The sequence below is a fragment of the Pseudomonas sp. A genome, assembly GCF_056270345.1.
This window is the reverse complement of the sequence record NZ_CM149873.1, coordinates 1,978,717-2,207,205: the sequence shown is the minus strand read 5'-3', so window position 1 is coordinate 2,207,205 and position 228,489 is coordinate 1,978,717. Positions and strand designations below refer to the sequence as shown.

Below are 228,489 nucleotides of genomic sequence, written 5' to 3'. Positions count from 1 at the left end.
ACCTACCCGTTTGACAGCATCAAGATCGACAAGCGCTTCATCGCCGGGCTCAGCAGCCAGAGCGGCAACGACCGTGCGGTGGTCCAGGCCATCATCAACCTGGGCAAGGCCATGGGGCTGACGGTCACCGCCGAGGGGGTGGAGACCGAGCAGCAGCTGCAGGCGCTGGACAAGGAGCAGTGCCATGAGGTCCAGGGCTACTACCTGAGCAAGCCGGTGGACCGGGCGGGGTTCGAGGCGCTGCTGGCGGGCCGGGAGGTGCGCCAGCAGGATGTGTCCTGAGTCCCTCGGGAGAGGGAGCTGTATCTCTGTGGGAGCGGGCTTGCCCGCGAAGCAGGCGCTGCGGCGCATGGCACCGGCTGCGCCGGTGATCGCGGGTAAACCCGCTCCCACAGAAAAATCCGTAACCCATTGATTTAGCTAGACCCTGTGGGAGCGGCTTTAGCCGCGAAGAATCCAACTCGGTGCCTGGCACCGGCTCTGCCGGTGTTCGCGGCGGTGCGGCGGTCCGATAAACCCGCTCCCACAGGGCGCGCGGGCTACCCGTGAACTCAGTTCCCTGCGCGACAGCGTGGCCCGAGGGCTGGGCGGTCTCCTACAGGGATCGCGTGTACCCCAAGAAGATGCCTTCAGCGCAGGCTGCGTTCGGCCACGATCTCCGGCAGGTCGGTGCGCTTGAGGTAGATGCGCAGCGGCTCGCCGATGTTCAGCCGGTCGTCCACGTGCTGCTCGAGCAGCAAGGCCAGGCGCTCCCGGCACAAGGCCATGCGCGTGTCGGCCTCGGGCCGCCAGACGAACTCGTTGCAGGGGGTAATGCTGTCGTCGGCGACATCCATGCCGAACGAATCTTCGGAAAACCGCACGATATGAATGCCGCGCTTGCCGTGGAAGCCGACAAAACCCTTGAGCTGGTCGGCGGCGTTGCAGATGTCCTGGGAAGTGATGGCCATGGCGTAACCTCGCAAAATTCGGAAGTGACGCACGCAGGGAACGGTCACCTCTGGCGGGCGACGCGCAGGTGCCAGCCTAACGCAACTGCCGGAATCTTCGCCACGCTTTCTCGCCCCTTCCCGTTTCAGCCGGTTGGCGCCGCCACCGGGTCGACCTGCGACGCCAGCAGCGCCGCCAGCCAGTTCATGAACGCCTGGACCCGGCGCGGCACATGGCGCTGCCGCGCATACAGCAGCGACACCGGCATGGCCCGCGCCTGCCAGGGCTCGAGCAGCGATACCAGTTCACCATTGCGCAGGTGTTCAGCGACACCCACCGCCGGCACCTGGATCAGCCCGAGCCCGGCCAGGCAGGCGGCGGAGTAGGCTTCGGCATTGTTCACCGTGACCACGCCGGCCATGGCCTGGAAGCGCAGCTCGCCCTCCTGCTCGTATTCGAACCCGGCGCTGCGGGCACCGAGGTTGCGCACGTAGTGGACCAACCGATGGCCAGCCAGGTCCTGCAGGTTCTGCGGCACGCCGTACCGCTCGAGGTAGGCGGGGCTGGCGCAGTTGCGCATGCTCAGGCGCCCCACCGGACGGGCCACCACATCCAGGTCGCTGAGCGCGCCGATGCGCATCACGCAGTCGAAGCCTTCGCGCAGCAGGTCGACCTGGCGGTCGGTGCAACTGAGCTCCACCTCCAGACGCGGAAAACGCTCAAGGAACCCTGGCAGCGCCGGCACGATCAGCCGCCGCGCCATCATGGTCGGCAGGTCGATGCGCAAACGCCCGGCCAACTCGGCATCGTCGGCGCTGAACAGGCTTTCGATCTCGTCCATGCCCGACAGCAGGTCCTTGCTGCGCTCGTAGAGCAAGGCGCCGTCCTGGGTGGTCTGCACCCGTCGCGTGGTGCGGTTGAACAGGCGCGTGCCGAGCAACCGCTCCAGCGCCCGCACCTGCTCGGAGACGGTCGAGCGCGGCAGGCCCAGGCTCTCGCCGGCCAGGGTGAAACTGCTCAGTTCGCTGACCCTGACAAAGGTGCGCAACAGCTCCAGCTTGTTCATCACGGGCTCCGATTGTCCATTCTATACGAACAGTATTTCCGGAATCCGTGGATTTAACAGCCATCAACCGATCAATAACCTGTCATTCAACAGCCACCCCACCGAGGTAATCGACATGACTCGCAAGATCGCACTGATCACCGGCGCCAGCCGCGGCCTGGGCAAGAACACCGCCGAACACCTGGCCGCTCGCGGTATCGACATCATCGGCACCTATCACAGCAAGGCCGACGAGGCCCGCGCCGTGGCCGCCTCGCTGGAGCAGGCCGGCGTGCGCGCCGCCATGCTGCAACTGGATGTCAGCGACAGTGCCAGTTTCGCCGCCTTCGCCGAGCGCCTGGGCGACATCCTCGAACAGCAGTTCGGCCGCCGCCAGCTGGACTTCCTGGTGAACAACGCCGGCATCGGCCTGAACGCGCCGTTCAGCGAGACCAGCGAGGCGCAGTTCGACCAGTTGCTGAACATCCAGCTCAAAGGGCCGTTCTTCCTCACCCAGCGCCTGCTACCGCTGCTGGCCGACGGCGGGCGAATCGTCAACATCTCCACCGGGCTGACCCGCTTCGCCCTGCCCGGCTACGCTGCCTATGCGGCCATGAAGGGCGCCATGGAGGTGCTGACCCGCTACCAGGCCAAGGAGCTGGGCGCGCGCGGCATCCGCGTGAACATTCTTGCGCCGGGCGCCATCGAGACCGACTTCGGCGGTGGCGTGGTGCGCGACAACCAGCAGGTCAATGACTACATCGCCGGCAACACGGCGCTGGGACGCGTCGGCCTGCCCGACGATATCGGTGCGGCCATCGCCCTGTTGCTGGAGGATGGCAATGGCTGGATCACGGGGCAGCGGCTGGAGGTGTCTGGGGGGATGTTTCTCTAGGCGCGCGTTGTCCAGTCGATGCGCAGTTCCTGTGTAGGAGCGGCCTTGCGCAGCCCTTTCGCGGCACAAGGCCGCTCCTACACGTAGAAACGCCTACCACCCTTCAAACGCGGCTCAGGGCCTGATGCAGCGCCGCCACGGCGGGCAGTGCCAAGGCCTCGTGGGACATGCACAGCCCGACCCGACGCCGCAGCGCCAGGCCACTGCCCGGCTGCCAGTAGACGCCCGGGCAACGCTCGACCAGCGACTGCGGCAACCAGGCCGCGCCTTGCCCGGCGGCGACCATGGCCAGGACCAGTTGCAACGAACCGGCCTGACCGACCTGCTCGCCCCCGTCATACAAGCCCATCAGGCGTTGGTGCGAAGGGTGCTGCGGGCAGGTGACCCAGCGCCCGTCCGGCTGGCTGCCGGTGGCCATCACCCGCACGAACGCTTCCTCCCACAGCGCCAGGAACAGTTCATCCTCGCAACGCTGGGCCTCGTCGGCCAAGCGAGCGTCGCCGTCGCAGCCTTCCAGCAGGGTCAACTGCAAACCAGCCACCGCCTGGCTGGCCAGGCGCACGCAGGCCTCGACCTGGGCCGGCGCGATGTCCGCCTCGATGCCCAGCGCCAATGGCACCCGCTCCTGCCCCTGGCGAAACCGCAGGCGCAAGGCCTCGGCCTCGGCCACCATGCGACAGGCCTGGGGATACAGCTCGCGGGCGTGTTCGCTGACTTCGACGCCGCGGGCCTGGCGCAGGAACAGTTCGGCGCCAAGGTCCTCTTCCAGCTGGCGAATGGTCACCGACAAGGTCGGCTGGGCCACGCACAAACGCTGGGCGGCTACAGTGATGTTGCGCGCTTCGAAGACCGCGATGAATGCCTTGAGATGACGGATATCCATAGATAGAACCGATGCCAGCCAGAGAAATAAGCCGTTTTTCATGGCCGCGAGCGCTATCTAGAATCTTGGCCATCGAAAGTGATTATGCCTTGGAGGCAACCATGAACAAACCCCTGATCATCGTCACTGGCGCCAGCTCCGGTATCGGCGCCGCCACCGCCCGGCGCTTTAGCGCCGCGGGGCATCCGCTGCTGCTGATCGCCCGACGCCTGGAACGCCTCGAGGCGCTGGCGCTCCCCGATTGCCTGTGCCGCGCCGTGGATATCCGCGACCGGGCGGCGCTGGTCGCCGCCGTGGCCGAGGCCGAAGCGCTGTACGGCCCGGCCGATGCCCTGGTGAACAACGCAGGCGTGATGCTGCTGGGGCAGATGCACGAGCAGGATCCAGAGCAGTGGGAGCGCATGTTCGACATCAACGTCAAGGGCCTGCTCAACGGCGTGCATGCGCTGGTCAGCGGGATGATCGAGCGGCGCCACGGCACGCTGATCAACGTCAGCTCCGTGGCCGGGCGCAAGACCTTCCCCAACCATGTCGCCTACGTGGGCAGCAAGTTCGCCGTGCACGGGCTGTCGGAGAACCTGCGCGAGGAGCTGGCGCCGCACAATGTGCGGGTGGTGACCATCGCCCCGGGCGCGGTGGAGACCGAGTTGCTCGGGCACACCACCGACGAGGGCATCAAGCGCGACTACGAGGCGTGGAAGGCCAATGACATGGGTGGCGTGGTGCTGAGTGCCGAGGATGTGGCCGGGGCGATCGTCTGGGCCTACCAGCAGCCGCAGCAGGTGTGCATTCGCGAGATCGTGCTGGCGGCGACCGCCCAGCAGCCCTGAGATGGATGTATCCGGGGCGCGATGCGCCCCGTTCGTCGGCAGGCCCCACCCCGTGATGAAAATACAGGCAAAAAAATGGGCGACCGAAGTCGCCCTAAATGCCTTGCGTGCTCGTGAATCGGGAAGGATCAGCGCTGATTGCGCTTTTTCGAGTCCTTCCAGATGAAAATGCCCAGACCGGCGAAGAACGCCAACATCAACCCGACCGTTACCACACCGGCGATAACCACGTTGTCGAAGAACATGTCGGCCCCTCCCTTGATGTGCCGTCATCCGATGGGTGCAAGGTAACCAATGCCGGGAGGGGGAAAATTGACCGGAGTCAATGGCGCCCGAGGCCGGGCGCGCGAGGCGGGTGCAGGGTTGACCTGCATCAAGTTTCAGCGCTTCTTGGGTTTGCCCTTGGGCTTTTTCTTCTTGGCCTGGGTTAGCGGCATGGCCTGCTCGAAGGCCTGGCGCATGTCGTTCAGGCGCTTGTCATTGAGGTCGTGGATGCGTTTGGCGCGTTCGGCGCCGAAATCGATCAGGTTGTCTTGGCTCATAGTGGGCTCGACGGACAGCAGAGGCCTTCATGATGAAGGCAAGCGGCAACGCTGACTAGGGTACAGAGCCTGGTCAGACTTCGATATCCACCAGCAACCCCTGACGCGTGCGCTCGCCCATCGGCGCCACCGGCACGGTGTTGTCGGCGTTGAGCTCCTCGCCGGGCACGGCTTCGTAGCGGTCCCCTTCGGCCTGCTTGCGCCGTTGCTGCTGGCGGCGCTGCTCCTCGCGCAGCAGCAAGGTCTGCTCCTCGGGGTCGCGGTGGTGCTTGAGGTCGATGGTGCCGTCACTGGAGGTCGGCTGCGCGGGTACCACCGGCGGGATGGTCGGCGGCGGCTTGACCGGATCCTGTTGCGAGGTCACGGGGGCGGCACTGAGCGGGATGATCGGCGGCAGCATGATGGGTCTCCTGTAGCCTTGTTATCGGCTGGTGGTGCGCCGCCTTGAATGCCCGCGGTCAAAGGTGTGCGGCGTATCACAAGGCCACACTGCGCTGGAGTATAGCGCGGGCTTACTCGGCTTCTTCGTCCGGGTCGTCGTCGGGCGCGGCGCTCGACTCGCTCCAGGGCCGCTTGTAGACCTGTTGCCAGACAGCATCCATGTGCTCGCGCACGACCTGCGGGGCGCTCTTGAGCGAGGCGCTGTCCTCGCGCTCGCCGCCGAACGCGTCCTCACCGGGCGGGCTGATCAGCGACTGGCCGGTGATGGTGTAGATCGCCTGGCCCTCACGCATCTCGATGGCGATGTCATGGGGGTCGATGCCGCCGCCGCAGAAAGCATGGCTGGCCACGGTCACTTCGGCGACACCGTCCTTGTTCAGGTCGCCGACATCGCTGACATCGGTATAGAAGTCGACGTCCAGGTCCAGCCCGGCGCAGGTGGTCTCCTGCTCGATCTGCCAGCGCGCCTTGAAGGCGTCACCACCGGCAGCGCGGCCATACAGTGTGGCCTTGAGCACCACCTTGTCGACTTCCTCCTCGGTATCGGGGTCGGTGGCCTGGCCATCGGCCCGGCTCAGCACCAGCAGGCCTTCGCCCTCACGGTCGTGGAAGTGCACGCTCTTGATCGGCGTCTGCACACCGAGCACCTCCAGTTGCTCGACCGGAATAGGCGGCAGGACCTCGAAGCTCTTCTGTTCACAGGCGGCCAACAGCGCGAGGCTGCCCAGGCCCAGGGTGACGTTCAACCAGCGGTGCTTGGCAACCATGTTGGCGCGTGGCCCTCGTGACGGGACGGTGTTCGTCGATGAAAGCGCTAGACTCTTCACATTCATTGGTCTGGCGAAGCCGATCCGTTAACATAGTCGGCTTTTTCATCGCGGGAGTTTTGGCAGTATGGCGCAGCAGTATCAACCGGGGCAACGCTGGATCAGCGACAGCGAAGCCGAGCTCGGTCTTGGGACCATCCTGGCGCAGGATGGCCGCCTGTTGACCGTGCTCTACCCGGCCACGGGCGACACCCGCCAGTACTCGCTACGCAATGCGCCGCTGACCCGCGTGCGCTTCTCGCCCGGCGACCTGATCACCCACTTCGAAGGCTGGAAGCTGACCGTGCAGGAGGTCGATGACATCGACGGCCTGATGGTCTACCACGGCATCGACGGCCAGAACCAGCCGCGCACCCTGCCCGAGACGCAGCTGTCGAACTTCATCCAGTTCCGTCTGGCCAGCGACCGCCTGTTCGCCGGGCAGATCGACCCGCTGTCGTGGTTCTCGCTGCGCTACAACACCCTGCAGCACACCAGCAAGCAGATGCTCTCGTCTCTGTGGGGCCTGGGCGGCGTGCGCGCCCAACCCATCGCCCACCAGTTGCACATCGCCCGTGAAGTGGCCGACCGCATCGCCCCACGGGTCCTGCTGGCCGACGAAGTGGGCCTGGGCAAGACCATCGAGGCGGGCCTTGTGATCCACCGCCAGCTGCTGTCCGGGCGCGCCAACCGCGTGCTGATCCTGGTGCCCGAGAACCTCCAGCACCAGTGGCTGGTGGAAATGCGCCGACGCTTCAACCTGCAGGTGGCGCTGTTCGACGCCGAGCGTTTCATCGAGAGCGACGCCAGCAACCCGTTCGAGGATGCCCAGCTGGCGCTGGTGGCCCTGGAATGGCTGGTCGAGGACGAGAAGGCCCAGGACGCGCTGTTCGCCGCAGGCTGGGACCTGATGGTGGTCGACGAGGCCCACCACCTGGTCTGGCACGAGGAGCAGGCCAGCGCCGAATATGCGCTGGTCGAGCAACTGGCCCAGGTCATCCCGGGCGTGCTGCTGCTCACCGCCACCCCGGAACAGCTCGGCCAGGACAGCCACTTCGCTCGCCTGCGCCTGCTCGACCCCAACCGTTTCCACGACCTGGCCGCCTTCCGCGCCGAGAGCGAGCACTATCGCCCGGTGGCCGAAGCCGTGCAGGAACTGCTCGACGAAGGCCGTCTGTCGCCGAAGGCCCACGCCACCATCCTGGGCTTCCTCGGCGCCGAAGGCGAGGCTCTGCTGGCCGCGGTCAGCGATGGCGACAGCCAGGCCAGTGCCCGCCTGATCCGCGAGCTGCTCGATCGCCACGGCACCGGCCGCGTGCTGTTCCGCAACACCCGCGCGGCGATCCAGGGCTTCCCCGAGCGCCAGCTGCACCCCTACCCGCTGGCCAACCCCGACGCCTACGCCGAGCTGCCCTCGGGCGAGCGCGCCGAGCTGTACCCGGAAGTGGCCTTCCAGGCCCAGGGCGAGAGCGGCGACGACGAGCGCTGGTGGCGTTTCGACCCACGGGTCGACTGGCTGATCGACACCCTGAAGATGCTCAAGCGCACCAAGGTCCTGGTGATCTGCGCCCACGCCGAGACCGCCATGGACCTGGAAGACGCCCTGCGCGTGCGTTCCGGCATCCCGGCCACGGTGTTCCATGAAGGCATGAGCATCCTCGAGCGCGACCGCGCCGCCGCCTACTTCGCCGACGAGGAATTCGGCGCCCAGGTGCTGATCTGCTCCGAGATCGGCAGTGAGGGCCGCAACTTCCAGTTCGCCCATCACCTGGTGATGTTCGACCTGCCGGCCCACCCGGACCTGCTCGAGCAGCGCATCGGCCGTCTCGACCGGATCGGCCAGAAGCACACGATCCAGCTGCACATCCCGTACCTGCAGGACAGCCCGCAGGAGCGCCTGTTCCAGTGGTACCACGAAGGCCTCAACGCCTTCCTCAACACCTGCCCGACCGGCAACGCCCTGCAGCACCAGTTCGGCCCGCGCCTGCTGCCGCTGCTGGCCGACAGCGACGAAAAGAGCTGGAGCAAGCTGGTGGCCGAGGCCCGCGCCGAGCGCGAACGCCTGGAAGCCGAACTGCACACCGGCCGCGACCGCCTGCTGGAACTCAACTCCGGCGGCGCCGGCGAAGGCCAGGCGCTGGTCGAGGACATTCTCGAACAGGACGACCAGTTCGCCCTGCCGATCTACATGGAAACCCTGTTCGACGCCTTCGGCATCGACAGCGAGGACCACTCGGAAAACGCCCTGATCCTCAAGCCGAGCGAGAAGATGCTCGACGCCAGCTTCCCGCTGGGCGACGACGAAGGCGTGACCATCACCTACGACCGTGGCCAGGCGCTGTCGCGCGAGGACATGCAGTTCCTGACCTGGGAGCACCCGATGGTCCAGGGCGGCATGGACCTGGTGCTGTCCGGCTCGATGGGCAACACCGCGGTGGCGCTGATCAAGAACAAGGCGCTCAAACCCGGCACCGTGCTGCTCGAGCTGCTCTACGTCAGCGAAGTGGTGGCCCCGCGCAGCCTGCAGCTGGGCCGCTACCTGCCGCCGGCCGCGCTGCGCTGCCTGCTCGACACCAACGGCAACGACCTGGGCCCGCGGGTGGCGTTCGAAACCCTCAACGACCAGCTCGAAAGCGTGCCCAAGGCCAGCGCCAACAAGTTCGTCCAGGCCCAGCGCGACGTGCTGGCCAAGCGCATCGCCGCAGGCGAAGCCAAGGTCCTGCCGATCCACGACGAGCGCGTGGCCCAGGCCCGGCAGCGGCTTACCGCCGAGGCCGACGAGGAGTTGGCGCGCCTGACCGCTCTGAAGGCCGTGAACCCGAGCGTGCGTGACAGCGAGATCGATGCGCTGAGCAAGCAGCGCGAAGAAGGGCTGGCGGCGCTGGAAAAAGCGGCGCTGCGTCTCGAGGCAATCCGGGTGCTTGTCGCCGGTTGATCAGGACTCACGCATCCTCTGTAGGAGCGGCCTTGTGCCGCGAAAGGGCTGCAAAGCAGCCCCAGGATTTCAGCGTTCATGCAAAGATCGCCGGGGCCGCTGCGCGGCCCTTTCGCGGCACAAGGCCGCTCCTACAGGGTTTGTGCGGGGCAGCGGTATCCGTTTAGACCATCCAGCTATTGCCTTCATATCCAAATGGTAGAAACCAAAGTGCCATTAATCAGGAAGGCTTAAGCACCCGTTCCTATACTCCAGCAGGAACAGTCTCCATCCGTGCTTTTTGGGGACGAGTGAAGACTCGACGAAGAGGCCTGCAATGGAGTGGCTGGGACTGCAATTGTTCGCCGAGCTGCCGGCGACCGGACAGATCATCCTCGACTGTCGACACAACCCCTTCCTGGTGCTGCTCGCCTTTATCGTGGCCAGCGCCGCCTGTTTCGCCACGCTGGACATGAGCGAAAGGCAAAGCCACTGCGATGACCGTTTCGCCCGCCGGCAATGGCGGGTGCTCGGCGCCTGCTGCCTGGCCGGCGGGATCTGGGCCATGCACTTCATCAGCATGCTGGCGTTCCAGGCGCCGCTGGAGATCCACTTCGACGCGCCATTGACCGGCCTGTCGCTGCTGGTGGCCCTGCTCGCCGCCTGGCTGGCGATGAACAGCCTCAACCGCAGCGAAATGCGCCTGCGCCACTACCTGCAGACCGCGCTGTTCATCGGCCTGGGCATCAGCCTCATGCACTACACCGGCATGGCCGCCCTGCAGACCAGCGCCCAGCAGTACTACCAGACCGGCCTGCTGCTCGCCTCCATCGGCATCGCCGTGCTCGTCAGCCTACTGGCGCTGCTGATGGCCCGTTATTTCAACAAGGGCAGCGGCACCTTGCACCTGCTGCTCAAGTACGGCGCCAGCCTGTTAATGGCCGGCGGCATCGTGCTGACCCATTTCACCGGCATGGCTGCCATGACCCTGGTGATTCCCGGCGAAACCGCCCTGCGCCTGCCCTCGGCCGACAACAGTCTGCAACTGGCGCTGACCATCGCCGTCATCACCCTGCTGATCAGCGGCGGCAGCATCAGCGCGGCGCTGGCCGACAAGAAGCTGCAGAGCAAGGAGCACGACCTGCGCCGGGTCAATGTGCTGCTCAGCCAGCTCGACCAGGCCCGGGCCTCGCTGCAGCAGGCCGCCCACTACGACGCCCTGACCAACCTGGTCAACCGCCGCGGTTTCAACCAGGTGTTCGCCGAGCGCCTGGCCGAGCAGGCCGCCCATGAGGGCATGCTGGCGGTGATGTTCCTCGACATCGACCATTTCAAACGCATCAACGACAGCCTCGGGCATGCCGCCGGCGACGAGCTGCTCAAGGTCATCGCCGACCATATCAAGGCCGCCACCCGCGGCCAGGACCTGGTGGCGCGCTTCGGCGGCGACGAGTTCTGCATCGTCACCAGTCTCAACAGCCGCGACGAGGCCCGTCATCTGGCCCAGCGCATCATGCAACGAATGAAGGAGCCGATCGACCTGGCGGGCCGGCGCATGGTGATGACCACCAGCATCGGCATCAGCATCTTCCCCGACGATGGCCAGAGCACCGAGGAACTGCTGAAGAACGCCGACCTGGCGCTGTACCAGTCCAAGGGCTGCGGGCGCAACAGCCTGAACTTCTTCAACAACGGCCTGAAGACCCGCGCCACCCTGGAGCTGCAACTGGAGGAGGAACTACGTGTGGCGCTGTTCGAGGAGCGCGGCCTGTGCGTGCACTACCAGCCGATCTTCGACCTGCGCAGCGGCCAGGTCGCCAAGCTCGAGGCCCTGGTGCGCTGGCAGCACCCGCAACACGGCTTGCTCAGCCCCGACCGCTTCATCTGCATCGCCGAGGCCAATGGCCTGATCGCCGAGCTGGACCTGTGGGTGCTGCGCCGGGCCTGCGAGGATCTGGCCCAGCTCAATCGCCATGGCTACGGCGAACTGAAGGTCACGGTGAACTGCTCGGCGCTCACCCTCGGCCGCGAGGAGCTGGCCACCGAGGTGGAAATGGCGCTGTTCCAGGCCGGCCTGGCGCCGCGCCAGCTGGAGTTGGAGGTCACCGAGAACGCGCTGATGGGTGACATCCACCACACTATCAGCCTGCTCAAGCGCATCCGCGCCCAGGGCGTGGCGCTGTCGATCGACGACTTCGGTACCGGTTATTCCTCGCTGGCCTACCTCAAGCGCCTGCCGCTGGACGTGCTGAAGATCGACCGCTCGTTCATCCAGGACGTACCGGGCAGCCAGAAGGACCGGGAGATCGTCCAGGCGATCATCATCATGGCCCACACCCTGCACCTGAAGGTGGTCACCGAAGGCGTCGAGACCGTCGAACAACATGAGTTCCTGGCCAGCCATGGCTGCGACTACCTGCAGGGCTACCTGCTCAGCCGACCGGTGCCGCTGGCCGAGCTGCGGCCGATCCTCGAACGGCTCGACCGCCAGCCGGGCGAGCTCAGTCCTTGTTGCGATACAGCGTTACCAGGGTCGCCGGATCTTTTTGCAGATAGCCCTGGCTACCGTGCAGGCGCATCAATTGCGCGGCGAGGCCACTGAGCGGCGTCGCCGAGCCCTGCTCGCGGGAGAATTTCACCGCGGTGTCGAGGTCCTTGAGCAAGGTGCGCACATGCCACTTGACCGGCTCGAACTGGCTCTCGGCCATTTGCGGAGCAAGAATCTGCAGCGGCCTGGAGTCGGCAAACCCGCCCGCCAGCGCCTCGGCAATCAGCCGCGCATCGACCCCTGACTGCTCGGCCAGCGCCACCACCTCGGCGATCACCAGCGCATTGCAGGCCACGATCATCTGGTTGCACGCCTTGGTCACCTGGCCGGCGCCCACCGCGCCCATGTGCGTCACCCGCTGGCCCAGGGTCTGCAGCACCGGCCGCGCCCGCTCAAGATCATCGGCCTCGCCACCGACCATGATTGCCAGAGTACCCGCCTCGGCCCCCGGCGTGCCGCCGGACACCGGCGCATCGAGCCAGGCCATGCCGCACAGGGCAGCCAGCTCGGCGGCCATCTCCCGGGTGGCGGTCGGCTCAAGGCTGGAGAAGTCCACCAGCAACTGACCGCTGCGCCCGCCCTGGGCGACGCCCTGCTCGCCGAACACCACCTCGCGCACCACCGCCGTGTCGGCCAGGCACAACAGCACCATATCCGTCGCCTGGCACAGCTCGGCGGGGCTGGCGGCCAGTCGCGCACCGGCGGCGACCAGCTCGGCGCACTTGTCCGGGCTGCGGTTCCACACGGTCAGCGGATACCCGGCGGCCAGCAGCCGACGGCACATCGGCAGGCCCATCAGGCCGATCCCGGCAAACCCCAGCGAAGGCAATGCAGTACTCATGAGCGACTCCAGATTAAAGAAGCGTGACAAACGGACGATGCAATGCGGGTGCGAAGGGAAAAACCTTAGTCCGACTAAGGAAACCCCCTATCGCATAAGAAAAAGACGCACTGATAAAGTCGCGAAATTTCTCCGTGATGGCTAGATGATATTCATCACCGGGAAGCCAACCACTCCAGGCAAATGGCGCACTATGACCTCTACGAACACTTCTGCCAATGCGGCTCCCGAGCCGACCCTCAGCCCCACCTCGCTGACCGCCGGCAGTGCTCGAGACCTACCCGCCGCCCGCAGCACGCCGGCGCAACAGTACCTGTACTTCACCGAGCAGGACATCCAGCGCATCCTCGACAACCTCGACGGCCTGCGCGACCTGGTGTTTCCGCCGAACCTGCACGTCGAGGACGAGGACCAGCTGCGCCTGGAGCAGCAGTTCCCGTCGGTGTGCCTGATCGGCCTGGGCCGCTGCGGCTCGAACATCGCCCTGGACGTCGCAGAGCTGGTGTACAACGCCCGTACCTTCTTCCTCAACGAGTACAACAACGAGGACCGTTTCAAGGGCGAGGCCGGCTACAGCCCGGCGCGCTGGATCCGCCAGAACCTGCGCCTGGTGCAGAACAAGGCCGCCAAGCCGGTGTTCCTGGTCGAGCCGCTGGTGATGCTGGGCGACCTGGACAAGGACATCGCCGGGCGCATCCGCTTCTCGCGCAAGGGCGAGCGTGGCGGCTTCCTGCGCGACTACAGCAAGATGAAGATCATGGACCTGTCCGAGGTGCATGCCGGGGGCGCCGGCAACGCGCCGATCCTCGGCCAGTACCTGGCCAAGATCATCCTCAACAAGGACACCCAGCGCTTCTCCAGCGCCGACTGGAAGCTGATCCACTCGTACCTGATCGACTCCTGCGGCATCAAGGCCAACCAGTCGCGCCTGTACTTCTACATCTTCAGTGCCGGCGGCGGCACCGGCTCGGGGATGGCCTCGGAATTCGGCCTGGCCCAGCAGTACTCGTACATGAACAAGACCTTCGACACCAAGCCGGCCGACGAGAACGATGGCAAGAGCGGGCACTCGTTCGTCTTCGAGCCGATCTTCACCAGCGGCATCTGCGTGCTGCCCAACGCCTCCGATCACCGCAGCGAGATGTCCGAGGCGCTGCACATCAACGCCGGGCGCCTGCTGTGCAAGTACCTGTCGGAGGAATGGGACTTCTCGTACAACTTCGACAATGAAGACAGCAGCGAAGCCAGCGTCATGGGCCGGATCCGCCCGTGGAACGCGATGATGCTGATCTCCAACGACATCATGCGCTACGCTGAGGAGAGCGATGACGGCACGATCCAGAACATCGACGTCAACGCCATGGAGAAGCACGCCAACCAGTACATCTCCCAGCAGATCTTCAACATCCTCACCGCCCAGGCGGTGACCACCGACTACGACCAGAACTACTTCCGCCGCGCCGGCATCGACATCGGCGAGACCATCCGCCTGGACGCCAACGACCTGTTCATGAGCCTGGCAGGCCCCGTGGCCATTGCCTACGCCGAATCGGTGGTGCCGGAAGTGCCGCCAGCGGGCTCGGACAAGTTCAAGGTGTTCGAGCGCGAGCAGCCGCGCCTGGACATCGACGACCTGTTCTTCCGCTCCATCGACCTGCCGCACTTCAACAAGCAGACCCAGGCCATCGAGGGCATCAGCCTGCTGCCGATCGAGTCGCGCCGCTACCGTGCCGCGCTGGAGCAGTACCAGGCCTCGGGCTACGACGCCGCAGCCTTGCACGACCTGCACTTCTTCAAGAACTGCTCGTCGGTGGTGTCGATCGTATCCCTGCCCAAGGACTACAAGCTGTCGTACATGGACCTGAACCGGCTCAAGACCCACCTCAACAGCCTGTTCCCCAACACCACGCTCAAGCGCTACGCACTGGTGATCGGCGCCTCGGCCAACCTGTCGCTGACCACCCTGATCGCCAAGAGCCCGTGCCTGTCGGATGACTTCCTGACCCTGATCGTGGCGTTCATCAAGCGTTGCTTCGCGCGCAACCCGTACCGCTTCGACGACACCATGGACAACGCGATCCTGGAGTTCATCACCAGCGAGCACTTCGACGAGGACAGCATCGACGACCTGCTCAACGAGTTCGAGAACCCGGCGAAGATCCTCGACACCAACTGGTATGCGATCAAGCCGATGTACGAGAAGAAGTACCGCGAGCTGATCAACGACAAGAGCCGCTTCGTCTCGATCAACGACATCCGCCTGTCGCGCGAGTGCGTGAAGAAGGCGGTGAAGTACCTGCGCGAGATCTTCCGCCATCGCATCGGCAAGACCCGGGTGATTTCGCTGAACAGCCATACCGGGCGCGTGGATTATTGATAGAGCTGGGGCCACTTAGTGGCCCTTTCGCGGCACAAGGCCGCTCCTACAGGAAATCGCGCCCTCCTGTAGGAGCGGCCTTGTGCCGCGAAAGGGCTGCGCAGCAGCCCCATTTACGCATCCCGTAAACTGTTACCGCCCCGCCAAATCACCCCGCCACTGTTACCAACTTCCACCTTACGTGAGCGTCAACGCGCACCAACGTGAGGCGCCTGCGCGTTTTTGCGCACTAAAAAAGCGCGTGCTTATTCCGCTTTCTTCGCCTGGATCACGATGAACGGCGAAACCACCACCGCCCAGATCTCTGGATCGCGGGTTTGCAGGTCGAGCGCCTGCTCGGCGGAAACCGCCCCGACAGTGCCATCATTACGCCACTTGGCGAAGATCTCGCTGCGATTCTCGGCCATCGCCTCGGCAACGGTGATCAGGTCAAGGCTGGAGTCGACCCAAATCAGGTCACCCTTGGCCCAGAAACGCTCCAGGGCTTTCCACTCGATGACGGCGGTCTCGCCGAGCAATTTGGCATAGAGGGTGCTTACTTGATCAGTCATGGGTTTACCTGCGCAAAGATCGTCCAACAAAAAGGCCGGCATTTTTGCAGAAAAACCTGGTTTCAAATACGTAATTTGGTCGATCAGGCCCGAACTTGTGGGGGCGGGCCGCAGATACCGGCAAAGTGATGGCGCTTTTCTGTATCTTTATGTCGACCAGGCGACACCCCTCGAAACAGACGCTTTTCGCCCGCTTTTCAAGCGCTCGGACAGCGCTCTACACTGTACCGGTACAGTTCCGGGACATGTTCCGGGGGAAGGTGGGCTTACGGCATGGCGTAGCCAGGCCGAAATCCCGCCCGGTCTGTAGCCCTGGCCTCAGGACTATAAGAATTACAACAGAATGAGTGGAGCACTATGATCAAGATTTCCAAGCTGTTTGCCGCGATGGTTCTGGCCGGAGTCGCCAGCCATTCGTTTGCCGCCGACACCATCAAGATCGGCATCGCCGGTCCCAAGACCGGGCCGGTGACCCAGTACGGCGACATGCAGTTCGTCGGCGCCAAACAGGCCATCAAGGACATCAACGCCAAGGGCGGCGTCGATGGCAAGATGCTCGAAGCCAAGGAATACGACGACGCGTGCGACCCTAAACAGGCCGTGGCCGTCGCCAACAAAGTGGTCAACGATGGCGTCAAGTACGTGATCGGCCACCTGTGCTCCAGCTCCACCCAGCCTGCGTCCGACATCTACGAGGACGAAGGCGTGATCATGATCACCCCCGCCGCCACCTCCCCGGACATCACCAGCCGTGGCTACAAGATGGTCTTCCGCACCATCGGCCTGGACAGCGCCCAGGGCCCGGCCGCCGGCAACTACATCGCCGACCACGTCAAGCCGAAGGTCGTCGCGGTCCTGCACGACAAGCAGCAGTACGGCGAAGGCATCGCCACCGCGGTCAAGACCACCCTCGAGAAGAAAGGCACCAAGGTCGCCGTCTTCGAAGGCCTGAACGCCGGTGACAAGGACTTCTCCTCGATCATCCAGAAGCTCAAGCAGAACAACGTCGACTTCGTCTACTACGGCGGCTACCACCCAGAGCTGGGCCTGATCCTGCGCCAGGCGCAAGAGAAGGGCCTGAAGGCCAAGTTCATGGGTCCGGAAGGCGTGGGTAACGACTCCATCTCGCAGATCGCCCAGGGCGCCTCCGAAGGCCTGCTGGTCACCCTGCCGAAGTCGTTCGACGCTGACCCTGCGAACAAGGCCATCGTCGACGCCATCAAGGCCGACGGCAAGGACCCGAGCGGTCCGTTCGTGTTCCCGGCCTATTCGGCTGTCCAGCTGATCGCCGAAGGCATCAAGGCCGCCAAGTCCGAAGACACCGACAAGGTGGCTGCCGCCATCCACGCCGGTACCTTCAAGACCCCGACCGGCGACCTGTCCTACGACGCCAAGGGCGACCTGAAAGACTTCAAGTTCGTGGTCTACGAATGGCACTTCGGCAAGCCGAAGACCGAAGTCTCCCCTCAGTAACTGCGTGACTAATAGCTGACCGAGAAGCCCACTGTGCGAGCAGTGGGCTTTGTTTTACGAGGTTCTATGGACCTGATTCCCGTGATCCGGGAGCCGGTTCACCTGAAAATCTTAAAACCGTCACCCGCGGTTTCCTGGTTGTGCCCGCACAAGATCACGTGGCGTAGACCACGAGAACATGGGCCGGGGTCATCCCCCGCCAGAGAAATGCAAATCAGGTTTTTAGGAGCGCTGTAATGCCTGAGATCTACCATTTCCTACAACAACTGGTTAACGGATTGACCATCGGCAGTACCTACGCGCTGATCGCCATCGGTTACACGATGGTGTACGGCATCATCGGCATGATCAACTTCGCCCACGGCGAGGTGTACATGATCGGTTCCTACGTGGCCTTCATCGCCCTTGCCGGGCTGGCCATGATGGGCATTCACTCGTTGCCGATCCTGATGACCGTGGCTTTCGTCGCCACGATCTTCGTCACCAGCGCCTACGGCTACAGCATCGAACGGGTCGCCTACCGGCCGCTGCGCAACAGCAACCGGCTGATCCCGCTGATCTCCGCCATCGGCATGTCGATCTTCCTGCAGAACACTGTCCTGCTGTCGCAGGACTCAAAAGACAAGTCCATCCCCAACCTGATCCCCGGCAGCTTCTCGTTCGGCCCGGGGGGCGCTGAGGAAGTACTGGTCTCGTACATGCAGATCCTGGTGTTCGTGGTGACCCTCGTCGCCATGACCTGCCTGACCCTGTTCATCTCCCGTTCCCGCCTGGGCCGCGCCTGCCGCGCCTGCGCCGAGGACATCAAGATGGCCAACCTGCTGGGCATCAACACCAACAACATCATCGCCCTGACCTTCGTCATCGGTGCCGCGCTGGCGGCGGTGGCGGCCGTGCTGCTGAGCATGCAGTACGGGGTGATCAACCCCAACGCCGGTTTCCTGGTGGGCCTGAAGGCTTTCACCGCGGCGGTACTGGGCGGCATCGGCAGCATCCCGGGCGCCATGCTCGGCGGGCTGGTGCTGGGCGTGGCCGAAGCGTTCGGCGCCGACATCTTCGGCGACCAGTACAAGGACGTGGTGGCATTCGGTCTTTTGGTTCTTGTCCTGCTGTTCCGGCCGACCGGCATCCTGGGCCGCCCGGAGGTTGAAAAAGTATGAACAGAAATCTCAAACAGGCGTTCTTCAGCGCCTTGCTGGTCTGGGCCGTGGCCTTCCCGGTGCTGGGCCTGAAACTCAGCATCGACGGCATCAGCCTGATCGTGCACAGCCAGGGCTCGTTCACCATCAGCATCATCGCCGCTTGCTCGGTGCTGATGTTCCTGCGCGTATTGTTCGACAAGCAGTGGAGCGCGGTGATGGGCCGCCGCTCGGAGCGCAAGCTGGTTCCACCTTCGGTGACCAACTTCCTCACCCTGCCGAAGACCCAGCGCTGGGTCATCATGGGGCTGATCGTGGCGGCGCTGATCTGGCCGTTCTTCGGCTCGCGCGGCGCGGTCGACATCGCCACGCTGATCCTGATCTACGTGCTGCTGGGCCTTGGCCTGAACATCGTGGTAGGGCTTGCGGGCCTGCTCGACCTGGGTTACGTCGGTTTCTACGCCGTCGGCGCCTACAGCTACGCGATGCTCTCGCACTACCTGGGCTGGAGCTTCTGGGTATGCCTGCCGATCGCCGGCCTGATGGCCGCCACCTTCGGCTTCCTACTCGGTTTCCCGGTGCTGCGCCTGCGCGGTGACTACCTGGCGATCGTGACCCTGGGCTTCGGCGAGATCATCCGCCTGTTCCTGCGCAACCTCACCGACTGGACCGGCGGCCCCAACGGCATCAGCAACATCCCCAAGCCTGAGTTCTTCGGCCTGACCTTCGAGCGCCGCGCCGCCGAGGGGATGCAGACCTTCCATGAGTTCTTCGGGCTGGAATACAACTCGATCAACAAGGTCATCTTCCTCTACCTGGTGGCCCTGCTGTTGGCACTGCTGGCGCTGTTCGTCATCAACCGCCTGCTGCGCATGCCGATCGGGCGCGCCTGGGAAGCGCTGCGTGAAGACGAGATCGCCTGCCGTGCGCTGGGCCTGAACCCCACCGTGATCAAGCTCTCGGCGTTCACCCTGGGTGCCTGCTTCGCCGGTTTCGCCGGCAGCTTCTTCGCCGCCCGCCAGGGGCTGGTGACACCGGAGTCGTTCACCTTCATCGAGTCGGCGATCATCCTCGCCATCGTCGTGCTGGGTGGCATGGGTTCGCAGCTGGGCGTGATTCTCGCGGCCATCGTGATGATCCTGCTGCCGGAGATGATGCGTGAGTTCAGCGAATACCGGATGCTGATGTTCGGTGCGCTGATGGTGTTGATGATGATCTGGCGTCCGCAGGGCCTGCTGCCCATGCAACGTCCGCACATGGAGCTGCCTCGATGAGCCGCGAAATTCTGCAAGTCAGCGGCCTGAGCATGCGCTTCGGCGGCTTGTTGGCGGTCAACGGCGTGGGCCTGACCGTCAAGGAAAAACAGGTGGTCGCACTGATCGGCCCGAACGGTGCCGGCAAGACCACCGTGTTCAACTGTCTGACTGGCTTCTACAAGCCCAGCGGCGGCACCATCCTGCTCGACGGCCAGCCGATCCAGGGCCTGGCCGGCCATCAGATCGCCCGCAAGGGCGTGGTGCGGACCTTCCAGAACGTGCGCCTGTTCAAGGAAATGACCGCGCTGGAAAACCTGCTGATCGCCCAGCACCGCCACCTGAACACCAACTTCTTCGCCGGCCTGTTCAAGACCCCGAGCTTCCGCCGCAGCGAGAAGGAGGCCATGGAGCGCGCGCAGTACTGGCTGGAGAAGGTCAACCTGACCGAGTTCGCCAACCGTACCGCCGGCACCCTCGCCTACGGCCAGCAACGGCGCCTGGAAATCGCCCGCTGCATGATGACCCAACCGCGGATCATCATGCTCGACGAACCGGCCGCCGGCCTCAACCCCAAGGAGACCGAGGACCTCAAGGCCCTCATCGCCTATCTGCGCGAATCCCACAACGTGACCGTGCTGCTGATCGAGCACGACATGAAGCTGGTGATGAGCATTTCCGACCACATCGTGGTGATCAACCAGGGCACGCCCCTGGCCGATGGCACGCCGGAAGAGATCCGCGGCAACCCTGATGTGATCAAGGCCTACCTGGGGGAGGCGTAAATGCTGAAGTTCGAGAACGTTTCCACCTTCTACGGCAAGATCCAGGCGCTGCACAGCGTCAACGTGGAGATCAACCAGGGCGAGATTGTCACCCTGATCGGTGCCAACGGCGCCGGCAAGTCGACCCTGCTGATGACCCTCTGCGGCTCGCCCCAGGCGAGCAGCGGCAGCATCAAGTACCTGGGCGAGGAACTGGTCGGCCAGCCGTCCTCGCACATCATGCGCAAGAGCATCGCGGTGGTGCCGGAAGGCCGCCGCGTGTTCTCGCGCCTGACCGTCGAGGAGAACCTGGCCATGGGCGGTTTCTTCACCAACAAGGGCGACTACCAGGAGCAGCTGGACAAGGTCCTGCAGTTGTTCCCGCGCCTTAAGGAGCGCTACATCCAGCGCGGCGGCACCATGTCCGGCGGCGAGCAGCAGATGCTGGCCATCGGCCGGGCGCTGATGAGCAAGCCCAAGCTGCTGCTGCTCGACGAGCCGTCCCTGGGCCTGGCGCCAATCATCATCCAGCAGATCTTCGACATCATCGAACAGCTGCGCCGCGATGGCGTGACCGTGTTCCTGGTGGAGCAGAATGCCAACCAAGCGCTGAAGGTCGCCGACCGGGCATATGTGCTGGAGAACGGCAAGGTGGTGATGCAGGGTACCGGTGAAGCGTTGCTGACCGATCCGAAGGTGCGCGACGCATATCTGGGGGGTTGAATGATCAAAGGGCCTTCGCAAGGCCCTTTTTTCTGCCTGCCAGGAATATATCGCCTATGCCGGCCTCTTCGCGGGCAAGCCCGCTCCCACAGGTACATCACTGCATACAAGGGTGGTGGTGAACCTGTGGGAGCGGGTTTACCCGCGAAAGGGCCGACACACGGTCCACTTGTGATCAGCGCCCAGCCTCGGTACCGTGGCCCGTTATTCTGCAAAGTCTCCCGGAGCCCGCCCCATGCGCCTCACCCCTTCCCTGCTGCTCACCGCCTTGCTGCCGCTGTTCACCGGCTGCCAGATGCTGGCCGAAAAACCGGTAGACCCGAACCTGGGCACCACCCGCATGCAAGGCGAACTGAGCGCGGCCGGCGGTCATCTGCTGTTCAAGCCCTGCAGCGAAAGCCGCCGCTTCATCGTCAACGACGCCGCCGCCACCGGCATCCTGCAGGAAGCCGCCAACCTGGCCGACGACGCCGGTGACAAGCTGTTTGCCGACGTCCGCGCGCGCATGACCGGCAGCAAGCAGGCCGGCAGCGACGGCCAGCTTGACGTGACCCGCCTGTACCGCCTCGAAACCTCCGAATATTCCGGCTGCGAAGACCCGAACTTCAGGCAACTGACCCTGCGTGCCGGCGGCCACGAACCGGACTGGGACATCAAGGCCAGCGGCAAGGGCATGGTGCTCAACCGCATCGGCCAGGATCCGCTGGCGCTGCCTTACCTAGAAGAGGCAATGCCCGGCGGCGGCCTGAGCCTGTCCAGCGAGGCCAATGGCCAGCGCGTCGAGCTGTGGGTCGCGCCGCAACGCTGCGTCGACGGCGCCACCGGGGCCATCCGCCACCTCAAGGCCGAACTGCGCATCGACGGCAAGACCCTGCAGGGCTGTGCCTACTACGGCGGCGCCCGCGACCTCTGATCACCAGGCGCTTTTATCCTGCCTGTCGGGGCGGCTAACAGCTTATACTTGGCGGTTTGTGTAAAGCCGCCGGCCGCCCATGGCCGGGATACTGGACCCTGCCATGCTACGAATCACCGAACTGAAGCTGCCCCTGGACCACTCCGACGACGAATTGCGCGCCGCCATCGTCCAGCGCCTGGGCATCAGCGATGAGCAACTGCTCGGCTTCACCCTGTTCAAGCGCAGCTACGATGCGCGCAAGAAGAACAGCGAGCTGCTGTTCATCTACACCATCGACCTTGAAACCAGCAACGAAGACGAACTGCTGCGCCGCTTCGAAGGCGACGGCAAGATCGGCGTGGCCCCGGACGTCAGCTACAAGTTTGTCGGCCAGGCCCCCGCCGACCTGCCTGCGCGCCCGATCGTGGTCGGCTTCGGCCCCTGCGGTATCTTCGCCGGGCTGCTGCTGGCGCAGATGGGCTTCAAGCCGATCGTGCTCGAGCGCGGCAAGGAAGTGCGCCAGCGCACCAAGGACACCTGGGGCCTGTGGCGCAAGAGCGTGCTCAATCCCGAGTCCAATGTGCAGTTCGGCGAAGGCGGCGCCGGTACCTTCTCCGACGGCAAGCTGTACAGCCAGATCAAGGACCCGAACCACCACGGTCGCAAAGTGCTGGAAGAGTTCGTCAAGGCCGGTGCCCCGGACGAAATCCTCTACATCAACAAGCCGCACATCGGCACCTTCCGCCTGACCAGCATGGTCGAGAAGATGCGCGAGGAAATCATCACCCTGGGCGGTGAGGTGCGCTTCGAGCAGAAGGTCACCGACCTGCTGGTGGACGGCGAGCAGCTCACAGGCGTGGTACTGCAAAGCGGCGAACAGCTGCACTCGCGCCATGTGGTCCTTGCCCTGGGCCACAGCGCCCGCGACACCTTCCGCATGCTCCACGCCAAGGGCGTGTTCATGGAGGCCAAGCCGTTCTCGGTCGGTTTCCGTATCGAACACCCGCAGTCGCTGATCGACAAGGCGCGCCTGGGCAAGTACGCCGGCCACCCGAAACTCGGCGCCGCCGACTACAAGCTGGTGCACCACGCCAAGAACGGCCGTTCGGTCTACAGCTTCTGCATGTGCCCGGGCGGCACCGTGGTCGCCGCCACCAGCGAACCGGGGCGCGTGGTCACCAACGGCATGAGCCAATACTCACGCAATGAGCGCAACGCCAACTCCGGCATCGTCGTCGGTATCGACCCCGAGCGCGACTACCCGGGCGGCCCGCTGGCCGGCATCGAGCTGCAGGAGCGCCTGGAGGCCCATGCCTACGTGATGGGCGGCAGCAACTACCAGGCACCGGCGCAGCTGGTGGGTGACTTTGTCGCCGGCCGTCCGTCCACCGCACTGGGCAGCGTCGAGCCGTCCTACAAGCCGGGCGTGACCCTGGGCGACCTGGCCCCGAGCCTGCCGGACTTCGCCATCGAGGCAATCCGTGAGGCGCTGCCGGCCTTCGACCGCCAGATCAAGGGCTACAACCTGCACGACGCGGTGCTGACCGGCATCGAGACCCGCACCTCGTCGCCGCTGCGCATCACCCGTGATGCCAGCTTGCAGAGCCTCAACCTCAAGGGCCTGTTCCCGGCCGGCGAAGGTGCGGGCTACGCTGGCGGCATTCTCTCCGCCGGCGTGGATGGCATCCGTATCGCCGAGGCGGTGGCGCGGGACATGCTCGGCCTGTAATCGCATCGCGGCTACAGGTAAAAGAAAACCCCGAACAGGCCTGGCCCGTTCGGGGTTTCTTTATATGAGCCGGAATCAGTGAGTGACGCGGCTGGTGCCATCGACGGTCATGATGCGCACACGTTCGCCCACGCGGAAAACCTCGTTCTGCTGCACTTGCTGCACATAGGCGCGCATGCTGCCATCGTCTTCACGCACAGTGATCTCGACCCCCTGGGTGCGGGTCAGGCCTTCTTCGGCGGCAGAGCCGGCCAGACCACCGGCCACGGCACCGATCACCGCAGCCACGACGCTGCCACGGCCGCCACCGATGGCGCTGCCGGCGACGCCACCGACGATGGCGCCAGCACCACCACCGATCGGGGTCTTGGTGCCTTCGATCTTCACCGGACGCAGGGATTCGATGGTACCCATGCGCACGGTCTGCACGCGGCGGGCCTCATCACGGGAGTAGCTGTCGCCGGTCAGCGACGACTGGCAGCCGCCCAGCAGCAGCGACACGGTGGTGAAGCTGGCCAGCAGCAAAGCGGATTTACGCATGGGTCAATCTCCATAAGACAGGTGTCCATTAGACTCCGCGCCTTGACAAGTGTCACGGCGCAAACGTTATAAAATTGTTTTCATTCAGCCCAGGTACAGCCTGCGCCGACTGTGTGGCGGGCTTTTACGTTCGACCAAGGATAGCCATGGATTACTTCATCGTCGTCGTGGTGACGATCGCCGGCCTGTATTTTCACGGGTGGCTGTATGTGCGCATGCGTCGCTGGATGGACCGGGACCTGGCGCTGTCACTGGCCGGGGAGGATCCGGCGAAGCGGGATTTCATGCTCAAGCTGCTGGAGCGGGCACGGGTGGAGAAGGTGCGGCGCAAGGAGTTGGCGGCGTGGCTGGAGCGGGAGGCGGCGGGGTATCGGTAATGCTGGGGCTGCTTTGCAGCCCATCGCGGCACAAGGCCGCTCCTACAGGGGTTACGCGATCCCTGTAGGAGCGGCCTTGTGCCGCGATGGGCCGCGCAGCGGCCCCAGATGTCAGGGCGCCAAACGCTCGCGCAGCCACTGGCCATCGACCAACCGGAAGTTCAGCCGGTCGTGCAGACGACTGGCACGCCCCTGCCAGAACTCGACACGCTCCGGCACCAGGCGGTAGCCGCCCCAGTGTTCCGGGCAATGCGGTTGGGTGTCGGAAAAGCGCGCCTCGGTGGCCTTGACCAGCCCTTCCAGTTCCTCGCGGTCGGCAATCACCCGGCTCTGCGGCGACGCCCAGGCGCCCAGGCGGCTGCCTAAAGGACGTACCTGGTAGTAGTCATCCGACTCCTTGGCCGTGACCTTTTCCACCCGCCCTTCGATCCGCACCTGACGCTCCAGCGCCGGCCAGAAGAAAGTCATGGCCGCGAACGGGTTCGCCGCGATGTGCTGGCCCTTGGCGCTTTCATAGTTGGTGAAGAACGTGAACCCTCGGGCATCGAGGGCCTTGAGCAACAGCACCCGGCAATGCGGACGGCCATCGGCGTCGACGGTCGCCAGGGTCATGGCGTTGGCTTCCACCGGCAGCTGCTCGGTCTTCAGCGCATCGGCGAACCAGTGGTGGAACAGCGCGAACGGCTCCCCCGGGGCCTGGGCTTCAGCCAGGCCATCACGGGTGTAGTCGCGGCGCATATCGGCCAGGGATTGGGTCATGACTGCGTTTCCTTGACGATCAGTTGGTCTTCGCAGGGCTGTTGGCGGCGACTTTCTTGTCGGTGGCGGCCTTCTTCGCGGCGGGCTTGGCCGGAGCGGCTTTCTTCTTCGCGGCGGTGCTGGCCTTGGCAGGCGCCTTGGCCTTGGCGGCCGGCTTTTTCGCGGCTGGCTTGGCAGCGGCCTTGGCGGCTGGCTTGGCCGCCGGGGCCTTGGCGTCCTGGGTGGCGACCATTGCCGCCGGGGCTGGCGCCGGGGCGGCCTGCTGGTACTTGGCCAGCAGCGCGATCATGGTGTTCTGCGGGGTCAGCAGCAGCTCGACGCGGCGGTTCAGGGCGCGGCCCTCTGCGCTGTCGTTGGCGGCGCGCGGCATCACCGAGCCCATGCCCTTGAGCATCAGGCGGTCACGCTGCAGGCCGCTGAGACGGAAGATCGCCGACACCGAAGCAGCGCGCTCGAGGCTGAGCTTCTGGTTGGCGGCGGTGGCGCCGCTGCTGTCGGCGTGGCCAAGCACCAGCACGGCGGTCTTGGTGTCGGTCTCGATGGCCTTGGCCACCTGGGTGATCGGGCCGAGGGTGACCGGCAGCAGCATGTTCGGACGGTCCGGGTTGTAGGAGCTGTCCACCGGAATGGTTACCGCCAGCACATCTTCACGGCGTTCGAGTTCAAACTTGCTGCCCTTGATCGCCTCGCGGACCTTCGGCTCGTACTGGTCGAGCCAGGCCTGGGTGGCCTTCTGGTCGATCTTCGGCACCGCCGCGACCTTGTCCTTTTTCTCATCGCTACCGAACGGCCACCACCAGCGGCTGGCGCTTTCGGACTTGGCATCAGCCTTGGCGACGTTTTCGACGACGGCCTCCTTCACTTCCTTGTCGGCGACCTTGTCGGAGCCGAAGGGCCACCAGTTCAAGCCACTGTCCTTGGCGGCGTCCTGGGAATGGCTGGCGCAGCCGGTCATGGCCAGGCACAGGGCGAGTGCTAAGGTTTTATGTGAAGACATCAGCGATACACCATGAAATAGAAAGAAATTTTGCCCATACGCGTCAGGCGTTGGCATTGAGGATAGTCAAAGGGTCCGGGCAATACCCGCGTTACCCGATCAAAGGCAACTGCCAAGGACCCGCACCAGGCGTTGGGCGCGCGGGTCCATCAGCACGTAGGGGCCCAGGGTATTGGTGACGAAGCCAAAGGCCACGTCGTGTTCGGGATCGGCAAAACCGACCGAGCCGCCCGCACCGGGATGGCCGAACGCCCGTGCGCCAAGGCCGAAGGTGGCGTTGGCCAGCTCCGGCTGGTCGAGCATGCAGCCCAGGCCGAAGCGGGTCTGGGTCAACAGGGTGCGGTCCTGGCCGAGGCTGTGCTCGCGGGTGAGTTCGTCAAGCAGTTCGGATTCCAGCAGGCTGCCGTCGAGCAGGCCGGCATAGAAGCCCGCCAGGCTGCGGGCGTTGCCGTGGCCATTGGCCGCCGGCTGCTGCATGCGCCGCCATTCGGGCTTGTTGGTGCTGGTGAGGATCGCCGGCGGGTTGGTGAAGGCCCGGGTGGACAGGGCCTCGGGTTCGCGCAGGGTGACCTGCAGCAGGCGCTGGGCCGCGGCATCGCCGGGGTTACCCTTGCCGCGGGCGATATGCGCCACGCGGTGGAATTCGTCGTCCGCCAGGCCAACATGGAAATCCAGCCCCAATGGCCGGGCGGTTCGGGCCACGATCGAGTCGCCGGGGCCGCGACCGTCGGCGCGGCGGATCAGCTCACCGATCAGCCAGCCATAGGTGATCGCCGCATAACCGTGTTCGCTGCCGGGCGTCCACCAGGGCGCTTCGGCGGCCAGGGCATCGACCATGGTCTGCCAGTCGTACAGCGCCTCGGCTGGCAGCAGCTCACGGATGGCCGGCAGGCCGGCGCGATGGCTGAGCAGCTGGCGCAGGGTGACCTGCTCCTTGCCGGCCTGGGCGAACTCCGGCCAGTAGCGTGCCACCGGCGCATCGAGGGCCAGCTTGCCCTCGCCCACCAGTTGCAGGGCGGTGACGGCGGTGAAGGTCTTGGTGCAGGAGAACAGGTTGGCGATGGTATCGCTGTGCCAGGCCTCGCGGCCGTCCTTGTCGGCGCTGCCGGCCCACAGGTCGACCACGGTCTCGCCGCCAACCTGGATGCACAATGCGGCACCACGTTCCTGGGGATCCTCGAACAACGCGGCGAAGGCATCGCGCACCGCCTCGAACTTCAGCTCATAGTGACCCTGGATCTGCACCCGACTACCTCTCTGTACGACCTGGCTTGCAAAGGGGTGCATTGTTTCAGTAGTTGGGCGATTTGCAAACTGGATATGGCTGGGTGGTTGTCAGGGGCGTCCTTGTTCCCTGATGGAACGCTATCGCGGGGCAAGCCCGCTCCCACGAAAGCGCTCCCAGGGACAGCGCTCATTTTTGGGGGACGGGCTTGTCCAGTTCGGTGCGTAGCTGCGTGAGGATCTGCAGGTTGCTCCGGCGCACGGTTTCGACGAAGCCCGGGTAGCTCACGTCGGTAATGGCCACCAGGCCCAGGTGGCCGTTTTCGCCATCCAGCAGCCTGCCGCTGGCCGGTTGGTCGAGATACTGGAACCAGTGCGCGCCGACGATCATCGGTTGGGCCATGGCGGCCTTGAGGAAGTTGGCATAGGCCGGGCCCCGATCCTCCTCGCGGGCCACTTCAAGCGGGCCGGGCCAGAACGGACCGCGATCGCGGGAGCCGAACTGGAACTCCGAGACCAGCACCGGCTTGTCCAGCTCGGCCAAACGGGCGAAGTCATAGCCGTCATCTGGCTTCAAGGTATAGAAGTTGAAGCTCAGCACATCGCAGAACCTGGCGCAGGCCTTCACCGCCTCGGGCGTGCTGACCGCATAGCGCCCGCCCAGCAGCAGATGGTTGGGCGCATGCCATTTCAGGGCATCGGAAATGGTCTTGAAATAGGTTTCGGCAAACACCTGCTGGAAATACTGGTAGTCGCGCTCGATTTCCGGGTGCTCCGGATTGGGCAATGGCGCCTCGAACCCTGGGTCTTCCATCAACTCCCAGGCGGTCAGCTCGATCCCCCAGGCCTTCGACAACCCTTGCTGGTTGCGGTATTTGTCGCGCAACTGCTTGAGGAAGGCACGCTTGGCCGGCACATCGGTGGTCAGGCGCAAGGTGCCATAGGCCAGGCCGTAGCGTGCCTTGGGGTCGTCGCCGGGGGCGGCCCAGGCCAGTTCGTTGTCGGCGAAGTAACCGATCAGCCAGGGGTCGTCGCGGTGATCCCGGGCGGCGATGGCCACGGCGCGCTCAGTGGCCATGGCGAAGCGCGGGTCGAACGGGTCGGGCATGCGACCCCACCAGTCCATGCCGGTGCTGATGCTGGCGTAGTCACCGACAATCGACAAAGGCAACGTGAACGGCAGGCGCCTGGCTTGAGCGAGCGCCGGGTCGCTCCAGTTGCCGAGTGTGTTGAAGCCCCAGGCCTGCAGGCGATCCAGGGTGTGGGCCTGCCAGCGCAGTTCGTCCAGGGCCGGCGCCGGGCAGGCCGTGCCATCCTGCGGGCAAGGCTTGCCGTACGTGCGCTGCAGGTTGGCCGCATAGAAATCGAACCAGCGCCCTTGCTTGAATCCCCGGCCTTGGGACGAGGCATTGCCGTCGTCGTTGTTGCCTTCGCCGTAGAAGGCAGTCAACGCATCGCCTTCGCCCGGCAAACCCTTGAACATGCCTTCGCGACCGGCAACATAGGTGCGCCCACCATCGGCGGCAACGGCATTGACGCCGAGCGAATAGAACGGATGCCCGTCCGGCGTCACCAGGTACCAACGCCCGTCGCGTTTCTCGGTGCGGAAGAAGCCCTTGGCTTCGAAGGCCGGCCCCGCGAGCAGACCGCCATAGGTGTCCAGCTTGAGTTTTTCGCGCTCGGCCAACCAGGCTTTGAGCAATGCCTGTTCGCGGTTGTCGGCGGCCTTGAGCTGCTCATCGCCGACGATCTTCTCCGGCCAGCGGCCACGGGTCGACTGCCCATAGGCGTCGATCAATTCGCTGTAGGCGGCCTTGAACGCCTGGTCGTCATCCTGCAGACCGACTTTCTCGATCAGCAGGCTCTGGGCAACCTTGGGGCCGGGAATGCTCAGGCTGACCAAAGTGACCTGTGCCAGGTCCACCGCACCTTCGCTGCTGGTGAGCAGCAGGCGCTGTCCTTCGAAAGTCCAGGGCATCGGAGGCCCGGCGCGCATGCCCCGGCTCAATGGTGAACTGGCCTTGAGCGGAATCATCACGGTCTGTGCGGGCCCGGCCGGCAGATCGATGCGGCTGGTGAGGGTGCGCCCGTCGCTGCTTTGCACCGTCACATCGACGGTCAGCGCCCAGTCCATCCCGCTCTGCAGGCGCAGGGTCAGTGCCTGGCCGGTGCTCCAGTCCCACGCTCCGCCTTGCGGTGCGAGGCGCAGGGTCGGCTGCGCCACCGGGTTGAACACCACCCGCCGCAACACTTCGCCTTCGGCTGTCTGTTCCGCGTTGTACTGCGGCAGGCTGGCGTCCTGGGTGACGACATTCACCACCGAGGCCGGGCGCACGAAACTGAACAGCGTCTGTTGCCCGGCCAGCAAGGGCGCACTGAACAACAGGGAGAACACGACAGGCAGGGTGCGGCGGATCATAGGGCGGTGACTCTCCTTCGGAGCCCGTCATGGGCTCGCAATCGAGTAATGGACAACGGGTTGGGCGTCTTGCTCCGGCGCTCAGCCGATTTCCCGTCGGAAAGGTGGCAGCGCATTGAGGATAGCCTTGCCGTAGCGCTGCGTGACCAGACGGCGATCAAGCAAGGTAATGACGCCACGGTCCTGCTCGGTGCGCAGCAGCCGGCCACAGGCCTGGATCAGGCGCAGCGAGGCATCGGGCACGGCGATTTCCATGAACGGGTTGCCGCCACGGGCCTCGATCCACTCGGCCAACGCGGCCTCGACCGGATCATCCGGCACGGCGAAGGGGATCTTGGCGATCACCACGTGCTCGCAGTAGGCACCCGGCAGGTCGACACCCTCGGCGAAACTGGCCAGGCCGAACAGCACGCTGTGCTGGCCGTCGTCGACCCGCGCCTTGTGCTTGTTCAGGGTCTCCTGCTTGGACAGGTTGCCCTGGATCAGCACCAGCTTGCGCCAGTCGCGGTCCAGGCCATCGAACACGTCCTGCATCTGCTTGCGCGAGGAGAACAGCACCAGTGCGCCACGCGCGTCCTCGACGATGCCCGGCAGCTCGCGGATGATCGCCGCTGTATGGGCCGTTGCGTCCCGCGGGTCGGCGCCCAGGTCCGGCACCCGCAGCAGGCCGGCGTCGCCATGCACGAACGGACTGGGCACCACGCACTGCACCGCGTCGCGGGGCAGGCCCGAGCGCATGCGGAAACGGTCGAATTTGCCCAGGGCAGTGAGCGTCGCCGAAGTCACCAGGGCGCCATAAGCGACGTTCCACAGGCTCTTGCGCAGCATCTCGGCGGCCAGGATGGGGCTTGCATTGACCTCGATGTCGAACAGCGCGCCGCTTTCGGCCAAGGTCAGCCAGCGGGCCATGGGCGGATTGTCTTCCGGGTCTTCGGCGGTGAAGGCGGTCCACAGTTCCCAGTTACCCTGGGCGCGGGTCACCAGGCTGCCGAACAGCGGGTACCACTCCTCGGCCTGGTGGCTGGCGATTCCGATGTTGTTCTCGCCGTCCATGCCTTCCTTGAGCAGGTCGGCCAGGCGGGTGAACAAGTCGTTGAGGCGGGCGAAGCCTTTCTTGAGCTCGATGCCGACTTCGCGGATCTGCTCCGGCACCACGCCACCTTCGAAACGGTAGCGCGGGCGGTCGCGGCCTTCCATGTCCTCGCCGGCGCGGAAATCCGCCACCTGCTCACAGAGGGTGAACATGAACTGCTGCTGGGTGCGGACCTCACGCGCCAGCTCCGGAACCTGCTCGATGTACTTGCCAAGGTCGCCCGGCAACGGATGCTGGGCCAGCAGCTTGGTCAGGTTCTTGGCGGTCTGCTCCAGCCAGTCGGCGGTGGAGCGCAGGCGCGAATAATGGGCGAAGTGGCCGATGGCCTTGTCGGGCAGGTGGTGGCCTTCATCGAACACGTACATGGTGTCGCGCGGATCGGGCAGCACGGCGCCACCGCCCAGGGCCAGGTCGGCCAGGACCATGTCGTGGTTGGTGACGATCACGTCGACCTTGCCCATGCCTTCACGGGCCTTGTAGAACACGCACTGCTGGAAGTTCGGGCAATGCCGGCCGGTGCACTGGCCATGGTCGGTGGTCAGGCGAGCCCAGTCCTGGTCTTCGACAGCCTCCGACCAGCTGTCGCGGTCACCGTCCCAGCGGTTGCCGGCGAGCTTCTCGATCATGCTGTTGAACAGCTTCTGGCTGCGCTCGTCGACCTCGATGCGAAAGCCTTCCTCCTCGAACAGCTGGGCGGTGGCCGACTGGGCATGGCCTTCCTGCAACAGGACGTCGAGCTTGGACAGGCACAGGTAGCGCCCGCGCCCCTTGGCCAGGGCGAAGCTGAAGTTCAGCCCGCTGTTGCGCATCAGGTCGGGCAGGTCCTTGAAGACGATCTGCTCCTGCAGGGCCACGGTCGCGGTGGCGATCACCAGGCGCTTGCCGGCGGCCTTGGCGGCGGGGATTGCGGCCAGGCTGTAGGCGACGGTCTTGCCGGTACCGGTGCCGGCCTCGACGGCCACCACGGCGGGCTCACCGGCACGGCGGCCGTCGTCGTCGCAGGCGATGTCGCCGAGCACCTTGGCCACTTCGGCGATCATCAGGCGCTGACCGTAGCGTGGCTTGAGGCTTTTGGCTTCGAGGAAACGCGAGTAGGCGCCCTGGATGGTGGCTTTGAGTTCGTTGCTGATCATGGTCTGCAGGCGCCCGGAGGGCTGGATATATTTTCAGTGTTTCGCATGGGCCGGCTATCATACCCCGCTATTGCCCTTTGTGCCGCATGGAGATCCGGATGCTTGCCTTTGCCCTGCCCTACACCTTGCATGTCCTGGCTGCCCTCGTCTGGGTCGGGGGGATGTTCTTCGCCTGGCTGGTGCTGCGGCCGGCAACGGTTGCCGCGCTGGAGGGGCCCGCGCGGCTGCGGTTGTGGGTGGAGGTTTTCCAGCGGTTCTTCAGATGGGTCTGGCTGGCGGTGGCGGTGTTGGCTGTCAGCGGGGTCGGGATGATTCACCTGCGGTTTGCCGGATTCGAGACCGCGCCTCGTTACGTGCAGGTGATGATTGGCGGGGGGATTGTCATGTTTGCGTTGTTCATGCGGGTTCAGTCTTTGTTGTTGCCTGAACTGCGGACGGCGGTGGAGGCTGGGGATTGGGCTTCGGGGGCTGGGGTGCTGGGGCGGATTCGGCGGTTGGTGGGGGTTAATTTGTTGATTGGGGTGGTGGTGGTCGGGGTGGCTAGCTCGCGGATTTTGGTTTGAGGGCTTCGGCTTCGGCTTCGGCTTCGGCTTCGGCTTCGGCTTCAAAGATGATTGTTTTGGTTTTTGTAAGCACATTCGTAGGCGATGTCGACACTTAGTCACCTTTTCGCCTTTACGGCGACCTACTTTTCTCTAGGGAAAAGTAGGCAAAACCGTTCCGCTCCGTTCATCCGGCCCCTGCGCTTCGCTCCGGGGTTCCCTCGCTCCGTTCTTGCTCCCGGGAGGACCGCGCTGAACGCCCCATCCTGGGGCGCAGCGCTTGACGGCCATCCATGGCCGTCACCTCCCTCCGCAAGAACTCCGCTCGGCCTCCTGAAGTCGCAATTGGCGGCGCCTGGACTATTGCGCGTTTAGAAGCAAGAGCAAGAGCAAGAGATGCGAAGTTATTTGTTTTACAGTTATTTATATATTGGCTGTTCCGGCCCATTCGCGGGGCAAGCCCGCTCCTACAGGGTTATATATAACGGCGACTATTTCGTGGGAGCGGGCTTGCCCCGCGATGCGATCGAGAGATTAATTAAATTTCAACTAGCGACAGCTGCGCCAGTTCAGGCGCCGCCCGTAACTTCGCGACTTCAGGAGGCCGAACGCAGGCCTTGCGGAGGGAGGTGACGGGCATGGATGCCCGTCAAGCGCTGGGGCCCAGGATGGGCCCTGCAGCGCGGTCCTCCCGGGAGCAAGGCCGGAGTGAGGGAACCCGGAGCGAAGCGTAGGGCCGGATGAATGGAGCGAGGATTTTTTGGTGACTTTTTGATCCTTCAAAAAGTTACCCGCCGTAAGGGCGGAAAGGTGAATAAGCGTCAACATCGCAAATGAATGCACATACAACTCTCAACACCAACCAAAACAACCAAACAACCAAACAACCAAACAACCAAACAACCAAACAACCAAACAACACTAACCCAGAAAACTCAAAGCCGCTGAAGAATCAACTCCCCCGAGCCCCCAGCCAACCCAGGCTGCCCGGCCTGCCCAGGCCGCCCATTCCCCCCAGCATCAGTCCGATAAACCAGACACCCCTTACTGACCCCACCCAAACCAGCCTTCCCAGCAGCCCCCGCCTTACCCGGCGCACCACCATCAAGCCGCACCACAATCCGCTCCTGCGCAAACCCTTCAGGCACCGCCAGACGAACCCGCCCACCGGCAGCACCATCGTGCCCATTGCCACCATCATCACCATTGGCCCCCCGGCTGGCCTGCCCCCAGGTACACCCCCCGGGCTTGCCATTGGCCCCATCGAGCCCGACATACCCCGGCGCCCCAGCCCCACCCCGGGCATCGATCGACAGCCGATCCGCCTCCAGCGCCTGCAACCGCAGATCCAGGTTACGCCCCGGCCGCGCAGCACGCTCGTAGGTCCCGGGCGCCCCGGGCGCGCTGAACTCGCTGCCTTCGCCCAGGTAGGCACTCAATGCCTCGATACTCAGGTCCCGCTCGGCCGGCGCAATGGCGATCCGCGCATCGCGCCCCAGCTCGAGCCGGTCGATCTTCAGTTCGGTAAGCGTGGCCGGCAGCAGCAACGTCGCCGAGTCGGCCACCCGCAACTGCTCCAGGTGCACGCTGGCCGCCTTGTTGGGCAGACGCAGCATCGAATGGGCGGCGACCTCCAGGCTTTCGGCCTGGACCAGGGGGCTGGCCAGTGCGGCCAGCAACATCAATTTACGCATGGCTCGACGCCTCCTGCGGACGGGGGATGGACATGACATGGAAGATACCGGTCAGCAGGATCTGCAGGCGGTCGAACCAGCGATGGCTGCGCCCGCGCAGGCTGCCATTGAAGAACAGCACCTCCAGCGCATGCAGCGACAGCAGGACGATACCCGCGGCATTGATCAGCAGATTGAGCGGCAACGGCTGCGGCATGAACAGGTTGAACAGCACCACGCCCCAGAACGCCACCGTCAGAGCCTTGCCCAGGCCCAGGATGAACTTCATGTCCGGCCCCCATGGATTGTTGTTATGTCGGCGCGGCCCGTTCGAGCGGACCGCGCCAACAACAGTAACCCTACTGCCGAGGTATGCGCCAGAGGGGTCAGTTCAGGTGCAGTTCCACCCGACGGTTGCGCGAGCGGCCCTCGTCGGTGTCGTTGTCGGCCACCGGCTCGCTCTCTCCGCGGCCCTGACTGGTCACCTTGTTCGGCGCCAGCCCCTGGCTGATCAGGTACTCGGCAACACCGCTGGCGCGGCGCTCGGACAAGCGCTGGTTGTAGGCGTCCGAACCCACGCTGTCGGTGAAACCGAGAACCTTGACACTGGCCACGCCGGGCTCGTTGAGCTTGGGCAGCAAGCCTTGCAGGCGCTGCTGGGCACCCTGGGTCAGCTCGGCGGAGTCGAAGGCGAACAGCACCTGGCCCTGGTCATCGAGGGTGATCACCTCCGGGGTTGCCGCAGGTTCCGGTTGCGGTGCCGACGCCGGATACTGCGGCAATGGGCAGCCCATGTGATTGACCTGGGTGCCTGCCGGAGTATCCGGGCAGCGGTCGCGGCGGTCGAATACGCCATCGCCATCCTCGTCGCCATCCTGGGCATAGCAGATCAGGCCACCGGCAATCGCACCGGCCACACCGGCACCAGCCGCCCAGGTGGAACTCTCGATGGCGCCCAGGCCGCCGCCGACCAGTCCGCCAAGCAGGCTGCAGATGGGCCAGGTCCTTTGATTGAGGGGCGCGCTGCCATCGCTGTGGGTGGCGCAGCCTGTAAGCAGGCTTGTGGCCACCAGCAACGGCAGTGCCGCTTTCGACAAAACACGCATGGTGATTGCTCCTGTGTCACCGGCCGCTACCGGTCACACAGGAGTAAAGACGCGCCCGCGCCACTTCTCAAGGCGCGGGCGCACGGCGCTCAACGCTGGATCTTGATCTCGGTGCGGCGGTTCATGGCGCGACCGTCGGCGGTGGCGTTGTCGGCCACTGGCTGAGTCTCACCAGCGCCCACCACCGAGACAAAGCTCGCACGCGGTACACCGCTTTCGACCAGGTAGTTGGTCACGGACTGGGCACGACGCTCGGACAGCTTCTGGTTGTAGCTGTCGGAACCGACACTGTCGGTGTGGCCGGAAACGCTCAGGCGGGCGCCCGGGGCTTCCTGCTTGAGGCGTGTCGCGATGGTGTTCAAGCGCTCCTTGTCAGTGGCAGTCAGGCGCGCCGAGTCGAACTCGAAACGCACGTCACGGATGACGATGACTTCTTCCTTCTGCACCACCACTTCCTCGACCACCGGCGCCGGCTCAGGCGGGCAACCGTTGGCATCGACCTGCACGCCTCGTGGGGTGCCAGGGCACTTGTCGCGGCTGTCCGGCACGCCATCGCCGTCCTCGTCACCATCGCCGTGGGCCCAGCAATAGCCAGCCGCCAGGCCGCCACCGAGCAACGCGCCCCAGCCGGCCCAGCTGGAGCTTTCGATCGCGCCCAGGGCCGCGCCGCCCACGCCCCCGACGGCAGCACACTTCGGCCAGTCGGTTTTTTGCAAACCTGCACAACCAGTCAACACACTGGTGAGCAGAACCAGGGGTATCGCTGTGCGTACTATGCTCATCTTGTTGCTTCTCCTAGGGGGAATCGGTGCATTACCGATGCTCTGGGAGTAAAGACCGGCGATTACCGCTCTGCCAGCAATAAGCCACGACGTGGCGACGCGCCTCTTTGCCCGATCGCCCAGGACCGCTAGTCTTGAGCGACCTGAACGAGGAATGGCAATGACCGAGGTTTTCTCACAACGCACGCCGCAGCAGGCCCTGGCCGCCCTGCTCGATCGCTTCACCCCGCGCCACCTGCTGCTGGTGGGCAGCCGCTTCCCGGCCCTGGAGGCCTTCAGCGCCGCCCATCCCGAGACCCGGATCGAGGTCGCCGCACCCGGCCCGCTTCCCGCCGAACAAGCAGCCCGACGCTTCGATCTGGCGGTACTGGTCGACTGCCTGGAGCACCTGCCCAAGCGCACCGGCCTGGAGCTGCTGGGCGGCATCCGCAACCTCAATGCCAGCCGTGTCGCGGTGCTGGCGGACCTGAACGCCTGCGGCTGGCAGGACACCGACTTCTATTCGCTGGCGCTCTCGGCCAGCGAGAAATTCCAGCGCGACGAACAGGTGTTGAGCCTGTTCACCTATGATCTGCATGACTACAAGCAGGTCCCGGACTGGCTCAATGCGAAGTTCTGGGCCAACCCTGAAAACTTCGGCAAGTACTGGTGGTGACTGGATGAGTGTCTCGATCTGCCCCTGCGGCAGCGGCAACCTGCTCGACGCCTGCTGCGGGCATTATCACAGCGGCACCCCGGCGCCGGACGCCCAGGCCCTGATGCGTTCGCGCTACAGCGCTTACGTGCTGGGCCTGGTGGACTACCTGGTCGACACCACCCTGCCGGCCCAGCAGGCCGACCTCGATCGCACGGCCATGTCGACGTGGAGCGCGCAGAGCACCTGGCTGGGGCTGGAGGTGGAAAGCGCCGAGGTACTGGGCGGGCAACCCGAGCACGCCTTCGTCACTTTCACCGCGCGCTGGCACGACCTGGAAGGCGACCACCAGCACCGCGAGCGCTCGGCGTTCGTCCAGCATGCCGGACGCTGGTACTTCATCGACCCGACCGTGGTGCTCAAGGCCGGTCGCAACGACCCCTGCCCCTGCGCCAGCGGGCAGAAGTTCAAGAAATGCTGCGCCAGTTACCTCGGTAGTTGAACATGCGCCCCCTGGCCCGCCTGTTCACACTCGGCCTGCTGCTGGGCTGGCTGGCGGGCTGCGCCGGATGGGGCGGCGACACCTGGCGCGAGCCACAGCTGCACCTGCTTGAGGTGGAGCCTGTGAAGATGCGCCTGCATCAGCAGGAGTTTGTCCTGCACCTGCAGGTCGACAACCCCAACGACGGCCGCCTGTTCATCCGCCACCTGGCCTACTCGGTGCGCCTGGGCGACCTGCTCCTGGCCGAGGACGAGGCAAGCCTGTGGCGTAGCGTCGGCGGCCAGGCCCGGCGCACCTTCAAGATCACCGTGCGTACCAACCTCTGGCAGCACCTCAAGCCCCTGGCGAAGCTGCTCAAGAGCGGCCAGCCACTGCAATACCAGCTGCGCGGCGAGCTGGCCACCGGGCTGATCGTCCATCGGGACCTGCACTTGTCGCAAAGGGGTGAGATAATCCCCGGCGATCTACAACCGGAGTAACCCCGCAATGACCCAGCAACCCCATGTCCATGGCCCCGACTGCAACCACGGTCACGACCATCACCACGACCATGGCCATGTGCACGGCCCGCACTGCAACCACGGCCACCAGGAGCCGGTGCGCAACGCCCTGAAGGACGTCGGCCGCAACGACCCTTGCCCGTGCGGCAGCGAGAAGAAATTCAAGAAGTGCCACGGCGCCTGATCGACGTCGACGCAGACCATTGCGGGTCAAGCGCGCTCCCCGGCAAATAGTCGTGGGAGCGGGCTTGACCCGCGATCTGCACGTACCAGCACTACCACTGGTAAATAAAGCTTCCCGGCACCTTGCACGGCGACTGCGCGCTCACTACCTTAGCGCCTTTCAGAACCCCGCCACGCCCTGCAGGAGCCTAGTCATGGCCGCCCCCGTCCTTCCGCCCTTCCCTCTCCGCCTCGGCAATGCTGCCGCGTTGCTTGGCCTGCTCGCGCTCGGCGGCTGCCAGATGGGTGGTCACCAGGACAGCGTACTGCCCACGACCGGCGTGCAACCGCTCAAGGGCCTGGCGCAGAACGTCTCGGTTCGGCGCAACGCGATGGGCGCGCCGCTGATCGAAAGCAGCAGCTTCCACGATGCGCTGTTCAGCCTGGGCTACCTGCATGCCGGGGATCGCATCGAGCAGATGGTCGCCATGCGCCTGCTGGCCCAGGGGCGCCTGGCCGAGCTGGCCGGGGCCGACGCCCTGGAGTTGGATCGCCTGATGCGCGCCGCCAACCTCAAGCAAAGCGCCGGCCAGCTCTATGCCGACGCCTCGCCGCGCCTGAAGCGCTTCTTCGAGGTGTACGCCCGCGGGGTCAACGCCTACCTGTTCCGCTACCGCGACAAGCTGCCGGGCGAGCTCGCCCGCAGCGGCTACCGCCCGGAATACTGGAAACCGGAGGACTCGGCGCTGATCTTCAGTCTCTACGCCTTCAGCCAGTCGGTGAACCTGCAGGAGGAACTGTCGGCCCTGACCCTGGCGCAGAAGGTCGGTGCCGACAAGCTCGCCTGGCTGCTGCCCGGCGCCCCCGACGAGCCACTGGCCGAAGGCGAGGTCGACAAACTCAAAGGCGTGAACCTGGCCAGCCAGCTGCCGGGGCTCGGCGCACTCACCGCCGCCGGGCAGCAACTGGCCGATCTCGGCCTGCTGGGCGCCCCCGGCTCGGCCAACCTGGCGCTGGCGCCCCAGCGCAGCCGCAGCGGCAATAGCCTGCTGGCCAGCGACAGCCGCGCCGCCTGGGCGCTGAGCCCGGTGCAGATCCACACCACCAAGTATCGGGTCGCCGGCCTGTCGCTGCCGGGCCTGCCGATCGTGCTGGCCGGCTACAACGGCAAGCTGGCCTGGAGCAGCAGCGCGGTGATGGCCGACAACCAGGACCTGTTCCTCGAGCAGGTACGCCGCCAGGGCAACCAGCTGAGCTACCTCGCCGACGGCAAGTGGCAGCAGGCCCGCGCACGCAACGAAACCTTCTTCGTCCGTGGCCAGCGACCGCAGCGCGAGGTGATGTACGACACCCGTCACGGCACCCTGCTGCCGGGCCATGGCAGCCTGGCCCTGGCCCTGCACCTGCCGCAGCTCAAGGAAGATCGCAGCCTCGACGCGCTGTTCGACCTGACCCGTGCGCAGAACATAGAACGCGCCTTCGACAGCACCCGCGAGGTCACTGCGGCGGCGCTGAACTTCGTGTTCGCCGAGCCCCAGCACATCGGCTGGCAGGTCAGCGGCCGCTACCCCAACCGCCGCGAAGGCCAGGGCCTGCTGCCCTCGCCGGGCTGGGACGGGCGCTATGACTGGGACGGCTACGCCGACGCGATGCTGCACCCCTACGACCAGGATCCGCCCGCCGGCTTCATCGGTCACGCCAACCAGCGCAGCCTGCCCAAGGGCTATGGCATGCAGCTGTCGAGCAGTTGGTACTACCCCGAGCGCGCCGAGCGCATGGCCCAGCTGGCCGGCAACGGTCGTCACGACAGCCGCAGCCTGATGGCGCTGCAGAACGATCAGGTGACGCTGCTGGCCGACAAGCTCAAGCAGATGTTCGACGCCCCCGGCATGGCCCAGCCGCTCAAGCAGGCCATCGATGCCCTGCCCGCCGCGCAGCGCGACAAGGCCCGCGATGCCCTGGCCCGGCTCAAGGCCTTTGATGGCCGACTAAGCCCGGTGTCGGCCGATGCCGCGCTGTATGAACTGTTCCTGCAGGCGGTCACCCGGCAGACCTTCCTCGACGAACTGGGCCCGGAATCCAGCCCGGCCTGGCAGGCCTTCGTCGGCAATGCCCAGCTGTCCTACTCCGCCCAGGTCGATCACCTGCTGGGGCGCGACGACAGTCCGTTCTGGGATGATCGCGGCACGCCGCAGAAAGAAGACAAGCCGACCATCCTCGCCCGCAGCCTGGCCGCCGCAGTAGATGCCGGCACCGCCCAGCTCGGCGCCGATCGCCGCGCCTGGCAATGGGGCAAGCTGCACCAGTACCGCTGGCCGGCACCGGCCTACCACGGCCTGGGCGACAAGCTCGACCGCGCGCCCCTGGCGGCGGGCGGCGACTTCAGCACCCTGGCCCTGACGCCCTATGCCTGGGGGAGCAACTTCGACACCCAGCTACCGGCCTCGGCGCGGATGATCGTCGACTTCGGCCAGGCAGAACCGCTGCAGGTACTGACCAGCAACGGCCAGTCCGGCAACCCGGCCAGCCGTCACTACAGCGACGGGCTCGATGCCTGGTTCAAGGGCCGCTTCACCAGCCTGCCGCTGCAACCACAGAACTTTGCCCGTGCCTATGGCAGCCAGCGGTTGACGCTGGTGCCTGGCAAATAAGTCCTATTGCGGTCCATCCGGGGTAGCCCTGGATGGACCGCAATAGAAGCTTCGCCAGGAGGTAAGCTCCCGGAGCCCTCTCAGGCAGCCACCACTGCAAGTTCGATGCGCTGCCCCAACACATGCAAGGCATGCTCGACCTGTTCGATCTTGGAGCGATGCAGCAGGTCGACCAGGCGATCCACCTGCGGTCGGTTAACGCCAAGCCGTCGGGCCATTTCAGTCTTGGTCACATTCTGGGCGATCATGGTGTTCCACAAGGCCGCCTTGGCTGCGGTCAGCGCCGGCAACCTGACAACGGCCTCGGCCGATTGCAATGACGTAGGCAACGGAATGGCGACCCGCCGCTCCACGTACAGTGAAAGCGCCGATTCCAGGCCATCCACGGCATCGAACAGCGCCTCATCGAGCGTATCCCCCGCACTGGCCATCTCGGGAATATCCGGGCAACTGATCCAGACACTGCCTGCATCACGGTGCACGTTCACCGGATAATCGAAATTCATTTAGTCACCTCGTTGCGTGGTCAATCGCGGACAACATATTTGTTGCGCATCGCGATGAAATCCCAGTAAACAACACCTGAAGGTTCAGCATTTCTTCATTTCAGGTAGTCCGTGTCTGTACCGCGCTCCTCGGTCCCGCGATCTGAATAGTGCGCCACTCCCGAAGTTATGCTTCTATCCTTGATCCCAGCCTTCGCCCTACAACGCTGACATCAGGACCACCATGCACCACTCGACCCACGACCTGCTCTCCCCTGTCCCGGGTATCGCCCGCCAGCTGCACAGCTTCCATTTCGGCCCGCGTGGCGCCGGCAAGGTGTACATCCAGGCCTCGCTGCACGCCGACGAGCTGCCGGGCATGCTGGTGGCCTGGCACTTGAAGCAGCGACTCGGGGAAATGGAGCAGCAGGGCCGGTTGCACAAGGAGATCATCCTGGTGCCGGTGGCCAACCCGGTGGGCCTGGAGCAGGTGCTGCTGGACGCGCCGCTGGGCCGTTTCGAACTGCAGAGCGGTGAGAACTTCAACCGCAGGTTCGTCGACCTGTCCGACAGCATTGGCGACCAGATCGAGGGGCACCTCACCCAGGATCCGGCGCACAATCTGGCGCTGATACGCGAATACCTGCGCCGGGGCCTGGATGCCCACCCCGCGCACACGCCGCTGCAGTCGCAGCGCCTGACCCTGCAACGCCTGGCCTGCGACGCCGACATGGTGCTCGACCTGCATTGCGACTTCGAGGCCGTCGAGCACCTGTACACCACGCCGGAGGCCTGGCCCCAGGTCGAGCCGCTGGCCCGTTACCTGGGCGTGCAGGCCAGCCTGCTGGCCACCGATTCGGGCGGACAGTCGTTCGATGAGTGTTTCAGCCTGGTGTGGTGGCAGCTGCAGCAGCGCTTCGGCAAACGCTTCCCGATCCCCCAGGGCAGTTTCTCGGTGACCATCGAGCTGCGCGGCCAGGCCGATGTCAGCCACCCGCTGGCGACCCGGGACTGCCAGGCGATCCTCGACTTCCTTACCCATGCCGGGGTCATCGAGGGCCAGCCGGCGCCGTTGCCCGCATTGGTTCACCCGGCAACGCCGCTGGCGGCGGTTGAGCCGGTCATGACGCCGCTCGGCGGGCTGCTGGTGTTCCACGCCGCGCCCGGCCAGTACCTGCAAGCCGGTGAGCTGATCGCTGAGGTCATCGACCCGCTCAACGACCGGGTCACGCCCCTGCGCAATACCCAGGCCGGGCTGCTCTATGCGCGCAGCATCCGGCGCATGGCCACGGCGGGCATGGTGGTTGCCCATGTGGCCGGCGAGCAGGTCTGTCGCAGCGGCTACCTGCTGGGCAACTGAGAAAAATCAGGCCACTGGGGCTGGAGGCGGCTCATCGGGCAGGGTCGGCTCGCCCGGTTCCATCGGCGGGTGCTCGCCAGGTTCCGGCGGTTGCGGCGTATCGGGATCGGGCTGGTGCGGCACGCCACCGGCCTGCATCGGCAGCGGTGTGTGGATCGGCGGGTGGGCCATCAGCGACCAGGCCAGCAATCCGATCTGGTTCGGCTGCAGGACGGCCAGCTTGGCACTGATTGAGGGGTCGAGTTTCATCGGCGGCTCCTGACGAGGCCCGGCGCACGGCATGCGCGCCGAAACTGTATTCTCGTTGGAGTGCCGGGCGCGGAAACAATTCCCGCGCTTTGTCGGCTCAGGTGCGTGGCAGGGTAACGCCGCGCTGGCCCTGGTACTTGCCGCCACGATCCTTGTACGAGACTTCACATGCCTCGTCGGACTGCAGGAACAGCATCTGTGCCACGCCTTCGTTGGCGTAGATCTTCGCCGGCAGCGTCGTGGTGTTGGAGAACTCCAGGGTCACATGGCCTTCCCACTCGGGCTCGAGCGGCGTGACATTGACGATGATGCCGCAACGGGCATAGGTGCTCTTGCCCAGGCAGATGGTCAGCACGTCACGTGGGATGCGGAAGTACTCGACGGTGCGGGCCAGGGCGAAGGAGTTCGGCGGGATGATGCACACGTCACTCTTGATGTCGACGAAGCTGCCGGCATCGAAGTTCTTCGGATCGACGGTGGCCGAGTTGATGTTGGTGAAGACCTTGAATTCGTCGGCACAGCGCACGTCGTAGCCGTAGCTGGAGACACCGAAGGAAATGACCCGGCTGTCCTGCTCGCCGCGCACCTGGCGCTCGACGAACGGTTCGATCATGCCGTGTTCCTGCGCCATGCGGCGAATCCACTTGTCCGATTTGATGCTCATGGCGGGGTGTCCTGAAGAGTGCGGGGTAAAAAACGAGAGGTGCATCTTACCGGTCCCGGCGCCCGGGTTAAAGTTTCCTCGCCCTATCCCGCGCCGGACGGGGCCTGCACCGGCCGTCGATCCGAATTTCATCAAAGCGCTTCTTGGCCATTGGCAGGTCGTGGAAAGTGGGTTAAGGTGGCGCCACTGTGCTGCACGTGACACCGAGAATCTCTAGTTTGATGCACGATCCTGATCGGCCCATCGCTGAATTTTCTGCTCTCTTTGCGCTCAGTCCCGGTCAGGGTGTTTCCTGACCGTTATCAACTTTGTCCAAGGAGACAGAAAAATGTCCAACCGTCAATCCGGTGTTGTCAAGTGGTTCAACGATGAGAAGGGCTACGGCTTCATCACCCCTCAGTCGGGCGACGACCTGTTCGTGCACTTCAAAGCCATCCAAGCTGACGGCTTCAAAACCCTGAAAGAAGGCCAGGCTGTTACTTTCGTCGCTACCCGCGGCCAGAAAGGCATGCAGGCTGAAGAAGTTCAGATCGCCTAAGTCGATCTCGCTTCCTCGCTTTCAAAAAAAACCCGCCATTGGCGGGTTTTTTTGTGCCTGAACAAAACAGAGGCTGGATTTGCGCATTTCCCTGTAGGAGCGGCCTTGTGCCGCGAAAGGGCCGCAGATAGCGGCCCCGGCAATATCTGCTTGATACACAGATTCTGGGGGCGCTTCGCCCCCCTTTCGCGGCACAAGGCAGCTCCTACAGGTAACGCGTCAGTCTTCGCTGATGGTAATGCTCGGCATCGCTGGCGCCGCCGCTTCCTGCAGCACGATCCGCGCCCCCACCTGCCGCGCCAGCTCCTGGTAGACCATGGCGATCTGGCTTTCCGGCTCGGCGATGGCGGTCGGCTTGCCGCTGTCGGCCTGTTCGCGAATCAGCATCGACAACGGCAGCGAGGCCAGCAGCTCGACACCGTACTGCGCCGCCAGCTTCTCGCCACCGCCTTCGCCGAACAGGTGCTCGGCATGGCCGCAGTTGGAGCAGATATGCACCGCCATGTTCTCGACCACGCCCAGCACCGGGATGTTGACCTTGCGGAACATCTCCACGCCTTTCTTCGCGTCCAGCAACGCCAGGTCCTGGGGCGTGGTGACGATCACCGAGCCAGCCACCGGCACCTTCTGCGCCAGTGTCAGCTGGATGTCGCCGGTGCCCGGCGGCATGTCGATCACCAGGTAGTCGAGGTCGTCCCAGGCGGTCTGGGTCACCAGTTGCAGCAATGCGCCCGAGACCATCGGGCCACGCCAGACCATCGGCGTGTTGTCGTCGGTGAGAAACGCCATGGACATGACCTCGACCCCATGGGCCTTGATCGGCACGAACCACTTCTGCTCGCGCACCTGCGGGCGGGTGCCTTCGGCGATGCCGAACATCACCCCCTGGCTCGGGCCATAGATGTCGGCATCGAGAATGCCCACCCTGGCACCTTCGCGGGCCAGGGCCAAGGCCAGGTTGGCGGCGGTGGTCGACTTGCCGACCCCGCCCTTGCCCGAGGCCACGGCGATGATGTTCTTCACGTTGGCCATCGCCGGCACCTGGGCCTGGGCCTTGTGGGTGGCGATCACGCAGTCGATGCCCACACTGACCGAAGTCACGCCATCAAGGTTGCCGATGGCGGTCTCCAGCACCTGCGCCCAGCCGCCCTTGAACAGGCCGGCGGCATAACCCAGTTGCAACTGCACGCTGACCTGCCCGCCCTGGATGTCGATGGCGCGCACGCAACCGGCGCTGACCGGGTCCTGGTTCAGGTAAGGGTCGGTGTACTGGCGAAGCACGCCTTCGACGGCGGCACGGGTAACGGCACTCATGGAGGCTCCCATTGGCAAACTGGATACGGAACAGGCGCCTATGCTAACCCGTCAATCGTCAGCAGATGCGTCCTTGGGGTGAAATAAATTCGCCAGCCCTTTATAGTGGCCGATCACCCTCATTTTTACCCCGTAGCCAGATAAGTAGCCGAGCCACCATGTCCGAGCCACGTCAGATTCTCGTCACCAGCGCCCTGCCCTATGCCAATGGATCGATCCACCTTGGCCATATGCTGGAGTACATCCAGACGGACATGTGGGTGCGCTTCCAGAAGCTGCGCGGCAACCAGTGCATCTATGTCTGCGCCGACGACGCCCACGGTTCGGCCATCATGCTGCGCGCGGAAAAGGAAGGCATCACGCCGGAGCAGCTGATCGCCAACGTCCAGGCCGAGCACAGCGCCGACTTCGCCGACTTCCTGGTCGATTTCGACAACTACCACTCCACGCACAGCGAGGAGAACCGCGCACTGTCGAGCCTGATCTACACTCGCCTGCGCGACGCCGGGTACATCGCCACCCGTTCGGTCACCCAGTATTTCGATCCCGAGAAGGGCATGTTCCTCGCCGACCGTTTCATCAAGGGCACCTGCCCCAAGTGCGCGGCTGAGGACCAGTACGGCGACAACTGCGAGAAATGCGGCGCCACCTACGCCCCGACCGAACTGAAGAACCCCAAGTCGGCGATCTCCGGCGCCACCCCGGTGCTGCGCGACTCGCAGCATTTCTTCTTCAAGCTGCCTGACTTCCAGGCCATGCTGCAGCAGTGGACCCGCAGCGGCACCCTGCAGGACGCGGTGGCCAACAAGCTCGCCGAATGGCTGGACTCGGGCCTGCAGGAGTGGGATATCTCCCGTGACGCGCCGTACTTCGGCTTCGAGATCCCGGGCGAACCGGGCAAGTATTTCTACGTCTGGCTGGACGCGCCGATCGGCTACATGGCCAGCTTCAAGAACCTCTGCGACCGCCGTCCGGAGCTGGACTTCGACGCGTTCTGGAACGAAGGCTCCAAGGCCGAGCTGTACCACTTCATCGGCAAGGACATCGTCAACTTCCACGCCCTGTTCTGGCCGGCCATGCTCGAAGGCGCGGGCCTGCGCAAGCCGACCGCGGTCAACGTGCACGGCTACCTGACCGTCAACGGCGCGAAGATGTCGAAATCGCGCGGCACCTTCATCAAGGCGCGCACCTACCTCGACCACCTGCAGCCGGAATACCTGCGCTACTACTACGCCGCCAAGCTGGGTCGCGGCGTCGACGACCTCGACCTGAACCTCGAGGACTTCGTGCAGAAGGTCAACTCCGACCTGGTCGGCAAGGTGGTCAACATCGCCAGCCGCTGCGCCGGCTTCATCCACAAGGGCAACGACGGTGTGATGGTTGCCGGCGATGCCGCGCCCGAGCTGACCGAGGCCTTCCTCGCCGCCGCGCCGTCGATCGCCGAGGCCTATGAGGCTCGCGACTTCGGCCGCGCCATGCGCGAGATCATGGCCCTGGCCGACCGCGCCAACGCCTGGATCGCCGACAAGGCGCCGTGGTCGCTGGCCAAACAGGAAGGCAAGCAGGATGAAGTGCAGGCCATCTGCGCCCAGGGCGTCAACCTGTTCCGCCAGCTGGTGATCTTCCTCAAGCCGGTACTGCCACTGCTGGCAGCCGACGCCGAGGCGTTCCTCAACGTCGCCCCGCTGACCTGGAACGACCACCTGTCGCGCCTGGAAAACCACCAGCTCAACCCGTTCAAGGCCCTGATGAGCCGCATCGAGCCGGCCAAGGTCGAAGCCATGGTCGCCGCCAGCAAGGAAGACCTGCTGGCCGCCGAAGCCAAGGCTGCTCCGGCGGGCAATGGCGAACTGGCCAAGGACCCGCTGTCGGCCGAGATCGAGTTCGATACCTTCGCTGCAGTCGACCTGCGCGTGGCGCTGATCGTCAAGGCCGAAGCCGTGCCCGGCGCCGACAAGCTGCTGCAGCTGACCCTGGACATCGGTGACGAGCGCCGCAATGTGTTCTCGGGCATCAAGTCGGCCTACCCGGATCCTTCCCAGCTGGAAGGCCGCCTGACCATGATGGTGGCCAATCTCAAGCCGCGGAAGATGCGTTTCGGCGTTTCCGAAGGCATGGTCATGGCCGCCGGCCCCGGCGGTGAAGAGATATACCTGCTCAGCCCCGACAGCGGCGCCAAGCCAGGCCAGCGTATCAAGTAAGCCCTCCTGCCCCGGCCAATTGGCCGGGGCAGTTGCATCTGCCGCCCGCTACCCGATAATGATGGCACCCTCCGGCTTTCGACATCGCCATGAGTGACTACGTCCTGATCCTGGTCAGCGCCGCGCTGGTCAATCACCTGGTCCTGCAGGCCGAGCCGGTCGAGCGTGCGCGCCTGCATGCATTGGGTCTGTGTTCGGCCCTGTTGATCCTCGTCGCACTACCTGTCGGCGTCTGGCTACACCGGCAATTTTTCCTGCCCATGGGGTTGCAGGACCTGCAATTGTTCATCTTCCTGCCCTTGCTGGCGGCATTGGCCTGGACACTGCCAAACCTGCTCCGACATTTTCGGCCAGGCTGGCACCTGCACGATCTGCAACCTCTGCTGAGCGCAAACGCCGTGGTGCTAGGCTTGCTGTTACAGCTTGCCAACGGCGCCGTCGACGGCTGGGGTATTCTGGCGTGGGCCACTGTCGGCGCGCTGGGATTCTGGCTGGCCCTGGCGCTGTATGCCGACCTTGACGCCCGCTGCCGCCATGCCGAGATGCCCGCAGCCCTGCGCGGCCTGCCCGTCCAGCTGATCGGGGCTGGGGTGATGGCCATGGCGTTTTCTGGACTCAACGGACTCTTCACCCAATGAGCCCGGCTCCACGCATCGCCCTGCCCCTGGCAACGGAAGCCATCGCTGTGCAACACCTCGAGGACCTGTAAAGCCATGCCGACCACTGATCCGCGCCTGCGCAGCACCATGCAGCTGGTTCTGCTGGCCTGCGTCCCTGGCCTGCTGGTGCTGTTCTGGCTGCATGGCTGGGGCGTGCTGATCAACCTGCTGTTGAGCGGTTGCGCGGCGCTGGCTACCGAGGCTGTGCTATTGCGCTGGCGGAGAATGCCGGTCGCCTGCGCCCTTGGCGACGGCAGTGCACTGGTCACCGCCGCGCTGCTGGCCGCAGCCCTGCCCAGCCTGGCGCCCTGGTGGCTGCCCGTGACGGCGGCCTGCGTCGCCATCGGCCTGGGGAAACAAGCTTTTGGCGGGGTCGGGCGCAACCTGTTCAACCCTGCCATGGTCGGCTATGCGTTCGTCCTGTTGAGCTTCCCGCTACAGATGAACCACTGGCCCGGTCAGGCACCTGGGCTCGTGGAAAGCCTTGGCCTGAGCTTGGGCGCCAGCGAACGGATCGACGCCTGGGCCAGCCCCACGGTGCTCGATGTGCTGCGCCACAACCGCAGCCTGACCATAGACGAACTGTTCGCCAACCACCTGGCGTTCGGCCATCTGGGCGGGCGTGGTAGCGAGTGGGTCAACCTCGCCTTCCTGCTCGGCGGGTTATTCCTGCTGCAGCGCAAGGTCTTCGGCTGGCAGGCCCCCGTCGGTCTGCTCGCCGCCTTGTTCCTGTCCGCCCTGCTGGGCTGGAATGGCGCAGGCTCCGATTCCAACGGCTCGCCACTGCTGCACCTGCTGTCCGGCTCGACCATGCTTGCCGCGTTTTTCATCGCCACCGAACCCGTGTCCGGCTGCAAGCAACCACTGGCCCGCCTGCTGTTCGGTATCGGCACCGGCCTGCTGATCTACCTGATCCGCACCTGGGGCAGCTTCGCCGATGGCACGGCGTTCGCCGTCCTGCTGATGAACCTCGCCGTCCCCACCCTTGATCGCTGGGCGGAACGCCGCCAGCAACGGGCCTGTCCATGACCGCCCGCTGGCACAGTGCCGCAGCGCTGCTCCTGGTGGCAGGGCTGGCGATTGCCGCGACGCTGGCCTGGCACCGCTTCACCGCCGGGCCGATTGCCGAGGCTTCGCGCCAATGGCAGGAACAGCAGTGGCTCAAGGTGCTGCCGCCGGGCAGCTACGACAACCGGCCATTGCAAACACCCGTGGCCCTCCCGGATGCCAAACTGAGCCATAGCCATCTGCTGGCCGGCTACCGCGCCAGCCTGGCAGGCGTTACCAGTGCTGTTCTGCTCCACAGCAAAGTCCAAGGCTATGGCGGTGCCATCGAGCTGGTGATCGCCATCGCCCCCCAAGGCAGGCTGATGGGTGTGCGCGTACTCGAACAGCAGGAAAGCCCTGGCCTGGGCGATCAACTGGTCGACCCGGCGCGCCACTGGCTGGACCAGTTCGCCGGTCGGTCACTCGGCGAAACGCCCGAGCAGGCCTGGGCAATCAAGCGTGACCAGGGCGCATTCGACCAGTTGGCCGGGGCCACGGTAACCTCGCGAGCAGTCATCGAGGCGATCCGGGATGCACTGCGCTACTTCGACCAGCACCGCCCCGTATTGCTCGGTGAGACGCCCTCATGAACCGTTTCTGGCTCCTGCCAATCAGCCTGGTGCCGTTGCTTGGCGCAAGCGCCACCATCGCCCAGGCGCTCGCGATCAGCCTTTGCACAGCCCTGTTGGTGGGCCTGCACCAGGCCTTGATGGCCCCTCTGCGCCGTCACCTGGAACACAGCCCCCGTCTGTGGGCGAGCACTGCGCTGGCCGCCGCCCTGGCGACCTGCCTGCACCTCGGCCTGCAAGCCTGGGCAATGCCCCTGGCCCAGCAGCTTGCCCTCTACCCATTGCTGCTGGCCCTGCCCTGCCTGGCCAGCGAGCAACTGCCAGCACAGCCTGGCCGATATCGCCACCTGGGGCTCGGACTGCTCGGCTTACTGGCGGCCGGGCTGGCCCTGGGCATCTGCCGCCAACTCCTGGCCGAAGGTCTCGGCCTGCACCTCGCCGCACTGGCTCCCGGCGCGCTGATACTGCTCGGTTTGCTGCTGGGCCTGTACAATCACCTGCGCCCATCGAATACCGCCTCACGCCGTCAAGGAACCCGTTGACCCCATGAATGCCGCCAAACGCCTGGAGATCTTTCGCAGGCTGCATGAAGACAATCCCGAACCCAAGACCGAACTGGCCTACTCCACCCCTTTCGAGCTGCTGATCGCCGTGATTCTCTCGGCCCAGTCGACGGATGTCGGCGTCAACAAGGCCACCGCCCGCCTGTTCCCGGTCGCCAATACCCCGCAAGCCATCCACGCCCTGGGCGTCGACGGTCTGAGCGAGTACATCAAGACCATCGGCCTGTACAACAGCAAGGCCAAGAACGTCATCGAAACCTGCCGCCTGCTGGTCGAGCAGCACGCCGGCGAAGTCCCGCAGACCCGCGAGGCCCTCGAAGCCCTGCCCGGCGTCGGCCGCAAGACCGCCAACGTGGTGCTCAACACTGCCTTTCGCCAGCTCACCATGGCCGTCGACACGCATATCTTCCGGGTCAGCAACCGCACAGGTATCGCACCGGGCAAGACCGTGCTGGAGGTGGAGAAGAAGCTGCTCAAGTTCGTCCCCAGGGACTATCTGCTCGATTCCCACCACTGGTTGATCCTGCATGGCCGTTACGTCTGCCAGGCCCGAAAACCGCGCTGTGGCAGTTGCCGGATCGAAGACCTGTGCGAATACAAGTACAAGACCTCCGACGATTGAGGCAATAGCTGAAACCTGCGCGAGGCAATTGAAAAAATCTTTTTTACCCGCTCTGCGATTCCCGTTATAAGGACGGCCAATGGCCCTTTGGCTTGGAGTGACGCATGAGCACCGATAAAGAAGAGCTGGTGATCGACGACGATTTCCAGAGTGCGGACGACGATGTGGAGCCGCAGGCCGAACCGGCCAAGACCAACCTGAGCAAACGCCGCACCATCGACAACATGCTCGAGGAACGACGCCTGAAGAAGCAACTGGCCGACTTCGACTACGACCTATAGAACAATCACGCAAAAGCCTCCCCAGTGGAGGCTTTTTCAATGATGCTGTCAGGCCAGCCCATGGCGCTGGGCGAGCTCGATCAGGTCCACCAGCGAGCGGGCATTCAGCTTGAGCAGCAGGCGCGTCTTGTAGGTACTGACCGTCTTGTTGCTGAGGAACATGCTGTCGGCGATCTCCTTGTTGCTCTTGCCCCGGGCAAGCTGCTGCAACACCATCATCTCCCGCCCGGAAAGCCGCTCGACCATCTCCATCTCCGTGGCGCCGCTCACCCCCGAGCGTCCCTTGTGCAGCGCCTGGTTGGGGAAGTAGCTGTAGCCGGACAGCACGGCCTTGATCGCGCTGAGCAGTTCGGTCAGCTCCTGCTGCTTGCACACATAACCCGCCGCCCCCGCCTGCATGCAGCGCATCGAGAAGTGCCCCGGAGCCTGAGAGGTCAGCACCAGCACCTTGGTCCCGGGACTTGCCAGGGTCATCCGGGCAATCACTTCAAGCCCATCCAGTTTGGGGATCCCGATATCCAGAATGACAATGTCCGGCAGATACTCCCGCGTCAGTTGCAAGGCATCCACACCATTGTCGCTCTCCGCCACTACCTCGTAGCCATGCCGTTCCATCAGCATGCGTACGGCCAGGCGAATGACCGGGTGATCATCCACGATCAGCACTTTATTCATGCGATTCCCATTGATACGTTATTTTTAGTTCGATAGACCACCACACCCGAGCATAACGATTATTTATGCAGCGGTTTCCCTGGCAAATTCACCGAAAGAAGTGGACTACTGTTAATAGAGATTCTTCCTACAAGCAGCTAATTAACAAAATGTAATAGATGCATGTTCGTCGCCCCCAAAAAGTAACAGTCGGCAGAATTGGATCCAAGTGCCGCCAGGTGACACTTCATGCAGGAAATTTCGACTGTACAGACTGGATAAAAAGCGCTGCCGTAGCCTGTGGCATCACCCGGCAGGGAAATGATCCACGCTTATCGCATTCGGAAAAACGAGCTACTGATGGGCAAAGCATGGCCAGGCACTCATCATGAATCGCGACCCTATCAGTCCGTTGACCCTTATCGCTGTATTTGCCGGTGTGATCGAGGCGTCCGCCCTGGCCTCGCTGCCGTTTCTCAGCGACGACAGCCAGATTGTCTACACCTGGTTTCTGGTGGGGTTTCCGTTCTTCCTTACCGTGCTGTTCTTCCTTACGCTCAACTTCAACAACGGCTCGCTGTTTGCCCCGGACAGACGCGCCACGGGGGCGGACAGGCCGCCTCGCCCACCTGCCGCACGGGACAAAGGGGCGATGATCATCGCCATCTCCGGCGCCGACAGTCGAAAGCTCATCGAAAACCATGTGCAGCGGATGATCGAGCGTCCCCACGGCCAACAGCGGCGCTGGATCCTGTACAACCTCGATACGCGAACCTGCATCCACCTGTCGGTATCGCCGATGCAGGAAGGCGAGGCCCCGCCTCCCCCTGAATCCCGGGCATGAAAAAACCCGGCCGAGGCCGGGTTTTTCGGGCACGCCAAAGGCTTACAGCAGCGAACGGCCCTTGTTGGCCGCGATGCGCATGCGCAGTGCGTTGAGCTTGATGAAGCCTGCGGCATCGGCCTGGTTGTAGGCGCCGCCGTCTTCCTCGAAGGTCGCGATATTGGCATCGAACAGCGAGTCGTCCGACTTGCGGCCAACGACCGTGACATTACCCTTGTACAGCTTCAGGCGCACGACGCCGTTCACGTTGACCTGGGAGGCGTCGATCATCTGCTGCAGCATCAGACGCTCCGGGCTCCACCAGTAGCCGGTGTAGATCAGGCTGGCGTACTTGGGCATCAGCTCATCCTTCAGGTGAGCGACTTCGCGGTCCAGGGTGATCGACTCGATGGCACGGTGAGCCTTGAGCATGATGGTGCCGCCCGGGGTCTCGTAGCAGCCGCGCGACTTCATGCCGACGTAGCGGTTCTCGACGATGTCCAGGCGACCGATGCCGTTGGCGCCGCCGATGCGGTTGAGGTCGGCCAGCACGGTGGCCGGGGTCTTCTCGACGCCGTCGATGGCGACGATGTCACCGTTGCGGTAGGTCAGCTCGAGGTAGGTGGCCTGGTCGGGGGCGTTCTCAGGCGAGACGCTCCATTTCCACATGTCTTCCTCGTGCTCGGTCCAGGTATCTTCCAGGACACCGCCTTCGTAGGAGATGTGCAGCAGGTTGGCGTCCATCGAGTACGGCGATTTCTTCTTGCCGTGGCGCTCGATCGGGATGCCGTGCTTCTCGGCGTAGTCCATCAGCTTCTCGCGGGACAGCAGGTCCCACTCGCGCCATGGAGCGATGACCTTGACACCTGGCTTGAGCGCATAGGCGCCCAGTTCGAAGCGCACCTGGTCGTTGCCCTTGCCGGTGGCACCGTGGGAAATGGCGTCGGCGCCGGTTTCGTTGGCGATCTCGATCAGGCGCTTGGCGATCAGCGGGCGGGCGATGGAAGTACCCAGCAGGTACTCGCCTTCGTAAACGGTGTTGGCGCGGAACATCGGGAAGACGAAATCACGCACGAACTCTTCGCGCAGGTCGTCGATGTAGATTTCTTTCACGCCCATCGCCTGGGCCTTGGCGCGGGCCGGCTCGACCTCCTCGCCCTGGCCGAGGTCAGCGGTGAAGGTCACCACTTCACAGTTGTAGGTGTCCTGCAGCCACTTGAGAATCACCGAAGTATCAAGGCCGCCGGAATACGCCAATACGACCTTTTTTACGTCCGCCATGCCATCACTCCACGGGGTTGTACGGAAAGCGGATGATTCTACCGGCGTTGCTGAAAAATTTACAATGGGGCGACAGCTTGTGACGACAAAGCGACAGGAATTGTCGAGAGCGCGACCCGCTGTCGCACTCAGGATTTCGCTGGAGCGGACGGCGTGGCAGCGGCTGCAGGCGTCGTTGGCGCAGGCGTGGCGGCGGGTGCCGGGGCCGACGGGGGCACCTGCGCTGCTGGTTTCTCCACCGGCTTCTCGACCGGCGTTACACGCTCGAGCTGGATGTTCACCCGACGGTTGCGCGCCCGGTTGGCGGCACTGTTGTTCTTCGCCAACGGATAGCGTTCGCCGTGGAAGCGTACGCTGATCTGCTCTTCCGGCACGCCATGGGCCTTGAGGTAGTCGGCCACCGCCAGGGCCCGTCGGCGGGAGGTGTCGCGGTTGGTCAGGCGATTGCCGCTGTTGTCGGAGTGGCCGTTGAGTTCGATGTGGTTGACCGTCGGATCGGCCTTCAGGTAGTCGAGCAGCACATCCAGACGGGCGCGCGCCGAGCTGTCCAGCTCGATCCCGCCGCCGGGGAAGCCGACCTGGGTCTGGCGGATCTGGTCGTAGTTCATCGGCAGCAGCTTGGCGGCGCACAGTTGGTAGTCGCTGTAGGCCTTGGCGAAGCTGACCGGCATCACATGCACTTCCATCGGCCGACCACCTTCGCCCCGGTAGTTGCGCACCACGGTGCTGCGACCATCGAGCAGGCCGTTGATCAGGCGGCTGGCCTGCCCCTGGCTGGAGGTGAACAGCACGCCGGTACGGGCCATGTGCACCGCACCGAGGTTGATGTCGCCGCGCCCGGGCTGCCAGGGCGCGGCGGCGGCCAGCAGGGTGGCGGAGCCAGCGCCCAGGACATTGCTGTCCGAACGCAGCTGGAAGGTCGGCTGCTCGCCGGCACGGCGCACGAACTCACCGCTGCCGATACCGTCGATCGGCTGGATCAGGCGACATTCGAACTGGTCACCCTCGACTTTCCAGGCGACGTTCTCCACGCGGGTCTGGAAGGTCATTGCTCCGGCCGGCAGGCTGGCAACGAGGGTGAACAGGGCTAGGTAACGCTGGCGCACGGGCGGCTCCACAAATTCCGACGACTTACCTGAACGCTATCGGTCGCCCGTCGGAAAACTTGATAGCCGTGCTCGAACAGGGGTTTTCCGGTAGCATTGGCTTCTGAGTTCGACCCGCCTGGAATCTCCAATGTCCGATCGCCTGACCCTCCTGCGCCCCGACGACTGGCACATCCATCTGCGCGATGGTGCCGTCCTGCCCCACACCGTCGGTGACGTGGCGCGCACCTTCGCCCGTGCCATCATCATGCCTAACCTGGTTCCGCCGGTGCGCAACGCCGTCGAGGCCGCCGCCTACCGTGAGCGCATCCTTGCCGCACGCCCCGCCGGCAGCCGCTTCGAGCCACTGATGGTGCTCTATCTCACCGACCGCACCAGCGCCGACGATGTGCGTGCCGCCAAGGCCAGCGGGATCGTGTACGCCGCCAAGCTCTACCCGGCCGGCGCCACCACCAACTCCGATTCGGGCGTGACCAGCATCGACAATATCTTCCCGGCGATCGAGGCCCTGGCCGAAACCGGCATGCCCTTGCTGGTGCACGGTGAAGTCACGCGCAGCGAGATCGACGTGTTCGACCGCGAGAAACGCTTCATCGACGAGCACATGCGCCGCCTGGTCGAACGCTTCCCGACCCTGAAGGTGGTGTTCGAACACATCACCACCAGCGACGCCGCGCAGTTCGTCAGCGAAGCGCCGGCCAACGTCGGTGCGACCATCACCGCCCAGCACCTGCTGTACAACCGCAACCACATGCTGGTTGGCGGTATCCGCCCGCACTTCTACTGCCTGCCGATCCTCAAGCGCAACACCCATCAGGTGGCGCTGCTGGATGCCGCCACCAGCGGCAACCCGAAGTTCTTCCTCGGCACCGACTCGGCGCCCCACGCCAAGCATGCCAAGGAAGCCGCCTGCGGCTGCGCCGGCTGCTACACCGCTTATGCCGCCATCGAGATGTACGCCGAGGCGTTCGAACAGCGCAACGCCCTGGACAAGCTCGAAGGCTTCGCCAGCAAGCACGGCCCGGACTTCTACGGCCTGGCGCGCAACACCGACACCATCACCCTGGTGCGTGAGGAATGGACCGCGCCGGAGAGCCTGCCGTTCGGCGACAACACCGTGATCCCCTTGCGCGCCGGTGAGAAGTTGCGCTGGCGCCTGCTGGAGGACAACGCGTGAGCGAAGATCTGTACGAAGACGACCAGGACAGCCAGGTCAGCAGCGGCTCGCGCCACCCGATGGCCGAGCGTTTCCGTGGCTACCTGCCCGTGGTGGTGGATGTCGAGACCGGCGGTTTCAACAGCGCCACCGACGCGCTGCTGGAGATCGCCGCCGTCACCATCGGCATGGACGAGAAGGGCTTCCTGTTCCCCGAGCACACCTACTTCCACCGGGTCGAACCGTTCGAAGGGGCCAATATCGAAGCGGCCGCGCTGGAGTTCACCGGTATCAAGCTGGACCACCCGCTGCGCATGGCGGTGAGCGAGGAAAGCGCGCTGACCGATATCTTCCGCGGCGTGCGCAAGGCGCTGAAGGCCAATGGCTGCAAGCGGGCGATCCTGGTCGGGCACAACAGCAGCTTCGACCTGGGCTTCCTCAATGCCGCGGTGGCGCGCAACGACATCAAGCGCAACCCGTTCCATCCGTTCTCCAGCTTCGATACCGCCACCCTCGCCGGCCTCGCCTACGGCCAGACCGTGCTGGCCCGGGCCTGCCAGAGCGCGGACATCGACTTCGACGGGCGTGAGGCGCATTCGGCGCGCTACGACACCGAGAAGACCGCCGAGTTGTTCTGCGGCATCGTCAATCGCTGGAAAGAGATGGGCGGCTGGCGCGATTTCAACGATTAAGCCGACCGTTCCCTGTAGGAGCGGCCTTGCGCCGCGAAAGGGCTGCGCAGAAGCCCCAGGATCTCAGTGCCGAGGCAGATATCGCGGGACCGCTGCGCGGCCCTTTCGCGGCACAAGGCCGCTCCTACAGGGCGCCGAACGCACTAACCGCGGGCATAAAAAAACCGGCCACCAGGGCCGGTTTTTTTATGCGCATGGCAATTACAGCTTGCCAGCGTTCTCGCTCAGGTAAGCAGCAACGCCTTCCGGCGAAGCGTTCATGCCCTTGTCGCCTTTCTTCCAGTTGGCCGGGCAGACTTCGCCGTGCTCTTCGTGGAACTGCAGGGCGTCGACCAGGCGCAGCAGCTCGTCCATGTTACGGCCCAGTGGCAGGTCGTTGACGATCTGCGAACGAACGACACCGTTGGTGTCGATCAGGAAGGCGCCACGGAAGGCCACGCCGCCTTCGGACTCGACGTCGTAGGCCTTGCAGATTTCGTGGGTCATGTCGGCTGCCAGGGTGTACTTGACCTGACCGATACCGCCGCTGTTGACCGGGGTGTTGCGCCAGGCGTTGTGGGTGAAGTGCGAGTCGATCGACACGCCGATCACTTCCACGTTGCGCGCCTGGAAGTCAGGGATGCGGTTGTCCAGGGCGATCAGCTCGGACGGGCAGACGAAGGTGAAGTCCAGCGGGTAGAAGAATACCAGGCCGTACTTGCCCTTGATGGCCGAGGCCAGGTTGAAGCTGTCGACGATCTCGCCGTTGCCCAGCACGGCTGGAACGGTGAAGTCCGGGGCTTGTTTGCCAACGAGTACGCTCATTCGATCTCTCCTGATGAGGGGTGAAAAACCTTGCCCGGGCGGAACACCTTCCCCCGGATCCAGCAAAGGCCGACCATCATACACAGCTTTGCGTGACAGGCCGAATCTCGACCGCCGGTCGCTCTGGCGCGCACCTTACACAAAGTGTTTTGACAAGCATTCTCATTACCATTACTCTCCAACGCATCGACTCAACCTGCGACGGTCAGCCTTTATGTATGTGTGTCTCTGTGTCGGTGTCACCGATGGACAGATCCGCGATGCGATCTACGAAGGATGCTGCAGCTACAAGGAAGTGCGAGCTGCCACCAATGTGGCCAGCCAGTGTGGCAAGTGCGCCTGCCTCGCCAAGCAGGTGGTGCGCGAAACCCTCACCGAGCTGCAACTGAGCCAGCAAGCTGCCCTGCCCTACCCCGCTGAATTCAACGCGGCGTAATTACCCCGAATTCGAAGAACCGGACCCAGAGTCCGGTTTTTTTATGCCTGCAATTCAATAAGTTAGCGCCCGAACGCAGTTCACAAACATTCTTATTCCGATTAATTTTCACTTATTATTCAATAACTTAGGTTTGACATAGATAGTTGAGGGGCTCAGACTTGTTTTCATTGGCTCAACATCTACAGGGCAGACCCCATCATGAAAGGCGACGTAAGCGTCATCCAGCATCTCAACAAGATCCTCGGAAACGAGCTGGTCGCAATCAACCAGTACTTCCTGCACGCGCGCATGTATGAAGATTGGGGCCTGAACAGGATCGGCAAGCTCGAGTACAAAGAGTCCATCCAGGCGATGAAGGACGCTGACAAGCTGATCAAGCGCATCCTCTTCCTCGAAGGCATCCCCAACGTCCAGGACCTGGGCAAGCTGATGATCGGCGAGCACACCAAGGAGATGCTCGACTGCGACCTGAAGCTTGAGAAAAAGGCCCATGCCGACCTCAAGGCCGCCATTGCCCACTGCGAAACCGCTGGCGACTTCGGCTCGCGCGACGTGCTCGAAGACATCCTCGAAGACCAGGAAGAGCACATCGATTGGCTGGAAACCCAGCTGGGCCTGATCGACAAGGTCACTCTCGAGAACTACCTGCAGTCGCAGATGGGCGAAGAATAAGTTTTACGTCGGTCAGACAAAGCATCTCCAGCAGGTGATCGCGTAGCCCTGTAGGAGCGGCCTTGTGCCGCGAAAGGGGCGCGTAGCGGCCCCAGATCTACGCATCAAGCTGATATTCCCGGGGCCGCTATGCGGCCCTTTCGCGACACAAGGCCGCTCCTACACAAGCCGCATGCAGTCGACGAATTGTGGCCTTGCAATTACTGACGATTACCCAACAAAAAGCCCCGCTATCGCGGGGCTTTTTGCGTGCAGGCGAGTAGACCTGAATCAGGCCTCGGAAGCCTTGGCCTTGGCGGCCGCGTCCTTGATCAGGGTCTGCAGTTCACCCTTCTCGAACATTTCCAGCATGATGTCGCTGCCGCCGACCAGCTCACCAGCCACCCACAGTTGCGGGAAAGTCGGCCAGTTGGCGTACTTGGGCAGGTTGGCGCGAATTTCCGGGTTCTGCAGGATGTCGACGTAGGCGAACTTCTCGCCGCAACCCATCACGGCCTGCGAAGCCTTGGCCGAGAAGCCACACTGTGGGGCATTCGGCGAACCTTTCATGTAAAGCAGAATGGTGTTGTTGGCAATCTGCTCTTTGATTGTATCGATGATATCCATGAAGCACCTCGGCTGAACTTTCCGACAGGGTCGTCGGCACGGTGACGCATTGTATCGGAAAGCCGAGCAGCGTGCTCGGCCTTGCCGTGCTTCATGCGGCCTCGACCTGTACCGGCACGCCATTGAGGGCGGCATTGCCGGAAACGCCATCGCGCAGGTGTTCGTCAGTCAGGTCATTGGCACTCGCCCCCGGCTGCACAGCGGCCACCTGCAAGCGCGCGCCCTGGCGCCCATGGCCGTAGCCATGGGGCAGGCTGACCACCCCCGGCATCATCTCCTCGCTGGCCTGTACCGCCACCTCGATCACCCCGGTGCGTGAGCGCACCCGCACCATCTGGCCGTCCTGCAACTGGCGCCGGCTCAAGTCGTCCGGGTGCATCAGCAACTGGTGGCGCGGCTTGCCTTTGACCAGGCGGTGGTAGTTGTGCATCCACGAGTTGTTGCTGCGCACATGGCGACGGCCGATGAGCAACAGCTGGTCATCCGTGGGCGCGGACACACTGGCAAGGCGCCACAGGTCTTCGAGCAGCACCGCCGGTGCCGCCTCGACCTGCCCGCTCGCCGTGCGCAGGCGCGTTGCCAGGTTGGCACATAGCGGCCCGAGGTCGAGACCATGGGGATACGCGTCTAGCGCCTCCAGCGAGAGCTTCCAGGGCGTCCCGTCGCCATAAGGCCCCTTGCGCAGGGCGAAGTCGATCATCTGTGCCGGCGGCAAGGTGGCCTTGAGCTCAACCTGCGCGCGCTCGGCAAAGGCCTTGGCCAGGCCCACGAAGATCTCCCAGTCGTGCAGCGCGCCATCGGGCTTGGGTAGGATCGCCCGGTTGAAGCGGGTGACGTTGCGCACCGCCAGCAGGTTGAAGGTGGAATCGTAGTGATCGTTCTCCAGCGCCGAGGTCGACGGCAGGATCAGGTCGGCATGGCGCGTGGTCTCGTTGATGTACAGATCGATGCTGAGCATGAAGTCGAGGCCGGCCAGGGCCTCGTCCAGGCGTCGCCCGTTAGGCGTGGACAGCACCGGGTTGCCCGCCACGGTCACCAGCGCCCGCACCTGCCCTTCGCCTGGTTCGAGGATCTCTTCGGCCAGGGCCGAGACCGGCAGCTCGCCGCCATACTCGGGCAAGCCCGAGACCCGGCTGCGCCATTGATCGAAATGCCCGCCGGAGGTGCTGGCGACCAGGTCGACCGCAGGCGCCGTGCACAGGGCGCCACCCTCGCGGTCGAGATTACCGGTGACCAGGTTGATCAACTGCACCAGCCAGTGGCACAGCGAACCGAAGGCCTGGGTCGATACGCCCATCCGGCCATAGCACACCGCCTTGTCGGCGGCGGCGAAATCCCGCGCCAGCTGGCGGATCGCCTCGGCCGGAATACCGCACAACGCGCTCATGGCAGACGCATCGAACGGCAGGATGGCTTCGCGCACCTGCTCCAGGCCCGCAACCGGCAGATGCGAGCCCCGGGCCAGGTTCTCGCTGAACAGCGTATGCAGCAAGCCACACAGCAGCGCCGCGTCGCCACCGGGGCGAATGAACAGGTGCTGGTCGGCCAGCGCAGCCGTCTCGCTGCGTCGCGGATCCACCACCACCAGTTGCCCGCCCCTGGCCTTGAGTGCCTTGAGGCGCTTTTCCACATCCGGGACGGTCATGATGCTGCCATTGGAGGCCAATGGATTGCCGCCCAGGATGAGCATGAACTGCGTATGGTCGATGTCCGGAATTGGCAGCAGCAGGCCATGGCCGTACATCAGGTGGCTGGTCAGGTGCTGCGGCAACTGGTCCACCGAGGTCGCCGAGAAGCGATTGCGGGTCTTGAGCAAGCCGAGGAAGTAGTTGCTATGGGTCATCAGCCCATAGTTGTGCACGCTGGGGTTGCCCTGGTACACGGCGACCGCGTTGCGCCCGTGGGCCTGCTGGATCGCCCACAGCCGCTCGGCGGCCAGGGCGAAGGCTTCGTCCCAACTGATTGGCAGCCACTGGTCACCGATGCGCCGGTGGGGCTGGCGCAGGCGGTCGGGGTCCTCCTGGATGTCCTGCAGGGCGACCGCCTTGGGGCAGACATGGCCGCGGCTGAACGGATCCTGCGGGTCGCCCTTGATCGAGCTGATCCGCGCCGGGCCATCGGCTTCGTGGGTGACTTCGATGTTCAGGCCGCAGATGGCCTCGCACAGGTGACAGGCTCGGTGATGCAGGGTCTTGGTCATGGCCGCCTCTGCCTTGTTATTGTCGAGGTTCGACTATGCGCCTGCCGACCGGGGCTCGCCAGCGAGGTTCGCGGCGTGAATCGGACGACATCAGGCGGGCGATTCGCGACAACGGGTTTGCCAAATACGCTCCGAGCCGTGTACAACCGCTGTAGCAAATAAAAAACAGCTAGCCGGCAAGGGCTTACGACACCCTTTGACACAGTGGCGCTGTTTCCCCTCTTGGTTTTAGGCGACATTTAATTATAGTATTGCGCCTTTCCCTATTCCGTCCGCCCCGTGCGGCTTACGCCGCAGGTCACCCCCGTTGTCAACAAAACCCATACGGTCGACCTGCAGAACGTTGCAGATAAGGTAGTCAATCATGAGCGCAAGGCACTTTCTCTCCCTGATGGATTTCACCGCTGACGAATTGCTCGGTGTGATCCGTCGAGGCATCGAGCTGAAGGACCTGCGCAAACGAGGCGTGCTGTTCGAGCCGCTGAAGAACCGCGTGCTGGGCATGATCTTCGAGAAGTCCTCGACCCGCACCCGGGTGTCCTTCGAAGCCGGCATGATCCAGCTCGGCGGCCAGGCCATCTTCCTGTCGCCGCGCGACACCCAGCTGGGCCGCGGCGAGCCGATCGCCGACAGCGCCATCGTGCTCTCGAGCATGGTCGACGCGGTGATGATCCGCACCCACGCCCACAGCACCCTGACCGAGTTCGCCGCCAACTCGAAGGTGCCGGTCATCAACGGCCTGTCCGACGAGTCGCACCCCTGCCAACTGCTGGCCGACATGCAGACCTTCTTCGAGCACCGTGGCGCGATCCAGGGCAAGACCGTGGCCTGGGTCGGCGACGGCTTCAACATGTGCAACTCCTATATCGAAGCTGCCGTGCAGTTCGATTTCCAACTGCGCATCACTTGCCCTGAAGGCTACGAGCCTGATCAGCGCTTCCTGGCGCTGGGCGGTGACCGTGTACAGATCATCCGTGATCCGAAGGAAGCCGTGCGCGGCGCTCATCTGGTGACCACGGATGTCTGGACTTCCATGGGCCAGGAAGAGGAAACTGCACGGCGCCTGGCGCATTTCGCGCCTTACCAGGTCACCCGCGAACTGCTCGACCTGGCGGCACCCGATGCCCTGTTCATGCATTGCCTGCCCGCCCACCGTGGCGAGGAAATCAGCCAGGACCTGCTCGACGACGCCCGTTCGGTCGCCTGGGACGAAGCTGAAAACCGCTTGCATGCGCAGAAGGCCCTTCTGGAATTCCTTGTAGAACCGGCTTACCACCACGCATGAGTCAACAGCTACTGCTCAACCTGCGCAACCTCGCCTGCGGCTATGGCGAACAGCGCATCGTCCAGAACCTCAACCTGCACCTGAACGCAGGCGACATCGGTTGCCTGCTGGGGTCCTCCGGTTGCGGCAAGACCACCACGCTGCGCGCCATCGCCGGCTTCGAGCCGGTGCACGACGGCGAGATCCAGCTGGCCGGCGAAGTCATTTCCCGCGCCGGGTTCACCCTGGCCCCGGAAAAGCGCCGGATCGGCATGGTGTTCCAGGACTACGCCCTGTTCCCCCACCTCACCGTGGCACAGAACATCGCCTTCGGCATCGGCAAGCACCCGCGCCAGACGGCGGTGGTCGACGAGATGCTCGAGCTGGTCAAGCTCGGCGGCCTGGGCGGGCGCTACCCGCACGAGCTGTCCGGCGGCCAGCAGCAGCGCGTGGCCCTGGCCCGGGCGCTGGCGCCCGAGCCGCAACTGCTGCTGCTTGACGAGCCGTTCTCCAACCTCGACGTGGAACTGCGTCGGCGCCTGAGCCATGAGGTCCGCGACATTCTCAAGGGCCGTGGCACCAGCGCCATCCTGGTCACCCACGACCAGGAAGAAGCCTTTGCCGTCAGCGACCATGTCGGCGTGTTCAAGGAGGGTCGCCTGGAACAGTGGGACACCCCCTACAACCTCTACCACGAGCCGCAGACCCCGTTTGTCGCAAGCTTCATCGGCCAGGGCTACTTCATTCGCGGCCAGATGAGCAGCCACGAGTCAGTAACCACCGAACTCGGCGAGCTGCGCGGCAACCGTGCCTACACCATGGCTCCTGGCAGTTCGGTGGATGTGCTGCTGCGTCCGGATGACATCATCCATGCCCCCGACAGCCCGTTGCGGGCGCAGGTCATCGGCAAGAGCTTCCTCGGCGCCTCAACGCTGTATCGCCTGCAACTGCCCACCGGCAGCCAGCTCGAGGCGATCTTCCCCAGCCACAACGACCATCAGGTCGGCCAGGACGTCGGTATCGCCGTAGCGGCGGACCACCTGGTGCTGTTCGCGGTACCCGGCAGCGTCGCCGCGCAGCTGGCCAGTCATGAGCAGGGCGTGCGACGCGTGAGCTCCGCGCATTGATGCAGGCGGCCTGACATTACTCTGTAGGAGCGGGCTTGTCCCGCGATTGCGCCAGATCTGGCTACAACTGTGCCGGATCGAACGCATTCGCGGGACAAGCCCGCTCCTACAGGGACACATGCCCATGCAGATTCACAACATCAGCGTACCGCTGGCCACCCGCCGAGCCATCCCGCCGATCTTCACCCGCTCCCCTTCCAGACGACAGAACAGCTCACCGCCCCTGGTCGAGCACTGGAAGGCCTGCAGCTCGGACTTGCCCAACCGCGCCGCCCAGTAAGGGATCAGCGAGCAATGGGTGGAGCCGGTGACCGGGTCCTCCGGGATGCCGATGCCCGGTGCGAAATAGCGCGACACGAAATCATGCCGCTCGCCTGGAGCCGTCACGATCACCCCCAAGCCCGGCAGGCGAGCCAGCGCCGCCATGTCCGGCGCGCAATCGCGTACCGCCCGCTCCGAGTCGAGCACCACGAACAGCTCGCGGGTCTGGTAGACCTCGCGCACCTCGCATCCCAGCGCTTCGGCCACCGCCACAGGCTCGGTCAGCGGCTGCGGGTCGATGCGCGGGAAGTCCAACCACAGGCGGCCATGCTCACGGCTGACGCTGAGCAGGCCCGAACGGCTCTGGAAATCCAGGCGCGGCGCTTGCTCACCGTAGACATCGAACAGGACATGGGCGCTGGCCAGGGTGGCGTGACCGCACAGGGGGACTTCGGTGCTCGGGGTGAACCAGCGGATCCGATAGCCATCACCTTCGGCCACCACGAAGGCGGTTTCGGCGAGGTTGTGTTCGGCGGCCACCTGCTGCATCAGGCCATCGTCGAGCCACTGTTCCAGGTGGTAGACCATGGCCGGGTTGCCAGCGAACGGGCGGTCGCTGAAGGCGTCCACCTGATGAAAATGCAACTGCATGCCACGACTCCTGTATCTGACGGGAAAGGTTCCGAGCATGCGGCATGCCGCCAGGGCCCGACAGTGACAGAGTCGTGGAATTTCAATCAGTACAGATGATCAGCCGCGACCGATCTCGGCGAACTGTCCCTGGGTATGGGTGGCCAGCACCACGGCGGCCAGCTCCACTTCCAACCCACGGCGGCCAGCACTCACATGAATCGTTTCATGTTGTTGCGCGGATTGATCGATAAAGGTGCGCAGGCGCTTCTTTTGCCCCAGCGGGCTGATCCCCCCGACCAGGTAACCCGTGGCGCGCTGGGCCGCCTGCGGATCGGCCATCTCGCATTTTTTTACCCCCGCCGCATGGGCCAGTGCCTTCAGGTCGAGGGTGCCGACCACCGGTACCACCGCTACCAGCAGCTCGCCCTTTTCGCTGCTGGCAAGCAGGGTCTTGAACACCCGCAGCGGGTCAAGGCCCAGCTTTTCCGCCGCCTCCAGGCCATACGAGGCGGTTTTCGGATCATGTTCGTAACTGTGCACGCGGTGCTCGGCGCGCGCCTTCTTCAAAAGGTCCAGGGCGGGGGTCATCAACGGCTCCAGTCGATCACAAGTCGCCCGGTACTTTAGGGCAATTCCACCGGTGCAGCCAGCGCAGGTCCCAGGCTAGAGCAGCGGCCATGGATTCACGACCCGGTGCTCTGGTCAGATTGTGGCCAAGCGTTCATTTTCGACCTTTGACATCAGCGTTTCTTGTCTATATTTTTTCGTTTATGAATACATGGTGCACCTATAAGGTGCACTTCCTGTACCCGCCCGGCGTCAATGGGGATCGACTCCGGGCTTTTGTGCTGTCGAGCGCCCAGCGCCTCACAACAACAAGAACCGAGGTCACACATGACAACTGCTCTACGCGAACCCACGTTATCCGCCCAATGCCTGGCCGAGTTTCTCGGCACCGCCCTGCTTATCTTCTTCGGCACCGGTTGTGTCGCCGCGCTCAAGGTCGCCGGCGCCAGCTTCGGCCTGTGGGAGATCAGCATCATCTGGGGGGTCGGCGTGAGCATGGCGATCTACCTGACCGCCGGCGTCTCCGGCGCGCACCTGAACCCGGCGGTCAGCATCGCCCTGGCCGTGTTCGCCGGTTTCGACAAGCGCAAGCTGCCGTTCTACATGCTGGCCCAGGTGTGCGGCGCGTTCTGCGGCGCCGCCCTGGTGTACTTCCTGTACAGCAACCTGTTCTTCGATTTCGAACAAAGCCACGCCATGGTGCGTGGCAGCCAGGCCAGCCTGGAGCTGGCCTCGGTGTTCTCCACCTATCCGCACCCGGCACTGTCCACCGGCCAGGCCTTCCTGGTCGAGGTGATCATCACCGCCATCCTGATGGCCGTGATCATGGCCCTGACCGACGACAACAACGGTCTGCCACGCGGTGCCACCGCCCCCCTGCTGATCGGCCTGCTGATCGCCGTGATCGGCAGCGCCATGGGCCCGCTGACCGGCTTCGCGATGAACCCGGCGCGGGATTTCGGGCCTAAACTGATGACCTTCCTGGCCGGCTGGGGCGAAGTCGCCTTCACTGGCGGGCGCGATATTCCGTATTTCCTGGTGCCGGTGTTTGCGCCGATCCTCGGTGCCAGCCTGGGCGCGGCCCTGTACCGCGGGCTGATCGCCCGCAACTTGCCAGCCACCCAGGCCGCGGCCCAACAAACAGACGATAATCCTCAGGGCGACACCCAGGTTTCCTGATGCCCGCGCCGGGCCCGGACCGCAAGGCCGGCGCCCGCCACGTCCTGACCTACTCCCATATTCGTGCAAGGCCACCGACATGACCGATACCCTGGACAAGAACTACATCATCGCCCTGGACCAGGGCACCACCAGTTCGCGCGCCATCATCTTCGATCGCGACGCCAACGTGGTGGGCACCTCGCAGCGTGAATTCGCCCAGCACTACCCGCAGGCGGGCTGGGTCGAGCATGACCCGATGGAAATCTTCGCCACCCAGAGCGCGACCATGGTCGAGGCCCTGGCCCAGGCCGGCATCAGCCACGCCCAGGTCGCCGCCATCGGCATCACCAACCAGCGCGAGACCACCGTGGTCTGGGACAAGGAAACCGGGCGTCCGGTGTACAACGCCATCGTCTGGCAGTGCCGCCGCAGCACCGATATCTGCGCCCAGCTCAAGCGCGACGGCCACGAGCAGTACATCCGCGAGGCCACCGGCCTGGTCACCGACCCGTACTTCTCTGGCACCAAGCTCAAGTGGATCCTCGACAATGTCGAAGGCGCCCGCGAACGCGCCGAGCGTGGCGAACTGCTGTTCGGCACCATCGATACCTGGCTGATCTGGAAGTTCTCCGGCGGCAAGGTGCATGTCACCGACTACACCAACGCCTCGCGCACGCTGATGTTCAACATCCACAGCCTGCAATGGGACGACAAGCTCCTCGATATCCTTGGCATTCCGCGCCAGATGCTGCCTGAGGTACGCCCATCGTCCGAAGTCTATGGCAAGACCAAGAGCGGTATCGACATCGCCGGTATCGCCGGCGACCAGCAATCGGCGCTGTTCGGCCAGATGTGCGTGGAGCCCGGCCAGGCCAAGAACACCTACGGCACCGGCTGCTTCCTGCTGATGAACACCGGCGACAAGGCGGTCCAGTCGTCCCACGGCCTGCTCACCACCATCGCCTGCGGCCCCCGCGGCGAGGTGGCCTACGCCCTCGAAGGCGCGGTGTTCAACGGCGGCTCCACCGTGCAGTGGCTGCGCGATGAACTGAAGATCGTCAACGACGCCTACGACACCGAATACTTCGCCAGCAAGGTCAAGGACAGCAACGGCGTCTACCTGGTGCCGGCCTTCACCGGCCTGGGCGCGCCCTACTGGGATCCGTATGCCCGTGGCGCGCTGTTCGGCCTGACCCGTGGCGTCAAGGTCGACCACATCATCCGCGCGGCCCTGGAGTCGATCGCCTACCAGACCCGCGACGTGCTCGACGCCATGCAGCAGGACTGCGGCCAGCGCCTGAGCGAACTGCGGGTGGATGGTGGCGCGGTGGCCAACAACTTCCTCATGCAGTTCCAGGCCGACATTCTTGGCACCTGCGTCGAGCGTCCGAAGATGCGCGAGACCACGGCCCTGGGCGCGGCCTACCTGGCAGGCCTTGCCTGCGGTTTCTGGAGCGGCCTGGACGAGCTGCGCGACAAGGCGATCATCGAGCGCGAGTTCAGCCCGCAGCTGGATGAAGCGGCGAAAGAGAAGCTGTACAAGGGCTGGCGCAAGGCTGTCGATCGCACCCGCGACTGGGAAGATCACGACGCCTGATCCCTGTGGGAGCGGGTTTACCCGCGAAACAAGCGACGCGGTAGCAGGCACCGGCTACGCCGGTGTTCGCGGCTGAAGCCGCTCCCACAGGGGTCGCGCATGACGACTGGAGTGGGAGCTGGCTACCGGCGGTGGACCGTCAAGCAGCCCCAATTGACCAAAGGCCTACTGGTCGTCATCCCCTTCCTACGGCATCATTGCAGAATTTGTCCGGCAGCCCCAAAGGACCGCCCATGAATCTGCCCCCACGCCAACAACAAATCCTCGAGCTGGTCCGCGAACGCGGCTACGTGAGCATCGAGGAGATGGCGCAGCTGTTCGTCGTCACCCCGCAGACCATCCGCCGCGATATCAACCAGCTCGCCGAGGGCAACCTGCTGCGCCGTTATCACGGTGGCGCGGCCTACGACTCGAGCATCGAGAACACCGCCTACGCCATGCGTGCCGACCAGATGCGCGACGAGAAGCAGCGCATCGCCGAAGCCGTGGCCCGACAGATTCCCGACCATGCCTCGCTGTTCATCAATATCGGCACCACCACCGAATCCATTGCCCGCGCCCTGCTCAACCATAATCACCTGAAGGTCATCACCAACAACCTGCACGTGGCGGCGATCCTCGCGGCCAAGGACGATTTCGAGGTGCTGGTGGCCGGCGGCACGGTGCGTCGCGACGGCGGCGTGGTCGGCCAGGCGAGCGTCGACTTCATCAACCAGTTCAAGGTCGACTTCGCCGTGGTCGGCATCAGCGGCATCGATGAGGACGGCAGCCTGCTGGACTTCGACTACCAGGAAGTGCGGGTATCCCAGGCGATCATCGCCAACGCCCGCCAGGTGCTGCTGGCGGCGGACTCGAGCAAGTTCGGCCGCAATGCCATGGTCCGCCTCGGTTCGATCAGCCTGATCGACTGCCTGGTGACCGACCAGGCGCCCACTCCTGCCCTGACCCAGTTGCTCAACCAGTACAAGATTCGTCTTGAGGTGGTTTGAGGCAGTGCCCGTGGGGCGCATGGCTCACCCCTTGTATCGCCCATGAGATCGAGCGCCGCCCGCGCGGCGCATCGCGGGACAAGCCCGCTCCCACATCTGTTTCGGGCCAGTCTGTCCTGTGACGTTATAGCTGTTCGCCTTGGTGCACATCTTGAGACAGGTGGAGCGGCAGTGGTGCCCACGCTGAAACCGCGTCGTACAAACTAGGCATACAGCCGCGGCGGCGCAGACATAACTGGCCCGAAACAGATGTGGGAGCAACTGTCTTGCTCAATTTTTAGAATCTGGCGCGATCCCTGTGGGAGCGGGTTTACCCGCGAAGCAGGCGACGCGGTGCCTGGCACCGGCTATGCCGGTGTTCGCGGCTGAAGCCGCTCCCACAGCGACCGTGCGGCCCTCAAGCCACGCGCTACGCCTGTGGGCTTGTCCCGCGATGCGCCGCGCGGGCGGCGCTCGATCTCGACACCCCTGAAAATCTTCAACCGTTCACCCCACCTTTTTCATAAATGTTCATTTCCCTGTCATCCGATCAGTTTTTTCTATAAAGACTGACTGGCAGCCGCCTGTTCATTGCGCTAGTATTTTCGAAAACGAACATCAATGTTCATATTCGATGTGAACAGCCCCAGGAGGCCTTGCCCGTGTCCCAGCCCGTTTCGTCCCAGCCACCACTCCAGGACTGCTACGACCTCGCCGTGATCGGCGGTGGCATCAATGGCGTCGGTATCGCTGCCGATGCCGCCGGGCGCGGCCTGAAGGTGTTCCTTTGCGAAAAGGACGACCTGGCACAGCACACCTCCTCGGCCAGCAGCAAGCTGATCCACGGCGGCCTGCGCTACCTGGAGCACTACGAGTTCCGCCTGGTGCGCGAAGCACTGGCCGAGCGTGAAGTCCTGCTGGCCAAGGCGCCGCACATCGTCAAGCCCATGCGCTTCGTGCTGCCCCATCGCCCGCACCTGCGCCCGGCCTGGATGATCCGCGCCGGCCTGTTCCTCTATGACCACCTGGGCAAGCGCAAGCGTCTGGGCGCCTCGCGCGGCCTGCGCTTCGGCCCGGGCTACCCGCTCAAGCCGGCCATTACCCGCGGCTTCGAATACGCCGACTGTGCGGTGGACGATGCCCGCCTGGTGGTAGTCAACGCCATGGCCGCCCGGGAAAAGGGCGCGCACATCCACACCCGCACCCGCTGCCTGCGCGCCGAGCGCGTCGATGGCCTGTGGCAGGTGGAACTGCAGCATGCCGACGGCAGCCTGCAGAGCATCCGCGCCCGGGCACTGGTGAACGCGGCCGGCCCCTGGGTCGCCAGCTTCATCAAGGACGACCTCAAGCTCGACGCGCCGTACGGCATCCGCCTGATCCAGGGCAGCCACCTGATCGTGCCGCGCCTGTACGAAGGCGAGCACGCCTACATCCTGCAGAACGAAGACCAGCGCATCGTCTTCTGCATCCCTTACCTGGACCGCTTCACCCTGATCGGCACCACCGATCGCGAGTACAGCGGCGACCCGGCCAAAGTGGCGATCACCGAGCAGGAAACCGACTACCTGCTCAAGGTGGTCAACGAGCACTTCAACCACCAGCTCAGCCACGCCGATATCCTGCACACCTATTCCGGCGTACGTCCGCTGTGCAACGACGAGTCGGACAACCCGTCGGCCGTCACCCGCGACTACACCCTCGCGTTGTCCGCTGCCCAAGGCGAGGCGCCGCTACTGTCGGTGTTCGGCGGCAAGCTGACCACCTACCGCAAGCTGGCCGAGTCGGCCATGGCCGAACTGCAACCGTTCTTCACCCAGATGCGTGGCAGCTGGACCGCCGGCGCACCGCTGCCGGGCGGCGAGAGCATGACCACCGTACAGGCGCTGGTCGATGCCGTGCTGGCACGCCATGACTGGTTGCCGATGGACATCGCCAAGCGTTGGGCCGTCACCTACGGCAGCCGCGTATGGCGCCTGCTCGAGGGCGTGGAAGGTCCAGAAGGCCTGGGGCAATCCATTGGCGGCGGGCTGTTCAGCCGTGAAGTGGACTACTTGCGCGAACAGGAATGGGCGGTCGATGCCGCCGACATCCTCTGGCGCCGGACCAAACTCGGCCTGTTCACCTCTGCCGCCGAGCAGCAGGCACTCGAGGAGTACCTGCTACAGAACCAGGCTCGCGTCCAGGCTGCCTGATCACGCCTCGGCGACAGGCACAGCCGGCAGGAGGCGGGCGTACGCCTCCTGCGCCAGACTCAGGCGCAGCGCCTGCAGCGAGGCTTCGTACTTCACCCTCAGGGCCTCGGATCGAACCAGGTACATCTGCTCGGACAGCGACGCGGCCTGTGTCAATTGCTCATCGAGGGCAGAGACCAAGGCATCGACCCTCTCCGGGTAGCGCACATGCACAAAGCTGTCCCAAAACGGGCGTTGTGCCAGCGCCTCGCTCAGCCGTTGCGGCGTCTCCTCCCGCAGGACCTGAAGCCTGGCCGTGATCAGGTCACCCGGCGACACCCTGGCATCCATCAGGTAGTACATGCCGTCAGGCTGGGCAGGAAGGCCCAGCGGCTCGGCCAGATGCGTCCGATAGGCCATATAGACTTCGATCGGGTCCACCTCCCCACCTCTACGCTCGAGCTCCTGCACCTTGCGCGCAGCCAGCGTATTGACCTCATCCAGCCGATACAACGCCCGGCCGGCCTTCAGCAAGACCTCCTCACGCTCGACCAGGCGCGTTCCCGCCGAAGCACGCTCCACGTACAACGTGACCTCCAGTTCGCTGAGGATCAGCAACAATCGATCCTCGCAGGCACGCTCCCCGCCAGCCTGGGCGAACATCACTGCACGCAGCTCGGTGTTCTGCTCGCACGCCTCGATCATTCGCCAGATGCGCCTGCGATAGAAATCGTCATGCTCGCGAAAATCCTCGGTCCGGGCAAAATCGGCAAAGAACTGGAACAGCGCCGTTGATTCAGGTTCCTCGCGCAATCTCAGCCACTGGGCTTCACGCCGACTACGCAGCTTGCCCGAGCTGCCGGCCAACCACAGCTCCCGAGCCGCCTGATCGATCAGCTGGTGCTCGATGGGGTTGCGATTGATCGGCTCACGGGACGCCAGGTTCACCAACGCCTGGCTGGCTTCATCCAGCGGATTGTCGTGCAGGACCATCCGCTGCAGGCGCAGCTGCAGGTTGTGCAAATCCTGACGCACATGCTGGATGCTGTTGTTGCGCAGGTCGACCACCCCCTGCCAGGGCAACTGCTGAACCCGCTCGGGCAACCTGGCGATCTCGCCCGAATGCAGCGATAACCGACGCAGGTGTCGCAGCCCATTCACATCCGGAGCCCAACCGAGCGGGTTATGGCCCAGGTCGAGTTCCCGTAGATTGACCAGGGCCAGCAGGCGCTGGTTGCCGGCACTGTCCATGGCGATCTGGTTGTACCCAAGGCGCAGGTAGCGCAGCGAAGTAAGGCGCTCGATGCCCGCCGGCACCTGAGTCAGCCTGTTTTCCCGCAGGTCAAGTTCCACCAGCCCGGTGAAACGTGACAGGAAGTCCGCATCGACGTTGGCGAGGTCCATGTCGCGCAGGGTCAGACGGGTCACATGACCATAGCTGATGCCCGCGGGCAGGCTCGGCAGGCTGCCGACCTGCTCGCCACGGACCATCAGCCAATGGCCACCATCGCCCAGGACTCGGCTCTTGCGGCGCCAGCAACGGCGCATGGCGGTGGCTACACGCCGGCGCCTGAGCTTGGCGAGTATGCCGCCGCCTGCGCTGCACCAGCTCTGCAAGCCTTCGCGCAGGCGGCTCAACTGATGTTTCAACTGGTTGTAGTGCACCCATGGATCGACATGCCTGGAGACCAGGTCCAGCAGATAGTTTTCCAGCTCATCCTCGCCGAGGGTCGGATAGATCTGATGAATCCCCCGTCGACTCGCCTGTCGGCCACCTGGAGTACGGCCACATAATGGATATCCCAGGCGGCCGTCGGCGAAACGGGCCAGTGGACGGATACCCTCTCCGACCGGCGCCTGCCTGATCAATGTAGCCACCTGCTCGCGCTGGGTGGCAGCCAATGCTGCCAACTTGTCGGTCAACGCCTTTTCGTCCAGCGAAGCATCACCCAACAACAGTTTCTGCGACGGTTGCAGATGCAGGCATATCGCCTGGATCAGACTGTCCTGCTCCGTTGCCTGCGGTAACGGGATGCCGTTGCCATCCCGGGCCTGATAACCCTGGGTGCCGCGAACGATATAGCGAATATCCGCGGCTTCCTCACTGCCTACCTGTGTGCGCAACGTGCCTGCATGAGAACCGTCACGCAATTCAAGACGCAGGTTCTCAGCCCACGGCGCTTGCTGGTCGATCAACCCTAGGGCCAGACGCTCACTGTCAAGATTCACCGCGCTTGCCTGGCGCAAGCCAGCGCAAGCCCGATCCAACCGACTGTCACGCAGAAACCAGTGCGCGTGCTCGGCAAGCTCCAGCGGAATGCGCTGCTTATCGAGCATCTCTGCGAGCTGCCGCCCATTGGCCTGTTCGATGATTTCCCGCGCGCCCCGATGGCTCAATCCCGGGAAATCCCGCCTCAGCAGCAACGCTTCTGGTGTCTCGGTGCCTTGCCTGGATCGCACCTCGGCCTCAAAGGCTTCGCCACGCAACGCAGGAAACTGCTCGTGCAGCTGGTAGCGCTCCCAGGCATCGAGCAACCGGGCTGGGGGCGACGCCTGCTGTACATGCAATCGACGCAGGTGCTCCTCGCCAAAACCGGTACCTTCGGCCAGCCACAGGGCCTGCTCATCGGTCATGTTACTCAGTTCTCGGCCAAGCCGACGCATCAACAGGCCTGCGCCGGACCATTCATGTGGTTCCATTGAGTTCCTGAACAGCTTGGTCTGCCCTGCGTCATCGACTATCGGTACCAGGTTGTCTACCGCCAGCGAACGCTCCAGCACCTTCCCGGTCGCCATTCCCCCCGTGGCGAGGATGGCAGCCACCGCAAGGTTCTCTGCCACCCCGAACATATGCTGCAAGGCGGACTGACGATCACCTATTGCCCAGTCCTCGTAGCCCTCGTAGACCTCATTGGCAATCTGGACGGCGGCCACCCCCAGCATGACCTCGCCAAGCAGTGGCACGAAGAAGGCCGCCAGATTGAGCAGGGTAAGCCCGGCTTCCAGGTAACGGTCGAATCGCTCGCGACACGCGTCGGCATCTGCTTCAGCGGTGGGCACCGCAAGCACACGCGCGTCATCCAGGATTTTCTCGATACGCAACTTACCCAGGTAGGCAATCAACGTGCCTTCGAAGTCCAGATGACGTCCATCCAGTTCGATATCCCGGGAGCTGTCCGTCTCCTTGAACAGCTTTTTCAGGACAGTGGCGAACACCGGCCTGTCCCGCTCACGGACGAAACGCATGAAAAAGTCGACATAAGGTGATTGCCGCATGCGCCTGGCCAGCGTCTGGTACAACGCAGACCAGGAGGCATGATGCTGGACGGGCTGGATCGGATCGCCCGGAATCCAGCTGAGAATGCCCGTGACAGCCCCCAAGGCGTGCTCCCGGACTTCCACGGTCACCACGCCCTCCACGCGCTTGCCCAGCAGGTGCAACTGACGGCAGGTCAATACGGCCGGATCGCCCGGAACGATCGGCGCAGGCGCACACAATGGCAGCAGTTGCAGGTACGCGCGCTCATCGATATGCCCTTCGAGAATGGCCCGGCGCACGGCAACCTCCATGCGTGCCCGAAGGTCCTCTTTGACCTGCGCATGAACGGCCTCCTTCTCCAGCAAATCGCTCGGTCGCAGGTGCGCCTTGAGCAATGTCTGATACTGACCGCCCAGGTCAAGGCTGCGGCAAAGTTTCGCGAACTGGGTGAAACCGATGTTCAGCCGTTTTTTATCGGCATCCAGCACTGTAGCCACGGTCAGTTCGCCAGGCGTGGTTTCATCCTCGGTGTAGTTATGCAGAGCCGCAGTCAGCAGCTTGCGGTTGGAAATGCGCCGATACCACAGCTTTGGCGCCGAATTCACCGGAACCGGGTGATAGGCCTCTTGCACGATCTTCACACTGCAGGCGCGCACATTGGTATCGAGCTTGAGCTGCTTTAGCAGCGCCTGCCTGAGCAAGGGCTCAGCAAACGTATCGAGCGCGGGCACCGGAGCCAGCAGTTCACGCATCTTCTCGGCACTTTTCTGCTGTGCCTTGAGCGCACGGTGTAGCGCCTGCAAGCGGTCGACCGCGGCGGTTTGCAACCAAGCCGGCAAACGCTTGGCAATCAGCGCATCGATGGAATCGGGGGCAATCTCGTGAAAACTCATCCAGCTTCTCCTGATGGGAAAAGCCACAGTTGACCCGCGACCCGCCAAGCCATGTCGGTAGATAGCTACATGTCTTCATTCGGATTTCCGAACAGCATGGCACCATGCGTTCGGTTTGACGGACATCAAATGACATCCAAAAACCTTCAACAAAGAGTCATCCCCAGCATTTTCACGGCGTTATGATCAAGGTTGGGGCTTGGCACGACTCATGCTCTACACTTGAACGCCGAATGCACCACGCTTCATGCTGTATTCGTTGAACGAAAGAGTCCGCCAACGGCTCCATAAAAAAAACAAACACGTCGAGGAAAATTTGATGCGCATCGTTCGTCAATTGCTGGGCGCCGCCATCGCGGCCGCTGTCATCGCATCGCCGGTCATGGCCGAAGAGCTCACCGGTACTCTGAAGAAGATCAAGGACTCCGGCACCATCACCCTGGGCCATCGCGACTCCTCCATCCCGTTCTCCTACCTGGCCGGCAAACCGGAACCGGTGGGCTACTCCCATGACATCCAGCTAGCCGTTGTCGAAGCTCTGAAGAAGCAACTGGGCACCGACATCAAGGTCAAGTACAACCTGGTTACCTCGCAGACCCGCATCCCGCTGGTGCAGAACGGCACCGTGGACCTGGAGTGCGGCTCCACCACCAACAACGTCGAGCGCCAGCAGCAGGTCGGCTTCTCGGTGGGCATCTTCGAAGTCGGCACCCGCCTGCTGACCAAGGTCAAGGATGGCCAGCCCTCCTATAAAGACTTTGCCGACCTGGCCGGCAAGAACGTGGTGACCACCGCCGGCACCACCTCCGAGCGCATCCTCAAGGCGATGAACGCCGACAAGCAGATGAAGATGAACGTGATCTCCGCCAAGGACCACGGCGAAGCCTTCAACATGCTCGAAAGCGGCCGCGCCGTGGCCTTCATGATGGACGACGCCCTGCTGGCCGGTGAAATGGCCAAGGCCAAGAAGCCTGCCGACTGGGTCATCACCGGCACGCCACAGTCGTACGAAATCTACGGCTGCATGGTGCGCAAGGACGATCCGGCCTTCAAGAAAGCGGTCGACGAAGCCATCGTCGCCTACTTCAAGTCGGGTGAAGTCAACAAGAGCTACGACAAGTGGTTCCAGCAGCCGATTCCGCCAAAGGGCCTGAACCTGCAGTTCCCGATGAGCGACGAGCTGAAGAAGCTGATCAATGAGCCGACCGACAAGGCAGCGGACGAGAAGAAGTCCTGACCTCCGGCAAATAGTGGCCTGAAGCGCATCCGCGCGAATCCATCCAACAGGCCACTTAGTTAGTGTCTAACCTTTACATCCGAGGGCGTCGAACGCCCCCGGATGTATCGAGGTGCCCGTGAAACAACCGTCTGAGGGGAAATCCCGATGAATTACAACTGGGACTGGGGCGTGTTCTTCAAGTCCACCGGCGTGGGCAGCGAAACCTATCTGGACTGGTACGTCACCGGTCTGGGCTGGACCATCGCCATCGCCATCTCCGCCTGGATCATCGCCTTGCTGCTGGGCTCGCTGCTCGGCGTGATGCGTACCGTGCCAAACCGCCTGGTGTCAGGGATTGCCACCGCCTACGTCGAGCTGTTCCGCAACGTGCCGCTGCTGGTGCAGCTGTTCATCTGGTACTTCCTGGTACCGGACCTGCTGCCCGAAGGCCTGCAGGAGTGGTTCAAGCAGGACCTCAACCCGACCACCTCGGCGCTGATCAGCGTGGTCATCTGCCTGGGCCTGTTCACCGCCGCCCGTGTCTGCGAGCAGGTGCGCACCGGCATCCAGGCGCTGCCCCGCGGCCAGGAGTCGGCCGGGCGCGCGATGGGCTTCAGCCTGTCGCAGATCTACATGAACGTGCTGCTGCCCCAGGCCTACCGGATCATCATTCCGCCGCTCACCTCGGAATTCTTGAACGTGTTCAAGAACTCCTCGGTGGCCTCGCTGATCGGCTTGATGGAGCTGCTGGCGCAGACCAAGCAGACCGCCGAGTTCTCCGCGAACCTGTTCGAAGCATTCACCCTGGCCACCCTGATCTACTTCACCCTGAACATGGGCCTGATGCTGCTCATGCGCATGGTCGAGAAGAAAGTCGCGGTACCGGGCCTGATTTCCGTGGGAGGCAAGTAAATGGACATGGATTTCAGTGAAATCATCCCGGCCCTGCCCGCCCTCTGGGACGGCATGGTCCTGACCCTGCAACTGATGGTCATGGGCGTGGTCGGCGGCATTGCCCTGGGTACCATCCTCGCCCTGATGCGCCTGTCGTCGAACAAGCTGCTGGCCAATGTCGCCGGCGCCTACGTCAACTACTTCCGCTCCATCCCGCTGCTGCTGGTGATCACCTGGTTCTACCTGGCGGTGCCGTTCGTGCTGCGCTGGATCACCGGTGAAGACACCCCGGTGGGTGCGTTCACCTCCTGCGTCGTGGCATTCATGATGTTCGAGGCGGCCTACTTCTGCGAAATCGTCCGCGCCGGCGTGCAGTCGATCTCCAAGGGCCAGATGGGCGCCGCGCAGGCGCTGGGCATGAGCTACGGCCAGTGCATGCGCCTGATCATCCTGCCCCAGGCGTTTCGCAAGATGACCCCGCTGCTGCTGCAACAGAGCATCATCCTGTTCCAGGACACCTCGCTGGTCTACACCGTCGGCCTGATCGACTTCCTCAACTCGGCCCGCTCCAACGGCGACATCATCGGACGCTCCCACGAGTTCCTGATCTTCGCCGGTGTCGTCTACTTCCTCATCAGCTTCTCCGCTTCGTGGCTGGTCAAGCGCCTGCAAAAAAGGATCACCGTATGATTTCCATCAAGAACGTCAACAAGTGGTACGGCGACTTCCAGGTACTGACCGACTGCAGCACCGAGGTCAAGAAGGGTGAAGTGGTGGTGGTCTGCGGCCCGTCCGGCTCGGGCAAGTCGACCCTGATCAAGTGCGTCAACGCGCTGGAACCGTTCCAGAAAGGCGACATCGTGGTCGACGGCACCTCCATCGCCGACCCGAAGACCAACCTGCCCAAGCTGCGCTCGCGGGTCGGCATGGTGTTCCAGCACTTCGAGCTGTTCCCGCACCTGACCATCACCGAGAACCTGACCATCGCCCAGATCAAGGTGCTCGGCCGCAGCAAGGAAGAAGCCACCAAGAAAGGCCTGGCACTGCTTGAGCGCGTGGGACTGTCGGCCCATGCCCACAAACACCCCGGCCAGCTCTCCGGCGGCCAGCAGCAGCGCGTGGCCATCGCCCGTGCCCTGTCGATGGACCCGATCGTCATGCTGTTCGACGAACCCACCTCGGCACTGGACCCGGAAATGGTCAGCGAAGTGCTCGATGTGATGGTGCAACTGGCCCACGAAGGCATGACCATGATGTGCGTGACCCACGAAATGGGCTTTGCGCGCAAGGTGGCCAACCGGGTCATCTTCATGGACAAGGGCAGCATCATCGAAGACTGCACCAAGGAAGAGTTCTTCGGCGACCAGGGCGCCCGCGACCAACGCACCCAGCACTTCCTCAGCAAGATCCTGCAACACTAAGTCCGCCTCAGTGACGCTGCCCGGCCCTTCGCCGGGCAGCGGAAGCTGGTCGTGACAAGGCCACTGTGATGAAATGCGACCCCTCGCTCCTTCGCCCTGCCCAGCCTGCCGTGAAATCCCGTCTGATCCGCCAACTGCTCGTCCCGCCCCTGGTCATCCTGCTGATGGTCGGGCTGGGCTTCGCCGGCTTCCTGATCAGCGAAAGCAATGGCATCCGCACCCTCAGCGAGAACGGCGAGCGCCAGCTGGAACTGCACGCCCGTACCGTCGAGAGCGAAATCAGCAAGTACACCTACCTGCCCAGCCTGCTGGAGCTGGAAGACAGTGTCTCGCGCCTGCTCACCGACCCCGAGGCCGGTGACCGCCAGGCCGTCAACGAATACCTCGAAGGCCTGAACCGGCGCAGCCGCAGTCGGGCGATCTTCGTCCTCGACACCAACGGCCGGGTCCAGGCCACCAGCAACTGGCGCGACGCCGACTCCTTCCTCGGCGAGGACCTGGCGTTTCGCGCCTACTTCCAGGTCGCCGTGCGCGGCGAGCCGGGGCGCTTCTACGGCATCGGCAGCACTACTGGCGAGGCCGGCTACTACCTGGCCCACGGGCTGGAGGAGCACGGCAAGATCATCGGCGTGGCGGTGATCAAGGTGCGCCTGGACACCCTCGAGGAACGCTGGCAGCGCGCCCGCCTGGAAGCCTTCGTCAGCGACGAGAACGGCATCATCATCCTCTCCAGCGACCCGGCCCGGCGCCTGAAATCGGTGCGCCCGTTGACGCCGCAGATCAAGGAGCGCCTGGCGCGCAGCCTGCAGTACTACTGGTGGCCGCTCAACGAACTGCAACCATTGGCCCGAGAAACCCTGGCCGACGGCGTGGAGAAGCTCACCTTCCCGGCCAACAGCGAGACCGACCAGGGCAAGCAGCGAGAGGTGTCCTACCTGGCCCAGACCCGCCGCCTGGTCGACACCCCCTGGCATTTCACCCTGCTCACCCCGCTGCAGGACCTGCGCCGCGAATCGATGATGCAGGGCATCCTGGTGGGCGTGGCCTTCGCCCTGCTGGCGATCCTGGCCATCGCCTGGAACGAGCGGCGCAAGGTGATCGCCACCCGCCTGGCCGCCCGCGAGGCGCTGGAAGAAGCCAACAGCCAGCTGGAACGCAAGATCACCGAGCGCACCGCCGACCTGCGCGCCAGCAACGAACGGCTCAAGGGCCAGATCCGCGAGCGGCGCCACGCCGAGCAGACCCTGCGCCACGCCCAGGACGAACTGGTCCAGGCCGGCAAGCTGGCGGCCATCGGGCAGATGTCCACCAGCATCGCCCATGAACTCAATCAGCCCTTGGCGGCCCTGCGCACCCTGTCCGGCAACACCGTGCGCTTCCTTGAGCGCGGCGCGCTGGAAACCGCCAGCGCCAACCTGCGCACCATGAACGACCTGATCGACCGCATGGGCCGCATCACCGCCAGCCTGCGCTCGTTTGCCCGTCGTGGCGACGACAGCGGCCAGGCTTCGCTGGAAAAGGCCGTCGAAGCCACTCTGCAGGTGCTGGCCAACCGCATCAGCGCCTGTCACCTGCAACTGCACCGGCAGTTCGACGACCAGCTGCTGGCCATCGACCAGACCCGTCTGGAACAGATCCTGGTCAACCTGATCGGCAACGCCCTCGACGCCATGGCCACCCAACCCCTGCCGCAACTGTGGCTGGAAGGCGAAGTCCAGGGCGACAAGTACCGCCTGCGGGTGCTCGACAACGGCCACGGCATCGATGCCGAGGCACGCAAGCACCTGTTCGAACCCTTCTTCACCACCAAACCGGGCGAGCATGGCCTGGGCCTGGGCCTGACCCTGTCGGCGAGCCTGGCCACCGCCGCCAAGGGTACACTGAGCGTCGAACACCCTGCCGGTGGCGGCACCGCGTTCGTGCTTGCCCTGCCCCTAGTCACGCCCCCTAGCGAATTGGCTGAGCCTCTATGAAACAAGCACCTCTCACCGTCCTGATCGTCGAAGACGACCCGCACGTGCTGCTCGGCTGCCAGCAGGCGCTGGCCCTGGAAGACATTGCCTGCGAAGGCGTCGGCAGCGCCGAGCAGGCCCTGGAACGCATCGGCGATGACTTTGCCGGTATCGTCGTCAGCGATATCCGCCTGCCGGGCATCGATGGCCTGGAACTGCTCAACCGCCTCAAGGCCCGCGATCGCAGCCTGCCGGTGGTGCTGATCACCGGCCACGGCGACATCGACATGGCAGTCGGCGCCATGCGCAACGGCGCCTACGACTTCATGGAAAAACCCTTCTCGCCGGAGCGCCTGGTCGAGGTGGTGCGCCGGGCACTGGAACAGCGCGGCCTATCCCGCGAGGTGTTCGCCCTGCGCCGCCAGCTGGCCGAGCAGAGCAGTCTTGAAGGGCGCATCATCGGCCGTTCGCCGGCCATGGAGCAATTGCGCGAACTGATCGCCAACGTCGCCGACACCTCGGCCAACGTACTGATCGAAGGCGAGACCGGCACCGGCAAGGAACTGGTGGCCCGCTGCCTGCACGACTTCAGCCGACGCCAGGGCCAGCCGTTCGTGGCGCTGAACTGCGGCGGCCTGCCGGAGAACCTGTTCGAAAGCGAGATCTTCGGCCACGAGGCCAATGCCTTCACCGGCGCCGGCAAGCGGCGCATCGGCAAGATCGAGCACGCCAACGGCGGCACGCTGTTCCTCGACGAGGTCGAGAGCATGCCGCTCAACCTGCAGATCAAGCTGCTGCGCGTGCTGCAGGAGCGCACCCTGGAACGCCTGGGCTCGAACCAGAGCATCCCGGTGGACTGCCGGGTGATCGCCGCGACCAAGTCCGACCTTGCCACCCTGGGCCAGAGCGGCCAGTTCCGCAGCGACCTGTACTACCGCCTCAATGTGGTCACCCTGGAGCTGCCGCCGCTGCGCGAGCGCCGCGAAGACATCCTGCAACTGTTCGAGCATTTCCTGCAGCAATCGGCCCTGCGCTTCGACCGCGAGGCGCCGGAGCTGGACAGCCAGACCCTGTCGCGGCTGATGGCCCACGACTGGCCGGGCAACGTGCGCGAGCTGCGCAACGTCGCCGAGCGCCATGCCCTGGGCCTGCCCGCGTTCAAGAAGGGCCCCAGTGGTGGCGCCAGCCAGGGCCTGGGTTTTGCCGAGGCGGTCGAAGCATTCGAACGCAACCTGCTCAGCGACGCTTTGCAGCGCACCGGCGGCAACCTCAGCCAGGCCAGCCAGGAGCTGGGCATGGCCAAGACCACGCTGTTCGACAAAGTGAAGAAGTACGGCCTCGGCTGATCGGCAACCTGACCCTGGAAGTTCAACGTGGACCTGGTATTCAAAGCAGCCCTGGGCGCCGGCGTGGTGGTGCTCCTGGCGATCCTGTCGAAGACCCGCAACTACTACATTGCCGGCCTGGTGCCGCTGTTTCCCACCTTTGCCCTGATCGCCCACTACATTGTCGGCAAGGGGCGGTCGCTGGAAGACCTGAAGACCACCATCCTGTTCGGGATGTGGTCGATCATTCCGTACTTCGTGTACCTGGCAACGCTCTACGTACTGGTCGACCGCCTGCGCCTGGAGGCGTCGCTAGCCGTGGCCACGGTGGCCTGGCTGGTGGCGGCGACGGTGCTGGTGAGCGTTTGGGTGCGGATGCACTGATGAACCGTGGCGCCTGCTTCGCGGGTAAACCCGCTCCCACAGGGAACCCATGGCTCTTGAGAAGGATGCCTAGCCTGTGGGAGCGGGTTTACCCGCGAACAAAAAAACGCCGATTCAAAGCCGGGCGATATGCGTGACATCCTGGCGATGCGCCTGCAGGTAGGGTAAAACCGCCCCCAGCAACGGTGCCTTGAACGGCTCCTGGAAACGATGCGCCAGCCCCGGAATCAGCCGCAGCTGGCTGCCCTGGATATGCGCCGCCAGATGCACCCCGTGCATCACCGGCAGCAACGGATCAGCGGTGCCATGCACCACCAGCGTCGGCAGCCGCAGCTGGTTGAGCAGCTCGACCCGACTGGGTTCGGCAAGGATCGCCATGATCTGGCGCTTGACCCCTTCCGGATTGAACGCCCGGTCATAAGCCACGGCGGCTTGTTCGAGCAGCGCAGTCCGGTCGTCCCGCACCTCGGGGCTGCCCAGCGCTGCCAGCAGGTCGGCCTGCTGCTCGATGGCCACCTCGCGACTCGGCGCGCTGCGCCGCGCCAGCAACTGCACCAGCGCCGGATCCGGCGCCGGCAGGCCGACGGCGCCCGAGCTGGACATCACCAGGGTCAGGCTGCTCACCCGCTCCGGGGCCATGGCCGCCAGGTGCTGGGCAATCATGCCGCCCATGCTCACACCCAGCACATGGAACTGGCGGATGCCCAGGGCATCCATCAGTCGCAGACCGTCACCGGCCATGTCGGTGAGGGAATAAGGCGCCGACACCGGCAGGCCCAGCTTGTAGCGCAGCAGTTCGACGGTCAGGTTGGCCGAGGCCGGCAGCTGGTTCCAGCGCGACAGGCCGACATCGCGGTTGTCGTAGCGGATCACCCTGAAACCCTGGCGGCACAGGGCCTCGACCACGTCGTCCGGCCAGTGAATCAGCTGCCCGCCCAGGCCCATGACCAGCAACAGCGCCGGATCGCGGGGCGCACCGACACTCTGGTAGACCAGGCTCAGCTCACCCAGCTCGGCCCGTTGCACCGGCACATGGACGTCGCAGCGACCCTCGGCGAAACTCGCCGGCACGCTGACCAGCAGCAAGAAGAAAAGTAGTAAAGCCCGCATGAAAGAAACACCAGAATGCAGATCCCCAGTAGAGCGCGAGTCTGATGAAATCCGTTCGGGCGCGCTGCCACAAAACCGTGACAGTTTCGTGAACCTTGCCGAGCGGTCGTGTGCATCCTGTTATCGACAGCACATGGCAACATGAGGGAAACTCAACGCAATCTCGTTTTAGCTCAAAGAATGCTCACGGAGCCGTCGTGCTGGAAATCCGCCACCTGAAAACCCTTCATGCCCTACGCGAAGCCGACAGCCTGGTGGAGGCCGCCGAGCGCCTGCACCTGACCCAGTCGGCGCTGTCGCACCAGTTCAAGGAGCTGGAGGAGCGCCTGGGCCTGCCGCTGTTCGTGCGCAAGACCAAGCCCATCCGCTTCACCAGCGCCGGCCTGCGCCTGCTGCAACTGGCCGATGCCACCCTGCCGCTGCTGCGCGGCGCCGAGCGCGACATTGCCCGCCTGGCCGGCGGTACCGCCGGACGCCTGCACATGGCCATCGAGTGCCACAGCTGCTTCCAGTGGCTGATGCCGACCATCGATCAGTTCCGCGATGCCTGGCCGGAAGTGGAGCTGGACCTGGCCTCGGGCTTCGCCTTCGCCCCGCTGCCGGCCCTGGCCCGCGGCGACCTGGACCTGGTGGTGACCTCCGACCCGGTGGACCTGGCCGGCATCACCTACGTACCGCTGTTCACCTACGAGGCCATGCTCGCCGTGGCCAACCAGCATGCGCTGGCGAGCAAGCCCTATATCGTGCCCCAGGACCTGCTCGACCAGACCCTGATCACCTACCCGGTGGAGCGTGACCGCCTGGACATCTTCACCCGCTTCCTGGAGCCGGCCGACATCGAGCCGGCGGCGGTACGCACCTCGGAGCTGACGGTGATGATGATGCAACTGGTAGCCAGCGGTCGCGGTGTGTGCGGCATGCCGCACTGGGCGCTGCACGAATACAGCTCGCGGGGCTACGTGAAGGGCAAGCGCCTGGGCGAGAAAGGGCTGTTCGCCACGCTCTACGCCGCGGTGCGCACCGACATGCTCGATGCACCGTACATGCGCGACTTCCTGCTGACCGCCAAGGACACCTCGTTCGCCACCCTGGACGGGGTCAGCGCGGTGCGTTGAGGCCTTCGCGCCACAGCGGCAGGATCAGGTCGCGAGTCAGGGGGGCCAGATCCAGGTCCGGCGCCTGGTCGGCGGACAGCCAGGTCACCTCTTCGATTTCCGCCGCCGGGTTTACCGTCGCGGTGCATTGGACGCGAAACAACTCGGCCTGCACCTCGAAGCCCGGTTCGTTGGCGGCCGGGGCGCTGAAACGGCCCAGGTGAATGGCCTGGACCGGGTCGACGCGCAGGCCCAACTCCTCGTTCAGCTCGCGTACCAGCGCCTGGGCCGGCGATTCGCCTGCATCGATCTTGCCGCCAGGCTGCATGAACGCCTGGGTGCCGCGCTTGCGTACCAGCAGGGTGCGGCCTTGCGCGTCGATGAGCAGGGCGGCGGCGATGCGGATAATGTTGGGCATGGTGGACTCACGAGCGAATGAAGGGGCGCAGGATACCTGACAAGGCCCTATCGCGGGGCAAGCCCGCTCCCACCAGAGCCCTGCCGAGTACGCGTGGGAGCGGGCTTGCCCCGCGATAGGCCTCCCGGACGAACGGCCCCTTGCCAATCCGCTGGCAACCCGCCATAACCAACCCATGAACCTCCCCGCCCACCAACACCCGGTGCTCGGCCTGTTCCACCCCGCCGTCGCCACCTGGTTCCGCCAGCGTTTCGCCACGGTCACCGAGGCCCAGGCCGGCGCCTGGCCGCTGATCCACGCTGGCCAGTCGATGCTGCTGGCCGCGCCGACTGGCTCGGGCAAGACCCTCAGCGCCTTCCTCGCCGTGCTCGATGAGCTGTTTCGCCAAGGCCTGGCGCACAACGGCGAACTGCCAGCACAGACCCAGGTCGTCTACGTCTCGCCACTCAAGGCACTGTCCAACGACATCCGCCTGAACCTCGACGCGCCGCTCGAAGGCATCGGCCGGCAGCTCGAACAGCTTGGCCTGAAGGCCCCGCGCATCACAACCGCCGTACGTACCGGCGACACCCCGCAGAAGGAGCGCGCGGCCATGCGCAAGCTGGCGCCGCATATCCTGGTGACCACGCCGGAATCGCTCTACGTGCTGATGGGCTCGGCCTCGGGCCGCGAGGGGTTGGCCAACGTGCACACGGTCATCGTGGACGAGATCCACGCGCTGGCCGGCAACAAGCGCGGCTGCCACCTGGCGCTGACCCTCGAGCGTCTGCAGGCCCTGGCCGGCCGACCGCTGCGACGCATCGGCCTGTCCGCCACCCAGCGCCCGGTAGAGCGGGTGGCGCGGTTCCTGGTCGGGCATGAACGCCCCTGCGCCATCGTCGATATCGGCCATGCCCGCCATCGTGACCTGGCCCTGGAAGTGCCACCCGTGCCGCTGGGCGCGGTGATGGCCACGGATATCTGGGAGCTGGTCTACGACCGCCTCGCCAGCCTCGCCCGCGAGCACCGCACCACCCTGGTATTCGTCAACACCCGGCGCCTGGCCGAGCGCCTGACCCGCCACCTTGGCGAGCGCCTGGGCAACCACGCCGTGGCCGCGCACCACGGCAGCCTGGCCAAGGAGCATCGCCTGACCGCCGAGCAGCGCCTCAAGGGCGGCGAACTGCAGGTGCTGGTGGCCACCGCCTCACTGGAGCTGGGCATCGATATCGGTGAGGTCGACCTGGTCTGCCAGATCGCCTCGCCGGGCTCGATCGCCGCCTTGCTGCAACGGGTCGGGCGTTCCGGCCACCAGGTCGACGGCGTGCCCAAGGGGCGCCTGTTCCCCACCTCGCGGGACGATTTGATCGAATGTGTCGCCCTGCTCGACTGCGTGCGCCAAGGCGAGCTGGACGAATTGCACATCCCCGAGGCGCCACTGGATGTATTGGCCCAGCAGATCGTCGCCGAAGTCAGCAACCAGCCCTGGGACGAACGGGCGCTGCTCGACCTGTTGCGCCAGGCCAGTTCCTACGCCCAGCTCGACGAAGGCCACTACCAGGCCTTGCTGCGCATGCTCGCCGAGGGTTTCAACGGCCGCCAGGGCATCCGCAGCGCCTACCTGCACCGTGATGCGCTAAACCACACCCTGCGCGGGCGGCGCGGCAGCCAGCTGACCGCCCTGACCAGCGGCGGCACCATCCCCGAGACCGCCGACTATGCGGTGCTGCTCGAACCCCAGGCGCTGAACATCGGCAGCGTCAATGAAGACTTCGCCGTGGAGAGCATTGCCGGCGATATCTTCCAGTTGGGCAACGCCTCCTATCGCATCCTGCGGGTCGAACCTGGCCGGGTGCGGGTCGAGGACGCCCACGGCCTGCCGCCGACCATCCCGTTCTGGCTGGGCGAGGCGCCAGGGCGCAGTGACGAACTGTCCGCCGCAGTGGCCCGCCTGCAGCAGCGGATCGACCAGCAATTGCAGGCCGGCGACAGCCAACAGGTGCGCGCCTGGCTGCAAACGGCCTACGCCCTGGATGAAGGCTGCGCCGAGCAACTGCTCGACTACCTGGGTCGCACCTGGCAGGTACTGGGCGCCCTGCCCTCGCAGCAGACGCTGGTGATGGAGCGCTTCTTCGACGAGTCCGGCGGCACCCAGCTGATCATCCACTCCCCCTACGGCAGCCGGATCAACCGTGCCTGGGGCCTGGCCCTGCGCAAGCGCTTCTGCCGCACGTTCAATTTCGAACTGCAGGCGGCGGCCAGCGAGGACGCCATCGTGCTGTCGCTATCCACCAGCCACAGCTTCGCGCTGGACGAGGTATGGCGTTACCTGCACAGCCGCACCGCAGAGCCGATCCTGGTCCAGGCCCTGCTCGATGCGCCGCTGTTCGGCGTGCGCTGGCGCTGGAACGCGGCGGTAGCGTTGGCCTTGCCGCGCTATGTGGGCGGACGCAAGGTGGCGCCGCAGATCCAGCGGATGAAGAGCGAGGACCTGGTGGCCGCGGTGTTCCCCGACCAGATCGCCTGCCTGGAGAATATCGTCGGCGAGCGGCAGATTCCCGATCATCCACTGGTCGAGCAGACCCTCGACGATTGCCTGCACGAGGCCATGGACAGCGAGGGCTGGCTGGCGTTACTGCGACGCATGGAAAACGCCGAGGTATGCCTGCTCAGTCGCGACCTGCCGGCCCCTTCGCCGCTGGCCTCGGCCATTCTCAACGCCCGGCCCTACACCTTCCTCGACGACGCGCCGCTTGAGGAGCGGCGTACCCAAGCCGTGCTCAACCGGCGCTGGAACGACGTGCACAGCGCCGACGACCTGGGTGCACTGGACGGCGACGCCATCGCCGCAGTGCAGGTCGAGGCCTGGCCGCAGGCGGACAACGCCGACGAAATGCATGAGGCGCTGATGAGCCTGGGCGCCATTACCCAAGCTGAAGTAGAGGGCAATCCCGGCTGGCCGCAACTGCTGCTGCAACTGGCCAAGGCAGGTCGCGCCTGTCATCTGGATGCCGGGGCGCGACGCCTGTGGTTCGCCCGCGAGCGCCTGCAGGCGATGCTGATCCTGTATCCCGACGCACGCCCGAATCCGGACGTTGCGGTGCTGCCTGGCTTCGCCGATCCGCTCGACCGCGACACGGCCCTGGTCGAGTTGCTGCGCGCCCGTCTCGGTGGCTTCGGCCCGTTGACCCTGGCCCGGATCATCGACCCGCTTGCACAGCCGGCGGGTAATGCCGAACAGGCCCTGGCCCGCCTGGAAGGCGAAGGCTATTTGATGCGTGGCCACTTCAGCCCAGGCCAGACTGGCCTGCAGTGGTGCGAGCGGCACCTGCTGGCACGTATCCACCGCTACACGGTCAAGCGCCTGCGCCAGGAAATCGAGCCGGTCAGCCTGCAGGACTTCATGAGGTTTTTGTTCGACTGGCAGCACCTGGGTGGCGAAGCACGCCTGCGCGGGCCGCAGGCGCTGGGCGAAGTGCTCGCCCAACTGCAAGGTTTCCCCGCCGCCGCCGGTACCTGGGAAAGCGACCTGCTGCCGGCTCGTATCAAGGACTACAGCCCACACTGGCTGGACGATGCCTGTCGCAGCGGCCAGTGGGCCTGGAGCCGGCTGGCCTCGACACAGTCAGCCAGCACCCTGGCCAGCACGCCCCTGGTGCTGCTGCCCCGCGAGCACCAGGGGCTGTGGCGCAGCCTGGCGCCCACAGCCGACCTCGAACAACTGGGCGCACGCGCACGGCGGGTCATGCAGACGCTGCAGGAACAAGGCGCCTTGTTCTTCGATGAACTGGCCCATGAGGCCCACCTGCTACCCAGCGAGCTGGAGACAGCCCTGCAGGAACTGGTAGGTTCCGGCCTGGCCAGCGCCGATGGTTTCAGCGGCCTGCGCAGCCTGATCACACCCGCGGCCAAGCGCACTTCACGCAACAGCCGCCGCGGCCATCCTGCGCTGTCGAGCAGCATGGTCCACGCCGGACGCTGGGCGCTGTTGCGTCGTTCGAGCATTGCAGTGGACGCAGACCTGCGCCTGGAACATGTGGCCCGCAGCCTGCTGCGCCGCTATGGCGTCATGTGCTGGCGCCTGCTGGAACGCGAAAGCGACGTGCTGCCGTCGTGGCGGGACCTGTTGCGCTGCTACCACCGCCTCGAGGCCCGCGGCGAAATCCGTGGCGGGCGCTTTATCGCCGGGCTGGCGGGTGAGCAGTTCGCCTTACCTGAAGCCGTGGGGCTGTTGCGCCAGGTGCGCAGACGCACGCCACAGGGCGAGCTGGTGGTGGTCAGCGGCTGCGATCCGTTGAACCTGGTGGGTACCTTGTTGCCGGGGGCCAAGGTACCGGCGGTGGCGGGTAACCGCGTGCTGTACCGGGAGGGTGTCGCGGTGGCCACTCGGGTGGCGGGGCGATACCAGTTTCTGATCGAGGCGTCGGCGACCGAGCAGGAGCAGTGGCATCAACAGCTGTTGCGCCAGACGCCGCCCCTGTAGGAGATTACACAGCCCTTACGGGCTGCGCTGTCGCGCAGGAAACAGAGTTCCAGCGTGGGAGCGGGCTTGCCCCGCGAACACCGGCGAAGCCGGTGCCATACACCGCATCGCGGGGCAAGCCCGCTCCCACGTTACCCAGTCAAATCAAAGAATTATGTTTTGTTCTATGAGAGCGGCTTCAGCCGCGATCACCCGCAAAGCGGGTGCCACACTCAGCGCAGCCTGCTTCGCGGCTAAAGCCGCTCCTACACCTGGAAACCGGCGAAGCGCTTGTTGAACCCGGCCACCCGGCCTTCGACCGTGGTCTTGCGCTGCTGCCCGGTGTACACCGGATGCGAGGCACTGGACACATCCAGCGCCACATAGGGGTAAGTCTGGCCGTCGCTGTGCACCTGGGAGCGATCTGTCTCGACGGTCGAGCCGATCAGGAAGAACACATCGGCGGCAGTGTCGTGAAACAGCACGGGGCGATAGGCGGGGTGGATACCAGCTTTCATGGGGCAATCTCCTGCGAGTTATGGTTACTTTATAACATATCCCATTGCGAATGATTTTCGATACCCCAGTTTTCATTTTTCCCGCCCGCCTCACGCTGGCAAAGCGGCGCCCAACCGGGCTATGGTCGGCCTTTGCCCCAGGCCCCTGAGCCTGACCGAGCCATTCGCAAGGACACCGTATGAGCCTGTCACTCCTCAGCCGTTACGCCTTCTTCGCCGCCTGCGTGCTGTTCACCCTCGCCAGCCTGCCGTTCCTCACCCACGACTGGTTGTGGCCGTTCACCCTGACCACCGGGGTGCTCAGCCTGATCGGCGTGTTCGACCTGCTCCAGCAACGCCACGCGGTACGCCGCAACTACCCGATCCTGGGCAACATCCGCTACCTGGTCGAGGGCATCCGCCCGGAGATCCGCCAGTACCTGCTGGAATCCGACAGCGACGCCCTGCCCTTCTCCCGCGCCCAGCGCTCGCTGGTCTACGCCAGGGCCAAGAACGAAGCCTCGGACAAACCCTTCGGCACCTTGATCGACGTCTACGAGTCGGGCTTCGAGTTCATCGGCCACTCCATGCGCCCGGCGCCGTTGGCCGACCCGGCGAGCTTTCGCGTCAGCGTCGGCGGCCCGCAGTGCACCCAGCCGTACTCGGCATCGATCTTCAACATCTCGGCCATGAGCTTCGGCTCGCTCAGCGCCAACGCCATCCGTGCCCTCAACCAGGGCGCCAAGCTGGGCAACTTCCACCACGACACCGGCGAGGGCAGCATCAGCCCCTACCACCGCGAACACGGCGGCGACCTGGTCTGGGAACTGGGCAGTGGCTACTTCGGCTGCCGCACCGCGGACGGCCGCTTCGACCCCGAGCGCTTCGCCGCCCAGGCGCAGAACCCGCAGGTGCGGATGATCGAGATCAAGATGAGCCAGGGCGCCAAGCCCGGCCATGGCGGCATCCTGCCCAAGCACAAGGTGACCCGGGAAATCGCCGAGACCCGTGGCGTCATGATGGGCGAGGACTGCATCTCGCCATCACGCCACAGCGCCTTCTCGACCCCGATCGAAATGATGCAGTTCATCGCCCAGCTGCGTGAACTGTCCGGCGGCAAGCCGGTGGGCTTCAAGTTCTGCCTGGGCCACCCGTGGGAATTCATGGGCATCGCCAAGGCCATGCTGGAAACCGGCATCCTGCCCGACTTCATCGTCGTCGACGGCAAGGAAGGCGGCACCGGCGCCGCCCCGGTGGAGTTCACCGACCATATCGGCGTGCCGCTGCGTGAAGGCCTGCTGTTCGTGCACAACACCCTGGTCGGCCTGAACCTGCGCGACAAGATCAAGCTCGGCGCCAGCGGCAAGATCGTCAGCGCCTTCGACATCGCCAGCGTGCTGGCCATCGGCGCCGACTGGGCCAACTCGGCGCGTGGCTTCATGTTCGCCATCGGCTGCATCCAGTCGCAGAGCTGCCACACCAACAAGTGCCCGACCGGCGTGGCCACCCAGGATGCCCTGCGCCAGCGTGCGCTGGTGGTGCCGGACAAGGCCCAGCGAGTGCTCAACTTCCACCACAACACCCTGCGCGCCCTGGCCGAAATGCTCGCCGCCGCGGGCCTGGAGCATCCGGCGCAACTGGAGGCCAAGCACCTGGTGCGGCGGATCTCGGCCACCGAAATCAAACTGTTCTCGCAGATGCACGTGTTCCTCAAACCGGGCGAGTTGCTGACCGGCGAGGTCAATGGGCAGTTCTATTCGCGGATGTGGCAGCTGGCCCGGGCCGATAGTTTCGAGCCGCATAGCGAGGTGGCGGCCTGATCGATCACAGGGGCCGCTTTGCGGCCCTTTCGCGGCACAAGGCCGCTCCTACAGGGGGACGCATAATCCCTGTAGGAGCGGCCTTGTGCCGCGAAAGGGCTGCGCAGCAGCCCCCGCTATTTCAGCTTGTCAGCGCCTGCGCCTCTTTCGGCGCCAGACGGAAGCTGTAGTACAACGCCGTCAGCAGCACCAGGAACGCCGGGCCGATATACAGGGCCACGCGGGTATCCTCGAAGTACGCCATCAGCCCCACCACCAGCACCAGGAACGCCAGCGCCAGGTACGAGCTCAGCGGCCACAGCCACATGCGGTACTTCAGCGCGTTGCGCTCGGCAGTGCTCAGCCCGGCGCGGAACTTCAGCTGCGCCAAGAGAATCATCACCCAGGTCCAGATCGCGCCGAAGGTGGCGATCGAGGTCACCCAGACGAACACCTTCTCCGGCACCAGGTAGTTGGCCAGCACGCCCAGCAGCAGCGCGGCGATCGACAGCAGCAGCGCGTTGCGCGGCACGCCGCTTTTCGAGGTGCGGGCGAAGGTGGCCGGGGCCTGGCCGTTCTGCGCCAGGCTGTAGAGCATGCGCCCGGTGCTGAAGATGCCGCCGTTGCACGACGACAGCGCGGCGGTGATCACCACGAAGTTGATGATGCCGGCGGCGGTCTTGATGCCCAGGCGCTCGAAGGTCATCACGAACGGGCTGCCCTGGCTGCCGATCTCGTTCCACGGGTAGATCGACAGGATCACGAACAGCGCGCCCACGTAGAACAGCAGGATGCGCCAGAACACCGAGCCGATGGCCTGGGGGATGGTCTTCTGCGGGTTGCGCGCTTCGCCGGCGGTCAGGCCGATCATTTCCACACCCAGGTAGGCGAACATCACCATCTGCAGCGACATCAGCACACCGGTCACGCCATTGGGCATGAAGCCGCCGTTGCTCCACAGGTTGGAAATGCCCATGGCAACGCCGTCGTTACCGAAGCCGAAGGCGATGATGCCGATGCCGCCGAGCACCATGGCAATGATGGTGACGATCTTGATCAGGGCGAACCAGAACTCGAACTCGCCGAACGCCTTGACCGCGATCAGGTTGATCGCGCCCATGCTGCCCAGGGCCATCAGCGCCCAGATCCAGCGCGGCACGTCGGGGAACCAGATGCCCATGTAGATGGCCACTGCGGTGATCTCGGCGACACAGGTCACCAGCCACAGGAACCAGTAGTTCCAGCCCGTGAGGAAGCCCGCCAGGGGGCCTAGGTAGTCCTGCGCGTAGCGGCTGAAGGAACCTGCCACCGGGTTGTGCACGGCCATCTCGCCGAGGGCGCGCATGATCACCAGGATGGCCAGGCCACCGATAATGTAGGAGAGCATGATGGCGGGGCCGGCCATTTCGATGGCCTTGGCCGAACCCAGGAACAGGCCGACGCCGATACAGGCGCCAAGGGCCATCAGACGGATGTGCCGTTCGCCCAGCTCGCGCTTGAGCGGGCCGCCCTGGACGGACTCGTCGTGGGCAGGGTGGTTGCCGACTGGCATAGCAATACAACCTCATTTTGTTATTGGATTTGACCTTCGTGCAGCACCGGCCGCGCCGATAGGCGGGGCGTCGTCTCGCCAGGCCGCCTTGTGGGCGGGCCTGTCCACCGGGCGCGGGGCGTCGGCGGGTCGAAGGGGGCGAGCAGTATAGGAAGCCACTTGCAGGGCTTTTCACTATATACAGTGGGATATTTGGCGAGAATTCTCGGCAAAAAGCCCTTTACCGGAGGGGCATTCTGGCCTCGCTCCGCCCATGCACAGGAATGGGGCAGCTACATTAACAACATTGCCGAAGAATGGAAGTCGCACCAAAGGCGCATGTTCATACGCGATTGCTCGAAGCTTCTTACAAATTTTTCACCAAACTGGGCCAGCGTCTAAGCTTCAGACAAGTAACGCGAAAACACTTGGCCGGACTCAAGACTATGGGCGCACTGTGGCAATCGGAACCAACCGGAACGGAAGCACCCAAAGCACCTCAGGCTGAAGCCCCCTTGCCCAAGACCCCACGTCAGCGCCGCCTGTGGTGGCGCCTGATCCTGCTCATCCTGTTGATCGGGCTGGTCGCGGTGGGCCTTGCCGCTTATGACGAGTTCCAGACCTCACGCCTGCAATCGCGCGAGTTCAGCCGTCTGGCCGGCACCCTCACCTACGCCCTCGAGCCCGGCCCGAGCGATGCCATCGTCTACCCGGGCGAGGGTCCCTTCGACAGGCGCCTGGGCTACAGCGCCCTGGGCGAGTTCCTGCCACGGCTGCTCAAGCGCGACTACCTGATCAACCAGCAGGTGCGTTTCTCCCCGGCGCTGATGAACTACGTCGATCACGGCCTGTTCGTGCCCTACGTGGAGAAGATCCAGGCCGGCCTGTCGATCACCGACTGCCGCGGTGACATGCTCTATCAGTACAACTACCCGCAGCACCTGTACCCGAACTTCGCGGCGATCCCACCGGTGATGGTCAACAGCCTGCTGTTCATCGAGAACCGCGACCTGCTCGACCCGAAAGACCCGCAGAACAACCCGGCGGTGGACTGGCCGCGCTTCGCCAAGGCCGCCTACAGCCAGGTGGCCAAGTACCTGGCGCTGCCCGGGCAGTCGGCCGGCGGCAGCACCCTGGCCACCCAGCTGGAGAAGTACCGGCACTCGCCGGACGGGCTGACCATCTCGGGCGCGGAGAAGATCCGCCAGATGATTTCCGCCAGCGTGCGCGCCTATCAGGGCGGCCCGGACACCACCGAGGCCCGCGAACGCATCGTGCGCGACTACCTCAACAGCGTGCCGCTGTCGGCGGTACCCGGCCACGGCGAGGTGCACGGCATGGCCGAAGGCCTGCGGGTGTGGTACGGCGCCGACTTCGACCAGGTCAACCAGGCCCTCACCTCCACCGCCAGCGATGAAAAGAGCATGGCCGAACGCGGCCTGGCCCTGCGCCAGGTGCTGTCGCTGATGATCGCCCAGCGCCGCCCCTCGCACTACCTGTCCAAGGGCCGCATCGAGCTGGCCGAGCTCACCGATTCGCACATCCGCGTACTCGCCGCCAACGGCATCATCGAGCCCCCCCTGGCCGACGCCGCCCTGGCCAGCAAGGCGGTGTACCGCGACTGGGTGGCCCAGCCGACCATCGTGCCGATCATCACCAACAAGGGCATCAGCCTGGCCCGCAACCGCCTGGCGGCCATGCTCAACCGGCCGCTGTACGACCTCGACCGCCTCGACCTGTCGGCCACCAGCACCCTGCAGGCCGACCTGCAAGTGCAGGTCAGCCAGTACCTGAAAAACCTCGCCGACCCGGAGTTCGCCGCACAGATCGGCCTGATCGGCGAACGCCTGCTCACCGCCAAGACCACCGACCAGGTGAGCTACAGCTTCACCCTGTTCGAACGCACCGCCGACGGCTCGCGGGTGCGGGTGCAGACCGACAGCACCAACCAACCCTTCGACATCAACGAAGGCAGCAAGCTAGAACTGGGCTCCACCGCCAAGCTGCGGGTGCTGACCACCTACCTGGAGATCATCGCCGAGCTGCACGACAAGTACGCCGGCAAGCCGGCGGCCGAGCTGAAGAAGGTCCCGGTGGCCGAACTCGACCGCATCACCCAGTGGTCGCTGGAATGGCTGATGCAGAACAGCAAGAACCAGAGCCTGGACGCCATGCTCGACGCCGCGCTCGAACGCAAGTACTCGGCCAACACCGGCGAGGCCTTCTTCACCGGTGGCGGCATGCATGTGTTCAACAACTTCCGCAAGGAAGACAACAACCGCAATCCGACCCTCAAGGATGCCCTGCGCGAGTCGATCAACCTGCCGTTCATTCGCCTGATGCGCGACATCGTGCGCTACGTCACCTACCAGCAGCCGTTCAACCGCGAACCGCTGCTCAGGGACGACAGCGACCCGCGCCGCCAGGAATACCTGGCGCGCTTCGCTGACCGCGAAGGCTCCAACTACACCATGCGCTTCTGGAAGAAATACCAGCGCAAGACCTCGCAGCAGCGCCTGGACACCTTCCTCGACAGCCTGCGCGTAACCCCGCAGCGCCTGGCTGCGGTGCACCGCTACCTGTTCCCCGAGGCCGGCCAGGAGACCTTCAACGCCTTCGTCCGCGCCCACAGCAAGGAAGACAAGAAGGCCATGGCCAAGCTCACCGACGGCCGCCTGGTGGAGATGTACGAAGCCTACGGCCCGGGCAAGTACGACCTGCCCGACCAGGGCTACATCGCCAAGGTCCACCCGCTGGACCTGTGGCTGCTCGGCTACCTGCTGAAGAACCCCGGCGCCTCGCTCAAGGACGCGCTCAACGCCAGCCGTTTCGAGCGTCAGGAGGTCTACAGCTGGCTATTCAAGAGCCGCCACCAGGGCGCCCGCGACAGCCGTATCCGCACCATGGTCGAGATCGAGGCGTTCACCGACATCCACCAGCGCTGGAAGCGCGTCGGCTACCCGTTCGACCACCTGGTGCCGTCGCTGGCCACCGCCATCGGCAGCTCCGGCGACCGCCCGGCGGCGCTGTCCGAACTGGTCGGGATCATCCAGAACGACGGCGTGCGCCTGCCCACGCTGCGCATCGACACCCTGCACTTCGCCCAGAACACCCCCTACGAGACCCAGCTGATCAGCGACCCCGACCGTGGCCAGCGGATCCTCCCGGTGGAAGTCGCCCGGGCGCTCAAGGGCGCCATGTCGCAGGTGGTCGACGCCGGTACCGCGCGGCGCATCTCCGGCAGCTTCAAGCTGCACGACGGCACCCCGCTGGTGATGGGCGGCAAGACCGGCACCGGCGACAACCGCATCGAAAGCTTCGGCGCCGGCGGCCGGCTGATCGGCTCGCGTTCGCTGAACCGCACCGCGACCTTCGTATTCTTCCTCGGCGACAACCACTTCGGCACCCTCACCGCGTTTGTCCCGGGGCGCTCGGCCGAAGCGTTCAAGTTCACCTCGGCATTGCCGGTGCAGGTGCTCAAGGGCATGGCGCCGATCCTCATGCCGTACCTGGAGCCGGGCAACCCCACCGCCTGCAAGGCGCCGCAGGTGGCGGGCCAGTCCTGAACTATCAAAAAATTAGATGATAATCATCTGCATTTGAAGGCTTGTCTTTAGATATATCTTGAGTAATATCTTGAGATATATCTTAACAGACGGAGCCCTTCCCCATGCGCGACCACGACCCCTTCGAACGCCGCCCCGGCCGCGGCGAACGTGGCCCGCGGGTGTTCGCCCCGGGCGACCTGAAGCTGCTGATGCTGTCGATGCTGGCCGAGCAACCCGGCCACGGCTACGACCTGATCCGTCAGATCGAGACCCTCTTCGACGGCAGCTACAGCCCCAGCCCCGGGGTGATCTACCCCACCCTCAGCTACCTCGAGGAAGCCGAGCTGGTCACCGGCGCCATCCAGGGCAGCAAACGCCTCTATGCCATCACCGCTGCCGGCCGCAGTGCCTTGCAGGAACAGGCCGTCGCCCTCGACGGCGTGCGCATGCGCATCGAGGTGAGCAAGCGCGCCCTGCGCGGCCACGACCGGCCGCCGGAAATCCACGAAGCCGTCGGCAACCTGCGCCACGCGCTGCACATGCACAGCGGCCGCTGGACCAGCGAAGAGATCGAGCGGGTGCGCAACCTGCTCAACGACACCGCCAAGGCCATCGCCTCCGGGCCGGCCACCCCCGTTACGGAGAACACCCCATGAGCGACACTATTCATCGCGTCAATCACGAGATCCGCCAGCGCCGTCTCGAAGTGCTGCGGGTTACCGACCTCACCCCGCGCATGCGCCGCATCACCCTCGGTGGCGCGGAGCTGGCCGGTTTCACCAGTGTCGGCACGGACGACCACATCAAGCTGCTGTTTGCCTGCAGCCCCGAGGAACAACAGGCCATCGACGCGCGCAACCTGGGTCGCGACGGCGGCGCCCGGCCGACCATGCGCGAGTACACACCACGGCGCATCGACCTGGTGAACAACCAGCTGGATATCGATTTCGTCCTGCATGGCGATGGCCCCGCCTCCACCTGGGCAGCCCAGGCCGCGCCCGGCCAGACCTTGGACATCGCCGGCCCGCGGGCCTCGATGGTGGTGCCGGATATCTTCGACAGCTACCTGCTGATCGGCGACGAGACGGCGATCCCGGCCATTGCCCGGCGCCTGGAGGAACTGCCGGCAGGCCGCCAGGTGCTGGCGGTGATCCAGATCGAGGACGAGCAGGAGCGCCAGGCGCTGACAAGCAAGGCCCAGGTCGAGGTGATCTGGGTGCGCCGGCACCAGGAGGATGTGTTGGAGCGAGTGAAACACCTGGCGCTGCCTCAAGGCCGGTTGTATGGCTGGGTGGCGCTGGAGAAGGCACTGACCCGCCAGGCCAAGGCGCTGCTGCTGGAGAAAGGCGTGCCCGAGGATGCCCTCAAGGCTGCGGCTTACTGGCGAGCTGACGGTACCGCCGACGACGAATGATCGGGATCTGCACACCCCGGTGTAGGAGCGGCCTTGTGCCGCGAAAGGGCCGCGCAGCGGCCCCGGGGTCTCAAATTGCTGGGGCCGCTGCGCGGCCCTTTCGCGGCACAAGGCCGCTCCTACAGGGCTGCGCATGATCTGAATGGCGAGGTCGGCAATCTCATGAAGGCCTGCGCCAGCGATCCAACCCCAGCAGTACCAACCCGATCCCCCAGAACCCCGCCAGCACCATCAGGGCATTGCCCAGCACCTGCCCATATCCCAACCGTGCCACATCGATGAACGGATAGGGATAGACCCCGATCTCATGCCCGCGCAACAGCACGAAGGCGAAATACAACGCCGGGTACAACGTCCAGGCCGCCAGGTGCCAGAGCCGCAATCGCCCCTTGGGCACCTCCAGCCACCAGTACAGGACGAACACCAGCGGCATCACATCGTGCAGCAGTTCGTCCGCCAGCCACTGCCAGCCCTGGGGCTGCCACAGGTGGCGCAGCAACAAGCTGTAGGCCAGCGCCACCAGCAGGATGCTCGCGGCGATGCACGAGCTCACCGCCGGCGACAGGAACCAGCGCCTGGCCGCCGACTCGCGGCCGAACGCGGCCTGGCTGAGCACGGTGGCCACCAGCGTGTTACTGAGCACGGTGAAAAAACAGAACAGGTTGACCAGCCCACCGATCAGGCTGGCCTGCTCCTGCCAGCGCGCCAGCAGCACCAGGTACAACTGGATCGCCAGGCCGGTCCAGCCGAGGACGGCTGCCAGGGTCAGCCAGGGGCGGCGCGGCATCAGCCTTTGCGCTGCAGCTTCACGTACAGCTGCTCGACCTTTTCCCGTGCCCACGGGGTCTTGCGCAGGAAGGTCAGGCTCGACTTGATGCTTGGATCGCTCTTGAAGCAGCGGATGTCGACGCGCTCGGCCAGGCCCTGCCATTGGTAGTGCGCCACCAGCTCGGTGAGGATCTGCTCGAGGGTCTTGCCGTGCAGCGCGTTGTGATTGGCCGTGCTCATTGCCAGTGCTCCAGGTTCGGGAAGGTGCGCACCTTACACGAGTGTAGTGGCATCTACAGCCTCTACCGCTGTGCCCTGTAGGAGCGGCCTTGTGCCGCGAAGGGCTGCAAAGCAGCCCCGACGACATAGGTCATGGCCAAGATCCTGGGGCCGCTTTGCGGCCCTTTCGCGGCGCAAGGCCGCTCCTACTGGGTAAACGCGTCACCACATAAAGTACTGGCCAGTGGCAAACAGCTTGTGATGAAATGTTATAAAGTAACTATTAACAATTCTGCCAAGGAACGCCACATCCCCATGCGTCACATGCCGCTGCACCTCTCCCCCCTTGCCGTCGCGCTCTGGCTGGCCTCCACCTCCAGCCAGGCCGTGGAGCTGCAACCCCAGGTGATCACCGCCAACCCGCTGGGCAACGCCCAACTGGCCGCGCCCAGCACCGTCCTCGAAGGCGACGACCTGCTGCAGCAGCAACACGGCAGCCTCGGGGAAACCCTCAACAAACAGCCCGGCGTCGCCTCCACCTGGTTCGGCCCCGGCGCCAGCCGCCCGGTGATCCGCGGCCTGGACGGCGACCGTATCCGCATACTGCGCAACGGTGTCGGCGCCCTGGACGCCTCGTCGCTGTCCTATGACCACGCCGTGCCACTGGACCCGGTGACCGTCGAACGGGTCGAGATCGTCCGCGGCCCGGCCGCGCTGCTGTATGGCGGCAACGCCATCGGCGGCGTGGTCAATACCTTCGACAACCGCATCCCCGACTCGCCCATCGACGGCATCCACGGCGCGGGCGAACTGCGCTACGGCGGCGCCGACACCACCCGCAGCAGTGCCGGCAAGCTTGAGGCCGGCAACGGCGCCTTCGCCCTGCACCTGGACGCCAACAGCCGCCAGTTCAACGACCTGCGCATCCCCGGCTACGCCCGCAGTTCGAAAGTCCGCGATGCCGACGAGCCCGGCAGCAAGCATCGCCTGAAAAACAGCGACGGCCGTCAGGACGGCGGTGCGATCGGCGGCTCCTACCACTGGGACCACGGCTATACCGGCCTGTCCTACAGCCGCTACGACAGCAACTACGGCTCGGTAGCCGAGCCCGGCGTGCGCCTGGACATGCAGCAGGACCACTACGGCTTCGCCTCGGAACTGCGCGACCTCGACGGGCCGTTCAGTTCGGTCAAGGTCGATGCCGGCTACACCGACTACCAGCACCGCGAAATCGAAAGCGGCGAGGTGCACACCACCTTCAAGAACAAGGGCTACGAGGCGCGCATCGAGGCCCGTCACCAGCCGCTGGGCCCGGTCGAGGGCGTGATCGGCGCCCAGGTCAGCCGCAACGAGTTCTCCGCGCTGGGCGAGGAAGCCTTTGTCCCGCACACCGACACCGACAGCCTGGCGCTGTTCCTGCTCGAACAATGGCAGGCCAGCGAACGGCTCAACCTGAGTCTGGGCGCGCGCCTGGAGCACACCCGGGTCGATCCGGACGCCAAGGGCAACGAGAACTTCGCCGGGGCCGACAGCGCCAGCAGCTTCAACGCCTTCAGCCTGTCCTCGGGCGCGGTGTACCAGCTCGACCCGATCTGGTCGCTGGCCGCCAACCTCGGCTATACCGAGCGCGCGCCGACCTTCTACGAGCTGTACGCCAACGGTGCCCACGTGGCCACCGGCGCCTACGAGATCGGCGATCCGAACCTGAACAAGGAAAAGGCCATCTCCACCGACCTGGCCCTGCGCTTTGACAACGGCACCCACAAGGGCAGCGTCGGCGTGTTCTACAGCCACTTTCGCAACTACATCGGCCTGATCGGCACCGGCAACCTGCGTGAAGGCCATGATCACGGCCACGACGATCATGACCACGATCACGACCATGATCACGGCGATATCCCCGAGTATGCCTACCAGGGCGTGCGAGCACGCTTCTACGGCATCGAGGCCCAGGATCGCTGGCAACTGCTGGAAAACCGCTACGGCAGCTTCGCCCTGGAACTGTCCGGCGACTACACCCGGGCCAAGAACCTCGACAGCGGCGAGCCGCTGCCGCGCATCGCGCCGCTGCGCCTGAACAGTGGCCTGGTCTGGGAGCTGGACCGCTGGCAGGCGCGGGTCGATGTACAGCACGCCGCGTCACAGCACCGCAAACCGGCCAACGAGACCCGCACAGACGGTTACACCACCCTCGGCGCCAGCCTGGGGTATCGCTTCGACATCGGCCAGAGTGAATGGCTGGCCTTCGTGCGCGGCGAGAACCTCACCGACCAGACCGTGCGCTATGCCAGCTCGATCCTGCGCGATATCGCGCCGGCGCCGGGGCGTAGTGTGCAGGTAGGGCTGCGCACTTCCTTCTAAGGCTCCTCTGTGGGAGCGGGTTTACCCGCGAATGCATTAGTGGATTCAACATTGCATTCGCGGGTAAACCCGCTCCCACAGTGGCCCCTGTACCTCGAACTGTTACCTAGTGAGCAACAATCCCCTGCGACATTTTGTCTTTTTTTCTTACAACTTCCCCTATATCCTCCCTGCCGCAAGCTGAATCGCTTCACTCGATCCCCAACGCAGTCATTTCCCTTCGAAGATCTCGCACTTCGTTGCGCTTGCCGTTTCCTCAACAATCAAAAGATAGCGCTATCTCATGCTCCAGCTGCCCAATACCCGCTACTCCGGCCTCGCCCTCGCCACCCTGCTCGGCGCCCTGTCCCCCACCACCAGCGCCAGCGAGATGTTCGCCAAGGACTCGCCGTGGATGCTCGGCGACTGGGGCGGGACCCGCAGCGAGCTGCTGGAAAAAGGCTATGACTTCACCCTCGGCTACACCGGCGAGATGGGCAGCAACCTGCACGGCGGCTACAGCCACGACCGCGCTGCGCGCTACAGCGACCAGTTCACCTTCGGCGTGAACATGGACCTGCAAAAGATCCTTGGCTGGCACGACACCGAGTTCCAGCTGACCGTCACCGAGCGCCATGGCGACAACATCAGCAACGATCGCATCAACGACCCGCGTGTCGGTGGCTTCACCTCGGCGCAGGAAGTCTGGGGCCGTGGCCAGACCTGGCGACTGACCCAGATGTGGATCAAGCAGAAGTACTTCGATGGCGCGCTGGACGTGAAATTCGGCCGCTTCGGCGAAGGCGAGGACTTCAACAGCTTCCCCTGCGACTTCCAGAACCTGGCGTTCTGCGGCTCGCAGGTGGGCAACTGGGTCGGTGGCATCTGGTACAACTGGCCGGTCAGCCAGTGGGCCCTGCGCGTGCGCTACAACCTGAACGACGAACTCTACGCCCAGGTCGGCGTGTTCGAGCAGAACCCCTCCAACCTCGAGAGCGGCAACGGCTTCAAGCTCAGCGGCAGCGGCACCCAAGGCGCGGTGATGCCGATCGAACTGGTCTGGAGCCCGCGGGTCAATGGCCTGAAAGGGGAATATCGCGCCGGCTACTACTACAGTAATGCCAAGGCACAGGATGTACTCAAGGACAGCAACGGCACGCCAGCCGCCATCAGCGGCGCCGCCTACCGCAGCAGCTCGAGCAAGCATGGCCTGTGGCTGGGCGCCCAGCAGCAGGTGACCGCGCTGGCCTCGGACCAGTCGCGCGGCCTGAGCCTGTTCGCCAATGCCACGGTGCACGACAAGAAGACCAATGCCATCGACAACTATGTGCAGGCAGGTGTGGTTTACAAGGGGCCCTTCGATGCCCGCGCCAAGGACGACATCGGATTCGCCCTGGCCCGCGTGCACGTCAATCCCGGCTACCGCAAGAACGCCCGCCTCATCAACCAGGCCAACGGCCTGGACGACTACGACAACCCCGGCTTCCTGCCCGTGCAGGACACCGAGTACAGCGCCGAACTCTATTACGGCATCCACCTGGCCGACTGGCTCACCGTGCGCCCGAACCTGCAGTACATCCGCCATCCGGGCGGAGTGTCGCGGGTCGACGACGCCCTGATCGGCGGCCTGAAGATCCAGAGCAGTTTCTAACCCGACCCTTTCACACTACGGAGAACAGACGATGAGCACTGACGGTGCCAAGAATGGAACCCGCTGGCTACCGCGCCTGATGGGCGTATTGCTGCTGCTGATGGGCCTGGCCCTGCTGGCCGGCGGCATCAAGCTGAGCCAGCTGGGTGGCTCGCTTTACTACCTGATTGCCGGCATCGGCTTCGCCTTGTCCGGCATCCTGCTGCTGGCCAAGCGCCGCATCGCCCTGGGCCTGTATGGCCTGGTGCTGCTGGGCAGCACCGCCTGGGCGCTGCTGGAAGTCGGTCTGGACTGGTGGCAACTGGTGCCGCGCCTGGCCATCTGGTTCGCCATCGGCGTGGTCCTGCTGCTGCCGTGGGCGCGCCGCCCGCTGGTCGGCCCCGCGTCGAAGGTCAACACCGCCCTGCTCAGCGTCGCCGTGGTCGCCTCCGGCGCCACCGCCGTGGCCAGTCAGTTCACCCACCCGGGCGAGATCCGTGGCGAGTTCACCCGCGACAACAGCGAGATGGGCAGCGCCGCCCCGGCCATGCCGGACGGTGAATGGCAGGCCTACGGCCGCACCGAACACGGCGACCGCTACTCGCCGCTGCGCCAGATCACCCCGCAGAACGCCTACCGCCTGGAAGAGGCCTGGCGCATCCGCACCGGTGACCTGCCGAGCGAAAACGACCCGGTGGAGCTGACCAACCAGAACACCCCGCTGAAGGTCAACGGCATGCTCTATGCCTGCACCGCCCACAGCCGCCTGCTGGCCCTGGACCCGGACACCGGTGCCGAGATCTGGCGCTATGACCCGCAGGTCAAGAGCCCCACCGGCACCTTCAAGGGCTTCGCCCACATGACCTGCCGCGGCGTCTCGTACTACGACGAGAACAGCTACGTCAGCCGTGACGGCAGCCCCGCGCCGAAGATCACCGACGCAGGCCAGGCCGTGGCCCAGGCCTGCCCGCGCCGCCTCTACCTGCCCACCGCCGACGCCCGCCTGATCGCCATCAACGCCGACACCGGCAAGGTCTGCGAAGGCTTCGCCAACCAGGGCGTGATCGACCTGACCCGCGGCATCGGCCCGTTCACCGCCGGTGGCTACTACTCCACCTCGCCGGCGGCGATCACCCGTAGCCTGGTGATCATCGGTGGCCACGTCACCGACAACGAGTCGACCAACGAGCCGTCCGGCGTGATCCGCGCCTACGACGTGCACGACGGCCACCTGGTGTGGAACTGGGACAGCAACAACCCGGACGACACCAAGCCCCTGGCCGACGGGAAAATGTACAGCCGCAACTCGGCCAACATGTGGTCGATCGCCAGCGTCGATGAAGACCTCGGCATGATCTACCTGCCGCTGGGCAACCAGACCCCCGACCAGTGGGGCGCCGACCGCACTCCCGGCGCCGAGAAATACAGCGCCGGCATCGTCGCCCTGGACCTGGCCACCGGCAAGGCGCGCTGGAACTACCAGTTCACCCACCACGACCTGTGGGACATGGACGTTGGCAGCCAGCCGACCCTGGTTCACCTGAAGACCGACGACGGCGTCAAGCCGGCGGTCATCGTGCCGACCAAGCAAGGCAGCCTGTACGTGCTCGACCGCCGCGACGGCACGCCGATCGTGCCGATCCGCGAGATCCCGGTACCGCAGGGCGCCGTGAAAGGTGACCACACCGCGCCGACCCAGGCCCGCTCCGACCTCAACCTGCTCGGCCCCGAGCTGACCGAACAGGCCATGTGGGGCGCCACGCCGTTCGACCAGATGCTCTGCCGCATCCAGTTCCGCAGCCTGCGCTACGAAGGCCAGTACACCCCGCCGTCCGAGCAGGGCAGCCTGGTCTACCCGGGCAACGTCGGCGTGTTCAACTGGGGCAGCGTGTCGGTCGACCCGGTGCGCCAGATCCTCTTCACCTCGCCGAACTACATGGCCTTCGTGTCGAAGATGATCCCGCGTGAGCAGGTAGCCGAAGGCAGCAAGCGCGAAAGCGAGACCAGCGGCGTGCAGCCGAACGCCGGCGCGCCATACGCGGTAACCATGCACCCGTTCATGTCGCCGCTGGGCATCCCGTGCCAGGCGCCAGCCTGGGGCTATGTGGCGGCCATCGACCTGTTCACCAACAAGGTGGTGTGGAAGCACAAGAACGGCACCACCCGCGACAGCACCCCGGTGCCGATCGGCATGCCGGTGGGCGTGCCGAGCATGGGCGGCTCGATCGTCACCGCCGGTGGCGTGGGCTTCCTCAGCGGCACCCTGGACCAGTACCTGCGCGCCTATGACGTGAAGAACGGCCAGGAGCTGTGGAAGGGCCGCCTGCCGGCAGGCGGCCAGGCCACGCCGATGACCTACACCGGAAAGGACGGCAAGCAGTACGTGCTGGTGACCGCTGGCGGCCATGGCTCGCTGGGCACCCGCATGGGCGATTACATCATCGCTTACAAATTGGCTGAGTAAGCCAGCCCCGTCTGGCAAGCAGCCCTGTAGGAGCGGCCTTGTGCCGCGAAAGGCCGCAGAGCGGCCCCGGTTATCAACGCAGATGCAAAGATTGCCGGGGCCGCTCTGCGGCCCTTTCGCGGCACAAGGCCGCTCCTACACCATTGAAACCCATCCTCCCCTGCCCCATCTAAGCACCATAGCCATTCACGCAGGTGCCCCATGAGCGACCAGCAGGATTTCCCGGAACATCCCGACGAACACAGCGAAGTCGAACACCTCGATACCTCGGCCACCCCCGGCCACCACCTCGCCCTGCCCGGCCAGCAGCTGCCGGACAAGGTCTACGTGATCCCGATCCACAACCGCCCGTTCTTCCCCGCGCAAGTGCTGCCGGTGATCGTCAACGAAGAACCCTGGGCCGAAACCCTCGACCTGGTCGCCAAGACCCCGCACCACTCCCTGGCGCTGTTCTTCATGGACACCCCGCCGGAAGACCACCGCCACTTCGACACCAAGGCCCTGCCCGAGTACGGCACCCTGGTGAAGGTGCACCACGCCAGCCGCGAAGGAGGCAAGCTGCAGTTCGTCGCCCAGGGCCTGACCCGGGTGCGCATCCGCACCTGGCTCAAGCACCATCGCCCGCCCTACCTGGTGGAAGTCGACTACCCACGCCAGCCGGCCGAGCCCACCGACGAGGTCAAGGCCTACGGCATGGCCCTGATCAACGCGATCAAGGAGCTGCTGCCGCTCAACCCGCTGTACAGCGAAGAGCTGAAGAACTACCTCAACCGCTTCAGCCCCAACGACCCGTCGCCACTGACCGACTTTGCCGCCGCCCTCACCTCGGCCACCGGCAACCAGCTGCAGGAAGTGCTCGACTGCGTGCCCATGCTCAAGCGCATGGAAAAGGTCCTGCCGATGCTGCGCAAGGAAGTCGAGGTGGCCCGGCTGCAGAACGAGATCTCCGCCGAGGTGAACCGGCAGATCGGCGAGCACCAGCGCGAGTTCTTCCTCAAGGAGCAGCTCAAGGTCATCCAGCAGGAGCTGGGCCTGACCAAGGACGACCGCAGCGCCGACCTGGAGCAGTTCCAGCAGCGCCTGGAGGGCAAGACCTTGCCTGACCAGGCGAAAAAACGCATCGACGAAGAGATGGGCAAGCTGGCCATCCTCGAGACCGGCTCGCCGGAGTACGCCGTTACCCGCAACTACCTGGAATGGGCCACAGCCCTGCCCTGGGGCGTGTACGGCAAGGACAAGCTCGACCTCAAGCACGCGCGCAAGGTGCTCGACCGCCACCACGCGGGCCTGGACGACATCAAGGAACGTATCCTCGAGTTCCTCGCCGTGGGCGCCTGGAAGGGTGAGATCAGCGGCTCCATCGTGCTGCTGGTGGGCCCGCCGGGCGTGGGCAAGACCAGCATCGGCAAGTCCATCGCCGAATCCCTGGGCCGGCCGTTCTACCGCTTCAGTGTCGGCGGCATGCGCGACGAGGCCGAGATCAAGGGCCACCGCCGCACCTATATCGGCGCCCAGCCGGGCAAGCTGGTGCAGGCGCTGAAGGAAGTCGAGGTGATGAACCCGGTGATCATGCTCGACGAGATCGACAAGATGGGCCAGAGCTACCAGGGCGACCCGGCCTCGGCGCTGCTGGAGACCCTCGACCCCGAGCAGAACGTCGACTTCCTCGACCATTACCTGGACCTGCGCCTGGACCTGTCCAAGGTGCTGTTCGTCTGCACCGCCAACACCCTCGACTCGATCCCCGGCCCCTTGCTCGACCGCATGGAAGTGATCCGCCTGTCCGGCTACATCACCGAAGAGAAGCTGGCCATCGCCAAGCGTCACCTGTGGCCCAAGCAACTGGAGAAGGCCGGCGTGTCCAAGGCCAGCCTGGGCATCAACGACGCCGCCCTGCGCGCGGTGATCGAAGGCTACGCCCGCGAAGCCGGGGTGCGGCAGCTGGAAAAACAGCTGGGCAAGCTGGTGCGCAAGTCGGTGGTCAAGCTGCTCGAGGACCCCGAGGCCAAGATCAGGATTGCCGCCAAGGACCTGGAGCACGCCCTGGGCATGCCGGTGTTCCGCAGCGAACAGGTGCTGGCCGGCAAGGGCGTGATCACCGGCCTGGCCTGGACCAGCATGGGCGGTGCGACCCTGCCCATCGAAGCCACCCCCATCCATACCCTCAGTCGTGGCCTCAAGCTCACCGGACAGCTGGGCGAGGTGATGAAGGAGTCGGCGGAGATCGCCTACAGCTACGTCAGCTCGAACCTGAAGCAGTTCGGCGGTACGCCGGGTTATTTCAACGAGGCCTTCATCCACCTGCATGTCCCTGAAGGCGCCACGCCGAAGGACGGCCCCAGCGCCGGCGTGACCATGGCCAGCGCCCTGCTGTCGCTGGCCCGTGACCAGGCGCCGAAAAAGGGCGTGGCGATGACCGGCGAGCTGACCCTGACCGGCCAGGTGCTGCCGATCGGCGGGGTGCGCGAGAAGGTGATCGCGGCGCGCCGGCAGAAGATCTTCGAACTGATCCTGCCGGAGGCCAACCGTGGCGATTTCGAGGAATTGCCCGAATACCTGAAGGAAGGCTTGACCGTGCATTTCGCCAAGCGCTTCGCCGACGTGGCGAAAGTGCTGTTCTAAAAAGCCCAAGCCCGCTCCTGCAGGAACCTGTAGGAGCGGGCTTGCCCCGCGATCTGGCCCGCACAGACCACACAAACTTCCGACAGCTTCGGTTATCCTCAGGCAACTTCAGCCTCAGGAGCCAACATGATCGCCCCTCGTCTGCTCGTCCCCCTGGGCCTGGCCCTGCTCACAGCCTGCGCCCAGCACCCGCAACACACCGTCGAACTGGACGGCGATAGCGAGTGCCCCAAGCGTCTGGTCGTCGGCCAGACCATGACCCTCACGCTGCCCAGCAACCCCACCACCGGCTACCGCTGGCTGCTGCAGAACCCGGCCCCGGAGATCCTGCGCAGCCTCGGCCCCGAGGTATACAACTCACCGGAACAAGCCGGCATCGTCGGCAGCGGCGGGCTTTCCACCTGGCGTTTCCAGGCCAAGGCCGCCGGCGAGGGTCACCTGATCCTGGTCTACCAGCAGCCGTGGGCCCCGGAAGTGCGCCCGGTGCAGACCTTCGATTGCGCCATCCGGGTCAAGTAAGCGGGCGGCGCCGGTCAGCGAATCATGCAAGCTTGCCGTGGTTTGGCTAGAATGCCGCCCCTGTAGATTGCCAGCCGCCTGGACCCACCCGTGAGCAAACAACCCGACCGCCTATTCGCCCAACCCCTGGAGCAGGTGCCCGACTTCGTCTTCAACGAAGACGTGGTGCAGGTGTTCCCGGACATGATCAAGCGCTCGGTGCCCGGTTACCCGACCATCGTCGAGAACCTCGGCGTGCTGGCCGCGCGCTTCGCCCAGCCGAACTCCGCGCTGTACGACCTCGGCGCCTCGCTGGGCGCGGTGACCCAGGCGCTGCGTCGCCATGTGCGCACGGACGGCTGCCGGGTCATCGCGGTGGACAACTCCGCGGCCATGGTCGAGCGCTGCCGCCAGTACCTCACCGCCCAGGACTCGATGTTCCAGGAGCTGCTGCCGGTGCAGGTGCTGGAGGCCGACATCCTCGCCCTGCCCTTCGAGCCCGCCTCGGTGGTGGCGATGAACTTCACCCTGCAGTTCGTCGCCCCCGAGCAGCGCCTGGAGCTGCTGGGCCGCATCCGCCAGGCCCTGTTGCCGGGCGGTGCGCTGATCCTCTCGGAAAAACTGCGCTTCACCGACGCGCAGGAGCAGGACCTGCTCAACGAACTGCACCTGGACTTCAAGCGTGCCAATGGCTACAGCGAACTGGAAATCGCCCAGAAGCGCAGTGCCATCGAGAACGTGATGAAGCCCGACACCCTGGAGACCCATGAACAGCGCCTGCGCGCTGCCGGTTTCTCCAAGGTCGTGCCTTGGTTCCAATGCCTCAACTTCGCCTCGCTGATAGCCCTGCCATGATCGATCTGTCCCCCCTCGTCCGCCGCCTGGCGGGCACGCCCCTTGCCACCTGGTCCCAGGGCCTGCAGGCGCAACTCGAAGCCAAGCTGGAAAAGGGCCACGGCGACCTCGACCGCTGGCGTGGCGCCCTCGAGGCACTGCCGCAGCTGACCCCGAGCGAGATCGACCTGGCCGACGGCCTGCGCCTGGACTGCACCTGCGACGACGCCACCCGGGCGCAGATGCGCCAGGCGTTGATGGGCCTGTCGCCCTGGCGCAAGGGCCCGTTCGACCTGTTCGGCGTGCATGTCGACACCGAATGGCGCTCGGACTGGAAATGGTCGCGGGTCGGCCCGCACCTGGACCTCAAGGGCAAGCGCGTGCTCGACGTCGGCTGCGGCAACGGCTACTACCAGTGGCGCATGCTCGGCGCCGGCGCCGACATGGTCATCGGCGTGGACCCCAACTGGCTGTTCTTCTGCCAGTTCCAGGCCGTGCAGCAGTACCTGCCTGAACTGCCGGCCTGGCACCTGCCGTTCGCCCTCGAAGAGCTGCCGGCCAACCTCGAAGGCTTCGACACCGTGTTCTCCATGGGCGTGTTCTACCACCGCCGCTCGCCCATCGAGCACCTGCTGGCGCTCAAGGACTGCCTGGTCAAGGGCGGTGAACTGGTGCTGGAAACCCTGGTGATCGAGGGTGACGAAAACCAGGTGCTGGTACCCGAGGATCGCTACGCGCAGATGCGCAACGTCTGGTTCCTGCCGTCGGTGCCGGCCCTGGAGCGCTGGCTGCGCCGCGCCGGCTTCAGCGATGTGCGCTGCGTCGATGTCAGCGTCACCAGCGTCGAGGAGCAGCGCAGCACCGAGTGGATGCGCTACCAGTCGCTGGGCGACTTCCTCGACCCGAACGACCACGGCAAGACCGTCGAAGGCCTGCCGGCCCCACGCCGCGCCACGCTGCTGGCACGCAAATAAAAAAAGGCGCCCGTTCGGGCGCCCAGGTTCACCTGCGCCGAGGAGCTGTCGCGGCGCAGGTGTGTGGTACTCAGTCCTTGGCCAGTTCGCGGGCCTTGTCCTCGGCCTTGCGCTCGCGCTCGGCCAGCGCCTGCTGCTTGTCGCCGTACAGGCGCGCCTGGTCGTCGCGGAACGCTTGCCAGAATTGTTTCGAACGCTCCGCGCCGCCTTCGGCGAAAACGCTGGTGCTGCCCAGGGCGAGAATCGCCAGCAGCAGGTACTTGGTCAGGTTCATTGTGCTTGCCTCGTGATAACCGTTTCGACAGGGCCATCATCGCAAGCGGCAGCTAACGCCAAGGTGAGGCGGACATTACAGTCCTGCAAGACAACCGCATCGCGGGGCAAGCCCGCTCCCACAGGATCGCCCTGTCAGGCACATGACCCGCGTATTACAAATCCGTTATTCCCGCCGCTTGCCCATTCGCATCCAGTAACATCCTCGCCGCTTGACCCTGATGTCACTACAGGGTCGAGAATCGCCCCCTTTCCACACAGAGCCCGACCATGCGCCTACTGATCATCGAGGACGAACCCCGCACCGCCGACTACCTGCAACAGGGCCTGCGCGAGAACGGCTACGTGGTCGATTGCGCCCACACCGGCACCGACGGCCTGCACCTGGCCCGCCAGCAGGCGTACGACCTGGTGATCCTCGATGTCAACCTGCCCGGGCTCGATGGCTGGGGCGTGCTGCAGCGCCTGCGCGCCGAATCCTCGACGCGGATCATGATGCTCACCGCCCATGGCCGCCTGGCCGACCGGGTCAAGGGGCTGGACCTGGGCGCTGACGACTATCTGCTCAAGCCCTTCGAGTTCCCCGAACTGCTGGCGCGCATCCGCAGCCTGTTGCGGCGCAACGACCAGCATCTGCAGCCAAGCACGCTGAAGGTCGCCGACCTCGAACTCGACCCCGGCCGCCACCGGGCCTGGCGCGGCGGCCAGCGCATCGACCTGACCGCCAAGGAATTCGCCCTGTTGCACCTGCTGATGCGCCAGAGCGGCGAGGTGCTGTCGCGCACGCAGATCATCTCGCTGGTGTGGGACATGAACTTCGACTGCGACACCAACGTGGTGGAGGTGTCGATCCGCCGCCTGCGGGCAAAGATCGACGACCCGTTCGAGGACAAGCTGATCCACACCCTGCGCGGCGTCGGCTACGTGCTCGAGGCACGGACGTGAAGCGCTCCAGCCTGTCGCTGCGCCTGGGCCTGACCGTCACCTTGCTGGGCGCGGCGCTGGTCTTGCTGCTGGCGTGCCTGGCGGTGTTCGCCCTCGACCACGAGTTGGACAGCCGGGCGCGTAAGGACCTGGCGCGCAAGATGCAACAGGTCGAACACAACCTGCGCGTCGATCTGCGCAGCGACGATCTGGGTGCCCGCGCCCACCCCCTGCTCGACCTGGTCATGGGGCACGACAACCTCAGCCTCAGCGTGCTGGCCCTCAACGGCCGCCACCCCGCCCTGCTCAGCCTGGGGCCGGCGCTGCAGTCGCAGCACCTGCTCAACCAGGAGGCCGACAACCAGCTGACCTTCCATACCTGGCGCGACGATGATGGTAATCAGATCCTCACTGCCAGCCGCCTGATGCGCCTGCGCGACGACACCCCGGTCAAGGTGCTGATGTCGCTCAACCGCAGCGATGACAACAGCCTGTTGCAGGCCTACCTGAACTCGACCCTGCTGGCCCTGCCGCTGCTGCTGGTGCTGATCGGCATCGCCGCGTGGAAGCTGGTGCAGCGCGGCCTGCGCCCGCTGCGGCACTTTCGCCGGATCGCCGGGCAGGTCTCGACCCAGGACCTGGCGCATCGCCTGCCGGACGAGGGCCTGCCTGCCGAGCTGGCCGACCTGGCCCGTGCCATCAACGTCATGCTCGACCGGCTCGACCAGGGCGTGCGCCAGCTGTCGCAGTTTTCCGACGACCTGGCCCACGAACTGCGCACGCCGATCGGCAACCTGATGGGCAAGGCCCAGGTGACCCTGGCCCGCGAGCGTGATGGCGACAAGTATCGCGAGGCGCTGGAGGACAGCGTCGAAGAGCTGACCCGGCTCAACCGCATCATCAACGACATGCTGTTCCTGGCCCAGGTCAGCCAGCCGCAGACCCAGGTGGCACTGACCCCTGTGGCGCTGGCAGACGAAGTGGCGCGGGTGAGTGAGCTGTTCACCTTCAGCGCCGAGCTCAAGGGCATCTCCCTGCACTTGCAAGGCTGGGGTACCGCGATGGCGGACAAGCTGATGTTCCAGCGGGCGCTGTCGAACCTGCTGAGCAATGCGATTCGCCATGGCCCTGAAGGCCAGCCGGTGGCCGTGGGGATTGAGCGAGTCGGTGACCAGGTCTGCGTGTGGGTGGAAAATCGCGGGCCGGGGATTGGCGAGGCGCATTTGCCGCACCTGTTCGAGCGGTTCTACAGGGCCGGGGCCGGGCGTTCGCGATTGGAAGGCGGGACAGGGTTGGGGCTGGCGATCGTGAAGTCGATCATGCAGTTGCATGGGGGGCGGGTGGAGGTTCAAAGCCAACCAGCGGGCCCGACTCGCTTCACCCTGGTGTTCCAGGCCGAGTGATCCACCGCCAGCGCCGGCCTCTTCGCGGGTAAACCCGCTCCCACAGGGATCTCACCAGCCCTGGGGCTTGCCCAGTATCTGTGGGAGCGGGTTTACCCGCGAAAGGGCCGGTACTGAAGAGCGCTGATCAGCGCGAAGCGGCGACGATCAGTGCCTTCATCTCTGCTACCGCCGCCTTGAAACCGACAAACAGCGCATGGGCCACCAGCGCGTGGCCGATGTTCAGTTCGTTGATGCCCTTGATCGCGGCCACGGCCTCGACGTTGTGGTAGTGCAGGCCATGGCCGGCATTGACGATCAGGCCCTGGCCAACGCCAAATGCCACGCCATCGACAATACGCTTGAGCTCCTCGGCCACCTCGGTCGGTGTCTCGGCGTCCGCATAGCGGCCGGTGTGCAGCTCGATGGCCGGCGCGCCGACACGGCGCGAAGCCTCGATCTGCCGCTCGTCGGCATCGATGAACAGCGACACCTCGGCGCCAGTGCGCGACAGGCGCTCGACCGCCGCCTTGATCCGCGCTTCCTGGCCGGCCACATCGAGGCCGCCTTCGGTAGTCAGTTCCTGGCGGGTTTCCGGCACCAGACAGATATGCGCCGGGCGGATCTGCTCGGCAAAGGCCATCATCTCTTCGGTGACGCCCATCTCGAAGTTCATGCGGGTCTGCAGCACGTCCTTGAGCAGCAGCACGTCGCGCTCCTGGATATGCCGGCGGTCTTCGCGCAGGTGCACGGTGATGCCGTCGGCACCCGCTTCCTCGGCGTCCAGGGCGGCCTTGACCGGGTCCGGATAGCGGGTGCCCCGGGCCTGGCGCAGGGTCGCCACGTGGTCGATGTTGACGCCGAGAAGCATGCGGTTGCTGTGAGTCACGAAGGGGCACTCCTGAAGGTTGAGGGCCACAGCATACGTGCTGATCAGCGCTTGCGAAACAGTTCCCGGCTGACCAGCGGCTTGGGCCCCAGGTGCACCGCCAGGGCCTGGCGCATCAGGCGCTTGGCGGCGAGCAAGGCGCCGGGCGCCTCCCAATCGGCCTGGGCCAGGGCCAACAGCTCGCTGCCCTTGAACAGCCCCGGCTGGAACAGCTCGACCCGCTCAAGGCCAGCGTCCACCTGCAGGCGATAGAGCCCCTCGGCGACGACGGCGCTGTCGTTGACGTCATGATCCAAAGCGAAGGCATAACCCAGTTCGTCCAGCAGGCGCCATTCGAAGGAGCGCAGCAACGGCTCCAGCGGCCGTCCGACGGCCAGGGCTTGCAAGGTCAGGGTGTAGTGCTCGAACAACGCCGGGTGCGGCGCCTCGGCGGGCAACAGACGCATCAGCAGCTCATTGAGGTAGAGCCCGCTGAACAGCGCGTCGCCATGCAGCCAGGCGGCGATGCCGGAGCTGTCCAGGCGGCCGACGTTCTTCAGTTCGCCGCGCCCGCGCAGCTCGACTTCCAGCGGCACGAACGGCCGCACCAGGCTGCCACCCTTGCCCCGCGCCCGGCGCAGCACCGCCCGCACCCGCCCCTGGGGGGTGAGGAAGTCCACCAGCGCGCTGGTTTCCTTGTAGGGGCGGCTGTGCAGCACGTAGGCGGGTTGGGGGGTGGGTTGGTCCATGCACTGTCTCTGAAGGCCATATGCACCTGTGGGAGCGGGTTTACCCGCGAAAGCGTCAGTGGATTCACTATCGCATTCGCGGGTAAACCCGCTCCCACAGGAAAAACGGGTTCGCAGGTGAGGCTTACAGGTCGCCGTAACCCAGCGACCGCAGGGCGCGCTCGTCGTCGGACCAGCCACCCTTGACCTTGACCCACAGGTTGAGCATGACCTTGGAGTCGAACAGCACTTCCATGTCCTTGCGCGCCTCGGAACCGATGCGTTTGATACGCTCGCCCTTGTCGCCAATGATGATCTTCTTCTGCCCGTCACGCTCGACCAGGATCAGCGCATGGATATGCAGCACATGGCCCTGCTGCTTGAACTCCTCGATTTCCACGGTGATCTGGTACGGCAGCTCCGCGCCCAGCTGGCGCATGATCTTCTCGCGCACCAGTTCGGCGGCGAGGAAGCGGCTGCTGCGGTCGGTGATCTGGTCTTCCGGGAAGAAGTGTTCGTTCTCCGGCAGGTGCTTGGCGATCTGGGCTTCCAGCGCTTCGAGGTTGTGCCCCTGCTGCGCGGAGATCGGCATCACTTCGGCGTTCGGCAGTTGTTCCTGCAGCCATTGCAGATGCGGGATCAGCTCGGCCTTCTCTTCCATGCGGTCGGTCTTGTTGACCGCAATGATCAACGGGCCGGTGACGTACTGCACCCTCTCCAGCACAAGCTGGTCCTCGTCGGTCCACTTGGTACGGTCGACCACGAAGATCACCACGTCGACGTCCTTGAGGGCCGCCGATGCGTTGCGGTTCATGTAGCGGTTGAGCGCCTTGTCGTTGGCCTTGTGCATGCCGGGGGTATCGACATAGATCGCCTGCACGTCACCTTCGGTCTTGATGCCGAGCATGTTGTGGCGGGTGGTCTGCGGCTTGCGCGAGGTAATCGCCAGCTTCTGCCCGAGGATGTGGTTGAGCAGCGTGGACTTGCCCACGTTGGGGCGACCGACAATGGCGACATAGCCGCAGCGGGTCGAAGTGTTCTCAGTCATTGCCATTCTCCACGCCCAGGGCGATCAATGCGGCGGCAGCGGCGACCTGCTCGGCGATACGCCGGCTCACGCCCTGGCCGCGGCTTTTCTTGTTCAGCAGGACCACTTCGCATTCGACGAAGAAGGTCCGGCAGTGCGGTTCGCCCTGGATGTCCACCACTTCGTAGCGTGGCAGCTCGCAGGCACGCGACTGCAGGAACTCCTGCAGGCGGGTCTTGGGGTCCTTGTTGGTGTCGACCAGGGTCAGCCCGTCGAACTCATCGGTCAGCCAGGCCAGGATACGCTCGCGGGCGGTCTGCATGTCGGCGTCCTGGTAGATGGCGCCGATCAGGGCCTCGAGGGCGTCGGCGAGGATCGACTCGCGACGAAAGCCACCGCTCTTGAGTTCGCCCGAGCCTAGGCGCAGGTACTCGCCCAGGTCGAAGCCACGGGCCAGACGGGCCAGGGTCTCGCCCTTGACCAGGCGTGCACGCAGGCGCGACAGCTGGCCTTCGCGGGCCTGCGGGAAGCGCTCGAACAGCGCCTCGCCGACCACGAAGTTGAGGATGGCATCGCCAAGGAATTCCAGGCGCTCGTTATTGCGCCCGGCATAGCTGCGATGGGTCAGGGCCAGCAGCATCTGGTCCTGGTTCTTGAAGGTGTAGCCGAGCTTGCGCTCCAGGCGGGCCAGGGAAGCGCTCATGGGGCCACCCGTGCAATGTTCAACGCGTTGTTCAAATCAACATCCTGAAAGACGGTTTGACTGCGGTCTGTCGCCGGAAACGGCGAAAGCTCTCGCTCCCTGAGAACACAGCCTATGTCAGAAATGCAATCGGCGCTGTCCGTGGACAGCGCCGTCGTTACTCAATGGATCAGCCCGACCCGCGACAGGTTCGGGAAGTGGCTGAGTTTTGGCTCCGGCCAGCTCATCCACACCGCGAACGCCTTGCCGACGATGTTCCGGTCCGGAACCATGCCATGCAGCTCCTTGGGAATGTTCGGGTCATCCCAGAAGCGGCTGTCGTTGGAGTTGTCGCGGTTGTCGCCCATCATGAAGTAATGACCGGCCGGCACGGTCCATTGCTGGTCCGGCGGCATGCGGTAGCGGGTCATTTCCTTGCGGATCAGGTGCTCGGCTTCACCGAGCTTTTCCTTGTACAGCTCGGCGCTGCCCAGGGTACCCGGCTCGCTGCCGACCAGTTGCTCGGCGATCGACTGGCCGTTGACGAACAGTCGCTTGTCGCTGGTGTAGCGCACCACGTCGCCCGGTAGTCCGACCACACGCTTGATGTAGTTGACGTTGGGGTCGCTTGGGTAGCGGAACACCATCACATCCCCGCGCTGCGGATCGCCCACCTCGATGACCTTTTTGTCGATCACCGGCAGGCGAATGCCGTAGGAGAACTTGTTCACCAGGATGAAGTCGCCCACTTCCAGCGTCGGCTTCATCGACCCCGACGGGATCTGGAACGGCTCGACCAGGAACGAACGCAGCACCAGCACGATGAACAGCACCGGGAAGAACGACTTGCCGTACTCGACCAGCAAGGGCTCCTTGTTCAGGCGTTCGACCACGGCCATTTCGGGCTGGCTGACGCTGCCCTGGTAGTTGGCGATCGCCGCCCGCCGGCGCGGGGCCAGGAACAGCAGGTCGATCAGACCCAACAGACCGCAGACGGCGACGGCGATGACGAGCAACAGCGGGAAATTTAGCGACATAGGACCTAGCTATCCAACCTGAGCACGGCAAGGAAGGCTTCCTGTGGAATCTCCACGTTACCCACCTGCTTCATGCGTTTCTTACCGGCCTTCTGCTTCTCCAGCAGCTTCTTCTTACGGCTGACGTCACCACCGTAGCACTTGGCCAGTACGTTCTTTCTGAGCGCCTTGACGGTTGTCCGCGCGATGATCTGGCCGCCAATGGCTGCCTGGATCGCCACATCGAACATCTGCCGAGGGATCAGTTCCTTCATCTTTTCGGTCAATGCGCGGCCTTTGTAGGCGGCATTGTCGCGGTGCACGATCAGGGCCAGGGCATCGACCTTGTCGCCGTTGATCAACACGTCCAGCTTGACCAGGTTGGCCGACTGGTAACGGTCGAAATGGTAGTCCAACGAGGCGTAACCGCGGCTGGTCGACTTCAGGCGGTCGAAGAAGTCCAGCACCACTTCGTTCATCGGCAGGTCGTAGCGCACCTGCACCTGGCTGCCGAGGAACTGCATGTCGCGCTGCACGCCACGCTTCTCGATGCACAGGGTGATGACGTTGCCCAGGTGCTCCTGTGGCACCAGGATGGTCGCGGTGACGATCGGCTCACGGAAGTCGTTGACCGCCGAGACGTCCGGCAGCTTCGATGGGTTGTCGACGGTGATGGTCTCGCCGGTCTTGAGCTCCAGCTCGTAGATCACGCTCGGCGCGGTGGTGATCAGGTCCAGGTCGTATTCGCGCTCCAGGCGCTCCTGGATGATCTCCATGTGCAGCATGCCGAGGAAGCCGCAACGGAAGCCGAAGCCCAGGGCGTCGGAGCTTTCCGGCATGTACTGCAACGACGAGTCGTTCAGGGTCAGCTTCTGCAGGGCGTCGCGGAAGTCCTCGAAGTCGTCGGAACTGACCGGGAACAGGCCGGCGTAGACCTGCGGCTGGATCTTCTTGAAGCCTGGCAGCACTTCGACTTCAGGCGTGTTGGACAGGGTCAGGGTGTCGCCCACCGGCGCGCCGTGAATGTCCTTGATGCTGGCGATGATGAAGCCCACTTCACCGGCTTTCAGATCGGCAGTCTGGGTGTGTTTCGGGGTGAACACGCCGACGCTGTCGACCAGGTGCACCTTGCCGGTGGACTTGACCAGGATCTTGTCGCCCTTCTTGACGCGGCCCTGGCGCACGCGCACCAGCGAGACCACGCCCAGGTAGTTGTCGAACCAGGAGTCGATGATCAGTGCCTGCAGCGGCGCATCGATCTCGCCCTCCGGCGCGGGGATGGTCTGCACCAGGCGCTCGAGTACCTCGTCGACGCCCATGCCGCTCTTGGCGCTACAGGCCACGGCATCGGTGGCGTCGATGCCGATGATCTTCTCGATCTCGTCCTTGACGCGGTCCGGGTCGGCCTGGGGCAGGTCCATCTTGTTCAGCACGGGCATGACTTCCAGGCCCTGCTCGATGGCGGTGTAGCAGTTGGCCACGGACTGGGCCTCGACACCTTGACCGGCATCGACCACCAGCAGCGCACCCTCGCACGCCGCCAGCGAGCGCGAGACTTCATAGGTGAAGTCGACGTGGCCGGGGGTATCGATGAAGTTCAGCTGGTAGGTCTTACCATCCTGGGCCTTGTAGTGCAGCGTGACGCTGTGGGCTTTGATGGTGATACCGCGCTCGCGCTCGAGATCCATGGAGTCGAGAACCTGAGCTTCCATTTCGCGCGCAGTCAGGCCACCGCACATCTGGATGAAACGGTCGGCCAGCGTCGACTTGCCATGGTCGATGTGGGCGATGATGGAGAAATTGCGGATATGACTCAAATCACTCACAGGTCAACACTCGAAAAGGCTGCGAGCCGGACGCCCGCCGAAAAATAGCCGGGAATTGTACCTCAAGCCGGAGGGATATGGGAGATTCCTCTATCGGGTGCACTTACGCACTGTAGGAGCGGCCTTGTGCCGCGATCGGGCGCGCAGCGGCCGCAATATCCAGCATGCGCTGCACCTGGCGAGCGGTGACAGCGCCTCTGCGGCCGCTGCGCGCCCGATCGCGGCACAAGGCCGCTCCTACAGAGAATTGTGAAATTTCATGAAAAAAGGCAGCCGAAGCTGCCCTTTCCCTACTGTTCAACCCGCTTATTCAGCCAGCTTGAAGGTGATGAAGCTGGCACGCCCCTGACGCAGCACACGCATGGACACCGAACGGTTCTTCGGCAGCTCCTTGGCGATCTCGGTGAACTGCTTGGCCGAGGCGATGGCCTGGTTGTTCAGGTGGCTGATGACATCACCCGGACGCAGGCCGATCATGGCCGCCGGACCATCCTGGACTTCCTTGATGACCACGCCGCCCTTGAGTTCCAGCGACTTCTTCTGCTCGGCGGTCAGGTCCGACACGGATACGCCCAGACGGTTGCTGCTGCGCTCGGCGCTGCCATCGGCACCCGCGCCCAGACCGATGTCGGCGTCATCCTCAGGCAACGCGCCGATGGTGACGTCCAGGTTCTGACGCTTGCCGTTGCGGATGATCTCCAGCTTGGCCTTCTCGCCGTCCTTGAGGCTGCCGACCAGGTGCGGCAGGTCGGCGGACATGACGATCGGCTGGCCGTTCATGCTCAGGATCACGTCGCCCACCTGCAGGCCGCCCTTGGCTGCCGGGCCGTTTTCCAGGACCTGGGCCACCAGGGCGCCGGCCGGCTTGTCCAGGCCGAAGGACTCAGCGAGGTCCTTGTTGACCTCCTGGATCACCACGCCCAGCCAGCCGCGGCTGACCTTGCCATCTTTCTTCAGCTGGTTCGACACATCGATCGCCACGTCGATCGGGATGGCGAACGACAGGCCCATGAAGCCGCCGGAACGGGTGAAGATCTGCGAGTTGATGCCCACCACCTCGCCCTTCATGTTGAACAGCGGGCCACCGGAGTTGCCCGGGTTGATGGCCACGTCAGTCTGGATGAACGGTACATAGGTGTCGTTGGGCAGCGTACGGCCCTTGGCGCTGACGATACCTTTGGTCACCGAATGGTCGAAGCCGAACGGCGAGCCGATGGCCAGCACCCACTCACCGACCTTGAGCTTCTCCGAGTCGCCCAGCTTGACGATCGGCAGGTTCTTGCCTTCGACCTTGAGCAGGGCCACATCGGTGCGCGGGTCGGTGCCTACCAGCTTGGCCTGCAGTTCGCTGCGGTCGGACAGGCGGACGATGATCTCGTCGGCGTCGGCCACAACGTGGTTGTTGGTCAGCACATAGCCGTCGCTGGAGATAATAAAGCCCGAGCCCAGCGACTGCGCTTCGCGCTGGCGATCGCCACGGGGCGAGCGCGGCTGCTGCGGCATGTTGCGCTCGAAGAACTCGCGGAACATCGGCGGCAGGCCTTCGAGGTCCGGCATCTGCCCGGCGGCGACGCGGCGGTCCGGCAGTTTCTGCTTGGTACTGATGTTGACCACCGCCGGCGAGGCCTGCTCGACCAGGGTGGTGAAGTCCGGCAGGGACTCTTCGGCCTGGGCGTTGAGCACCTGGCCGAGCATGAGCACCGCGGCGAACATCGATAGGTAGGTTTTCAAGCGTGGTATTGACATACGGCTCCCGTCACAACGAGCGTAGTTAGCAGTAAGGTTCCCGCAGACGCAGGAAAGGCCAGACTCCGAGAAGCCTGACCTATAGAAAATTTGCGGCAGGATTGCAAATGACAATGCCTTAATTTCATGTCAGCTCTGTGTAACAAGAGCTGTCAGAAGGCGCGCCGTCATTGACGCGCCTGGGCATCCTGGGCCCGCATCGACAGGGCGACACGTTCAGCGGTCCCCAGCGGGATCTCGCCGACCACGGTGACCATTACCTTGCCCTTGGGCGTGGTCAGGCGCCGCGACACCGCGACGGTGGGACCGAGCTGGGCACGGGTATCGATACCGGCCTCGTTGCCGATCGGCTCGAGGAACACCGAGAAACGAGCGAGGCCGTCGTCATACATGAGGCTGCTGACGGTGCTCTTGCGTTCAGGATCGCGACGTACCGAGCTGTTGACCAGCTCGAAGCCCGGCGGCAGCCAGTCCGAACGCCATCCGGCGACGGTTTCGGCGGTGCCGGCAGCCTTGCGCTCGACCGGTTTGCAGCTCGCGCTGGCCCCCAGTTCGGCATCGGTCGGCAAATTGTCGGTGTCCAGACGGGTCATCTGGAAGCGCTCGAGCAACTGACCCTTGTCGTTGAGCATCAACGAGCGCAGGGGCAGGCCGGTGCGGCGGTCCAGGTGCAATTCGAAGGCATAGCGATGCTGGTCACGCGGGGTGAGCGCGACAATCACCGCGTCGCGCCCGGCGACGCGTGATTTGCCTGCCACGCTCAGGTCGTACCAGCTCATCAGTTTCAGGGGATCAAGCACCCGCGGGGCGCTGTCCGGCGGTGTGCCCACGCTGCTGGCCAGGTTGCCGCTGACGCACTGCACCTTGCCATCGACCCGCACGATTTCCTGGGCCGAGCCGTCGAGCTGCAGCAGCCGCTCGCTGACCTTGCCGTCCTGGACGCGATGCCAGATATCGTGGGATGAGAAGCTGCCGTTGCGTTCGTAGACGAAGGATCCCTGGTAACTCTGCTGCTGCTCGGCCCGTGCCAGCTTGTTCAGCCACTCACTCGCCTCGGGCGAGGAGTTGGCGGCCAGGGCCTGCACCGTCAGGCTGCTGCCAAGCAGCAGCGACAGGAGAGGTAGCGCGCGCATGATCCTCCTTAACTTAGCGGTTTTCCAGGCTGGCGGCGCGGGCGTAAGGCAGCGCGGTCTCGTTGCCCTTCAGCGCGGACTCCTGGGCGTGCTGGCGCAGGTAACCCGGCAGACGTTGATCCCAGCCGGCCTGGTTCTGCAGCACACCGTTGGCCATCGGCCCGGTCGGTTGCTCGTTGCCTTCACTATAGCCTGCCAATACGGCTGGGCCTTGCGCCTGTGGCATGCTCAGGCCCTGCTGGGCAGGCTGCTGGGCGGCCAGCTCGGCACCAGTGATCTCGTCCTGGTTGTAGAAACGCACGCCGGCCAGTACGGCAACGGTCACCGAAGCGGCCACGGCCAGGCGGCCGATGCTGCGCCACGGGCCCTGCTTGACCTTGGCCGGCACGGCCTCGTCGGCCAGCGCCGCGGAAACCGCCGAGGCGATGTCCAGCTTGGGCAGCAGCAGCTCCTTGTGCATGGCTGCGCGGGCAACCTGGTAACGCGACCAGGTGGCACGGGTTTCGGCATCGTCGACGGCGTTCAGCACGCGACGCAGTTCCAGTTCGTCCGCTTCGTTATCCATCACCGCGGACAGCGATTCCTGCAAAGCTTCACGACTCATGGCGGTTCCTCTCTTGGCTGTCGCCGCTGTCTCAGGTTTCCTGCAACAAAGGTTGCAGGGCTTTGTCTATGGCCTCCCGAGCGCGGAAGATTCGAGAGCGCACGGTACCCACTGGACATTGCATGACGCTGGCAATGTCCTCGTAACTCAGTCCATCGAACTCGCGCAGCGTCAATGCTGTACGCAGGTCTTCCGGCAGTTGCTGGATGGTGCGATGGACAGTGCCTTCGATTTCATCCCGCAACAACGCGCGCTCTGGGGACTCGAGATCCTTGAGACCATGATCGCCGTCGTAAAACTCCGCATCCTCGGAGCTCACATCGCTGTCTGGTGGCCGTCTACCGCGGGACACCAGGTAGTTCTTCGCCGTGTTGATGGCGATGCGGTACAGCCAGGTATAAAAAGCACTGTCACCGCGAAAATTCCCAAGCGCCCGGTATGCCTTGATGAAGGCTTCCTGCGCCACGTCCTGCGCCTCATGGGTGTCGTGTACAAAACGCACGATCAACCCGAGAATCTTGTGCTGATACTTCAGCACCAACAGATCGAAAGCTCGCCTGTCGCCACGCTGCACGCGCTCGACAAGCTGCTGATCCTCTTCCTGGGTTAGCATGAACACTCCTCAGTGATCTCGAAGGAGCGCTGCAACAGCCATCGTTCAGGCTTGCAACCATAGACTCGGGCTTTGCGCAAAAGTTCTCCCCTCCAAGCAAGTTTCCTGCGGCCCTTGGTCGGCTCGCACGAAAGACGCAGCGCGGTCACGGCCGGCTGCGTCGATAATCTGGTTTCATTACGCAGGTGCCAGCCCAAGATAGAGCTGCCGCCTTGCGTCGCCGCGGCGATCTGTGGCGTACGGGCAGCCTTCATAGGATTTCCAGGGGTATCGGAAAGTTCCCATAAAGATCGCCATCCACCCGTATGCGCCATTGGAAATCAGGCGCCCGGGGCTGCTATAAAGGCATCCCGGCCAGGTTTCACGATAGTTTCACAGTGCCATCTGCGCTCGACTATTGTGCCGTGCCCCTTCCAAAGATTACTAGTGTCCCGACATGAGCCAACAATTCCAACATGATGTCCTGGTGATCGGCAGCGGTGCCGCCGGTCTCAGCTTGGCACTGAACCTTCCGCGCCACCTGCGCATCGCCGTGCTGAGCAAGGGCGACCTGGCCAACGGCTCGACCTTCTGGGCCCAGGGCGGCGTCGCCGCGGTGCTCGACGACACCGACACCGTGCAGTCCCATGTCGAGGACACCCTCAACGCCGGTGGTGGGCTGTGCCACGAGGACGCCGTGCGCTTCACCGTCGAGCACAGCCGCGAGGCCATCCAGTGGCTGATCGAGCAAGGCGTGCCGTTCACCCGCGACGAACACTACAGCGTCGACGACGGCGGCTTCGAATTCCACCTGACCCGCGAGGGCGGCCACAGCCACCGGCGCATCATCCATGCCGCCGATGCCACGGGCGCCGCGATCTTCACCACCCTGTTGGAACAGGCTCGGCAACGCGCGAACATCGAACTGCTCGAACAACGCGTGGCCGTCGACCTGATCACCGAGCGCCGCCTGGGCCTGGACGGCGACCGCTGCCTGGGCGCCTACGTGCTGGACCGCAACAGCGGCGAGGTGGACACCTTCGGCGCGCGCTTCACCGTACTGGCCACCGGCGGCGCGGCCAAGGTCTACCTGTATACCAGCAACCCCGACGGCGCCTGCGGCGACGGCATCGCCATGGCCTGGCGCGCCGGTTGCCGGGTGGCGAACCTGGAGTTCAACCAGTTCCACCCGACCTGCCTGTACCACCCACAGGCCAAGAGTTTCCTGATCACCGAGGCCCTGCGCGGCGAGGGTGCCCTGCTGCGCCTGCCCAACGGCGAGCGCTTCATGCCGCGCTTCGATCCGCGCGAGGAGCTGGCGCCACGAGACATCGTCGCCCGCGCCATCGACCACGAGATGAAGCGCCTGGGGGTGGACTGCGTCTACCTGGACATCAGCCACAAGCCGGCCGATTTCATCACCAGCCACTTCCCGACGGTCTACGAGCGCTGCCTGACCTTCGGCATCGACATCACCCGCCAGCCGATCCCGGTGGTGCCTGCGGCCCACTACACCTGTGGCGGGGTGATGATCGACGAGCACGGCCACACCGACGTGCCCGGCCTGTACGCCATCGGCGAGACCAGCTTCACCGGCCTGCACGGCGCCAACCGCATGGCCAGCAACTCGCTGCTCGAATGTTTCGTCTATGGTCGCGCCGCCGCCGCCGACATCGAGGCGCGCCTGGAGCAGGTGGCCATGCCCCGCGCCCTGCCCTGCTGGGACGCAAGCCAGGTGACCGACTCGGACGAGGACGTGATCATCGCCCACAACTGGGACGAGCTGCGGCGGTTCATGTGGGACTATGTCGGCATCGTGCGCACCAGCAAGCGCCTGCAGCGCGCCGAGCACCGGGTGCGCATGCTGCTGGACGAGATCGACGAGTTCTACAGCAACTACAAGGTCAGCCGCGACCTGATCGAACTGCGCAACCTGGCGCAGGTGGCCGAGCTGATGATCCGCTCGGCCATGCAGCGCAAGGAAAGCCGGGGCCTGCACTACACCCTGGACTACCCGGGGATGCTGCCCGAGGCCCGGGACACCATCCTGGTGCCGTAGGCAGTCTGCGCGATCCCTGTAGGAACGGCCTTGTGCCGCGAAAGGGTCGCGAAGCGGCCCCAGGATGTCAGTGTTAGTGCAAAAATCGCGGGGCCGCTGCGCAGCCCTTTCGCGGCACAAGGCCGCTCCTACAGGGGCATGCGCCAGATCACACAAGTGTAGGGTCGATCACCAGCACCAGCTTGCCGGACACCTGGTTGCTCGCCAGCTCCGCGTAGGCGGCCTCGGCGAATGCCACCGGGTAGGTGTCGACCAGCTGTGGCGACAGGCGCCCCTCGGCGAACAGCGGCCACACCTGCTGGCGCAGCTCGCGCAACAACTCTGCCTTGAACGCGTCATCGCGGTTGCGCAAGGTCGAACCGGTAATCTCCAGGCGCTTGCCCAGCACCAGCGCCAGGTCCAGCTCGACCTTGCGCCCGCCCATCAGGCCAATGATCACCCAGCGCCCGTCACGGGCCAACAGCTTGAGGTTGAGCGGGCCATAGCTGGCGCCCACCGGGTCGAGGATCACGTCGAACGGCCCGAGCTGCTCCAGATCGTCGAGGTTGTCATTGCGCACCACGCCGCCGGCGGCGCCGAGGGACTGACAATAGGCCAGACGCTCCGGCGAACCGACACTGACCCACACCGGGTTGCCGAACGCCTTGCACAACTGGATGGCCGCGGAGCCCACACCACTGGCACCGGCATGCACCAGCACCTTCTCGCCGGCTTTCAACGCGCCCAGCTGGAAGATGTTCAGCCAGGCCGTGGCATACACCTCGGGCACCGCCGCTGCCTCGTGCAGGCTCAGGCCTTCAGGCACCGGTAGCACGTGCCGGGCGTCGACCACGACTTCCTCGGCCATGCCGCCGCCAGCCAGCAGCGCGCAGACCCGGTCGCCCACGCGCCAATCGGCGCCAGCCCCGACCTCCTCGACGATCCCTGAGCACTCCAGGCCCATATATGGACTGGCGCCAGGCGGTGGCGGGTACAGTCCGGCCCGCTGCAGCAAGTCGGCGCGGTTCAGCCCGGCGGCGGCCACGCGGATGCGCACCTGCCCGGCATCGCAGGCCGGGCGCTCGGCCTCGACCCACGCCACATGTCCGTCAACGCCTTGCAATGCCTTCACAGTGCCTCCATAGTTGAATCATATGACTGAGCCTGGGATAAGCACGTCCCAGGCTTTTTGCAGTATGCGTCCGGCTCCAATGGAACCGGCGAACGGAAAAGACGGCCTACTATGCGTGATCAATTGCCTCCACGTCGAATCAGCATGAAGCATTTCCTCCCCAGCACCGCCCTCGCCCTCTTGATCGGCCTGGGCAGCCTCACGCTCGGTGGCAATGCGGCCGCCGCCAACAAGTGGGACAGCCTGCAACCGGACCGCGACGAGATCGTGGCCAGCCTCAACATCGTCGAGCTGCTCAAGCGCCACCACTACAGCAAGCCGCCGCTGGACGACGCCCGCTCGGTCATCATCTATGACAGCTACATCAAGCTGCTCGACCCTTCGCGCAGCTACTTCACCGCGGCCGACATCGCCGAATTCGACAAGTGGAAGACCCAGTTCGACGACTTCCTCAAAAGCGGCAACCTCGAACCCGGCTTCACCATCTACAAGCGCTACCTGGACCGCGTGAAGCAGCGCCTGGACTATGCCCTGGGCGAGCTGAACAAGGGCGTCGACAAGATCGACTTCAGCGCCAAGGAAGACCTGCTGGTCGACCGCAAGGACGCGCCCTGGATGAAGAACCAGGCCGAGCTCGACGACCTGTGGCGCAAGCGCGTGAAAGACGAGGTGCTGCGCCAGAAGATCTCCGGCAAGGAGCTCAAGCAGGTCCAGGAAACCCTGATCAAGCGTTACAAGAACCAGCTGGCGCGCCTGGACCAGACCCGCGCGGAAGACATCTTCCAGGCCTACATCAATACCTTCGCCCAGTCCTACGACCCGCACACCAACTACCTGTCGCCGGACAACGCCGAGAACTTCGACATCAACATGAGCCTGTCGCTCGAAGGCATCGGCGCGGTGCTGCAGAGTGACAACGACCAGGTCAAGATCGTGCGCCTGGTGCCGGCAGGCCCTGCCGCCAAGACCAAGCAGGTCGCCCCGGCAGACAAGATCATCGGCGTGGCCCAGGGCAACAAGGAAATGGTCGACGTGGTCGGCTGGCGCCTGGACGAGGTGGTCAAGCTGATCCGCGGCCCGAAAGGCTCGGTGGTGCGCCTGGAAGTCATTCCGGCCAGCAACGCGCCGAACGACCAGACCAGCAAGATCGTCTCGATCACCCGCGAAGCGGTCAAGCTCGAGGAGCAGGCGGCGAAGAAGTCGGTGCTCAAGCTCAAGCAGGACGGGCGTGACTATAAGCTGGGGATCATCGAAATCCCGGCCTTCTACCTGGACTTCAAGGCCTATCGCGCCGGCGATCCGGACTACAAGAGCACCACCCGCGACGTGAAAAAGCTGCTCACCGAGCTGCAGAAGGAAAAAGTCGACGGCGTGGTCATCGACCTGCGCAACAACGGTGGCGGCTCGCTGCAGGAAGCCACCGAGCTGACCAGCCTGTTCATCGAGAAGGGCCCGACCGTACTGGTGCGCAACGCCGACGGCCGTGTCGACGTGCTCGAGGACGAGAACCCGGGCGCCTTCTACAAAGGCCCGCTGGCGCTGCTGGTAAACCGCCTGTCGGCCTCGGCCTCGGAGATCTTCGCCGGTGCCATGCAGGACTACCACCGCGCGCTGATCATCGGCGGCCAGACCTTCGGCAAGGGTACCGTGCAGACTATCCAGCCACTCAACCATGGTGAGCTCAAGCTGACCCTGGCCAAGTTCTACCGGGTTTCCGGGCAGAGCACCCAGCACCAGGGCGTGCTGCCGGACATCGCCTATCCGTCGATCATCGACACCAAGGAAATCGGCGAAAGCGCGCTGCCTGAGGCCATGCCGTGGGACACCATCCGCCCGGTGGTCAAGCCGGCCTTCGATCCGTTCAAGCCGTTCCTGGCCCAGCTCAAGGCGCAGCATGAGGCGCGTAGCGACAAGGACGCCGAGTTCGTCTACATTCGCGACCGCCTGGCGCTGACCCAGAAGCTGATGAACGAGAAGACCGTCAGCCTCAACGAGCAACAGCGTCGCGCCCGCCACGACGAGATCGAGGCCAAGCAGCTGGCGCTGGAGAACATCCGCCGCAAGGCCAAGGGCGAAGAGCCGCTCAAGGAACTTAAAAAGGAAGACGAGGACGCCCTGCCCGCCGAGCCGGACGACACCAAGCCCGAGGACGATGCCTACCTGTCCGAGACCGGTCGCATCCTGCTCGACTATCTGAGCCTCAGCACGTCGGTGGCCAAGCACTGAAATGATGGCGAAATAATGTGACCTGTCATCAAACAGTCACCGGACTGTCGTGAAATGTAAGGGCCGGACGTGCAAGCGTCCGGCCTTTTTCACTTCAGGAAGCAGTCCATGACCGTCACCGAACAGCTCAGCGCATTGAGCGCCATCCTGGCTCAACGCAGCGTCCACTGTCTGTTCCAACCCATCGTCTGCCTCTCTGAAAGGCGTATCCTCGGCTATGAGGCCCTGAGCCGCGGCCCGTCCAACAGCCCACTGCACTCGCCGCTGAACCTCTTCGCCATCGCCCGCCAGGCCGGCCGCCTCGCCGAACTGGAGGTGCTGTGCCGTGAAACCGCCTGCCGCCGTTTCAGCGAGCTGAACCTTCCGGGCCTGTTGTTCCTCAACGTCTCGCCCGAGTCCCTGGTCGAGCCCGACTACCCGTCCGGGCGCACCCTGAAAATGCTCGAACAGGTCGGTCTGGCACCCAGCCGAGTAGTCATCGAGCTGACCGAGCAGACGCCTACCGAAGACTTCCAGCTGCTGTACAACGCCCTGCACCACTACCGCGACATGGGTTTCTCCATTGCCCTGGACGACCTGGGCGCCGGTTACTCGAGCCTGCGCCTGTGGTCGGAGCTGCGCCCGGACTATGTGAAGATCGACCGTCATTTCATCGATGGCATCCACCAGGACCCGCTCAAGCGCGAGTTCGTCGGCTCCATCCTGCAGATCGCCCGTGCCTCCCGCGCCCAGGTGATCGCCGAGGGCATCGAACTGGCCGAGGAGCTGGCAGTGCTGGGCGACATGGGGGTGACCCTGGTCCAGGGCTACCTGCTCGGCCGCCCTCAGGAGTTTCCAGCAGGCGACAGCCTCGGCCTGCCGCCCCCAGTGACAGGCTCGGGCGTTGCGCTGTGCGAGGACAGCCGCGACCTCAGCGCCCTGCTTATCCAGCAACCCTCGGTCACCCTCGACACCGCCACGCAGCAGGTGCTCGACGCTTTCCGTCGACAGGCCAACCTCAACTCCCTCGCCGTGCTGGACGAGCAAGGTCGCCCCTGTGGCATCGTCCACCGCCACTCGCTCGCCGACGTCCTGCTCCAGCCTTTCGGCACCGACCTGTTCGCGCGCAAGCCGATCAGCCGCCTGATGAGCCAGGATTTTCTCGCCGTCGAGCGCGGCCAGTCGCTGCAGCAGGTCAGCCGCCTGCTTACCAGCCGTGCGCGCCAGCGTATCGAGGAAGACTTCATCATCACCCAGAATGGGCGTTACCTGGGGCTTGGGCGGGTGATCGACGTGCTCAAGCTGATCACCGAGCAGAAGATCCAGCAGGCAAGGCACGCCAATCCGCTCACCCTGCTGCCGGGCAACGTGCCGATCCAGCAGTGCCTGGCACGCCTGCTGTTGCAGCGGCGCAAGGCAGCTGTGTGCTACGTGGACATCGACAGTTTCAAGCCCTTCAACGATATCTATGGCTACGCCCGAGGCGATGAAGTGCTGTTGTGCCTGGCCCAGTGCCTGAACGACTGCGTCGATCCGAGCCGGGATTTCGTCGGCCATATCGGCGGCGACGACTTCATGCTGGTGCTGGGTTCGGCGGACTGGCGCGAGCGCCTGCAATTGCTGCTGGAGGCTTTTGGCCGGCAATGCCGGCGCTTCTACCGTAGCGAACACCTGGAGGCCGGCTGCTTCATCGCCCACAACCGTCAGGGGCAGCGGGAGACGTTCGCCTTGCTGTCACTGTCGATCGGCGTGGTCTGGCTGGAGCCCGACAGCAGCGACGGGCTGGATGCCGGTCAACTGGCCGAACTCGCCTCCCAGGCCAAGCGCCAGGCCAAGGATGGCGGTGGCTCAGGCCTGAGCCTGATCGATACGACTGTGCTGAGTTAAACCAGGGGACCGCTATGCGGTCCTTTCGCCGACAAGCCGGCTCCCGCAATCCAGCCTACAGCCCCGATTTCAGGCTTCTTCCGGGTAGCGATACTCGAACACCCGCACCACTTCCGAGGCATGCCAGGATGCCGCCTCCATGCCATCCACCGGTCCGGAAAACCGCCCCAGGCGCTCGACGCACTCGAAGAACCCGGTGCGTGGCAGGCGACTGGCCCCCTGGCTGATCACCAGCGAGCTGCGCAGCGGCTGCTCGGCGCGGGCGTCGAGCGTCGCCAGGTACTCGAGGGCCGCCGTCAGGGTCTGCATGGCCGGGCTGGGCAATTGCAGACGCTCGAGCAGCGCACGGTAGGTGAGCAGGTGGCGTTGACGGCGGGCCAGGTCGAGCTCGGTCAGCAGGCTCTGCCACTGCTGACGGCTGATCCTGACCTGGCTCATGACGGCTCGCTCCAGCCGGCCACGCCCAGGTGCCAGGCCAGGCTGCGCAGGATCGCAGCGTCCGGGCGGCGCTCCCCGGACTCGATCATCGCCAGGTAGGCCGGGCTGATGCCGACACTGCGTGCCAGTTGCTCCGGGGCCAGGCCCTTGGCCTGACGCAAGGACGCCAGCTGGTCCAGGGAGGACTGGCTGGCGCTCGGTTGAGTGCTCTCGTTGTGACTGACTGAGTCGGGAGCTACGGCCGGCGCCTGGCCTGCGGCCGCCAGCAACTTCTGATATTGCTCCCAGGGAACCACTGCGTACTCGGGCTGACCGTCCCGGCTGATGACCTGAATACCCATACAACCCCCTTGACGTTGGATTACGGCATGTAATCCGTAGGCATAACCCTTATGCCAATTATATTACCAACCTCGGGGGTCTGTGCGGAATCAGCTGCCAGGACGCTCAAGGCGCAGGGCCTCGGGAGTATCAGGCAGGCGCTCGACCACCCGCAGCCGTTCCGGCGACTGGGCATCGCGCCAGGCCTTGAAACGGCCCAGCTCATCGGCCACGGTCTTGAGCACCCAGCCCAGCACGGCGATGTCATCGAGCAGGCCGACACCCAGCAACCAGTCGGGGATGGCGTCCAGGGGGCTTACGAAATACAGCAGCCCGGCAACGATGGTCACCAGCGCCCTGGGGCTGACGGCGCGGTACTCGCCACGCCACCAGGCCAGGCACAGCGCCTGCATCAGGCGCAGGTCCTCGCGTAATTGGCCCAGCTTCGGCCCCTTGCGGGCCACCGCGAACAACAGGGCCGGCAGCCGGCCACGACTGAGCAGGCGCTCGGCCAAGGGCAGGAAGCGGGCGAAATTCCAGGGTGCGCTCATGGGACCTCCAGAGGAGCAGGGGTTATCCACATTTATTGTGGATAACCTTGTGAACAGGGCGACATTGGCGCCGCGTGGTGCCCGCCGGGCAAGGGCCAGGTACGAATCGGGCGTTTTTTACACAACCGTTTCAATCGCGCAAACGTTTTGCGACACCGGCACCCGTGTCTGCGCAGCTACTGCTTGCGACAGTGAATGACGCCGACGGTTCGCGTCAAGCCGGACTGAAAACGACGACGCCCCGTCGAAACGGGGCGTCTTCTTGCAACGGGCCGGGTATTACTTGGCCGGTGCCTGGTCGGCCTTGGCCGGATCCTTGATGGCAATCAGTTCCAGGTCGAAGACCAGGACCGAGTTGGCCGGGATCAGCGGGCTCGGGCTCTGGGCGCCATAGGCCAGCTCAGCCGGGATGTACAGCTTGTACTTCTCGCCGACGTGCATCAGTTGCAGACCTTCGACCCAGCCCGGGATCACGCCGCTGACCGGCAGGTCGATCGGGCTGCCGCGCTCGACGGAGCTGTCGAAGACCTTGCCGTCGGTCAGCTTGCCTTCGTAGTGGACGGTGACCACGTCGGTCGGCTTGGGTTGCGGGCCGTCGGCCTTCTTGACCACTTCATACTGCAGGCCCGAAGCGGTGGTGATCACGCCAGGCTTCTTGGCGTTTTCCTCAAGGAATTTCTTGCCGGCGGCGGCAGCTTCCTCGCTGGCCTTGGCCAGGCGTTCTTCGGCGCGCTTCTGCAAGGCGGTGAAGGCTTCGACCAGCTCTTCGTCCTTGATGCGCTGCTCTTTCTTGCCTACCGCGTCCTCGATGCCCTGGGCGACGGCTTTCGAGTCCAGGTCGTCCATGCCTTCCTGGGCCAGGCTCTTGCCCATGTTCAGGCCGATACCGTAGGAGGCCTTCTGTGCCGGAGTCTTCAGCTCGACGCTGCTGGTCTGGGCGTCGCAGCCCGCGAGGACCAGGCCTACCAGGGCAACCGCGGCCGCCAAACGATGCTGTTTCATGTAATTTCCTTGTTCATGCGCCATGAGGGCAATCAGGGTAAAGCCGCGAGCTTAGCAGGCGGCCGCGACCAATGGCTACCGGCATAAGAGCGGGTAGCGCGCAGGAAGTTCCTGGGTGAAAGGTTGTTCATCCTCGGCGCTTGAAGCCAATGGCCAGTATTGACGGTTCAAGGGCGTGTTGCCGGAAGAATTTCATACAACCCGCTGCTCTTCCTCTCGCAGCGTCAGCACCTCGAATCCGCCCTCGGTCACCGCCACCGTGTGTTCCCACTGCGCCGACAGGCTGTGGTCGCGGGTGATCACCGTCCAGCCATCGCGCAACCCGCGCGTGCCGCGCCCGCCCTGGTTGATCATCGGCTCGATGGTGAACACCATCCCCGATTGCAGCGGCATGCCCTGGCCGCGCTGGCCGTAGTGCAGCACCTCCGGCGCCTCGTGCATCTGCCGGCCGATGCCGTGCCCGCAGTACTCGCGCACCACGCTGTAGCCGGCAGCCTCGGCGTGGACCTGGATGGCATGGCCAATATCGCCGAGCGTCGCGCCGGGGCGCACCTGCTCGATGCCCTTCCACAAGGCGGCATAGGTGGTGTCGACCAGGCGCCTGGCCTCGTCGCCGATCTGGCCGATGCAGTACATCTTCGACGAGTCGGCAATGTAGCCGCCCTGCTCCAGGGTGATGTCGACGTTGACGATCGAGCCTTCCTTGAGCACCTCGTCGACCTTGGGCATGCCATGGCAGACCACATGGTCCACCGAGGTGTTCAGCGAATAGGGGAAACCGTATTGGCCCTTGCTCGCCGGCCGGGCCTTGAGGGTTTCGACGATGAAGGCCTCGGCGCGGTCGTTGATCTGCATCGTGGTCACCCCGGGGCGAATGAAGCCGTCGAGGTCGGCGAACACCCGGGCGAGCAGTTGGCCGGCGTTGCGCATCAGCTTGAGCTCGGCGGCGTCCTTGAGGATGACCTTGCTCATTGCAGCAACTCCTTGAGGTTGGCCTGTTCCTGGCGCAGCAACTGGCGCAGCAGTTCCTGGTAGGTCGCTTGCGGGTGCAGCTCGGCCAGCATGCCGATGCGGATCCAGTGCTCGGCCTGGGCGTTGATCGAACGCGACAGCGCGGCGCTGGCCACGCGCAGGTCTTCGTGGAGGTCGTCGGAGATCTTGACGATGCCCATGGTGCAGTTACTCGCATATATGAAACGTATGCGAATCATATACTCATCCAATTGCATGTGCCATCCGCTGGTGCGTGGCTCCCCGTATCGGTGCACGCCCATCGCGGGGCAAGCCCGCTCCCACGCGTGCTCACCTGCGGGGCGTGGTAGCGGGCTTGCCCCGCGATGACATGGCCCGGGATTTGCTGCCCATACACCATCGAGACCATCAACGCCGATGGTCCCCTCCCATCACGACGAAGGCGCCGTGTTGCCCCGCTTGCCGATTGGCAGGCCAGGCAGCCGGCGCCTTTGTCGTTTCATCAGCAGGAGATTGCCGATGAGCGACAGCCAAGTGCGCAGTGTGTGCCCGTATTGCGGGGTCGGCTGCGGCATCGTCATGCACGTGAGCGATGGCAAGGTGGTCAAGGTCAGTGGCGACAAGCAGCACCCGAGTAACTTCGGCCGCCTGTGCACCAAGGGCCAGAGCGCCCATGTGCCGCTGCAGGCCGGGCGCATGGCCCACGCCTTCGTGCGCGACCAGCGCAACCAGCAGCCGGCGCGCCGCAGCCTGGACACGGCCATCAGCGAAACCGCCGCGCGGTTGCGCGCGATCATCGACATCCATGGCGCGGATGCCGTGGCCTTGTACGTGTCCGGGCAGATGTCGCTGGAAGCCCAGTACCTGGCCAACAAACTGGCCAAGGGCTTCATCCGCACCCGCCATATCGAGTCCAACTCGCGGCTGTGCATGGCCAGTGCCGGCAGCGGCTACAAGCAGTCGCTGGGCGCCGACGGACCGCCGGGCAGCTACCAGGATTTCGAGCGTGCCGAGGTGTTCCTGGTGATCGGCGCGAACATGGCCGACTGCCACCCGATCCTGTTCCTGCGCCTGCTGGACCGGCTCAAGGCCGGGGCCAGGCTGATCGTCGTCGATCCCCGGCGCAGCGCCACCGCCGACAAGGCCGACCTGTTCCTGCAACTGCGTCCGGGCACCGACCTGGCGTTGCTCAATGGCCTTCTCTATCTGCTGCATGCCAACGGCCACACCGACGCGGATTTCATCGCCCGCCATACCGAGGGCTGGGAGGACCTGCCGGCGTTTCTTGCGGACTACACCCCGGAGCGGGTCGCGGCCATCACCGGGTTGGACGAGGCCGACATCCGCGCAGCCGCCCGCCTGATCGGCGAGGCCGACGAATGGATGAGCTGCTGGACCATGGGCCTGAACCAGAGCATCCACGGTACCTGGCACAGCAATGCCCTGTGCAACCTGCACCTGGCCACCGGCGCCATCTGCCGCCCCGGCAGCGGGCCGTTCTCGCTGACCGGCCAGCCCAACGCCATGGGCGGCCGCGAGATGGGCTACATGGGGCCGGGCCTGCCGGGCCAACGCTCGGCACAGGTAGCGGCGCACCGGGCCTTCGTCGAGCAGCAATGGCAGCTGGCGCCCGGCACGTTGCGCAGCGAGAGCGGCGAAGGCACCGTGGCGCTGTTCGAACAGCTCAAGAGCGGCGAGGTGAAGGCCTGCTGGATCATCTGCAGCAACCCGGTGGCCAGCGTCGCCAACCGCCAGCAGGTGATCGACGGCCTGGACCAGGCGCAACTGGTGATCAGCCAGGACGCCTTCCTCGACACCGAGACCAACCGCTACGCCGACATTCTCCTGCCGGCGGCGCTGTGGGCCGAGGGTGAAGGGGTGATGATCAACAGCGAGCGCAACCTGACCCTGATGCCCCGCGCCGTCGAGCCACCCGGCGAAAGCCTGGAAGACTGGCGCCTGATCGCGCGCATCGCCTGTGCCCTGGGCTACGCGCATGCCTTCGACTACCCCGACGCCGAGGCGGTGTTCGATGAGATCCGCCACTTCCATAACCCGGACACCGGCTACGACCTGCGCGGCATCGACTATGCCGGACTGCGCGCCAACCCCCGGCAGTGGCCCTGCGCGCCGGGGCGCGAGGATGACCGCAGCCCGCTGCGCTATCGCAACGACGAACACGGCCAGCCAGCGGCACTGGCCTTTCCGACCGTCAGCGGCAAGGCGCGTTTTCATGCGCGGCCCTGGCTGGCGCCCGCCGAGCTGCCGGACGACACCTACCCCTTTGTCCTCAACACCGGCCGCGTACAACACCAGTGGCACACCCTGACCAAGACCGGCAAGGTCCCGAGCCTGAACCGGCTCGAGCCCGGCCCCTTCGTCGAGATCCACCCCGACGATGCCCGGCGCCTGGGCATCCGCGACAAGGACCAGGTGGCGATCCGCTCACGCCGTGGCCAGGCGCTGCTGCCGGCCCGCCTCAGCGACCGGGTGCTGCCCGGTGGCTGCTTCGCACCCTTCCACTGGAACGACCTGTACGGCGAGCAGTTGGCGATCAACGCGGTGACCAGCGACGCCGTCGACCCCACCTCGCTGCAACCGGCCTTCAAGTACTGCGCCGTGACCCTCGAACGGGTCGCGGGCGAACGCATCGAGGCCCTCGACCTGAACGTCGCCATTCCTTCGGAGCCCGTCACCATGCCGACCGCCACCCTCGCCCGCCTGCTGGGCCTGGAGACACAGCCTGCCCCGGTGCTTGCCGAGGAGGAGCGGCATTACCTGCAAGGTTTCCTGCTCGGCCTGCAACAGGCGCGGGCCGAAGGCGTGCCAAGCCTGCCGGCTAACGCACCGCTGGCGCCGACCCGACGCCTGTTCGTCGATGGTCTGCTGGCGGGGCTGTTCGCCCAGCCTCAGGCACAGGCGGGATTACCTTGCCATCGCGTGCTGTGGGCCTCGCAGACCGGCAACGGCGAGGCGCTGGCCGAGCGCTGCGCGAAACGCCTGCGCGAAGCGGGGCTGACGGTGGAGCTCAGCAGCATGGAAGGTGTCAGCCCGGCGCAACTGCGCGGCTGCGCCAGCGTACTGCTGATTGCCAGCACCTTCGGCGACGGCGACGCCCCGGACAGTGGCGCCTCGTTCTGGCAGGCCCTGCAGGGCGCGGGCGACGTCGATTGCGTCAAGCTGCCCTATGCGGTACTGGCCCTGGGCGACTCCAGCTACGACCAGTTCTGCGGCTTCGGTCGCAAGCTCGACCAGCGCCTGGCGGAACTGGGCGGCCAGCGTCTGCTGGAGCGGGTCGACTGCGAGCCGGATTTCGATGCCGCATTCAGTGCGTGGCTCGAGGCCCTGCTGGCGGCCCTCGGCACAAACACCCCCGCGACATCGGCACCAGCAACCGCCGAATCTCACGGCAGGCACCAGCCATGGCCTGCGCGCCTGGTGCAGAACCGCCTGCTCAACGGCCCTGGCTCGACCAAGGAAACCCGCCAACTGGTGTTCGACCTCACGAGTAGCGGCCTGGACTATCAGCCCGGTGATGCCCTGGGCGTGTGGCCGCGCAACTGCCCGGCGCTGGTCCAGGAGCTGCTCAGCCTGATGCAACTCGATGGCCAGGCCGCGGTCGAGCTTGAAGGTCAGACGCCGATGCCCCTGAGCCTGGCGCTGGAGCGGCATCTGGAGATCGCCCGTGTCACGCCACGACAGCTCGAAGCGCTCAGCGAAAACGCACCCTCTCTGCAACAGTTGTTGCAGCCTGAGTGCAAGACCGCGCTCAAGGACTGGCTATGGGGCCGGCAACTGGCCGATGTATTGCGCGAGTTTCCCCGGCAATGGCCACTGAGCCGTTGGCTGACCTTGCTCAAGCCCTTGCAACCGCGGCTGTACTCGATCAGCTCAAGCCCCAAGGCGCATCCCGGGCAGGTGCACCTGACGGTGTCCACAGTGCGCTACGGTGAACGCAAGGGGGTCTGCTCGGCCTTTCTCGCCGACCGTGCTGCGGACGTCGAAGTGGCCATCTTTGCCCAACCATCCAGACACTTCCGCCTGCCCGACGACGACGGCACGCCCATCGTAATGATCGGCCCCGGCACCGGCATCGCGCCCTTCCGGGCGTTTCTCGAAGAACGCCGGGAACGCGCTGCGTCTGGCCGCAACTGGCTGTTCTTCGGCGAGCAGCACGAGGAGCACGACTTCTACTATCGCGAGCAGTTGCTGGCTTGGGAAGCACAGGGCCATGTGCGCCTGAGCACCGCGTTCTCCCGCGACCAGCCGCAGAAGATCTATGTGCAGCAACGCCTGCTGGAACAGGGCGCCGAGCTGTGGCGCTGGCTGCAGGACGGCGCGCATGTGTATGTCTGTGGCGATGCCCAGCGCATGGCCCGGGATGTGGATGCGGCCTTGCGCCAGGTGGTGGCGCAGCACGGCGGCCTGGACGAGGCCGCGGCAGCGGCGTATGTCGAAGGGTTGGGGCGGGACAAGCGCTACCGGCGGGATGTGTATTGATGCACCACGGTGGTGAGGGCTGCACCCTGCTTGTGCGCCCGCACCACCTGGCCAGCACACGCCCAAAGCTGCAACCCTTGTGGGAGCGGGCTTGCCCCGCGATGACCGGAAGCCTGGCACACTCCCTGCTTCACCCAATGCACAACAGCCCCAACGACCAACGGCGGTCAACAGGGGCCTCACACTGATGAGTACAGGCAAAGGCGCCTGGAGCTTCGGCTCCAGGCGCCTTTTTCGTTTTCCGTGATCGAGGATCGGCTATGCAGGCAACAGCGAACGAGGCACAACGAGCACGACTGGTCATCGTCGGCAATGGCATGGTCGGCCATCACTGCGTCGAGCAGTTGATCGAACGCGGCGCCACGGCACACTTCGAGCTGCATGTGTTCGGCGAGGAGCGCCAGCGCGCCTACGACCGGGTGCACCTGTCGGAGTATTTCACCGGCAGCTGCGCCGAGACCCTGGCCCTGTGCGCCCCGGACTACTACAGCCGCCACGGCGTGCACCTGCACCTGGGCGAAGCGGTGCTGGACATCGATCGCGAGCGCCAGGAACTGCTCACCGCCGAGGGGCGCCTGGGCTACGACCAGTTGATCCTGGCCACCGGCTCCTACCCGTTCGTGCCGCCGATCGAAGGCTCCAGCGGCAATGCGCGCCTGGTCTACCGCACCCTCGAGGACCTCGACGCGATACGCGCCGCCGCCGCGGATGCCCGGCGTGGCGTGGTGGTCGGTGGCGGCCTGCTCGGCCTCGAGGCGGCCAACGCCCTCAAGTCCCTGGGCCTGGAGGCGCATGTGGTGGAGTTCGCCCCACGCCTGATGCCGGTACAGCTGGACAGCGAAGGCGGCGCGGCGCTCAAGGCACGGATCGAGGCCCTCGGCGTGGGCGTGCACCTGTCCCGCGCGACCCAGTCGATCAGCGCTGGCGAGCAGTACCGCTACCGGATGAACTTCGACGGTGGCGAACACCTGGAGACCGACCTGATCGTCTTTTCCGCCGGCATTCGCCCACAGGACGCCCTGGGCCGGGCCTGTGGTCTGGAGATCGCCGCGCGCGGAGGTGTTGTGATCGACAGCCAGTGCAGGACCAGCGATCCGCGGATCTTCGCCATCGGCGAGTGCGCGTCGTGGAACGGCAGCGTATTCGGCCTGGTCGCCCCCGGCTACGCCATGGCGCGCAACCTGGCCGCGCGGCTGCTGGGCGAGGCGGCGGACGACTTCACCGGCGCCGACATGTCGACCAAGCTCAAGCTGCTGGGCGTGGATGTCGGCTCGATCGGCGATGCCCACGGCGCCACGCCCGGCGCACGCAGCTACCGCTTCATCGACGAGGCCAACAGCGCCTACCGCCGGCTGGTGGTGGATGCCAGCGGCAAGCAGGTGCTCGGCGCGGTGCTGGTGGGCGACAACAGCTACTACGACACCTTGCTGCAGTATGCCCAGAATGGCATCGCCCTGCCGGCCGACCCGGCCGCGCTGATCCTGCCGCAAGGCGGTGGCGCGCCGGCCCTGGGCGCCGATGCGCTGCCCGACAGCGCGACCATCTGCTCCTGCCACAACGTCAGAAAGGGTGCGGTGTGCGCCGCCATCGACAGTGGTTGCGCCGACCTTGCCGCCGTCAAGGGCTGTACCAAGGCCGCCAGCGGCTGTGGTGGTTGCGCAGCCCTGCTCAAGCAGGTGTTCGAACACGAACTGACCGCCCGTGGCGTGACGGTAGACAAGAGCCTGTGCGAGCACTTCGCCTACACCCGCCAGGAACTCTACGCATTGGTGCGGGTGGAGGGCATCCGCACCTTCAGCGAGCTGCTCGAACGCCATGGCAAGGGCCACGTGGGTTGCGACATCTGCAAGCCGGCGGTAGGCAACATCCTCGCCTCGTGCTGGAACCAGCCGATCATGGACCCGGCGCTGGTGCCGCTGCAGGACACCAACGACACCTTCATGGCCAACATGCAGAAAAACGGCACCTACTCGGTGGTGCCGCGCATTCCCGGCGGCGAAATCACCCCGCAAAAGCTGATCGTGATCGGCCAGGTGGCGCAGAAATACGACCTCTACACCAAGATCACCGGCGGCCAGCGCATCGACCTGTTCGGCGCCCAGCTGCATGAACTGCCGCTGATCTGGGGCGAGCTGATCGCCGCCGGTTTCGAGACCGGGCACGCCTACGGCAAGTCGACGCGCACGGTGAAATCCTGTGTCGGCAGCACCTGGTGCCGCTATGGCGTGCAGGACAGCGTGGCCATGGCGCTGCGCCTGGAGGATCGCTACAAGGGCCTGCGCTCACCGCACAAGCTCAAGTTCGCGGTGTCCGGCTGCACCCGCGAATGCGCCGAGGCGCAAAGCAAGGACATCGGCGTGATCGCCACCGACAAGGGCTGGAACCTGTACGTGTGCGGCAACGGCGGCATGCGCCCGCGCCACGCCGAACTGTTCGCCACCGACCTCGACGACGAGACCCTGGTACGGTTGATCGACCGCGTGCTGATGTTCTACATCCGCACCGCCGACAAGCTGCAACGCACCTCGGTGTGGCGCGAGGGCCTCGAAGGCGGGCTCGACTACCTAAAGCAGGTGGTGATCGACGACAGCCTGGGCCTGGCCGCCGAACTCGAGGCACAGATGCAGCTGGTGGTCGATCGCTACGAATGCGAATGGGCCAACGCCCTGGGCGATCCGGAAAAGCTCAAGCGCTTCCGCACCTTTGTCAATGACCAACGCGCCGATCCGGATGTGCACTTCGTGCGTGAGCGTGGCCAGCGCCGACCGGCTGCGCCCCTACAGCTGATTCCCACCCATGAGGAGGCGATGTGATGAACCTGTCCAACACGGCTGTAGCAAGTGAAACCCGCTGGCAGGCGGTGTGCCTGGCCAGCGACCTGGTCGCCGACTCCGGGGTGGTGGTATGGCACGAGGGCGAGCAGGTGGCGCTGTTCTACCTGCCGGGACAAGGGCGGGAATTGTACGCCGTCGGCAATCGCGACCCACGCTCGGGCGCGAACATCATCGGGCGTGGGCTGGTGGGCAGCCTGGGAGCAACCGTGGTGGTAGCGGCACCGCTGTACAAGCAACATTTCTGCCTGCAAAACGGTAACTGCCTGGAAGATCCGACACAGCGCTTGCCGGTGTGGCCGGTGCGTATCCGTGGGATGACGGTCGAACTGGGACAGAGATTCAGATAACGATCAGCCTGCCGGGGCATGCCCCCGGCCAGTGCCCGGCTCTTGCCGCGGGTAATCAGTTCAGCCGCAAACCTGCCTTGATGGCTTCCCAATGGGCCAGATCAACCGCCTCCAGTGGTGTTTCCTTGCTATAGCTGACTGCCACGAAACGGGCCTGCCCGCTTGGCGCGTAGGCCAACTGACGCTGGTACGAGACCACTTCGCCGCGCTTGAATTGCAGGCTGACTTCCAGGCCGTGGATGCCGCGATCGACGCCTGCGCTGACCGGCTGTGGTTCGCTGATGACCGCCCCCAGGCGCTCACGCAACTGCGCCAGTTGCTGCTGGTAAAGCGCCTCCAGCGTCTGCCCGGCCGCCAGCGGACTGCGGGCGATCACCAGGGTGGTGCCACGCTGACGGAAGGTCAGCATGTTCATGGTGGTGTCTTCGGGCGTTTCATCGCCCAGTTCAAGGACCAGGTCCTGGGTCAGGTAGGCGGCCATAGCGCTGCTCCATGCATCGAAGCGGCACACGCTAAAGGTTCGGGGCTTCGCCTGCAAGGGAGGAACCGCCGCCCAGTGACGAAGATCATCCAGACGTTGCAGGTCTGGCCCGCACGGATACACTGCCGGGCATGAACCTCGATACCCGCATCAAGTTCCGGCACCTGCTGTGCTTCCTGGAGATTGCCCGGCAGGGCAGCCTGGCCAGGGCCGCCGACGTGCTTGCGATCAGCCAGCCGGCGATCTCCAAGACCCTCAAGGAACTGGAGGAGCTGCTCGAGGCACGCCTGTTCGAACGTGGCCACAACGGCGTGACCCTGACCCCGGCCGGCACGCGCTTCATGCGCTACGCCGGCCCCAGCGTGCAGGCGTTACGCGACGGGGTCGGCAGTGTCCGCGGCGAGGCGCGGGCGCCGTCGCAGGTGCGCATCGGCGTGCTGTCGACGGTCGAAGGGCTGCTGATGCCCGAGGTGCTGTGCCGCCTGCACCAACGTCACGAGGCGTTGCTGATCAGCGTGGTGACCGGGGCCAGCGCCCAGTTGCTCGGCCAGTTGCACCTGGGGGAGCTGGAACTGGTGGTCGGGCGGATGACCGACAGCCCGCAGATCCAGGGGCTGTCGTTCGAGCACCTGTACAGCGAGTCGATGACCCTGGTGGTGCGGCCCGGGCATCCACTGCTGGCGCAGCAGCCCGTCGAGCGCAGGCAGGTCGGTGATTATCCGCTGGTGCTGCCGCCACCGGGGACGACCATTCGCCAGCATGCCGACAGCCTGTTCGTGCAATGCGCGATCCCGCTGCCGGCACAGCGCCTGGAAACCTTGTCGCTGGCCCTGAGCAGGCGCTATGTGCTGGGCAGCGAGGCGGTCTGGGTGGCGCCACGGGACGCCGTGCTGATCGACTTCGGGCGTGGCGAGCTGGCCGAACTCGACCTCGGTGTGCGCGAACCGGGCGGGTCGGTGGGCATCTGCCGCAATGCGGCCCTGCCCCAGAGCCTGCCGGCGCAATGGGTGTGCGAGGTGCTCCGCGAGGTGGCCGAGGCCTATCGACTCGGGACCTATCCCTGACAACCCGGCAGGCATCTTCCTATACAATCCCCGCCAGTTCCCCGCGCCTCCAGGACCCCTTTCATGGACGAAACCGCGCAGCACTGGCTGCATGCCCTCTCCGCCCCCATGGCCGCCCTCAACGGCGCCAGCTACACCGCCCCCGACTATTTCGAGGGCGAAGACCAGACCGACCTCGAGCGCTGGTGGGGCATCAGCAACCGCGCCCAGTTGCTGGACATGCTCAGCATGGCCGACAACGGCCACGCCACCGAGATGAGCGAGGCCTACTGGCAATACCAGCGCTGCCTGCCCAGCCAGTGGCAAGCCCTGCTCGACACCCTGTCTCCACGCGAGCGCATCCGCCACGAATACGCCGCCCGCACCTTCCCCGACTGTGGCCCGGGCGGCACCCGGGCCTGGGACCTGGGGCGCATGGGTTTCCTGTTGCGTGCCGGCGTCAAGAAAGGCCTGATCGATCGCGACGAGAGCCTCTACCTGCACTACCGCCTGGCCCTGCGCGCCCGCCATTACTACAACCGCTGGGACGGCTACCTGGCCGGCTACCTGTTCGGCAAGGCGCTGTGGAATGCCAGCGACAGCAGCGACGAGACCCTGGCCGCCAACCTCGAGCGCCAGGGTTGCGAGCACTGGAATCGCTGCATCGTGCTCAACCTGCGCCTCGGCGCCCATGACCTGCTGGCCGGGTTGCCCTGGGACATGCCCCTGCCCGAGCCCGCACGACCCACCACGCTGGAAGAGGACTGCTGGTCATGAGTTGCTGGATTCGCCTGGGGATCGAACCGACCCAGGACCTGGACACCATCCGCCTGGCCTATCGCGGCCGCCTGCCCTCGCACCACCCGGAAACCGACCCCGAAGGTTTCCAGGCGCTGCGGGCAGCCTACGAGGAAGCCCTGCGCCTGGCCCGCGAGCAGGCGCCCAGCGAGGCTGAGCCAACACTCGAAGAGAATGCCCCTCATCCAGCACTCAAGCAGTTCCACACCCTGCTTGAGGAGCCGTCCCTGCGCTTCGACCCACAAGCCTGGCAGCGCTTTATCGCCGAACTGGACGAGTTGCCGCTGGACGAACTGGACGACCTCGGCTGGCAACTGCTGCACTCCCTGCGCGACTGCGGACCGCTGTCCCACCACTGCGCGAGCCTGCTGGCCCGGCGCCTGGGCTGGGCCGAACAGCTGCTGCGCCTGGACGACCGCCACGAAGTGGAAGCTTTCCTCGACCGCCTGGAAGAACCCGACCCCTTCGATACCGCCTGCATGCGCGACTGGCCGGCCAGCGCACAGATGGAAAGCCTGTGGTATTTCCGCAGCCTTGAATACTGCTACCAGCAGCGCCCACTGTTCGAGTACGAGCAGTTCGCCGGCGTGCATACCTGCCTGGCCATGCCGGATGACCCGGCCCTGGTGCAACGCCTGCTGGTGCAATTCTGCCAGGCCGGCATCGCCAGCAGGACCTTCTACGACCTGCTCCAGGCGCGCCAGCAACAGGCCCCGGACGATGCCGACCTGCTCTACCTGCTGGCCCGCCAGGCCGATGCCCTGGGCGCCGAGCAACAGGCCCTGGACTGCTGGCTGCGGCTGTACCGCGAACACCAGCACCCCCAGGCCGAACGCTGGCTGATCGACCTCTGCGCCCGTCACCAGCCCCAGCGCCTGCCGTTGCTGATCCAGGCCTTCGACCGCCTGCACACCCCGGCCGGCTGGCCCGCCGAGCTGGACGACCCCGCGCAAAACTGGGGCAGCCCCGGGCAATCCCCGCAGACCCTGGCGCGCTGGTCCGAAGCCTCGCGCCTGGAGCTGCAAGGCATCGCCGCGACCTTTGTCGACTGGCGGCTGGACGGCGACGACGAACTGCCGCTGCTCGCCTGGCTGTTGCAGGACCCGCAGGACCACGACCTGCACCGCCTGTACTGGCAGGCCTGGGCGCTGCAACGCGGGGAAGCCGGCCTGCTGCGCCAGGTTCTCGCCCAGCCCCTCGCCGAAGATGCCCTCGACGCGCTGATCCTCGAAGGCTTCCAGCGCCAGGCCCGCCAGCAACTGCACTGGCTTGAACAGGCCCCGGTGGTCAAGGCGCTGGTGGATTTCTGCGCCAGCGACGACCCGGTGGCGGCCCTGCCCGAGGCCTTGACCGAGGACGCCATCCGCCCAGTCTGTCGCGAATGGCTGCGGCGCATGCGGGTCTACCCGGCCCACGCCCTGCATGCCCTGAATGTGCGGTTCGACATGCGCCGCCTGTTCACCACGCCGTTCGCCTTGCAACTGCAGGGCAACCTCGCCGAGACCGGTGTGCTGCTGCCGGCGATGCCTGAAGGTGAGTCGCTGTGGAACTGGCATCGCCAGCAATTGTTCATGCTCGCCCTGCTGGAGCAGCCGTCACGCTGGCTGACCCTGATCGACCCGGCCCTGCCGAGCCAGCTGCACTACCCGGCCGGGCATCCGTTCGCCCCGCTGCACGCCCTGCTCTGCCAGTTGCTGCCCAGCCCCGACGGCAGCAGTGGCCTGCTCGGCAGCCTGGACACCCGCGACCCTGTACAGGCGGTGGTTTCAGCGCGGTTGCTGACCCTGCATCAAGCCCTGAACAGCACACGTCTACCGGATGCAGCGCAATTGCTGGCCTGCCTGGAGCATGACGATGGCAGCCTGGGCAACGACCATCCTCTGGGTTATCTGCTGTTTTGCGCCGTGCTGCACCATGACCGCTCCCTGGACACCGAGCAGCGTGAACGTCTGCGCCAGCGCCTGGAAGCGCTGGCCCCGCAGGACGAATGGTTCGAGGCGCTGCGCAACGGCTTGCTGCAAGGCAAGACCAAGCATCCACCGGCCGAACTCGCCCATGCCCACGGCGTCGACAGCCGTGCGCTCAATGACGTGCTCGACGCCCTGGACAGCCTGTACAACGATTGCGCGCCGCCAAAGCTCCGCGCCCTGCGCGCCTTGCAGAAGATCAAGGACGACCCGCAGCAGGACCCGGGCCTGCGCTGTGCAATCATGGCCGTGCTGTCGTGGAGCGAGCGCATGCTGCGCAATGCCCTGCAGCACCCTCCGGCGAAATTCTGGGCCGTATGGAAGCTCAATAGCCGCCTGAACCGCTCAGGATTCGCCTTGAACCTGGCCGCCGCCGCCCTCTGCGCCAGCATGATGCTCACGCTGCCGGTGTTGATGCTGGTCACGGTGCTGTTGTTGATCAGCGCCTTCCTCAGGCGCCTGCGCGACCTTGGCCAGGGTATCCCGGCGCTGATCCTGCTGCTCGTGCTGAGCAGGGTGCTTCCGGTACTGCCGCTGTTGCTGCTGGGGCTGCCCGGTGACCGGCTGCCGAACCGCTACGGCTCGCAACCGGGCCAGCAGGCGCTGCTCGATGACAGCCTGCAGGCTACCCTGCGGCGCCTGAACGGTCAGTAGCGCAGCTCGTCGAGCGCCTGGCTCAACGCCTGGCGCTCACGGCTGATCTCACCGGCCTGCTGCCCGGCGAGCACGGCGTTGAAGGCGTCCAGCCAGTTGCCGATCAGCTCGCGCTCGTCGCCCAGGCTCTGCATCCAGGCCCGCTCCAGGCGGGCCAGCAGGGTACGGTTGGGCAGCGTGTCGCGCGGGTGGATCTTCAGCCGCGCCAGGCGCTCCTCGCTGGCCAGGCGCGCCTCGGCATCCAGCCCGGCGGGGCTGCGGTCGATGCTGTGGCTGTGCTTCTGGCCGCTTTCGAGGAAGGTCACGTCCACTTCCAGCAGACCGTTGATGTCGTAGCTGAAACGCACGTCGAGTGACTGGATCTCGCCGGTCGACTGCAAGGGGATCTCGAAACTGTCCACCAGGATGTTGTCGCGCACCCACGGCCGCTCGCCCTGGTACACGGCGATGCGCACGAACTTCTGCTCCGGGTGGCTGCTGTAGAAGCGCTGCACCTTCGAGGTGGGGATCACCGTGTTGCGCTCGATGATCGGCGAGAACGCACCGGTGACGTCCTCGCCCCGGGACGAGGCCACACCGAGGGTGTAGGGGCAGACATCGGTCAGGATCAATTCGTCGATGGCCGCGTCGCGGGCCTTGCACGCCGCCTGGCTAGCCGCGCCGAGGGCGACAATGGTGTCCGGGTCAAGGTGCCGGTACGGCAGGCGGCCGAACAGCTTGGCCACCAGTTGCTGCACCTGCGGCATGCGCGTGGCGCCGCCTACCAGCACCAGGCTGTCCAGCTCGCGTGGGCTCAGCCGGGCATCGCGCAGGGCCTGCTCGATGGGCGCACGCACCCGGGTCAGCAAAGGCGCCCAGATCGCCTGCAGCTTGAGGTCGTCCAACCGCCACTCGCGGGGCTGCACGCCATCGTGCCAGTCCAGCACGCGGCTGCCCTCGCCCGCCTCGCGCTTGAGCTGTTCGATGGCGTCATGCAGGCTGGCCAGGGCCTGGGGGGCCAGCTCCTCGACCTTGAGGTTCCAGTCGCGCAGGCAGGCCTGCAACAACGCTTCGGTGAAATCCTCGCCGCCCAGGTAATTGTCACCGGTGGAGGCATGCACCTCGATCAGCGGCAAGGCGTACTCCAGCACGGTGACATCGAAGGTGCCGCCGCCCAGGTCGAACACCAGGGTGCGCTCGAACTTCTGCTCGTGAAGGCCATAGGCCATGGCCGCGGCGGTCGGCTCATTGATCAGCCGCTGGACCTTCAGCCCGGCCAATTCAGCCGCGAATACCGTGCGCTTGCGCTGCTCGTCGCTGAAATACGCCGGTACCGAAATCACCGCCTCGTTGACCGCGCAGCCCAGGTACGCCTCGGCATCCTGTTTCAACGCACCCAGCACCAGTGCAGACAATTCTTCAGGCGTGAATCGATGCTCCCCCAGCGTGTAGCGCTTGTCGCTACCCATGAAGCGCTTGAACGCCGCCGCGGTGCGCTCGGGGTGCGTGGTCAATCGCGCCCGGGCGGCCTGGCCGACCAGAATCGAGCCGTCGTCATCGACACTGACCACCGAAGGGGTGAGCACTTCACCCACGGCATTAGGGATCAGCCGGGCTTCACCGCCCTGCCAGACGGCAATCAGGCTGTTGGTGGTGCCGAGGTCGATACCGAGCAGTGGCGTGGAATGGGTGGGGGCGTTGGAGAGGCTGGCATCCTGCATGATCGGTCTCTGGCTTGCGATAGGAACCGACGCGGGGCCTGCTGGCCACATGCGGCGGACAGGGCATTCTGGCGCAATGCCAGAAACAAAAAAAGCGACCCTAAGGTCGCTTTCTCTGTTGCTTCCGGGTGTTCAGTGGGCCCTGGAAGCTAAATATGGCGCGGCGGACGGGACTCGAACCCGCGACCCCCGGCGTGACAGGCCGGTATTCTAACCGACTGAACTACCGCCGCGCTATACATCGAGTGGTGGGTGATGACGGGATCGAACCGCCGACCCTCTGCTTGTAAGGCAGATGCTCTCCCGGCTGAGCTAATCACCCTTCGTCTCGGTGTGGCGCGCATTCTACGGAGGACCTCCTACCCTGGCAAGCACTTTTTTCAAAATTTCTGAAAAAAATTTCCAGGCCTTTCAAAGACCTAGCCGCGCCGCGATTTTCTTCCTCTCTATATGACTGCTGGCCCTATGACAGGGTTGGCCTGGAACCGCCCCTCGGAGAATAATGCCCGCCTTATGTATTAAGGAGAGATTCCCCCTCATGTGGTTCAAGAACCTGCTGTCCTATCGCCTGACCCAGGAAGTACCGTTCGAGGCCGAGGCCCTGGAGGCCGCCCTGGCCAGCAAGCCGGCCCGCCCCTGCGCCAGCCAGGAACTGACCACCTACGGTTTCGTCGCGCCGTTCGGCAAGGGCGAGGACGCCCCCCTGGTCCACGTCAGTGGCGAGTTCATGCTGATCGCCGCCCGTAAGGAAGAACGCATCCTGCCCAGCAGCGTAATCAACGACGCGGTCAAGGAGAAGGTCGAGGAGATCGAGACCGAGCAGATGCGCAAGGTCTATAAAAAGGAACGCGACCAGATCAAGGACGAGATCATCCAGGCCTTCCTGCCGCGTGCCTTCATCCGCCGCTCGATGATCTTCGCCGCCATCGCCCCGCGCCTGGGCATGATCCTGGTCAACTCGGCCAGCGCCAAGCGCGCTGAAGACCTGCTGTCGACCCTGCGTGAAGTGATCGGCTCGCTGCCGGTGCGCCCGGCCACCGTGAAGATCGCGCCGAGCGCGACCATGACCGACTGGGTCAAGTCGCAAAAGGCCGCCGAGGGCTTCTTTGTCCTCGACGAGTGCGAACTGCGCGACACCGCCGAGGACGGCGGCATCGTGCGCTGCAAGCGCCAGGACCTGACCAGCGAGGAAATCCAGCTGCACCTGAGCACTGGCAAGCTGGTCACCCAGCTGGCCCTGGCCTGGCAGGACAAGCTGTCGTTCGTGCTCGACGACAAGATGGTGATCAAGCGCCTGAAGTTCGAGGAACTGCTGCAGGAGCAGGCCGAGCAGGATGGCGGCGACGAGGCCCAGCAACAGTTCGACGCCAGCTTCCAGCTGATGATGATGACCTTCACCGAGTTCCTGCCAGTGCTGTTCGAAGCCCTGGGCGGCGAAGAGATCCCGCAGGGGGTCTGAGGGTCAGGCCGGCGCGGCCCAGCGGCGCCGGCTGAACTTCAGGCGCACCCGCAATCGCCGGTGCGCCTCACGATCCAGTGCGTCCCTGGGGATGCACTGGCTCTGGCTGAACCTGTGCCCCTTGGGCACGAACCGCAGTACCACCAGGTTGGGCAGTGCGACGCTGTCCCTGCACAGGCGCGCCAACTGCCAGCCCCGCGCGCGGCTATATAGAAGCCAACCACGTGGGTCACGGCGCAGGCCGGTGATGGCCTCGGGGTGTATCAGCAGGATTCGCCGGGGAATGGCCCAGCAGGCGTGGGCAAGACAGGCGACGACCAGCAGGCCGCGCAGCCAACCGGGCAGCGCCATCAGCGCGAGGGTAAGCAGTGCCAGCGCCAGGCTGGCGAGGTAGGCCGTCAGCAGCAGGCGCGAGCCTTGCCAACGGCACTCGAAGCATTCACTTGGGCTGGACACGGTCCAGGATGATGCGAACCATGCGCTGCAGCTCCGGGTCTTCGGACTCGCTGCGTTCCATGAACCAGCCGAACATGTCCTGATCCTCGCAGGTCAGCAGGCGACGATACAGCTCGCGGTCGGCTTCGCTCAGGCTCGGGTAGACCTCCTGGGTGAAAGGTACCAGCAGCACGTCCAGTTCCAGCATGCCGCGGCGGCTGTGCCAGAAAAGCCGGTTGAGTTCAGTTTGTTCGACCATGGGGCCCTCCTCGAGTGGTCGCGCAGTATACCGTGCAGCGGACAAAGCGGCACAAGGCGTTGGTCTAGTCACCTACCTATTTTGTTACCGGCGTTCTATGATGGCCGCCAGTCTTTAGCTACCGCGATGACCCATGGCCGATTCCGCTTTCTTCTGTACCCTCTCCCATGAGGGCATCCTCGCCGTCCGCGGCTCCGACGCCGGCAAGTTCCTGCAAGGTCAGCTGACCTGCAACATCAGTTACCTCAGCGACGAGCACGCGAGCCTTGGCGCCCGTTGCATGGTCAAGGGGCGCATGCAGTCGAGCTTCCGTATCCTGCCCGAGGGCAATGGCTACCTGCTGGCCATGGCCAGCGAACTGCTCGCGGCACAGCTTGCCGACCTGAAGAAGTACGCGGTGTTCTCCAAGGCCACGCTGGTCGACGACAGCGCTGCCTGGACGCGCTTCGGCCTGCAGCAGGGCGACGCCGCCCTGCAGGCGCTGGGCCTGTCCGTGGCGGACGAGGCCGGCGCGACCGCCCGACATGATGGGCTGATCGCCGTCCGCGCCTCGGCCGGCCGGGCCGAACTGTGGGCGCCTGCCGACCAGGCTGCCGCCGTTGGTGAAAAACTCGCAGCCTTGCTGCCTGAGGGCACGCTCAACGACTGGCTGCTGGGCCAGGTCCGCGCCGGCATCGGCCAGGTCATGGGCCCGACCCGCGAGCTGTTCATCCCGCAGATGATCAACCTGCAGGCCGTCGATGGCGTGAGCTTCAAGAAAGGCTGCTACACCGGTCAGGAAATCGTCGCCCGCATGCAGTACCTGGGCAAGCTCAAGCGCCGCCAATATCGCCTGGCGCTGGCCGAGACAGCGGTACCCCAGCCGGGCGCCGAGATCTTCTCGCCGACCCACGGCTCGTCGGTCGGCGAAGTGGTGATCGGGGCCAGCACCGGCAGCGCCGTCGAACTGCTGGCCGTGCTCAGCGCCGAGGCGGTGGCGGACGACAACCTGCACCTGGGCAGCCTGGAAGGCCCGCGCCTGACGCTGCTCGACCTGCCTTACGAACTGGACCGCGACCGGGAAATCCAGCGCTGACCAGCCCGCCCCGGCTTTATGCCGGGGCAGCACCACCTTTGCCGTAGAGAAGTCCATGAACAAGCTGGCCGAGAAGGTCCAAGCGCAACTGCTCGCCGCCATCGACCGGGACGACCTGGTCCTGCCGACGCTGCCGGAAGTCGCCCTGAGCATCCGCGAAGCCGCCGAAGACAGCGAGATCAGCGTTTCCGCCCTGAGCAAGGTGATCGGCCGCGACGCCGCGCTGTCGGCCCGCCTGATCAAGGTGGTCAACAGCCCGCTGATGCGCGCCGCCGTCGAAGTCACCGACCTGCACACCGCCATCACCCGCCTGGGCATCAACTACAGCTGCAACCTGGCCATCGGCCTGGTGATCGAGCAGATCTTCCATGCCCGCGCCCCGGCGGTGGAACACAAGCTGCGGGATATCTGGGCCAACAGCCTGGAAGTCGCAGGCATCAGCTATGAACTGTGCCGACGCTACACCCAGCTCAAGCCCGACCAGGCCACCCTCGGCGGCCTGGTGCACCAGATCGGCGCCCTGCCGGTGCTGATCTATGCCGAGGAGCACAACGAGCTGCTGTCCGACCCGATCTGCCTGCATTTCGTGATCGAGCAGATCCAACCGGTGCTGGGCGACAAGATTCTCAGCGCCTGGGAATTCCCCGAGCAGTTGGTCAATGTGCCCAGTCAGGTGCAGGACCTGGACCGGCGCACCGACCAGATCGACTACATCGACATCGTGCAGATCGCCCGCTGCATCAGCCAGCGCGAACGCAGCCGGCCCCTGGCCGCCCTGCCCGCCTACCGCCACCTGGGGCTGCCCTATGGCACCGAGCTGGATATCGCCGAGCTGCTGGATGCGCGCAGCATGCTGCGCTGATCGAGCCCCGTATGCGCCGCCCCCTTCGCGGGTAAACCCGCTCCCACAGTCACCAGCCTCCCTGTGGGAGCGGGTTTACCCGCGAATAGGGCTGTAGGGACAACACATCAATCCGCGATAAAACTCACCCGCACCTTCAGCCCGCCCCGCTCGCCGTCGTGCAGGCTGATCTGCGCCAGGTGCGCCCGGCAGATCTCGCCGACGATGGCCAACCCCAGCCCGCTACCCTGCGCGCTGCGTCGGTAGAAGCGCTCGAACACCCGCTCACGCTCGTCCTCGGGAATCCCCGGCCCGTCGTCCTCGACTTCGAGCACGGCCGGCGCCAGTACCCGCAGGACTACGTCGCCACCGGGCGGGGTGTGGGCCAGGGCATTGTCCACCAGGTTGCTGAGCAGTTCGTTGAGCAAGGTCGGCTCGCCCTTGAGCCACACCGGCGCCTCGGCCTCCAGCGCCAGGGCGACGCCGCGGGCATGGGCCAGGGGCGCCATGGCCATGCCCAGTTCGCGGGCCAACTGGCTCAGGTCCAGGCGCTGGGCGCCGCCCTCGGCGATGGCCCGGGCGCCGTTCTCCACCCGTGCCAACGACAGCAGCTGGTTGGCCAGGTGGGTGAGTCGGTCGGTGCCCTGGGCCGCTGCCTCCAGGGTCTTGCGCCATTCATCGGGCTGCTGTGAGCGCAAACCCAGTTCGACCCGCGCCTTGAGCGCCGCCAGCGGCGTGCGCAGCTCGTGGGCGGCGTCGGCGATGAACTGCGCCTGGCGTTCGAACTGCCCCCGCAAGCGCTCGGTGAAGTGATTCAGCCCGCGCACCAGCGGCCCCAGCTCGCGCTGCACCTGGACCACCGGCAGAGCACGCAGGTCGTCCGGCTGGCGCTCCTCCACCGCCGTGCGCAAGCGCTCCAGCGGGCGCAGCGCGGCACTCACCGCGAACCACACCATCACCAGCGCGCCGAAGGCCAGCATGCCCAGGCGCAGCAGGGTGTCGGCCATCAGCCCGCGAGCCATGCGCACCCGTGCCTCCTCGGTCTCGGCCACGCGGATCTCGGCCATGCCGTTCATGTTCGGTTCGCTCACCGCCTTGAGCAGGCTGACCACGCGCACGTCCTGGCCCAGGTAGGTGGCGTTGTAGAAGCGCGCCAGCGCCGGATAGTCGTCGGTGCGCGGCGTGCCCGGCGGCGGAGGCGGCAGGTTCTCGTAGCCGGAAATCAGCTTCTGGTGGATGTCCAGCACCTGGTAGTAGATACGCCCGGCACTGTCGTAGGCAAAGGTGTCCAGGGCCACGTAGGGCACATCGGCGCTGAGGGTGCCGTCGCGCTGCGACAGGCCGGCGGCGATGGTCCGTGCCGACGCCAGCAGGGTCCGGTCATAGGCGGTGTCGGCGGCCTCGCGACCGTTCCAGTAGGCGCTCAGGCCGCTGGCCAGCATCAGCACCACCAGCAGCAGCGCCAGGTTGCCCAGCAAACGCCCGCGCAGGCTGCCGTTGTCACGCATCGCGGTGCTCGAGCAGGTAGCCCAGGCCACGGAAGGTGACGATGGCCACCGGGTGGCCGTCGAGCTTCTTGCGCAGGCGGTGGATGTAGATCTCGATGGCGTCGGGGCTGGCCTCCTCGTCGAGGCCGAACACCTGGGCCGCCAGCTGTTCCTTGCTCATCACCCGGCCAGGGCGGGCGATCAGCGCCTCGAGCACGCTCTGCTCGCGCTGGGTCAGGGTCAGCGGCTCGCTGCCCAGGCTGAAGCGCCGGGTATCCAGGTCGTAGACCAGCGGGCCGCAGCGCTGCTGGCGCTCGCCACCAAGCACGCTGCGGCGCAGCAGGGCCTTGACCCGCGCTTCCAGCTCGGTCAGCTCGAAGGGCTTGGCCAGGTAGTCGTCGGCGCCCAGGTTCAGGCCGTGCACACGGTCCTTCACATCGCTGCGGGCGGTGAGCATCAGCACCGGCAAGGTCTTGCCGCGCCCGCGCAAACGCGCCAGCACCTCGAAACCGTCCAGCCGCGGCAGGCCGACATCCAGCACTGCCACGGCGTAGTCCTCGCTGGCCAAGGCCAGGTCGGCGGCCACGCCGTCATGCAGCACGTCCACGGTCAGTCCCTGGCTCTTGAGGGCCTGGGCCACGCTTTCGGCCAGTTGCAGATGGTCTTCGACCAGCAGCACACGCATCGGATTCTCCCTGTTCGGCTGGGCTTTTTGCGCGGAGTGTAACCCCGTGGCGGGTGCTGTGAAGCCCTCGCCGGAAACCTTTCACGCTGAAAGGTTAGCGAAAGGTTGGTTGCCTAGCATCGCACCACGGTCGCCCCGCGCGCCGCAAAAAGCACCAGCAAGGTGCAACACATAAGAACAATAAATGGAGTCACCGACGATGCTGTCCATGCAGCCGCAGGCGTTTGCGCCTATCCGTTCATTCGCCGCCCGACCTTCCGCCCTCGCCAGCGCCGTCGCCCTTGCCGGTGTCGCGCCCATGAGCCAGGCCGCCTTCTTCGAAGACAGCACGGCCACCTTCGAAACCCGCAACATGTACTTCAACCGCGACTTCCGCGACGGCACCAGCGCGCAGCAATCCAAACGCGACGAATGGGCCCAGGGGTTCATGCTCAATTTCGAGTCCGGCTACACCGACGGCACCGTGGGCTTCGGCCTGGACGCGCTGGGCATGGTCGGGGTCAAGCTCGACTCCAGCAAGGACCGCACAGGCACCGGCCTGCTGCCCACCCACGACAACGGCAAGGCGGCCGACGAGTACTCCAAGCTGGGCCTCACCGGCAAGGTCAAGGTCTCGCAGACCGAGCTGAAGATCGGCACGCTGATCCCCGAACTGCCCACCCTGCAGCCCAACGACGGGCGCATCCTGCCGCAGACCTTCGAAGGCGGCCTGGTCACCTCGAAGGAGATCAAGGGCCTGACCTTCACCGGCGGGCGCCTGGAAAAGGCCAAGGACCGCGACGACAGCAACTGGGAAGACCTGGCCCTGAACAACAAGAATGGCCGCTTCGGTGGCACCTTCAGTGCCGACAACTTCGACATGGGCGGCCTGGACTACCAGTTCACCGACCGCATCACCGGCAGCTACCACTTCGCCCAGCTCGACGACATCTACCGCCAGCATTTCATCGGCCTGCTCGCCACCCAGCCCTGGGGCCCGGGCACCTTTGGCGCCGACCTGCGCCTGGCGATCAGCGACGACGCCGGCGCGGCCAAGGCCGGCAAGATCGACAACACCACCGTCAACGGCATGCTCAGCTACACCCTGGGCGGGCACAAGGTCAGCGGCGCCTGGCAGCAGTTGTCCGGTGACAGCGCCTTCCCCTACGTCGATGGCGCCGACCCGTACCTGGTCAACTTCGTCCAGATCAACGACTTCGCAGGCGCCGACGAACGCTCCTGGCAGGCGCGCTACGACTACAACTTCGCAGCCATGGGCATCCCCGGCCTGACCTTCATGACCCGCTACATCAGCGGCGACAACGTCAGCCGCGCCGCCGGTGGCGAGGGCAAGGAGTGGGAACGCAACACCGAACTGAAGTACGTGGTACAAAGCGGCCCGTTGAAGAACGTCGCCGTGCGCCTGCGCAACGCCACCTTCCGCTCCAACTTCACCCGCGACGCGGACGAGGTGCGGCTGCTGGTGAGCTACAGCGTGGCTCTGTGGTAACCCATAACAACAACGCTCACGGAGATAGACGATGACCTTTTCACTGCGCCGCCTCGTCCTGGCCACCGGTTGCCTGCTGCTGGCCGGCAACGCCCTGGCCGCCGAACCGAAACGCCCCGAATGCATCGCCCCGGCCTCGCCCGGCGGTGGTTTCGACCTGACCTGCAAGCTGGTGCAAAGCGCCCTGGTCAACGAGAAGATCCTCAGCAAGCCCATGCGCGTGACCTACATGCCCGGCGGTGTCGGCGCGGTGGCCTACAACGCGGTGGTCGCCCAGCGCCCGGCTGACGCCGGCACGTTGGTGGCCTGGTCCAGCGGCTCGCTGCTGAACCTGGCCCAGGGCAAGTTCGGCCGTTTCGACGAGAACGCGGTGAAGTGGCTGGCGGCCGTCGGCACCAGCTATGGCGCCATCGCGGTGAAGAGCGACTCGCCCTACAAGACCCTCGACGACCTGGTCGCGGCCCTGAAGAAGGACCCGAGCAAGGTGGTGATCGGCTCCGGCGGCACCGTCGGCAGCCAGGACTGGATGCAGACCGCGCTGATCGCCAAGGCCGCCGGGATCAACCCGCGCGACCTGCGCTACGTGGCCCTGGAAGGCGGCGGCGAAATCGCCACCGCGCTGCTGGGCGGGCACATCCAGGTCGGCTCCACCGACATCTCCGACTCCATGCCGCATATCCAGAGCGGCAACATGCGCATCCTCGCGGTGTTCTCCGACAAGCGCCTGGACGAGCCTGAGATGAAGGACATCCCCACCGCCAAGGAGCAAGGCTACGACATCGTCTGGCCGGTGGTGCGCGGCTTCTACCTGGGGCCGAAGGTCAGCGACGAGGACTATGCCTGGTGGAAGGCTTCGTTCGACAAGCTGCTGGCCTCCGAGGACTTCGCCAAGCTGCGTGACCAGCGCGAGCTGTTCCCGTTCGCCATGACCGGCGAGGAGCTGGACCGCTATGTGAAGAAGCAGGTGGCGGACTACAAGGCGCTGGCCCGTGAGTTCGGGCTGATCCAGTAAGCCACCCTGGCGATTCCACACCACCCCCTGTGGGAGCGGGTTTACCCGCGAAGGCGTCAGCAGGTTCAACAGTACTGCCTGTCATGACGCATTCGCGGGTAAACCCGCTCCCACAGGGCCGGTGCTGGGTCCATAGCTATTACCGAGGATTCTTCCATGATCCTGCAACGCCTCTTCGCCCTGGCCCTGCTGGCGCTGTGCGCCGTGCTGGCCGTGATGGCCTGGCCCTACCAGGCGGCCTTCTCCTATGAACCGGTAGGCCCGCGCGCCTACCCGCTGCTGATGCTCGGCCTGATGGGCCTGGGCCTGCTGTACCTGGCGATCCGCCCCACACCCATCGTGCGCAAGGACGACGAACCGGAACTGGACCGCGAGACCCTGATCAAGATCGCCGCCTGCGTCGGCCTGCTGCTCGTCTTCGCCAGCACCTTCGAAACCCTGGGCTTCATCCTCAGCGCCATCCTGGTCGGCGTGCCCATGGCCCGCCTGTACGGTGGCCGCTGGCTGCACAGTGCCCTGGTGGTGGTGGGCATGAGCCTGTTCCTCTACTGGCTGTTCGACCGCGTGATGGACGTGCCCCTGCCCCTCGGCCTGCTCGACGTACTGGAGAACTGACACATGGATACCTTGAGCTACCTGGGCCAGGGCTTCGGCGTCGCCCTGAGCCCGTACAACCTGGTCACCGCCCTGACCGGCACCCTGATCGGCACCGTGGTCGGCCTGCTGCCGGGCCTGGGCCCGATCAACGGCGTGGCCCTGCTGATCCCCATCGCCTTCGCCCTCGGCCTGCCGCCGGAGTCGGCGCTGATCCTGCTGGCCGCGGTGTACCTGGGCTGTGAATACGGCGGGCGGATCAGTTCGATCCTGCTGAACATCCCCGGGGAGGCCTCCACCGTGATGACCACCCTGGACGGTTACCCCATGGCCCGCCAGGGCCTGGCCGGCGTGGCGCTGTCGCTGTCGGCCTGGAGTTCGTTCATCGGCGCCTTCATCGCCACCTGCGGCATGGTGCTGTTCGCCCCGCTGCTGGCGAAATGGGCGATCGCCTTCGGACCGGCGGAGTACTTCGTGCTGATGGTGTTCGCCATCGTCGCCCTCGGCGGCATGGCCGGCGACAAGCCACTGAAGACCTTCATTGCCGCGCTGATCGGCCTGTTCCTCTCGGCGGTGGGCATCGACGCCAACAGCGGCGTGTACCGCTTCACCGGCGACAGCGTGCACCTGGCCGACGGCATCCAGTTCGTGGTGCTGGTGCTGGGCCTGTTCTCCATCAGCGAGATCCTCCTGCTGCTGGAAAAGACCCACCACGGTCACGTGGCGGTCAAGGCCACCGGGCGCATGCTGTTCAACTTCAAGGAAGCGGCCTCGGTGTTCTTCGTCAACATCCGTTGCGGCCTGCTGGGCTTCTTCATGGGCGTGTTGCCGGGTGCCGGCGCGACCCTGGCCAGTGCCGTGGCCTACATGACCGAAAAACGCATCGCCGGCGACAAAGGCAAGTTCGGCAAGGGCGACGCCCGTGGCCTGGCCGCGCCGGAAACCGCCATCGGCGCCTCTTGCTGCGGCGCCCTGGTGCCGATGCTGACCCTAGGTGTGCCAGGCTCCGGCACCACTGCGGTGATGATCGGCGCGCTGACCCTGTACAACATCACCCCCGGCCCGCTGCTGTTCGAACAGCAGCCGGACATCGTCTGGGGCCTGATCGCCTCGCTGTTCATCGCCAACCTGATGCTGATCATCCTCAACGTGCCGATGATCCGTGTGTTCACCCGCATTCTCGCCGTGCCGAACTGGGCGCTGGTGCCGGTGATCGCGATCATCACCGCGATCGGCGTATACGCGGTGCATGCCACCACCTTCGACCTGTTCCTGATGGTCGGCATCGGCATCATGGGCTATATCCTGCGCAAGCTGGATTTCCCGCTGTCGCCGATCCTGCTGGGCTTCATCCTCGGCGGGCTGATGGAGCAGAACCTGCGCCGTGCGCTGTCGATCTCCAACGGTGAACTGGGCATCCTCTGGTCGAGCCCGATCAGCATGGGCGTATGGGTGCTGGTGGTGTGCATGCTGAGCCTGCCGCTGCTGCGCATCTGGCGCAAACGTGCCCTGCAGCGCCGGGCCATGGCCGATGCCTGACCGGTCGTTGCCACTGTTCTGGGCCACCGGGCTGGTCGGTCTTGCCGGCGGATTTCTCGCCAGCAAGGTCGGCTGGCCCTTGCCGTGGATGGTCGGCTCGTTGCTGGCGATCATCCTGGTGCGTTGCCTGAGCCCCTGGCAGCTCAGCGAAATCCCCAATGGCCGCAAATGCGGGCAATGGATCATCGGCATCGGCATCGGCCTGCACTTCACCCCGGCGGTGATCGAGCAGGTGGCCAGCCACTTCGCGCTGATCTTCTTCGGTGCGTTGTTCACCACCCTCTCCAGCGTGATCAGCGTGTGGCTGCTGCGGCGTACCGGTGAAGACCGCGCCACGGCATTCTTCGCCAGCATGCCGGGCGGTTCGGGCGAGATGGTCAACCTCGGCGCGCGCAACGGCGCGGTGCTCAGCCAGGTGGCCGCGGCGCAGAGCCTGCGGGTGCTGGCGGTGGTGCTGTGCGTGCCGGCGCTGTTCAAGTTCTTGCTCGGCGATGGCGTGCCGCTGAACCATGCCGGCAGCGTGAGCTGGGGCTGGCTGGCGCTGATCGCGCCGCTGGGGGTGCTGGTGGCGCTGCTCTGGCAGCGCCTGCGCCAACCCAACCCCTGGTTGTTCGGGCCGTTGCTGGTGGCAGCCAGTGTGAGCCTGGCGGGCAACCTGCAGATTGGCCTGCCCAACGGCGCCAGCCAGATCGGCCAGTGGCTGATCGGCAGCGGCCTGGCCTGTCATTTCAATCGCGCGTTCTTCCGCCGGGCGCCGTCGTTCCTTGGCCGGACCTTGCTGGCCACGGCGCTGTGCATGCTGATCGCGGCGGGCGCGGCCTGGGCGTTGAGCCTGCTGACGCACCTGGACCTGCGCTCGCTGACGCTGGGGATGATGCCTGGGGGCATCGCCGAGATGAGCCTGACGGCGGAGACCCTGCAACTGTCCGTGCCGCTGGTGACGGCGCTGCAGGTGATGCGGCTGTTGTTCGTGCTGTTCCTGGCCGAGCCGTTGTTCCGGCGCTGGAATGCCAGCCAGTAGAGATGTGCTGGCTTCTTCGCGGGTAAACCCGCTCCCACAGGTACTGCGCAGACCCTGAAAGGCAGCACATTTTCTGTGGGAGCGGGTTTACCCGCGAAGAGGCCCTCAGCCAATCACAGCGGCGGCAACGCCCAATCGATCGGCGCCATCCCGCGTTGTTCCAGGAAGCTGTTGGTACGGCTGAAATGCCCGCAGCCAAAGAACCCACGGTAAGCCGACAATGGCGATGGATGCACCGACTTGAGCACCAGGTGCTTGCTGGCATCGATCAGCTTCTGCTTGCTCTGGGCATGGGCACCCCACAGCAGGAACACCACGTTCGGGCACTGCTCGCTGACCACCTGGATGATCCGGTCGGTAAAGAACTCCCAGCCTTTCTTCGCGTGGGACGCGGCATTGGCGCGCTCCACGGTCATGGTGGTGTTGAGCAGCAGCACGCCCTGCTCGGCCCAGCTCTGCAGGTAACCATGCGCGGGAATCGGCAGGTTCAGATCGCGCTGCAGCTCCTTGTAGATATTGACCAGCGACGGCGGCGTGGGGATGCCCGGCTGCACCGAGAAACACAGGCCATGGGCCTGGCCGGGGCCGTGATACGGGTCCTGGCCGAGGATGACCACCTTGACCTGCTCCAGCGGCGTGGAATTCAGGGCGTTGAAGATCAGCGGCCCGGGCGGGTAGATCTCCTTGCCGGCGGCGTACTCGGTACGCAGGAACTCGCGCAGCTGATGCATGTAGGGCTGGTCGAACTCGGCGCGCAGCGCGGCCTTCCAGCTGGGTTCGAGTTTGATGCGATCGTCGTCGGTCATGGGGGCATCCAAAAGCAAAGTGCCGCGACACTAGGAAAGCCGGGCCGGCTTGTCAATCGATCCGACCGACGACCGGCAGCTTCGCCGCGGCAGGCCATACTGAGGGGATGACCTGCGCGAGGTAGTCCATGTCCATTCAATGCGAGGTACTGACCGGCGCCGACGGCGCCCGTATCGGCATCGCCACCCTGGATGCGCCCAAGGCGCTCAACGCCCTGACGCTGCCGATGATCGAAGTGCTCGACGAACGGCTGCGCGCCTGGGCCAGCGATCCCGGGATCGTCTGCGTGCTGCTGCGCGGCAACGGGCCGAAGGCCTTCTGTGCCGGTGGCGATGTCCGCGCCCTGGTCGAGGCCTGCCGCGAACACCCCGGTAGCGTACCGCCGCTGGCCGCTACCTTCTTCGCCAGCGAATATCGCCTCGACCATCGCCTGCACACCTACCCCAAACCCTTGTTGTGCTGGGGCCATGGCCATGTGCTGGGCGGCGGCATGGGCCTGCTGCAGGGCGCCGCGGTACGTATCGTCACCCCCAGCAGCCGCCTGGCCATGCCGGAAATCAGCATCGGCCTGTACCCGGATGTCGGCGCCAGCTGGTTCCTCGCCCGCCTGCCGGGCAAGCTCGGCCTGTTCCTGGGGCTGACCGGGGCCCCGCTCAACGCCCGCGACGCGCTGGACCTGGACCTGGCCGATCGTTTCCTGGGCGAGCATCAGCAGGAGGCGCTGATCGAGGAACTGCTGCAATTGAACTGGCAGGAGCAGACCGCCCTGCAGCTCAACAGCCTGCTCAAGGCCGAGCAGCACCGCGCCTGCGCCGAACTGCCGCAAGGCCAGTGGCTGGCACGCCGCGCCGTGATCGACGAAGTGCTCGATGTGGCCGACCCGGTGGCGGCCTGGCGGGCCCTGGCCGGCCTGGCCACCCATACCGATCCCTTGCTGGCGGCGGCGGGCCAGCGTCTGCACGAGGGCTGCCCGCTGACGGCGCACCTGGTGTGGGAACAGATCCGTCGAGCGCGGCACCTGTCACTGGCCCAGGTGTTCCAGATGGAATACACCCTGAGCCTGAACTGCTGCCGTCACCCGGAGTTCAGTGAAGGGGTGCGGGCCAGGTTGCTGGACAAGGACAACACCCCGCGCTGGCACTGGCCGGATGTGGCACAGGTGCCGGCGGCGGTGGTGGAGGCGCATTTCAGCAAGGCCTGGGAGGGGCGCCATCCGTTGGCGGAACTGGGATGACGTCAGTGCCCTGTCACCGCGACCAGCCCCGCTCGCCACCCCGGCCCCCATCGGGTCGACGGTCACGGTTGCCCTGCCCGTTGGAGTGCCAGCGATCGCCCCGGCGGTCGTCATTGCGGTAGTCGTGGCGGTCGCGATCCCGCCCGTAGTCGTAGCGCTGGCGGTTGCCGTAGTCGTAACGCGGATTCCCCTGCCAGCGCGGCTGCATGCCGGGCGCCGGATAAGGGCGGTATTGCGGCACCGGCGCCGGCCTGTAGTAACGCGGCGCGGGCTGATAGTAGTAACGGGTCTGCGGCACCACGTAGTAGCGGTCCTGGCGGTAGTAGCCTGGGTAAACGTAGCGATCGCTGGTGTAGTAGTCGCTGCGGTAATAGCCGCCGCTCTCGTAATAGGGGGCGCAGGCGGAGGTCAGCAGTCCGAGCAGGACGACGAGCAAAATTCGTGGGTACATGGCGGCCTCCTGGACCGCAGGGATGCCCGGCACAGCGACGCTGGCGGGCGTCGACGACAAGCTGTTGGTCGACACAGGATAAGACCGTGGCAACCGGGTTCAGTGCCATTTTCGCAACAAATTGAAACAGGTCCTGTAACGCCGAAAAACATGCAGTCATTTTTCGGTCATCTCTCTAGAATGTGGCCACCGGCACACCTCACGGGACGATCATGCCCTCGCCTTCCACCCTGTTCTCGCAACGCTCGCTGATCTTCGCCCTGCTGCTGTTGCTGGCCGGTGGCTTCCTGGCCACTTCGCTGCTCGGCTACTACGCCTCGCGCGGGGCGATCCGCGACGGCATCGTCAACACCGAGCTGCCGCTGACCTCCGACAACGTCTACTCGGAGATCCAGAAGGACCTGATCCGCCCGGTGCTGATCGCCTCGATGATGGCCCAGGACACCTTCCTGCGCGACTGGGTGCTGGCCGGCGAGCAGGACACCGGGCGCATCACCCGCTACCTGGGCGCCGTGATGGGCAGCCAGGCCACCTGCACCAGCTTCTTCGTCTCCGACCGCAGCCTCACCTACTACCAGGCCAAGGGCGTGCTCAAGCAGGTGCGGGCCGACGCCTGGCGCGACGCCTGGTATTTTCGCCTGCGCCAGTCGAGCAAACCCTACGAGATCAACGTCGACCTGGACATGGCCAACCAGGACAAGCTCACCGTGTTCATCAACCACCGGGTGCTCGACTACCAGCAGCGCTTCATCGGCGCCGCCGGCGTGGGCTTGAGCGTGGAGTCGGTGGTCCGCCTGATCGACGACTACCAACGGCGCTACCAGCGCTCGGTGCTGTTCACCGATGCCCAGGGCAAGGTCCTGCTGACCGGCTCCGACGGCGGCCCCCATGGCCTGCGGGCTGGCCAGCAACTGGCCGACAGCAGCCAGTGGCAGGACCTGCTGGCACGCATGCCGACACCGGCCAGCGGCAGCCACGAGTACACCGACAACGACGGCCACAGTCACTTCCTCAATGTGCGCCTGCTGCCGGAACTGGACTGGTACCTGTTGGTGGACAAGCGCGAAACCGGCGCCCTGGACCGCATCCGCCAGTCGCTGTACCTGAACCTGGCGATCTGCGCCATGATCACCCTGGTGGTCCTGTCGCTGCTCAATGCCATGGTCAAGCGGCACCAGGACAACGCCGAAGCGCTGGCCACCCTCGACAGCCTCACCGGCCTGCCCAATCGCCGCAGCTTCGACCTGCTGGCCGGCCAGGCCCTTATCGAAGCCCAGCGCGACAACGCGCCGCTGGTCGCCCTGCTGATCGACCTCGACCACTTCAAGACCCTCAACGACACCCACGGCCACCTGGCCGGCGACGAAGTGCTGCGCCAGTTCGCCAATGTGCTGCAGGGCAGCCTGCGCCAGTCCGATATACTGTGCCGCTGGGGCGGCGAGGAGTTCATCGTGCTGCTGCGCGAAGCCGAAGGTCGCCAGGCCATCGAGGTGGCGGAAAAGATCCGCCGGCGCACCGAGCAACTGACCTTCAGCCATGCCGACCAGCCAATACGCCTGACCGTGAGCATCGGCCTGTCCGCCCTGCAGCGCGACGACAGCCTGCACAGCCTGCTGACCCGCGCCGACCACGCGCTCTATCGTGCCAAACAAGGCGGACGCAACCGTGTCTGCAGTGAAATGCCCGGAACCGACCATGCCTGATCCTCGACACTGCCCCGCCTGCGGCGCCCTCAACCGGTGCGGCCTGGCCGACCCGCGCAACGCCACGCAAGGCTGCTGGTGCTTCGAAGTGGCCATCGACCCAACAGTGATCGAGGCCTTGCCCACCGAACTGCGCGACAAGGCTTGCCTGTGCCCGCGCTGCGCGCAGGTCGATGGGCAACTCAAGGCAGCGCCAGTGCACACGATCCGCTAGACTGCGCGCCGATTTCCCGCAAGCGACCCGCCCCATGCGCCTCGACCGATTCCTCGGCAACCTGCCCTGCTACAACCGCCAGCAAGTACGCCTGCTGCTGGCACAGCGGCGCGTGCGCGTGGATGGCCAGCCGACCGCCGACCCGTTGCTGGAGGTGCGTGAATTCAGCCGCGTCGAGGTCGATGAGCAGGTGCTCCAGGCCGGTCGTCCGGCACGCTACCTGATGCTGCACAAGCCCACCGGTTGCGTCAGCGCCACCCAGGACCCGCAGCACCGTACCGTGCTCGACCTGTTGCCGGCAGAGCTGCGCGATGACCTGCACATCGCCGGGCGCCTGGACTACAACACCACCGGGCTGATGATCCTGACCAACGATGGCCAGTGGTCGCGACGCCTGACCCAGCCACGGACCAAGCAGCCCAAGACCTACCTGGTGCACACCGAGGACGAAATCGGTGCACATTACGTCGACAGGTTCCGCGAAGGGTTCTACTTCGCCTTCGAAGACCTCACCACCCTGCCCGCCCAGCTGGATATCCTCGGCCCGCGCAGCGCACGTCTGGTCATCGTCGAGGGGCGTTATCACCAGGTGAAGCGGATGTTCGGGCACTTCCAGAACAAGGTGGTGGGGCTGCATCGGGAAAGCATGGGTTCGATCACACTGGACCCGATATTGCGTCTAGGAGCGTTCAGGGCGCTGACCGCCGAGGAAATCGCCTCGGTCTGAGCGGATTTGCATGCCCCTGTAGGAGCGGCCTTGTGCCGCGAAAGGGCCGCGCAGCGGCCCCGGCAATTTCTACCTCGACGCGGAGGTCGTGGGGCCGCTTCGCAGCCCTTTCGCGGCACAAGGCCGCTCCTACAGGGCGTGTATGCGGCCGATCCACCATTCGGCGGTTTCCCACGAAAGATTGCTCCAACGGCACTTGCGCGATCCCGCCCTCCCTGCTTGACTGCTAACTCGTCGGTCTGCATGTGACTCAACGGTCACAATCGCAGTCCAAGACGCCCTTTACCGGCCACCCGGGGTCTCGATGCCCTGGGGCACGGTAATCGCCCGCACAACAATACCGTCGACTACACGCGTCAAGGATCGACACAAGGGCCCACCGGTTTCCGTTCCAGGCGAATGCCTACCTGTCATAAAGCACGTGCACCCTAATGGCCTGTCCGGTCGATTCGGCGCCTAGCCCGCCTGCCGATCGCACACGCCACCAGGTGACGCGAATACCCTTTTTGCGCCAGGAGTCGATGACATGAGGCCAGAAATCGCTGTACTTGATATCCAAGGGCAGTACCGGGTTTACACGGAGTTCCATCGCGCGCAGGGCGCCGAAAAGACGATCATCCTGATCAATGGCTCGTTGGCGACCACGGCGTCCTTTGCACAGACAGTGCGCAGCCTGCACCCGCAGTTCAACGTGGTGCTGTACGACCAGCCGTATGCCGGCAAGTCCAAACCGCACAACCGCCATGAACGGCTGCTGACCAAGGAGACCGAGGCGCACATCCTGCTCGAACTGATCGAGCATTTCCGTGCCGACCACGTCCTGTCGTTCTCCTGGGGCGGTGCCTGCACCCTGCTGGCGCTGGCGCACCAGCCGCGGCTGGTGAAGAAGGCCATCGTCAGTTCGTTCTCGCCGGTGATCAACGAACCGATGCGCGACTACCTGGACCGCGGTTGCCAGTACCTGGCCGCCTGCGACCGCTACCAGGTGGGCAACCTGGTCAACGACACCATCGGCAAGTACCTGCCGTCGCTGTTCAAGCGCTTCAACTACCGCCACGTCAGCAGCCTGGACAGCCACGAATACGCGCAGATGCACTTCCATATCAACCAGGTGCTCGACCACGACTTGGAACGGGCGCTGAAGGCCGCGCGCAACATCGACATCCCGGTGCTGTTCATCAACGGCGACCGCGACGAGTACACCACCGTCGAGGATGCCCGCCAGTTCAGCCGCCATGTCGGGCGCAGCCAGTTCAGCGTGATCCAGGGCGCCGGCCACTTCCTCGACATGGAGCACAAGACCGCCTGCGAGGATACCCGCAGTGCGATGCTCGGTTTCCTCAAGCCGGCTCTGCGCGAATCCCGCCACCGCTACTCACAGGAAACGGGGCAGCATGCACTGGCCATCTGAGCGCATCGGCGCCCTGTAGCCCTCGATACCCGCAGGCTACGGGTCGCCGACAGGCTTTTTTTACAGCCTTGGGCTTCTCATTCGGGGAGGGTTCTGGTAAAAAGTCGTGCTTCGAAGCGGGTATAGTTTATTGGTAAAACTATAGCTTCCCAAGCTATTGAGGAGGGTTCGATTCCCTCTACCCGCTCCAACTCGCATTCCCCGCACGACGTTCCAATAACGTCGTCGCTGTCAAAAGGAGCCTCGGCTCCTTTTTTCGTTTCTGCGCCAAAGCATTGATCTGGCCTCCCCCTCGACCTGGACATAACCCCGCCGGCCTGCGGCCACAGCGTTAAGTGTGAAGGCTGGGGCCAAAACAGCGCGTGTCCGCAGTTGCGGGCTAGAAATTCAACGCAACGCTGAAATTGCCAAGGTCACTCATCATCGTCTTGCCTATCTCGGTCTTCAAACGCCGACCGAACGGCCTCCACGATTCGCGCTGCCAGGCGCTCATCCTCAAGCTGCGGATAGTGCTTCCTGAGCTTGCCGGAAACACTCCAGCCATTCTCCTTGACCGCGCGAATGATGCGATTTGCATCCTGGTCTGGCATCTCCACGACGTCTTTGAGCCGCTCCTGGGCGAGCTGGAAGATGACAAGGATCCTGGCTTCGTCCGCCATCCCTGTTCGAATCGTGTGCTCGACGACGCGCGCCGTATAGAGAACATGTGCGGTCAGATCCGGATAACGCCAGGCGAAGCGCGCATCTTCGTAGTCGTCGAACTCGAAGTTGCTCGGTGTACCGTCTTCGTAGGTCACAAGCCTGCCAAAGCGATAGGATGCCGCATAGCGGCGCATGAAGGGGCGAGAGAATACCTCCAGTGTCGCATCATAGCTGGCACGGAACTCGGCCGAGCTGGTAATGGTTGCTGAAACAGGCAATATCACGCCATTTGGAACCGCCTGGTCCCGAACCAGCGTGTCGTTGATCAGGAAACGGTGGATTCGCCCATTCCCGTCTCTCATCGGATGGATGTAGACGAAACCGAACGCCAATGCTGCGGCGCGGGCAAGCGACTCGGCTCCCCGGGTGGCCATCTCGAATTCCTTGAGGCCAGCAAGCATCGGGGCCAGATCGTCAAAATGTGGGGCGACGTAGTGCACGATGTTCTCGCGCATCGTGGATTGCCCTACAAAAACGGGAGAGTGCCGCAACCCGAGGCCAAACGCATCGCGCCCCAGGATACCTGCCTGCAAGAGATGCAGGCTTCGGTCACTCAAGGGGTCTTCAATATGGCCGCAGTGTTGCGCGATGACATGTGCAAAGCGCTGGATGCGGTCGGCTTGGCCTTCCTCTTTTTCAATCAGAAAGCTCGCGCGCGACTCTTTCAACGTCAACCAACTCGCCGTCCGCATCAGGATGTCGGGGCCGAAGGTCTGATCGAGCTCTTCCAACGCGGCTGTCAGGTCAAACTGCAAGGCTTGCTGCACGGCGTCGGTTCGCCGGATCAGTGGGCAAAACTCAGGCGTACCTGGCAGATTGTTGTTGACCCGCCAGCGGCGAGATCGAAGCGGCGTCGTTCGGGTCAGGTAGCGGGCCGGCGACACGGCATCGGTATAGGCGCCATTGGTCACATCAGGCACGTCCAGATGCTGCCCCGTCAGCCACTCGTATAGAAAACCGGTGCGCCGAGCGTACTGGCCATAAGGGGAACGTCGGCACCAAGCTTCGACTGGCTCGGGCCCTGTGACTGCAAACAGGCGGGCGAAGAATTCAAGGTGAATCGCCTCGTACTTGAGCCCGAATTCGAAGTGGCCTGCAAAATCGTCGTCAGGCCGATAGTTGGGCGGATACTTGTTTTCTACCTGACTACCGGTGTCGCGGCTTGCCCGCACCGTGCCGATGGTCGAGTCGACGCGTAGAGGTTGTGCCGGATCAACCCCGTACCGAATGGCTAGCGCCTTGAAACCGACCTGCATGGAATGAATCCTCTACCGAAAGCCCAAAAACGCTACTTTTAGCGGAACATCACCCTAAAACAATACCATCAGCCATGAGACGCAAAAATACTACGGAACATACAATTTCGCTACTTACTTCAAGAATTCCCTCAAAAACGCTAATGAATATGCCATTTCATGTTCAATTCCCTCTACCCACTCCAACTCGCATTCCCCGCACGACGTTCCAGCAACGTCGTCGCTGTCAAAAGGAGCCTCGCCTCCTTTTTCGTTTCCAGCGTCCCTTTCTTGATCTGGCCCATGGCCATTGCCGCGCCGATTGGCTTGAATGCCCAGTGATTCGCGGTGCATAACCGCTAAGCTTGCTGAAACAATTCCAAAGGACTGCGCATGTTTCTCTCCCGCTGGCTACCAGGCCTGGCCAACCTGTTGCACTACCGCCGCGAATGGTTCCACGCTGACCTGCAGGCCGGCCTGTCGGTGGCCGCGATCCAGATCCCCATTGCCATCGCCTATGCGCAGATCGTCGGCCTGCCTCCGCAGTACGGCTTGTACGCCTGCGTGCTGCCGATGATGGTCTATGCCCTGATCGGCAGTTCACGGCAATTGATGGTCGGCCCGGACGCCGCCACCTGCGCCATGATTGGCGGGGCCGTGGCGCCGCTGGCCATGGGCGATGCGCACCGCATCGCCGAACTGTCGGTGATCGTCACCGTGCTGGTGGGCGTGATGCTGATCGCCGCCGGGGTGGCGCGGGCCGGTTTCATCGCCAGCTTCTTCTCGCGGCCGATCCTCATCGGCTACCTCAACGGCATCGGCCTGAGCCTGCTCGCCGGGCAGTTGTCGAAGGTGGTGGGTTTCAAGATCGAAGGCGATGGGTTCATCCTCAGCCTGATCAACTTCCTCCAGCGCATGGGCGAGATCCACTGGTTGACCCTGGCCATCGGCCTTGCCGGGCTGGGCCTGCTGATCTGGCTGCCGCGACGCTACCCGCGACTGCCGGCGGCACTGGTGACCGTGGTGGTGTTCACCGCCCTGGCCGGGCTGTTCGGCCTTGACCGTTATGGGGTAGCGATCCTAGGCCCGGTGCCGGCGGGCATCCCGGAACTGGCCTGGCCGCAGAGCAGCCTGGCGGAAACCAAGAGCCTGCTGCGCGACGCCCTGGGTATCGCCACCATCAGTTTCTGCAGCGCCATGCTCACTGCCCGCAGCTTTGCCGCCCGCCACGGCTACGCGATCAACGCCAACCACGAGTTCCTCGCCCTGGGCGTGAGCAACCTGGCCGCCGGCATATCCCAGGGCTTCGCCATCAGCGGCGCCGATTCGCGCACCGCGGTCAACGACATGGTCGGCGGCAAGAGCCAGTTGGTGGGCATCATCGCCGCCCTGGTGATCGCCCTGATCCTGCTGTTCTTCACCGCGCCCATGGCCTGGATTCCCCAGGCCGCGCTGGGCGCGGTGCTGCTGATGGCCGGCTGGGGGCTGATCGACGTGAAGTCGCTCAAGACCATCCGCAAGCTAAGCCGTTTCGAGTTCTGGCTGTGCCTGCTGACCACGGTCGGCGTACTCGGCCTGGGCGTGTTGCCGGGCATCGTGTTCGCCGTGACCCTGGCCATCCTGCGCCTGCTCTACAGCATCTACCAGCCCACCGACGCCGTGCTGGGCTGGGTGCCGGGCATCGAGGGCCAGGTGGACGTGCGCCAGCACAAGGACGCCCGCACCGTCCCGGGCCTGGTGGTGTATCGCTTCGACGATGCGATCCTGTTCTTCAATGCCGACTACTTCAAGATGCGCCTGCTCGAAGCCGTGCAGGGCGTGGAGAAACCACAGGTGGTGCTGTTCGACGCGGAGGCCGTGACCAGCATCGACGTCAGTGGCGTGGCGGCCCTGCGCGAAGTGCGCGACACCCTCGCCGCCCAGGGCATCCACTTCGCCATCGCCCGCGCCCGCGGCACCTTCCTGCGCATGCTGGTGCGTTCCGGGATGGCGCGGGAAATGGAAGAGAAGTTGCTGTTCGGCTCGGTACGGGCGGGGATTCGGGCGTATCGGGTGTGGCGCAACAGGGCTCGGCGGGAGGGGGCGAGCGAGTAAAGGAAAGGGACTACGCCATCACCAGAAGGGAATGATGCAGCTGCGCAGTCACCACTCTGTAGCCTTGCCATTCATCTTCAACTCGTAGCATTGATCCCAGGATCAGCTACGCCAATGGCGTACCTTCTGCTATGCTCTTCACCGAAACCGCCATCTTTACCAAACGCGTCAGAGAGTTGCTCGACGATGAGGCCTACCGAATGCTTCAAGTACGCCTCATGATGTGCCCCGACGCGGGAGAGATTGTTGAGGGAACCGGCGGCCTGCGCAAGATCCGCGTCCCGGCAAATGGGCATGGAAAGCGTGGCGGCGCCAGGATCATCTACTACCACTTCGTCGCCGCATCCCAGATTGCCATGCTTTGTATCTATCCCAAGAATGAACAGTCAGACCTTAGCGCCACGCAGCGCAAGGTACTGAAAGCTGTTATCGAACACTGGAGCCAGCCATGAGCCGTTTCTTCGACGAACTGATGGAAAGCGTTGAACAAATGGATGAGATCATCCAAGGTCAACGCCCTCCCTCACGCCAGTTCGAAATCGACGCCCTCCAGGTCAGGAGCATACGCAAGGCGACCGGGCTATCTCAGGCACGCTTTGCCGAGATGATCGATGTGCAGGTGGCCACCTTGCGTAACTGGGAACAGGGACGTCGAGAGCCGACAGGGCCGGCCAAAGCCCTGTTGAGGGCCATCAACAACGATCCAGATCATGTTCTGAAAGCACTTTCCCACTGAACACGCACGACGTCCCTTGAACGGGACGTCCGCTCGATCTACGGCACACAAGCCCGCGCAACAACCTGTGCTCCCTGCCCAAGCAAGCTGATCAACCCACAGGGCAGGCTCCCGCGCCATTGCAGATAGTCATGCCCGGCAGGAAACTCCACCTGTTCTACCCGGTACCCCTTGGCCAGCAGCACATCGCGCAGATGGCGGTTGGTATCGAGGATCCTCGGTCCCTCGAACAGCCCCGCCTGCAGGTAGAACCGCAATGGCCGGCGCGGTGCCTTGACATACTCGCGGGTCAACCAGCCAGACTCGTCGCCGGCCATCGGCCACCAGAAGGAGCCGGACATGCTCAGCACATTGCCGAACAATTCCGGGTGCCTGAGGCCCATGTAGGCCGACGCCAGGCCGCCGTAACTGGACCCGGCGACCACGGTGCGCGAAGCCGGCGCCGCCAGTCCCTGGCGGCTGGCCCAGGGCATCAGCTCTTCGGCCATGAAGCGGGCGAACAATGGGTTGGGCGGCAACTCCCGCTCGCGGCTTTCGCTGCTGGGGTTGGCGATGATCAGCGCCGCAGTGGGCGGGATCAGGCCGTCGGCCATCAGGTTGTCGAGTATCGTCGAGGTCGGCACCTGGCGGGTGTAGGCATGGGCATCGAACAGCACCAGCAAGGCCTGGTCAGCCTTGCCCGGGCGCCAGCCCGCCGGGCGGTAGAGGTAGATATCGCGCTCGTTGCCCAGCACCTCGCTGGCCAGGCGCTTGCGCTCCAAAGAGCCACGGGCCACCCCGGCACGCTCGGCGACCCAGGGCTGGGGCGCCGCATCCGCAAGCTCCAGGCGTGAACGCGATAACCAGGCATCGCCGCTGGCGTCGGCGAAGGTGTTGGGGTTGAGCGGGTCGCGCCGGGTGCTGGCGAGGATCACCCGACGGTCGTCGGATACCGGCACATCCGGGGCCATCTGGTAACTCAGGCGGGTGGCCGCTGGCACCTCGAAGCTGTGAAACCAGACATCGCTCGCACCCATCCGAGACAAGGGCTCGTGGTTGCCAGAAGGCGCACCGAACATCCGCACATTGTCCCGTGCGCCACGCCAGAGGAAAGTGACCAGCCGCTTGTCCGGCTGCCCTGGAATTACTTCGACCAGCGGCGTCCCTTCGCCCGCACGTGCCTTCCAGAACGCATCGGTGCCTCCACCAGACGCCAGTTGCTGCTGCAGAGCACGCATTGTCGGGCTGAGCAGGGGCGCAGCAGTTCGACGCTGCTCGCTGGACGGCTGCACCTGCTCCAAGCTCACGCTGAAGCGTTCTGCCGGTCGGATCGCCAAGGGTTCGGCGCGCACTCCGTAGCGGCCATCCTGCGGCGCGACGAACAGGAACTCACGGGGTTGATCCAGGCCGTCGATCAGCAGGCGCAACGGCCGCCCCTCGGTATCCAGCAGGCGCAGGCTGACATCACCGTCGACCCGGCCACGCACCAGGTCCCCGGCCTTGAGCGCCAACTGCCAGACTGGCGGATGCGCTCTGCTGACCTGGCCGGCGACCGATTTTCCAACCTCAAGATCGGCGTGCGCGGCCGCCAGGGCCGCATTCGAGCACAGTGCAGCCAGCAGCCATGCACCACTCAAGCGCTTGAATCGCTGCATGCCCACCTCAGAAGTCGACGCTGGCGGAGAGTTTGAGCGTGCGCGGTTCGCTGACGGTGGCGTAGCCATCGTTGAACACGCCGGCCCAATAGGCGCGGTTCTCGACGTTCTCCAGACTGGCACGCAGGGTCACCTCCTTGCTCAGCACCTTGGTCGCATAGCGCGCGCCGAGGTCGTAGCGGGTCCACTGCGGGATCTTCAACTGGTTGGCGGAATCGAGGTACTGGGAGCTGCTGTGGATACCCAGGGCGGTCAGGGTCAGGCCCTCGACCCCGGGCAGGTCCCACTCGGCGCCGAGGTTGGCCGACCAGGCCGGCACGCCGCGGGCGGTGTTGCCGTCCATGGCGCCATTGGCGGTCTTGCTCAGCACCGCACGGGTGTAAGTCACGCCACCGAGCAGGCGCACGCTGGGGACGACTTCGCCGAACATCGTCCACTCAACCCCTCGGTTGCGCTGCTCGCCGTCATCGTTGTAGCGATTGCTGGGCTTGTCGTAGATCATGCTGGGCTTGTCGATCTGGAACACCGCCAGCGTGTGGGTGAAGTCGCCCAGGTCCCATTTCACCCCGGCCTCCATCTGCTTGGCGACATAGGGCGCGAACTGCTCGCCGTAGTTGGCGGCCTTCTGGTCGGTGACCATGCCGCCCTGGGTCAGGCCCTCGATGTAGTTGGCATACAACGACACCGGCGCGTCCCAGGGCTTGAGCACGATACCCACGGCCGGGGTCAGCTTTTGCTCGTCGTACGAAGGGTTGCTCATCTTTTGCCGCACGCGCTGGGAGCGGACTCCGAGGGTGAGCAGCACACGCTCGTCCATGAAGCCCAGGGTATCGGCCACGGCAAAGCTCGACAGGGTGTTGTCGCCGGTCTTGGTGCTGCTGCCGTGGTCGCCGGCGATGATCGCCTTGCCCGGGTGGTAGATGTTGGTGGGGTACTTGGCTCCGGTGACCGTTGGCGCACGGCCGATGTCCTGGTGCAGCAAGGTGGTGCTGAGCACCATCTGGTGGCTGACCGGGCCGGTCATGAAGTTGCCGCGCAGACCGGCCTCGGTAGACAGGCTGTGGGTGTAGCCGGCCTGGTTGTAGGTTTCGCCCGTGGCCGTGCCATCGGCCTTGTTCACCACCACCCGGGTGCCGTTGAGGAAGCCATCGTAGCGGGTGCGGGCGCCCCCGACGCTGGCGTAGGCGCTCCAGCTGTCATCGAGCTGGTACTCGCCACGCACCACCACGGCCTTGCTGATCTGCCGGGCGTGGATGCCTTCGAGGATGTTGGTGTCCGGCTTGGGTGCGCGGGTTACGTGGTTGAGGCCGCTGAAGCCGGCCATCATCGGGCTGCCGTTTTCCAGTTTCTCGTGGTTTTCGTAGGCATCCAGTTCGAGCTTGAAGTCATCGCCCCGATAGTCCAGGGCCAGCGCCGCCAGGGTACGGTCCTTGGACTGTTCGTCGACACCCGTGTCGCCGCTGCCGTAGACGCCATTGAAGCGAATGCCGAAGCGGCCATCGGCGAAGCGCCGACCGACATCGATATGCTCGGCGACATAACCATCGGACACGTAGCTGGTGGTCAGGCGGGTCAACGGCGCATCGCCGGCGCGTTTGGGCACCAGGTTGACCACCCCGCCGACACCACCGTTGGGCGCCATGCCATTGAGCAGCGCGCCCGGTCCCTTGAGCACTTCGACGCGCTCGAGGAATTCGGTCGGCACGTGACCATCGGGCGCCAGGCCGTAGAGTCCACCCAGCGCCAGCTCGGTGGAGTCCAGGGCATAGCCACGGATCATGAAGTTCTCGTAGGCATGCCCTTCACCGGTGCTGAAGCGGATCGACGGGTCGTTGCGCAACACCGCGCCGACCGTGCCGCTCTGCTGGTTCTCGATGGTCTTGGCGGTGTAGGCGGAGACGCTGAAGGGGGTGTCCATCAGGTCGCGGTTGCCCAGCATGCCGATGCGCGCGCCACGGGCCACCTGGCCACCGCTGTAGCTTTCCGGCAGGTCGCTGTTGAAGCCCGAGGCATTGACCGTGGTCGCCCCCAGGGTCAGGGCACCCTGCTCGGTCGGGCCGCGCAGGATGATCACGCCGTTTTCTTCCACCGCCACCAGGTCGCTGCCGGCCAGCAGCTGGCGCAGGGCCTGCAACACCGTGTAGCGGCCCTGCAAGGCAGGCGCGCTGCGCCCGGCCAGCACACGGCTGTCGGCGGCGATCGCCACCCCCGATTCATGGGCCAGGGCATGCACCGTGGCCTCCAGCGACTGCCCCGGCAGGTCGAGGTTCAGCGGCTGGCTATCGGCCAGGGCCAGGCCGCTGCCGCAGAGGGCGCAGGCCAGGGCCAGGCGCCGCAGGGTGCCGGGGAAGCGGGGGGTGAAAAGCGACATGATCGGTCCTTGCAGGAGGTGGGTTCACAGCTGATGACGCGGCAGCGGCGGTTTACCCCTCAAAACAATTTCGCTGGGTTTCAGCGCGGTGCGACCAGGCGCTGCGCCCCCTGCTCCAGCAGCCTGACCGGCAGGATCCCCGGCAACGCCTCGAGCAACACCTCGGGGCGGCCGCTCGGGAAACTGCCCGTCAAGCGCAGGTTGGCCACCCCCGGATCGACCCGAACGGTCCGTCCGACATAGGCATTGAGCTCGCCGATCACCTCGACCAGCGGCTGGTCGGTGAACGACCACCAACCCCGCTGCCAGTGCGCCAGGTCCGGGCCAAACCGGCCACCGGCACGCAAGCTGCCCAGCCGCCCCTGGCCATCCAGGCAGATGCGTTCGCCGGCCTGCAGCACCTGCTCGCCACCTTGCAGGTCGCGCACCTGGACCCGCCCCCTGGCCACCGCCACCTGGACCCGGTCGCCACGGTCGCTGACCGTGAAGGCAGTGCCCAGCACCTGCACCAGGCCCAGGCGCGTGCTGATCAGGAACGGTCGCCACAACTCATGGGCGACATCGAAGAACACGTTGCCGTGCAGCAACAGGACCTGCCGCTGGCCATGATCGAAACGCACGCGCAGGTTGCTTTCGGCCGCCACCAGCAACTGGCTGCCGTCCGGCAACGCCAGCGCCTGCGGCGCTTGCGCGTGGGCCGTCTGCAGGTCCTGCTGGAACGCTGCGGTGCGCTTGTACATCCAGCCCAGCCAGCCACCGGCAGCCAGCAGCAAAGCCAGCGCGCCGCCCTGGCGCAACACCCGCCGACGACCGACATCGCAGGCCTGCGGCTGCAACGCGCCACGCAGTTGCGGCGCGAGGCAATGAACCAGCTGCCAACGCTGTTCGGCTTCCAGCCAGGCGCACTCATGCTCGGCGCTGCGACCACGCCAGCGCTGCACCAGGCCGTGGGTCTTGCGCACACGTTCCGGATCGTCCCCTTGCAGCGCCGCCAGGTAGACCAGTGCCTGCTGCACCTTGCGCGGCGCGGCCGGCTCAGTCATGACGGCTCGCCAGGCGCAGCTCGGACAGGTCGAAAACCGCCCGGGCGATATGCAGCTCCACCGACTTGGCCGACAGCGCCAGGGCCTCGCACACCTCACGGTGACTGTGGCCGTGCAGGCGCACGCGAACGAACACCTCGCGGCGCAGCCTGGGCATGCGTTCGATGCGGGCGATCAGGTGCTGCAGCTGCTCGCGCGCGATCATGATCTCTTCCACGCTGGGGCTGAGCCAATCGGCCCGCGCCAGCCAGTCTTCCAGCGCCGCCAGTTCGGTGCTGCGCCGGCGGTACTGGTCGATGCACAGGTTGCGCGCCGCCTGGAACAGCAAGGCCCGGGCATTGATCACCGGTGCGTTGAGCGCGTGGGCGTAGGCCTGGGCGAAGCTGGACTGGGCGATATCGGCGGCGTCGTCAGGATTGCGCAGCCGCCCGCAGAGATAGCGGCGCAGGTCGCTGTAATGGGCGAGCAGATCGTCGACGGCCGCCTTGAGGGCAGGCCGGGCGTGCCAAACGCTGGAAAGGGAGGTCATTGCGGATGTGGCGAGGGCCGTTAATAGGAATTCCTATCATTCTCACACATGCCAATCGGCCATCGCTAGTGTCCTGTCTCGGAAATACGTTCTCTTTTGGCGAGTGGCTTGGGTGTTCGGCCAAGGCGCCGCGACGAGTCATAGCAGGGCTATGGCGAGGAGTGGCAACGCCGGCCGGGCGCCCAAGACGCCGCCAAAAGTGAACAGCTTATTTCCGAGACAGGACACTAGTGTGGTGTTTTGCAAATACGACCAATAAATCGCGAGCGATTTTTGCGCTCAGGCAAGGCGTCGCGACGAGTCGTAGCCCAGCTACGGCGAGGAGCGACAACGCCGCATGAGCGCAAAAAACGCCGCGAGTTATGGTCGTTATTTGTGAAACACCACACTAGCATCATCTTGTCGATCAGTAACCCAGCTTGCGCAGCAACTGGCCCTCGTTCTGCGGCAATGGCCGGCCGTAGAAGCGCATCAGCTCAGCGGCGCGATTGGTGAAGATGCCATCGACGCCGGCTTTCATCGCCTTGTCGAAGTCCACCGCCTCGTCGAGGGTGTACACGTGCACCAGCAGGCCCTTGGCATGGCTGGCCTGGTTCATCCAGGGCTGGATCAGGTCGGAATAACTCTGCTCGCCCAGGTGGCTGCGGACCGCCGAAGGGCCGGTGCCGATGGCGCCGCCGGCCTTGGCGTAGTCGAGCCAGCGCTCGAACTCGGCACGATCCTTCGGTTGCTGGCGGGCGTAGAAGGCCGACTTGTCCTGCTCGCCGGACTCGGCGAAGTCCTGCCCGGAGGCCGGTTCGATGCTGCCCTTGGCCACCCACAGCAAGAGGATCTTCGGCACCTGCGGCATGGCTTGGTGCAGCAGCTTGAGGCTGTTGCGGTCGAAGGTCTGCAACACCACCCGGCCCGGCTTGTCGAGCCAGCCGCGGGCTTCGAGGCGTTTCTTCAGGTCCTGTTCGATGCCAGGGAACTGGGCCGGTTCCTTGGTCTCGATGTACAGGCCGGGGTGACGCTCGGGGTTGCCTTCGGCGATGTCGATCACCTCGTCCAGGGTCAGGATGCGCTGGCCCTTGAACGCATCCCGGGCACGCTGGGGATAGGCCTTGTTGAACCAGCTGCCGGCATCCAGCGCCTTGAGCTCGGCCAGGGTGAAGGCGCTGACCGGGCTGGCCTTGCGCTCCGGGTAACGTTCGGCGACGTCGCTGGTGCGCGCCAGCACATCGTCGTGGACTACCACCAGCACGCCATCGCGGGTGCGCTGCAGGTCCATTTCCAGGTAGTCAGCGCCCAGTTCACGAGCCAGCAGGTAGGCGGGAGTGGTGGACTCGGGTGCGTCGAACGAAGCGCCGCGGTGGGCGATCACGGCCGGGTGAGGGATGTCCTGGGCGCTGGCGAGGGCCTTGCCATCAGTGGCATGGGCGGCAGTGCTCGCCAGCAGGGTGGCCAGGAGAAGGGTCTTGTACATGGGTAGTCCTTTGCAGATCGGGGCCGGCCTCCGGAAGACGCCGGCAAGGTCAACGGTGCAGTCCTTGAAGGCGCAAGCCTCGCACACTCTGCATGACATGCTAAAGTCCCCGGCGTTTTCCGCCCCACCCAACGGACCGCCCATGCCCGCACTCGACGCCCACCTGCCCTCCTGGGCCGACCTCAACCAGCGCCACCCCAGCACGGCCCTGCTGCTGGGCAACGGCGCCAGCCGCGCGCTGTGGAAACCGTTCGGCTACTTCTCGTTGTTCGAGCAAGCCCAGCAGGTGCGACACAAGGCGCTGGGCGTGAGCGACCAGGCGCTGTTCAAGGCCCTGGGCAGCGAACTGTTCGAGCCGGTGCTCAGCACCCTGAACACCACGGTACGGGCCAACGCCGCGCTGGCGATCAACTCCACCGCGCCGCTGAACCGCTACTACTCGATCAAGGAAGCGTTGATCCACGCGGTGCGCGCCGTGCACCTGCCCTGGCCGCTGTTCCCCGACGCGACACGTACGGCCATCAACCAGGCGCTGCGCCAGTACCGCACCGTCTACACCAGCAACTACGACCTGATCCTGCCCTGGGCCGTGGCCCAGGATGCGCAAGGTTTCGCCAGCCTGTTCGACGAGCAGGGTTTCTTCGATGTGCGCCGCAGCCAGGTCGAAGGCATTCGCGTGCTGCACCTGCATGGCGGCATGCACCTGCTTAAACTACCCGACGGCAGCACCCGCCAGCGCGGCGCGGAACAGGCCGAGCTGCTCGAAGGCTTCGCCGTCAACATCCCCGGCGAAGTGCCGCTGTTCGTCAACGAGAGCCGCAGCGAGGACAAGCTGCGTGCCATCCGCAACAGCGACTACCTGTCCTGGAGCCTGGGGCAACTGGCCCGCGAACAGGGTGGCCTGTGCCTGTTCGGCCAGCACCTGGATGCCAGCGACCAACACCTGCTCGAGGCCATCCGTCAGGCACGGCCCCAGCACCTGGCCATCGCCATCCGGCCATTGAGCGAGGCTTCGATCATCAACCAGAAGCAGCACTTTATCGACCGCTTCGCCGATCTTGCCCAGGTTCCCCTGCATTTCTTCGACTCAGCCAGTCACCCCCTCGGGCTGGCAGAATTGGCGATCGCCGTGCCCGTCAACCACGCTCGTCGGCGCTAAATCGATCACTTTGCAAATGTAAATAATTCTCGATAAGATCCGCACCCTTTCCTCCACGCCAGCCCGGAAAGCGTGCATGCAGCGCCCCAAGCCCGACCCTGTCGCCCACGGTTTCTATGCCGACATCCTGCATTTCCTGCGCAAGCGCATGGACAATGCCAGCGATGCCGCGGACATGACCCAGGATGTGTTCGCCCAGTGGCTGGGCTACCGGGACCGGGCCAAGGTGGAGCAGCCGCGCGCGTTCCTGTTCCAGGTGGCCCGCAACCTGCTGAGCGACCATTGGCGACGGCAGAAAGTCCGCCACGCGGTGCTGGCCGACGACACCCTGCCCGAGGCACATGACACTCCCGCCAATGACCCGCTGGACCACGCCCAGCAGCAACAGCGGCTGAATCAATTGCGCCAGGTGCTCAGCGAACTCTCGCCGCGACGCCGCGAAGCCCTTATGCTGCACCGTTTCGAAGGCCTGACCCAGGCCCAGATCGCCGAACGCATGAACATTTCCGTCAGCATGGTCGAGAAGCACATCGCCGCCGCCCTGCTGCAATGCAAGCAACGCCTGGACAGTGACAACGGCACGGAGCAGTTCCCATGACCCCCACCGACGAGCTCGACCCGCGGCCGATCGACGCCCAGGCGGCGAGCTGGTTCAGCCGCAACCGCAACCAGCCTTCGCGCCAGGAGCGCAAGGCGTTCGCCCTGTGGATGCAGACGCCCGAGCACACCCGCGCCTACCGCCAGTTCGAACAATTGTGGGATGACCTGGCCGCGCTCAAGCAGGCCAACCGCCCCGTGCCCTTGCCGGTGCGCCGCGCGCCACGCTGGCGCCCGGCCCTGGCAACCGCGGCGGCCCTGCTCTGCGCGGTGCTGGCGGGCAACCTGGGGGCGGGCAGCACCGCCTTCAGCCAGCGCATCGCCGCCGGCCAGGCCTTGCAGACCCTGCAACTGCCCGACGGCAGCCAGCTCTTCGTCAACGCCCAGACCCGCCTGCGCCTGGACTTCAGCGCCGAGCGGAGGCTGATCCACCTCGACCGCGGCCAGTTGTACATCGAGGTCGCGCCCGACAAGGAACGCCCCTTGTTCGTCGACGCCGGCAGCGGCCGAGTGCGCGTGGTCGGTACCGGCTTCGACCTGCGCCGTGGCGAGCGTGAACTGGTGGTGGCGGTTGCCCACGGCCAGGTGGCGTTCGATACGCCGGGCGAACGACAACCGCCCGTGCTGCTCGGAGCCCGTCAGGGCGCCACCTACGACCTGGCGCGCGGCAGCCTGACCCGCCACGAACTCGGTGAGCAGCAAGTCGCCGACTGGCGCGAGGGCCATGTGAGCTTCCGCAACCGCGAGCTGGCCAGCCTGGTCGACGAGCTCGGCCTGTATCGCCAGCACCCGGTGGTGCTGGCCGATCCGGCGCTCGGCCGCTACAAGGTGTCCGGCAACCTCGACGTGCACGACCCGGACGCCCTGCTCAATGCCCTGCCGGCGCTGTTGCCGGTCAAGACCACCTTGCTCGCCGACGGGCGCCTGCGCATCGAGCGACGCTAAAAAAATAATTTGAGAATTTTTATCATTCGCAGGTGAGGTTTTGTCGCAACGCCGCGTCTTCCTCCCCGCCTGCCGCGTGATGGCGGGCTTTTTCCGGCCTTTTGCCGTTTGGGGGAATTCATGTTGTCCGCGTTGCGTCCATTGCACTGCCTGCCTGCCCGACCCACCCTGCTGGCCCTGTGCCTGGCCATGAGCCTGGCCGCCGAAGCCGCGCCGGTGCCCTTCGACCTGCCGGCGCAACCGCTGGCCCGTTCGCTGAGCCAGCTGGCCCAGCAGGCCAAGGTCCAGCTGCTGTTCGACGAGGCCCTGCTCGGCAGCGCCCAGGCACCGGCGCTCAAGGGCGACTTCGAGGCCGAGGCGGCCATCGGGCGCCTGCTGGTGGGCAGCCGCTTCAGTGTCGTACGCATGGGCAACACCTACGTGGTGCGCCTGCGCGAGGACGCCCCGAGTGCCGACAACAGCATCCAGCTCGGCGCCTTGAGCATCGTTGGCGACGGCAAGCAGGTGGAGCCCGGCAACGTCGGACGCTCGACCCTCGACCAGGAACAGATCGACCGCTACCAGCCGAACAACATCCCCAGCGTGCTGGCCACCTTGCCAGGCGTGAACATGGGTGGCTCGGCCAAGCCCGGCGGCCAGACCATCAACATCTGGGGCCTGGGCGACGCCGAGGACGTGCCGATGACCCTCGATGGCGCGCCCAAGAGCGGCTTCGAGCGTTACCAGCAAGGCACGATCTTCATCGAGCCGGAACTGATCAAGCACATCGAGGTGGAGAAAGGCCCGCACTCGGTGAAGACCGGCAACGGCGGCTTCGGCGGCAGCGTCAACATGGAGACCAAGGACGCCGGCGACCTGCTGCAGGAAGGCCGCAACAGCGGCGCCATGCTCAAGTATGGCTATGCCAGCAACGACCATCAGCAGATCTACAGCTCGGCGCTTTTCGGCCGCAGCGATGACCGGCGCTTCGACGGCCTGGTCTATTACACCAAGCGCGACGGCGGCAACCTGAAAATGGCCGACAACCTGCCGGACCCGAACAACCAGTGGCCGGTCAACCCCAAGCGCGTGCCCTACAGCGCCCTGGACCTGGACGGCATGCTGCTCAAGGGCAACGTCCACTTCACCGACGAGCACAGCCTGGGCCTTTCCTACTCGCGCTCCGAAACCGACCGCTGGACCACCTTCGCCGCCACCGCCTACCCGGCGCCCCCCTCGGCGGCGGACATCAGGAAGTACGGCTACGAAGGCTCTCTCAAACGCTTCCTGGCCTATCGCACCACCATCGACACCACCTGGTCGGCCACCTACAAGTACCAGCCCATCGAGAATCCGTGGGTCGATTTGCAGGTGAAATACTCCGAGTCCGACACCAAGCAGACCGACGAGCGTGAAGCCACGGCGTTCTTCCAGCCGTCCACCGGTGGTCGCAAGATGGACACCGAGTACAAGGACCGCATGCTCGATGTGAAGAACACCAGCACCTTCCTCACCGGTCCGCTGGAACACGCGCTCACCGCAGGCGTGCAGGTTCGCCGTCACGATCGCGACACGCAGATGTGGATGCCCGGCAAGACCTACGAAGTGCCCAAGTACAACTATGGCCACTACCAGCCGTACTTCATGCCCAGCGGCCAGGTCGACAGCCAGGGTTACTACCTGCAGGACGCCGTCACCCTGGGCAGCGTGACCATCACGCCTTCTTTGCGCTATGACCACGTCACCAACGAGGGCAAGCCCAACCAGGCGCCCTACTACAACAACCCGGCGGCCGGCCACGACTACAGCGACAAGACCTACAGCGGCTGGTCGCCACGCCTGTCGCTGTTCTGGAAGGCCACCGAGCAGACCGTGCTGTTCGCCGACTACAGCAAGACCTGGCGCGCGCCCGTGCTGGATGAGCAGTACGAGGTGCAAGGCGTGGGAAGCCGTACATCCACCAGCCGCAATCTCGACCCGGAACGTATCACCGGCGTGCGCGTGGGCAGCATCAGCGATTTCTCCAACGTGTTTGTCCAGGGCGACAGCGCCCAGGTACGCACGACCTTGTTCCGCAACAAGATCACCGACGAGATCTTCAAGGCCACCGGGGTCGGCTGCCAGGAGCAACTGGCCACCGGCGGCAGCATCGCCAACACCTGCGGTGGCGGCCTGATGGGCAACTACCGCAACATCGGCGACGTAGAGTACAAGGGCTTCGAGATCGAGACGTTCTACGACTCCACCTACCTGTTCGGCGCGGTGTCGTACGCCTGGATGGAAGGTCGCCACGAGGGCGCCTACACCAACCCTTGGGGCCCCGACGTGTGGGCCAAGGATGTGCCTGCGCCGAAATGGATCACCACCCTGGGGGTCAAGATTCCGTCCTGGGACGCCCGTGTCGGCTGGACCGCGCAGTTCGTCGGCGCCACCCACCACCTGCCCAGTGACAAGTACTTCGAGGGCCCGGCCAGTGCCCTGGGCGACCGCTACTACGACAACTTCGGCAATGAGAAGTACGAGATTCACGGCCTGTTCGCCAACTGGAAACCCCAGCAGCCGTACCTCAAGGGCACCGAGGTCAACCTGACCGTGGACAACCTGTTCAACAAGGCCATCCGGCCGGAGCTGTCGGGCGAGAACGCCTACACCCAGGGGCGCAATGCCAAGATCAGCGTGACCCGGTTCTTCTGATCCTGCGCAACGGCGATGATGCAATGGACTGCATCACCTGCCACTCGCCACCCGTTCCTGGGCCCTGGCGACATTCACCTGCATCGCCACGACAGCCAGTTCATGGAGCGCCTGGGCAACGGCGTGGGTACCCCGTTCCTGCATCCAGGCCAGGATGTCGGCCAGGTGCCAGAGCGAAAGGCTGCCGTCATGCACCGGGGCCGGGAAAGTGCGGTGATGCGTGAGCATGAGCTTGCGCATGTTCTGTCGGGACACCCCCACCAGCGCCGCCACATCGGTCAGGCCGACCAGGTCCGGACTGGCTTCGATCAGGCGGGCCTCCGGCAAGACCTGCCGGACATTCTCCAGGGCGCTGTGCATCGCTTCCCGCGCAGTCTTGCCCTCGCGGGCGAAGGCCAGGGCCAGGCGACCGGGCTGACCGCTACCGACCACCGCGTCATCGCAACCGGCCTCTCCCAGAAGCTCGATCAGTGCATCGACATCCACGCCGTCGTGCAATTGGTACTTGAGGGTGAATTCGTACTCCATCACTTTCGCTCCACTGGCTGATTGACGATCCCACGCATCGACGTGCAGTTGTCCACGACCCGGCGCAACTGGCGAGCGAAGGTGCCCGGATTTCTGGGTGTGCTCCACACGCTGGTGATGCAGAACTCGCCACAGCGGCATTCGCGGTCGTTGTTGGGGCAATAGATCCGCCCCCAGCAATGGCCGCCCCGCACCGTGACTTTCCAGCCCTGCGCCTCAGCGTGTGTCAGGGACTGCTCGACTTCCTTGTTTGGATGGAGAGGACGGGCCATCGATTGAGCTCCAGTATGGGCATGGGAATAAGGTTGTCAAGTGACAACCATGCGACGCCGACGGGCGTCACCACAAGCCAGACTAGGTGCCAGAGAGGCTGCAACAGGCTCAGAAAGACTCTTTCGGAAACGGCCTAACCGAAACTGGGAAGGTGCTGTAGGTTCAATCACCCAGCAATCAGACCATCCGCCTGCAGCAGGGTTTCCAGGCAATGCTCGCGTACCCCATAGAACGCCTTGAGCTCGGCGATCTTCTCCAGCAGCGCGGCATTGTCCTGGGGCTGTCGGCGCTTGACCGCAAGAATCATCTTGTTCTTGTTGGTGTGCTCGAGCGAGATGAATTCGAACACCTTGGTCTCGTAGCCACAGGCCTCAAGATAGAGCGCGCGCAGGCTGTCGGTGAGCATTTCGGCCTGCTGCCCCAGGTGCAGCCCGTATTGCAGCATCGGTTGCAACAGTCCGGGGCTGCGCAGTTGCGGACGAACCTGCTTGTGGCAGCACGGCGAGCACATGATGATCGCGGCGTTGCAGCGAATGCCGGTGTGGATGGCGTAGTCGGTGGCAATGTCGCAGGCATGCAGGGCGATCATCACGTCGATGGCCTCAGGCACCACGCTGCGCACATCACCGCATTCGAACACCAGGCCCGGATGCTCCAGGCGCGCGGCGGCGGCGTTGCACAGCTCGACCATGTCTGGACGCAACTCGACCCCGGTGACCTGCGCCTCACGCCCGAGGGTATTGCGCAGGTAGTCGTGCATGGCAAAGGTCAGGTAGCCCTTGCCCGAACCGAAGTCGGCGACTTTCAGCGCCTGCTGCGCATCCACCGGCGCACCGCTCAAGGCATGGTCGAAGACTTCGATGAACTTGTTGATCTGCTTCCACTTGCGCGACATCGACGGGATCAGCGCGCCCTGCCCATCGGTCACCCCCAGGTCGCGCAGGAACGGTCGCGACAGTTCCAGGTAGCGCTTTTTCTCGCGGTCGTGCCCGCCAGCCCCCGCCTCACGCGGCGCCGGCTGGGCCAGGTGACGGCGCAGCATCGGTTTGCCCTTCTTGCTGAACTCCAGTTGCACCTCGCCGGCGGCGGTGAACAGGTGCGCGTTGCGAAAACTCTCCGGCAGCAGCTCGGCCACCAGCGCCAGCGCCGGGTCCAGCCCCAGGTTGCGGGTGATGTCGCGGGTCTGGTGACGGTAGACCAGCGACAGACAGGCCTGGCCCTTGATCTGCACCGGCTTGGCGATGATCCGCTGCAGGGTCTGGTCGGCGCCGACATGACGGGCCAGCACCAGCTTGCTCAGGCTGCCATCAGCCAGGGCATCGGCTAGCAGGCTCAGGAACTGGGCACGCGGGTCCGGCGCGGTGGGGGCGGAAGAAGGGGACGACATGGGAACGGGTGCCTCGGAATGCGGGGGCGCGATGCGCAATGCCGGGCATTCTACGTCGATGTCAGGCCATCGCGAACCCCTGTGGGAGCGGGCTTGCCCGCGAAGCCGATAACTCGATGCATGACACCGGCTTCGCCGGTGTTCGCGGCGCAAGCCCGCTCCCACGACAACAAGCATTGATTCAGACCACGAGAATCAGTCGAGAATCACCAGGCGGTTGGGCAGCTCGTTGCGCGCATGGGTGGGCGGCACGTGTTCGCTGAGCAGCTCGCCGCAGGCCTCGATGCACTCGACGAAACCCTGCAGGGTATGGCCCTGGCGCACCTGATCGGTGAAGCGGGCGACGATCGCCTCGCGTGCCTGCTCGGGCAGGTGCCGGGCAATGCCCTCATCAACCAATATCTCGACATGACGCTCGGCTTCGCTGACGAAGATCAGCACCCCCGTGGCACCAGCGGTACGCTGCAGGTTGAGCTCGAGAAACTGCTGGCGGGCCAGGCCCGACGCACGCCGGCGCCGCAGCACCACCGGCACCACCCAGGCCGCCAGGCGCGGGTGGCGCAACAGCAGGCACAGGCTGATGAAGGTCAGCATCTGCGCCAGCAGCAGGCCATTGACGCCAATGCCGCCCAGCCACAGGTGCAACGCGCCAGGGATCAGCAAGGCCAGCAGGGCGGCCCAGAGCAACGGCAGGTAGGGAAAGTCGTCGGCGCGGCGGGCCAGGACGGTCACCAGCTCCGCATCGGTACGCCGCTCGGCGCGGGCGATCGCCTCGGCGATCTGGCGCTGTTCGTATTCGGTCATGCCATCGTCTCTCGAGCGTTCTTATCGTTGTTATCCCGGCAATCGGGTGGGCGAGAGTGTATCTCAACAAACGCCTCATATAAGGCATAATCCGCGACTGCGCCGGATCATGGATGAATGATCCACAGAACCGCCAGCGGACGCGACAATAACAGGCGTACGAAACGTCTCGGCCAGCCGCATATCACTCGACAACGGAATTGATGATGAAACTGTCTTTGCTGGGCCTGGCCATGGGCCTTGCCAGTCAGGCGGCCCTTGCCGCCCCAACCGCCGCGCCCCTGCAAGACAAGCAGGCGTTCATCGACCATCTGGTCGGCCAGATGACCGAGGCCGAGAAGATCGGCCAACTGCGCCTGATCAGCATCGGCCCCGAGATGCCCCACGAGAAGATCCGCGAGGAAATCGCCGCCGGACGCATTGGTGGCACCTTCAACTCGCGTACGGCCCCCGAGAACCGGCCGATGCAGGACGCGGCCATGCGCAGCCGTCTGAAGATCCCGATGTTCTTCGCCTACGACACTATCCACGGCGAGCGCACCATCTTCCCGATCGGCCTGGGCCTGGCCTCGTCCTGGGACATGGACGCCATCGCCAAGGTCGGCCGCACCTCGGCCATCGAGGCCGCCGCCGATTCGCTGGACATGACCTTCGCGCCGATGGTCGACATCGCCCGCGACCCACGCTGGGGCCGCACCAGTGAAGGTTTCGGCGAGGACACCTACCTGACCTCGAAGATCGGCCAGGTGATGGTCAAGTCGTTCCAGGGCTCGAGCCCGGCCAACGCCGACAGCATCATGGCCATCGTCAAGCACTTCGCCCTGTACGGCGCGGTGGAGGGCGGGCGCGACTACAACACGGTCGATATGAGCCTGCCGAAGATGTACAACGACTACCTGCCGCCCTACCGCGCCGCGCTCGACGCCGGTGCCGGCGGGGTGATGGTGGCGCTGAACTCGATCAACGGCGTGCCGGCCACCTCCAACACCTGGCTGATGAACGACCTGCTGCGCAAGGAGTGGGGCTTCAAGGGCGTGACCATCAGCGACCACGGCGCCATCCAGGAACTGATCCGCCACGGCGTGGCCCGCGACGGCCGTGAGGCCGCCAAGCTGGCGATCAAGGCCGGCATCGACATGAGCATGAACGACACCCTCTACGGCGAGGAGCTGCCAGGGCTGCTGAAGTCCGGCGAAGTCAGCCAGGCCGAACTGGACCAGGCGGTGCGTGAAGTGCTGGGCGCCAAGTACGACATGGGGCTGTTCAAGGACCCCTATGTGCGCATTCCCAAGGCCGAAACCGACCTGAAGGACTACTACGCAGAAGACCGCCTGCACCGTGACACCGCCCGCGACGTGGCACGCCGTGGCCTGGTGCTGCTGGAGAACCGCGAGCAGACCCTGCCGCTGAAAAAGGCCGGCACCATCGCCCTGGTCGGTCCCCTGGCCGATGCGCCGATCGACATGATGGGCAGCTGGGCCGCCGACGGCAAACCGCAGCACTCGGTCACCGTGCGCGAGGGCTTGCGCCGTGCCGTGGAAGGCAAGGCCAAGCTGGTCTACGCCAAGGGTTCGAACGTGACCGGCGACAAGGCCATGTTCGACTACCTGAACTTCCTCAACTTCGACGCACCGGAAATCGTCGATGACCCACGTCCCGCCGCCGTGCTGATCGACGAAGCGGTCAAGGCCGCCAGGCAGTCGGATGTGGTGGTGGCCGTGGTCGGCGAGTCCCGCGGCATGTCACACGAATCGTCGAGCCGCACCACCCTGGAGATCCCGGCGGTGCAACGCGACCTGATCAAGGCGCTGAAGGCCACCGGCAAGCCCCTGGTGCTGGTACTGATGAACGGCCGTCCGCTGTCGATTGCCTGGGAGCGCGAGCAGGCCGACGCCATCCTCGAGACCTGGTTCAGCGGCACCGAAGGCGGCAACGCCATCGCCGACGTGCTGTTCGGCGACTACAACCCGTCCGGTCGCCTGGCCATCACCTTCCCACGCTCGGTCGGGCAGATCCCGATGTACTACAACCACATGCGCATCGGCCGTCCGTTCACCCCGGGCAAGCCGGGCAACTACACCTCGCAGTACTTCGAGGAGCCCAACGGCCCGCTGTACCCGTTCGGCTACGGCCTGAGCTACACCAGCTTCGAGCTGTCGGGGCTGGCGCTATCGCAGAAGGAACTCAAGCGTGGCGGCACCCTGCAGGCCAAGGTTATGGTGAAGAACACCGGCAAGCGTGACGGCGAGACCGTGGTGCAGCTGTATATCCAGGACCAGAGTGCGTCAATGAGCCGCCCGGTCAAGGAACTGAAGAACTTCCAGAAAGTCATGCTCAAGGCCGGCGAAGCGCGAACCTTGACCTTCGACATCAGTGAGCAGGACCTGAAGTTCTACAATGGCCAGCTGCAGCACGTCGCCGAAGCTGGCCAGTTCAATGTGCAGATCGGCCTCGACTCGCAGGCGGTGCAGCAGCAGAGCTTCGAGCTGCGTTAAGCAGGTTCGGCCCTTCGCGGGGCAAGCCCGCTCCCACAGGAACATCTGCAATCCTGTGGGAGCGGGCTTGCCCCGCGATGAGGCCGGCACAGACAACCGAGATCCCGGATCCGCCCCATGCCCTCATCCTTCCGCGCCCTGCGCCTGGGTTTGATCATCCTGCTGATCCTGGTCGGCACCACCCTCAGCGCCGGCTGGGCCATGCACCAGGCCAAGCGCCAGGCCATGGAAACCGACGCCCGCCGGGCCAGCGAGCAACTGGGCCTGTATGCCAACGCCCTGCACACCCTGATCGAGCGCTATCGCGCCCTGCCTGCGGTGCTGGCGCTGGATCCGGAGCTGATCGCGGCCCTGCGCGGTCCGATCACCGAGCCGGTGCAGGACGCCCTGAACCGCAAGCTCGAACGCATCAACGGCGCCGCCAACTCCTCCACCCTGGAGCTGCTCGACCGCACGGGCCTGGCCATCGCCGCCAGCAACTGGCGCCTGCCGACCACCTATGTCGGCTCCAACTACGGCTTTCGCCCCTATTTCAAGCAGACCCGCAGCCAGGGCAGCGGCCGGTTCTATGCCGTCGGCGTGACCAGTGGCGTGCCGGGCTACTTCCTGTCCAGCGCGGTAAACGACGAACATGGCCGCTTCCTCGGCGCCATGGTCGTCAAACTTGAGTTCCCGGAGCTGGAACGCGAGTGGCGCCAGGGCAGCGATATCCTGCTGGTCAGCGATGCCCGCGGCATCACCTTCATCGCCAATCAGGACGGCTGGCGCTACCGCGAGCTGCAACCGCTGTCCGGCGCCGACCGCGCCGAACTGGCCGAAACCCGCCAGTACGACAAGCAACCGCTGGTGCCCCTGCAGCACCAGGCCCTGACCCGCTTCACCGACACCAGCCACCTGACCCGCGTGCAAGGCCCGGATGGCACCGCCGAGTACCTGTGGGAGCGCCTGCCCCTGGAGGCCGAAGGCTGGACCCTGCACTTGCTGCGCAAGCCGCAGGTCGCCGAGGATGGCCGCAACGCCGCCCTCGCCGCTGCAGCCATCTGGCTGAGCCTGGTGTTCGCCGCGCTGTTCGTCAGCCAGCGCCTGCGCCTGGCCCGCCTGCGCCAACGCAGCCGCGAAGAGCTCAAGCGCCTGGTCGAGGAGCGCACCCGTGAGCTGCATACCGCCCAGGAAGGCCTGGTGCAATCGGCCAAGCTGGCGGCGCTGGGGCAGATGTCGGCAGCCCTGGCCCACGAAATCAACCAGCCGCTGACCACCCAGCGCATGCAGTTGGAAACCCTGCGCCTGCTGCTCGACCATGGCCGCCATGACGAAGCCCGCCAGGCCCTGGAGCCGCTGGAGCAGATGCTGACCCGCATGGCCGCGCTCACCGGCCACCTGAAGACCTTCGCCCGCAACAGCCCCGGCGGCCTGCGCGAACGTCTGGACCTGGCCACGGTGGTCGACCAGGCGCTGCACCTGCTGGATACCCGCATCCGCGCCGAAGGCGTCGAAGTGGCGCTGTACCTGGCCCGCCCGGCCTGGGTCCGCGGCGACGCGATCCGCCTCGAGCAGGTGCTGATCAACCTGCTGCGCAACGCCATCGACGCCATGGCCGACAAACGTTACAAACGCCTGGAGATCCGCATCGAGGCAGACGATGGGCAATGGCGCCTGAGCGTGCTCGATTCCGGTGGTGGCATCCTCGACTGCGACCTGGACCGGGTCTTCGATCCGTTCTTCACCACCAAGCCGGTCGGTGAAGGGCTGGGCCTGGGCCTGGCCATCTCCTATGGCATCGTCATCGACGCCGGTGGCCGCCTGCAGGTCGAGAACCTGCCGGGCGGTGCCCGCTTCAGCCTCACCCTGCCCCGCGACCTGGAGCCTGTATGTTGAATTCGGTGATTGTCGTCGACGACGAAGCGAGCATCCGCACCGCGGTGGAACAGTGGCTGAGCCTGTCGGGCTTCAGCGTGCAACTGTTCGCCCGCGCCGAAGACTGTCTGGACAGGCTCGAGCCGCACTTCCCCGGGGTGATCCTCAGCGACGTACGCATGCCCGGCATGTCCGGCCTGCAACTGCTCGAACAGCTGCAGGCGAACGACCCCGACCTGCCGGTGATCCTGCTCACCGGCCATGGCGATGTGCCCATGGCCGTGGAAGCGATGCGCAATGGCGCCTATGACTTCCTGGAAAAGCCGTTCACACCACAGCACCTGATGGGCAGCCTGCGCCGGGCCCTGGAAAAGCGCCAGCTGGTCCTGGAGAACCGCCACCTGCATGAGCAGGCCGACCTCAAGGCGCAGCTGGAGAACACCCTGCTGGGCATGTCCCAGGGCTTGCAGCAACTGCGCCGCCAGGTGCTGGAGCTGGCCGGCCTGCCGGTCAACGTGCTGATCCGCGGTGAAACCGGCAGCGGCAAGGAGCGCGTGGCGCGCTGCCTGCACGACTTCGGCCCGCGCGCCGACAAACCCTTCGTCGCCCTCAACTGCGCGGCCATTCCCGAGACGCTGTTCGAGGCCGAGCTGTTCGGCCATGAGAGCGGCGCGTTCACCGGTGCCCAGGGCAAGCGAATCGGCAAACTGGAGTACGCCAATGGCGGTACCGTGTTCCTCGACGAAATCGAAAGCATGCCACTGGCCCAGCAGGCCAAGCTGCTGCGGGTGATCCAGGAACAGAAGCTTGAGCGGCTGGGCGCCAATCAGAGCATCAGCGTCGACCTGCGCATCATTGCCGCGACCAAGCCGGACCTGCTTGAAGAAGCCCGCGCCGGGCGTTTCCGCGAAGACCTGGCCTATCGCCTGAACGTCGCCGAACTGCGCTTGGCGCCCCTGCGCGAACGGCGTGAGGACATCCCGCTGCTGTTTGAGCATTTTGCCCGCGGCGCCGCCGAACGCCTGGGGCGCAGCGCCCCACCGCTGAGCGGCGCGCAACTGGCGCGCCTGCTGGCCCACGATTGGCCGGGCAATGTGCGCGAGCTGGCCAATGCCGCCGAACGGCATGCCTTGGGGTTGGGCTCGCCGGCTTTGGAGGTCGCGTCCGGCGGGCAATCCCTGGTCGAGCAGATGGAAGCGTTCGAGGCCCAGTGTCTGCGCGCTGCATTGCGTCAGCACAAGGGTGAGATCAAGGGCGTGATGGAGGCACTGCAACTGCCGCGGCGCACACTCAATGAAAAGATGCAGCGGCATGGGTTGGCGAGAGAGGACTTTCTTGAGCGCGAATGAGCGGATTCTTGCCTATCCATTGGCGAGAACAAGCGAAATTCCGCTCACTCACTGATCCTCCGAGGCACTTCTTCGCGGGGCAAGCCCGCTCCTACAAGGATATGCATTACCCGCAGGTTACAGGGGTTGCGTGGGAGCGGACCGGCTCGCGATGCACCCAAACGGATCACTGCGCCCCCACCTGGCACACCTCCTGCAAAACCCTTCTCAAGCTGCGCCTCGAGCGCGCTCCACAAAAACAACGAGAAGGTATCCCTGATGGATAACGCCAGCACTCTGCCCACCGGGGCGGCCGTTGCGCCCGCCGCGCAAAAGTCCACCGCCAGCCGCCTCAAATCGATCTTCAGTGGTTCCATCGGCAACATGGTCGAATGGTACGACTGGTACGTCTACGCCGCATTCTCGCTGTACTTCGCCAAGGCCTTCTTCCCCGCCGGCGACACCACCGCCCAACTGCTCAACACCGCCGCGATCTTCGCCGTGGGCTTCCTCATGCGTCCGATCGGCGGCTGGCTGATGGGCCTGTACGCCGACCGCAAGGGCCGCAAGGCGGCACTGATGGCATCGGTGCTGCTGATGTGCGCAGGCTCCCTGGTCATCGCCCTGACCCCGGGCTACGAGACCATCGGCGTCGCCGCGCCAGTCCTGCTGGTCATCGCCCGCCTGATGCAGGGCCTGTCGGTGGGTGGCGAATACGGTACCTCCGCCACTTATCTGAGCGAGATGGCCAGCAAGGAACGCCGTGGCTTCTTCTCCAGCTTCCAGTACGTCACCCTGATCTCGGGTCAGCTCATCGCCCTGGCGGTGCTGATCGTCCTGCAGAACACCCTGACCACCGAGGAGCTGTATGCCTGGGGCTGGCGCGTGCCGTTCGTGATCGGCGCGCTGTGCGCGGTGGTCGCCCTGTACCTGCGTCGCGGCATGGAAGAAACCGCGTCCTTCACCAAGAAGGAAAAATCCAAGGAAAACCTGATGCGCACCCTGCTGCGCCATCCCAAGGAGCTGATGACCGTAGTCGGCCTGACCATGGGCGGAACCCTGGCCTTCTACACCTACACCACCTACATGCAGAAGTATCTGGTCAACACCGTGGGCATGAGCATCAGCGACTCGACCACCATTTCGGCGGCCACGCTGTTCCTGTTCATGTGCCTGCAACCAGTGATCGGCGGGCTGTCCGACAAGATCGGTCGACGCCCTATCCTGATCGCCTTCGGCGTGCTCGGCACCCTGTTCACCGTGCCGATCCTCAGCACCCTGCACACCATCCAGACCTGGTGGGGCGCGTTCTTCCTGATCATGGCCGCGCTGATCATCGTCAGCGGCTACACCTCGATCAACGCCGTGGTCAAGGCCGAACTGTTCCCGACCGAGATCCGCGCCCTGGGCGTCGGCCTGCCGTACGCGCTGACCGTGTCGATCTTCGGCGGCACCGCCGAGTACGTGGCCCTGTGGTTCAAGAGCGCCGGCATGGAGACTGGCTACTACTGGTACGTCACCGCCTGCATCGCCTGTTCGTTGCTGGTGTACGCGACCATGAAGGACACCAAGCAGCATTCGCGGATCACCACCGACTGATCCCTCCTCGCAGAACTGAAAAGGGGCGCTCCGGATGACCGGGCGCCCCTTTTTTAATGGATTGTGAGCCGAATAATAGCGTCATTCGGCTCACATCATGAGCCGAATGACGCTATTATTTGGCTCATGAACCCAAAAGCGCACACGGCTGCAGACACCGTCTGGGTCTGGCAGCAGGCCGACTGGCCCGACGTTCGTTGGGACGCGTCGCAACTGGCAACCTTGCTCAGGGACTGCGTCCAGGCGCAAGGCTGCCTGCTGGGCAGAGCGGGGGCGGTGACCGAGGCCAATGCCAACCTCGATACACTCGATACCCTGCTGCAGAACATTGTCACGTCCTCGGCCATCGAGGGTGAGCAGCTCAATGTGGAGTCCGTGCGCTCTTCCCTGGCCCGCCGGCTCGGGATTGCCGAGCCAGGAACGACCACGACACGCAGCGAGGGCCTGGCCGAGTTGATGGTGGATGCGACCATGGGCTATGTTCGGCCACTGGATCAGCAGCGCCTGTTCCTGTGGCATCGCTGGCTGTTCCCCGAGCATGACACTACGCTCGCACCGCCCATGCCAGTCGGCGCATGGCGCGACGATGCCCCGATGCAGGTGGTGTCGGGTCGTATCGACAAACCCAGGGTGCATTTCGAAGCACCGCCGCGTGCCGGCCTGGAGCAGCAGGTGCAGCAGTTCCTCGACTGGTTCGAGAGAAGCCGCAGTGATCGGCAACTCGACCCCCTGCTACGCGCGGGGCTCGCCCATTTCTGGTTCGTCACCTTGCACCCCTTCACCGATGGCAATGGCCGCCTGGCCCGCGCCATCACAGACCTGGCATTGGCCCAGGGCGAGCAGCGGGCGGTCCGTTTCTACGCCATATCCAGCAGCATCCTGGAAGACCGGGCCGGCTACTACGCAGTCCTTGAAAGCAGCCAGCGCGGCGATCTGGACGTCACACAATGGCTGGCCTGGTTCCTTGCCACCTTGCTGCGCAGCCTCCAGCAAGCGCTGGCGCGCATCGACCGGGTGCTGGCCAAGGCACGCTTCTGGCTGATCCATCGTGGCGACGGCTTGTTACCCGAACAGGTCAAAGTGCTCAATCGCCTGCTCGACGGTGGCCCTCGCGGCTTCGAGGCGGGTATCAGCGCCAGCCAGTACCAGGCTGTGGCCAAGGTCTCCAAGGCCACAGCCACCCGGCACCTTGCCGACCTGCTGGACAAGCACTGCCTGGTTCGTCTGCCCGGCGGCGGACGAAGCACCCGCTACAGGGTGAATACCCAGGAGACATGAGCGGGGCTGCTCAACGAGCACTCTGAAAAGCTCGACCGCTCGCTGAACCTCGCATCACGGGTAACAGGCCTCCCTCTCGTGAAAAGCCGCCTCCTCCCTTAATTCCCAATTAACTGCCTGGGCTCATTCTGAAATGGCCCTGCCACCGCCTGGCCCTCCCGAAAACCGATGGGAGCGATGCTGGGCGGCGGCCGGGGCGCCAATGGCAACTTCCTGCAGTTACCCGCGCCAAAAACAATCGACTTAATCGATTCTTATACGTGGTTTTTTGCGCTTTTTAATCAAATTAATAGGCGTAGCATTAAACCCATAGAAACAACAACCCCAAGCAATCCACCGGAGCAACGGCCATGAAAAACCAACTGATCCTCACCCTCGCCCTCTCTGTTCTGTCCACGGGTGCCTTCGCCGAAGACGGTTTCGACCGTACCGGCGCCCACACCTTCGCTGCCGTGCAGAGTCAGTCGGCTATCTACGCAGAAGATGGCTTCGATCGTACCGGTGGGCAGCGCTTCGCCGAAGACGGCTTCGACCGCACCGGCGGCCAACGCTTCGCCGAAGACGGCTTCGACCGCACCGGCGGCCAACGCTTCGCCGAAGACGGCTTCGACCGCACCGGCGGCCAACGCTTCGCCGAAGACGGCTTCGATCGCACTGGCGGCCAACGCTTCGCCGAAGACGGCTTTGATCGCACCGGCGGCCAACGCTTCGCCGAAGATGGCTTCGACCGCACCAACGGCCACCGCATCAGCTGATCGCTGATGCGCGCAACCAGCCCGGCTTCGGCCGGGCTTGATCATTTGCAGCCGGGCCAAGCCTTGGCACACTAGGCGCCTTGTCTCCCACCAGGAAGGGCCTCGCGGCCTTGCGCAGATGTACTACTACGAACCCGCCAAAGGCCACGGCCTGCCCCACGACCCGTTCAACGCCATCGTCGGCCCACGGCCCATCGGCTGGATCTCCAGCCACGACCGCGAAGGCCGCCTGAACCTGGCGCCCTACAGCTTCTTCAACGCCTTCAACTACATCCCTCCGATCATCGGTTTCTGCAGCGTCGGGCGCAAAGACAGCCTGAACAACATCGAGCAGACCGGTGAGTTCGTCTGGAACCTGGCCACCCGTCCGCTGGCGCAGCAGATGAACCAGAGCTGCGCCGCCGTGGCGGCGGATGTCGACGAGTTCACACTCAGCGGCCTCACCCCGACCGCCTCGAATGTGGTCAAGGTGCCGCGCGTGGGCGAAAGCCCGGTGAGCTTCGAATGCAAGGTCAGCCAGATCGTCCAGCTCAAGCGCGCCGACCAGGAAGTGGTTCCCAGCTGGCTGATCCTCGGTGAGGTGGTGGCGGTGCACATTGCCGAGCACCTGCTCAAGGACGGCATCTACGACACCGCCGCAGCCGAGCCGATCCTGCGTGGCGGCGGCCCGGCCGACTACTTCGCGCTGGGCGAGCTGTTCAAGATGGCTCGCCCACAGGTCTGATCAAAAGACCAGTTCACCTTCCTCGCTCACGCCCTGCAGGCGTTCGAGTTCGGCACAAGCGGCCTGGTCGGCCGCGATCGCCGACTGGAACACCTGCCCGTCCAGCACTTTGTGAAAGCGCGGCGCGCCGCCCATGACCAGGGCCTTCACGGCGATCGCCGCGTGGTAGCCGCCGCCTTGCACCGGGACCATTGCCGAAACCGCTTCGAAGTGGGGGAATTCTCTACGTGCCATGTCGCTTTGCGCCTGTGTGATCGAGGGGCGGCATTCTACACGTTAGGCGAAGGTATGCAGGTCCAGGCTGCTGACCACCTGCTCCTGCACCAGCTCCCCGAACACGTCGAGGGTGGGCGAAGCGAAATAGCCACTCATCGCCTGCTGGTCGCACCAGCTGCCGCTGAGCAGCCACAGGTCGGCATCGACCTGCGAGCGCTGCACGCTGAAGCTCAGGCAGCCCGGCGCACGTCGCGACGGCTCGAGCAGGTCGCGCAGGCGTACGCCGAGTTCTGCGGATCGACCGTTGCTGGCGCGGATGAAAGCCAGGTGTGTGACCGGTTGTTGCTGGGTCATGAACGATCTCCTTGAAGCACTACGGACGGGAAAACCAGGCTGCCAAGGTTAGAGGCTCGCCCGCGCGGGACGTTAGGCCATTACTGCCGGCCGATTGCCTGATCCTGCAACGCGGCAGGATCAGGCAATCGATCTGCAGCTTTCGACTAGCGCCTGCCATTGCCCAAACCTATGCTGCGTCGGTCAGCAGAGGAATCCCGCCATGAGTTCATCCACGCCCCTCGATCCGCTTCTGGAACAGCAACGCCAGGAGCTGGCCGGGCTGATCCGACGTCACGCCAACGGCCCCTATGGCGCGGTGTCGGCCATCGAAGACCTGTACCTGACTCGCTATGAAGAAGATGTGCGCGGCATGCCGGCCCTGGCGCAACCGGCCTTGTGCATCCTGGCCCAGGGCAGCAAGACATTGTTCCTGGGCGACGAGCGCTATACCTACGATCCGCTGCACTACATGGTGGTCTCGGTAACGCTGCCCATCACCGGCGCCCTGCTCGAAGCCAGCCCCGAGAACCCCTGCCTGGGTTTGCGCCTGGACATCGACCCGGCGCAGATCAGCCAGCTGATCGCCGAGAGCGGGCCGATACTGGTCCCCGGCCAGTCTTCCGGCCGCGGATTGTTCGTGGAGAAAAGCGATCCGCAACTGCTCGACACACTGCTGCGCCTGGTGCGTCTGCTCGACAGCCCACGGGACATCGCCGTGCTCGCCCCGCTGGTGCGCCGCGAGCTGATGTATCGCGTGCTGCGTGGCCCCCAGGGCTGGCGGCTGTGCGAGATCGCCCTGTCCAGCAGCCAGACCCACCGGGTATGCCAGGCCATCGCCTGGCTCAATCGGCATTACCAGGAGCCCTTGCGCATCGAGGACCTGGCGCGCGAGGTCAACCTCAGCACCTCGACCCTGCACCACCGTTTCAAGGCCGTGACCTCGATGAGCCCGTTGCAGTACCAGAAGCAGCTGCGCCTGCAGGAGGCGCGGCGACTGATGCTCAACGACGGGCTGGAGGCCGCGGTGGCTGGCTACCGGGTAGGTTATGAAAGCCCGTCGCAGTTCAGCCGCGAGTACAGCCGCCTGTACGGCGCGCCGCCGATTCGCGACGTGGCGCGCCTGCGCGCCAGCGCCAGCTGAAAAGAGACAAACATCGGGCGACTGTAGGAGCGGGCTTGCCCCGCGATCGAGGGCAAAGCCCTCGCTGCAGCTTCAGCCCTGAACCGCCCGCTGCCACTGACCTTGATCCACCTGGATCAAGGTCGGCCCCCTGCGCTCCACCGCCCTGCCCAACGCTGCCTGCAGTTGCGCCACATCACCCACGTCCTCTGCCTCGGCCCCCAACGCCCGCGCCACGCCAATGAAGTCCGGGGTATGGATGTCCACGCCGACCGGCTCGATCGCCCGGTTGACCATGTACTTCTTGATCTCCTCGTACCCCTGGTTGTTCCACAGCAGCACGATCAACGGCACCTGCGCCTCGACCGCGCTGGCAAGCTCAGGCAGGGTGAACTGCAGCCCGCCGTCACCGATCAGGCACACCGCCGGCGCGCGTACGGCGGGCGACTCGGCGCTGCCCAGCCAGGCGCCCATGGCGGCCGGCAACGCGTATCCCAGCGTGCCGTAACCAGTGGAGGCATTGAACCAGCGACGCGGCCTGGCCATGTCCAGGGTCAGGTTGCCGGTATAGACCGGCTGGGTCGAGTCGCCCACCAGGATGGCGTCCGGCAGGGTCTGCAGGATGCTGGTCAGCAGACGGGTCTGGCTCAGGGTCGGCTGGTCCCAGCTGGCCGCGTTGTCCTGGCGCAGGCGGGCGGCCCGCGCCGCTCCCCAATCGCTTTCGCGCGGCGGTTGCGCCTGCAGGTTCAGGGCCACCAACAGCGCTTCAATAGCCTGGGCGGCATCCGCTACCAGGGCCAGTTCGGGCAGGTAGTTGCGCACCGTCTGGTCCGGGTCGATATCGATCCGCAGCAGGCTGCCGGGGATCTCGAAACCGCCCTTGAAGGTCACGTCGTAGTCGGTTTCGGCCAGTTCGGTGCCGATGGCCAGCACCACGTCGGCCTCGGCCACCAGCGCACGGGTGGCCGGCAGGGTCTGGGTCGAGCCGATCTGCAGCGGATGGTTCGCGGGCAACAACCCCTTGGCGTTGATGGTCAGCGCCACCGGCGCCTGCAGGTGCTCGGCCAGCCGCGCCAGCCCGGCGCCCGCCTCCAGCGCACCGCCACCGGCCAGGATCAGCGGACGCCGCGCCTTGGCCAGGCGCACGGCCATGCGTTGCACGGTCTGTGGCGCGGCGCCGGCCCGGGTGGTGCGCACCACGCGGCCCGGCAACAGGTGATCGGCGGGTTCCACCAGCACATCCAGCGGGATCTCGATATGCACCGGGCGCGGACGGGCGCCATCGAACACGGCGAAGGCGCGGGCCAGCACCTCGGGCAGGTCATCGGCGCTCATCAGCGTGTGCGAGAACGCCGCCACCCCCGCGACCAGGCCAGCCTGGTTGGGCAGCTCGTGCAGCTTGCCGCGTCCACCGCCCAGCTGGCTGCGCGATTGCACGCTGGAAATCACCAGCATCGGGATCGAATCGGCATAGGCCTGGCCCATGGCGGTGGTGATGTTGGTCATGCCCGGGCCGGTGATGATGAAGCACACCCCAGGCTTGCCCCGGGTACGCGAGTAGCCATCGGCCATGAACCCGGCACCCTGTTCGTGGCGCGGGGTGATGTGACGGATCGAGGAGGCGGCCAGGCCGCGGTAGAGTTCCACGGTATGCACGCCGGGAATGCCGAAGACATGATCGACGCCATAGCCTTCGAGGAGTTTGACCAGCACTTCACCACAGGTTGCCATCATCGAGTACCCGATTCTTGTTGAAACCTGTGCTCATGGAACCAAGCGCCGACTACCGCCACAATGCAAAAAAACACATACTAGCCATGACCCCACATCATGGCTTGTCACAATGAAACGCCTGCCCCCCCTCCCCGCCCTGCACACCTTCCTGGTGACCGCCCGGCACTGCAACTTCACCCGCGCCGCGCAACAGCTGCATATCACCCAGGGCGCGGTCAGCCGGCAGATCGCCGGGCTCGAGGAGCACCTGGGCTACGCGTTGTTCCAGCGCCAGGCCCGGGGCCTGACCCTGACCCGCGAAGGGCAGGACTGGCTGCCCCGGGTGCAGCAGGTCTTTGCCCTGATCGAGCAAGGCGTGCGCGAGGTCGGCGGGCGTAGCGCGACACTGCAGCTCAAGGCGCCGACCTGCGTGATGCGCTGGCTGCTGCCACGCTTGCTGGAATGGCAGGCACTGCGCCCGGATGTGCCGGTGGAGTTGACCACCACGGTGCAGCACGGCGTGGATTTTCGCCGCGAGGGCTTCGATGCGGCCGTGGTGTATGGCGCGGCGCCGAACCATGGGCTGCAGGTACACAAGCTGTTCGATGAACAACTGACGCCGGTCTGCGCGCCTTCGGTGTCGAGCGACCTCTTGCAGTTGCAGGACCTGGCGCGGCAGATGCTGCTGCACCCCTCGCGGGACGAACACGACTGGCAGCTGTGGTTGCAGGCGGCCAACGCCGGGTTCGAGCCCCAGGGGCCGAAGCAGCACTTCGAGACGTTGGACATGGCAATGGCCATGGCCTCCCAGGGGACGGGGATCGCCATCGGCGATTTCTCGCTGATCGGCGACGACCTGCGCACAGGCCGGTTGTGCATGCCGTTCGAGCTGAAGGTGACGACCGGGAAGGGCTATTACCTGGTGAGCCCGTCGAAGACCATGCCCACGGGGCTGGTCGAGTTGATGGAGTGGCTGCAGGCGCGCGCCTCAAGCCTTGCACAATCCCTGTAGGAGCGGCCTTGTGTCGCGAAAGGGCCGCATAGCGGCCCCGGCGATATCTGATTTGTCGCTGAAAGCCTGGGGCTGCTGTGCAGCCCTTTCGCGGCACGAGGCCGCTCCTACAGGGTACCGCGTGACTCAGTAGCCGACCGTGAACCGCGCCCGCGAATGCGCCGGCTTTTCCAGCTCGTCGAGCATGGCGATGGCGTAATCGGCAAAGGTGATCCAGCTCTTGCCATCAGCGCCGATCAGCAGGTGGTCCTTGCCCAGGGTGTAGTGCCCGCTGCGCTCACCTTCGACGAACTCCGCCGACGGCGACAGGAAGGTCCAGTCCAGGGTCGGCTCGCGGCGCAGCGTCTCGAGGAAGCGCACCCCGGCACTGGCCTCGGCCTTGTAGGCCTCGGGGAAGTCCGGGCTGTCGATCACCCGGTGCCCGGACGGCAGCAGCAGGCTGCCGGCACCACCCACCACCAGCAGGCGCTTGACCCCGGCACGCTTGACCGGCTCGATGATCGCGCCCGGCTCGAGGGTGGAGAAATGCGCCGCGCTCAACACCGCGTCGCAGCCCGCCACGGCCGCCTGCAGGGCGGCACTGTCCTTGGCATCCAGCGCCTTGACCGTCACGCCGTCACGGCCTTGCAGCTTGCCCGGATCCCGAGCGATGGCCACCACGCCGTGGCCACGACGCAGGGCCTCTTCCAGCAACTGGCTGCCGGCGCGCCCGGTGGCGCCGATGATTGCGATCTTGCTCATGGGAAACACTCCAACAGGTTGAAAGGGATTACCACTTCATCTCGCCCTTGGCGACCTTGGCCCCCAGTTCCAGGGAGGTCTCGTCGGCAAGGTTCGGGTAGCGTTGCTTCATCGCCGCGATCAGCGCGGTGGAATCGGCGGCCTTGGCGGCTTCGGTATCGAAGTCACGAATGTAGCCGGCGGTGAAGCGCACTGCGTCCAGCGAGCGGCTGCTGTCGCCCAGGTAATGCCCGGGGATCACCGTGCGCGGGGCCAGCTGCTCGATCTTCGTCAGGGTGCTCAGCCAGTCGGCGTGGGATTTCGCGGTCTGGGTATCGGCCATCCACACGTGGATATGCTCGGAAACCACCACACCACCGACCACTGCCTTGATCGAGGGAATCCAGACGAAGCTGCGGTCCGGCTGTGGACCTTCCAGGCCGACAACCTCCAGTGCCTGGCCTTCAAGCTCCAGGCGATTGCCCTCGAGGACCTGCGGCACCACCAGGCGTGCCGGCTTGTCCGCGCCCATCTGCGGGCCCCAGTAGGCCAGCTTGGCGTCCATGGTCTTGCGGATGTGCTCGACCGTGGCGGCCGAGGCGACCACCCGGGCCTTGGGAAACGCCTGGGTGATGGTGTCCAGGCCGAAGTAGTAGTCGGGGTCGCCATGGCTGACATAGATGGTGGTCAGCTGCTTGCCGCTGGCACGCAGGCGTTCGACCACCTGCTCGGCCTGGCCTTTGCCGAACTGGGCGTCGACCAGGATGGCGTCGTGGGCGCCGCTGACGATCACCGAACTGACCGGGAAAATCGCCGCGTGGCCAGGGTTGTAGGCTTCGAGCTTGAGCGGTTCGCTGGCCATGGCCTGGCCGCCGAGGGTGAGACAGGCCAGCAGCAGACCGCGCAAGGGAGTGAGAAGAGACATCGCAAGATCCTGTGAGTGGGACGATGCAGGCAAGCTTAGTTGCCCGAACCAATACAAAAAATGCGATGCTTCGACATAGTTTGTTTCTGAAATCGGACAGATCATGGACCGCCTCAACGCCATGCGCGTATTCGTCACCGTCGTCGACCTGGGCAGCCAGTCCGCCGCGGCGGATCATCTGGAGCTTTCCAGGCCCGTGGTATCACGCTACCTGGCGGAGCTGGAGGACTGGGTCGGCGCGCGCCTGATGCAGCGCACCACGCGCAAGCTAAGCCTTACAGCGGCGGGCCTCGAAACCCTGCCCCGCTGCCGCCAGTTGCTGGAGCTGGCCGGCGACCTGCAGAACGCCGTGCGCCAGCCGGACGACGCGCCCCGCGGTGAACTGCGCATCAGCGTCAGCACCTCGTTCGGCCAGGCCCAGCTGGTGGACGCGCTGGCGGCCTATGTCAAACGCTATCCCGGGGTGAAGGTGGAGCTGCAGATGCTCGACCGCACCGTCAACCTGGTGGACGAGCGCATCGACCTGGCCATCCGCACCAGCAACGACGTCGACCCCAACCTCATCGCCCGACGCCTGAGCGTGTGCCGCTCGGTGGTCTGCGCCAGCCCCGCCTACCTGCGCGAGCACGGCACGCCGCGCCAGGTCGAGGAACTGAGCCGGCACAACTGCCTGACCCATGCCTACTTCGGTCACAGCCTGTGGCATTTCGAGGTGGACGGGCAGAGCGTCGCCGTGCCGGTGCAGGGCAATATCAGCGCCAACGAGGCCATGACCCTGCAGAAAGCCGCCCTGGCCCACGCCGGCATCGCCATGTTGCCCACCTACCAGGCTGCGGCCGCGTTGCGCAGTGGCGAGCTGGTGCGGCTGTTGCCGCACGCCAGGCCACGGGAGCTGACCCTGAATGCGGTGTACACCTCGCGCAAGCACATGCCGGCGACACTGCGCAGCATGCTGGACTTCCTGGCGCAGCGGTTCGGCGACGAGCCGGAGTGGGACAAGGGATTGAGCTGAGTCCAGGCCATGCAGATCCGCGCACAAGGCCTATGCTTGAAGGTATCACCTGTTGCACCAACAGGAGGTCCGCACCATGAGCATCAAATCCAGGCGTTGCGCCCTCGTCTTTGCCCTGGTCGCGGTGGCCGGGCTCTACGGCTCGGCCTGCTGGCGGGTCGAGCTGCTGCGCAGCCAGCCCAACGCGGCCGCCAGCTGCGTCCACGAGCACTGCGTTCCCCACAGCGCCACGCTGAGCGCCGTCAGGTAGAGAGGATCACTCCTCGACGCTCATGTACTCTTTCGCCCAGCGGATGTAGTCCTCGGGCTGGGTGTAGGTGTGCGAAAGCTCGGTGGCGCCGAGGTTGTCCGACTTGTGCTGTTGGCCGCGCTGCTGGCGCAGGCAGTCGTAGGTGGCCTTGATCGCGGCGAAGTAGGCGGCATGGCCATCGACCACGATGCGCACGCCCAGGCGCGCCAGGCGCTCGTCGTCACGCAGGTTCGGGTTGGCGTAGGTGACCAGCATCAGCGGCACGCTCAGGTGCTCGGCGATCTGCTCCAACTGCTCGAAGTCCTTCACCCCCACCATGCAGATGCCATCGGCGCCGGCCTTCTGGTAGCTCTGGGTGCGGACGATGATTTCCTCGGTGGTGAGCACGCCAGCATTGGTCCGGGCGATGATCGCCAGCGCCGAATCGACACGCGCCTCCAGCGCCGCACGAATCTTGCCCACGCCCTCCTCCACCGAGATCAGGTCGGTGGACTTGCGACCGAACTGGGCCGGCAGCAAGGTGTCCTCGATGGTCAGCGCGGCCACGCCGGCGCGCTCCAGTTCGATGACCGTGCGCATCACGTTGAGCGCATTGCCATAGCCATGGTCGGCGTCGGCCAGTACCGGCAACTGGGCGACGCGACCGATGCGGGTGGCCTGCTCGACGAACTCGCTGAGGGTGATCAGGGCGAAGTCCGGCGCGGCCAGGACCTGCAACGAGGCGACCGAGCCGCCGAGGATGCCGACCTCGAAGCCCAGGTCCGCGGCGATACGGGCGGACATCGGGTCGAAGACCGAAGCGGTGTGATAGCACGAACCTGAAGCAAGCAGTTCGCGGAAGGCAAAACGCAGATCGTGGTGGGAAGCCTTGGGCATGATCACTCCGCTTGTAATGAAATTTGTGAACGGCTGACAACCGACCCCTGAATCGGGTCTACCTGACTGTTCCAACCGTCGCCATCTGGGCGGTCATGCTCGACATGCAGGCAGAGGAATAGAAGGTGTGGACATACAGCGACGCGAAATCCTGCGGCAAATGGCTGCACCATGCTGGTGCGGGCCCCGGATTTCAGCCTCTGCGGCCTAGCCACGATATCACGCGGCCATGCAGCACTGGATGAATGCGCCAATGCCGATCTTGCATAGGGGATGCACGGAGTACATAGGTAGCTATGTAACTCAGGGTACAATTGTCTCGCTGGTGGCAGTGGGATTGCCCCGCGATGGCCACACCGCACTGCGCGGCACCGGCTTGGCCGGTGTTCGCGGGACAAGCCCGCTCCTACAAGAAAAAGGAACCGAACGTGACCGCCGCCCTGCCCCCCACCGTCCTGCGCAGCGTCCTGACCGCCCTGATGCTGGCGATCTTCCTCGGCGCCCTCGACCAGACCATCGTCGCCGTGTCCATGCCAGCGATTTCCGCGCAATTCAATGATGTCGGGCTGCTGGCCTGGGTCATCTCCGGCTACATGGTGGCCATGACCATCGCCGTGCCGATCTACGGCAAGCTCGGCGACCTGTATGGCCGGCGGCGCATGATCCTCACCGGCACTGCCCTGTTCACCCTGGCCTCGGTGGCCTGCGGCCTGGCCCAGGACATGCCGCAGCTGGTGCTGGCGCGGGTGCTCCAGGGCATCGGTGCTGGCGGCATGGTGTCGGTGAGCCAGGCGATCATCGGCGACTACGTGCCGCCCCGCGAGCGCGGCCGCTACCAGGGTTATTTCAGCAGCATGTATGCCCTGGCCAGTGTCGCCGGGCCGGTGCTCGGCGGCTGGCTGACCGAGTACCTGTCCTGGCGCTGGGTGTTCTGGATCAACCTGCCGCTGGGGCTGGTGGCGCTGTGGGTGATCCACCGGGCATTGGACGGTTTGTCGGTCAAGCGCCGCGAGGCCCGGGTGGACTACCTGGGCGCGGTGTTGATGATCCTCGGCCTGGGCAGCCTGCTGCTGGGCATCACCCTGGTCGGCCAGGGGCATGCCTGGCTGTCGCCGCAGGTGCTGGCGCTGCTGGGCTGCGCGCTGCTCGGGCTACTGGCATTCATCGCCCACGAGCGCCGTTGCCGTGAGCCGCTGCTGCCGCTGGGCCTGTTCGGCAACCGGGTCGCGGTGCTGTGCTGGTGCGTGATTTTCTTCGCCAGTTTCCAATCGATCTCGCTGACCATGCTCATGCCCCTGCGCTACCAGGGCATCACCGGGGCCGGCGCTGATAGCGCGGCACTGCACCTGCTGCCGCTGGCCATGGGTCTGCCCATCGGTGCCTTCACCGGCGGGCGCACGACCAGCCGCACCGGCCGCTTCAAGCCGCAGATCCTCACCGGTGCGCTGCTGATGCCGCTGGCCATCGCCGCCATGGCGCTGACGCCGCCGCAATCGGGGTTGCTCAGCGCACTGTTCATGCTGCTGACCGGGATCGCCTGCGGCCTGCAGTTCCCCACCTCGCTGGTGGGCACGCAAAGCGCGGTGGACAGCCGGGACATCGGCGTGGCGACCAGCACCACCAACTTGTTCCGCTCGCTCGGCGGGGCGATGGGGGTGGCGTGCATGTCCAGCCTGCTGCTGGCGCTGCTGCATCAGGGCGGCTTGGAGATGCTGGGCAACCCATTGCTGGGCAGCCTCAAGGCGGGCGAGGCGGATCCGCAGACCCAGGTGCGCTTGCTGGAAACCTTCCGCGACCTGTTGCTGGTCAGTGCCGGGGCTTCGCTGATCGGACTGCTGGCGGCGCTGGCACTGCCGGACCGGCAGTTGCGCGGGCGCTGAAAGTTGTGGGAGCGGCGGTGCGCCGATGCGACTTGCCCCGCGATAGCGTTCCGCCCAGGTGACGTCATGGCCTGGAAGGTCTCATCGCGGGGCAAGTCGCATCGGCGCACCGCCGCTCCCACGTTATTAATTCTGCGTTAATAGGATGGGAGTAACACTTCCTCACAATCCTTAACAAAGTGTCATTTGCGCAAGCCCGGGCTCAAGCGCAGCATATCCAGCCCGGTATCGACCCATTTTTCGACATCGGCCAACAGATCGAAGCTGTCCGGCAGCAGCAGCCAGCGGCCGATCAGGCCATCCACATAGGCAAACATGGCCACGGCAGCCCGATCGATATCGAGCTCCCCGGGCAACTGGCCACGACGTACGGCATTGCCCAGGGCCAAGGCGATGCTCTGATGGCAGTCCAGCACCGCGCCCTGGCGCTGCTGGCGAATCTCACACATGTCGTCGGTGAACTCGCACTTGTGATGCAGGATTTCATTGATACGCCGGGTACGGGCATCGAGCACCAGCTCGTTGAACACTTGCAGCAACAGCTTGCGCATGCAGCCGAGCGGGTCGAGTTCGTCCTCGCTTTCACTGGCCCGGGCCAGGTGGTCATGGGTCTCGTGCAGGCTGTCGAGCAGCGCCTGCACCAGCTCCGCCTTGTTGCTGAAATGCCAGTAGATCGCACCGCGGGTCACCCCCGCGAGCTCGGCGATGTCGGCCAGGGTGGTACGCGCGACCCCGCGCTTGTAGAAGGCCTTTTCCGCCGCCTCGATGATCTGGGCACGGGTTTCCTGGGCTTCTTCTTTGGTTCGACGGACCATGGCAGTACAACCTCATCAGGCCCCGCCCGCTCAGCTGGCGGACGGGAATCGGGCCGGGGCGAGCGCTTCATGGGCCACTCCCGGGTGCATGTGGACGATCCGCGGCGACTCACCGACGGTATTTACAAACAACCATGAATGTAAGTATATTCCTTAGCAAGCTATTTATCCACCGGATAGCGTTTTTCTCTTAAGACTCTTCCACTATATTCTTGAGCTCCCTTGCTCCTGCGACCCGAGGATCCTCATGCAATTCAAGCCAGCCGTAACCGCCCTGGTTTCCGCCGTGGCCCTGGCAACCCTGCTCAGTGGCTGTAAGAAAGAGGAAGCCGCGCCAGCGCCCCAGGCTCCTCAGGTCGGCGTCGTGACCGTGCAACCGCAAGCCTTCACCCTGACCTCGGAACTGCCGGGGCGCACCAGCGCCTACCGTGTGGCCGAGGTTCGTCCGCAGGTGAACGGCATCATTCTCAAGCGCCTGTTCAAGGAAGGCACCGACGTCAAGGAAGGGCAGCAGCTCTACCAGATCGACCCGGCCGTCTACGAGGCGACCCTGGCCAACGCCCAGGCCAACCTGCAGGCTACCCGCTCGCTGGCCGAACGCTACAAGCAACTGATCGACGAGCAGGCCGTCTCCAAGCAGGAATACGACGACGCCAACGCCAAACGATTGCAGGCCGAGGCCTCGCTCAAGAGCGCCCAGATCGACCTGCGCTACACCAAGGTGCTGGCCCCGATCAGTGGCCGCATCGGTCGCTCCTCGGTCACCGAAGGCGCCCTGGTGAACAACGGCCAGACCAACGCCATGGCCACCATCCAGCAGCTCGACCCGATCTACGTCGACGTCACCCAGTCCACCGCCGAGCTGCTCAAGCTGCGCCGTGACCTGGAAGGCGGCCAACTGCAGAAGGCCGGCGACAACGCCGCCCAGGTGCAGCTGGTGCTGGAAGACGGCAGCCTGTTCAAGCAGCAGGGTCGCCTGGAGTTCTCCGAAGTCGCGGTCGACGAGACCACCGGTTCCGTCACCCTGCGCGCGATCTTCCCCAACCCCGACCACACCCTGCTGCCCGGCATGTTCGTCCATGCGCGGCTCAAGGCCGGGGTCAACGCCAACGCCATCCTGGCCCCGCAACAGGGCGTGACCCGCGACCTCAAGGGCGCGCCGACCGCGCTGGTGGTCAACCAGGAGAACAAGGTCGAACTGCGCCAGCTCAAGGCCAGCCGCACCCTGGGTAGCGACTGGCTGATCGAGGAAGGCCTGAACCCGGGCGACCGTCTGATCACCGAAGGGCTGCAGTTCGTGCGACCGGGCGTCGAGGTCAAGGTCAGCGAAGCCACCAACGTCAAGAAGCCGGCCGGCCCTGCTCAGGCCAACACGGCCAAAGCCGACGCCAAAGCGGAGTAAACCATGTCGAAGTTCTTTATCGATCGCCCGATCTTCGCCTGGGTGATCGCCCTGGTGATCATGCTGGTCGGCGCCCTGTCGATCCTGAAGCTGCCGATCAACCAGTATCCGAGCATCGCCCCGCCGGCCATCGCCATCTCCGTGACCTACCCGGGCGCCTCGGCGCAGACGGTGCAGGACACCGTGGTGCAGGTGATCGAGCAGCAGCTCAACGGTATCGACAACCTGCGTTATGTGTCGTCGGAAAGTAACTCCGACGGCAGCATGACCATCACCGCCACCTTCGAGCAGGGCACCAACTCCGACACCGCGCAGGTCCAGGTCCAGAACAAGCTGAACCTGGCCACCCCGCTGTTGCCGCAGGAAGTGCAGCAGCAAGGTATCCGCGTCACCAAGGCAGTGAAGAACTTCCTGCTGGTGATCGGCCTGGTGTCCGAAGACGGCAGCATGAGCAAGGACGACCTGGCCAACTACATCGTCTCCAACATGCAGGACCCGATCTCGCGGACCGCGGGCGTCGGTGACTTCCAGGTGTTCGGTGCGCAGTACGCCATGCGCATCTGGCTGGATCCGGCCAAGCTGAACAAGTTCCAGCTGACCCCGGTCGACGTGCGCACCGCCGTGGCCGCGCAGAACGTCCAGGTCTCGTCCGGCCAGCTCGGCGGCCTGCCGGCACTGCCGGGTACCCAGCTCAACGCCACCATCATCGGCAAGACCCGCCTGCAGACCGCCGAGCAGTTCGAGAAGATCCTGCTCAAGGTCAACAACGACGGTTCCCAGGTCCGCCTGGGGGATGTCGCCACGGTCGGCCTGGGCGGCGAGAACTACGCCATCAGTGCCCAGTACAACGGCATGCCGGCCTCGGGCCTGGCGGTCAAGCTGGCCACCGGCGCCAACGCCCTGGACACCGCAAAGGCGCTGCGCACCACCATCAGCGACCTGGAGCCGTTCTTCCCGCCGGGCGTGAAGGCCGTGTTCCCGTATGACACCACCCCGGTGGTCACCGAATCGATCAGCGGGGTGATCCACACCCTGATCGAGGCCGTGGTCCTGGTGTTCCTGGTGATGTACCTGTTCCTGCAGAACTTCCGCGCCACCATCATCACCACCATGACCGTGCCGGTGGTGTTGCTGGGTACCTTCGGCATCCTCGCCGCCGCCGGCTTCAGCATCAACACCCTGACCATGTTCGCCATGGTCCTGGCCATCGGCCTGCTGGTGGACGATGCCATCGTCGTGGTGGAGAACGTCGAGCGGGTGATGTCCGAGGAAGGGTTGCCGCCCAAGGAGGCGACCAAGCGCTCCATGGAGCAGATCCAGGGCGCCCTGGTGGGTATCGCCCTGGTGCTGTCGGCGGTACTGCTGCCAATGGCGTTCTTCGGCGGTTCCACCGGTGTGATCTATCGCCAGTTCTCCATCACCATCGTCTCGGCCATGGGCCTGTCGGTGCTGGTGGCGCTGATCTTCACCCCGGCCCTGTGCGCCACCATGCTCAAGCCGCTGAAGAAGGGCGAGCACCATGTGGCCAAGCGCGGCTTCTTCGGCTGGTTCAACCGCAACTTCGACCGCAGCGTCGTCGGCTACGAACGCAGCGTCGGCACCATCCTGCGCAACAAGATCCCGTTCCTGCTGGCCTACGCCCTGATCGTGGTCGGCATGATCTGGTTGTTCGCGCGCATCCCCACCGCGTTCCTGCCCGAGGAAGACCAGGGCGTGCTGTTCGCCCAGGTGCAGACCCCGGCCGGCTCCAGTGCCGAACGCACCCAGGTGGTGGTCGACCAGATGCGCGAGTATCTGCTCGACAAGGAAGCCGATACCGTGGCATCGGTGTTCACCGTCAACGGCTTCAACTTCGCCGGTCGTGGCCAGAGCTCGGGCATGGCGTTCATCATGCTCAAGCCGTGGGACGAGCGATCGAAGGAGAACAGCGTGTTCGCCCTCGCCCAGCGCGCGCAGATGCACTTCTTCAGCTTCCGCGACGCGATGGTGTTCGCCTTCGCCCCGCCGGCGGTGCTCGAACTGGGTAACGCCACCGGCTTCGACGTGTTCCTCCAGGACCGCGCCGGCGTCGGCCACGCGAAACTGATGGAAGCGCGCAACCAGTTCCTGGCCAAGGCCGCGCAGAGCAAGATCCTCAGCGCCGTGCGTCCGAACGGGCTGAACGACGAGCCGCAGTACCAACTGACCATCGACGACGAACGCGCCAGTGCCCTGGGCGTGACCATCGCCGACATCAACAACACCCTGTCGATCGCCCTGGGCGGTAGCTACGTCAACGACTTCATCGACCGTGGCCGGGTCAAGAAGGTCTACATCCAGGGCGAGCCAAACTCGCGGATGAGCCCGGAAGACCTGCAGAAGTGGTACGTGCGCAACGGCAAGGGCGAGATGGTGCCGTTCTCCTCCTTCGCCAAGGGCGAATGGAGCTATGGCTCGCCGAAGCTGTCGCGCTACAACGGCGTTGAGGCGGTCGAGATCCTCGGTACCCCGGCACCGGGCTACAGTACCGGTGAGGCCATGGCCGAAGTCGAGCGCATCGCCGGCGAACTGCCAACCGGCATCGGCTTCTCCTGGACCGGCATGTCCTACGAGGAAAAACTCTCCGGCTCGCAGATGCCGGCGCTGTTCGCCCTCTCGGTGCTGTTCGTGTTCCTGTGCCTGGCAGCGTTGTACGAAAGCTGGTCGATCCCGATCGCGGTGGTGCTGGTCGTGCCGCTGGGCATCATCGGTGCACTGCTCGCCACCAGCCTGCGCGGGTTGTCCAACGACGTGTACTTCCTGGTCGGCCTGCTGACCACCATCGGCCTGGCGGCGAAGAACGCCATCCTGATCGTCGAATTCGCCAAGGAACTGCACGAACAGGGCAAAAGCCTGTACGACGCGGCCATCGAGGCCTGCCGTATGCGTCTGCGCCCGATCATCATGACCTCCCTGGCGTTCATCCTCGGCGTGGTACCGTTGACCATCGCCAGCGGCGCCGGCGCCGGCAGCCAGCACGCCATCGGTACCGGTGTGATCGGCGGCATGATCAGTGCGACCGTGCTGGCGATCTTCTGGGTACCGCTATTCTTCGTCGCAGTGTCGTCGCTGTTCGGCAGCAAAGAGCCGAAAGAACACGCCACCCCTGAAACTCCACGTTATGAGGCTGGGCAATGACCAAGTCTTTGTTGTCCCTGGCGGTAACCGCCTTCATCCTCGGCGGCTGCTCGCTGATCCCCGACTACCAGACGCCTGAGGCGCCGGTGGCGGCGCAGTGGCCGCAAGGCCCTGCGTACTCGCCGACCGAGTCGGCCAACGTCGCCGCGGCCGAGCAAGGCTGGCGCCAGTTCTTCCACGATCCGGCGCTGCAGCAGCTGATCCAGACCTCGCTGGAAAACAACCGCGACCTGCGCGTCGCGGCGTTGAACATCGACGCCTACCGCGCCCAGTACCGTATCCAGCGCGCCGACCTGCTGCCGGCCGTGACGGCCAATGGCAGCGGCAGCCGCCAGCGGATGCCGGCCAACATGTCGCAGACCGGCGAATCCACCATCAGCAGCCAGTACTCGGCCACCCTCGGTGTCAGCGCCTATGAGCTGGACCTGTTCGGCCGTGTGCGCAGCCTGACCCAGCAGGCCCTGGAAACCTACCTGTCCAGCGAGCAGGCGCGCCGCTCCACGCAGATCAGCCTGGTGGCCAGCGTGGCCAACGCCTACTACACCTGGCAGGCCGACCAGGCGCTGCTGAAGCTGACCGAAGAAACGCTCAAGACGTACGAAGAGAGCTACAACCTGACCCGCCGCAGCAATGAGGTGGGCGTGGCTTCGGCGCTGGACCTGAGCCAGGCCCGCACCGCCGTCGAAGGCGCGCGGGTCAAGCTGTCGCAGTACCAGCGCCTGGTCGCCCAGGACCTGAACAGCCTCACCGTGCTGGTGGGCACCGGCGTGCCGGCCACCCTGCCCAAGCCGCTGGAGCTCAATGCCGACCAGCTGGCCGAAGTGCCGGCCGGCCTGCCGTCCGACATCCTGCAACGTCGTCCGGACATCCAGGAAGCCGAGCACCTGCTCAAGGCCGCCAACGCCAACATCGGCGCCGCCCGCGCCGCGTTCTTCCCGAGCATCAGCCTGACCGCCAACGCCGGTACCCTGAGCCCGGACATGGGCGGGCTGTTCAAGGGTGGTTCGGGCACCTGGCTGTTCCAGCCGCAGATCAACCTGCCGATCTTCAACGCCGGTAGCCTCAAGGCCAGCCTGGACTATTCGAAGATCCAGAAGGACATCAACGTCGCCAAGTACGAGAAGACCATCCAGACCGCCTTCCAGGAAGTCGCCGATGGCCTGGCCGCACGCAAGACGTTCGAAGAGCAGTTGCAGGCGCAACGCGACCTGGTGGCGGCGAACCAGGACTACTACCGCCTGGCCGAGCGTCGCTACCGCATCGGCATCGACAGCAACCTGACCTTCCTCGACGCCCAGCGCAACCTGTTCAGCGCCCAGCAGTCGCTGATCGGCGATCGCCTGTCGCAGCTGGTCAGCGAGGTCAACCTGTACAAGGCCCTCGGTGGCGGCTGGTACGAACAGACCCAGCAGCAGGCCTCGATCCAGACGCCGAAAGGCTGATTGGACCGGTAACGCATCAAGCCCACCCTTGCGGTGGGCTTTTTGTTTTTTGGCTGACTGCCAGGGCCCTTTCGCGGGTAAACCCGCTCCCACAGGGGGAATGCAGCGTCCTGTGGGAGCGGGTTTACCCGCGAAAGGGCCAGCACAGTCTGCACCGGCTACCAGCGCCAACATATGGTTCGATAATCGCCCCATTCCGCGTTCCACGAATTGCCTCGCCCCCACCCTCCCCCGCACCATCGCCCACGCAACGTTGCACAAGCTCTCTCTAAAGACGCCCGACCCTGCGGCCCGCACCCGCAGCGCACCGGCTCGCCCAATAAAAACAAGAGATCCACGACAGATGAGCACTTTGCAACCCGCACGCCAGCTGCTGCCGGGCCTGTTGGCCCTGTCCTGCGCCTTGCCCGCCGTCGCCGCCGAAAGCGGTTTTCTGGAAGACGCCAAGGCCAGCCTCAACCTGCGCAACTTCTACATCAACCGCAACTTCGTCGACCCGGCCAACCCCCAGGGCAAAGCCGAGGAATGGACCCAGAGCTTCATCCTCGACGCCCGTTCCGGCTTCACCCAGGGCACCGTTGGCTTCGGTGTGGACGTGCTGGGCCTGTACTCGGTCAAGCTCGATGGCGGCAAGGGCACGGCCGGCACTCACCTGCTGCCGGTGCATGACGATGGTCGCCCGGCTGATGATTTCGGCCGCCTGGGCGTGGCCTTGAAAACGCGCCTGTCGCAGACCGAGCTCAAGGTCGGCGAGTGGATGCCGGTGCTGCCGATCCTGCGCTCGGACGATGGCCGCTCGTTGCCGCAGACCTTCCGCGGCGGCCAGCTCACCTCCAAGGAGCTCGACGGCCTGACTCTGTATGCCGGCCAGTTCCGTGGCAACAGCCCGCGCAACGACGCGAGCATGGAAGACATGTTCATGCAGGGGCGCGCCGGCATCACCTCCGACCGCTTCAACTTCGCCGGTGGCGAATACAGTTTCAACGACAAGCGCACCATGGTCGGCCTGTGGGACGCCCGCCTCAAGGACATCTACCGCCAGCAGTACCTGAACCTGGTGCACAGCCAGCCCCTGGGCGACTGGACCCTGGGCGCCAACCTGGGCTACTTCCTCGGCAAGGAAGACGGCAGTGCCCGTGCCGGTGACCTGGACAACCGCACCGCCTCGGCCATGCTCTCGGCGCGCTACCAGGGCCACACCTTCTACATCGGCCTGCAGAAGGTCAGCGGCGACGATGCCTGGATGCGGGTCAACGGCACCAGCGGCGGTACCCTGGCCAACGACAGCTACAACGCCAGCTTCGATAATGCCCAGGAACGCTCCTGGCAGGTGCGCCATGACTTCAACTTCGTCACCGTGGGCATCCCCGGGCTGACCCTGATGAACCGCTATATCAAGGGTGACAACGTGCATGCCGGCGGGGTGGACGATGGCAAGGAGTGGGCCCGCGAGACCGAGCTGGCCTATGTGGTGCAGGCCGGGACGTTCAAGGACCTGTCGGTGAAATGGCGAAACTCGACCATGCGCAGGGACTTCAGCAGCAATGCGTTCGACGAGAACCGGTTGATCGTCAGTTATCCGCTGAACCTGCTTTAGCAGGTCTGGCCTCTTCGCGGGTAAACCCGCTCCCACAGGGACAGCACAGCCTTGGAGTCCAGTGTTATACCTGTGGGAGCGGGTTTACCCGCGAAGAGGCCGGTGGCCACACTAAAGAATCTAAAGGAATATATAAATCAAATAACATTCTTTGACGTTATATATGGCAACCCGCTAAAACCGAGCCCTGATCCCCGCACCAGAGCCCGAGCATGGACCTCCGTCAACTGCGCTATTTCATCGCCCTCACCGAATACCGCAGTTTCGTCCGCGCCGCCGAAGCCATGGGCATCACCCAACCCGCCTTCAGCCGCGCCATCCAGAACCTCGAGCAGACCTTCGGCTGCGCCTTGGTCGATCGCGCCAACAAGTCACTGCCCCCTACCCCCGAGGGGCAGGTGGTACTGCAACACGCCCGCCGCCTGGTACAAGGCGCCGCGCAGTTGAACAACGAAGTACTGCAGATGACCAAGCTCGACGCCGGCGAACTGCATTTCGGCAGTGGCCCGGCCCTGGCCGTGCGCCTGGTGCCCCAGGCCCTGCAACAGTTCATCGATCGCCACCCAGGCATCCGCACCGCGCTGCTGGTGGACAACGCCGAACGCCTGGGCCAGGCGCTGCGGCGAGAGCAGATCGAGTTCTTCGTCGATGACGTGCGCCCCTTCGAGGCCGATCCGAACTTCCACACCGAAGCGCTGACCCCGCGCCCCGGCCTGTTCTTCTGCCGCCCGGGTCATCCATTGCTGGCCAAGGACAGCCTGTCGACCAACGACCTGTTCGCCTACCCACTGGCCAGTGCGCTGCTGGCGCCGGGCGTGCGCAAGCGCCTGGCCAACCTCAGCGGACGCAGCGACTTCACCCCGCACCTGCAGACCGAGCACCTGGCGGTGCTGCGCAGCGTGGTGCTGGCCAGCGACGCCATCGGCACGGCCAGCGAGGAGGCGGTGGCCGAGGACCTGGCCACCGGCGATCTGGTGCGCCTGCACTGGCGCAACCTGCCGCCGGGCCTGGAGGTCCTCAGTGTGCGCTGCGGGGTGATCAGCCGCAGCGGCTATCGCCTGTCACCGGCGGCGCGGGCGATGATCGACACCCTGGTCAGCCTGGATGCTGCCCCATCGCCCGCAGACGCCGGGCATCGACAATCTCCACCTCGCCATAGCCCAGGCGGACCACGCCGGACTGCTCGAAGCTCCTGAGGATCTGGTTGATGGTCTGGCGCGACAGCGACAACATCAGCGCCAGCTGTTCCTGGGACACCTGCAACCGCCACTGGGCGACATCGCGCTCGCCATAGCCTTCGGCCATCTGCAGCAGGCGCTGGGCCACCCGCGGCGCGGCGGCCAGCAGGCTCTGCTGCTCCAGGGCAACGAACACCCAGCGCAACTTGTGGCTCATCAACAAGGCCAGGTCGCGCCAGTGCACAGGCTCGCGCGCCAGCCACTCGAGCAGCGGCGCCTGGGGGATCCACAGCAGGCGCGTCGACCCTTCGGCATAGGCGTCGTGGGTACGCGGCTGGCCGTCGAACAGGCTGATCTCGCCAAACCAGTGGGGCGACTCGACCAGCGTCAACAGTGCCTCCTTGCCCTCGCTGCTGACCGCGCCGACCCGCATCGCCCCCTCCAGCACCGCATACAGGCCACAGGGCGCATCACCGCGCTGGAACAGGCATTGCCCCGGCGCCAGCTCACGCGCACGGCCCAGGGCCAGCAGGCTATCCTGAACGGTAGCGGGCAATTGCCGGAACCACTGGCCATGCAGCAGCTGGGTACGCGGATCGTGCATGGTGCCTCGCAAAACGAACTCTGTCGGCCAGGCGACAGACGACGGTGACTGAACAGGGGCAAGCTGCGCTCACCCCTGATGGAGGAACAACAATGAAAAACCTCGTCGAGCACCTGAGTCAATACGCGGCCTACCACCGCGATCCACGCAACATCGCCACCCACTTCATCGGCATTCCGTTGATCGTGCTGGCGGTGACCATCCTGCTGTCGCGCCCCGGCTGGGACCTGGCCGGCGTCTGGCTGTCGCCGGCGCTGTTGCTGGCGGGCTGGTCGGTGTGGTCCTACCTGCGCCTGGACCTGCGCTTCGGGCTGGTGATGGGCCTGCTGCTGGGGCTGTGCCTGTGGGCCGGCCAGGCACTGGCCGTGCAGAGCACCGGGCTGTGGCTGAGTGCCGGGCTGGGTGCGTTCGTGGTGGGCTGGATCATCCAGTTCGTCGGCCACTGGTACGAAGGGCGCAAGCCGGCGTTCGTCGATGACCTGAGTGGGCTGATCATCGGACCGCTGTTCGTGGTGGCGGAGCTGGCGTTCATGGCCGGGCTGTGCCCTGAGCTGAAAAAGGCCGTGGAGGCCAATGCCGGGCCGGTGGCCATCCGCCAGAAGAAAGCGGCGATCTGACCCCACCTCGAGGCCTGTAGGAGCGGCCTTGTGCCGCGAAAGGGCCGCAAAGCGGCCCGGCAGCTTCGGCGTCCCCCGCGATGGGGCTGCTGCGCAGCCCATTCGCGGCACAAGGCCGCTCCTACAGGGAAGCGCGCAAGCCTACAGCCGCGACTCCACCCCCAGTTCATCCCACACCGACTCGGCCAGGTGGAACGTGGCGTTGGCCGCCGGGATCCCGCAGTAGATCGCGCTCTGCATGATCACTTCCTTGATCTCTTCGCGCGTCACGCCATTGTTGCCGGCGGCGCGCAGGTGCAGCTTGAGTTCGTCGTTGCGGTTCATGCCGATCAGCATGGCGATGGTGATCAGGCTGCGGGTATGCCGCGCCAGGCCGGGGCGCGTCCAGATATCGCCCCAGGCATGCCGGGTGATCATCTCCTGGAACTCGCCGTTGAAGTCGTTGAGCTTCTCCAGGCTGCGGTCGACATGGGCGTCGCCCAGCACCGCACGGCGTACCTGCATGCCCGCCTCGTAGCGTTGTTTCTCGTCCACGGTGTACTCCTCAGCGGCTCGACAGGAAGTCGAGCATACGGCGGCTGAACGGCGCGCCGATCTCGACATTGGACAGGTGCGCCGCCGCAAACTCCACGTACTCGGCGCCGAGGATGCCGGCCTGCATGAAGCGACCGTGCTCGGGGGTGGTCACCGCATCGGCGCTACCGGCGACAATCAGGGTCGGCACCTGGATCTGGTTGAGCTGGTCACGGAAATCGGCATCGCGCACCGCGGCGCAATTGGCCGCGTAGCCCTCCGGCGAGGTCTGCGCCAGCATCTGGCAGATACGCAGGGTGCGTTCCGGCTCGGCGGCGGCGAACGCCGGGGTGAACCAGCGGGCGATGGAGGCATCGCGCAAGTCGGCCATGGCCTGCCGGCCCCCCGCGAGCACGGTGTCGATGCGGGTGTTCCACACTTCGTCACTGGCGATCTTCGCCGCCGTGTTGCACAGCGCCAGGCTGAGCAGGCGGTTACCCGCGTTTATGCCCAGCCACTGACCGATCAGGCCACCCATGGACAGGCCGATGAAATGGGCCTTCTCGATATCCAGGGCATCAAGCAGGGCCAGCACGTCGCCACCGAGTTGCTCGATGCTGTAGGGGCCCTCGGTGACCAGCGAACCGCCATGCCCCCGGGTGTCGTAGCGCAGCACACGGAAATGTTCGGCCCAGGCCGGGATCTGCGCATCCCACATGTGCAGGTCGGTGCCCAGCGAGTTGGACAGGACCAGCACCGGCGCATCGTCCGGACCGTCGAGTTGGTAATGCAATGCGCCATCGGCCAGTTGCAGGTGCGCCACAGCGGTCTCCTTTCAGGCAGTGAATCGTTGATGTTCGGCCACGGCGCGTGCCACCCAGACACGCGCCTGGCCGAGGTAATGGGCAGGGTCGAGCAGACGGTCGAGCTCCTCAGCGGACAGTTCGGCGCTGACCTGCGGTTCGTCGCCCAGCACGGCACGCAGGTGGCGCCCCTCGGCCACGGCGCGCTGGCAGCATTGCTCCAGCAGGTGATGGGCACGCTCGCGCCCCAGGCGCTGGGCGAGCACGATACTGACCGCCTCGGCCAGCACCAGGCCCTGGGTCAGGTCCAGGTTGCGGCGCATGCGGGCGGCGTCCACCTCCATGCCCTCGGCTATCAGCTGCGCCTGGCGCAGGGCGCCGGAGACCAGGCAGCAGATTTCCGGCAGGGTTTCCCATTCGGCATGCCACAGGCCGAGGCTGCGCTCGTGCTCCTGGGGCATCGCGGTGAACAGGGTCGAGACCAGCCCCGGCACGCGGGTGGCGGCACCGATCAGCACCGCCGCGCCCACCGGGTTGCGCTTGTGCGGCATGGTCGAGGATCCGCCCTTGCCCGGCGCGCCGGGCTCGAACAACTCGCCCGCCTCGGTCTGCATCAGCAGGCTGACATCCCGGCCGAACTTGCCCAGGCTGCCGGCGACCAGGCCCAGTACCGAGGCGAACTCCACCAGGCGGTCCCGCTGGGTGTGCCACGGCTGTTCGGGCAAGGACAGTTTCAGCTGCGCGGCCAGGGCCTCGGCCACCGGCAAGGCCTTGCTGCCCAGCGCCGCCAGGCTGCCGGAGGCGCCGCCGAACTGCAGCACCAGCAGGCGCGGGCGCAGTTCCTTGAGGCGCTGGCGATGACGGGTCAGGGCGCCAAGTACACCGGCCAGCTTCATCCCCAGTGTCACTGGCGTCGCATGCTGCAGCCAGGTGCGCCCCACCAGCGGCGTGTCGGCATGCTGCAGCGCCTGGCGGGCCAGGGTGTCGGCCAGCTTGCCGAGGTCGCGGTCGATCAGCGCCAGGGCGTCACGCAGTTGCAGCACCAGGCCGCTGTCCATCGCATCCTGACTGGTTGCGCCCAGGTGCACGTAGCGCTCGGCCTCGGGCACGCCGCTGGCGACCACCTTGCCCAGGGCCTTGACCAGCGGAATCGCCGAGTTGCCGGCAATGGCGATGGCATCGGCCAAGGCACGCACGTCATAGCGCTCGGCCTTGCAGGCCGCCTCGATGGCGCTCACCGCGGTGTGCGGCACCAGTCCGGCACCCGCCTCGGCACGGGCCAGGGCGGCCTCGAAATCGAGCATGCCCTGCAGCCGGCCACGGTCGGAGAAGATCTCGCGCATGGCCGGCGCGGTGAAGTAGGCATCGAACAGTTGGTTGCTCATGCAACGTCCTTAGTGATCATGGTGCAGGTACGCCGCTTGCTTGGGCAGGCGCAGGCTGAACAGGAAGGCCACCGCCATCATCGCGGTCACGTACCAGTAGAAGGTGTTCTCCATCCCTAAGGTTTTCAAGCCCAGTGCCACGTATTCGGCGGAACCGCCGAACACCGCGTTGGCCACGGCATAGGCCAGCCCGACCCCCAGCGCACGGACCTGCGGGGGGAACATCTCGGCCTTCACCAGGCCGCTGATGGAGGTGTAGAAGCTGACGATGCACAGCGCCAGGGTCACCAGCACGAAGGCCATGAACGGGCTGCTCACGGTCTTCAGCGCCATCAGCAACGGCACGGTGAAGATCGTCCCCAGGGCGCCGAACAGCAGCATCGAATTGCGTCGGCCAATGCGGTCGGAGAGCATGCCGAACACCGGCTGCAGGATCATGAACACGAACAGCGCGCCGGTCATGACGAAACTGGCGCTCTTGGCGTTCATGCCGGCGGTGTTGACCAGGTACTTCTGCATGTAGGTGGTGAAGGTGTAGAAGATCAGCGAGCCACCGGCGGTGTATCCCAGCACTGTAATGAAGGCGGCGGCATGGTTGCGAAACAACCCGCTGATGGTGCCGGCGTCCTTGTCCTGGCGGGTCTCGGCGCTGCTGGTCTCCTTCAGCGAGCGACGCAGCATCAGCGAGATCAGCGCGGCGATGGCGCCGACCACGAACGGGATGCGCCAGCCATAAGCGCGCAGCTCATCCTCGCTGAGCAGTTGTTGCAGGATCACCACCACCAGCACCGCCAGCAATTGGCCGCCGATCAGGGTGACGTACTGAAACGAGGCGAAGAAGCCGCGCTGGCCGCGCAAGGCCACTTCGCTCATGTAAGTGGCGGTGGTGCCGTACTCGCCGCCCACCGACAGGCCCTGGATCAGCCGTGCCAGGAGCAGCAGCGCCGGTGCCCAGGCGCCGATGCTGGCGTAGGTGGGCAGGCAGGCGATGATCAGCGAGCCGCCGCACATCATCAGCACCGAGATCATCAGCGAATTCTTGCGCCCGTGACGGTCGGCCAGGCGGCCGAAGATCCAGCCACCGATGGGGCGCATCAGGAAGCCTGCGGCGAACACACCGGCGGTGTTGAGCAACTGCACCGTGGGGTCGTCGGAGGGGAAGAAGGCCGGGGCGAAGTAGATCGCGCAGAAGGCATAGACATAGAAGTCGAACCATTCGACCAGGTTGCCCGACGAGGCGCCGACGATGGCGAAGATCCGCTTGCTGCGTTCTTCGCCGGTGTAATAGCTGGAAGTCATGGTGTTTTTACTCCTGGGAGGTCACTGCAAAGTCTAGACATACCCAGTAACAATCTCATTCCGCCACAGCATTGACCATTAGCCTCGTGTCTTACCGATCCGGCCTCTTCGCGGGTAAACCCGCTCCCACAGGAGGTACGTGGTTCCCTGTGGGAGCGGGTTTACCCGCGAAGAGGCCGGCACCGATCAGACCCGCTCGATGGCCAGCGCCAACCCTTGCCCGACGCCCACACACATGGTCGCCAGCCCCTTGCGCCCGCCACTCTTCTCCAGCTGATGCAGCGCCGTCAGCACCAGGCGCGCCCCGCTCATCCCCAGCGGGTGCCCCAAGGCGATCGCACCGCCGTTGGGATTGACCTGTGGCGCATCGTCCGCCAAGCCCAGCTCGCGCAGCACCGCCAGCCCCTGGCTGGCAAACGCCTCGTTGAGCTCGATGACATCGAAATCTGCCACCGCCACACCCAGCCGCTCGGTCAGCTTGCGCACCGCCGGCACCGGGCCGATACCCATCACCCGTGGCGCCACGCCGGCACTGGCCATGCCCAGCACCCGGGCGCGTGGCGTCAGGCCATGCTTTTTCACCGCCTCGGCCGAGGCCAGGATCAATGCAGCGGCGCCATCGTTGACGCCCGAGGCATTGCCTGCGGTAACCGTCTTGTCAGGGCCATTGACCGGTTTGAGCCTGTTCAGCGCCTCCAGCGTGGTGTCCGGGCGCAGATGCTCATCCTGCTCGACCACCGTCTCGCCTTTCTTGTGGGCGATACGCACCGGCACGATCTCTTCGGCGAAGTAACCGGCAGCCTGCGCGGCGGCGGCCTTCTGCTGGCTGCGCAGGGCAAAGACGTCCTGATCGGCGCGCGACACCTGGTAGTCGTCAGCGACGTTGTCGGCGGTCTCGGGCATCGAGTCCACGCCATGCTGCGCCTTCATCAACGGGTTGACGAAGCGCCAGCCGATGGTGGTGTCCTCGAGCTTCATATTGCGCGAGTAGCCGCTCTCGGCCTTGCCCATCACGAACGGCGCGCGGGACATCGACTCGACGCCACCGGCAATGGCCAGTTCCATCTCGCCACTGGCGATGGCACGAAAGGCGGTGCCGATGGCGTCCATGCCCGAGGCGCACAAACGGTTGAGGGTCACGCCGGGAATGCTTTGCGGCAGGCCGGCCAGCAGCAGCGCCATGCGCGCCACGTTGCGGTTGTCCTCGCCGGCCTGGTTGGCGCAACCAAGGAACACTTCGTCGAGCAGCTCCCACTGCACCTGCGGATTGCGCTCGACCAGCGCCTTGAGCGGCACCGCCGCCAGGTCGTCGGCGCGCACACTGGCCAAGGCGCCGCCGAAGCGGCCAATGGGGGTGCGGATGGCGTCGCAGATAAAGACGTCACGCATCAGGCTTCTCCTGCCGTCTGGCCATGGGCGGCGGCGGTGCGCGCTTCGAGGTCGCGCAGGGCGGACAGCTCGACATCGCTGGGTGCCGCGGTCTGCTGCACGTCGTCGGCGAAGCGGATCGCCCAGCCGGTGGCGGCAACGATCTGCTCGCGAGTCACGCCCGGGTGGATCGATGTGACCACGAATTCATGGGTGCCCGTTTCCGGCTCCATGATGCACAGGTCGGTGATGATGCCGACCGGCCCCTCGCCGGGCAGGCCAAGGCGCTTGCGCGAGTCGCCGCCTTCGCCGTGGCCGACCGAGGTGATGAAGTCGAGCTTGTCGACGAACGCCCGCGGCGACTGCTTGAGGATGATCAGCACCTGCTTGGCGGAACCGGCGATCTCCGGTGCACCGCCGGCACCCGGCAGGCGAGTCTTCGGCGCATGGTAGTCGCCGACCACCGTGGTGTTGATGTTGCCGAAGCGGTCGACCTGGGCCGCACCGAGGAAGCCGACGTCGATGCGCCCGCCCTGCAGCCAGTAGCGGAAGATCTCGCCGGTCGGTACCACGGTGTCGGCGGTTTCGGCCAGCTCGCCGTCACCGATGGACAACGGCAGCACGCTAGGCTTGGCGCCGATCGGGCCGGACTCGTAGATCAGCACGACATCGGGCGACGAGGTCAGGCGTGCCAGGTTGGCGGCCTTGGACGGCAGGCCGATGCCGACGAAGCACACGGCACCGTTGCGCAGGCGACGGGCCGCCGCGACGGTCATCATTTCGGAAGTGGAGTAGCTCATTGCGCGGCCTCCGCGGTGCTGGCCAGCTTGGCCTGGAATTCGGTGAAGTCCCGGGTGCCACGGATGAAGGTGTCGATCCAGGCGGTGAACGACTCGCGGTTGCGGGCGATCGGGTCCCAGGCCTGGTAGAAGCGGTTGTCGCGCTCGTAGTAGCCGTGGGCGTAGGACGGGTGGGCGCCGCCGGGCACCAGGCACACCGCGCTGAGCGCCCAGGTCGGCAGCACACAGGCATTCATCGGCGCATTCAGGTCATCGACGATCTCTTCGACGGTGACAATGCAGCGCTTGGCCGCAAGAGCCGCCTCCTTCTGCACGCCGAGGATGCCCCACAGCAGCACGTTGCCCTTGCGGTCGGCCTTCTGCGCATGGATCACGGTGACGTCCGGGCGCACCGACGGCACGGCGGCAAGCACCTCGCCGGTGAACGGGCAGGTGACGCTCTTGATCAGCGGGTTGACCTTCGGCAGGTCGGAGCCGGCGTAGGCACGCAGCACCGCGAACGGCAGGCCGGAGGCGCCGGCGACATAGGCGTTGGCCAGGTCGGCGTGGCTGTGTTCCTCGATCTCGATGGCGTGCGGCCACTGCTTCTCCACCGCGTCGCGCAGGCGATGCAGCGAACCAACGCCGGGGTTGCCGCCCCAGGAGAAGATCAGCTTGCGCGCGCAGCCGGCACCGATCAGCTGGTCGTAGATCAGGTCCGGGGTCATGCGCACCAAGGTCAGGTCGCGCTTGCCCTGGCGGATGATCTCGTGACCGGCCGCCGTCGGAATCAGGTGGGTGAAGCCTTCGAGGGCGACGCTGTCGCCATCCTGGATGAACTGCTTCACGGCCTCGTGAAGCGAGAGGATTGCTGCCATTGGAGACTCCTGGTCAGGTCGAGTCGAGTCAGTGAGCAGCGGGCCATTGCGTCGCTGCGATGGGCCCAGATTACGGCGGCTGTCGGGATGGTAACAATCCGATAATCGCACTTTCGTGCGATTATCGAACCATTTGTTACTCTACTATCTAACGCGTACCTATCGCCTCAGGTCGCGTCGGCGTGGCTCACCAGCCCCTTCACCACTACGCCGATGGTGGCCAGCGCCGCTGGCACCAGCAACGCGGTCAGCACCTGCTCGAAGGTCCACCCCAGACCCAGCAGCGTCGCCCCGCTCCAGGCACCGAGAATCGCGCCGAAGCGACCGATCCCGAGCATCCACGACACCCCGGTGGCGCGCCCCTGGGTTGGGTAGAACCGCGCCGCCAACGACGGCATGGCCGATTGCGCGCCGTTCACGCACATGCCGGCGACCAGCACCAGCGTGGCCAGCAAGGTGATGTTGCCCAGGCTCTGCCCCACGGCATAGGCGAACACACCCGCCAGCAGGTAGAAGACGCCGATCACCTTGTGCGGGTTGAAGCGGTCCATCGCCCACCCCACGGCCACCGCGCTGAGCACGCCGCCGAACTGGAACAACGCGCCGATGAAGGCGGCCTGCTCCATGCTCGCGCCGCTGTCACGCATCAGGGTCGGCAGCCAGCTGGTCAGCAGGTAGACGATCACCAGGCCCATGAAATAGGTCAGCCACAGCAGCACGGTGCCCAGGCCATAGGTACCCGAGAAGATCACCGCGAACACGTTGCGCGCCGCCACCGCCTTCTGCTCCGGCACACTGAAGCTCGCGGCCTGTGCCACCAGCGCCGGAGCAATCGGCGCCAGGGTCCGGCGCACCTTCTCGGTGCCACGGTTGCGCACCACCAGGAACCGCGCCGACTCCGGCAGCCAGACCAGCAGCACCAGTGCCAGCAGCAACGGCAGCACCCCGCCGATCACCAGCAGGCTGTGCCAGCCGTAGGCCGGGATCAGCTTGGCCGAGATGAAACCGCCCCCGGCCATGCCCAGGTTGAAGCCACAGAACATGCTGGTCACCAGCAGCGACTTGAGCCGCTCCGGGGTGTACTCGGAGAGCAAGGTGGTGGCATTGGGCATGCCCGCCCCCAGGCCCAGGCCGGTCAGAAAGCGCAATACCAGCAGTTGCTCGACATTGGTCGCGTAGGCCGAGGCCAGGCTGAACCCGCCGAACACCAGCACCGCGCCCACCAGCACGCCCTTGCGCCCGAAGCGGTCGGCTAGCGGGCCGGAGCCGAGGGCGCCGAAGACCATGCCGATCAGCGCGGCGCTCATCACCGGGCCGAGACTGGCGCGGTCGATGCCCCATTCCTGGGACAGCGCCGGGGCGATGAAGCCCATGGCGGCGGTGTCCAGGCCATCGAGGAAGACGATCAGGAAGCACAGGATCACCACCCGCCATTGATAGCGCGACAGCGGTTGGTCATTGATGAGGGACTGGACATTGAGGCAGTTGCCGACAGCGGATTGTGGCTTGTTCATTGTTGTTATCCGGGAGTTGGGCACAGGCAGGCTACCGCGCATCGCTGATGCGCAGGAACAGCAAACGGTGGATACGGCGAACTGGATCAGCCGGCGTGCAGCAGCACTGCGCGCGGGTGCGGCCGCGACAGCGAAGGGATGGTCTTCATGGGGATGCCCTCGGGCCTGTTGTTATTGTCCGGTCGGCGAAGCCGACTCGTGCGACAGACATTAATCAGCAGGCCTGGGCGGCGCAATTCGTCGGGAACGACACTGTGCGTTTATCGAACACAAAGCGCCCGGTTCCTGTGCGAGCAACTGTCATGTGCAAACTCCACTCCCACAAGTACTGCACAACGTCTGAGACAGTGGGAATCCCGTGGGAGCGGCTTCAGCCGCGAACACCGGCGAAGCCGGTGCCACAGGATTGTGCGCAGGAATGAGGAGCGTCTGTGCGGATCAGCCAAACAACTGGTGACACAGGTCCTGGCTGGCCGCCAGCAGGATCGGCAGGAAACGCTGCTCCAGTTCCCCACGGCTGACCCGACCGACATGGGTACTCACGTTCAACGCCGCCAGCACCTGCCCCGAGGCGTCATAGATCGGCACGGCAATCGAACGCAGGCCCTGCTCCAGTTCCTGATCAACCACGCACCAACCCTGCTCGCGCACTTGCTGGATGCAGGCGAACAGCGATGCCGGATCGTGCAGGGTACGGCTGGTCCGCGCCTTGAGGTCCGCCCGCTCCAGATATTCGTGCAGGCTGGCGTCGTCCAGCGCCGCCAGCAGGATGCGGCCCATCGACGTGCAATAGGCCGGGAGCCGCCCACCGACCGACAGGTCGACCGAAATCAATCGCTCGACCGTGGCCGAGCGCGCTATATAAAGGATGTCGTCGCCCTCCAGCGTGGCCATGTTGGCCGCCTCGTGGAGCTGGTCGCTGATCCGGTCGAGGTAGGGCTGGGCCGATACCGCCAACGGCGTGGACGACAGGTAGGCATGGCCAAGGGTCAGCACCTTGGGCAACAGCGAATAGGTTCGCCCGTCGGTGGTCGCGTAGCCAAGCTTCATCAGCGTATGCAGACAACGCCGCACCGCCGCCCGGGGAATTTCCGTGCGGTGGCTGATCTGGGCAATGGTCAGATGGCGCTTGCGCTCCTGGAACGCCTGGATCACCGCAAGGCCACGAGCCAGGGAGGTCATGAAATCCGGATCGCCGGTGAAGGCCTGGATGCGCTTGGCCGCAGACGCCACGATCGGCGGTGCCAGGGTGGGGCTGGTATTGCGCGCGGGCTCGTTCGCTGGCGGGCCGCTGGTTTCTTCGCTCATGGACATGCCTCAAAAAAATCGCTACCTCGTTCGATTATCGAACGAACGGCCGATAATCGCAATTGACCGCTGACACTTTTGCTTATACCTTTCCCCTGCCACATGTGGCTTCTTTGGAGAGACTGGTCAGGTACCCACCGTAGAAGTCCCAGGCAACGGCCTCGCCTCCCAGCGAGGCCGTTTTCATTTCCGACACCCATCGGCAAACTTGCCTACCACAACAACTTGAACTTTCAGCAGTCCGCTCGGACAAACCCTCTGTCCGCAAAGAATAACTTCAGGACTATTGTCAATGGCGGGTAAAGAACGATAGCCTTCGAATTGCCGATTGCTATAATCGGCTCATGTTGATTGTCTGCGCTGTATAACGGATCCAATCGACAAACTTTCGTTGCCTTCCTGACGCCTGCCCGCTGCCTGAGCAGTGGCTTGTCGTGTGGTGCGCCGCAGGTCGCCCTCCCACACTCTGTCCTTGCAGTGCAACGATGTGTTCG

At 65.1% G+C, this 228,489-nt stretch carries 200 protein-coding genes and 3 tRNA genes (1 of these 203 only partly in view); 110 read left to right on the top strand and 93 right to left on the bottom strand.

The features are described 5' to 3' along the window. Positions 1-282 carry the final stretch of a bifunctional diguanylate cyclase/phosphodiesterase gene (locus AC0MAZ_RS09995; protein ID WP_232855826.1) on the top strand. It extends 2,304 nt beyond the left edge of the window, so 282 of the gene's 2,586 nt are visible here — the last part of the coding sequence; its start codon lies beyond the left edge, outside the window; it ends in the stop codon at positions 280-282. Positions 283-629: 347 nt separating this feature from the next. Here the strand turns inward: AC0MAZ_RS09995 and AC0MAZ_RS09990 are convergent, their stop codons facing one another. Both AC0MAZ_RS09990 and AC0MAZ_RS09985 read right to left on the bottom strand, forming a co-directional pair. Next, complete coding sequence (locus AC0MAZ_RS09990) at positions 630-950, bottom strand: DUF2025 family protein (RefSeq protein WP_232855825.1); 321 nt, start codon at positions 948-950, stop codon at positions 630-632. 125 nt (positions 951-1,075) lie between these two features. Then, positions 1,076-1,996 (bottom strand): LysR family transcriptional regulator, encoded by a 921-nt coding sequence (locus tag AC0MAZ_RS09985; protein ID WP_475860962.1) that lies wholly within the window; start codon positions 1,994-1,996, stop codon positions 1,076-1,078. A gap of 115 nt (positions 1,997-2,111) precedes the next feature. On the opposite strand from AC0MAZ_RS09985, the gene AC0MAZ_RS09980 reads away from it, so the two are divergent. Then, positions 2,112-2,870 (top strand): SDR family NAD(P)-dependent oxidoreductase, encoded by a 759-nt coding sequence (locus AC0MAZ_RS09980; protein WP_234562510.1) that lies wholly within the window; start codon positions 2,112-2,114, stop codon positions 2,868-2,870. Positions 2,871-2,973: 103 nt separating this feature from the next. Here the strand turns inward: AC0MAZ_RS09980 and AC0MAZ_RS09975 are convergent, their stop codons facing one another. Beyond that, on the bottom strand, positions 2,974-3,753 hold the full coding sequence (locus AC0MAZ_RS09975) for a LysR family transcriptional regulator (RefSeq protein WP_203647727.1): 780 nt from the start codon (positions 3,751-3,753) through the stop codon (positions 2,974-2,976). Positions 3,754-3,854: 101 nt separating this feature from the next. On the opposite strand from AC0MAZ_RS09975, the gene AC0MAZ_RS09970 reads away from it, so the two are divergent. Next, complete coding sequence (locus tag AC0MAZ_RS09970; protein WP_203647728.1) at positions 3,855-4,583, top strand: SDR family oxidoreductase; 729 nt, start codon at positions 3,855-3,857, stop codon at positions 4,581-4,583. A 128-nt stretch (positions 4,584-4,711) separates the two neighbouring features. On the opposite strand, the gene ccoM is transcribed toward AC0MAZ_RS09970, so the two are convergent. The 4 genes from ccoM to AC0MAZ_RS09950 form a co-directional block, all read right to left on the bottom strand. Then, positions 4,712-4,828, bottom strand: a complete 117-nt coding sequence (gene ccoM / locus AC0MAZ_RS09965) for a cytochrome c oxidase subunit CcoM (RefSeq protein ID WP_023629476.1) — start codon at positions 4,826-4,828, stop codon at positions 4,712-4,714. Positions 4,829-4,963: 135 nt separating this feature from the next. Continuing rightward, complete coding sequence (locus AC0MAZ_RS09960) at positions 4,964-5,125, bottom strand: hypothetical protein (RefSeq protein ID WP_177330824.1); 162 nt, start codon at positions 5,123-5,125, stop codon at positions 4,964-4,966. A gap of 73 nt (positions 5,126-5,198) precedes the next feature. After that, positions 5,199-5,525 carry an aspartate-semialdehyde dehydrogenase gene (locus AC0MAZ_RS09955; protein ID WP_110739592.1) on the bottom strand — a complete coding sequence of 109 codons (327 nt, stop codon included), beginning with the start codon at positions 5,523-5,525 and terminating at the stop codon, positions 5,199-5,201. 112 nt (positions 5,526-5,637) lie between these two features. After that, positions 5,638-6,333, bottom strand: coding sequence for a M949_RS01915 family surface polysaccharide biosynthesis protein (locus AC0MAZ_RS09950; RefSeq protein ID WP_203647730.1), 696 nt, complete (start codon positions 6,331-6,333; stop codon positions 5,638-5,640). 127 nt (positions 6,334-6,460) lie between these two features. Here AC0MAZ_RS09950 and rapA point away from each other — a divergent pair, with 127 nt between their 5' ends. After that, positions 6,461-9,307 (top strand): RNA polymerase-associated protein RapA, encoded by a 2,847-nt coding sequence (rapA, locus tag AC0MAZ_RS09945; RefSeq protein WP_475860959.1) that lies wholly within the window; start codon positions 6,461-6,463, stop codon positions 9,305-9,307. Positions 9,308-9,623: 316 nt separating this feature from the next. Further along, on the top strand, positions 9,624-11,888 hold the full coding sequence (locus AC0MAZ_RS09940) for a putative bifunctional diguanylate cyclase/phosphodiesterase (RefSeq protein ID WP_203647731.1): 2,265 nt from the start codon (positions 9,624-9,626) through the stop codon (positions 11,886-11,888). Here AC0MAZ_RS09940 and AC0MAZ_RS09935 read toward each other — a convergent pair. Continuing rightward, positions 11,788-12,675 carry an NAD(P)-dependent oxidoreductase gene (locus tag AC0MAZ_RS09935; protein WP_475860957.1) on the bottom strand — a complete coding sequence of 296 codons (888 nt, stop codon included), beginning with the start codon at positions 12,673-12,675 and terminating at the stop codon, positions 11,788-11,790. The two genes, AC0MAZ_RS09940 and AC0MAZ_RS09935, sit on opposite strands and share 101 nt — an antisense overlap. Positions 12,676-12,868: 193 nt before the next feature. Here AC0MAZ_RS09935 and AC0MAZ_RS09930 point away from each other — a divergent pair, with 193 nt between their 5' ends. Further along, complete coding sequence (locus AC0MAZ_RS09930; RefSeq protein WP_186735307.1) at positions 12,869-15,052, top strand: hypothetical protein; 2,184 nt, start codon at positions 12,869-12,871, stop codon at positions 15,050-15,052. Between the two features lie 245 nt (positions 15,053-15,297). On the opposite strand, the gene AC0MAZ_RS09925 is transcribed toward AC0MAZ_RS09930, so the two are convergent. Further along, the gene (locus tag AC0MAZ_RS09925; RefSeq protein WP_475860955.1) at positions 15,298-15,603 is read right to left on the bottom strand and encodes a DUF2288 domain-containing protein; all 306 of its coding nucleotides are present in this window, start codon (positions 15,601-15,603) and stop codon (positions 15,298-15,300) included. A 357-nt stretch (positions 15,604-15,960) separates the two neighbouring features. On the opposite strand from AC0MAZ_RS09925, the gene AC0MAZ_RS09920 reads away from it, so the two are divergent. From AC0MAZ_RS09920 to AC0MAZ_RS09890, 7 genes are all read left to right on the top strand, one after another. Continuing rightward, complete coding sequence (locus tag AC0MAZ_RS09920) at positions 15,961-17,076, top strand: branched-chain amino acid ABC transporter substrate-binding protein (RefSeq protein ID WP_186735311.1); 1,116 nt, start codon at positions 15,961-15,963, stop codon at positions 17,074-17,076. A gap of 236 nt (positions 17,077-17,312) precedes the next feature. Beyond that, on the top strand, positions 17,313-18,236 hold the full coding sequence (livH, locus tag AC0MAZ_RS09915; RefSeq protein WP_028692119.1) for a high-affinity branched-chain amino acid ABC transporter permease LivH: 924 nt from the start codon (positions 17,313-17,315) through the stop codon (positions 18,234-18,236). Next, positions 18,233-19,489, top strand: a complete 1,257-nt coding sequence (locus tag AC0MAZ_RS09910; RefSeq protein WP_028692120.1) for a high-affinity branched-chain amino acid ABC transporter permease LivM — start codon at positions 18,233-18,235, stop codon at positions 19,487-19,489. Before livH ends, AC0MAZ_RS09910 begins: the two co-directional genes overlap by 4 nt. Next, positions 19,486-20,253 (top strand): high-affinity branched-chain amino acid ABC transporter ATP-binding protein LivG, encoded by a 768-nt coding sequence (livG, locus tag AC0MAZ_RS09905; protein ID WP_084856089.1) that lies wholly within the window; start codon positions 19,486-19,488, stop codon positions 20,251-20,253. Before AC0MAZ_RS09910 ends, livG begins: the two co-directional genes overlap by 4 nt. Then, a complete protein-coding gene (locus AC0MAZ_RS09900) occupies positions 20,254-20,955 on the top strand; it encodes an ABC transporter ATP-binding protein (RefSeq protein ID WP_203647733.1) in 702 nt (233 codons plus the stop codon). A 235-nt stretch (positions 20,956-21,190) separates the two neighbouring features. Next, complete coding sequence (locus AC0MAZ_RS09895; RefSeq protein WP_203647734.1) at positions 21,191-21,868, top strand: COG3650 family protein; 678 nt, start codon at positions 21,191-21,193, stop codon at positions 21,866-21,868. Positions 21,869-21,971: 103 nt separating this feature from the next. Beyond that, entirely contained in the window at positions 21,972-23,579 is a 1,608-nt protein-coding gene (locus AC0MAZ_RS09890) for an NAD(P)/FAD-dependent oxidoreductase (RefSeq protein ID WP_232855818.1), read from the top strand. Positions 23,580-23,654: 75 nt separating this feature from the next. Here AC0MAZ_RS09890 and AC0MAZ_RS09885 read toward each other — a convergent pair whose 3' ends face one another. Beyond that, the gene (locus tag AC0MAZ_RS09885) at positions 23,655-24,119 is read right to left on the bottom strand and encodes an outer membrane lipoprotein (RefSeq protein WP_050704227.1); all 465 of its coding nucleotides are present in this window, start codon (positions 24,117-24,119) and stop codon (positions 23,655-23,657) included. 146 nt (positions 24,120-24,265) lie between these two features. On the opposite strand from AC0MAZ_RS09885, the gene AC0MAZ_RS09880 reads away from it, so the two are divergent. Continuing rightward, complete coding sequence (locus AC0MAZ_RS09880) at positions 24,266-24,496, top strand: hypothetical protein (RefSeq protein WP_028692125.1); 231 nt, start codon at positions 24,266-24,268, stop codon at positions 24,494-24,496. Between the two features lie 111 nt (positions 24,497-24,607). On the opposite strand, the gene pdxH is transcribed toward AC0MAZ_RS09880, so the two are convergent. The 5 genes from pdxH to dinG form a co-directional block, all read right to left on the bottom strand. Then, positions 24,608-25,255, bottom strand: coding sequence for a pyridoxamine 5'-phosphate oxidase (pdxH, locus tag AC0MAZ_RS09875; RefSeq protein WP_203647735.1), 648 nt, complete (start codon positions 25,253-25,255; stop codon positions 24,608-24,610). 19 nt (positions 25,256-25,274) lie between these two features. Continuing rightward, positions 25,275-26,252, bottom strand: a complete 978-nt coding sequence (locus tag AC0MAZ_RS09870) for an OmpA family protein (protein WP_475860952.1) — start codon at positions 26,250-26,252, stop codon at positions 25,275-25,277. Positions 26,253-26,351: 99 nt separating this feature from the next. Then, on the bottom strand, positions 26,352-27,497 hold the full coding sequence (locus AC0MAZ_RS09865; protein ID WP_234562502.1) for a serine hydrolase domain-containing protein: 1,146 nt from the start codon (positions 27,495-27,497) through the stop codon (positions 26,352-26,354). A 169-nt stretch (positions 27,498-27,666) separates the two neighbouring features. Further along, positions 27,667-29,895, bottom strand: a complete 2,229-nt coding sequence (locus AC0MAZ_RS09860; RefSeq protein ID WP_475860950.1) for a beta-agarase — start codon at positions 29,893-29,895, stop codon at positions 27,667-27,669. Between the two features lie 81 nt (positions 29,896-29,976). Next, positions 29,977-32,121: an ATP-dependent DNA helicase DinG gene (gene dinG / locus AC0MAZ_RS09855; RefSeq protein ID WP_203647739.1), complete on the bottom strand. Its 2,145-nt coding sequence runs from the start codon at positions 32,119-32,121 to the stop codon at positions 29,977-29,979. A gap of 98 nt (positions 32,122-32,219) precedes the next feature. Here dinG and AC0MAZ_RS09850 point away from each other — a divergent pair, with 98 nt between their 5' ends. Next, complete coding sequence (locus AC0MAZ_RS09850; RefSeq protein ID WP_475860948.1) at positions 32,220-32,684, top strand: CopD family protein; 465 nt, start codon at positions 32,220-32,222, stop codon at positions 32,682-32,684. Between the two features lie 914 nt (positions 32,685-33,598). Here the strand turns inward: AC0MAZ_RS09850 and AC0MAZ_RS09845 are convergent. The 4 genes from AC0MAZ_RS09845 to AC0MAZ_RS09830 form a co-directional block, all read right to left on the bottom strand. Further along, positions 33,599-34,357, bottom strand: a complete 759-nt coding sequence (locus AC0MAZ_RS09845; RefSeq protein ID WP_475860946.1) for a collagen-like protein — start codon at positions 34,355-34,357, stop codon at positions 33,599-33,601. After that, entirely contained in the window at positions 34,350-34,625 is a 276-nt protein-coding gene (locus tag AC0MAZ_RS09840; RefSeq protein WP_050704046.1) for a DUF1145 domain-containing protein, read from the bottom strand. Before AC0MAZ_RS09840 ends, AC0MAZ_RS09845 begins: the two co-directional genes overlap by 8 nt. Positions 34,626-34,722: 97 nt before the next feature. After that, entirely contained in the window at positions 34,723-35,442 is a 720-nt protein-coding gene (locus AC0MAZ_RS09835) for a PA1041 family peptidoglycan-binding anchor lipoprotein (RefSeq protein ID WP_234561819.1), read from the bottom strand. 89 nt (positions 35,443-35,531) lie between these two features. Next, the gene (locus AC0MAZ_RS09830; protein ID WP_110738786.1) at positions 35,532-36,224 is read right to left on the bottom strand and encodes a PA1041 family peptidoglycan-binding anchor lipoprotein; all 693 of its coding nucleotides are present in this window, start codon (positions 36,222-36,224) and stop codon (positions 35,532-35,534) included. 160 nt (positions 36,225-36,384) lie between these two features. On the opposite strand from AC0MAZ_RS09830, the gene AC0MAZ_RS09825 reads away from it, so the two are divergent. The 5 genes from AC0MAZ_RS09825 (at position 36,385) to AC0MAZ_RS09805 (ending at position 40,673) form a co-directional block, all read left to right on the top strand. Continuing rightward, on the top strand, positions 36,385-36,879 hold the full coding sequence (locus AC0MAZ_RS09825; protein WP_232855812.1) for a DUF6231 family protein: 495 nt from the start codon (positions 36,385-36,387) through the stop codon (positions 36,877-36,879). 4 nt (positions 36,880-36,883) lie between these two features. Continuing rightward, a complete protein-coding gene (locus tag AC0MAZ_RS09820) occupies positions 36,884-37,360 on the top strand; it encodes a YchJ family protein (protein WP_475860944.1) in 477 nt (158 codons plus the stop codon). A 2-nt stretch (positions 37,361-37,362) separates the two neighbouring features. Further along, positions 37,363-37,839, top strand: a complete 477-nt coding sequence (locus AC0MAZ_RS09815) for an LEA/WHy family protein (protein ID WP_254464832.1) — start codon at positions 37,363-37,365, stop codon at positions 37,837-37,839. A gap of 7 nt (positions 37,840-37,846) precedes the next feature. Further along, positions 37,847-38,044, top strand: coding sequence for an SEC-C metal-binding domain-containing protein (locus AC0MAZ_RS09810; RefSeq protein ID WP_241410763.1), 198 nt, complete (start codon positions 37,847-37,849; stop codon positions 38,042-38,044). A gap of 193 nt (positions 38,045-38,237) precedes the next feature. Beyond that, entirely contained in the window at positions 38,238-40,673 is a 2,436-nt protein-coding gene (locus AC0MAZ_RS09805) for a penicillin acylase family protein (RefSeq protein WP_475860942.1), read from the top strand. Positions 40,674-40,753: 80 nt separating this feature from the next. Here the strand turns inward: AC0MAZ_RS09805 and AC0MAZ_RS09800 are convergent, their stop codons facing one another. After that, positions 40,754-41,179 carry a type II toxin-antitoxin system HicB family antitoxin gene (locus tag AC0MAZ_RS09800; protein ID WP_203647746.1) on the bottom strand — a complete coding sequence of 142 codons (426 nt, stop codon included), beginning with the start codon at positions 41,177-41,179 and terminating at the stop codon, positions 40,754-40,756. Positions 41,180-41,402: 223 nt separating this feature from the next. Between AC0MAZ_RS09800 and AC0MAZ_RS09795 the strand changes: the two genes are divergently transcribed. After that, on the top strand, positions 41,403-42,518 hold the full coding sequence (locus tag AC0MAZ_RS09795; protein ID WP_203647747.1) for a succinylglutamate desuccinylase/aspartoacylase family protein: 1,116 nt from the start codon (positions 41,403-41,405) through the stop codon (positions 42,516-42,518). 6 nt (positions 42,519-42,524) lie between these two features. On the opposite strand, the gene AC0MAZ_RS09790 is transcribed toward AC0MAZ_RS09795, so the two are convergent. Beyond that, complete coding sequence (locus tag AC0MAZ_RS09790) at positions 42,525-42,767, bottom strand: hypothetical protein (RefSeq protein ID WP_203647748.1); 243 nt, start codon at positions 42,765-42,767, stop codon at positions 42,525-42,527. A 97-nt stretch (positions 42,768-42,864) separates the two neighbouring features. Next, the gene (gene dcd / locus AC0MAZ_RS09785; protein ID WP_050704036.1) at positions 42,865-43,431 is read right to left on the bottom strand and encodes a dCTP deaminase; all 567 of its coding nucleotides are present in this window, start codon (positions 43,429-43,431) and stop codon (positions 42,865-42,867) included. 328 nt (positions 43,432-43,759) lie between these two features. On the opposite strand from dcd, the gene AC0MAZ_RS09780 reads away from it, so the two are divergent. Beyond that, positions 43,760-43,969, top strand: a complete 210-nt coding sequence (locus tag AC0MAZ_RS09780; RefSeq protein ID WP_003254922.1) for a cold-shock protein — start codon at positions 43,760-43,762, stop codon at positions 43,967-43,969. Between the two features lie 219 nt (positions 43,970-44,188). On the opposite strand, the gene apbC is transcribed toward AC0MAZ_RS09780, so the two are convergent. Next, a complete protein-coding gene (gene apbC, locus AC0MAZ_RS09775; RefSeq protein ID WP_475860940.1) occupies positions 44,189-45,283 on the bottom strand; it encodes an iron-sulfur cluster carrier protein ApbC in 1,095 nt (364 codons plus the stop codon). Between the two features lie 158 nt (positions 45,284-45,441). On the opposite strand from apbC, the gene metG reads away from it, so the two are divergent. The 7 genes from metG to AC0MAZ_RS09740 all read left to right on the top strand — a co-directional run bounded on the left by metG (position 45,442) and on the right by AC0MAZ_RS09740 (position 51,225). Then, complete coding sequence (metG, locus tag AC0MAZ_RS09770) at positions 45,442-47,484, top strand: methionine--tRNA ligase (protein ID WP_254464835.1); 2,043 nt, start codon at positions 45,442-45,444, stop codon at positions 47,482-47,484. A gap of 89 nt (positions 47,485-47,573) precedes the next feature. Then, positions 47,574-48,122: an Rnf-Nqr domain containing protein gene (locus tag AC0MAZ_RS09765; protein WP_475860939.1), complete on the top strand. Its 549-nt coding sequence runs from the start codon at positions 47,574-47,576 to the stop codon at positions 48,120-48,122. A 75-nt stretch (positions 48,123-48,197) separates the two neighbouring features. Next, the gene (locus tag AC0MAZ_RS09760) at positions 48,198-49,172 is read left to right on the top strand and encodes an RnfABCDGE type electron transport complex subunit D (RefSeq protein ID WP_475860938.1); all 975 of its coding nucleotides are present in this window, start codon (positions 48,198-48,200) and stop codon (positions 49,170-49,172) included. Continuing rightward, on the top strand, positions 49,169-49,780 hold the full coding sequence (locus tag AC0MAZ_RS09755; protein ID WP_475860937.1) for an RnfABCDGE type electron transport complex subunit G: 612 nt from the start codon (positions 49,169-49,171) through the stop codon (positions 49,778-49,780). The genes AC0MAZ_RS09760 and AC0MAZ_RS09755 overlap by 4 nt, the downstream gene beginning before the upstream one ends. Then, positions 49,777-50,301: an Rnf-Nqr domain containing protein gene (locus AC0MAZ_RS09750; RefSeq protein ID WP_475860936.1), complete on the top strand. Its 525-nt coding sequence runs from the start codon at positions 49,777-49,779 to the stop codon at positions 50,299-50,301. The genes AC0MAZ_RS09755 and AC0MAZ_RS09750 overlap by 4 nt, the downstream gene beginning before the upstream one ends. Positions 50,302-50,305: 4 nt before the next feature. Further along, entirely contained in the window at positions 50,306-50,944 is a 639-nt protein-coding gene (nth, locus tag AC0MAZ_RS09745) for an endonuclease III (protein ID WP_475860935.1), read from the top strand. Between the two features lie 104 nt (positions 50,945-51,048). After that, positions 51,049-51,225, top strand: a complete 177-nt coding sequence (locus AC0MAZ_RS09740) for a PA3496 family putative envelope integrity protein (protein ID WP_475860934.1) — start codon at positions 51,049-51,051, stop codon at positions 51,223-51,225. A 48-nt stretch (positions 51,226-51,273) separates the two neighbouring features. On the opposite strand, the gene AC0MAZ_RS09735 is transcribed toward AC0MAZ_RS09740, so the two are convergent. Then, a complete protein-coding gene (locus AC0MAZ_RS09735) occupies positions 51,274-51,900 on the bottom strand; it encodes a response regulator transcription factor (RefSeq protein ID WP_028690074.1) in 627 nt (208 codons plus the stop codon). Between the two features lie 367 nt (positions 51,901-52,267). Here AC0MAZ_RS09735 and AC0MAZ_RS09730 point away from each other — a divergent pair, with 367 nt between their 5' ends. After that, positions 52,268-52,723 (top strand): hypothetical protein, encoded by a 456-nt coding sequence (locus AC0MAZ_RS09730; protein WP_232855801.1) that lies wholly within the window; start codon positions 52,268-52,270, stop codon positions 52,721-52,723. A 42-nt stretch (positions 52,724-52,765) separates the two neighbouring features. On the opposite strand, the gene AC0MAZ_RS09725 is transcribed toward AC0MAZ_RS09730, so the two are convergent. Together AC0MAZ_RS09725 and AC0MAZ_RS09720 are read right to left on the bottom strand one after the other, a co-directional pair. Then, entirely contained in the window at positions 52,766-53,983 is a 1,218-nt protein-coding gene (locus AC0MAZ_RS09725) for an argininosuccinate synthase (protein WP_110738802.1), read from the bottom strand. Positions 53,984-54,111: 128 nt separating this feature from the next. Further along, positions 54,112-55,089 (bottom strand): flagellar protein MotY, encoded by a 978-nt coding sequence (locus tag AC0MAZ_RS09720; RefSeq protein WP_475860932.1) that lies wholly within the window; start codon positions 55,087-55,089, stop codon positions 54,112-54,114. A gap of 130 nt (positions 55,090-55,219) precedes the next feature. Between AC0MAZ_RS09720 and pyrC the strand changes: the two genes are divergently transcribed. Both pyrC and rnt read left to right on the top strand, forming a co-directional pair. Beyond that, entirely contained in the window at positions 55,220-56,266 is a 1,047-nt protein-coding gene (gene pyrC, locus AC0MAZ_RS09715) for a dihydroorotase (RefSeq protein ID WP_475860931.1), read from the top strand. Positions 56,267-56,325: 59 nt separating this feature from the next. Further along, on the top strand, positions 56,326-56,937 hold the full coding sequence (gene rnt / locus AC0MAZ_RS09710) for a ribonuclease T (RefSeq protein ID WP_225933324.1): 612 nt from the start codon (positions 56,326-56,328) through the stop codon (positions 56,935-56,937). A 201-nt stretch (positions 56,938-57,138) separates the two neighbouring features. On the opposite strand, the gene AC0MAZ_RS09705 is transcribed toward rnt, so the two are convergent. Further along, positions 57,139-57,741, bottom strand: a complete 603-nt coding sequence (locus tag AC0MAZ_RS09705) for a peroxiredoxin (protein WP_475860930.1) — start codon at positions 57,739-57,741, stop codon at positions 57,139-57,141. A 214-nt stretch (positions 57,742-57,955) separates the two neighbouring features. Here AC0MAZ_RS09705 and AC0MAZ_RS09700 point away from each other — a divergent pair, with 214 nt between their 5' ends. Both AC0MAZ_RS09700 and bfr read left to right on the top strand, forming a co-directional pair. Beyond that, a complete protein-coding gene (locus AC0MAZ_RS09700) occupies positions 57,956-58,177 on the top strand; it encodes a bacterioferritin-associated ferredoxin (protein ID WP_203647757.1) in 222 nt (73 codons plus the stop codon). Positions 58,178-58,378: 201 nt separating this feature from the next. Continuing rightward, positions 58,379-58,852: a bacterioferritin gene (gene bfr, locus AC0MAZ_RS09695; RefSeq protein ID WP_203647758.1), complete on the top strand. Its 474-nt coding sequence runs from the start codon at positions 58,379-58,381 to the stop codon at positions 58,850-58,852. 270 nt (positions 58,853-59,122) lie between these two features. Here the strand turns inward: bfr and grxD are convergent, their stop codons facing one another. Together grxD and AC0MAZ_RS09685 are read right to left on the bottom strand one after the other, a co-directional pair. Next, positions 59,123-59,458, bottom strand: coding sequence for a Grx4 family monothiol glutaredoxin (gene grxD / locus AC0MAZ_RS09690; protein WP_103449407.1), 336 nt, complete (start codon positions 59,456-59,458; stop codon positions 59,123-59,125). Between the two features lie 91 nt (positions 59,459-59,549). Then, entirely contained in the window at positions 59,550-61,658 is a 2,109-nt protein-coding gene (locus tag AC0MAZ_RS09685; RefSeq protein WP_232855799.1) for a molybdopterin oxidoreductase family protein, read from the bottom strand. 364 nt (positions 61,659-62,022) lie between these two features. Between AC0MAZ_RS09685 and argF the strand changes: the two genes are divergently transcribed. Continuing rightward, complete coding sequence (gene argF, locus AC0MAZ_RS09680) at positions 62,023-62,943, top strand: ornithine carbamoyltransferase (protein ID WP_254464841.1); 921 nt, start codon at positions 62,023-62,025, stop codon at positions 62,941-62,943. Further along, positions 62,940-64,049: an ABC transporter ATP-binding protein gene (locus AC0MAZ_RS09675; RefSeq protein WP_232855797.1), complete on the top strand. Its 1,110-nt coding sequence runs from the start codon at positions 62,940-62,942 to the stop codon at positions 64,047-64,049. The genes argF and AC0MAZ_RS09675 overlap by 4 nt, the downstream gene beginning before the upstream one ends. A gap of 132 nt (positions 64,050-64,181) precedes the next feature. On the opposite strand, the gene AC0MAZ_RS09670 is transcribed toward AC0MAZ_RS09675, so the two are convergent. Both AC0MAZ_RS09670 and ybaK read right to left on the bottom strand, forming a co-directional pair. Next, complete coding sequence (locus AC0MAZ_RS09670; RefSeq protein ID WP_475860929.1) at positions 64,182-64,961, bottom strand: PhzF family phenazine biosynthesis protein; 780 nt, start codon at positions 64,959-64,961, stop codon at positions 64,182-64,184. Positions 64,962-65,060: 99 nt separating this feature from the next. Beyond that, on the bottom strand, positions 65,061-65,531 hold the full coding sequence (gene ybaK, locus AC0MAZ_RS09665; protein WP_050704020.1) for a Cys-tRNA(Pro) deacylase: 471 nt from the start codon (positions 65,529-65,531) through the stop codon (positions 65,061-65,063). Between the two features lie 306 nt (positions 65,532-65,837). Between ybaK and AC0MAZ_RS09660 the strand changes: the two genes are divergently transcribed. From AC0MAZ_RS09660 to glpD, 4 genes are all read left to right on the top strand, one after another. Beyond that, on the top strand, positions 65,838-66,689 hold the full coding sequence (locus tag AC0MAZ_RS09660; protein ID WP_050704019.1) for an MIP/aquaporin family protein: 852 nt from the start codon (positions 65,838-65,840) through the stop codon (positions 66,687-66,689). Between the two features lie 79 nt (positions 66,690-66,768). Continuing rightward, on the top strand, positions 66,769-68,268 hold the full coding sequence (gene glpK, locus AC0MAZ_RS09655) for a glycerol kinase GlpK (RefSeq protein ID WP_203647762.1): 1,500 nt from the start codon (positions 66,769-66,771) through the stop codon (positions 68,266-68,268). A 233-nt stretch (positions 68,269-68,501) separates the two neighbouring features. After that, on the top strand, positions 68,502-69,257 hold the full coding sequence (gene glpR, locus AC0MAZ_RS09650; RefSeq protein ID WP_203647763.1) for a DeoR/GlpR family transcriptional regulator: 756 nt from the start codon (positions 68,502-68,504) through the stop codon (positions 69,255-69,257). Between the two features lie 641 nt (positions 69,258-69,898). Then, positions 69,899-71,428: a glycerol-3-phosphate dehydrogenase gene (gene glpD, locus AC0MAZ_RS09645; RefSeq protein WP_475860928.1), complete on the top strand. Its 1,530-nt coding sequence runs from the start codon at positions 69,899-69,901 to the stop codon at positions 71,426-71,428. Here glpD and AC0MAZ_RS09640 read toward each other — a convergent pair whose 3' ends face one another. After that, complete coding sequence (locus AC0MAZ_RS09640) at positions 71,429-75,559, bottom strand: NEL-type E3 ubiquitin ligase domain-containing protein (protein ID WP_475860927.1); 4,131 nt, start codon at positions 75,557-75,559, stop codon at positions 71,429-71,431. A gap of 319 nt (positions 75,560-75,878) precedes the next feature. Here AC0MAZ_RS09640 and AC0MAZ_RS09635 point away from each other — a divergent pair, with 319 nt between their 5' ends. The 7 genes from AC0MAZ_RS09635 (at position 75,879) to AC0MAZ_RS09605 (ending at position 82,754) form a co-directional block, all read left to right on the top strand. After that, positions 75,879-76,796, top strand: coding sequence for a glutamate/aspartate ABC transporter substrate-binding protein (locus AC0MAZ_RS09635; protein ID WP_203647766.1), 918 nt, complete (start codon positions 75,879-75,881; stop codon positions 76,794-76,796). Positions 76,797-76,943: 147 nt separating this feature from the next. After that, a complete protein-coding gene (locus tag AC0MAZ_RS09630; RefSeq protein ID WP_203647767.1) occupies positions 76,944-77,690 on the top strand; it encodes an amino acid ABC transporter permease in 747 nt (248 codons plus the stop codon). Further along, complete coding sequence (locus AC0MAZ_RS09625; RefSeq protein WP_203647768.1) at positions 77,691-78,362, top strand: amino acid ABC transporter permease; 672 nt, start codon at positions 77,691-77,693, stop codon at positions 78,360-78,362. Then, a complete protein-coding gene (locus AC0MAZ_RS09620; RefSeq protein ID WP_203647769.1) occupies positions 78,359-79,093 on the top strand; it encodes an amino acid ABC transporter ATP-binding protein in 735 nt (244 codons plus the stop codon). The genes AC0MAZ_RS09625 and AC0MAZ_RS09620 overlap by 4 nt, the downstream gene beginning before the upstream one ends. 68 nt (positions 79,094-79,161) lie before the next feature. Then, on the top strand, positions 79,162-81,066 hold the full coding sequence (aauS, locus tag AC0MAZ_RS09615; RefSeq protein ID WP_203647770.1) for a two-component sensor histidine kinase AauS: 1,905 nt from the start codon (positions 79,162-79,164) through the stop codon (positions 81,064-81,066). Between the two features lie 47 nt (positions 81,067-81,113). After that, positions 81,114-82,391 carry a two-component response regulator AauR gene (aauR, locus tag AC0MAZ_RS09610; RefSeq protein WP_232855829.1) on the top strand — a complete coding sequence of 426 codons (1,278 nt, stop codon included), beginning with the start codon at positions 81,114-81,116 and terminating at the stop codon, positions 82,389-82,391. 27 nt (positions 82,392-82,418) lie between these two features. After that, positions 82,419-82,754 (top strand): GlpM family protein, encoded by a 336-nt coding sequence (locus tag AC0MAZ_RS09605; protein ID WP_234561855.1) that lies wholly within the window; start codon positions 82,419-82,421, stop codon positions 82,752-82,754. A 114-nt stretch (positions 82,755-82,868) separates the two neighbouring features. Here the strand turns inward: AC0MAZ_RS09605 and AC0MAZ_RS09600 are convergent, their stop codons facing one another. After that, entirely contained in the window at positions 82,869-83,864 is a 996-nt protein-coding gene (locus AC0MAZ_RS09600) for an alpha/beta fold hydrolase (protein ID WP_475860926.1), read from the bottom strand. 197 nt (positions 83,865-84,061) lie between these two features. Between AC0MAZ_RS09600 and metR the strand changes: the two genes are divergently transcribed. After that, positions 84,062-84,979, top strand: a complete 918-nt coding sequence (metR, locus tag AC0MAZ_RS09595; protein ID WP_019097212.1) for a transcriptional regulator MetR — start codon at positions 84,062-84,064, stop codon at positions 84,977-84,979. Here the strand turns inward: metR and AC0MAZ_RS09590 are convergent. Next, a complete protein-coding gene (locus tag AC0MAZ_RS09590) occupies positions 84,963-85,376 on the bottom strand; it encodes an NUDIX hydrolase (protein ID WP_475860925.1) in 414 nt (137 codons plus the stop codon). The genes metR and AC0MAZ_RS09590 overlap by 17 nt on opposite strands. Before the next feature lie 175 nt (positions 85,377-85,551). On the opposite strand from AC0MAZ_RS09590, the gene AC0MAZ_RS09585 reads away from it, so the two are divergent. Continuing rightward, the gene (locus tag AC0MAZ_RS09585; protein WP_475860924.1) at positions 85,552-89,838 is read left to right on the top strand and encodes a DEAD/DEAH box helicase; all 4,287 of its coding nucleotides are present in this window, start codon (positions 85,552-85,554) and stop codon (positions 89,836-89,838) included. A gap of 245 nt (positions 89,839-90,083) precedes the next feature. On the opposite strand, the gene AC0MAZ_RS09580 is transcribed toward AC0MAZ_RS09585, so the two are convergent. Then, positions 90,084-90,335 (bottom strand): type B 50S ribosomal protein L31, encoded by a 252-nt coding sequence (locus AC0MAZ_RS09580; RefSeq protein ID WP_475860923.1) that lies wholly within the window; start codon positions 90,333-90,335, stop codon positions 90,084-90,086. A gap of 179 nt (positions 90,336-90,514) precedes the next feature. Between AC0MAZ_RS09580 and AC0MAZ_RS09575 the strand changes: the two genes are divergently transcribed. After that, a complete protein-coding gene (locus AC0MAZ_RS09575; protein ID WP_203647776.1) occupies positions 90,515-92,134 on the top strand; it encodes an FMN-binding glutamate synthase family protein in 1,620 nt (539 codons plus the stop codon). Positions 92,135-92,255: 121 nt separating this feature from the next. On the opposite strand, the gene AC0MAZ_RS09570 is transcribed toward AC0MAZ_RS09575, so the two are convergent. After that, complete coding sequence (locus AC0MAZ_RS09570; protein ID WP_232855788.1) at positions 92,256-93,665, bottom strand: amino acid permease; 1,410 nt, start codon at positions 93,663-93,665, stop codon at positions 92,256-92,258. 425 nt (positions 93,666-94,090) lie between these two features. Between AC0MAZ_RS09570 and AC0MAZ_RS09565 the strand changes: the two genes are divergently transcribed. The 3 genes from AC0MAZ_RS09565 (at position 94,091) to AC0MAZ_RS09555 (ending at position 98,606) form a co-directional block, all read left to right on the top strand. Next, positions 94,091-97,210 carry a transglycosylase domain-containing protein gene (locus AC0MAZ_RS09565; RefSeq protein WP_475860922.1) on the top strand — a complete coding sequence of 1,040 codons (3,120 nt, stop codon included), beginning with the start codon at positions 94,091-94,093 and terminating at the stop codon, positions 97,208-97,210. 104 nt (positions 97,211-97,314) lie between these two features. Then, on the top strand, positions 97,315-97,848 hold the full coding sequence (locus AC0MAZ_RS09560) for a PadR family transcriptional regulator (protein ID WP_203647779.1): 534 nt from the start codon (positions 97,315-97,317) through the stop codon (positions 97,846-97,848). Continuing rightward, positions 97,845-98,606 carry a siderophore-interacting protein gene (locus AC0MAZ_RS09555; protein WP_232855786.1) on the top strand — a complete coding sequence of 254 codons (762 nt, stop codon included), beginning with the start codon at positions 97,845-97,847 and terminating at the stop codon, positions 98,604-98,606. The genes AC0MAZ_RS09560 and AC0MAZ_RS09555 overlap by 4 nt, the downstream gene beginning before the upstream one ends. Before the next feature lie 160 nt (positions 98,607-98,766). Here AC0MAZ_RS09555 and AC0MAZ_RS09550 read toward each other — a convergent pair whose 3' ends face one another. Both AC0MAZ_RS09550 and AC0MAZ_RS09545 read right to left on the bottom strand, forming a co-directional pair. Then, positions 98,767-99,393 carry a Pr6Pr family membrane protein gene (locus tag AC0MAZ_RS09550; protein ID WP_475860921.1) on the bottom strand — a complete coding sequence of 209 codons (627 nt, stop codon included), beginning with the start codon at positions 99,391-99,393 and terminating at the stop codon, positions 98,767-98,769. Continuing rightward, a complete protein-coding gene (locus AC0MAZ_RS09545) occupies positions 99,393-99,614 on the bottom strand; it encodes a VF530 family protein (protein ID WP_028690109.1) in 222 nt (73 codons plus the stop codon). The genes AC0MAZ_RS09550 and AC0MAZ_RS09545 overlap by 1 nt, the downstream gene beginning before the upstream one ends. Positions 99,615-99,908: 294 nt before the next feature. Between AC0MAZ_RS09545 and AC0MAZ_RS09540 the strand changes: the two genes are divergently transcribed. The 7 genes from AC0MAZ_RS09540 (at position 99,909) to cmoB (ending at position 110,955) form a co-directional block, all read left to right on the top strand. Beyond that, entirely contained in the window at positions 99,909-101,954 is a 2,046-nt protein-coding gene (locus AC0MAZ_RS09540) for a TonB-dependent receptor (protein WP_232855785.1), read from the top strand. A 283-nt stretch (positions 101,955-102,237) separates the two neighbouring features. After that, positions 102,238-103,584 (top strand): carbohydrate porin, encoded by a 1,347-nt coding sequence (locus AC0MAZ_RS09535; protein WP_475860920.1) that lies wholly within the window; start codon positions 102,238-102,240, stop codon positions 103,582-103,584. 31 nt (positions 103,585-103,615) lie between these two features. Further along, a complete protein-coding gene (locus AC0MAZ_RS09530; protein ID WP_203647784.1) occupies positions 103,616-106,027 on the top strand; it encodes a glucose/quinate/shikimate family membrane-bound PQQ-dependent dehydrogenase in 2,412 nt (803 codons plus the stop codon). Between the two features lie 201 nt (positions 106,028-106,228). Then, complete coding sequence (gene lon / locus AC0MAZ_RS09525; protein WP_475860919.1) at positions 106,229-108,649, top strand: endopeptidase La; 2,421 nt, start codon at positions 106,229-106,231, stop codon at positions 108,647-108,649. Between the two features lie 126 nt (positions 108,650-108,775). Further along, positions 108,776-109,168 carry a protease inhibitor I42 family protein gene (locus AC0MAZ_RS09520; protein ID WP_203647786.1) on the top strand — a complete coding sequence of 131 codons (393 nt, stop codon included), beginning with the start codon at positions 108,776-108,778 and terminating at the stop codon, positions 109,166-109,168. 90 nt (positions 109,169-109,258) lie between these two features. Continuing rightward, a complete protein-coding gene (gene cmoA / locus AC0MAZ_RS09515) occupies positions 109,259-110,002 on the top strand; it encodes a carboxy-S-adenosyl-L-methionine synthase CmoA (protein ID WP_050703993.1) in 744 nt (247 codons plus the stop codon). Next, positions 109,999-110,955, top strand: a complete 957-nt coding sequence (gene cmoB / locus AC0MAZ_RS09510) for a tRNA 5-methoxyuridine(34)/uridine 5-oxyacetic acid(34) synthase CmoB (protein WP_475860918.1) — start codon at positions 109,999-110,001, stop codon at positions 110,953-110,955. Before cmoA ends, cmoB begins: the two co-directional genes overlap by 4 nt. 70 nt (positions 110,956-111,025) lie before the next feature. On the opposite strand, the gene AC0MAZ_RS09505 is transcribed toward cmoB, so the two are convergent. Next, on the bottom strand, positions 111,026-111,229 hold the full coding sequence (locus AC0MAZ_RS09505; protein WP_475860917.1) for a hypothetical protein: 204 nt from the start codon (positions 111,227-111,229) through the stop codon (positions 111,026-111,028). Positions 111,230-111,498: 269 nt separating this feature from the next. Here AC0MAZ_RS09505 and AC0MAZ_RS09500 point away from each other — a divergent pair, with 269 nt between their 5' ends. Both AC0MAZ_RS09500 and AC0MAZ_RS09495 read left to right on the top strand, forming a co-directional pair. Further along, positions 111,499-112,173 carry a heavy metal response regulator transcription factor gene (locus tag AC0MAZ_RS09500; protein ID WP_050703990.1) on the top strand — a complete coding sequence of 225 codons (675 nt, stop codon included), beginning with the start codon at positions 111,499-111,501 and terminating at the stop codon, positions 112,171-112,173. After that, complete coding sequence (locus tag AC0MAZ_RS09495; protein WP_475860916.1) at positions 112,170-113,555, top strand: heavy metal sensor histidine kinase; 1,386 nt, start codon at positions 112,170-112,172, stop codon at positions 113,553-113,555. The genes AC0MAZ_RS09500 and AC0MAZ_RS09495 overlap by 4 nt, the downstream gene beginning before the upstream one ends. A gap of 127 nt (positions 113,556-113,682) precedes the next feature. On the opposite strand, the gene pdxJ is transcribed toward AC0MAZ_RS09495, so the two are convergent. From pdxJ to rpoE, 10 genes are all read right to left on the bottom strand, one after another. Continuing rightward, positions 113,683-114,405, bottom strand: coding sequence for a pyridoxine 5'-phosphate synthase (pdxJ, locus tag AC0MAZ_RS09490; RefSeq protein ID WP_475861403.1), 723 nt, complete (start codon positions 114,403-114,405; stop codon positions 113,683-113,685). Positions 114,406-114,467: 62 nt separating this feature from the next. Further along, the gene (gene recO / locus AC0MAZ_RS09485) at positions 114,468-115,151 is read right to left on the bottom strand and encodes a DNA repair protein RecO (protein WP_475860915.1); all 684 of its coding nucleotides are present in this window, start codon (positions 115,149-115,151) and stop codon (positions 114,468-114,470) included. Between the two features lie 124 nt (positions 115,152-115,275). Further along, complete coding sequence (gene era, locus AC0MAZ_RS09480) at positions 115,276-116,178, bottom strand: GTPase Era (RefSeq protein WP_028690122.1); 903 nt, start codon at positions 116,176-116,178, stop codon at positions 115,276-115,278. After that, complete coding sequence (rnc, locus tag AC0MAZ_RS09475; RefSeq protein WP_028690123.1) at positions 116,171-116,860, bottom strand: ribonuclease III; 690 nt, start codon at positions 116,858-116,860, stop codon at positions 116,171-116,173. The genes era and rnc overlap by 8 nt, the downstream gene beginning before the upstream one ends. A gap of 161 nt (positions 116,861-117,021) precedes the next feature. Further along, positions 117,022-117,876: a signal peptidase I gene (lepB, locus tag AC0MAZ_RS09470; RefSeq protein WP_110739523.1), complete on the bottom strand. Its 855-nt coding sequence runs from the start codon at positions 117,874-117,876 to the stop codon at positions 117,022-117,024. Between the two features lie 5 nt (positions 117,877-117,881). Next, the gene (gene lepA, locus AC0MAZ_RS09465; protein ID WP_110739522.1) at positions 117,882-119,681 is read right to left on the bottom strand and encodes a translation elongation factor 4; all 1,800 of its coding nucleotides are present in this window, start codon (positions 119,679-119,681) and stop codon (positions 117,882-117,884) included. A gap of 306 nt (positions 119,682-119,987) precedes the next feature. Continuing rightward, on the bottom strand, positions 119,988-121,394 hold the full coding sequence (locus tag AC0MAZ_RS09460; protein ID WP_420713659.1) for a DegQ family serine endoprotease: 1,407 nt from the start codon (positions 121,392-121,394) through the stop codon (positions 119,988-119,990). A 200-nt stretch (positions 121,395-121,594) separates the two neighbouring features. Continuing rightward, entirely contained in the window at positions 121,595-122,560 is a 966-nt protein-coding gene (locus AC0MAZ_RS09455) for a MucB/RseB C-terminal domain-containing protein (protein WP_203647793.1), read from the bottom strand. Positions 122,561-122,573: 13 nt separating this feature from the next. Beyond that, entirely contained in the window at positions 122,574-123,164 is a 591-nt protein-coding gene (locus AC0MAZ_RS09450) for a sigma-E factor negative regulatory protein (RefSeq protein WP_203647794.1), read from the bottom strand. A 31-nt stretch (positions 123,165-123,195) separates the two neighbouring features. Then, on the bottom strand, positions 123,196-123,777 hold the full coding sequence (rpoE, locus tag AC0MAZ_RS09445; protein ID WP_010220971.1) for an RNA polymerase sigma factor RpoE/AlgU: 582 nt from the start codon (positions 123,775-123,777) through the stop codon (positions 123,196-123,198). A 436-nt stretch (positions 123,778-124,213) separates the two neighbouring features. Here rpoE and nadB point away from each other — a divergent pair, with 436 nt between their 5' ends. After that, positions 124,214-125,815 (top strand): L-aspartate oxidase, encoded by a 1,602-nt coding sequence (gene nadB, locus AC0MAZ_RS09440; RefSeq protein WP_203647795.1) that lies wholly within the window; start codon positions 124,214-124,216, stop codon positions 125,813-125,815. 148 nt (positions 125,816-125,963) lie between these two features. Here the strand turns inward: nadB and AC0MAZ_RS09435 are convergent, their stop codons facing one another. Continuing rightward, entirely contained in the window at positions 125,964-126,926 is a 963-nt protein-coding gene (locus AC0MAZ_RS09435; protein ID WP_232855780.1) for an NAD(P)H-quinone oxidoreductase, read from the bottom strand. A 144-nt stretch (positions 126,927-127,070) separates the two neighbouring features. Between AC0MAZ_RS09435 and AC0MAZ_RS09430 the strand changes: the two genes are divergently transcribed. Together AC0MAZ_RS09430 and AC0MAZ_RS09425 are read left to right on the top strand one after the other, a co-directional pair. Further along, complete coding sequence (locus tag AC0MAZ_RS09430; RefSeq protein ID WP_475860914.1) at positions 127,071-129,152, top strand: carboxy terminal-processing peptidase; 2,082 nt, start codon at positions 127,071-127,073, stop codon at positions 129,150-129,152. 108 nt (positions 129,153-129,260) lie between these two features. Then, positions 129,261-131,018 carry a bifunctional diguanylate cyclase/phosphodiesterase gene (locus AC0MAZ_RS09425; RefSeq protein ID WP_267813760.1) on the top strand — a complete coding sequence of 586 codons (1,758 nt, stop codon included), beginning with the start codon at positions 129,261-129,263 and terminating at the stop codon, positions 131,016-131,018. A gap of 69 nt (positions 131,019-131,087) precedes the next feature. Here the strand turns inward: AC0MAZ_RS09425 and AC0MAZ_RS09420 are convergent, their stop codons facing one another. From AC0MAZ_RS09420 to AC0MAZ_RS09395, 6 genes are all read right to left on the bottom strand, one after another. After that, on the bottom strand, positions 131,088-131,456 hold the full coding sequence (locus AC0MAZ_RS09420; RefSeq protein WP_050703980.1) for a hypothetical protein: 369 nt from the start codon (positions 131,454-131,456) through the stop codon (positions 131,088-131,090). Next, positions 131,453-131,797: a helix-turn-helix domain-containing protein gene (locus tag AC0MAZ_RS09415; protein ID WP_203647798.1), complete on the bottom strand. Its 345-nt coding sequence runs from the start codon at positions 131,795-131,797 to the stop codon at positions 131,453-131,455. The genes AC0MAZ_RS09420 and AC0MAZ_RS09415 overlap by 4 nt, the downstream gene beginning before the upstream one ends. A gap of 90 nt (positions 131,798-131,887) precedes the next feature. After that, positions 131,888-132,328 carry a YkvA family protein gene (locus AC0MAZ_RS09410; RefSeq protein WP_050703978.1) on the bottom strand — a complete coding sequence of 147 codons (441 nt, stop codon included), beginning with the start codon at positions 132,326-132,328 and terminating at the stop codon, positions 131,888-131,890. Positions 132,329-132,607: 279 nt separating this feature from the next. Next, entirely contained in the window at positions 132,608-133,330 is a 723-nt protein-coding gene (locus AC0MAZ_RS09405) for an FKBP-type peptidyl-prolyl cis-trans isomerase (protein WP_050703977.1), read from the bottom strand. A 192-nt stretch (positions 133,331-133,522) separates the two neighbouring features. Beyond that, complete coding sequence (gene map / locus AC0MAZ_RS09400) at positions 133,523-134,302, bottom strand: type I methionyl aminopeptidase (RefSeq protein WP_475860913.1); 780 nt, start codon at positions 134,300-134,302, stop codon at positions 133,523-133,525. Beyond that, positions 134,299-134,502: a ParD-like family protein gene (locus AC0MAZ_RS09395; RefSeq protein WP_050703975.1), complete on the bottom strand. Its 204-nt coding sequence runs from the start codon at positions 134,500-134,502 to the stop codon at positions 134,299-134,301. The genes map and AC0MAZ_RS09395 overlap by 4 nt, the downstream gene beginning before the upstream one ends. A 319-nt stretch (positions 134,503-134,821) precedes the next feature. On the opposite strand from AC0MAZ_RS09395, the gene AC0MAZ_RS09390 reads away from it, so the two are divergent. From AC0MAZ_RS09390 to nirD, 3 genes are all read left to right on the top strand, one after another. After that, complete coding sequence (locus AC0MAZ_RS09390; RefSeq protein ID WP_475860912.1) at positions 134,822-138,802, top strand: molybdopterin-dependent oxidoreductase; 3,981 nt, start codon at positions 134,822-134,824, stop codon at positions 138,800-138,802. Positions 138,803-139,062: 260 nt separating this feature from the next. Beyond that, complete coding sequence (gene nirB, locus AC0MAZ_RS09385; protein WP_475860911.1) at positions 139,063-141,615, top strand: nitrite reductase large subunit NirB; 2,553 nt, start codon at positions 139,063-139,065, stop codon at positions 141,613-141,615. Next, positions 141,615-141,983, top strand: a complete 369-nt coding sequence (nirD, locus tag AC0MAZ_RS09380; protein WP_475860910.1) for a nitrite reductase small subunit NirD — start codon at positions 141,615-141,617, stop codon at positions 141,981-141,983. The genes nirB and nirD overlap by 1 nt, the downstream gene beginning before the upstream one ends. A gap of 55 nt (positions 141,984-142,038) precedes the next feature. On the opposite strand, the gene AC0MAZ_RS09375 is transcribed toward nirD, so the two are convergent. Next, positions 142,039-142,464 carry a DcrB-related protein gene (locus AC0MAZ_RS09375; protein ID WP_203647804.1) on the bottom strand — a complete coding sequence of 142 codons (426 nt, stop codon included), beginning with the start codon at positions 142,462-142,464 and terminating at the stop codon, positions 142,039-142,041. A 131-nt stretch (positions 142,465-142,595) separates the two neighbouring features. On the opposite strand from AC0MAZ_RS09375, the gene pcaQ reads away from it, so the two are divergent. The 3 genes from pcaQ to AC0MAZ_RS09360 all read left to right on the top strand — a co-directional run bounded on the left by pcaQ (position 142,596) and on the right by AC0MAZ_RS09360 (position 146,926). Further along, positions 142,596-143,528, top strand: coding sequence for a pca operon transcription factor PcaQ (gene pcaQ / locus AC0MAZ_RS09370; RefSeq protein ID WP_232855774.1), 933 nt, complete (start codon positions 142,596-142,598; stop codon positions 143,526-143,528). Between the two features lie 63 nt (positions 143,529-143,591). After that, a complete protein-coding gene (locus AC0MAZ_RS09365; RefSeq protein WP_232855773.1) occupies positions 143,592-144,284 on the top strand; it encodes a DUF1266 domain-containing protein in 693 nt (230 codons plus the stop codon). After that, positions 144,281-146,926 (top strand): molecular chaperone DnaJ, encoded by a 2,646-nt coding sequence (locus tag AC0MAZ_RS09360; protein ID WP_475860909.1) that lies wholly within the window; start codon positions 144,281-144,283, stop codon positions 146,924-146,926. The genes AC0MAZ_RS09365 and AC0MAZ_RS09360 overlap by 4 nt, the downstream gene beginning before the upstream one ends. On the opposite strand, the gene AC0MAZ_RS09355 is transcribed toward AC0MAZ_RS09360, so the two are convergent. From AC0MAZ_RS09355 to AC0MAZ_RS09345, 3 genes are all read right to left on the bottom strand, one after another. Further along, on the bottom strand, positions 146,920-148,626 hold the full coding sequence (locus AC0MAZ_RS09355; protein ID WP_475860908.1) for an Hsp70 family protein: 1,707 nt from the start codon (positions 148,624-148,626) through the stop codon (positions 146,920-146,922). The genes AC0MAZ_RS09360 and AC0MAZ_RS09355 overlap by 7 nt on opposite strands. Positions 148,627-148,782: 156 nt before the next feature. Continuing rightward, a tRNA-Asp gene (locus AC0MAZ_RS09350) sits at positions 148,783-148,859 on the bottom strand. 13 nt (positions 148,860-148,872) lie between these two features. Further along, positions 148,873-148,948 (bottom strand) — tRNA-Val (locus AC0MAZ_RS09345). 216 nt (positions 148,949-149,164) lie between these two features. On the opposite strand from AC0MAZ_RS09345, the gene rdgC reads away from it, so the two are divergent. Beyond that, the gene (gene rdgC / locus AC0MAZ_RS09340) at positions 149,165-150,085 is read left to right on the top strand and encodes a recombination-associated protein RdgC (RefSeq protein WP_475860907.1); all 921 of its coding nucleotides are present in this window, start codon (positions 149,165-149,167) and stop codon (positions 150,083-150,085) included. Positions 150,086-150,088: 3 nt separating this feature from the next. Here rdgC and AC0MAZ_RS09335 read toward each other — a convergent pair whose 3' ends face one another. Together AC0MAZ_RS09335 and AC0MAZ_RS09330 are read right to left on the bottom strand one after the other, a co-directional pair. Beyond that, positions 150,089-150,541: a protein YgfX gene (locus tag AC0MAZ_RS09335; protein ID WP_203647809.1), complete on the bottom strand. Its 453-nt coding sequence runs from the start codon at positions 150,539-150,541 to the stop codon at positions 150,089-150,091. Further along, complete coding sequence (locus AC0MAZ_RS09330; protein ID WP_028690159.1) at positions 150,525-150,779, bottom strand: FAD assembly factor SdhE; 255 nt, start codon at positions 150,777-150,779, stop codon at positions 150,525-150,527. Before AC0MAZ_RS09330 ends, AC0MAZ_RS09335 begins: the two co-directional genes overlap by 17 nt. Positions 150,780-150,912: 133 nt before the next feature. Between AC0MAZ_RS09330 and ygfZ the strand changes: the two genes are divergently transcribed. Next, positions 150,913-151,854 (top strand): CAF17-like 4Fe-4S cluster assembly/insertion protein YgfZ, encoded by a 942-nt coding sequence (ygfZ, locus tag AC0MAZ_RS09325; RefSeq protein ID WP_475860906.1) that lies wholly within the window; start codon positions 150,913-150,915, stop codon positions 151,852-151,854. A gap of 55 nt (positions 151,855-151,909) precedes the next feature. Continuing rightward, a complete protein-coding gene (locus tag AC0MAZ_RS09320) occupies positions 151,910-152,716 on the top strand; it encodes an HDOD domain-containing protein (protein WP_050703963.1) in 807 nt (268 codons plus the stop codon). Between the two features lie 107 nt (positions 152,717-152,823). Here the strand turns inward: AC0MAZ_RS09320 and AC0MAZ_RS09315 are convergent, their stop codons facing one another. Both AC0MAZ_RS09315 and AC0MAZ_RS09310 read right to left on the bottom strand, forming a co-directional pair. Continuing rightward, complete coding sequence (locus AC0MAZ_RS09315; protein ID WP_203647811.1) at positions 152,824-154,203, bottom strand: sensor histidine kinase; 1,380 nt, start codon at positions 154,201-154,203, stop codon at positions 152,824-152,826. Next, a complete protein-coding gene (locus tag AC0MAZ_RS09310; RefSeq protein ID WP_028690163.1) occupies positions 154,196-154,867 on the bottom strand; it encodes a response regulator in 672 nt (223 codons plus the stop codon). Before AC0MAZ_RS09310 ends, AC0MAZ_RS09315 begins: the two co-directional genes overlap by 8 nt. Before the next feature lie 199 nt (positions 154,868-155,066). Between AC0MAZ_RS09310 and AC0MAZ_RS09305 the strand changes: the two genes are divergently transcribed. The 5 genes from AC0MAZ_RS09305 (at position 155,067) to AC0MAZ_RS09285 (ending at position 160,522) form a co-directional block, all read left to right on the top strand. Continuing rightward, positions 155,067-156,356 (top strand): OprD family porin, encoded by a 1,290-nt coding sequence (locus tag AC0MAZ_RS09305; protein WP_475860905.1) that lies wholly within the window; start codon positions 155,067-155,069, stop codon positions 156,354-156,356. A 31-nt stretch (positions 156,357-156,387) separates the two neighbouring features. After that, on the top strand, positions 156,388-157,368 hold the full coding sequence (locus AC0MAZ_RS09300; RefSeq protein WP_475860904.1) for a Bug family tripartite tricarboxylate transporter substrate binding protein: 981 nt from the start codon (positions 156,388-156,390) through the stop codon (positions 157,366-157,368). 156 nt (positions 157,369-157,524) lie between these two features. Continuing rightward, the gene (locus tag AC0MAZ_RS09295; protein WP_203647814.1) at positions 157,525-157,983 is read left to right on the top strand and encodes a tripartite tricarboxylate transporter TctB family protein; all 459 of its coding nucleotides are present in this window, start codon (positions 157,525-157,527) and stop codon (positions 157,981-157,983) included. 3 nt (positions 157,984-157,986) lie between these two features. Then, positions 157,987-159,501, top strand: a complete 1,515-nt coding sequence (locus AC0MAZ_RS09290) for a tripartite tricarboxylate transporter permease (protein ID WP_186713086.1) — start codon at positions 157,987-157,989, stop codon at positions 159,499-159,501. After that, the gene (locus tag AC0MAZ_RS09285; RefSeq protein WP_234560664.1) at positions 159,494-160,522 is read left to right on the top strand and encodes an AbrB family transcriptional regulator; all 1,029 of its coding nucleotides are present in this window, start codon (positions 159,494-159,496) and stop codon (positions 160,520-160,522) included. The genes AC0MAZ_RS09290 and AC0MAZ_RS09285 overlap by 8 nt, the downstream gene beginning before the upstream one ends. Before the next feature lie 113 nt (positions 160,523-160,635). Here the strand turns inward: AC0MAZ_RS09285 and ung are convergent, their stop codons facing one another. Then, complete coding sequence (ung, locus tag AC0MAZ_RS09280; protein WP_110737486.1) at positions 160,636-161,328, bottom strand: uracil-DNA glycosylase; 693 nt, start codon at positions 161,326-161,328, stop codon at positions 160,636-160,638. A 128-nt stretch (positions 161,329-161,456) separates the two neighbouring features. On the opposite strand from ung, the gene AC0MAZ_RS09275 reads away from it, so the two are divergent. Continuing rightward, the gene (locus AC0MAZ_RS09275; protein WP_475860903.1) at positions 161,457-162,563 is read left to right on the top strand and encodes an enoyl-CoA hydratase/isomerase family protein; all 1,107 of its coding nucleotides are present in this window, start codon (positions 161,457-161,459) and stop codon (positions 162,561-162,563) included. Between the two features lie 13 nt (positions 162,564-162,576). Here AC0MAZ_RS09275 and AC0MAZ_RS09270 read toward each other — a convergent pair whose 3' ends face one another. Then, the gene (locus tag AC0MAZ_RS09270) at positions 162,577-163,014 is read right to left on the bottom strand and encodes a hypothetical protein (RefSeq protein WP_232855765.1); all 438 of its coding nucleotides are present in this window, start codon (positions 163,012-163,014) and stop codon (positions 162,577-162,579) included. Between the two features lie 212 nt (positions 163,015-163,226). Here AC0MAZ_RS09270 and AC0MAZ_RS09265 point away from each other — a divergent pair, with 212 nt between their 5' ends. From AC0MAZ_RS09265 to AC0MAZ_RS09245, 5 genes are all read left to right on the top strand, one after another. Next, positions 163,227-164,717, top strand: coding sequence for a sensor domain-containing diguanylate cyclase (locus AC0MAZ_RS09265; RefSeq protein WP_475860902.1), 1,491 nt, complete (start codon positions 163,227-163,229; stop codon positions 164,715-164,717). Further along, positions 164,710-164,931 carry a cysteine-rich CWC family protein gene (locus AC0MAZ_RS09260; RefSeq protein ID WP_203647819.1) on the top strand — a complete coding sequence of 74 codons (222 nt, stop codon included), beginning with the start codon at positions 164,710-164,712 and terminating at the stop codon, positions 164,929-164,931. Before AC0MAZ_RS09265 ends, AC0MAZ_RS09260 begins: the two co-directional genes overlap by 8 nt. Positions 164,932-164,965: 34 nt before the next feature. Beyond that, positions 164,966-165,658 (top strand): pseudouridine synthase, encoded by a 693-nt coding sequence (locus tag AC0MAZ_RS09255; RefSeq protein ID WP_475860901.1) that lies wholly within the window; start codon positions 164,966-164,968, stop codon positions 165,656-165,658. Between the two features lie 526 nt (positions 165,659-166,184). Beyond that, positions 166,185-167,069 carry an alpha/beta fold hydrolase gene (locus AC0MAZ_RS09250; protein WP_203647821.1) on the top strand — a complete coding sequence of 295 codons (885 nt, stop codon included), beginning with the start codon at positions 166,185-166,187 and terminating at the stop codon, positions 167,067-167,069. Between the two features lie 116 nt (positions 167,070-167,185). After that, a tRNA-Gly gene (locus AC0MAZ_RS09245) sits at positions 167,186-167,259 on the top strand. Positions 167,260-167,482: 223 nt separating this feature from the next. On the opposite strand, the gene AC0MAZ_RS09240 is transcribed toward AC0MAZ_RS09245, so the two are convergent. After that, positions 167,483-169,027: a Fic family protein gene (locus tag AC0MAZ_RS09240; RefSeq protein WP_475860900.1), complete on the bottom strand. Its 1,545-nt coding sequence runs from the start codon at positions 169,025-169,027 to the stop codon at positions 167,483-167,485. 372 nt (positions 169,028-169,399) lie between these two features. Here AC0MAZ_RS09240 and AC0MAZ_RS09235 point away from each other — a divergent pair, with 372 nt between their 5' ends. The 3 genes from AC0MAZ_RS09235 (at position 169,400) to nadS (ending at position 171,836) form a co-directional block, all read left to right on the top strand. Continuing rightward, a complete protein-coding gene (locus AC0MAZ_RS09235; RefSeq protein WP_475860899.1) occupies positions 169,400-171,100 on the top strand; it encodes a SulP family inorganic anion transporter in 1,701 nt (566 codons plus the stop codon). Between the two features lie 131 nt (positions 171,101-171,231). Further along, positions 171,232-171,552 (top strand): type II toxin-antitoxin system RelE/ParE family toxin, encoded by a 321-nt coding sequence (locus AC0MAZ_RS09230; RefSeq protein WP_203647823.1) that lies wholly within the window; start codon positions 171,232-171,234, stop codon positions 171,550-171,552. Next, on the top strand, positions 171,549-171,836 hold the full coding sequence (gene nadS / locus AC0MAZ_RS09225; protein WP_203647824.1) for a NadS family protein: 288 nt from the start codon (positions 171,549-171,551) through the stop codon (positions 171,834-171,836). Before AC0MAZ_RS09230 ends, nadS begins: the two co-directional genes overlap by 4 nt. A 38-nt stretch (positions 171,837-171,874) precedes the next feature. Here nadS and AC0MAZ_RS09220 read toward each other — a convergent pair whose 3' ends face one another. The 5 genes from AC0MAZ_RS09220 to AC0MAZ_RS09200 form a co-directional block, all read right to left on the bottom strand. Continuing rightward, entirely contained in the window at positions 171,875-173,470 is a 1,596-nt protein-coding gene (locus tag AC0MAZ_RS09220) for an alpha/beta hydrolase (protein ID WP_475860898.1), read from the bottom strand. Between the two features lie 7 nt (positions 173,471-173,477). After that, positions 173,478-175,841: a TonB-dependent siderophore receptor gene (locus tag AC0MAZ_RS09215; protein WP_475860897.1), complete on the bottom strand. Its 2,364-nt coding sequence runs from the start codon at positions 175,839-175,841 to the stop codon at positions 173,478-173,480. An 80-nt stretch (positions 175,842-175,921) separates the two neighbouring features. After that, positions 175,922-176,884, bottom strand: coding sequence for a FecR family protein (locus tag AC0MAZ_RS09210; protein ID WP_475860896.1), 963 nt, complete (start codon positions 176,882-176,884; stop codon positions 175,922-175,924). After that, positions 176,877-177,413: an RNA polymerase sigma factor gene (locus AC0MAZ_RS09205; protein WP_475860895.1), complete on the bottom strand. Its 537-nt coding sequence runs from the start codon at positions 177,411-177,413 to the stop codon at positions 176,877-176,879. The genes AC0MAZ_RS09210 and AC0MAZ_RS09205 overlap by 8 nt, the downstream gene beginning before the upstream one ends. Before the next feature lie 406 nt (positions 177,414-177,819). Beyond that, positions 177,820-178,878, bottom strand: coding sequence for a glycerophosphodiester phosphodiesterase family protein (locus AC0MAZ_RS09200; protein ID WP_475860894.1), 1,059 nt, complete (start codon positions 178,876-178,878; stop codon positions 177,820-177,822). Positions 178,879-179,020: 142 nt separating this feature from the next. On the opposite strand from AC0MAZ_RS09200, the gene AC0MAZ_RS09195 reads away from it, so the two are divergent. The 4 genes from AC0MAZ_RS09195 (at position 179,021) to AC0MAZ_RS09180 (ending at position 184,252) form a co-directional block, all read left to right on the top strand. Continuing rightward, positions 179,021-180,037: a DUF4917 family protein gene (locus AC0MAZ_RS09195; protein WP_203647830.1), complete on the top strand. Its 1,017-nt coding sequence runs from the start codon at positions 179,021-179,023 to the stop codon at positions 180,035-180,037. A 76-nt stretch (positions 180,038-180,113) separates the two neighbouring features. Then, a complete protein-coding gene (locus AC0MAZ_RS09190) occupies positions 180,114-180,635 on the top strand; it encodes an RNA polymerase sigma factor (RefSeq protein WP_203647831.1) in 522 nt (173 codons plus the stop codon). After that, positions 180,632-181,579, top strand: a complete 948-nt coding sequence (locus AC0MAZ_RS09185; protein WP_234560676.1) for a FecR family protein — start codon at positions 180,632-180,634, stop codon at positions 181,577-181,579. The genes AC0MAZ_RS09190 and AC0MAZ_RS09185 overlap by 4 nt, the downstream gene beginning before the upstream one ends. Before the next feature lie 120 nt (positions 181,580-181,699). Further along, a complete protein-coding gene (locus AC0MAZ_RS09180; protein WP_475860893.1) occupies positions 181,700-184,252 on the top strand; it encodes a TonB-dependent receptor in 2,553 nt (850 codons plus the stop codon). Between the two features lie 33 nt (positions 184,253-184,285). Here AC0MAZ_RS09180 and AC0MAZ_RS09175 read toward each other — a convergent pair whose 3' ends face one another. The 4 genes from AC0MAZ_RS09175 to AC0MAZ_RS09160 form a co-directional block, all read right to left on the bottom strand. Continuing rightward, complete coding sequence (locus AC0MAZ_RS09175; RefSeq protein ID WP_062572979.1) at positions 184,286-184,780, bottom strand: helix-turn-helix transcriptional regulator; 495 nt, start codon at positions 184,778-184,780, stop codon at positions 184,286-184,288. Further along, entirely contained in the window at positions 184,780-185,052 is a 273-nt protein-coding gene (locus tag AC0MAZ_RS09170) for a hypothetical protein (RefSeq protein ID WP_232854625.1), read from the bottom strand. The genes AC0MAZ_RS09175 and AC0MAZ_RS09170 overlap by 1 nt, the downstream gene beginning before the upstream one ends. A gap of 167 nt (positions 185,053-185,219) precedes the next feature. Beyond that, the gene (locus AC0MAZ_RS09165; RefSeq protein WP_203647834.1) at positions 185,220-186,440 is read right to left on the bottom strand and encodes a class I SAM-dependent methyltransferase; all 1,221 of its coding nucleotides are present in this window, start codon (positions 186,438-186,440) and stop codon (positions 185,220-185,222) included. Positions 186,441-186,635: 195 nt separating this feature from the next. Continuing rightward, on the bottom strand, positions 186,636-187,244 hold the full coding sequence (locus tag AC0MAZ_RS09160; RefSeq protein WP_234560679.1) for a TPM domain-containing protein: 609 nt from the start codon (positions 187,242-187,244) through the stop codon (positions 186,636-186,638). A gap of 203 nt (positions 187,245-187,447) precedes the next feature. Between AC0MAZ_RS09160 and bglX the strand changes: the two genes are divergently transcribed. The 7 genes from bglX to AC0MAZ_RS09125 all read left to right on the top strand — a co-directional run bounded on the left by bglX (position 187,448) and on the right by AC0MAZ_RS09125 (position 197,277). Then, positions 187,448-189,739, top strand: a complete 2,292-nt coding sequence (gene bglX / locus AC0MAZ_RS09155) for a beta-glucosidase BglX (protein WP_475860892.1) — start codon at positions 187,448-187,450, stop codon at positions 189,737-189,739. 117 nt (positions 189,740-189,856) lie between these two features. Further along, positions 189,857-191,614, top strand: a complete 1,758-nt coding sequence (locus tag AC0MAZ_RS09150; protein WP_203647835.1) for an ATP-binding protein — start codon at positions 189,857-189,859, stop codon at positions 191,612-191,614. After that, positions 191,608-192,942 carry a sigma-54-dependent transcriptional regulator gene (locus AC0MAZ_RS09145; RefSeq protein WP_232854628.1) on the top strand — a complete coding sequence of 445 codons (1,335 nt, stop codon included), beginning with the start codon at positions 191,608-191,610 and terminating at the stop codon, positions 192,940-192,942. Before AC0MAZ_RS09150 ends, AC0MAZ_RS09145 begins: the two co-directional genes overlap by 7 nt. A 258-nt stretch (positions 192,943-193,200) precedes the next feature. Continuing rightward, positions 193,201-194,520 (top strand): MFS transporter, encoded by a 1,320-nt coding sequence (locus AC0MAZ_RS09140; protein WP_420713634.1) that lies wholly within the window; start codon positions 193,201-193,203, stop codon positions 194,518-194,520. 126 nt (positions 194,521-194,646) lie between these two features. Then, entirely contained in the window at positions 194,647-195,798 is a 1,152-nt protein-coding gene (locus AC0MAZ_RS09135; protein WP_475860891.1) for a Fic family protein, read from the top strand. 350 nt (positions 195,799-196,148) lie between these two features. Beyond that, positions 196,149-196,553 carry a heme utilization protein gene (locus tag AC0MAZ_RS09130; RefSeq protein ID WP_254464224.1) on the top strand — a complete coding sequence of 135 codons (405 nt, stop codon included), beginning with the start codon at positions 196,149-196,151 and terminating at the stop codon, positions 196,551-196,553. A gap of 118 nt (positions 196,554-196,671) precedes the next feature. Continuing rightward, complete coding sequence (locus AC0MAZ_RS09125; protein ID WP_203647840.1) at positions 196,672-197,277, top strand: flavin reductase family protein; 606 nt, start codon at positions 196,672-196,674, stop codon at positions 197,275-197,277. On the opposite strand, the gene AC0MAZ_RS09120 is transcribed toward AC0MAZ_RS09125, so the two are convergent. Continuing rightward, complete coding sequence (locus AC0MAZ_RS09120; RefSeq protein ID WP_232854631.1) at positions 197,278-197,511, bottom strand: hypothetical protein; 234 nt, start codon at positions 197,509-197,511, stop codon at positions 197,278-197,280. It abuts the gene before it with no gap. 42 nt (positions 197,512-197,553) lie between these two features. After that, positions 197,554-197,847 carry a putative quinol monooxygenase gene (locus tag AC0MAZ_RS09115; RefSeq protein ID WP_050703928.1) on the bottom strand — a complete coding sequence of 98 codons (294 nt, stop codon included), beginning with the start codon at positions 197,845-197,847 and terminating at the stop codon, positions 197,554-197,556. 202 nt (positions 197,848-198,049) lie between these two features. On the opposite strand from AC0MAZ_RS09115, the gene AC0MAZ_RS09110 reads away from it, so the two are divergent. Continuing rightward, entirely contained in the window at positions 198,050-198,970 is a 921-nt protein-coding gene (locus AC0MAZ_RS09110; RefSeq protein WP_110737424.1) for an AraC family transcriptional regulator, read from the top strand. Between the two features lie 72 nt (positions 198,971-199,042). On the opposite strand, the gene AC0MAZ_RS09105 is transcribed toward AC0MAZ_RS09110, so the two are convergent. Further along, complete coding sequence (locus AC0MAZ_RS09105) at positions 199,043-200,680, bottom strand: 5-guanidino-2-oxopentanoate decarboxylase (RefSeq protein ID WP_254464238.1); 1,638 nt, start codon at positions 200,678-200,680, stop codon at positions 199,043-199,045. Positions 200,681-200,792: 112 nt separating this feature from the next. On the opposite strand from AC0MAZ_RS09105, the gene AC0MAZ_RS09100 reads away from it, so the two are divergent. Then, positions 200,793-201,674, top strand: a complete 882-nt coding sequence (locus tag AC0MAZ_RS09100; protein ID WP_475860890.1) for a LysR substrate-binding domain-containing protein — start codon at positions 200,793-200,795, stop codon at positions 201,672-201,674. A gap of 126 nt (positions 201,675-201,800) precedes the next feature. On the opposite strand, the gene AC0MAZ_RS09095 is transcribed toward AC0MAZ_RS09100, so the two are convergent. Together AC0MAZ_RS09095 and AC0MAZ_RS09090 are read right to left on the bottom strand one after the other, a co-directional pair. Beyond that, a complete protein-coding gene (locus tag AC0MAZ_RS09095; RefSeq protein WP_475860889.1) occupies positions 201,801-202,415 on the bottom strand; it encodes an NAD(P)-dependent oxidoreductase in 615 nt (204 codons plus the stop codon). 28 nt (positions 202,416-202,443) lie between these two features. After that, positions 202,444-203,319: an MBL fold metallo-hydrolase gene (locus AC0MAZ_RS09090; RefSeq protein ID WP_475860888.1), complete on the bottom strand. Its 876-nt coding sequence runs from the start codon at positions 203,317-203,319 to the stop codon at positions 202,444-202,446. 103 nt (positions 203,320-203,422) lie between these two features. Between AC0MAZ_RS09090 and AC0MAZ_RS09085 the strand changes: the two genes are divergently transcribed. Together AC0MAZ_RS09085 and AC0MAZ_RS09080 are read left to right on the top strand one after the other, a co-directional pair. Then, positions 203,423-204,331, top strand: a complete 909-nt coding sequence (locus AC0MAZ_RS09085; RefSeq protein ID WP_475860887.1) for a LysR family transcriptional regulator — start codon at positions 203,423-203,425, stop codon at positions 204,329-204,331. Positions 204,332-204,407: 76 nt separating this feature from the next. After that, on the top strand, positions 204,408-204,581 hold the full coding sequence (locus AC0MAZ_RS09080; RefSeq protein ID WP_177330819.1) for a hypothetical protein: 174 nt from the start codon (positions 204,408-204,410) through the stop codon (positions 204,579-204,581). Between the two features lie 6 nt (positions 204,582-204,587). Here the strand turns inward: AC0MAZ_RS09080 and AC0MAZ_RS09075 are convergent, their stop codons facing one another. Next, entirely contained in the window at positions 204,588-205,457 is an 870-nt protein-coding gene (locus tag AC0MAZ_RS09075; RefSeq protein ID WP_197866695.1) for an isocitrate lyase/PEP mutase family protein, read from the bottom strand. Between the two features lie 428 nt (positions 205,458-205,885). Between AC0MAZ_RS09075 and AC0MAZ_RS09070 the strand changes: the two genes are divergently transcribed. Beyond that, complete coding sequence (locus tag AC0MAZ_RS09070; RefSeq protein ID WP_475860886.1) at positions 205,886-207,337, top strand: MDR family MFS transporter; 1,452 nt, start codon at positions 205,886-205,888, stop codon at positions 207,335-207,337. Between the two features lie 182 nt (positions 207,338-207,519). On the opposite strand, the gene ttgR is transcribed toward AC0MAZ_RS09070, so the two are convergent. Next, on the bottom strand, positions 207,520-208,152 hold the full coding sequence (gene ttgR / locus AC0MAZ_RS09065) for an efflux transport transcriptional regulator TtgR (protein ID WP_028690203.1): 633 nt from the start codon (positions 208,150-208,152) through the stop codon (positions 207,520-207,522). Between the two features lie 247 nt (positions 208,153-208,399). On the opposite strand from ttgR, the gene ttgA reads away from it, so the two are divergent. From ttgA to AC0MAZ_RS09040, 5 genes are all read left to right on the top strand, one after another. After that, positions 208,400-209,554 carry a toluene efflux RND transporter periplasmic adaptor subunit TtgA gene (gene ttgA / locus AC0MAZ_RS09060; RefSeq protein WP_011535416.1) on the top strand — a complete coding sequence of 385 codons (1,155 nt, stop codon included), beginning with the start codon at positions 208,400-208,402 and terminating at the stop codon, positions 209,552-209,554. A 3-nt stretch (positions 209,555-209,557) separates the two neighbouring features. Next, on the top strand, positions 209,558-212,710 hold the full coding sequence (gene ttgB / locus AC0MAZ_RS09055; protein ID WP_203647847.1) for an efflux RND transporter permease subunit: 3,153 nt from the start codon (positions 209,558-209,560) through the stop codon (positions 212,708-212,710). After that, entirely contained in the window at positions 212,707-214,152 is a 1,446-nt protein-coding gene (locus AC0MAZ_RS09050) for an AdeC/AdeK/OprM family multidrug efflux complex outer membrane factor (protein WP_232854635.1), read from the top strand. Before ttgB ends, AC0MAZ_RS09050 begins: the two co-directional genes overlap by 4 nt. A 343-nt stretch (positions 214,153-214,495) precedes the next feature. Then, positions 214,496-215,749, top strand: coding sequence for an OprD family porin (locus tag AC0MAZ_RS09045; protein ID WP_232854636.1), 1,254 nt, complete (start codon positions 214,496-214,498; stop codon positions 215,747-215,749). A gap of 212 nt (positions 215,750-215,961) precedes the next feature. Then, a complete protein-coding gene (locus AC0MAZ_RS09040) occupies positions 215,962-216,945 on the top strand; it encodes a LysR family transcriptional regulator (protein WP_475860885.1) in 984 nt (327 codons plus the stop codon). On the opposite strand, the gene AC0MAZ_RS09035 is transcribed toward AC0MAZ_RS09040, so the two are convergent. Further along, positions 216,845-217,531, bottom strand: coding sequence for a Crp/Fnr family transcriptional regulator (locus AC0MAZ_RS09035; RefSeq protein WP_475860884.1), 687 nt, complete (start codon positions 217,529-217,531; stop codon positions 216,845-216,847). The genes AC0MAZ_RS09040 and AC0MAZ_RS09035 overlap by 101 nt on opposite strands. A 92-nt stretch (positions 217,532-217,623) precedes the next feature. On the opposite strand from AC0MAZ_RS09035, the gene AC0MAZ_RS09030 reads away from it, so the two are divergent. Continuing rightward, the gene (locus AC0MAZ_RS09030) at positions 217,624-218,148 is read left to right on the top strand and encodes an Mpo1 family 2-hydroxy fatty acid dioxygenase (protein WP_475860883.1); all 525 of its coding nucleotides are present in this window, start codon (positions 217,624-217,626) and stop codon (positions 218,146-218,148) included. A 141-nt stretch (positions 218,149-218,289) separates the two neighbouring features. Here the strand turns inward: AC0MAZ_RS09030 and pcaC are convergent, their stop codons facing one another. The 9 genes from pcaC to pcaR form a co-directional block, all read right to left on the bottom strand. Beyond that, a complete protein-coding gene (pcaC, locus tag AC0MAZ_RS09025; protein WP_203647852.1) occupies positions 218,290-218,682 on the bottom strand; it encodes a 4-carboxymuconolactone decarboxylase in 393 nt (130 codons plus the stop codon). 10 nt (positions 218,683-218,692) lie between these two features. After that, positions 218,693-219,484: a 3-oxoadipate enol-lactonase gene (pcaD, locus tag AC0MAZ_RS09020; protein ID WP_232854639.1), complete on the bottom strand. Its 792-nt coding sequence runs from the start codon at positions 219,482-219,484 to the stop codon at positions 218,693-218,695. Positions 219,485-219,496: 12 nt separating this feature from the next. Further along, the gene (locus tag AC0MAZ_RS09015) at positions 219,497-220,849 is read right to left on the bottom strand and encodes a 3-carboxy-cis,cis-muconate cycloisomerase (RefSeq protein WP_232854640.1); all 1,353 of its coding nucleotides are present in this window, start codon (positions 220,847-220,849) and stop codon (positions 219,497-219,499) included. Positions 220,850-220,858: 9 nt separating this feature from the next. Next, entirely contained in the window at positions 220,859-222,148 is a 1,290-nt protein-coding gene (locus AC0MAZ_RS09010) for an MFS family transporter (RefSeq protein ID WP_203647854.1), read from the bottom strand. 186 nt (positions 222,149-222,334) lie between these two features. Continuing rightward, entirely contained in the window at positions 222,335-223,540 is a 1,206-nt protein-coding gene (gene pcaF / locus AC0MAZ_RS09005) for a 3-oxoadipyl-CoA thiolase (RefSeq protein WP_475861401.1), read from the bottom strand. Beyond that, positions 223,537-224,316, bottom strand: coding sequence for a CoA-transferase subunit beta (locus tag AC0MAZ_RS09000; RefSeq protein WP_232854641.1), 780 nt, complete (start codon positions 224,314-224,316; stop codon positions 223,537-223,539). Before AC0MAZ_RS09000 ends, pcaF begins: the two co-directional genes overlap by 4 nt. Then, the gene (locus tag AC0MAZ_RS08995; protein WP_028690217.1) at positions 224,313-225,173 is read right to left on the bottom strand and encodes a CoA transferase subunit A; all 861 of its coding nucleotides are present in this window, start codon (positions 225,171-225,173) and stop codon (positions 224,313-224,315) included. Before AC0MAZ_RS08995 ends, AC0MAZ_RS09000 begins: the two co-directional genes overlap by 4 nt. Positions 225,174-225,340: 167 nt before the next feature. Then, positions 225,341-226,687: a 4-hydroxybenzoate transporter PcaK gene (gene pcaK / locus AC0MAZ_RS08990; protein WP_475860882.1), complete on the bottom strand. Its 1,347-nt coding sequence runs from the start codon at positions 226,685-226,687 to the stop codon at positions 225,341-225,343. A 438-nt stretch (positions 226,688-227,125) separates the two neighbouring features. Next, positions 227,126-227,995 carry a pca regulon transcriptional regulator PcaR gene (gene pcaR, locus AC0MAZ_RS08985; protein ID WP_232854642.1) on the bottom strand — a complete coding sequence of 290 codons (870 nt, stop codon included), beginning with the start codon at positions 227,993-227,995 and terminating at the stop codon, positions 227,126-227,128. Positions 227,996-228,489 lie beyond the last annotated feature (494 nt).

Bases quoted from the DNA above. Each gene is read 5' to 3' on its own strand.
- AC0MAZ_RS09990 (WP_232855825.1), bottom strand. From the start codon at position 950: ATGGCCATCACTTCCCAGGACATCTGCAACGCCGCCGACCAGCTCAAG.
- AC0MAZ_RS09985 (WP_475860962.1), bottom strand. From the start codon at position 1,996: ATGAACAAGCTGGAGCTGTTGCGCACCTTTGTCAGGGTCAGCGAACTG.
- AC0MAZ_RS09980 (WP_234562510.1), top strand. From the start codon at position 2,112: ATGACTCGCAAGATCGCACTGATCACCGGCGCCAGCCGCGGCCTGGGC.
- AC0MAZ_RS09975 (WP_203647727.1), bottom strand. From the start codon at position 3,753: ATGGATATCCGTCATCTCAAGGCATTCATCGCGGTCTTCGAAGCGCGC.
- AC0MAZ_RS09970 (WP_203647728.1), top strand. From the start codon at position 3,855: ATGAACAAACCCCTGATCATCGTCACTGGCGCCAGCTCCGGTATCGGC.
- ccoM (WP_023629476.1), bottom strand. From the start codon at position 4,828: ATGTTCTTCGACAACGTGGTTATCGCCGGTGTGGTAACGGTCGGGTTG.
- AC0MAZ_RS09960 (WP_177330824.1), bottom strand. From the start codon at position 5,125: ATGAGCCAAGACAACCTGATCGATTTCGGCGCCGAACGCGCCAAACGC.
- AC0MAZ_RS09955 (WP_110739592.1), bottom strand. From the start codon at position 5,525: ATGCTGCCGCCGATCATCCCGCTCAGTGCCGCCCCCGTGACCTCGCAA.
- AC0MAZ_RS09950 (WP_203647730.1), bottom strand. From the start codon at position 6,333: ATGGTTGCCAAGCACCGCTGGTTGAACGTCACCCTGGGCCTGGGCAGC.
- rapA (WP_475860959.1), top strand. From the start codon at position 6,461: ATGGCGCAGCAGTATCAACCGGGGCAACGCTGGATCAGCGACAGCGAA.
- AC0MAZ_RS09940 (WP_203647731.1), top strand. From the start codon at position 9,624: ATGGAGTGGCTGGGACTGCAATTGTTCGCCGAGCTGCCGGCGACCGGA.
- AC0MAZ_RS09935 (WP_475860957.1), bottom strand. From the start codon at position 12,675: ATGAGTACTGCATTGCCTTCGCTGGGGTTTGCCGGGATCGGCCTGATG.
- AC0MAZ_RS09930 (WP_186735307.1), top strand. From the start codon at position 12,869: ATGACCTCTACGAACACTTCTGCCAATGCGGCTCCCGAGCCGACCCTC.
- AC0MAZ_RS09925 (WP_475860955.1), bottom strand. From the start codon at position 15,603: ATGACTGATCAAGTAAGCACCCTCTATGCCAAATTGCTCGGCGAGACC.
- AC0MAZ_RS09920 (WP_186735311.1), top strand. From the start codon at position 15,961: ATGATCAAGATTTCCAAGCTGTTTGCCGCGATGGTTCTGGCCGGAGTC.
- livH (WP_028692119.1), top strand. From the start codon at position 17,313: ATGCCTGAGATCTACCATTTCCTACAACAACTGGTTAACGGATTGACC.
- AC0MAZ_RS09910 (WP_028692120.1), top strand. From the start codon at position 18,233: ATGAACAGAAATCTCAAACAGGCGTTCTTCAGCGCCTTGCTGGTCTGG.
- livG (WP_084856089.1), top strand. From the start codon at position 19,486: ATGAGCCGCGAAATTCTGCAAGTCAGCGGCCTGAGCATGCGCTTCGGC.
- AC0MAZ_RS09900 (WP_203647733.1), top strand. From the start codon at position 20,254: ATGCTGAAGTTCGAGAACGTTTCCACCTTCTACGGCAAGATCCAGGCG.
- AC0MAZ_RS09895 (WP_203647734.1), top strand. From the start codon at position 21,191: ATGCGCCTCACCCCTTCCCTGCTGCTCACCGCCTTGCTGCCGCTGTTC.
- AC0MAZ_RS09890 (WP_232855818.1), top strand. From the start codon at position 21,972: ATGCTACGAATCACCGAACTGAAGCTGCCCCTGGACCACTCCGACGAC.
- AC0MAZ_RS09885 (WP_050704227.1), bottom strand. From the start codon at position 24,119: ATGCGTAAATCCGCTTTGCTGCTGGCCAGCTTCACCACCGTGTCGCTG.
- AC0MAZ_RS09880 (WP_028692125.1), top strand. From the start codon at position 24,266: ATGGATTACTTCATCGTCGTCGTGGTGACGATCGCCGGCCTGTATTTT.
- pdxH (WP_203647735.1), bottom strand. From the start codon at position 25,255: ATGACCCAATCCCTGGCCGATATGCGCCGCGACTACACCCGTGATGGC.
- AC0MAZ_RS09870 (WP_475860952.1), bottom strand. From the start codon at position 26,252: ATGTCTTCACATAAAACCTTAGCACTCGCCCTGTGCCTGGCCATGACC.
- AC0MAZ_RS09860 (WP_475860950.1), bottom strand. From the start codon at position 29,895: ATGATCCGCCGCACCCTGCCTGTCGTGTTCTCCCTGTTGTTCAGTGCG.
- dinG (WP_203647739.1), bottom strand. From the start codon at position 32,121: ATGATCAGCAACGAACTCAAAGCCACCATCCAGGGCGCCTACTCGCGT.
- AC0MAZ_RS09850 (WP_475860948.1), top strand. From the start codon at position 32,220: ATGCTTGCCTTTGCCCTGCCCTACACCTTGCATGTCCTGGCTGCCCTC.
- AC0MAZ_RS09845 (WP_475860946.1), bottom strand. From the start codon at position 34,357: ATGCGTAAATTGATGTTGCTGGCCGCACTGGCCAGCCCCCTGGTCCAG.
- AC0MAZ_RS09840 (WP_050704046.1), bottom strand. From the start codon at position 34,625: ATGAAGTTCATCCTGGGCCTGGGCAAGGCTCTGACGGTGGCGTTCTGG.
- AC0MAZ_RS09835 (WP_234561819.1), bottom strand. From the start codon at position 35,442: ATGCGTGTTTTGTCGAAAGCGGCACTGCCGTTGCTGGTGGCCACAAGC.
- AC0MAZ_RS09830 (WP_110738786.1), bottom strand. From the start codon at position 36,224: ATGAGCATAGTACGCACAGCGATACCCCTGGTTCTGCTCACCAGTGTG.
- AC0MAZ_RS09825 (WP_232855812.1), top strand. From the start codon at position 36,385: ATGACCGAGGTTTTCTCACAACGCACGCCGCAGCAGGCCCTGGCCGCC.
- AC0MAZ_RS09820 (WP_475860944.1), top strand. From the start codon at position 36,884: ATGAGTGTCTCGATCTGCCCCTGCGGCAGCGGCAACCTGCTCGACGCC.
- AC0MAZ_RS09815 (WP_254464832.1), top strand. From the start codon at position 37,363: ATGCGCCCCCTGGCCCGCCTGTTCACACTCGGCCTGCTGCTGGGCTGG.
- AC0MAZ_RS09810 (WP_241410763.1), top strand. From the start codon at position 37,847: ATGACCCAGCAACCCCATGTCCATGGCCCCGACTGCAACCACGGTCAC.
- AC0MAZ_RS09805 (WP_475860942.1), top strand. From the start codon at position 38,238: ATGGCCGCCCCCGTCCTTCCGCCCTTCCCTCTCCGCCTCGGCAATGCT.
- AC0MAZ_RS09800 (WP_203647746.1), bottom strand. From the start codon at position 41,179: ATGAATTTCGATTATCCGGTGAACGTGCACCGTGATGCAGGCAGTGTC.
- AC0MAZ_RS09795 (WP_203647747.1), top strand. From the start codon at position 41,403: ATGCACCACTCGACCCACGACCTGCTCTCCCCTGTCCCGGGTATCGCC.
- AC0MAZ_RS09790 (WP_203647748.1), bottom strand. From the start codon at position 42,767: ATGAAACTCGACCCCTCAATCAGTGCCAAGCTGGCCGTCCTGCAGCCG.
- dcd (WP_050704036.1), bottom strand. From the start codon at position 43,431: ATGAGCATCAAATCGGACAAGTGGATTCGCCGCATGGCGCAGGAACAC.
- AC0MAZ_RS09780 (WP_003254922.1), top strand. From the start codon at position 43,760: ATGTCCAACCGTCAATCCGGTGTTGTCAAGTGGTTCAACGATGAGAAG.
- apbC (WP_475860940.1), bottom strand. From the start codon at position 45,283: ATGAGTGCCGTTACCCGTGCCGCCGTCGAAGGCGTGCTTCGCCAGTAC.
- metG (WP_254464835.1), top strand. From the start codon at position 45,442: ATGTCCGAGCCACGTCAGATTCTCGTCACCAGCGCCCTGCCCTATGCC.
- AC0MAZ_RS09765 (WP_475860939.1), top strand. From the start codon at position 47,574: ATGAGTGACTACGTCCTGATCCTGGTCAGCGCCGCGCTGGTCAATCAC.
- AC0MAZ_RS09760 (WP_475860938.1), top strand. From the start codon at position 48,198: ATGCCGACCACTGATCCGCGCCTGCGCAGCACCATGCAGCTGGTTCTG.
- AC0MAZ_RS09755 (WP_475860937.1), top strand. From the start codon at position 49,169: ATGACCGCCCGCTGGCACAGTGCCGCAGCGCTGCTCCTGGTGGCAGGG.
- AC0MAZ_RS09750 (WP_475860936.1), top strand. From the start codon at position 49,777: ATGAACCGTTTCTGGCTCCTGCCAATCAGCCTGGTGCCGTTGCTTGGC.
- nth (WP_475860935.1), top strand. From the start codon at position 50,306: ATGAATGCCGCCAAACGCCTGGAGATCTTTCGCAGGCTGCATGAAGAC.
- AC0MAZ_RS09740 (WP_475860934.1), top strand. From the start codon at position 51,049: ATGAGCACCGATAAAGAAGAGCTGGTGATCGACGACGATTTCCAGAGT.
- AC0MAZ_RS09735 (WP_028690074.1), bottom strand. From the start codon at position 51,900: ATGAATAAAGTGCTGATCGTGGATGATCACCCGGTCATTCGCCTGGCC.
- AC0MAZ_RS09730 (WP_232855801.1), top strand. From the start codon at position 52,268: ATGAATCGCGACCCTATCAGTCCGTTGACCCTTATCGCTGTATTTGCC.
- AC0MAZ_RS09725 (WP_110738802.1), bottom strand. From the start codon at position 53,983: ATGGCGGACGTAAAAAAGGTCGTATTGGCGTATTCCGGCGGCCTTGAT.
- pyrC (WP_475860931.1), top strand. From the start codon at position 55,220: ATGTCCGATCGCCTGACCCTCCTGCGCCCCGACGACTGGCACATCCAT.
- rnt (WP_225933324.1), top strand. From the start codon at position 56,326: ATGGCCGAGCGTTTCCGTGGCTACCTGCCCGTGGTGGTGGATGTCGAG.
- AC0MAZ_RS09705 (WP_475860930.1), bottom strand. From the start codon at position 57,741: ATGAGCGTACTCGTTGGCAAACAAGCCCCGGACTTCACCGTTCCAGCC.
- AC0MAZ_RS09700 (WP_203647757.1), top strand. From the start codon at position 57,956: ATGTATGTGTGTCTCTGTGTCGGTGTCACCGATGGACAGATCCGCGAT.
- bfr (WP_203647758.1), top strand. From the start codon at position 58,379: ATGAAAGGCGACGTAAGCGTCATCCAGCATCTCAACAAGATCCTCGGA.
- grxD (WP_103449407.1), bottom strand. From the start codon at position 59,458: ATGGATATCATCGATACAATCAAAGAGCAGATTGCCAACAACACCATT.
- AC0MAZ_RS09685 (WP_232855799.1), bottom strand. From the start codon at position 61,658: ATGACCAAGACCCTGCATCACCGAGCCTGTCACCTGTGCGAGGCCATC.
- argF (WP_254464841.1), top strand. From the start codon at position 62,023: ATGAGCGCAAGGCACTTTCTCTCCCTGATGGATTTCACCGCTGACGAA.
- AC0MAZ_RS09675 (WP_232855797.1), top strand. From the start codon at position 62,940: ATGAGTCAACAGCTACTGCTCAACCTGCGCAACCTCGCCTGCGGCTAT.
- AC0MAZ_RS09670 (WP_475860929.1), bottom strand. From the start codon at position 64,961: ATGCAGTTGCATTTTCATCAGGTGGACGCCTTCAGCGACCGCCCGTTC.
- ybaK (WP_050704020.1), bottom strand. From the start codon at position 65,531: ATGACCCCCGCCCTGGACCTTTTGAAGAAGGCGCGCGCCGAGCACCGC.
- AC0MAZ_RS09660 (WP_050704019.1), top strand. From the start codon at position 65,838: ATGACAACTGCTCTACGCGAACCCACGTTATCCGCCCAATGCCTGGCC.
- glpK (WP_203647762.1), top strand. From the start codon at position 66,769: ATGACCGATACCCTGGACAAGAACTACATCATCGCCCTGGACCAGGGC.
- glpR (WP_203647763.1), top strand. From the start codon at position 68,502: ATGAATCTGCCCCCACGCCAACAACAAATCCTCGAGCTGGTCCGCGAA.
- AC0MAZ_RS09640 (WP_475860927.1), bottom strand. From the start codon at position 75,559: ATGAGTTTTCACGAGATTGCCCCCGATTCCATCGATGCGCTGATTGCC.
- AC0MAZ_RS09635 (WP_203647766.1), top strand. From the start codon at position 75,879: ATGCGCATCGTTCGTCAATTGCTGGGCGCCGCCATCGCGGCCGCTGTC.
- AC0MAZ_RS09630 (WP_203647767.1), top strand. From the start codon at position 76,944: ATGAATTACAACTGGGACTGGGGCGTGTTCTTCAAGTCCACCGGCGTG.
- AC0MAZ_RS09625 (WP_203647768.1), top strand. From the start codon at position 77,691: ATGGACATGGATTTCAGTGAAATCATCCCGGCCCTGCCCGCCCTCTGG.
- AC0MAZ_RS09620 (WP_203647769.1), top strand. From the start codon at position 78,359: ATGATTTCCATCAAGAACGTCAACAAGTGGTACGGCGACTTCCAGGTA.
- aauS (WP_203647770.1), top strand. From the start codon at position 79,162: ATGAAATGCGACCCCTCGCTCCTTCGCCCTGCCCAGCCTGCCGTGAAA.
- AC0MAZ_RS09600 (WP_475860926.1), bottom strand. From the start codon at position 83,864: ATGCGGGCTTTACTACTTTTCTTCTTGCTGCTGGTCAGCGTGCCGGCG.
- AC0MAZ_RS09590 (WP_475860925.1), bottom strand. From the start codon at position 85,376: ATGCCCAACATTATCCGCATCGCCGCCGCCCTGCTCATCGACGCGCAA.
- AC0MAZ_RS09585 (WP_475860924.1), top strand. From the start codon at position 85,552: ATGAACCTCCCCGCCCACCAACACCCGGTGCTCGGCCTGTTCCACCCC.
- AC0MAZ_RS09580 (WP_475860923.1), bottom strand. From the start codon at position 90,335: ATGAAAGCTGGTATCCACCCCGCCTATCGCCCCGTGCTGTTTCACGAC.
- AC0MAZ_RS09575 (WP_203647776.1), top strand. From the start codon at position 90,515: ATGAGCCTGTCACTCCTCAGCCGTTACGCCTTCTTCGCCGCCTGCGTG.
- AC0MAZ_RS09570 (WP_232855788.1), bottom strand. From the start codon at position 93,665: ATGCCAGTCGGCAACCACCCTGCCCACGACGAGTCCGTCCAGGGCGGC.
- AC0MAZ_RS09565 (WP_475860922.1), top strand. From the start codon at position 94,091: ATGGGCGCACTGTGGCAATCGGAACCAACCGGAACGGAAGCACCCAAA.
- AC0MAZ_RS09560 (WP_203647779.1), top strand. From the start codon at position 97,315: ATGCGCGACCACGACCCCTTCGAACGCCGCCCCGGCCGCGGCGAACGT.
- AC0MAZ_RS09555 (WP_232855786.1), top strand. From the start codon at position 97,845: ATGAGCGACACTATTCATCGCGTCAATCACGAGATCCGCCAGCGCCGT.
- AC0MAZ_RS09550 (WP_475860921.1), bottom strand. From the start codon at position 99,393: ATGCCGCGCCGCCCCTGGCTGACCCTGGCAGCCGTCCTCGGCTGGACC.
- AC0MAZ_RS09545 (WP_028690109.1), bottom strand. From the start codon at position 99,614: ATGAGCACGGCCAATCACAACGCGCTGCACGGCAAGACCCTCGAGCAG.
- AC0MAZ_RS09540 (WP_232855785.1), top strand. From the start codon at position 99,909: ATGCGTCACATGCCGCTGCACCTCTCCCCCCTTGCCGTCGCGCTCTGG.
- AC0MAZ_RS09535 (WP_475860920.1), top strand. From the start codon at position 102,238: ATGCTCCAGCTGCCCAATACCCGCTACTCCGGCCTCGCCCTCGCCACC.
- AC0MAZ_RS09530 (WP_203647784.1), top strand. From the start codon at position 103,616: ATGAGCACTGACGGTGCCAAGAATGGAACCCGCTGGCTACCGCGCCTG.
- lon (WP_475860919.1), top strand. From the start codon at position 106,229: ATGAGCGACCAGCAGGATTTCCCGGAACATCCCGACGAACACAGCGAA.
- AC0MAZ_RS09520 (WP_203647786.1), top strand. From the start codon at position 108,776: ATGATCGCCCCTCGTCTGCTCGTCCCCCTGGGCCTGGCCCTGCTCACA.
- cmoB (WP_475860918.1), top strand. From the start codon at position 109,999: ATGATCGATCTGTCCCCCCTCGTCCGCCGCCTGGCGGGCACGCCCCTT.
- AC0MAZ_RS09505 (WP_475860917.1), bottom strand. From the start codon at position 111,229: ATGAACCTGACCAAGTACCTGCTGCTGGCGATTCTCGCCCTGGGCAGC.
- AC0MAZ_RS09500 (WP_050703990.1), top strand. From the start codon at position 111,499: ATGCGCCTACTGATCATCGAGGACGAACCCCGCACCGCCGACTACCTG.
- pdxJ (WP_475861403.1), bottom strand. From the start codon at position 114,405: ATGCTTCTCGGCGTCAACATCGACCACGTGGCGACCCTGCGCCAGGCC.
- recO (WP_475860915.1), bottom strand. From the start codon at position 115,151: ATGGACCAACCCACCCCCCAACCCGCCTACGTGCTGCACAGCCGCCCC.
- era (WP_028690122.1), bottom strand. From the start codon at position 116,178: ATGACTGAGAACACTTCGACCCGCTGCGGCTATGTCGCCATTGTCGGT.
- rnc (WP_028690123.1), bottom strand. From the start codon at position 116,860: ATGAGCGCTTCCCTGGCCCGCCTGGAGCGCAAGCTCGGCTACACCTTC.
- lepB (WP_110739523.1), bottom strand. From the start codon at position 117,876: ATGTCGCTAAATTTCCCGCTGTTGCTCGTCATCGCCGTCGCCGTCTGC.
- AC0MAZ_RS09460 (WP_420713659.1), bottom strand. From the start codon at position 121,394: ATGTTCGCCGCGGTGCTCATGCTCGGCCAGGTGCTCAACGCCCAGGCC.
- AC0MAZ_RS09455 (WP_203647793.1), bottom strand. From the start codon at position 122,560: ATGCGCGCGCTACCTCTCCTGTCGCTGCTGCTTGGCAGCAGCCTGACG.
- AC0MAZ_RS09450 (WP_203647794.1), bottom strand. From the start codon at position 123,164: ATGAGTCGTGAAGCTTTGCAGGAATCGCTGTCCGCGGTGATGGATAAC.
- rpoE (WP_010220971.1), bottom strand. From the start codon at position 123,777: ATGCTAACCCAGGAAGAGGATCAGCAGCTTGTCGAGCGCGTGCAGCGT.
- nadB (WP_203647795.1), top strand. From the start codon at position 124,214: ATGAGCCAACAATTCCAACATGATGTCCTGGTGATCGGCAGCGGTGCC.
- AC0MAZ_RS09430 (WP_475860914.1), top strand. From the start codon at position 127,071: ATGAAGCATTTCCTCCCCAGCACCGCCCTCGCCCTCTTGATCGGCCTG.
- AC0MAZ_RS09425 (WP_267813760.1), top strand. From the start codon at position 129,261: ATGACCGTCACCGAACAGCTCAGCGCATTGAGCGCCATCCTGGCTCAA.
- AC0MAZ_RS09420 (WP_050703980.1), bottom strand. From the start codon at position 131,456: ATGAGCCAGGTCAGGATCAGCCGTCAGCAGTGGCAGAGCCTGCTGACC.
- AC0MAZ_RS09415 (WP_203647798.1), bottom strand. From the start codon at position 131,797: ATGGGTATTCAGGTCATCAGCCGGGACGGTCAGCCCGAGTACGCAGTG.
- AC0MAZ_RS09410 (WP_050703978.1), bottom strand. From the start codon at position 132,328: ATGAGCGCACCCTGGAATTTCGCCCGCTTCCTGCCCTTGGCCGAGCGC.
- AC0MAZ_RS09405 (WP_050703977.1), bottom strand. From the start codon at position 133,330: ATGAAACAGCATCGTTTGGCGGCCGCGGTTGCCCTGGTAGGCCTGGTC.
- map (WP_475860913.1), bottom strand. From the start codon at position 134,302: ATGAGCAAGGTCATCCTCAAGGACGCCGCCGAGCTCAAGCTGATGCGC.
- AC0MAZ_RS09395 (WP_050703975.1), bottom strand. From the start codon at position 134,502: ATGGGCATCGTCAAGATCTCCGACGACCTCCACGAAGACCTGCGCGTG.
- AC0MAZ_RS09390 (WP_475860912.1), top strand. From the start codon at position 134,822: ATGAGCGACAGCCAAGTGCGCAGTGTGTGCCCGTATTGCGGGGTCGGC.
- nirB (WP_475860911.1), top strand. From the start codon at position 139,063: ATGCAGGCAACAGCGAACGAGGCACAACGAGCACGACTGGTCATCGTC.
- nirD (WP_475860910.1), top strand. From the start codon at position 141,615: ATGAACCTGTCCAACACGGCTGTAGCAAGTGAAACCCGCTGGCAGGCG.
- AC0MAZ_RS09375 (WP_203647804.1), bottom strand. From the start codon at position 142,464: ATGGCCGCCTACCTGACCCAGGACCTGGTCCTTGAACTGGGCGATGAA.
- pcaQ (WP_232855774.1), top strand. From the start codon at position 142,596: ATGAACCTCGATACCCGCATCAAGTTCCGGCACCTGCTGTGCTTCCTG.
- AC0MAZ_RS09365 (WP_232855773.1), top strand. From the start codon at position 143,592: ATGGACGAAACCGCGCAGCACTGGCTGCATGCCCTCTCCGCCCCCATG.
- AC0MAZ_RS09360 (WP_475860909.1), top strand. From the start codon at position 144,281: ATGAGTTGCTGGATTCGCCTGGGGATCGAACCGACCCAGGACCTGGAC.
- AC0MAZ_RS09355 (WP_475860908.1), bottom strand. From the start codon at position 148,626: ATGCAGGATGCCAGCCTCTCCAACGCCCCCACCCATTCCACGCCACTG.
- rdgC (WP_475860907.1), top strand. From the start codon at position 149,165: ATGTGGTTCAAGAACCTGCTGTCCTATCGCCTGACCCAGGAAGTACCG.
- AC0MAZ_RS09330 (WP_028690159.1), bottom strand. From the start codon at position 150,779: ATGGTCGAACAAACTGAACTCAACCGGCTTTTCTGGCACAGCCGCCGC.
- ygfZ (WP_475860906.1), top strand. From the start codon at position 150,913: ATGGCCGATTCCGCTTTCTTCTGTACCCTCTCCCATGAGGGCATCCTC.
- AC0MAZ_RS09320 (WP_050703963.1), top strand. From the start codon at position 151,910: ATGAACAAGCTGGCCGAGAAGGTCCAAGCGCAACTGCTCGCCGCCATC.
- AC0MAZ_RS09315 (WP_203647811.1), bottom strand. From the start codon at position 154,203: ATGCGTGACAACGGCAGCCTGCGCGGGCGTTTGCTGGGCAACCTGGCG.
- AC0MAZ_RS09310 (WP_028690163.1), bottom strand. From the start codon at position 154,867: ATGCGTGTGCTGCTGGTCGAAGACCATCTGCAACTGGCCGAAAGCGTG.
- AC0MAZ_RS09305 (WP_475860905.1), top strand. From the start codon at position 155,067: ATGCTGTCCATGCAGCCGCAGGCGTTTGCGCCTATCCGTTCATTCGCC.
- AC0MAZ_RS09300 (WP_475860904.1), top strand. From the start codon at position 156,388: ATGACCTTTTCACTGCGCCGCCTCGTCCTGGCCACCGGTTGCCTGCTG.
- AC0MAZ_RS09295 (WP_203647814.1), top strand. From the start codon at position 157,525: ATGATCCTGCAACGCCTCTTCGCCCTGGCCCTGCTGGCGCTGTGCGCC.
- AC0MAZ_RS09290 (WP_186713086.1), top strand. From the start codon at position 157,987: ATGGATACCTTGAGCTACCTGGGCCAGGGCTTCGGCGTCGCCCTGAGC.
- AC0MAZ_RS09285 (WP_234560664.1), top strand. From the start codon at position 159,494: ATGCCTGACCGGTCGTTGCCACTGTTCTGGGCCACCGGGCTGGTCGGT.
- ung (WP_110737486.1), bottom strand. From the start codon at position 161,328: ATGACCGACGACGATCGCATCAAACTCGAACCCAGCTGGAAGGCCGCG.
- AC0MAZ_RS09275 (WP_475860903.1), top strand. From the start codon at position 161,457: ATGTCCATTCAATGCGAGGTACTGACCGGCGCCGACGGCGCCCGTATC.
- AC0MAZ_RS09270 (WP_232855765.1), bottom strand. From the start codon at position 163,014: ATGTACCCACGAATTTTGCTCGTCGTCCTGCTCGGACTGCTGACCTCC.
- AC0MAZ_RS09265 (WP_475860902.1), top strand. From the start codon at position 163,227: ATGCCCTCGCCTTCCACCCTGTTCTCGCAACGCTCGCTGATCTTCGCC.
- AC0MAZ_RS09260 (WP_203647819.1), top strand. From the start codon at position 164,710: ATGCCTGATCCTCGACACTGCCCCGCCTGCGGCGCCCTCAACCGGTGC.
- AC0MAZ_RS09255 (WP_475860901.1), top strand. From the start codon at position 164,966: ATGCGCCTCGACCGATTCCTCGGCAACCTGCCCTGCTACAACCGCCAG.
- AC0MAZ_RS09250 (WP_203647821.1), top strand. From the start codon at position 166,185: ATGAGGCCAGAAATCGCTGTACTTGATATCCAAGGGCAGTACCGGGTT.
- AC0MAZ_RS09240 (WP_475860900.1), bottom strand. From the start codon at position 169,027: ATGCAGGTCGGTTTCAAGGCGCTAGCCATTCGGTACGGGGTTGATCCG.
- AC0MAZ_RS09235 (WP_475860899.1), top strand. From the start codon at position 169,400: ATGTTTCTCTCCCGCTGGCTACCAGGCCTGGCCAACCTGTTGCACTAC.
- AC0MAZ_RS09230 (WP_203647823.1), top strand. From the start codon at position 171,232: ATGCTCTTCACCGAAACCGCCATCTTTACCAAACGCGTCAGAGAGTTG.
- nadS (WP_203647824.1), top strand. From the start codon at position 171,549: ATGAGCCGTTTCTTCGACGAACTGATGGAAAGCGTTGAACAAATGGAT.
- AC0MAZ_RS09220 (WP_475860898.1), bottom strand. From the start codon at position 173,470: ATGCAGCGATTCAAGCGCTTGAGTGGTGCATGGCTGCTGGCTGCACTG.
- AC0MAZ_RS09215 (WP_475860897.1), bottom strand. From the start codon at position 175,841: ATGTCGCTTTTCACCCCCCGCTTCCCCGGCACCCTGCGGCGCCTGGCC.
- AC0MAZ_RS09210 (WP_475860896.1), bottom strand. From the start codon at position 176,884: ATGACTGAGCCGGCCGCGCCGCGCAAGGTGCAGCAGGCACTGGTCTAC.
- AC0MAZ_RS09205 (WP_475860895.1), bottom strand. From the start codon at position 177,413: ATGACCTCCCTTTCCAGCGTTTGGCACGCCCGGCCTGCCCTCAAGGCG.
- AC0MAZ_RS09200 (WP_475860894.1), bottom strand. From the start codon at position 178,878: ATGTACAAGACCCTTCTCCTGGCCACCCTGCTGGCGAGCACTGCCGCC.
- AC0MAZ_RS09195 (WP_203647830.1), top strand. From the start codon at position 179,021: ATGCCCGCACTCGACGCCCACCTGCCCTCCTGGGCCGACCTCAACCAG.
- AC0MAZ_RS09190 (WP_203647831.1), top strand. From the start codon at position 180,114: ATGCAGCGCCCCAAGCCCGACCCTGTCGCCCACGGTTTCTATGCCGAC.
- AC0MAZ_RS09185 (WP_234560676.1), top strand. From the start codon at position 180,632: ATGACCCCCACCGACGAGCTCGACCCGCGGCCGATCGACGCCCAGGCG.
- AC0MAZ_RS09180 (WP_475860893.1), top strand. From the start codon at position 181,700: ATGTTGTCCGCGTTGCGTCCATTGCACTGCCTGCCTGCCCGACCCACC.
- AC0MAZ_RS09175 (WP_062572979.1), bottom strand. From the start codon at position 184,780: ATGGAGTACGAATTCACCCTCAAGTACCAATTGCACGACGGCGTGGAT.
- AC0MAZ_RS09170 (WP_232854625.1), bottom strand. From the start codon at position 185,052: ATGGCCCGTCCTCTCCATCCAAACAAGGAAGTCGAGCAGTCCCTGACA.
- AC0MAZ_RS09165 (WP_203647834.1), bottom strand. From the start codon at position 186,440: ATGTCGTCCCCTTCTTCCGCCCCCACCGCGCCGGACCCGCGTGCCCAG.
- AC0MAZ_RS09160 (WP_234560679.1), bottom strand. From the start codon at position 187,244: ATGACCGAATACGAACAGCGCCAGATCGCCGAGGCGATCGCCCGCGCC.
- bglX (WP_475860892.1), top strand. From the start codon at position 187,448: ATGATGAAACTGTCTTTGCTGGGCCTGGCCATGGGCCTTGCCAGTCAG.
- AC0MAZ_RS09150 (WP_203647835.1), top strand. From the start codon at position 189,857: ATGCCCTCATCCTTCCGCGCCCTGCGCCTGGGTTTGATCATCCTGCTG.
- AC0MAZ_RS09145 (WP_232854628.1), top strand. From the start codon at position 191,608: ATGTTGAATTCGGTGATTGTCGTCGACGACGAAGCGAGCATCCGCACC.
- AC0MAZ_RS09140 (WP_420713634.1), top strand. From the start codon at position 193,201: ATGGATAACGCCAGCACTCTGCCCACCGGGGCGGCCGTTGCGCCCGCC.
- AC0MAZ_RS09135 (WP_475860891.1), top strand. From the start codon at position 194,647: ATGAACCCAAAAGCGCACACGGCTGCAGACACCGTCTGGGTCTGGCAG.
- AC0MAZ_RS09130 (WP_254464224.1), top strand. From the start codon at position 196,149: ATGAAAAACCAACTGATCCTCACCCTCGCCCTCTCTGTTCTGTCCACG.
- AC0MAZ_RS09125 (WP_203647840.1), top strand. From the start codon at position 196,672: ATGTACTACTACGAACCCGCCAAAGGCCACGGCCTGCCCCACGACCCG.
- AC0MAZ_RS09120 (WP_232854631.1), bottom strand. From the start codon at position 197,511: ATGGCACGTAGAGAATTCCCCCACTTCGAAGCGGTTTCGGCAATGGTC.
- AC0MAZ_RS09115 (WP_050703928.1), bottom strand. From the start codon at position 197,847: ATGACCCAGCAACAACCGGTCACACACCTGGCTTTCATCCGCGCCAGC.
- AC0MAZ_RS09110 (WP_110737424.1), top strand. From the start codon at position 198,050: ATGAGTTCATCCACGCCCCTCGATCCGCTTCTGGAACAGCAACGCCAG.
- AC0MAZ_RS09105 (WP_254464238.1), bottom strand. From the start codon at position 200,680: ATGGCAACCTGTGGTGAAGTGCTGGTCAAACTCCTCGAAGGCTATGGC.
- AC0MAZ_RS09100 (WP_475860890.1), top strand. From the start codon at position 200,793: ATGAAACGCCTGCCCCCCCTCCCCGCCCTGCACACCTTCCTGGTGACC.
- AC0MAZ_RS09095 (WP_475860889.1), bottom strand. From the start codon at position 202,415: ATGAGCAAGATCGCAATCATCGGCGCCACCGGGCGCGCCGGCAGCCAG.
- AC0MAZ_RS09090 (WP_475860888.1), bottom strand. From the start codon at position 203,319: ATGTCTCTTCTCACTCCCTTGCGCGGTCTGCTGCTGGCCTGTCTCACC.
- AC0MAZ_RS09085 (WP_475860887.1), top strand. From the start codon at position 203,423: ATGGACCGCCTCAACGCCATGCGCGTATTCGTCACCGTCGTCGACCTG.
- AC0MAZ_RS09080 (WP_177330819.1), top strand. From the start codon at position 204,408: ATGAGCATCAAATCCAGGCGTTGCGCCCTCGTCTTTGCCCTGGTCGCG.
- AC0MAZ_RS09075 (WP_197866695.1), bottom strand. From the start codon at position 205,457: ATGCCCAAGGCTTCCCACCACGATCTGCGTTTTGCCTTCCGCGAACTG.
- ttgR (WP_028690203.1), bottom strand. From the start codon at position 208,152: ATGGTCCGTCGAACCAAAGAAGAAGCCCAGGAAACCCGTGCCCAGATC.
- ttgA (WP_011535416.1), top strand. From the start codon at position 208,400: ATGCAATTCAAGCCAGCCGTAACCGCCCTGGTTTCCGCCGTGGCCCTG.
- ttgB (WP_203647847.1), top strand. From the start codon at position 209,558: ATGTCGAAGTTCTTTATCGATCGCCCGATCTTCGCCTGGGTGATCGCC.
- AC0MAZ_RS09050 (WP_232854635.1), top strand. From the start codon at position 212,707: ATGACCAAGTCTTTGTTGTCCCTGGCGGTAACCGCCTTCATCCTCGGC.
- AC0MAZ_RS09045 (WP_232854636.1), top strand. From the start codon at position 214,496: ATGAGCACTTTGCAACCCGCACGCCAGCTGCTGCCGGGCCTGTTGGCC.
- AC0MAZ_RS09040 (WP_475860885.1), top strand. From the start codon at position 215,962: ATGGACCTCCGTCAACTGCGCTATTTCATCGCCCTCACCGAATACCGC.
- AC0MAZ_RS09035 (WP_475860884.1), bottom strand. From the start codon at position 217,531: ATGCACGATCCGCGTACCCAGCTGCTGCATGGCCAGTGGTTCCGGCAA.
- AC0MAZ_RS09030 (WP_475860883.1), top strand. From the start codon at position 217,624: ATGAAAAACCTCGTCGAGCACCTGAGTCAATACGCGGCCTACCACCGC.
- AC0MAZ_RS09015 (WP_232854640.1), bottom strand. From the start codon at position 220,849: ATGAGCAACCAACTGTTCGATGCCTACTTCACCGCGCCGGCCATGCGC.
- AC0MAZ_RS09010 (WP_203647854.1), bottom strand. From the start codon at position 222,148: ATGACTTCCAGCTATTACACCGGCGAAGAACGCAGCAAGCGGATCTTC.
- AC0MAZ_RS09000 (WP_232854641.1), bottom strand. From the start codon at position 224,316: ATGAGCTACTCCACTTCCGAAATGATGACCGTCGCGGCGGCCCGTCGC.
- AC0MAZ_RS08995 (WP_028690217.1), bottom strand. From the start codon at position 225,173: ATGGCAGCAATCCTCTCGCTTCACGAGGCCGTGAAGCAGTTCATCCAG.
- pcaK (WP_475860882.1), bottom strand. From the start codon at position 226,687: ATGAACAAGCCACAATCCGCTGTCGGCAACTGCCTCAATGTCCAGTCC.
- pcaR (WP_232854642.1), bottom strand. From the start codon at position 227,995: ATGAGCGAAGAAACCAGCGGCCCGCCAGCGAACGAGCCCGCGCGCAAT.